The following is a 225,566-nucleotide window of genomic DNA, read 5'->3' on the forward strand; positions in this document are numbered from 1 at the left end:
ATGGATTGTCGGGTGGCATGACATGGGTGTTCACCGCCGATGATCTTGACGGAATTCAGGTCGGCTATCAGGCCGCCTCGCTTTGTTTTTGATCTTGATCTTGATCTTGATCTGCCCCGTCGGAAGGCCGAGCGCAGGTTCTGCGCAGTGGGCAACCCGGCAGGGATGCCGGGTTAGCCGCCCCCGGCCATGGATGGCCGATGGCGGCGGGCCCACGGAGCAGGACCGGAGCGAGGGCATGGCGAGCCTTGGCGAGCCACCGTACGTCAGGGGCGCTGGCGCTTGGTTACTTGGCGCTTTTCCAAGTAACCCGCTGTAAGAGCGGAACCCATAGCCGCCGTTACCGCAGAAACGGATATGTACCAGCACCGTCCGCCGGGGACATTCCCCATCGTCAAGAATGTCAGTCCCACTCAAGCATTTTCTCAAACGAACAGCCTCAGGATTAATCCGAAGTATTTTTTGGCGGCGCAGCTAAGATTCACAGACGGTGAACCTTATTCCTGGATTTCCGGTCGATACCTGCAACCCGACCCGGTTTGCCGCCGCCCTCGATCGACGAGGGTGATGACTGGCTTGCTTCACTTTCTGGAGAACGCCCCCGTGATTTCGACTCTACACATCGCCAGGCTCAAAGCATGGGGCGCCCATGGTTTTACCGCCACTGGCGTGGTCACTGCCTTCCTCGCAACCCTCGCCCTGCTGGAAAACCAGCCCACCAACTGCCTGCTGTGGCTGGGCGTCGCCCTGATCGTCGACGGGCTGGACGGTGCGTTGGCGCGCAAGGTCAATGTCCAGTCGGTACTGCCGAGTTTCGACGGTTCGATCCTCGATCTGGTGATCGATTACCTCACGTATGTGTTCATCCCGGCGCTGTTCATCTATCGCTACATTCCATTGCCGGACTACACGTTGCTGCTGACCGTGTCGCTGATTCTGGTCTCGTCGCTGTTTTGCTTCTGCAACGTCAATATGAAAAGCAAGGACAACTACTTCCAGGGCTTCCCCGCGGCCTGGAACGTGGTTGCGCTATGCCTGTACATCATCGCACCGTCGCCGTGGATCACCCTGCTCACCGTCATCGGCCTGGCACTGCTGACCGTGACCCGGATGAAATTCCTGCACCCGTTCCGCGTGCGCAAGTTCATGCCGATCAACATTGCCGTGACCGCCATCTGGTTGCTGTGCAGCTTGTCGCTGGTGATCAACCACCCGGTGATCAACCCGATGGTCATGGGGCTTTGGCTGCTGATGTCGGCCTACTTTCTGGGGATCTGCATCTGGCGTACGGCGCTGGAGTGGTTTGACGGGTCGCGGCTCCGGTAAGTCGCCATGCCCATTCATATCGTGCGACTCGGTTCACCTCGCCTGCCCGATGAAGGCCTGCGTTTAGGCACGGTGCGCCGCCCGCCTCGGGGTGTGCCGAAAGCCGAGTTTGCCAGCCGTGATTTTTATGATGTGTGGCAGCCGCTGTTGTCGCCCAGTGCTGAACTGGTTGCAGAAGCAAAAGCCGCAGAAGACGAAAAAGCCTGGGAGGCTTTTCGGCGCAAGTTCAAGGCTGAAATGAATCATCCTGCCGCCAGCCAGCTGCTCGATTTGTTGGCGGCCCTCTCCCATCAAACCTCGATGGCCATCGGGTGCTATTGCGAGGTTGAAGCGCACTGCCATCGCTCCGTATTGCGCGAACTGCTAAAGGCACGCGGCGCCAAAGTGGTATAGGCCGCGCGAACGCCAAATGCCCCCTGTGCCCACCTGACGGACAGGACGTCGAACATGGTCAATACTTGAAGGATTGAATGCCTGTCGAATGCCCGCGCACCGGGCGGCAATGTCCAGGCTGTTGCAACGGGACCATCACCTGCTCGTTCACCCACGGGAGGTTTGTCATGTCTGAGCAATCACGTTTCATGCTGGTCGCCTCGCCCCTGATGGAACACAGCCCCGCCTTCGACCGGGCCGCGGCGCTGGCCAAGGCCGAAGACGCGGCGCTGCACATTGTGGCGTTCGATTATCTGGAAGGCCTGGCGACCGCCAGCCTGGTCAACGAAAAAGCGCTGGAGCAAATGCGCCTGGGCTATGTCGATCGACACCGGCAATGGCTTGAGGAACAGGCCCGGCCGTTGCGCAAGATCGGCGTGAAGGTCACCACCGAAGTGACGTGGGTCGAACGTCCGCTGGAAGAAATACTGATTCACCTCAAAGAACAACCGATGGACGTGCTGATCAAGGCGCTGGAGCCGCATTCGATGCTCTCAAGGCTGATGTTCACGCCTCTTGATGTGCATCTGCTGCGTGAGTGCCCGGTGCCGCTGCATTTCGTCAGCCATGCCGTGCATGCCCTGCCCCGCAGGATTGTTGCGGCGGTCGATCCTTTTCATCGGGATGATCAGTACAAAAGCTTCAACGACCGGATCCTTCACGAAGCGTTGAAACTGGCGAGCGTCTGCGATGCCGAACTGGACGTGGTCTACGCCTACGACCTGTCATCCATCAGCGCCGACGAATTCGGCTTCGACAATGGCTCTGCGTTTTTCTCTTCGGCCAAGGCCAGAACCGTATTCGACTATCAGGAGGAAGCCTTCCACGAGCTGGTCGAACGTAACGGCATCGCGCCGGAGCAACGGCACATGATCATGGGCAACCCGGCCAAGGTGTTGACCCGCTATGCCGATGCCTTCGACGTCGACGTGCTTGTCATGGGCCGGATCGGCCATCGTGGCCTCGGGCGGCTGATCGGCAGCACGGTGGAGCACCTGCTGTACAAAATGCCGTGCAGTGTCTGGGTGGTGTACACCGAGCGGCTGGATGAGTAATCAATCGACCAGACACCCCACATCCCTGTGGGAGCGGGCGTGCTCGCGAAGGCGGTCTTTCAGTCGACAATGATGTTGCCTGACACTCCGCCTTCGCGAGCACGCCCGCTCCCACAAGGGGTTTTGCGTGGACCGGTCAACGCCTTGTGATCACCACCTCAAGGTATTCACTCGGCACCACCAGCGACTTGTCTCCCGCCCGGTTCATGTGGTTTATCAGCTCGGTCAGATCCCCTTCAAGGGCTGTGGCACCTTCCGGTGGCAGCGCCGCGAACGCCTTGTGGACCGGGCCGTACCAGGTGCGGAACGTGTCGATGAAATGCGCCGCCGAGCGGTAACGAAAGTTGAAGAACCGCCGGGTCACCTGGAGCAGGAAATCCCGCTCATCGAAGTGCGCATGCAACCAGGCCTCGGTGCCCCAGTTCGAGGGCGGTTGAGCCCCTGGCGGTGGCGGCAGATGGCGGCCGAGGGTTTTGAACATCTGGCCGACAAAGCCTTCGGGCGTCCAGTTGGCCAGGCCGATCCGGCCACCGGGGCGACAGACCCGTGCCAGTTCCGCAGCAGCCTTTGCCTGGTCCGGTGTAAACATCACACCGAAAGTCGAAAGCACGGCATCGAAACTGCCATCCTCGAAAGGCAATGCCTCGGCGTCGGCCACTTGAAAAGTGACCTCCAGGCGTTCGGCCCGGGCCCGGTCTTCGCCACGCTCAAGCAGGGCAGCGACATAGTCGGTTGAGGTGACGTGAGCGCCACGGCGCGCGGCTGCCAGCGTCGCATTGCCGTTACCGGCGGCGACGTCGAGCACGCGTTCATCGCAAAGCAGGTCGCAGGCTTCGGCCAACTGCTCGCCGACAATCTGCAAGGTGGTGCCGATCACGGCATAGTCGCCGCTGGCCCAGGAGGCCATCTGGCGGTTTTTCAGGGCAGTGAGATCAATGGGTGTACTCATTAAATCCGCTCCGATACAGGGTGGAACATCCCCGGCTCATTCTGCCGTGGTGGGATCGATGATGGATGTGACCCGGGAAATGCTGTTGGCCGGGAAACCGCTCTGCCTGGCGTGTTCCCTGATCAACTCTTCGCTGGGCGAAATGTACACGCAGTAGAGCTTGTCGCCGGTGACATAGCTCTGCTGCCACTGCACCTCCGGCAAATCGCGCAACGCCCTGCAGGACTTTTGCGAAGCCGCTTTCAAATCCCTTTCTGACAGTGTTCCAGCACCCGGAATCTCGCGTTCAATGACGAACTTCGGCATGGCAACCTCTCATTCTTGTTATTGATGACAGGGTCGGCAGACCCTGTGTGACCACTATCGCGCTGCTGGCCGGGGGCGTCCTGCCCGATCGTCGGCCAACACTGTCCGATCGTCCGGAGGTTTTGCGTTGCGCCGCGACAGGCTCACAATCAAAAGCTGCCCGCCCACAGGGGAAAACCACCATGGACGCCCTGTCCCAGACCCTGCGCGTCGTCCGCCTGGTCGGCGCAATTTTCATCAACGCCAGGTTCACCGCGCCCTGGTGCTACCAGTCGCCGAGCGCCGATACGGCAGCGCCGTTCCTGGAGCCCGGCGCCGAACGCGTGGTGATCTTTCACTTGATCACCGAAGGCGAGTGTTTTGTCGAACTCGGCGATGATCCGCCCCTTCTCTTAACGGCCGGTGATGTGGTGGTGTTCCCTCAGGGAGACGCGCACCGCATGAGCTCGGCACCCGGCCTCAAACCGGCAACAGGGGCGCGGCTGGACGTGGTGCTGTCACGGCGTCCGCGGCAGTTGAGCTACGGCGGTGGCGGCACAGTCACGCGGCTGGTGTGCGGCTATCTGGCGTGCGACACGCGGTTGGCGGGCATGTTGCTGACCGGGTTGCCGGCCGTGGTGCGGGTCAATGTGCGGGATTCAAATGCCGGCATGTGGCTGGAATCGTCGGTTCGTTACGCACTGACTGAAGCACGCTCGCCGAGGCCCGGCGGCGAAGGGGTTCTGGCCAAACTCGCCGAGGTGCTGTTCATCGAGGTGCTGCGCCTGTACATGCACGAACAGGGCGAAGGACGAACGGGATGGCTGGCGGGCGTGGGTGACCGGATCGTTGGCGCCGCCCTCAACGCGTTGCACAAAAAACCCTGTCATGCCTGGACACTGGATGAACTGGCGCGCACCGCCGGCACGTCAAGATCGGTGTTGGCCGAACGCTTTCAACAATTGGTGGGCATTTCACCGATGCAGTACCTGACGCAATGGCGGATGCTGCTGGCGGCGAACCTGTTACGCAGCAGTAACAGCTCATTGTTGCGCATCGCCGAAGAGGTCGGCTACCAGACCGACACAGCCTTCAGCCGAGCATTTCGTCGTGAGTTCGGCGCGCCGCCCGCGGCATGGCGACGAGGTCAGACGGCTTCGCGGAGCCACCTCGGGATTGCCGGGACGTCGTGAATCGGCTCTTATGGGCCACCGACTTTTGAAAGGATTCAACCATGACACCCCAACTGGACTGGCTCGCCGCCCATCCGCAGCACAGCGACACCTTCGCGGCCTGGATTCATCGGCAATTCCACTACGAATACGCCGACCAACCCCTGACCGACTGGCAACAGGAGTTTGCCGAAGGCCAACTGAACGGCCACTGGAAATGCCTGATTGCGCTGGAGGGGAATCAATTGAAGGGTGGCGCAGCTTTGGCCAGAGCGGATCTGGCCCATCGCCCGGATCTGGGGCCGTGGCTGGCCTGCGTCTTCATCACGCCTGAAGCGCGCGGGAAGGGTCTGGCGGAGCGATTGATCGAGGGGATCTGCGAGGAAGCGAGGGCCAGCGGTGTGACGAGGATTTATCTGCACACCCAGGATAAACGCGACTATTACGCCAAGCGTGGCTGGACGGCGCTGGAATCTTTTCGGGCGTGGGACAAAGAACAATGGCTCATGGTGCGAGACCTGTGAGCCATTGATGTTCAGGCTTACGCCGCGGGTGCAGTGGCGGCCTTGGCGTCTGCCTTGGCCTCTTCCAGCAACTGTTGGATCATCTTCTCCTGAGTCTCGTAGCGCCCTTCACCGAAGTGGGTGAAACGCACCTGACCCTTGGCATCGATCAGGTAGTGAGCGGGCCAGTACTGGTTGTCGAAGTTGCGCCAGATCGCGTAGTTGTTGTCGATGGCCACCGGGTAGGTGATACCGAGCTTCTTCACTTGATCCTTGACGTTGCCGATGATGCGTTCGAAGCCGTACTCCGGGGTATGGACGCCGATCACCACCAGGCCATCCTTCTCGTATTTCTTCGCCCAGTCTTTCACGTAAGGCAGGGTGTGCTGGCAGTTGATGCAGTCGTAGGTCCAGAAGTCCACCAGCACCACCTTGCCTTTGAGCGAGTCATTGGTCAGGGCTGGCGAGTTGATCCATTCGACGGCGCCGGACAGCGACGGCATGGCGCCTTGGGCGTTATCCATGGTCGTGTCGGCCTTGACCTTGCTGACCAGGTAATCCACCACTTTCGGTACGCTTTCCAACACACCTTTCTCCAGGGTACTGACGCCTTCGGACGAGGTGCCAGCGAGCAGAGTCTTGTCGGCGCCGGTGGAAATCACCACCGCGGCGGCCAGTACCGCAACCCCGGCCCCCTTACGCAACCAACCGGTGACCGGAATCGATGCTTTCAAGCGATTGACCAGGCCGCGACCGGCGAAAATCAGGGTGCCCAGGGACAACGCGCTGCCCAGGCCGTACGCCACCAGCAACAGACTGGTTTGCGCATTGGCGCCTTGCAGCATCGCACCAGTGAGGATCACCCCGAGGATCGGCCCGGCGCACGGTGCCCAGAGCAGACCTGTCGCGACACCGATCATCACCGACCCCAAAGGCCCGGACATTTTCCGGGTTTCCGGGTCGAGGCGGTTGCCCAGCAGGACCAACGGGCGAGCCAGCCAGCCACCGACCCGTGCAGATATCAGCGACAGGGCGAACAGACCCATCACGACCAGAGCCACATGACGACCGGTGTTGTTGGCTTGTACCACCCATTCGCTGCTGACCACGGCCAGGCTGGAGATCAGGGCGAAAGTCAGGACCATGCCGCCGAGGGTGAGCAGGATCGACGAGCGAGTGCGGTCAACGCCGGCGAACAGAAACGGTACGACCGGGAGGATGCAGGGGCTGAGGACGGTCAATATGCCGCCCAGGAAAGCGATGAGAAACATGAGAATCACCTTGAAATGATGGAGGGCGACGCACCACCCATGACCTGTGGGAGCAGGCTTGCCCGCTCGCACATGGGATCAGGGGTGACGACTGAAACACTGTCCGGCCTCAGGCCGTCTGCTCATCCAGCAACTGACCTTGTGGCGTGCGGCTGCTGCCGTTCTCGGCCAACAACTGCCCTTGCGGTGTACGGCTGGAGCCATCCTGTGCCAGGAAGGCGTTGGCGCCCTGCTCGTTCACCGGGGTCAGCTGGAAGCAGGTGCTGCTGCCGCAGGTGCTTTGTTCAACGGCGGTGTTGGCGTGGGCGGCGGCGCCGGCAAGGGCGAAGGCGGCGGCGGTCAAGTAGCGGGTTACGTTTTTCATGATGGTTTTCCTGTATCGAAGGGGATTGGCAATCGGTCAACAAAGGACTCAGTTGTCTGAGTCGCAGTCAGCAAATTTGCGGTAGTCCAGGACCTGGGTCTTGTTCTGGGAATCCAGGTAAGTCAGCTGGGCGTCCACAATCCCGCAGGAATTCGAGGCATCCTGTTTCAGCGACACCACTTTCTTGATGTCCAGGTGCGTGCCGTAGGAGTAGGTCTTGGCGGTAACGTCTGCTTCGGCACGGGCCGACAGGGTGCAGATGTTCAGGGCGGCAAACAGGCAAGCGGCGTAGATGGCTTTGGTATTCATGGTGGTTTCCTCAAGGCTTCAATAAGTGGGTCGTTCAATTGAGCCGAGGCGGTTGGGTTTGCCTCGATGGAACCTATTAGAAGCCTGCGAGGTATCTCGTCTGTGTCGAAAACCGGCGCCTGTAAATCGGTACGTATCAAAGGGGCCTGCGGATACACAGCGATACAAACCCACTGAAATCCAGCGTTTTTGCGTCTGCGTGTATCCGCCGATACACCAGATACACTGCAATACAAAAGGTGGCGGGCGAATGGGCAAAGGCTCGATAGACTGTGCGTCATCCCCCATTTTCAGAGGCTTGGTCCCATGGAACACGTCGATCACATTCTCATCGTGGACGATGACCGCGAGATTCGAGAGCTGGTAGGCAACTACCTGAAGAAGAACGGCCTGCGCACCACCGTTGTCGCTGACGGCCGGCAGATGCGCGCGTTCCTGGAGTCCACGCCGGTGGACCTGATCGTGCTCGACATCATGATGCCGGGCGACGATGGCCTGATGCTGTGCCGCGAGATCCGCGCCGGCAAGCACAAGGCCACCCCGGTATTGATGCTCACCGCCCGCAACGATGAAACCGACCGCATCATCGGCCTCGAAATGGGCGCCGACGACTATCTGGTCAAGCCGTTCGCCGCCCGTGAATTGCTGGCGCGGATCAACGCGGTGTTGCGCCGTACGCGGATGCTGCCGCCGAACCTGGTGGTCACCGAAAGCGGGCGCCTGCTGGCCTTCGGTCGCTGGCGCCTCGACACCTCCGCCCGCCACTTGCTCGATGACGACGGCACCATGGTCGCCCTCAGCGGCGCGGAGTATCGGTTGCTGCGGGTATTCCTCGACCATCCTCAGCGCGTGCTCAATCGTGACCAGTTGCTGAACCTGACCCAGGGCCGCGACGCTGACCTGTTCGACCGCTCCATCGACTTGCTGGTCAGCCGCTTGCGTCAGCGCTTGCTCGACGATGCACGGGAACCGGCCTACATCAAGACCGTGCGCAGTGAGGGCTATGTGTTTTCCCTGCCGGTCGAAGTCCTCGGTGCGCCATCATGAAATACTCTCTGCGCTGGCCTCGCACCCTCGCCTCGCGGCTGTCGCTGATCTTTCTGATCGGTCTGATTCTGGCGCAGGCACTGTCGTTCGGCGCGCAGTATTACGAGCGTTACGAAAGCTCGAAAAACACCATGCTCGGCAATCTGGAAACCGACGTTTCCACCTCCATTGCCATCCTCGACCGCTTGCCGGCCGAAGAACGCATGAGTTGGTTGAAACAGCTGAATCGCCGTAACTACCGCTACTTGCTGAATGAAGGCTCGCCGGGTACGGCCATGAGCGACACGCCGATTGCAATGACGTCGATCAAGGACGCCATCGGCAAGGACTACCCAATGACCATGACCGACATTCCCGGCCCGGTAAAACACTTCCAGGTCCATCTGAAACTGGCCGATGGCAGCCCGGTGACCATCGACGTGATCCCGACGATGGTGCCGCTGTCGCCCTGGTTGCCCATCGTTCTGCTGGGCCAACTGTTGCTGATGATCCTCTGCACCTGGCTGGCCGTGCGAATCGCCATCCGCCCCCTCACCCGCCTCGCGCAGGCGGTAGAAACGCTGGACCCCAATACCCACGCCGTGCACCTGGATGAAAAAGGCCCGACCGAAGTCGCCCATGCCGCCATGGCCTTCAACGCCATGCAGGCGCGCATCGCGGCCTATCTGAAAGAACGCATGCAACTGCTGGCAGCGATTTCCCACGACCTGCAAACGCCGATCACGCGCATGAAACTGCGCGCCGAACTCATGGACGACTGCAGCGAAAAAGACAAACTGTGGAACGATCTCGGCGAAATGGAGCACCTGGTGCGTGAAGGTGTGGCCTATGCCCGCAGCGTCCATGGCGCCACCGAAGAGAACCGCCGCACCGATCTGGATTCGTTCCTCGACAGCCTGGTGTTCGACTATCAGGACGTGGGCAAAGACGTACAGCTCAGTGGAAAAAGTGAAGCGGTCATTGATATCCGGCCGCATGCATTGCGACGTGTGCTGGTGAACCTCACGGACAACGCGCTCAAATTCGCTGGCGCGGCTGAATTGCGGGTGGAGTCGAAACCCGGCGGCAGTTTGTCGTTGAAGGTGATGGATCGCGGCCCCGGGATTGCCGAAGAAGAACTGGCCCACGTGATGGAGCCGTTCTACCGCGTGGAAAACTCGCGTAACCGCAGCACCGGCGGGACCGGCCTGGGCCTGGCGATTGCCCAGCAACTGGCACTGGCCATCGGCGGCTCCCTGACCTTGAGCAACCGCGAGGGCGGCGGTTTGTGTGCAGAGTTGAAGTTGCCGACTCGACCTGTCAGTCAGTAAACAGACACAAGGGCGAAGGAAAGCCTTTATATTGTCGGGCGCAGTCGGTGAATCGCCGCTGTGCTGTACTCGGCAGTACCTCATCATTGATATGGACATTGGCTAATGGATGAAAACAGAAGACCCATCAAGACGCGTTCTGCGGGATGGGCCAAACGCATCACCGACACGTTGGTGAAAAGAGACCTCTCCCCCAATCAGATCTCCGTGGCCAGCATCGCCTTCGCGCTCGTTGGCATCGTGGCGCTCAACATCGATAACGGCATTGCCGGCTCAATCCTCTGCGCAATCGGCATTCAGCTGCGCCTGCTGTGCAACCTCTTCGACGGAATGGTCGCGATTGAAGGCGGCAAGAAATCCGACATCGGCAGCCTCTACAACGAATTCCCCGACCGGATTGCCGACAGCCTGCTGATTGTCGGGCTGGGATATGCCATCGGCTATCCGGACCTTGGCTGGTTTGCCGCGCTGGCCGCGGCGCTGACGGCGTATGTCAGGGTGTTTGGCGGTTCGATCGGTCTCAAGCAGAGTTTCATCGGCCCGATGGCCAAGCAACACCGGATGGCGGTGATGACGGCGGGGCTTTTGCTGAACGCTGTCGAAGCGAGCGTTTATGGCAGTCATTACGTGCTGTTGATTGCGCTGGCCATCATCGCCATCGGCTCCGTTGCTACCTGCGTCACGCGCACGCTGGACATTTCCAAGCAGCTCAAAGGTGCCGCCCATGTGGATCAGTAATGCGTTGATTTCGGTGCTTCGTTTTCTCATCGGCGTCACGGCGAGGTGGGAAAGCCCGCCGGATCTTTCACGCCAGCGCATCTATTTCGCCAATCACACCAGCCACATGGACACCCTCGCCATCATCGCCGCCCTGCCCCCCGAAGCCCGGGTGAATGTGAAGCCGGTGGCCGCCGCCGATTACTGGGGAAAGAACCGGTTTCTGTCGTACATCTCGCAGAAAGGCTTGAATGCGGTCCTGATCGAACGTAACCCGGCGCCCGGTGTGAACGTGCTGGAGCCGATTTTCGATGTGGTGCGCGCCGGCCATTCGATCATCATCTTCCCGGAAGGCACGCGGTCCAGCCAGGCATTGCCCGGTGAGTTCAAATCGGGCCTGTACCGGTTGAGCGAGGCCTTCCCCGATGTCGACCTGGTGCCCATCTACCTGGAAAACCTGCATCGCTCCATGCCCAAAGGCAAACACGTTCCGCTGCCGATTATCTGCACGATCCGCATCGGCAATCCGCTGGAGAGGGTTGCCGGCGAGGAAAAACAGGTGTTCCTGGAGCGGGCGCGTGACGCCATTGTGAGGCTGTCGAAATGAGTCTTGAAGCAAAGTTCTTGTGGTTCTTTTTTGCGATCGCCTGCCTGCTGGCCGTGGCTTCGCTCATCGGCCGACTGCTGGCCCGACGGGCCAAAACGGAAAGCTCGATCTCGACCATCGAAAACCTCAACCAGCGCGTGAATGCCTGGTGGGGGATGGTGATCATCTTCTTCGTTTCCTACCAGTTGGGCGGTAACGCAACGGTCATCCTGTTTGGCTTCATTTCGCTGTTTGCGCTGCGGGAATTCATTACCCTGACACCCACCACCCGGGGCGATCACAACGCACTGTTCTCGGCATTTTTCATCCTGATTCCGCTGCAATACGTGCTGATCGGCACCCATTGGTATTCGATGTTCACGCTGCTGATTCCGGTGTACGCGTTCCTGCTGCTGCCAGCGATTGCGGTGCTGAGCCAGGACACCGAAGGCTTTCTGGAAAGAACCGCGAAGATCCAGTGGGGCGTGATGATTTGCATCTATTGCATCAGCCACGCGCCTGCGCTGTTGTTGCTCGACCTGGAAGGTTTCCAGGGCCAGAACGCGTTGCTGCTGTTCTATCTGGTGTTCGTCGTTCAGTTGAGTGACGTGTTGCAATACGTCTTCGGGAAGCTCTTCGGCAAGCACAAGGTTGCGCCGCTGGTGAGTCCGTCGAAAACCGTGGAAGGCCTGGTAGGTGGCGGTTTGTCTGCCACGCTGATTGGCGGCTGCATGTTCTGGATGACGCCGTTCAGTTTCTGGCAGTCGCTGATGATGTCATTCGTCATCGTGGTGATGGGTTTCCTCGGCGGGCTGGTGATGTCGGCGATCAAGCGCAGCCTCAGCGCCAAGGATTGGGGCACCATGATCAAGGGCCACGGCGGCATGCTCGACCGGATGGACTCGATCTGCTTCGCGGCGCCGATCTTCTTTCACCTGACGCGGTATTTCTTTTCGGCCCAGTAAATAACGGGCATTCCCCATTCCCTGTGGGAGCGGGCTTGCCCGCTCCCACAGGGTTATCGGGTGCTTGGAGGATTGTGTTTGGTCAGGCAATTACGCCAACCACCCCTTCTCCCTGCATCTGCCGCAACAACGCCGTCCCGCTGTCGATGAAGTCCTGCGATCCGGTGGTTCCTGCCTCGACGGCCAATCCCTCCAGCTGCGCGCGCCCGTTCAGTTCGGGAAACTCTCCAATGCGTTGCAACAACCGCCACGCCAAGGGGCTCAGCGCGGAAAACTTCACACTCCAGTCCTCAACCCGCCGCACCAGCAGCAACGTCGGCTCGGCCGGTACAGCGTCCGGTTGATAATCCGGTCCGACCAAGTGCACCGGCCAGGCATACGCCAACGGCCAGGCCAGCGGCGAAATCCGCAACGGTCGATCCAGCAGCGCCCCGGCGTCGCTCGCCGGTAACGGCTCGGCCTCCGACTGCTGCAACGCCATCTCGACCCACTCGTAATGCGCCAGCTCCACCATGAAAGGCGGCCACGGCCCGTCGTTCAACGCCGGCGGCTGTGCGGCGAGAAACTCGACAAATTCCTGGGCGATCTCACCGAATTTCGGCGTGTGCGCGCGGTAGTCCCGCAGGAAGATCCGCATCAGCGAACGCCAGTGCTCATCACCCAGAATCTTGATCAACACCGGAAAAGTGCCGCTGAGCAGCATCGACAGGTTGTTGAAAATCAAGTCGCGGTAAACCTGCGCCCGCGCCACATCCATCCCGGCCGGTGGCGCGCAGCGTTCCGGGTCGCGCAGGTAAAGACCCAGGGTGTTCTGCTGTTGAAACAGGGTGGGTTTATCCACGGTTCATCCCCTTGGCCTGCAAGCGGCGGATGGTTCGCAATTCGGCGACCAATTCAGAGAACGCAGGGAAATTGAAATCCCGCTCCAGCAACGTCGGTTGCGCGCCGAACCGGGCATAGGCCTCGGCCAGCAACGACCAGACCACTGGCTTCACCGAGGCGCCATGGGTGTCGATTTTCAAGGTATCGGACTCATCGAAATGCCCGGCTATGTGCATCGCCACCACCCGCCCCGAATCGATGCCGGCCAGAAAGGTCTGCGGATCGAAACCGTGGTTGATCGAGTTGACGTACACATTGTTGACGTCCAGCAACAGGTCGCAATCGGCTTCGCGCAGCACCGCATTGGTGAACGTCAGCTCGTCCATGTCTTGCTGTGGCGCGGCGTAGTAAGAGACATTTTCCACCGCCAGGCGCCGACCGAGGATGTCTTGGGACTGGCGAATGCGCGCGGCGACGTGATGCACCGCTTCTTCGGTAAAGGGCAGCGGCAACAGGTCGTAAAGGTGGCCGTCATCGCTGCAGTAGCTCAGGTGTTCGCTGTACAGCGGCACGTTGTATTGATCAAGAAAACCCCGGACTTCCTGCAAAAACCCGACGTCCAGCGGCGCCGGCCCGCCCAGTGACAGCGACAGACCGTGGCAGGACAGCGGATACCGCTCGGCCAGGGCGCGCAATGCCGCGCCATGGGCACCACCGATGCCGATCCAGTTCTCCGGCGCGACTTCCAGGAAGTCGAAATCGCCCACCGGGGCGGCCTGGAGGTCCTTCATTAAACCGCGCCGCAGGCCAAGTCCGACGGTGGCCTTCGTTGATGTGAGGGAAGTCTGCATGATGTCGATCTCAGGGGTTGCCAGAACAGAATCACAGTTAACCGAAGCGGTGTATCGGGCCTGTGTTCCGTTCCGGCAGAAAATCGCAGCGATTGTATCGCCGGCGGGTCTGTACACACTTCGGTACAGACCCGCCGGTGGCGTTACGCCAGGTCGTATTTCTCGCGAACCAGATGGCCAATGCCCATGCGATCCAGCACCGGCATCGGGCACAGGAACGTCACGCGCACAGTGCCCGGCAAGCGGCTGATGTCGATGGAACCGGTGATGGTCGCGCGGTTGAGTACTTCGTCATACGGCAGGCCGGTGACCGAGGCGGCGCGTTTCAGGCCGTTTTCCACCGCCACGTTAAGGTTTTCGCCACTGCCGATGAAGGTGATCGGGCCGCTCTCTTCGATGTCATGCTGACCCCAGCGCTCGCCCAGCTCACGGACTTTCTGCCGCTGCCGGGCATTCATCGGCCGGGCCATCGGCGGCAGATCGTCGAGGTTCTGCAGGAGGATCGGCCCTTCCAGGGTCAGGTTCTTGATCACTTCGACCTGCACTTCGGTTTCCCCGGAGCAGTCGGTGGCGTGCCCGGCGATTTCGCCGTTGCCCTGCTGGGCATGCATGTCGCCCATGTACACGCCGGCACCCGGGACTTTCACCGGGCAGATCAGCACGCAGCCTTCGCGGATCGAGTTGGTGTCCATGTGACCGTCGGTCTTGGCCGCGTGCAGTTCTTCGCGGGTCATGCCGAAACGGTGCGGCGCGCCGATCAGGTACTGGCCGAAATCGGCGCAGTTGTGCGAGTCCGGCAAGTCCCGCGACGGCGTGGTGCCGATGTTGCCGAGGAACGGCCGCATGTGCGCGGCGACGCCGGGAATGTCAGCGCGGGCCAGGGACAGGATCGAATGCTGGGCGGCGAATTCCGGCAGCGCCGACATTTCGGAGGCGTTGCCGGCCAGTTGATTGGCGATGTCCTGATTGACGGTCAGGCTGACCTGGTTCTGCGCATCGAACACGATCACGTAACCGTGGCTGAAACGGAACGCGCTGACCTCGGCGCCACAGTTGTTGCAGCGAATCGAATCCTCGCCGATGCCTTCGACGTGACTGGCCGGGTGTTCGGTGCCGCATTTGCTGCAGAATTTCGAAACGAACGGGTCGCCGTTGTATCGGCCTTCGACAAAACTCATCACCCCGGACGAGGTGGCCAGCGACGTGACGCGCATGCTTTTGATCTTGATCGCCACGGCATCGCCGATTTCGGCACCGGCGATGGCCACCGGTTGAGTGACTTCATGGCCGCCCTCGAAGGCTGGCGTAATCATCGGCCCCCAACAGCCCGGCGGCGTGCCGGTGATCAGGGTGCCACCGTCGGCCAATGGGCCGAGCATCGGCTGGCTCGGGCCGATGAGGCCGTTGGTGTATTGGTCGACGCGCAGGCGATCGACGGGGGTGGAATTCAGGTCGGTTTCAGGCAGGAGTATGGTCATTGTTGTCCCCTTCACGGTGTATAGGGCGCCAAGCGGCCTATGCAGTTCATCGCAGGTTTGTATCTGGGCTGTGTTCGGCAGTGGCGGGGAATGAACTGGAATGTGTCGGGGTGGTGTTTAGATACAGTGAGATACACACCCCCAATCCCCTGCGGGTTCCCACAGGGGATTGGGGGTGTCTGGAGGATGGGCTTTCGTCGCTGCGGCCGGCGGCCCACAACCACCGGACTAAACTTAGAGCACCCAGGACGCGGTTATTGTCCTGTTCATTCCCACGACCACCGCCCAGAGCTGAACGCCTCGAAAACAATGCCTCTGGACCGTGATCCTGCTGAAGGAGCACACATGATGGACGAGGCCAGACTCAACGATTTCATGGGCAAACTGGTGAACGACATGGGTGGCGCGGCCATGCTCGCCAACGTCATCCTCGGCGAAGAGCTCGGCCTGTACCGGGCCATGGCCGACAGCCAGCCAATCACCCCTGAAGCACTTGCCGACAAGACCGGCTGCAACCCCCGTCTGCTGCGCGAATGGCTCAGCGCCCACGCCGCTTCCGGCTATATGGAACACAGCGACGGCCAGTTCCGTCTGCCCGAAGAACAAGCCCTGGCCCTGGCCATCGAAGATTCGCCGGTCTACATCGCCGGTGGTGTCGGGGTGGTCGCGTCGTTTTTCCATGACAAGGACAAACTGGTCAACGCCATGCGCGGCAACGGGGCCCTGGCCTGGGGCGATCACCATCCGTGCATGTTCAGCGGCACAGAGCGATTCTTCCGCCCCGGCTACAAAGCGCACTTGATCACCGAATGGCTACCGGCCCTAGACGGCGTCGTCGCCAAACTCGAAGCGGGCGCCAAAGTCGCCGACATCGGCTGCGGCCATGGCGCCTCCACGGTGATCATGGCCCAGGCGTTCCCGGATTCGCGGTTCGTTGGCTTCGACTACCACGCCCCGTCCGTCACCGTCGCCACCCAGCGTGCTGAAGAAGGCGGCGTGGCCGGCCGGGCGCGGTTCTTCCAGGGCACGGCGAAAAGCTATCCGGGTGATGACTACGACCTGGTCTGCTATTTCGACTGCCTGCACGACATGGGCGATCCGGTGGGTGCAGCCAGGCACGCGTATGACTCGCTGAAACCCGACGGTACGGTGCTGCTGGTGGAACCGTTCGCCAATGACAAGCTCGACGACAACGTCACCCCGGTCGGCCGGTTGTTCTACGCGGCTTCGACTTTCATCTGTACGCCGAACTCCCTGTCCCAGGAAGTCGGGCTCGGGCTCGGCGCCCAGGCGGGTGAGGCGCGGCTGCGCAAAGTGTTTACCGAGGCCGGATTCAAGACATTCCGTCGAGCCACGGAAACGCCGTTCAACCTGATTCTGGAAGCGCGTAAATAAGCACCGGTGACCGCGGACTGCGAACCGATTACTGTAGGAGCTGCCGAAGGCTGCGATCTTTGGATTTTATTGGTCGATGCTGAAATCGCTGAAGATCAAAAGATCGCAGCCTTCGGCAGCGCCTGCAGGCCCCATCGGAGTGTTGAACATGCTCGACAGCCGTACCCGCGAACAACTCGACCGGCTCCAGCAGCTCATGGCCGACCAACCGTTTGTGGTCCTGACCGGTGCCGGCATCAGCACCCCGTCGGGCATTCCGGACTACCGCGACAATCAGGGCATACGGCGTGGCCGGCAGCCGATGATGTATCAGGAATTTCTCTCCGCCCCGGAATCCCGGCGCCGCTATTGGGCGCGGGCGATGCTCGGCTGGCCGCGGGTGCGCCTGGCACAACCAAATGTGGCGCACGAGGCGTTGGCCAGTCTGCAAAGCACTCGGCGGATCGGCGGATTGATTACCCAGAATGTCGACACCTTGCACGATCAGGCCGGCAGTCACGAGGTGATTGAACTGCATGGCAGCCTGCACCGGGTGTTGTGTCTGGATTGCGGGCAACGCAGCGAACGCGACTCGATCCAGCAGTTGATGGAAGCGCAGAACCCTTACCTGGCCGGTGTCGACGCGGTACAGGCGCCGGATGGCGATACCTTGCTCGACTCGGCGTTCGAGGCGCGCTTCCAGGTGCCGCAATGCCCGCATTGCGCCGGTGAACGGATGAAACCGGATGTGGTGTTTTTTGGCGAGAACGTGGCGCAACAGACGGCAGCCAACGCGATGGCGGCGGTCGAGAAAGCCGCGGGCCTGCTGGTGGTCGGGTCGTCGTTGATGGCGTATTCGGCGTTTCGTTTGTGCCGGGCAGTGGCGGATCAGGGCAAGCCGTTGCTGGCAATCAACCTGGGGAAGACACGGGCGGACGATCTCCTGGACCTGAAGATTGAAGCCTCCTGCGAACAGCTGTTGCCGCTGCTGGCTCAACGCCTCTCCACCTGACGCCACTACCCCCTGTGGGAGCCAGCCTGCTGGCGATTGGGTCAGCACATCCAGCATTCACGGTCACTGACACACCGCTATCGCCAGCAGGCTGGCTCCCACATCAGGTGGACGGTGATCAGTCCATGGAAACCCGTTGGCCCAGGTTTTCCTCCTTCAAAATATCGAACAACGCCTGCGCCGCCGCCGACAATTCAATCCCCGGCTTGGTCAACACACCAATCGCCCTTTCCACGACCGGGTCGCGTAACGTGATGCACCGCGCGCCCAACTCGCGCATCTGTCCGGCACACAACGCCGGCACCGCACTCACCCCAAGCCCGCTGGCAACCATTCTTCCGACCGTCGCCAACTGATGGCTTTCGAACTCCACCGGCAACTTCATCCCTCGCGCCTGCAAGTGCTCTTCCAGCATCACCCGTACCGTGGACGGTCGCTGCAAGGTAATGAACGGTTGTTCAAGCAACGTCTGCCAGTCGATATCGTCCCGTTCAGCAAACGCGGAATCAAACGGCACCACCGCAACGAAACGGTCGATGTACAGCGGCGTGAACGCCAGCGACGAACTCTGCGTCGGCTCAAATGCCACACCCAGCTCGACCTGCCGATCACGCACCATCTCCAGCACCTGTTCGTTGATCACATCATTCACCGTGACGTTGACCTTCGGATAGCGCGCACGAAACGTCTTGAGGATGGGCGGCAACAGGTTGCCGGCAAACGACGGCATCGCCGCCAGCGTCACCCGTCCGCGTTGCAGGGTAAAACGCTGGCGCAGCTCATCTTCGGCGTTGTCCCAGTCGGCGATCAATCGACGGGCCAACGGCACCAGCGACTCACCTTCAGCGGTCAGCGCCACATTGCGCGTGTTACGCGTAAACAGCCGTCCGCCCAGGCCCTCCTCCAGCGCCTTGATGGTCAGGCTCAGGGCCGATTGCGACAGGTGCAACCGCTCGCAGGCCACGGCAAAGCTCAGGCTCTGGGCCACGGCCAGAAAGGCGCGGATCTGCTTAACGGTCATCTGCGGTATCTCCGAGGTATTGTAGGAGCTGCCGAAGGCTGCGATCTTTTGATTTTTACTGGGCGATGCTGAAATCGCTGAAGATCAAAAGATCGAAGCCTCCGGCAGCTCCTACGGATTGGTGAGTTTTATCTATCAATCAACCTTAAAAATCAACTTAACAAATAAATCATCGAGCGAGACACTTCATCCCATACGGCTAGCCAGCCGCCCACAAAGAATAAAAGAGGTGCATATGGCAGGTTTCGACAAGCGCGTGAGTTCCTACGAGGAAGCTCTGGCAGGTCTTGAAGACGGCATGACCGTGATCGCGGGTGGCTTTGGCCTCTGCGGCATTCCGGAAAACCTGATCGCCGAGATCAAGCGCAAAGGCACCCGTGACCTCACCGTGGTCTCCAACAACTGCGGCGTCGACGGTTTCGGTCTCGGTGTCCTGCTGGAAGACCGGCAGATCCGCAAAGTAGTGGCCTCCTACGTCGGTGAGAACAAACTGTTCGAAGACCAACTGCTCAAAGGCGAAATCGAAGTCGTCCTGACCCCTCAAGGCACCCTCGCCGAAAAAATGCGCGCGGGCGGCGCCGGCATCCCGGCCTTCTTCACCGCCACCGGTGTCGGCACACCCGTTGCCGAAGGCAAGGAAGTGCGCGAGTTCCACGGTCGCAAGTACCTGATGGAAGAATCCATCACCGGTGACTTCGCCATCGTCAAAGGCTGGAAAGCCGACCATTTCGGCAACGTCATCTATCGCCACACCGCCCAGAACTTCAACCCGCTGGCGGCCACCGCCGGCAAGATCACCGTGGTCGAAGTCGAAGAAATCGTCGAACCCGGCGAGCTGGAACCGTCGCAGATCCACACCCCTGGCATCTACGTCGACCGGGTCATTTGCGGCACGTTCGAGAAGCGCATCGAACAGCGCACCGTGCGTAAGTGATCCCCTGCCCCCGGACCGAATGAAGGAATAACAACAATGGCACTTTCCCGCGAACAAATGGCTCAACGCGTCGCCCGCGAAATGCAGGACGGCTTCTACGTGAACCTGGGCATCGGCATTCCGACCCTGGTCGCCAACTACATTCCTGAAGGCATGGAAGTCATGCTGCAGTCGGAGAACGGCCTGCTCGGCATGGGTCCCTTCCCCACTGAAGAAACCATCGACGCCGACATGATCAACGCCGGCAAACAAACCGTGACCGCGCGGATCGGTGCGTCGATCTTTTCCTCGGCCGAGTCCTTCGCGATGATCCGCGGTGGTCATGTCGACCTGACCGTGCTGGGCGCCTTTGAAGTCGACGTGCAAGGCAACATCGCCTCGTGGATGATCCCTGGCAAGCTGGTCAAGGGCATGGGCGGCGCCATGGACCTGGTGGCCGGCGCAGACAACATCATCGTTATCATGACCCATGCGTCCAAGGACGGTGAGTCCAAGCTCTTGTCCCAATGCAGCCTGCCGCTGACCGGCGCCGGTTGCATCAAGCGCGTCCTGACCGACCTGGCGTATCTTGAAATCGAAAACGGCGCGTTCATTCTCAAGGAACGGGCGCCGGGTGTAAGCGTCGAGGAAATCGTCGCCAAGACCGCCGGTAAACTGATCGTGCCTGATCACGTTCCGGAAATGCAGTTCGCTGACCAGTGAGGAATCATTCCATGCAAGAAGTCGTCATTGTTGCCGCCACCCGTACCGCCATCGGCAGTTTCCAGGGTTCGCTGGCCAATGTGTCCGCCGTTGACCTCGGCGCCGCGGTGATCCGTCAGTTGCTGGCGCAAACCGGTCTGGACCCTGCTGAAGTCGATGAAGTGATCATGGGCCAGGTGCTGACCGCCGGCGCCGGGCAAAACCCTGCGCGCCAGGCGTCGATCAAGGCCGGCCTGCCGTTCGCTGTACCGGCGATGACCCTGAACAAGGTCTGCGGCTCGGGTCTCAAGGCACTGCACCTGGGCGCCCAGGCGATTCGCTGCGGCGACGCCGAGGTGATCATTGCCGGCGGTCAGGAAAACATGAGCCTGTCCAACTACGTCATGCCCGGGGCGCGCACCGGCCTGCGCATGGGCCACGCGCAAATCGTCGACACCATGATCAGCGACGGCCTGTGGGATGCGTTCAACGATTACCACATGGGCATCACCGCCGAGAACCTGGCAGACCAGTACAACCTGACCCGCGAACAACAGGACGCCTTCGCGGCGGCCTCGCAACAGAAAGCCGTGGCCGCTATCGAAGCCGGGCGTTTTGCCGATGAGATCACGCCGATCCTGATTCCGCAGCGCAAGGGCGACCCACTGTCCTTCGCCACCGACGAGCAGCCACGGGCCGGCACCACCGCCGAATCCCTGGGCAAACTGAAAGCTGCCTTCAAGAAGGACGGTTCGGTGACCGCCGGTAACGCTTCGTCCCTGAACGATGGCGCCGCCGCCGTGATCCTGATGAGCGCGGAAAAAGCCAAGGCCCTGGGTTTGCCGGTGCTGGCAAAAATCGCCGCTTACGCCAACGCGGGCGTGGACCCGGCGATCATGGGCATCGGTCCGGTGTCGGCCACTCGCCGTTGCCTGGACAAGGCCGGCTGGACCATCGACCAGCTTGAGCTGGTTGAAGCCAACGAAGCCTTCGCCGCGCAATCCCTGGCGGTGGCCAAGGACCTGGAATGGGACTTGAACAAGGTCAACGTCAACGGCGGTGCCATTGCGCTGGGCCACCCGATTGGTGCGTCAGGTTGCCGCGTGCTGGTGACCCTGCTGCACGAAATGATCAAGCGTGACGCCAAGAAAGGCCTTGCCACCCTGTGCATCGGTGGCGGTCAGGGCGTGGCGCTGGCACTCGAACGAGCGTAACGCGTTCAACGGACGGCGCGGGGACCCACGAAGATCCGCTGCCGTCCGGCAACACCCCCGGTGTTTCTGCAGGGCTAGCTTTTGTGGCGAGGGGGCTTGCTCCCGCTGGAGTGCGCAGCGCTCCCAAAATCTTCGACAGTTGCCGAGATTTCAGGGCTGCTTCGCAACCCGGCGCGAGCAAACTCCCTCGCCACAAAGGGCTGGCAGACATCAGATGCACCGGGTTCCTTTTGCCTGAGGAAGACTGCGATGAAGCCCTGACAGTCACGCCAAAAACTGCAGAATCAACCAGCTATTCGCCCCACTGATCACCACAAACAATCCCCACGCCAACACCCGCGTCGGCAGCCGGTTCACAAACGGCCCCATCAATTTCTGGTCGTTGGTCATCCGGATCAGCGGATAAAGCGCAAACGGCAGCTGCAAACTCAACACCACCTGACTCAGCACCAGCAGCTTGCCAATCGCATCGTCCCCCATCAGCCACACGCCGATAAACGCCGGGATCAGCGCCAGCCCTCGTGTAATCAACCGCCGTTGCCAGCAGGGAATCCGCAGGTTCAGGTAACCCTCCATGATCACCTGCCCCGCGATGGTGCCGGTGAACGTCGAACTCTGACCGGACGCCAGCAACGCAACGCCAAACAACACGCTGGCCAACGCCCCGCCCACCAGTGGATCAAGCAGGTGATAGGCGTCCTGGATGTCCACCACGTCGGTGTGCCCGGTCTTGTGGAATGCCGCCGCCGCGAGAATCAGGATCGCGGCATTGACCAGCAACGCCAGTGCCAGGGAGCCGATGGTGTCGATACGCGCCAGCTTCACGGCGTCCTGCTTGCTGGCCAGATCCTTGCCGATCATCCGGGTCTGTACGATCGAGGTGTGCAGGTACAGGTTATGCGGCATCACCGTGGCCCCGAGAATCCCGATGGCCAGGTACAGCGGCGCGGCATCGCCGATGGCGGACAACGACGGCGTGAATCCCCGTGCGACGTCCGGCCAGTAAGGCTTGATCAACAGTAACTCAACGAAGAAACACACACCGATGGTGCTCACCAGCACCAGCATGATCGCTTCCAGTCGGCGGAAGCCCCGATTCTGCAGGGCCAGCACCAACAGCGTGTCGAACGCCGTGAGAGCGATGCCGAAGGTCAGCGAGCAACCCAGCAACAGATGGAATGCCAACGCACAGCCGAGTACTTCGGCAAGGTCGGTGGCGATGATCGAGATTTCCGCCAGTACCCATTGGGTGCGCGCGGTGCGCGTGCTGTAGCGTTCGCGGGACAACTGCGCCAGGTCCCGCCCGGTGGCAATGCCCAGGCGCGAGCACAAACACTGCACCACCATGCCCGCCAGACTGGCCAGCAGCACCACGAACAACAGGCTGTAGCCAAACCGCGAACCGGCCTCGATGGCGGTGGCCCAGTTACCCGGGTCCATGTAGCCGATGGACACCAGCAAACCCGGACCGGCGAAACGCAGGACACGCTTGAAGAATGACGCGCGAGGGTCAACGGCAACGCTGCCCGCCACTTCCGGCGGGCAAAATGGCGCAGTGGCGACTTTGGGCAAACTGAATTTCACGCACTTATTCCAGAAAACAGACGGGAGGGGCAGCTTAGACGTTTCACTCGAACTGATGTACAGGCAAAACCCGTAGGGAAGGTGATCTTTTGAAACCTGACGCTTTGTATACAAAACATCGATATCCATAGAGCAATCCGCCACCCACAATGCTAACGTTGCCCCCTCACACAGGTCGGAGGCGCAAGCGTGCTGCTGCTCAAACTGCTGGTCATTCCCGGGTTTCTCTTGCTGATCTCCCTCGCGGGCAAACGCTGGGGCCCGAGCGTCGCCGGTTGGCTGTCGGGGTTGCCGGTGGTGGTCGGGCCGATTCTGTTTTTCCTCGCCATCGAGCAAGGCGAAGTGTTTGCCGCGCAATCGGCCAGCGCCGCGTTATCCGCGATGTTTGCGATGATCGCCTTCTGCGTCACCTACGCCCAGGTCGCACAACGGACTGGATGGCCATGGGCACTGACCGTTTCGCTGCTGGTCTGGGCGACGGCAGCCGTTGTGCTATCGGTGATCCCGCCGTCCCTGACGTTCTCCGTCATCGCCGCCGCGACTGCGCTGCTGGCGGCGCCGTATCTGTTCCCGACCGTACAGCCCATCGTTTCAGGCTCCGCACCCAAGTCCGATAAATTGTTGCTGCGCATGATCGCTGGCGCCCTGCTCACCCTCGCCGTGACCTTACTGGCGAGCACCGTCGGCGAACGCTGGAGCGGCCTGCTCGCGGTGTTCCCGGTATTGGGCAGCGTGATGGCAGTGTTTTCCCAGCAAACCCGCGGGCCAGCCTTTACTGCGGCCTTGTTGCGAGCCACAGCGACGGGCATGTATTCATTCGCAGCGTTCTGCCTCGTCCTAGCACTGACGTTGCCCGTCATGGGCCTGAGCGGGTTCGGCGTCGGTGTCGCGGTCTCCGTGGCCATGCTCGGCGTCACCAAACGCCTGTTGGCCAAACCCGTGAATACACCGACAACTCGTTCAACTATTTCGAACGAATAGAACAACAACCTCGTACGTCAATCGAACGGGTTTCGCCCACCATCAGCCTCAGTTACTTACCCATCACTGACTGAGGCCTACACCATGAAGTTCTTTTTCCACCCTTCGCCCAACCCGATGAAAGTTGCCCTGCTGCTCGAAGAGCTGCAAACGCCGTACGAATTGATCGGCGTCGACACCTTCAAGGGCGAGCAACATCAGCCGGCGTTCCTGGCGATCAACCCGAACGCCAAGGTGCCAGCCTTGGTCGATGGCGACGCCACGGTCTTCGACTCCCAGGCAATCCTGCTGCACCTCGCGCAAAAACATCAACGCTTCCTGCCGACCTCGATCACCGGGCAAGCCGAACTGCTGTCGTGGCTGATGTTCATCGCCACCGGCCTGTCGCCATTCTCCGGCCAGGCTGTGCATTTCCTGCATCACGCACCGGAAGACCTGGCTTACGCGAAAAACCGCTATCTCAAGGAAGTCGAACGCCATTACCGCGTACTCGACCAGCGCCTGGCCGATTATCCCTATCTGGCGGGCGACACCTACAGCATCGCCGACATGGCGCTCTGGGGCTGGGTCGGTTATGCGCCGTACATCCTCGGCGAGAATGGCCTTGCGGCGTACCCGAACGTCAAGCGTCTGTTCGATGAAATCAGCGCCCGTCCGGCAGCGCAGCGTGCCCAGGGTCTTAAAGAGAAACTGGTGTTGAAGGCCGAGTTCGACGAAGAAACCCGCCGCAATCTGTTTCCGCAGAATCAGGCGCAGTAAGCCGTTTGCGATACTCGTTCCCGTGGTGAGGGCTCGGCTCTCACTACGGGGACACTGGCTACATTCAAAAGCGGTTTACCCGACCGTCCGTTAGCCCACGCTGGAATGCTTCACGACCTCCATGGGATGATCGCCCCCCACCGCGAGACCACCCTGGAGATTTTGAATGTCACTGTTGAGTAAAAAAGCCGTTGTCCTGCTGCTGGCGGTTGCCAGCCTGGGGGCTTTGAACGCGCAGGCTGCCAAGGTCGTGGCCAAAGAGGCGGCGTCGACGCAGAAAGTCTCGATGCTGGGCAATAAATTCACCTTCACCCTGCCCAAGGGCTTCATCGCCAACCCTCTGCCACCGAGCTCGACCGGCGCGAGTGGCACCATGTACACCAACGAAACCACGAAAACCGTGGTGATCGCTGCTGAAAACACCATCCCCGGTGGCGTCAATGCCAAGGACAACGACGGTGAGTTCCTCGACGCCACGGCGTCCGACTTCGCCACCGAGCAAGCCAAGGCACTGCCGGATTTCACCAAGCTCAGCGAAAAAAGCATCACTCAGAAAGGCACCGGCCTGGGGCTGCGACAGATCGACAGCATCGCCACCCAGGGCGGCGGCAAAACCCTCGATACCACGCTGATGGCTGCCTCGGGCACGCGCATGGCGCTGGTTCAGGTGATTTCCCGCCTCAGCGACAATGCCGGCCACGAAGCGCTGGTCAAACAGATCGTCAGCGGCAAGTAAGGCTCAAGGGTTGAGCCGCTGCAACCAGGCGCTCAAGTCCTGCATCTCGGTGGCACTGATGCTGTGCCCGACACCCGGGTAGGCATGGAACTCGAGTTTGAGTGACAGGCTCTGCAACAGGCTGTCCGCTTCAGTGCCGTCGTTGAAGGGAAGGCGTTTGTCCGCCGTGCCATGTCCGATGAAAATCGCCAGTTTCTGGCGTTTTTCATCGGGTTTGAGCGCTGACTTGAGCACCGGCAGAATCCGCCCGCTCAACGCGGCAATCCCGCCCACCGCCTCGGGATGACGTAGCGCGACCTCGTAGGACATGATCGCGCCCTGACTGAAGCCCACCAGGAAAACCTTGTTCGGTTCTGTGTGATATTTCTTCGCAGCCTGTGAGATGAAATCCAGCAACACCTGGCCGCTGGCCTTCAGATCATCCGTCTCGCCGTTGTAGGCACCTTCGCCTTTCTTGCGAAACCATTGATAACTGCCCTCTTCCATCACCATCGGAGCCCGCACCGACAGGAAGTTGTATTGGGCAGGCAATTCATCCTTGATGCCGAACAGGTCCTGTTCGTTACTGCCGTAGCCGTGGAGAAAAATAACCAGAGGCTGATTGACCGATTCGGGGTTGGCTTGCGCCAGGTACTTGAGCGGCAGATCAGTGTGCAGCGGGGTTTGAGCGTGGACGGCGGCGGACGCAAGGAGTGTCAGCAGAGCGAGAACCTTCAACATAAACCTTCCTTCACAAAGCGCAGGATTCGGGGCAGAGCCTAACATTGTGAAGCCGGTCGAGGGATTTTCGCTGCCCCGCATGGCCTCTTCGCGAGCAAGCCCGCTCCCACAGGGGAAGGCGTTTCAAATGTGGGGGCTTGCTCGCGAAGAGGCTCGATAGAGCACTAAAAAACTTGCGCTCAGTCGTTGATCAACTTCCCGGCCCGAATCGGCTCACGCCCCGCCACCTTCGCCTGCCACGTCCCGGGTTGCGTATAGCGCCCACGATCAATCGCAAACAACACCCCGCTGGTCCCGGCGCGCACGGTAGTAACCCGGTCGTTCAACGGATCAACCACTTCAAACAACGCATCCCCCTGCTCCACCCATTCACCCGCATCGCGCAGGAAACTGACCACGCCATGATGGGGCGCAAACAGATACTCCGTGCCTTCGAACGGCATGCCTTCACAACATTCACTCGGTGCCGCTGGCCAGGTGCCTTTGATGAAACCCTGTTCGGCGAGGAACCCGAGAATAGCCTCGCAATTGGCTTGGGCCTGATCGACGCGGGTATCGCCCATGCTGCCCAGCTCCAGCGTTGTCGCCAGGTTGGCCGGCGGAATCGCCGCCTCGGGAAACGCCCTGGCCAGTCGCAACCACGGCGAGGAGCAGGATTCGTCGAATGAACTGCCACCAGAATCTTCACACAGCAGCGCCACGCCCGCCTTCAAGCGAGCCGCCAGTGGCTGCCACTGCGGCCAGTGTTGCGGCAGTGCATAAATATGAATGGCCGCTTCGAAATCGCAATGCAGGTCGAGGGTGATGTCGGCGTCGCAGGCGTGGCGCAACAGCAAACGGTGCATGGCTTCCAGTTGCGACTTGGGTGCAGGCAAATCGTCGAGCACCTGGCCCATGGTCTGACGAATCAACGCGATATTGGCGCTTGCATCGGCACCCAACCGGTCGCCGATCAATTCGCCCACTGGCGCGCTCAACTCGACGAACGAGCGGTTGAAGTTCTTGCCGCTGCCAAGTTCGAAACGGCCCATGTGGCTGCCTTGCAGGTGCTGGTCCAGACCGATGGGATTGGCCACCGGCACCAGTTCGATCACGCCTTGCAACTGGCCCTGGGTTTCCAGTTCTGCCAGGCGTTTCTTCAGTTCCCAGGCCGTGCGCATCCCTGGCAATTCATCCGCGTGCAAGCTGGCCTGGATGTAAACCTTGCGGGTGCCGGCGCCATAACGAAACACGCTGAGGGAGCGTTCGGTGCCCAGGTGGCTCCAGGGCAATGGATGGTCAATGCGTTGCATGGGAGAACTCCTGAATATCAAAACAGTGAGGTCCCCTGTGGGAGCGAGCCTGCTCGCGATAGCGGACTGACATTCAACATTAATGTCGACTGACAGGTCGCTATCGCGAGCAGGCTCGCTCCCAAAGGGTTCTCATTTCATAGAAATGACAGCATAAAAAAGTGGCCACCGCGTCAACGGAGGCCACTTTTTTACAGCGTATTAATGACCGTATACGTCAAAGTCAAAATACTTGTCCTGCACTTGCTTGTACTTGCCGTTAGCGCGGATTTCAGTGATGGCGGTGTTGAATTTGTCCGCCAGCTCTTTATCACCCTTGCGCACCGCAATGCCGGCACCGCCGCCGAAGTACTTGGCGTCTTCATAGGTCGGACCAACAAACGCGAAGCCTTTCCCGGCATCGGTTTTCAGGAAACCGTCGTCGAGGTTGACCGAGTCGGCCAGCATCGCGTCGAGGCGGCCGGAGACCATGTCCAGGTTGGCTTCCTGCTGGGAGCCGTAACGCACCAGGATAATGCCGGCCGGTTGCAGCACTTCAGTGGCGAAGCGGTCGTGGGTACTGGCGCGCAGCACACCGACTTTCTTGCCCTTGAGTTCGGTCAACGGGTCTTTGACGTCGGAGCCTTCCTTCATCACGAAGCGCGCCGGGGTGTGGTAGTACTTGATGGTGAAATCGACGTTTTTCTTACGGTCGTCGGTGATGGTCATGGACGACAGGATCGCGTCGATTTTCTTGACCTTCAGGGCCGGGATCAGGCCGTCGAACTCTTGCTCGACCCAGACACACTTCGCTTTCATCTGCTCGCACAGCGCGTCGCCGATATCGACGTCGAAACCGGTGAGTTTGCCATCAGGGGTCTTCATCGAGAATGGCGGGTAACCGGCTTCGATACCGATGCGGATCGGCTTGGCGTCTTCGGCCACGGCGGTCAGGGACAACATCGACAGTGCCAGGGCACCGAACATCACTAGCTTCTTCATTTATAACTCCTGTGTGCGGAGGCTTTTATTGGCAGCGTTCGATTGGTAGCTTTCGGTCAGAGCTTTTTTATTGGAGAAGACCGAAGTGGCGGGCAGTCTAGAGCGGCTGTCGGCGTGCAAATTGTGCATAGGCGACAAATATTTATAAAAAAGGCGAGCTGAATGAACAATGAAATGCGCGGGCTGAACCTGATCCAGCACCACCCGGCTGAAGGTCCGGGCGCGATTGCCGAGTGGGCCGAGTTGCGGGGACTGCCGTTGAATGTCTTTCGCGCAGACCTAGGCCAGTTACCACCCGTGAGTGCGCAACCGCTGATTGTGTTGGGCGGGCCTTATGAGTCCAACGCCGGACCGGTGTGGCTGGAGGCCGAACGGCAGTGGCTGGCGGGCTGCCTGGATCGAGGCGCTGCGGTGTTTGCAATATGCCTGGGAGCGCAGTTATTGGCGCTGGGTCTGGGCGGAAATGTGCGGCGGATGGATCGGACCGAAACGGGCTGGACCTCAGTGACGTTTGCCGATGGCCAGGAGCTGAAAGTGCTGGAGTGGCACGAAGACGCGATAGACCTGCCACCCGGCGCGCAGTTGCTGGCCAGCAGCGATCAGTGCGAGCAGCAGATGTATCGGGTAGGCCCTGCGCGGGTGGGGTTGCAGTTTCATCCGGAGTGGAATGCAGAATCGGTGGCGACGCTCAATGCGCACTTTGCCGATGAGTCGCCGTTGCCGCGGGGAGAACCGGACAGCGCCGCCCATGCAGCCGTTTTTGACTGGTTGCAGGCGACGCTGGACAAATGGTGGGCGGCTTCAGGCGCCCGCTGACTCTGTGGCCGATGCCTTTGTGGTAAATGTGGCAAGTGCTTTAGTGTCAGGTGCTTTTGTGGCAGAAGGTTTACGGCAGGTGCTTTTGTGGCGAGGGAGCTTGCTCCCGCTCGGCTGCGAAGCGGCCGCAGTCCTTGCGAATGCGCAGTGACTGAACGAATCGGGTCGCAGTTTCTGGGGCCGCTTCGCGACCCAGCGGGAGCAAGCTCCCTCGCCACATTTGATCAGCGTTGCCTGAAGTTCAGCATTCGCAACCGATGACGGTCACCGCAGGCTGTTGCACCTGTGCGCTCAACTCAAGTCCTTCATCCAGCCACCCGGTCACCCCGCCGATCATTTCCTTGACCGGGTAACCCAGCGCCGCCAGTTTCACCGCGGCCTTGTTGGCACCGTTGCAGTGTGGCCCGGCGCAATACACCACGAACAGCGTGGATTTCCCGTAACCCGCCAATCCTTCGGCGGTCAGCAGTCGCCCCGGCAAATTGATTGCGCCCGGCACATGTCCGCGCTCGAACGCCTGCGGACCGCGCACGTCCACCAGGACAAAATCCACGTCCCCCGCCTGTTGACTGTTGTAGACGTCGGAACAGTCGGTTTCAAAGGTCAGACGGTTGCTGAAATGCATCAGGGCAATGGCCGATGGTGCGGCGGGAACATTGCGGACCAGGCTGGTCATGGGTCGTACTCCAGTGTCTCGGTGGGTGTGAGAAGACTTTATTCCCCAGTCGCCAGCGGCTAAAGTGGCGCACAAGACACTCACCGGGAACTTTCCGCCAAATGCAGCCCACCCCTGGATTGGTCGCGATTCTGGCCTACGATGGCCTCTGCACATTCGAGTTCGGCATCGCCGTGGAGATCTTCGGCCTGGCACGGCCGGAGTTCGATTTCCCCTGGTACGAGCACCGGATCGCCGCCGTCGACCAGGGCCCGATGCGCGCCATGGGCGGGATTCAGGTGCTGGCCGATGGCGGCATGGAACTGCTCCGCGACGCCCGAACCATCATCATTCCCGGCTGGCGTGATCGCAGCGCCCCGGTGCCCGAAACGTTGCTCGCGGCCCTGCGCCAGGCCCATGCGCGCGGGGCGCGGTTGCTGTCGATCTGCTCCGGTGTGTTCGTGCTGGCGGCGACCGGTTTGCTCGACGGTCACGGCGCTACCACGCATTGGCGCTACACCGCGGAACTGGCCGAGCGATTCCCGAACATTCTGGTGGACCCCGACGTACTTTACGTCGACTCGGGGCAACTGATTACCTCAGCGGGCAGCGCTGCCGGTATCGATGCCTGCCTGCACCTGGTGGCGCGGGATTTTGGTACGCAAGTGGCCAATTCGGTGGCGCGGCGACTGGTGATGTCACCGCAACGCACCGGCGGCCAGGCGCAGTTCATTCCGACACCGGTCAGTCCTACGCCGCGCAGCGATCTTTCACGCGTGATGCAGTGGGCTCGTGAGCGCTTGCATGAACCCCTGGAGGTTCGCGACCTGGCCAGCGAAGCGGCCATGAGTGAGCGCACTTTTCTGCGTCGTTTCACAGAAGCGACCGGTATGCCGCCCAAAGCGTGGTTGCAACATGAACGCCTGGCGCGGGCTCGGGAGTTGCTGGAAAGCACGAGCCAGAACACCGACCGGATTGCCGAACATTGCGGCTATCGCTCGGTGGAAAGTTTCCGGGTGGCGTTTCGCAACGTGGTCGGCGTGCCGCCGTCGGTGTATCGGGAGCGGTTTGGACGGGAGGTCAAAACGGGAATGTGAGGCCCGTGAACACCCCTGACCTCAAGGCTTACGCAAAAGATACGTATCCATAATCCACCCGTTGGCCAACCGCGCGGCCTTGCGCACCCGCTCGATCTCATCCGCCACGTCCTTGAGCTTGCCGCTGATGAGGATTTCATCCGGCGTCCCCAGGTAAGCGCCCCAGTAAATCTCTGTCTCCTGATCCGCCACCTGATGGTAGGAGTCTTCCGCGTCCAGCATCACCACCAGGCTGTCGGCATCACTCACCTGCCCGGCCGCCAACCGCCTGCCGGTAGTGATTTCAATGGATCGACCGATCCGGTTCAGCGGCACCTTGTGCTGCGCCGCCAACGCCTGAACGCTGGTGATGCCGGGGATCACTTCAAACTCGAAGTCACATCGGCCCGACGCCAGAATCGCCTGCAGGATTCTGATGGTGCTGTCATACAACGCCGGATCGCCCCACACGAGGAAACCGCCGCACTGGCCGTCGGACATTTCCTCATTGATCAGCCGCTCGAAGGTCATCTGCTTGGCAAGGTTCAGATCTTCCACACTGGCCTTGTAGTCCACATCACCGCGCTCACGCTCCGGACTATGCGCTTCAACGAAGCGGTAAACGTGTTCGCTGATGTAGCGTTCGCAAATCTCGCGACGCAGGTCGATCAGCTTGTCCTTGCTCTGGCCTTTGTCCATCAGGAAAAACACATCAACCAGGTTCAGCGCCTTCACGGCCTGCATCGTGATGTAGTCGGGATTGCCGGCACCGATGCCGATGACCATCAGTTTTTTCATTAATACCCTCCCTCAACGTCAGCGCTCGACAAACGCAAACGCCAGCAACCATTGAACCGCAACTCGATAGCTGACAGCGGTTCGACGTCGACCCGATTAAACGACGGGCTTTGCAACACCTGGGTCAACGCCGCACGAATGACAAATGGATGGGTGATGGCAACGATGTGGCCCGGCGTAGCTTCCAGTGTCTTGAGCCATGCAGCCACCCGATCACCCAGTTTTGCTACCGACTCGCCACCGTGAGGCGCGGAATGCGGATCATCGAGCCAGGCCTGCAGTGCCTGCGGTTCGGATTTCTGCAGATCATCGATCTGCGCGCCGTTCCAGCGTCCAAAATCGCAATCCCTCAGCGCCTCGACAATCTCCACATCACTGCCGAACAACCCGGCGGTTTGCCGTGCTCGACGTTCCGGTCCGCTGAACAGCCGCGGCGTCCCCTTGAACCGGGAACGAAGGGAGCCTTGTGCCGATTGCCAATCCATCTCAACAGGCTCATCCGTAGGAAAACGCGCCAATTTCTGTGCGACGGTTCGAGCGTGGCACATCAGGGTCAAACGGGTTGCCTGCACGAAAGATCACTCGGTTTAAGGAAAAGAAAACGGCGTCAAGCCACCATTCAGGCGTAATTGTGCCGTAAGAAGTGCGATCGGGGGCGTTTCATTACACCGATCCTCCCTAAAAAACAGCGATCTCCGACATCACTGTCAGCGAGGGCCTACAACGCTGATCGACATCCGTGTAGCCCCCGACCTACGGGCATTTCGCCCCATATTGGGGCTGGACAGGACCGCGCAAAAATTCACTAGACATGGGGCGCGGGATAAATAAATACTGCTGTAACGGATTATAAAATGTAAACAACACCCCCCCATCCAGCAGGAGCCCGGATGCCCTCTCCCAGAGACATGAACCACCGCCTCCGTTGCCAGAACCCGACCGGCCTCTCAATTGCATGGGACGCCGAAACAGTGCTGTCCCGAATAACGACTGATTAGAAAAAGAGCGGCGCTGGCAAGCCATCAAGCGACCGCCGATTAAACGCGTGGAAACCGACAGTGATAGTCAGGTTCGTGCCAATCGCCGAACCCTTTGATACAGGAGTGCATCCATGCTGGTCTTACGCCCAGTGGAGTTAACCGACCTGCCCCAGCTGCAGCGACTGGCGCGCGAAAGCCTGGTCGGCGTCACGTCCTTGCCGGACGATACCGAACGCTTGCGTGAGCGGATTCTCGACTCCTGCGCCTCGTTCGCCAAAGACGTCCAGGGTCATGGCCCGGAAAACTACTTCTTCGTGCTGGAGGACCTGACGAACCGACGCCTGGCAGGCTGCTCGGAGATCCTCGCCACGGCCGGTTTCGACGAACCGTTCTACAGCCTGCGCAACCGCCATTTCACCAGCGCCTCGCGAGAACTGAACATCGAGCACGGCGTGCCGGCGCTGTCGTTGTGTCACGACCTCAGCGGCCATACCTTGCTGCGCGGTTTTCACATCGATGCGGCGCTGGTGCGTACGCCGTCCTCCGAACTGCTGTCACGGGGGCGACTGATGTTCATTGCCGCTCATGCGCAGCGCTTTGCCGAAGCGGTCATCACCGAGATCGTCGGCTACAGCGACGATGAAGGAGGGTCGCCATTCTGGGATGCGCTGGGCAAACATTTCTTCGACTTGCCCTACGCCGAGGCCGAGCGCCTTTGCGGGCTGGAAAGCCGGACGTTCCTGGCCGAACTGATGCCGCAATACCCGATCTACGTGCCGATGCTGCCTCAGGCGGCGCAGGACTGCATCGGCCGCATCCACCCCGATGGCCAGGAAGCCTTCGATATCCTTGAACGCGAGGGGTTCGAGACCAACAGCTACATCGACCTGTTCGACGGCGGCCCGACCTTGTACGCGCGTCTCGCCAGCATCCGTTCCATCGCGCAAAGCCAGACCGGCACGGCAACACCGGGCGACGTCATCGATGCTCGCGGCCGCTATCTCGTGAGTAACGATTCGTTGAAGGACTATCGTGCCATCGTCGCCGATCTGGAGTACACCGCCGGACATCCCGTGCCCCTGAGCACCGAGATGTGCACGGCCCTGAACGTGAGCGAAGGCAGCCCGATCCGGTTGATCGCCCTGTGAGCATCATCCGGCCCCATTCCCTGCATTTGCGTCGGCCCGTAGAAGGAGCTGCATCATGATTGTCCGTCCGGTTCACGTCACCGACCTGCCCGCCCTGCTGGCACTGGTACGGCAGGCTGGCCCGGGGTTAACCACCCTGCCCGCCAACGAGGATCGCCTGGCCCACCGGCTGCGCTGGGCACAACGGACCTTCGCCGAACAGGTCGAGCGGGCCGATGCCGACTACCTGTTCGTGCTCGAAGACGATGACCAGCAAGTGGTGGGGGTCAGTGCCCTGACGGGGGCCGTCGGGCTGCGTGAGCCGTGGTACAACTATCGGGTCGGGCTGACAGTCAGTTCATCACCGGACCTGGGCATCCAGCGACAGATTCCAACCCTGTTTCTGAACAATGAAATGACCGGGCAATCGGAAATCTGTTCATTGTTCCTGCGACCCGATCAACGCCAGGGCAGCAATGGCCGATTGCTGTCGTTGGGACGCTTGTTGTTTGCGGCCGAATTCGCCCACCTGTTCGGCGAGAAGCTCATCGCCGAACTGCGAGGCAGCGCCGATGAGCAAGGCTGTTCACCGTTCTGGGACAGCCTGGGCCGGCACTTTTTCAAGATGGACTTCAGCCACGCGGATCACTTGTCGGGACTGGGCAGCAAAGCGTTCATCGCCGAACTGATGCCGCGCCAACCGCTGTACACCTGCCTGCTCACCGAGCAGGCCCAGGCCGTGATCGGCAAGGCCCACCCCAACACCGAGCCGGCGATGAAAATCCTCACGGCCGAAGGTTTCACCCACAAAGGCTATATCGACATCTTCGACGCCGGCCCGGTCATCGAGGCACCGCTGTCGAAAATCCGTACCGTGCGCGACAGCCAGGCGCTGGTGCTGGCCATCGGCACCCCGGACGAACAGGCTCCGGTCTGGCTGATCCACAACCGCCGACTGGAAAACTGCCGCATCACCGCCGCCCCGGCCCGACGGGTGGGCAACAGCCTGATCGTCGACCGACTCACCGCCAAACGCCTGCAATTGCAACCCGGCAACTCCGTACGCGCAGTGCTACTGCTCAATCAACAGCAACAGGCTGTGGCAGCCTGAAAAGACGGCCTCCCGCCCAGCAGGATGGGGCCCGATCAGGGCCACCCTGCAAATTCGTCATCATTCTCACCCCTGTTGCGTGATAGCCTTTTGTATCTTCGGCGTTGACACTCTTGTTCAAGCCTTTCCATTCCTTTGTATTGGTGGAACTCATATGTCCAGGCTTTCCCATCAGGATTTGCGCCGTAACTTCCGTGAACTGTTCGCGTCCAACAAGTGCTATCACACGGCATCGGTCTTCGACCCGATGTCGGCACGCATCGCGGCGGACCTGGGTTTTGAAGTGGGAATTCTGGGTGGTTCGGTTGCCTCGCTGCAGGTACTGGGCGCCCCCGATTTCGCCCTGATCACGCTCAGCGAGTTCGCCGAGCAAGCCACCCGTATCGGTCGCGTTGCCCAATTGCCGGTCATCGCCGACGCCGATCACGGCTACGGCAATGCATTGAATGTCATGCGCACCATTGTCGAGCTCGAACGCGCCGGCGTGGCTGCCCTGACCATCGAAGACACGCTGTTGCCCGCGCAATTCGGCCGCAAGTCCACCGACCTGATCGGCGTCGCTGAAGGTGTCGGCAAGATCCGCGCCGCGCTGGAAGCACGGGTTGATACGGAAATGGCAATCGTGGCTCGCACCAATGCCGGGATTCTGCCGGTGCAGGAAGTCATCAGCCGCACCCAGCAGTACCAGAAAGCCGGTGCGGACGGGATTTGCATGGTGGGCGTGCGTGACTTCGATCACCTCGAACAGATTGCCGAACACCTGAGCGTGCCGCTGATGCTGGTCACCTACGGCAACCCGCTGCTGCGCGACGACAATCGCCTGGCCGAACTGGGCGTGCGCGTCACCATCGACGGGCATGGCGCGTACTTCGCGGCGATCAAGGCGACCTACGACAGCCTGCGCGAGCAGCGGCAGATCTTCACCCAGGCGTCGGATCTGAGCGCGACGGAACTGACGCATACCTACACGCAGCCTGAGGAATACATTCGTTGGGCGGAAGAGTTCATGAGCGTTAAAGAGTAAAAGCGTGCATCTGTTCTGACGCCAACGCCCGCCGGCGATGGCGTCAGCATTGACGACTTGTTTCTTGGCCAACTCCATATCATCCGCGATAACAGATAAATCCGCGGCGCCGCGCTCTCAACCTCCGCGTATTCCTCCGGCGTATGAATATTGCCGCCCACAATCCCGAACCCGTCCAGCGCTGGCGTACCCACGCCTCGCCTAGCCGGTGCCCTTCAGCGTCGCGATCACGGGGTTGCGTTTGTCGAGGGGGTGTTCGGCACGAACTCGATGGTGGCGCCGAGTTCTTTCAGTTCATCGATGGCGATGTCGCTGACCTGGGTCAGGCCCGGTTCATAACCGGAGCCGGAATCGGCAATCCCGATTCACCAAAGATTCCACAAGTGCACGGTGCAGCGTTCAGATCGAGTCGATCAGTTCGTGACGCGGCTTGCCATCCCCGCAACAGATCACGCGATTACGGCCGGTGGTCTTGGCTTCGTAGAGCGCCTGGTCAGCGTCGTTGAGCCACAGCATCGCGTCATTGTGAGCCGGGTTGAAGGCGGCGAGCCCAATGCTGAGGCTGACTTTCAGCGCCGGGTTCTGTTCATAACCGAGGGTGGCGAAGCGATCACGAAGTGCATCCATGGCGGCTGCGGCGTGATCGAGCGCAAGGCCCGGGAGGATGACGCAGAACTCGTCGCCACCGTAGCGACCCGCCACATCGGCCGCCCGCAGATTCTGTTTGAGCATCTTGCTCAGCTGACGCAACACGATGTCCCCGGCGACATGGCCGTAGGTGTCGTTGATGGTTTTGAAATGGTCGATGTCGATCAGTGCAATCGCCCCGCCCTGAGGCTGGCGTTTGCCGCGCTGGAATTCGATTTCCAGCTGATCTTTCCAGGCCCCGTGATTGAGCAGGCCGGTGAGGCTGTCGGTGCGGCTCAGGGTCAGTAATTCACGTTTGTGCCGTCCCAGCGTGGTGGCCTGTCGGAAGCAAATCCAACCCAGCGCCAGCGGATACAGGGTCAACAGCGGCAGGCAGGCATACATCTGCAAGGGGCTGGTTTGCGGCACGAAGGCCGGCACAAACACCAGAAATCCGACACCGATCCCCAACACCTGCGCAACGGCTCCCACCAGCAGGAAGCGAGGGCCGCCGATGGCCACGTTGTTCATCGCCATCATGGCGATGGTGGTTGCGCTAGGCAGCGGATTGAATTGCATGGCGGCAACCCAGAAGCCACCCAGAAAGGCATCGACCAGCAGATTACGATGTTCGGCGTGATAGGGAGCTTTTGCCCGACGCGCCCATTGGTAAGCCACGTGCGGCCAGAAAACACCGTTGAAGAGCATCAGCGCCCAGACCCACGGCGCCGGGTCGAGCGGGTACATCGCGGCGGCCACACACACCAGCCCCGCGGCGAGCCCCAGGGTTCGCGTTGCGTAGAGCCTCTTGGTTAGTGAAAGTCCTTTTCCGCCCGTTTTTTCCATTGGAGCCTCTGCGCCACTGCACGGAACCTGCTGACACCGAGGTTTCAGGTGTGCTGGAAGTCTAACAGGGCAACGTCAAATAGCCATCACCGGCTGGCAGTCTGAATACCGCGGTATTGCCGTGAAGCAGGCGTCGAATGTTTGGCTATACATGAAGAGAGGGTTCAATACACAACGATAAAAAAGGAGACCCATGCAAACTTTTCAAGTGTTGATCATCGGCAGCGGATTTGGCGGACAGTGTGCGGCGATCAATTTGCTCAAGGCCGGCATCGATGATTTTCGACTGCTGGAGCGGCGGGACTTTTTCGGCGGCACCTGGTGCCAGAACACCTACCCCGGTGCGGCCGTCGATGTGCCCTCACCGCTTTATTCGCTGTCCTTCGCCCCTTACCGCTGGACCCAAATGTTCGCTGAACAGGCCGAACTGCATCGCTACACGCAGTACGTGGTGGATGAATTCGGCCTGCGCGACCGTGTGGAACTGGAAGCCAACGTTGAACGCATCGAATGGGACGACGACGCCAGACACTGGGCGGTGCACACCGCGAACAAAGGCACGTTCTACGCCCGGTTCCTGATCAATGCCACGGGGCCGCTGAGTCAACCGGTCATTCCGCATTTCGAGGGCATGGAGCGCTTTCAAGGCAAGACTTTTCACACGAACAACTGGGATCACACCTACGACTATCGGCAAAAACGCGTCGCCATCGTAGGCAGTGGCGCCAGCGCGGCTCAGGTGATTCCGGCCATTGCCCCGGACGTCGAGCATTTGCATGTGTTCCAGCGCACGCCGCACTGGGTGCTGCCACGGGCCGATCGCGCCTTCGGCCCCTTCCAGCGCTGGTTGCTCGGCCTCAAACCGGCCTACAAGGTGCTGCGCTGGATGATTTATTGGCAATTCGAAACCCGGGTGATCGCCTTCAAATACTCGAAACCGGCGATCCGCCTGGTCCAGCAACACGCCCTACGCTTCATCAAACGCCAGGTCCCCGACCCCGAACTCAGACGCAAACTGACACCGGACTACACCATCGGCTGCAAGCGCGTCATTGTTTCGAGCACCTTGTACCCGGCACTCGGTCGGCCCAACGTAACGTTGCACAGCCGCGAACAGGGCATCGCGTCCATAGACGAAACCGGCATCTTTACCCAGGACGGGCAGCACATCGACCTGGACCTGATTGTCTGGTCCACCGGTTACGACGCCACCGACGGAGTGATTTCCTACCCGGTAACAGGTAAAAACGGCAAGCAACTCAGGGATTTCTGGGCCACCTACCCTCGTGCCTACCTCGGTACCAGTCTGCCGGACTTCCCCAACCTCTTTATCGTCACCGGGCCCAACACCGGTATCGGCCACACTTCGGCGCTTTTCATCATCGAATCCCAGATGAACTACATTCTCGATTGCATTCGCACACTGAAAGAACAGGGTTTGCGCAGCATCGAAGTTCGCCCCGAGGCAGAACGTACCTACACTGAAATGATCCACCGGGAAATGGAACGCACGGTGTGGAAGTCCGGAGGCTGCCACAGTTGGTATCAAAGCAAGAGTGGTCATGTGATTGCCATGTTTCCCGGGTTCAGTTTCAGTTACCACCGAATGACCCGGACGCTGAAACCCGCCGATCACATCTTGTCCTGATCAGAGAGAAGGGAGACGCCTGATGCTTTTGTTGGTTGTCGCAATCGCGGTTTTCGTGGCCTGGAGCTGGTTGAGCTACCCGGCCATCGGTCACTGGCTCTATGACTTGAACATGGCGGCCGAAGCCAGGCTGTATCGGCTGCACAAGATCGTCGTGCCGATTGCCGAAATGACCGTTTCGACCTGGCAGGGCGGACCGTACGAAGCCTCAAGCAGCGTGCTGATGCTGCACGGCTACAGCGCTGACAAGAACATCTGGCTGCGCTTCGCCCGGCATTTCGTCGGCACATACCGGGTCATCATCCCCGACATCGCCGGGCATGGCGAAACCGGCTTCAAGGCCGGCGGTGGTTATGACATTCCCTTGCAGGCAAAGCGGATGATCCAGTTGCTTGATGTCTGCGGCGTCGAGAAGGTGCATGTGATCGGCAACTCGATGGGCGGCTACATGGCGGCGTGGCTCGCGGCGACTTACCCGGACCGCATCGCCTCGGTTGCCCTGATCGACCCGGCCGGTGTCACCGCGCCCGAAATCAGTGACCTGGAACGCCATCTGGCCAAGGGCCACAACCCGTTCCTGATTAACTCCCGGGAAGAATTCCGGCGCTTCTACGCCATGACCATGGCCGAGCCGCCATGGGTGCCCGGCGTGGTGCTGGACGCCATCGCCCAGCGTTATGAACAGTCTCGGGATGAATTGGAAGAAATCTTCAGGGACTTCCGTGCCAGCCCGCCAATGGAGCCGAAGCTGCCCGACATCAAATGCCCGGCGCTGTTGCTGTGGGGGCGCAAGGACCGCTTGATCGACGTCAGCAGCGTGGCGATCTGGAGCAAAGGCATCGAAGACCTGCGGGTGGAAATCTGGGAAGGTGTCGGCCATATGCCGATGGTCGAGGCACCGGCGGGTACGGCGCGGCTGTATCGTGAGTTTTTGGCATCCCAGCGCACTCAACTCCACGTGTAACACCTGCCAGGCTGGCTATAGCAGTCCTTTGCAGAATGAAGTCCGTAAGATTCTTCGTTTGTCGGCGCCGCTGAAGGCTGCGATCTTTTCCCCCATCCTTCACGTCACCGCGCCTGGAATTTTTTCATGAGCCACCCAAGCTTTGTCAGCCCTGACCTGATCCGCCAACGCTTCTCCAAAGCGATGTCCGACATGTACCGCGAAGAAGTGCCGCTATACGGCGCGTTGATGGAACTGGTGGAACAGACCAACCACCATGTGCTGGACAGCGAACCGCAGATCGCCCGGCAGTTGAACAGCACGGGCGAAATCCAGCGCCTGGACCTGGAGCGCCATGGCGCCATTCGCGTCGGCACGGCCGCTGAACTGGCGACTCTCGCCCGACTGTTCGCGGTGATGGGCATGCAGCCCGTTGGCTACTACGACTTGACCCCGGCCGGCGTACCGGTGCACTCCACGGCGTTCCGCGCAGTGCATGAGGCCGCGTTGCAGGTCAGCCCGTTTCGGGTGTTTACCTCGCTGCTGCGTCTGGAGTTGATCGAAGACCCGGAACTGCGTGCCTTTGCCCAATCGGTGCTGGATAAGCGCTCGATCTTCACGCCCACTGCGCTGTCCCTCATCGAACGCGCCGAGTCCGAGGGAGGCCTCACCGAACAAGAGGCGCAGGAGTTCGTTCTGCAGGCGCTGGAAACCTTCCGTTGGCACCACAGCGCCACGGTCACCGCCGAGCAATACCGGAAACTCAGCGCCCAGCATCGCCTGATCGCCGATGTCGTGGCGTTCAAGGGCCCGCATATCAACCACCTGACGCCGCGCACCCTGGACATCGACATTGTGCAGGCGCAAATGCCCGCCCACGGCATCACCCCCAAAGCGGTGATCGAAGGCCCGCCCCGCCGTCAGTGTCCGATCCTGCTGCGCCAGACCAGTTTCAAGGCGCTGGACGAACCCGTTGCCTTCACCGATCAAGCCGAAAGTCACGGCAGCCACAGTGCCCGGTTCGGCGAGATCGAGCAGCGCGGTGCCGCGCTCACGCCCAAAGGTCGGGCGCTTTATGACCGTTTGCTCAACGCTGCCCGTGACGAACTCAAGGACTTCCCCAACGAAGCCAACGCCGCACGCTACAACGCGCTGATGACGCAGCACTTCAGCGAATTTCCTGACACCATTGAGGGAATGCGTCAGCAGGAACTGGCGTATTTTCGCTATTTCGTTACGGAAAAAGGCCAAGGGGCGGAAGCGCTTAAGTCTTCGTCGCTGGAAGATCTGCTCAGCGGCGGTTATTTGCGGGTTGAACCACTGGTTTACGAAGATTTCCTGCCCGTCAGCGCAGCGGGGATTTTTCAGTCAAACCTGGGGGATGCGGCGCAGGCCCACTATGGCGAGCACTCGAATCGGCAAGCGTTCGAGAAGGCCCTTGGGCGATCGACCATCGATGAGTTGGGGTTGTATGCCGAGACGCAGCGGCGTTCGATCGAGGCGTGTTTTGCAGCGTTGAACAATTGAGTCATTAACAATGCAAAAAAGATCGCAGCCCGCGGCAGCTCATACAGGGGAATGTGGATTCCTGTAGGAACTGCCGCAGGCTGCGATCTTTTGATCCTATTTCAACTTCGCCAACAACGCTTCCGCCGTGGCCTCGGACGACGCCGGATTCTGACCCGTCAGCAGCAGACCATCGGTCACCACATAACTCGCCCAGTCATCGCCCTTGGAATAAATCCCGCCCTTCTCCTTGAGCATGTCCTCCACCAGAAACGGCACAACGTTCGTCAGTTGCACCGCCTCCTCCTCGGAGTTGGTGAAACCCGTCACCCGCTTGCCCTTGACCAGCGGCTGACCATCCGCGCCCTTGACGTGACGCAACACGCCGGGTGCGTGACAGACCGCCGCCACCGGTTTGCCTGCCTTGTACAGCGCCTCGATCAACGCGATCGAGTTATTGTCTTCGGCCAGATCCCACAACGGGCCATGGCCGCCCGGATAGAAAACCGCATCGTAATCGTCAGCCCTCACACTGCTCAGCAGCGCGGTCGATGCCAATGCCGACTGGGCCGCGGAGTCTTTGCGGAAGCGATCGGTGGCCGCGGTTTGCGCGTCCGGCTCGTCGCTCTTCGGGTCCAACGGGGGCTGCCCGCCCTTGGGCGACACCAGCGTCAGTTGAGCGCCAGCATCCTTGAAAGCGAAATATGGTGCGGCGAACTCCTCCAGCCAGAAGCCGGTTTTCTTACCCGTGTCACCCAATTGATCGTGGGATGTCAGAACCATCAGGATTTTCATGTCGCGCTCCTTGAATTCGGAAAATGTTCAGTCACCTCGGCGCTGGGTTTGACCATCAGACTGCGTCGTTCGTTGCACTTTTCACAGAGGCTCTCTGCGTGATGGCCAACCGCCTTGATGCGCAAGAAGTTGCGCAATCGATACGGCGAGACACGTTACTTAAGGGCTGAGCGCCCGACTTTTCAGGCCTTCCGGCCCAGTGCGCAAGAAGTTGCGCAGTGCTGCGCAAGTTCTTGCGCACATTCAGGGGTGAACGTTGCCCGGCAAGCTTTTTCAGTGGCCAATAACATACATAACACACTGATTTATATAACTTTAGTCTTTTATGGCACGGACCTTGATAAGAGTCATGCACCCACCGGGCGATATCGCCTCCCGGGCACCTCACTTATTCAGCAAGGAGAGCATCCATGGCAACACCAGCGTACATGTCCGTCACTGGCGAAAAACAAGGCCTGATCACTGCCGGCGCATTCACCGCCGACTCGGTTGGCAACACCTACCAGGAAGGTCACGAAGACCAGGTCATGGTTCAGGCTTTCAGCCACGACGTGATCATCCCGCGTGACCCGCAATCCGGCCAGCCGACCGGTCAGCGCGTACACAAGCCAGTCGTGATCACCAAGGTCTACGACAAGGCCTCGCCACTGCTGCAGGCGGCTCTGACCTCCGGCGAGCGCATGAGCGAAATCGTTATCCAGTGGTTCCGTACTTCGGCTCAAGGGACCCAAGAGCACTACTACACCACCAAACTGGAAGACGCCATCATCGTCGCCATCAACAACAAAATGCACAACTGCCAGGATCCAGGCAACTCGCACTTCACCCACCTGGAAGAAGTGCAGTTCACCTACCGCAAAATCACCTGGACCCACGAAGTATCCGGTACTTCGGGTTCCGATGACTGGCGTGCTCCAGTCGTTTAATTACGGCTGATCGTTGCAAACATCGGCCAGCTCTGCTGGTCGATGTTGTTTACGCCCCTCCAGAATTTCGCGTGCGTTGATCCGCCTTGCGGTCGACGAACGCCGCAGTGCACACGAGGAACAAGGGATGTTCGCGCCGGCCAATCAGACTCACTTTGCCCTGACCATCGAAGGTCTTTCCAACGACTTCCAGGTCCTGTCCCTGCAAGGTCGGGAAGCCATCAGCCAGCCGTTTGTGTTTGAGGTGGAACTGGTCAGCGAAAAGCCGTCCCTGGACCTCGAGACCCTGCTGCACAAACCGGCCTTTTTGCAGCTCTCGCCCGACGGCAGCGGCATTCATGGCCAGATCTATCGCGCCGCCCAGGGGGATTCCGGCAAGCGCCTGACCCGCTACGCGGTGACCCTGCGCCCGCAACTGTCCTACCTGGCGCATCGCATCAACCAGCGCATCTTCCAGAACCTCACGGTGCCGAAAATCATCGGCCAGGTCCTCGAAGAACATGGCATCCAGAGCAATGCCTACGCATTCAAGGTCGGGGCGATTTATCCTGAACGCATCTACTGCGTTCAGTACGATGAATCGGACCTGCAGTTCATCCAGCGCCTGTGCGAGGAAGAAGGTATCCACTACCACTTCCAGCACAGCGCCACAGCCCACAAACTGGTGTTCGGCGATGACCAGACGGTGTTCCCGAAACTCGCGCCGGTGGCCTATCAGCAAGACTCCGGCATGGTCGCCAACGACCCGGTGATCAAACGCTTCGACCTGCGCCTGGAAACCCGCACCAGCCGCATCACCCGCCGCGACTACGACTTCGAAAAACCGCGCATCACCCTCGAAAGTGAAAACCGCGGCGACGCCCTGCCCGATCTCGAAGACTACGACTATCCCGGTCGTTTCATCGACCGCGAACGCGGCAAGCACCTGGCCAAACGCGCCCTCGAACGCCACCGCAGCGACTTCCAGCTGGCCGAAGGCAAAAGCGATCAGCCGTTGCTGGTCAGCGGCCACTTCCTGGCCCTGACCCAACACCCGAAAGCCAAATGGAACGACCTGTGGCTGCTGACCGAAGTCCTGCACGAAGGCAAACAGCCGCAAGTGCTGGAAGAGTCGGTCACCAGCAGCACCACCAACCTGAAAGACGATTTCCACCAGGGTTATCGCAACCGCTTCCAGGCCACGCCGTGGGACGTGCCGAATCGCCCACCGCTGACGCAGAAAAAACCGCGCATCCTCGGCAGCCAGAGTGCGGTGGTCACCGGCCCCAAAGGTGAAGAGATCCACTGCGACCAGTACGGCCGCGTCAAAGTGCAATTCCACTGGGACCGCGAAGGTCAGGCCGACGACAAGACCAGCTGCTGGCTGCGCGTCTCCTCTGCCTGGGCCGGCGCACACTACGGCGGCATCGCCATCCCACGGATCGGCATGGAAGTGCTCGTCACTTTCCTTGAAGGCGACCCCGACCAGCCGCTGATCAGCGGCTGCCTGTACCACAAGGAAAACGTCGTCCCGTACGCCCTGCCGGCGAACAAGACCCGCACCACCTTCAAAACCCTCAGCTCACCGGGCGGCGCAGGCTTCAACGAACTGCGCATCGAAGACAAGAAAGGCCAGGAACAGATCTTCCTCCACGCCCAGCGCGACTGGGACGAAAACGTCGAACACGACCAGAAAATCCGCGTCGGCAACGAACGCCACGACACCGTCGAGAAAAACAGCTACAGCGAATTCAAGGCTGAAGAACACCACACCGTTTATGAAGACCGCAAAGTCGAAGCCCGCGCCAACGACCACCTGACCGTGGGCGTGAATCAGCACATCAAGATCGGCACCGGGCAATTCATCGATGCGGGCCAGGAAATCCACCTGAGCAGCGGCATGAAAGTGGTGCTTGAGGCCGGGAGCGAATTGACACTCATTGGTGGCGGCAGCTTCATCAAGATCGATGCGGGCGGCGTGACCCTGAGCGGGCCGGTGATCAACATGAACTCCGGTGGAGGGCCGGGCAGCGGAACGGGAGCGGCGCCGTTGTTGCCGGGGGTGTTGAAGCAGGCGGATGCGGATAAGGCTGGGCAGGTCGTTGCGCCTTCCCTGGCTTCGTATAAAGCGCAAGCAAAAACGGGAGTGCTACTACCTACCCCTTCGTGCCACCTCGATGCTTCCGGCCATTGCCCCATTCACCAGCCGGGTAAATCAGCATGATCGATTCTATTCCTTCGCCGTTCGAACGACCTCCGTCCCCGGGCACCCTGTGTCTGATTCTGGATGGCAGCTTTGATGCGGATTTGCTGGCGCGTCTGTTTCAAGGTGACGAACAATCGCGCCCTCGGTGTACTCCACTGTTCCTCAATACGCCATATGCCGAACTTCAACCTGCTGGACCTTACGTTGTCGTGTGCCCTGCAAAAGGCGAATCAACGGCGTATGCCAGTGCCCTGCTGGAGCAGTCCGATGCCGGCTGTGTGGCCTGGCTGAGCAACGAGCAAGACTTGGACAACGGGGTTGAACATTGGCGAAGCCTGCTCACTGTGCGCACCGACGACACGCCGCAACAGATGATGCGGTTTTTCGATCCACGATGGTTAGAGCCCTTGCTGCGCAGCCTTAATGAAACTGAGCGCAACCAGTTTATTGGGCCATTCACCGGCATGGCCTGGCGTAACGAAATGGGCTGGCGGTACTACGCCAGGGCGCCCCAGAGCCCAGCGGCCGCACTGCAACCGCCCGCTTGGCTGTACCTGAGTCCGGAGCGCGAAGAGTCGATTGAGCGAGGTCGATTGAAGGTCATTGCAGCACGCTTTGCCGAAGACTATCGCGAAGTGTTACCTGCCCAAGACACTGTCGAGTTTGTATATCGTCAATTGCTGGCCGGACAACAAGCGGGCTACCAACAAATGGCAGATCAGGAACGCTGGCTACGCCTCGCCATAAGCCGTGGAGATTCCTTTTGGGCGACTGCCCCGGATGCAGAACTTCTGGCTCGTAACGACGTGGCGCTGGGTGAAAAATTGACTCAGCTGGAAAGCCTCTGAATCACAAGGACGATGAGCAATGAGCAACACCTATACCGTCAAAAGCGGCGATATCCTCGGCAATATTGCCAGCGCAAACAAATGCTCTGTGGCGGATCTACGGGCACTTAACCCCATTATTACCGACCCCAACCACATCAAAGCCGGTTGGGTGCTGCAGTTACCAGCCACTAAAATGTTGCCGCCGCCCAAGCATGCGGACAACCAGAGCACCACCAGTGTCAAGGGCGAAGCTCAATGCAAGGACGAACTGGTGGACGTGGTGCATATCACCGGTGAAGACACTTTTTATGTTCTGACGGAAAAAGAGTCAAACGCACTCAAAACGCAGACTGACCTCGTCAAGAAACTTATGGACGAGCTGCACCAGAACCTGGCCAAAGCCACCCAAGCGAGTAAATGCACCAAGGCATCAAATCCTCAGACCAGTTGCGCCTGCTCGCGATGTGTCAAAGACGCCTGGAACGCCAAGGCTGAAGATGCCGGGTTGGTGCAGCGATCAGAGCCACCGCCGGAAAAAGCGACCGCAAAGGCGGTTACGCGCAAAGAAGACTTGCAAGGTCAGTTGGCAACAGTGCAGCAGGCACGTGATTGGTATCAGCGTTATACGCCGAAGGTTTCGCTTGGGGGCAACTATTTAGAGAGCAACTGGAAACAGCTGCAAGCCAAAAAAGTACTCGAATTGAACGCCGAGATTGAATCCCTGCGAACCAAGATCGCAGCGCAAGGAAAGGCCGAAGCCGGCGACAGTTCCACCAGTGCCAATAGCGCTGCGCCGGACATCAAGCATGGCAAGGGAAAAACCACCGAAAGCCAAAAAGGTCGACAAGTAAAAACAGGCATTACCGTTATCGAAGTCATCTCGTTCAGCGACCCAAGTCGCCGGCACTACATACCGATGAGTTACCGGGAACAACTTGACTGGAAAGTGAAGGTCAGCACGAAGGTAATGCAGGGCAAGCCTCTCGATAAAAACCTGTCTAAAGAGCTGTTCAAGGACATCAAGTCCGCCGTCAATGAAAGCCGAAAAACCAGCCCCCTTGGTAGTCTTGAAGCCAAGTTTACGAGCTGGACGAGCAAAGACGACAACCTGCTTAATGCCCTGCATAAAGAATGCTCCTGGACTTCCAATCAGGCAGACTCCGCGAAATACGCCGTCTCCGCCGAAGCCCACGCCTTCCGTTTCGCCGCCACCGCCAGCGCCGGCATCAACAGCTGGGAGCCCGGCAAAGGTAACATCGAAGTGGGCGTGAAAGGCAGTGCAGCGATCTCGCTGGCGGAAGGCTCTGTTGCGCTCAAGAGTTTCTTCCCCGATCAGGGCGGTTACGTGGTGCGGATGCCTTACCGCAATGCCGAAGGCAAAGAAGTGGTGAGTGACATCGGCATTTTCCGCCTTGACGGAAAAGTGGAGCTGTCGTGTTTCGTCGGTGCGACGGCACAAGGTCAGGCAGGCGCAAAAGCACAATACAAACCTAAAGAGGTTGAAGCTTCTGGCGCGACGGCGTTGCTCAGTACGCCAAGCATGGCAGTGGATAAAAAACGCGGGGGTAGCCTTGGTGTGAAGGGCAACGCGTTTGCTGGCGTACAAAGTGGCGGCACAGTGACCGGAACGTTGAAGTGGCTTGATCCGGCCAAGCAAGGGGGCGGCAAAATTGTCGCGGGCCAGGCGAATGATAGTGGCAGCACAGACTGGGCGAGTCTGGTTGAGATTAAAGCTGAAGGGAATGTGGCGCTTGGTGTGGGGGCTGGGTTTGATTTTGGAATAGTAATTCGTAGTGATCGGTTGGAGATTAACTGCAAAGCCAGTCTGGTATTCGGTCCGGGTGCAGGCGGTGGTTTTGGTACAGCGGTCGATATAGAGCAGGTAGGAAATCTGGCGTATGTGTTTTGCAGTGCGTTGTCTAAGGCGGACTTTCACTATCAGCTAGCGGTGACCGAAGAAGCCTTCGATTATATGGCCAGGGGGCTGTTTAGAATTGCAACGCATCCTGGAGAAGTAGCGGGCAAAGCATTTTCGAATGGTCTTATCAAGATGAACTCTTGGTGGGAGATGCGGGAAGCAACCCTTCTAGAAGCTAAAAACCTAGCGACCTACTTGCTCAGTAACCATTCGATAGATTTGAATGGCAAAAAAATCCCGTTAAATATGCTGCCGCCAGAAACCATTGGGCCAATGCTGTACCTGTTAACGGAAAGCTTCGTAGAAAGCTGGGCTGAAGATCAGGAAAAAGCTGTTGTTCTATTGCTATCCCATTTACGCAGTTGGAGGCATTTCATTGAGGTACTGGAACACTGTTCGAAAAGCGGCAGCAAAACTAAGGCAATGGATAGTTTGAATCGTATCAATGCTCTGCTCGATGGTGGTGAACAACGTGAGTTCAACCGGTTTATCGGTTCGTTGGCAATCAATAGTGATTCTTCTATGCGGTCGGAAGGGATGCTTGCGTGGACTCCGGGCCTTCCATGGCGTAAAGAAAATGTCTTAATTGCAGCAAAACGGAGCAGTTTATTTGACGGTTTAGCTTAATGAGGGGCGCCAATAGGCGCCCCCACGGTTTCGCTGCTCTAAAGCGGCTGATCCGACTGAATGGCGCATCGAAAACTGTTACCTTGATAGTGACCATCTTGAATTGGTTCTTCAGCCCAACGGCGGACTATAGGGGCGGCAAACAAAGGCGCCTCAGAATAATTTGATCCCCTTTTTATTCTTTTAGTACCGGTGTCTGGTCCTTTTGGGTTTTCTAATGGAGAGTGCTGATAATAATCTTTGCCATACCAATCGTTGACCCAATCAGTAGCATTGCCTGACATATCGTAGAGGCCCAAAGGGTTGGGTGTGAAACGTTTTACAGAAAAAGTGGCTGTTTCAGACTCCATTGGAAAATTTTTCCCATAACTTAGACTCCCAGTATCGGTCGGAAACAGCACATGTTCGCCTCGACTGCGGGCTGCATACTCCCACTGGGCCTCAGTGGGAAGGTCCACGGGGTAACCACTTAGTTTTCCAATCCACTGGCAGTAATCTTTGGCCTCCTGCCAGCTTTGAGTGGGAGCAGGTAGCGTTGGATTATAAAGTGTGTCTTTTAGATCTTCTCTATTCCGATATTTAGTGTCAAACAAAGGCTTTCCGTTCGCGACAAAAAACAGATCAAACTGTTCAAGCGTAGTCTGAAGTTTCGACAAGTAGTAACCACTCAGCTTTACCGGGTGTACGAAATCATCATCACCATCAGGACTAATGTTACACATCTGCTCAGGATCTTGCCCACAAGGCCAGGTACACACATCCTTTTCGTCGTACTCACAAATCCAGCCAAAGTCCCCCATATCAAACTGTCCACCCTCGACAAAAACCATATTGTCGATGGACTGCACGACGGTGTTGAGCACCTTGCCGCGCAGTTCGCTGGAAAGATCAGGGTACTTCTTCGCAATGGTGGCCGCGATGGTGGAAACTTTCTCTGGTGCAAGACTCTTGCTGGTAGGCAAAGGGCCGGATTCCGCCTCGCAACCGACTAAAAACATCATGGCTGGCAGGGCAAGTACGAGCTGACGTAGCACTGGAAATATCCTTATAAAATGCGACAAAGGCCGAACATTAACATCCCCTGCCCGCACAACAAAGTCCCGCACAAAGCCTTTCAATATCTCGGTATTTGCCAGGCTGACGAGAATTTTGGCTGCGCTTGGGTGACGCAACGCAGATGCGTCAAGCGTGGCTTGCAGGCGCGGTCTGGCCAATCGGGTTTTGGCATGGAATCAGCGCAGGTTTGAGCGCAGCATGGGGGGCGAATCTGGCCATTTATGTTCAGACATTCAGAGCTGTTCGGGCAGCACGAGCTGCGGTCATTCTTGGTGACGCTGCAGCGATTGGCCGAGGAGTCAGTCAAGCCCCCCATCTAGCCTTTAAGGCGTTGGGAGTGACCATTTTGATAGTGGGGGGGGTATTTGCACGACTCTACACTCAGGACACCCCATTGGAAAAATGGGTGAAAGGCACAAAATTTGGGGTCGCTCCTGCTAATTGGTCCAACAACTACAAAACCTCTATGATCGAGTTCTACAAAGTCATTTTTCCTTTCAGTTTCGAAGCATCTCGCTTAAATGGGTGTCCGGTTTCATTAGACCACTACAAAAGCCGCCTTCCCTAAGGAAGTCCTGGAATGGTCAAAACCTATCCCCGCCGAGCAACACGCTAAGCCGAGCGAAGCGTTGCTCAAGGAGAGCGCTGAAATCCGGAAGGCCTTCTCCAAAGGGCAGAACCTGTTGGATTACTTCAAGGTAAAATTTGCCGAAACGGATAAAGAGGCTGCCGTGGGCGTGCCCTAGTCCAAACCCACCTTATGGTAATCCTGAATGACACCTACCTCTCCGCAGTACGACGAGTTCGATATTCGACAGCAGCGCCCTGTCGCTGGTGAAACCCGTCATTTTGCCACTGGAGAGGCTCTATTTTTGTCGCCACTGCCTGTGCCCACCGGGCAAATCCCCATGGATTTTGGCGGAAGCTTTGTTGAGGTGAATGACACATTCCTTGACGTAGGCAGTAGTAATTTCGGCAAGGCTTTCCAAGCTAGGGCAATGACTGGGCTCGGTATGATGTTCATTTTCTCATGCCTGATTGTTCTGCCTTTGCTTGCAGGATCTACTACTTGGGGAAATCCATTTTCCGAGTCCTTTTGGGACAGAACGGCAGGCATGTTCCATTTCGGTGTAACCTTTAGTATTTGGGGGGGAGGAATAGCGGCGCTCCTGGGTACTTACGTTATCTTGAGCACTACCAGAGCGAAGTCCCGCACCCGCCCTATTCGATTCAACCGCCAACGGCGTGAAATCTGTTTCTTCCCCGAAGGTTCCGACGTCCCCGTCATTCAACCATGGGAAGAGACAGTATCTTGGCTCTCAATCAGTACAGGAGTTACTGGAGTGGGAGTGACAAGCGCCTATACCTTTGGTATGGCGTTCGACGACTCCAAAACGGACGTAGTGCACTTTGTTAGACAAGGGGTAATGACTCCTGCTCATGGCTTGGGTAAGTGGGAAGCCATACGTGTCTACATGGAAAAAGGTCCGGAGTTTTGCCCTGGCAAAGCACCCTACGAGGGTCGCCACACCTTCGATAAAAAACGACAAGACATGCACGAGGAATACCAGCACAACGAACGCTCCGCTTTAGGAGTTGGTTGGTGGTACCTGACGCACCTGATCACCTGGTGGCGTTTTCCGTACTGGGTAGCGGAATGGGACCATCGTTTCAGCATGAAATCTCTACCGGAATCCATTGCAGAGTGGTCAAAATCTTTACCGACTGACCAGTGGGCCAAGCCAAGCCAAGCTTTGAAAGAGCAAAGCGCCAAGATCGAAAAGGCCTTTGCTCAGGGGCAAGATTTCATGACGTACTTCAAAGCCAACCTCAGCAAAACCGAGGCAAAAGAGTCAACAGATAGTTCGGTATTATGAACGTAGATATCAAACAGTCCGGTGGACTCGACCATGCAACTGTCCGGACAGTTCTTAGTGCAGATCAGCCAACAGGCAAGGCTCCTTTAGAGCTATTCATTACCGATGAGCACACCGAAAATTATCTCACATTGAAAATGAGCGGCGATGCTGAACGGGGTGCTATGACAGGCATGCTTGCAGGCATCGCATCTCCGCTTGGCCTGCTTCTGTCAATATGGATGACGATGGAAGGTGAATGGGCGCTGGTAGCTTTGTCTCTCGCCATTGCGACTCCTATGTTTGTAATTCCTTTCTTATTTGAAATTTGTCGACCTCTTCCTCTACCCGTTCTATTCAATCGTCGCACTCGTGAAGTCTACTTTGAAAAAGAAGGCGAACTGTTTCATTCTCCATGGGATGGAATTCAAGCGATGGCATGCGAGTTTCAAATTGTCGGACCCTATACTGGCGGCATTGGAAACACATCTTTAGAAATAATGCTTAATCGTTTTCGCGACCCTGGTAATTCATTAATGATTAGCCTCGGATCACCTATAGGTAAAACCCTGGATATGCAAAAAGGATTTTGGGAATACATACGCGCCTATATGAACAACGGGCCATGGTTTGACGAGCGAGGCAATTACAGCGAATCAGATAATTTTGTGAAAAGCCAACTAAACCTAAACACGAAACCATCAAGCTTTCTTGCTCATTGGCGAAAAACCATCGCGGACAAAAAAACTGCAACAAATGGGAAAAACTATCTCAGTGGTATGGACGCGCTCATGCTTCTAGGACACATAATGTTCTATCCTACCCATTGGATTCAGGAATTCACCCATAACATTGCAAAACGTAAGTCTCGTAATCGGTGGCCCACGGTCGTGCTGGAGCGTTTGCAGTCAGATGGCCCTACCACGAGATTGGTTGATATTGAGAAGTAGAGACAAATAGTTCCTTATGAGGTGCAGGTCCAGAGTTCTGCCCTGGCAAAGCCCCCTACGAAGGCCGCCCCAAAGCCGCCTTCCCTAAGGAAGTCCTGGAATGGTCAAAACCTATCCCCGCCGAGCAACACGCTAAGCCGAGCGAAGCGTTGCTCAAGGAGAGCGCTGAAATCCGGAAGGCCTTCTCCAAAGGGCAGAACCTGTTGGATTACTTCAAGGTAAAATTTGCCGAAACGGATAAAGAGGCTGCCGTGGGCGCGTCCTAGGCCGAACCCACCTTATGGTAATCCAGAATGACACCTACCTCTCCGCAGTACGACGAGTTCGATATTCGACAGCAGCGCCCTGTCACAGGGGAAACTCGTCGTTTTCCCACTGGCGAAGCATTGTTCCTCTCTCCTCTACCAGTTCCTACCGGGCAAATCCCAATGGATCTCGGCGGTAGTTTTGTTGAAGTCAACGACACCTATCTGGACTTGGGTAGCAGCAATCTCACCAAGTCTTTCCAAGCACGATTAGCTGTGTCACTCCCGACAGTCGTAGTTATCGTTTGTCTATTTGTTCTCCCAACATTGATGGGCTTCGCAGCATTCATAAACCCATTCGGCAGAAGCTTCTGGTTTTACTTCAACGATTTTTTTGAGTTCGGAATATCACTAGCGCTCTGGTGTGGAGGGGGAGCAGCGCTGATTGGCCTGTACGCGATTATCAGCACCACAAGGAACAAAGCCCGCGCCAGACCCATCCGATTTAACCGTCAACGCCGAGAGGTCTGTTTCTTCCCGAATGGCTCCGACGAAGCCGTGATCCAGCCTTGGGAAGACACGGTTGCGTGGATCTCAGTCAGCACCGGATTCACTGGAGTAGGAGTAATCAGTAGCTACACCTTTGGCATGGCCCTAGATAATCCCAAGGCCGATACGGTGCACTTTCTTACACAGGAGGTCATGACGCCTGTTCATGGACTAGGCAAATGGGAAGCCATACGTGTCTATATGGAAAAAGGACCGGAGTTTTGCCCTGGCAAAGCACCGTACGAGGGTCGCCACACCTTCGATAAAGAACGACAAGACATGCACGAGGAATACCAGCACAACGAACGTTCCGCTTTAGGAGTTGGTTGGTGGTACCTGACACACCTGATCACCTGGTGGCGTTTTCCGTACTGGGTAGCGGAATGGGACCACCGTTTCAGCATGAAATCTCTACCTGAATCCATCGCTGAGTGGTCTAAACCTCTTCCGCCTGAGCAGTGGGCGAAGCCAAGCCGAGCTTTAGAAGAACAAAGCGCGAAGATCGAAAAAGCCTTTGCTCAAGGACAGAATTTCATGACGTACTTCAACGCAAACTTAAGTAAAACCGATGCAAAAGAGTCCGCAGGTAGTTCGGCATTATGAGCGCAGAGATCAAACAGCCCGGTGATTGGCGGGACCAGAGCAATCAGCGTCCTGTCGCTGGTGAGTCCCGACGGTTTGCCACTGGCGAGGCAGTGTTCTTTTCACCCTTACCCATTCCTACCGGGCAGACGCCAATGGACTTGGATGGAAGCTTTCTTGAGGTCAACGATACTTATCTCGATGTGGGCAGTAGCAACTTCAATAAGGCTTTTCAAGCCAGGGTTATGATCGCGAGTGGAATGCTCTTGCTGATTGTTAGTTTGATAGTAGGACCTTCCATCGCCGGCTTGATGAGTATTGGAGATCCCTACGGCCGAACATTTATCTACATTTTCATAGAGTTTTTCCCCACTGGCGCTGTCATCGGTGCTTGGGGAGCAGCAGGAGCAGCAGTTTTAGGACTGTATGTTGTGATCAGCTCCACACTCACCAAATCCCGCACCCGCCCCATCCGCTTCAACCGCCAACGCCGCGAAGTCTGTTTCTTCCCCCACAACTCCGACGAACCCGTCATCCAGCCATGGGAAGAACTGGTCTCCTGGCTCTCCGTCAGCACGGGCTCAACCGGCGTAGGCACGATGAGCACTTACACCTTCGGCATGGCCTTCGACGACCCTAAGGCCGATAAAGTCCACTTTGTGAATCGAGGTGTGGCGACACCTATCCATGGGTTGGGTACGTGGGAAGCGATCCGCATCTATATGGAAAAGGGGCCGCAATACTGCCCCGGCAAGGCGCCTTACGAGGGTCGCCATACTTTCGATCAAGAACGGGCCGATATGCACGAGGAGTACCGGCACAACGAGCGCTCGGTGCCAGGTGTTGGCTGGTGGTATTTTTCGCATGCAATCACTTGGTGGCGATTCCCGTACTGGGTTGCCGAGTGGGATCATGGCTTCAGCATGAAAAGCCTGCCTGACTCGGTTTCAGACTGGTCCAGGCCCTTGCCACCCGAGCAATGGGTGAAGCCAAGTGCTGAGTTGAATATACAAAGCGCCAGGATTGAACAAGCCTTCACCCAAGGTAAGGGCTTTAGTGCGTATTTCGAAACCAGGATAAACCCCGAATAAAACCCCAAAAAAAAATCGGACGATCTCATTGATCGTGCGTTTTTTATACCCTCGCCTCCAACAACCAATGACGACGCGGCGCAAGGTCGGAGTTACCAAGTTTGCGGATCAGCTTGGAGGTGTGTTTGAGGTAGCGGAACGGCAAACGCTCAAACGAGTCTTTCGGGCCGGCGCAGTGCTTGCGGGAGAAGCGCCAGGCCAGTTGACGGAACAGTCTTTTCTGCCAACGGATCAGCACACCTGAAGAAGGTGTTCGCCCAGTGTAATGGCCTTGGCAATCCATGCACCGGTAAAGAGCCCTGCCACTGGGCGAACGGAAAGTATTTTAGTAGAACTCTTTGAATATGTCCGCGCATATAACATGAAATTTATCGAACAACGATTAAATGTCATTCCAAATATGACTTACATACACCCACAAAACTCACTGGTTAGGCCATAAAACCGATTATTCTTGTACAAAAAAGTTATACACGAACAATCGGCACTATAGAGTCAATACTCAACTTTCGTGTTGGGTGGTCACTTTCAATACATCGGTGTAAGTCACGACAACGCTTTGCCCTACTTTCAAGTCCTTCAGTTTTTTCTGCACTTCAGGATTCTCGACGTTGACGGTTTTCGACTGGCCCGCCGGGTTTTCGAAAGTCACCTGGTTTTTCTTCAGGTCGATGCCAGTGATTTTCAGCTGCACCTGGACCTGACGGAACGCTTCACCGCCCGGGTTGGGATTGTCTTTTGTCGCGCGGATTTCGCCGGTGTGCTCGATGGAGCCAGGCAGCCCTTTGTCGACATCGGTATCGAGGTAGGCCGCCACCGAGCGGGTGACTTCGATCTTGACCTGATCCCCGACCTTCAGGTTGCCCAAATTCTTGGCCTTGTCGGTGAGCTGGACATGAACCTGCCGACCTTCGGCACCTTCAAGGACAACCTGATGTTTGGCGGCGTCAACGGCCAGGACTTTGGTCGTAACCTGGTCGGCTTCCACGGCGACGGACAGCGGGATATCCGCAGCCACGGCGCTGAAACTGGCGGCGGACAGCACGGTGGCGAGAGTGATGGCCTTGGTCAGTGCATGAAGTTTCATATGCGGTACGTTCCCTGTAATGAATGGCAGCGGACGACTCTGAACCAAAGCTCAGCGCCGTCCGTGCCACTGAGCATAGACGCTGTTCAGCGATTGTCCGCCGTTTCTTGCGCGGTGGATTCGCCGCTTTCGGTGCCTTTGCCGCTGTCCTTGCGGCGAGTGGGATCGGTGGGTCGCAGGGCGTCGTTGTCGCGCTCGACTTCTCCGGGTGGACGCGGTTCGTCGGGGTGTTCCGAGGTGTCAGGCGATTGGCGGTTCACGTTGGTTCTCCTCAGGCGTCGGGGTCGTCGACCTCGTGGGCGACGTTCACGGCAGGCGAGTCTTTGTGGGATTGATCGGCCTTGGCCTTCAGGGCTTGCCACTGGTCGAGGTCGATGGCGCCCTGCCCCAGCAAATCGTCGGCCACACGCAGCAGCTCGGCGTAATGGGCGTCGGGGGATTGCTGCCAGTAGGCCTTGTCTTCAAACAGGCGCTGCCATGCTGCAAGGTCGGGTGGTTTGAGGTCGTCGCTCATGACGGGCTCCTGGGAACGCGGGCATTCTTGAATTAGGAGGCCGACGCGCTGCTGAGAGTTCCGACTTAATAGCCGGTCATTTCCAGATAGCCCTGCCCTCCGTGACTGCCGCTGAGGCGTACGGGGCCTTCCCAGTACGGAATGCGCAAATCCATCCAGGCATTGGGGTTGAGCGCGTCAATGGTGATGTCGAGGTGTCTGGCGGGGATGGTGATCGACCAGCGCACGGGCATTGAGCGCCCGGCGACGGTGGCGGTGTCTTGCGGGGTGAGGCGGATGTCGGTGGCGTGCAGCAACTGAGTCTGGCCCTGGGCGTCGATCCAGGTGCCGGTGAGATATGGCTCGCCGTTCTTCTGCCGCATGCGGTACAGCATGACTTGTTCGCCGCTGTCCAAATGCAGGGAGAACCAGTCCCAACCGCTCTGGTTCGCGGTCAGCGGCTGGCTGCTCCACTCGCGATCAAGCCACGCCGGGCCGCTGACCTGATAGGTCTTGCCGTCGATCTCCAGCGTACCGCTGGCCTGAAAAAAAGGCTGACTGTAATAGTAAGACGCCTGGCCCTGTTCGGACTTCTGGCTGAAGCCCTTGTCCCCTTGCAGCACCGGCGGACGCGTGGACGTGAGCCGCAGTTGGTAGCTGAATAGCTTGTCACGGGCGCTGAGTTGAAGATCCGCCAGCGTATCGGCGCCCTGACTGCTGAAACGCCAATCGTCGATCCACGCATTGAACGGCTGCACGCTCACCCCGGCCTGGCCGACGCCGCCACGGGCATAGCGTTCAGCCGCATGATGCACCGTCGCCGAGGTCACGGCCGCATGGCCCAGCCAGATCGTCTGGTTAGCCCAACCTGCCACTTCGGGTGTGGCTTTCAAGGCACTGCGAAACAGCGTCCATTGCACACCGAACTCGTGACCTTGATCGTCCTTGAGATTGGCGGTGATGTACCACCACTCGATGCGAAAACCATCGTGAGGTCCGTGATCCGCCGGAAAGCTGAACACCCGACCAGGCACGACCGGGGTAAACGCGGCCGCTTCACCACCGAGGCCGGCGAAGCCTTTTTCGACCGGCGTCGAGTCATCGCAACCACTCAAAAAAAGTGCCAGCAACAGCAAGCCGAGCTTAATCCTCATGAGCAAACGTCCTTAGCAGGTCCGCCGGTTGCGAGCGATACAGCGAGTACAGCGGCCACGCCGACGCCAGCAAGGTCGCCAGCACCGCCAGCCCCATCAACTGCGCCAGTTGCAGCGGAAACACCCGCAACGGCAGGCGCCAGCCGAACGCCTGAACGTTGATCACCGTGTCCAGGCACCACGCCAGCGCGATGCCCAGCGGCAACGCCAGCACCAGCGTCAGCACCGCCAGCAACCAGGTTTGTCCGAGGTTGAGCAGCATCAACTGTCGGCGGGTAACGCCCAACGCCCACAGTGGCGCAAGTTGCCCGAGTCGGCTCTGGCTCTGGGTCAGCAGGCTGATGAACAGCGCCACGCCCGCGACACCAAGGGTCAGGCTGTTCAGCGCGGCGGTAGCGGCGAAGGTGCGCTCGAACACTTGGGTGGACCAGCCTTTGAGCCGGGCCTGATCGACGATGCGGCTGTCGTCCAGGGCGAAACGTGTTTGCAATGTCTTCAGAAAGGCCGGGATCAGCGGCGGCTCGATGCGCAGGTTGAAGCGGTTCGGCGTCAGTTGCGGCCAGCCGCGCAGCAGGTGGTCGACGTTGACCAGGAGGTGGCCCTTGGGATTGCCGTAGTCGGCGTAGATCCCGACGATTCGCGGCGACCACGGGCCGTTCGGCGTGGGCAGCGTGAGGTGGTCGCCGAGATGCACCTTCAGGCGCCGGGCCAGTTGCTCGCTGAGCATCAATGCGTCGTCCTTGGCCAATCGGTCCCATGGATTGTCGCCCAAGGCTTCCAGCAACGGCCAGTGCTGGCGATACGTCGGGTGGTCGATCACGCCAAAAACGTCCGCCGGCCAGCCCTGCAACTGGATCGACACCTGCCAGTTGGGCAGCACCGCGCTGAGTGAGGGTTGCTGTTTGAGCCAGCTCTGCAGTTCTCTGGCCTGGGCCGGATTTTGCGGGTTCACGTACAGCTCGGCGGTCAGCCGTTGTTCGAGCCAGTCGCTGAAGGTCTGGCGAAAACCGGCGGTCATGCTGCCGGCGCCGATGTTCGCCGCCAGCGCCAACAACAGCGCCATCAACGCCAGGCTCAGGGCCGGCAATTGCTGACGGCAATCGGCGAGAAACCATTGACCGAGCACCGAGCGGCTGCGCTGCAGCACCAGGTTCAGCACCGTATCGAGTACCACCGGCAGCGCCAGCGCCGCGCCGATCAGCAGCGCGGCCATCAGCAGGAATCCACTGGCCAGGCTGTCGCCAACGATCAACGCCAGCAGTGCGATCACGCCCGCAATCGCTGCCACCCAGCCCTGACGCCGCAACCAGCGCGCATGGGCCTGATGCCAGGCCTGCGGATCGGCCAGGGCCAGCAACGGCAAACGTGCCGCCCGCAACAGGCTGTTGGCACCGGCCAGCATCGCACCCAGCAGGCTCAGGCCAACCCCGCTGAGCCACCACCCAGGGCTGAGGCTCAACTGCCCCGCCACTTCAGCGCCGTACAACCCGCGCAGACTGGCGGCGACGTCTGGCAGCAATACACTGGCCAGCAGGTAGCCGCTGGCGACGCCTGCGATGCCGCCGACCAGCGCCAGACCACCCAGCTCAACGGCAAGGCAAACGATCAGCATTCGAGCACTGACCCCACAGGCGCGCAGGGTTCGCAGCAGTCCCCGACGTTGCTCCAACGCCAGCCCGATCGCGGCGTGAACAATGAACAGGCCAACGACAAAGGAGAGAAAACCCAAGGCATCGAGGTTCAGGTGAAAGCTTTCGGTCAGGCGCGAGAGGTTGTTCTCTTCGCCGCTGGTTTTTAGTTGGAGCTGGCCTTTGAATTGATCAGGCGAAGTCGCGGTGAAATCCTTGGGCAACAGCAGCCGCGACAGTTGATCCGGCAGCCCCAGAATCTGCTGGGCGAAACCAATGTCCACCAGCAACAGACCGGGGGCCATGTCGGCTTGCATTTGCAGTGGCGGCAACGCCACACCGTTCAAACTGGAAGGACGCTCACCTTCGCGCAGCCCCAACGCCTGCAACGTCTGCGGCGATATCCAGGTACTGCCCGGCGGGCTGAAGAACCTGACAATTTGTTCAATCTCCATCGCCCGCCCGGCCACCGCCGAACCGGCCGGCAACGACACCGGCTCGATGCCCATCAACTGCAAGCGTTGATCTTCATGGCCCTTGAGCGTGACTCGTCCTTGCAACACCGGCGACACCGGCCAGCCCGCACGGCGCAGCTCGATAAACAATGCCTGTGGAAACGTCCCACCACTCGGGGCACTGAGGCTGGCCTGGGGTTCGCCGCCGATCAATTGACTGGCCCGCGCATAACTTTCCCGCGCCTGACTGTTCAGCGCCTGCACGCCGGTCAACAGGCTGGTGGCCAGCCAGAGCCCGATCAGCACACTGAAAAACTGCACCGGGTGCTGCCGCCAATGGCTGAGCAGCGCGCGCATCGTTTCGCGAAAAACCCGCACTTCAGCGCTCGTCCGCGCCAGCCAGGCGACCACGGTGCAACACCACTTTCTGCGCCAGTCGCGCCGCCACTCTCGGGCTGTGAGTGACCATCAACAACGTCGTGGGGCTGTCGTCGAGCAGCTCCAACAACAACTTCAACACTTCATCGCTGGTGGCTTCATCGAGGCTGCCGGTGGGCTCGTCGGCCAGCAGCAGTTTGGGTTGCGAGGCCAGCGCCCGCCCCAGTGCGACCCGCTGCTGTTGACCGCCGGACAACTGCTCCGGATAACGCCGCAGCAAATCCCCCAACCCCAGACGCTGCACCAGATGCGCCTGCCAACGCGGGTCGTGCCGCCCGGCCAGCCGCGCCTGAAACGCCAGATTGTCCTCCACGCGCAAACTGCCGATCAGGTTGAACTGCTGGAACACCAGACCGATTTCGGTCCGCCGCCAGTTCGCCAGCTGCCCTTCATTCATCTGATCCAGCTGATGCACGCCACTGCGGATGCTGCCGCGATCGACCTTGTCCAGCCCGGCGATCAGGTGCAGCAAGGTGCTCTTGCCGCTGCCCGACTCGCCCATCAACGCCAGGCTGCTGCCGGCTTTGAGCGTCAGGTCGACACCTTGCAACACCGGCAGCGGACCTTGCGGAGTGGCGTAGCTTTTGAAGACGCCTTGGACCTGAAGCATGGTTGAACCTGATTGAGGAGCGTGGGGCAAAGGATAGCGGGCCGGGGCGGGTTTTGTCCGTTGCGGTTTTCGGTCCTTTTCCGCCAACGACACGCTCTTGTGAGCGTGATCAGGTTGGATTGAGCACGGTGGAGGAGACCTTTACAGCTGCAGTGAATGGGCCGGCCTATTCGCGGGCAAGCCACGCTCCCACAGGTACTGCGGTGTTTTTGATTTGACCTCAGTACTTCACCCCCACCCACGAAAAACACAACGGCAATTGCGCCGTGCGCTTCTGATAGCGGTCATAAAGCTCCTCACGATTGGAATGCGGATACTCCTTGAAGTGGCTGATCTGCAACCCCGCCTCGATAGCGCCGGTGAAGATCGCGCCCAGCGTGTGGACGAACCAGTAGGACGTCGCCGCCTGCTGCTCGACCTTGCCTTCGTAAACGATCGGCTGGTCTTGCACAAACGGCTCGCTGCGAAAGTATGAACTGGCCAAGGCATACGGGTCGACGGCTTCAGGGTCGAACATCTCCAGGAACGGATGGGTTTCGTACACCACCAGCGCGCCACCGGGCTTGAGGGTGCGGGCGACGTGGCGGAAGAATTCGCCGATGTCCGGCATCCAGTTCAAGACGCCGATGGTAATCAGCGCCACATCGAACCGGTCATGCAGTTCGCTTGGCAGATGATGGATGTCAGCCTCGATGAATTCAGGTGCGTGCGGCGAGCGGGACGCCAGCTCCCGCGCCTGATCGAGAAAGGCCTCGGACTGGTCAACACCCACGACACTGCGGGCACCCAACGCAAACAGGGAAAGACTTTCGCGGCCGTTGTTGCAGCCCAGTTGCACCACGTCCTTGCCGTCGACGCCGACCTGTTCCAGCACACCGCGCAAGGTGTCGTCGATGCAGGAAAAATCCCGTTGAGTGACGGCCTTCAACAGGGACTGCCATTCAGGAGCGTTTTTGTGGTGTCGGGCGGAGTCATTCCAGGCATCGCGGTTGCTGGCGATGGCGTTTTCTTTTGTCGGCATTTCCATTGCACACTCCAGAACTCGGGGGTTATCAGACCGACCCGAGTCTAGATCAGTGTTTTTGAAAAACCCATGTGGCGTTTGTTGGAATGTTGTAAGCCAGGCATCGCCCACGTCTGGCAGCTATAGTTAATGACCTTGGGGAAATTGCGGGAAAACCGATTTCGCAGGTGCAGCCATGAAACACACCGATCTGCCGCTGATATTCGCCCTCTGCCTGACCGCCGCCACCGGTGCTCACGCGCAAGACAGCCTGACACCCACGTCCGCGTACAGCAGCGAGTTCAACTATTACGGGGAAAACCAGCCGTTCGCCCACCCCGTTCCGCCGACCCTGAGCACCGTGCCACCGCGCTCGTACATCCCGACACCCCCTCCGGATTTCATCCCGATCGCCAGCCAGGGCCAGGCGACGCCCGTTTACCACTGACGCGACCAGGCCTGCGAACGGGTGCGCGAAGGCCAGTCGCTGTCCGCCGCGCTGGAGCTCAATCACCTTGTCACTCCGGTATCCCTGCGCTTGCTGCGCGCCGGCGAGCAGTCCGGCAACCTCGGGCAGATGATGGAGCGCAGCGCCGATTTCTACGACGAAGAAATCAGCCGCTGGATCGAATGGTTCGTGCGGTTGTTTGAACCCTTGCTCATGACCTTCATCGGTCTGCTGATCGGGGTCATCGTGATCCTGATGTACATCCCGATTTTCGAGCTGGCCTCAAGCATTCACTAGCCCCGGGGGCAGGACCGGGTTGTACCGCTCATCGCTCGTCGACGGTGCAACTGAATAAATCTGGACGTTGCGGTGTTCACCCACTGAATCGAGCAGCACGTTGCATTGTTCATCAACGCTCCAATCTGAATAAGAAGACGGAGAACGACATGCACATCAACAAGCTTTTACTGGCGGTAGCGATTGGCGCAATTTTGTCGGCGTCGACCGTATTGATTCCGGACAGCCTGTCCGGAGTATCGAGCGCACAGGCCAAGGACGGCGGGAGTGGAGGTGGCGGCGGCAGTGGTGGTGGTGGCGGTGGTGGCGGCAGCGGTGGCGGTGGCCACGGCGGCTCTGGCGGTGGCCACGGCGGAAGCGGGGGCGGCGGCAACAGCGGCGGCCATGGTGGAAGCGGCAGCGGCGGCAACAGCGGCAACGGTCACAGCGGCAGTGATCATGGTTCGGGACACTCTGGCAATACGGCCTCATCCGGCCGCAATGGCACCCATGCCGAGCCGGGAGACGATCACGGCGTTCATCACGCGGGTGAAATTGGCCATAACCGTGGCGTTCATCATGCCGGCGAAATTGGCGATGACCACGGCGTTCACCGCTCCGGTGAAATTGGTGATGACCATGGAGTTCATCGTGCTGGCGAGATCGGCGATGACCATGGCGTGCATGTCGGTGGCGAGCCGGGGGATGACAAAAGGTCCTGACCGCCATTGAGAAAAGGTTCACCAAAAATCCCTGTGGGAGCCGGGCATGCCCGGCTCCCACAGGGAGTGTGCGAACCGTCCTTCTACAGACCACCCTCGGTCTGATCCAGCCGCTCACGCAAAAACTCGACCAACGCCTGCACCGGTCGCGAACTCTGGCGATGCTGCGGATACACCGCCGACAACGTCAGCGGCTCCGGGCGAAACTCATCCAGCACCGGCACCAGCCGTCCATCCTTCAATGCCGCCCCGACAATAAACGTCGGCAGGTAAGTCACCCCCATCCCGGCAATGGCCGCATCCTTGAGCAACTCCCCGTTATTGACGCGCATCCGCCCGGTGACATTGACCGCCAGCGGCTTGCCCTGCCCTTCAAAACGCCATTGCACCTGACGCCCGTGGCCGTACGGCAGGCAGTCATGCGCGTGCAAGTCTTCAGGTTTGAGCGGCGTACCACGCTCGGCCAGGTAAGCCGGGCTGGCGCAATACACCCGCTGGATGGACGCGATGCGTCGGGCGATCAGCGTCGAGTCTTCGAGGGTGCCGATGCGCAACGCCAGGTCGTAACCCTCGCCGAGCAAATCCACCGGGCGATCGCTCAAGTCCACTTCCACCGTGACATCGCGATAGCGCTGCAAGAACAACGGTAGCAGGCAGCCCAGATGCGCCAGCGCAAACGACAACGGCGCACTCACGCGAATGGTGCCGCGCGGTTCAGTGGTCTGGCCGGCGATGCCCTGCTCGACCTGTTCGACTTCGCCGAGCAGGCGCAACGCGGACTCGTAGTAACTCTGGCCCAGCGGCGTGACGTCCAGCCGTCGTGTGGAACGGTTAAGCAGCCTTACGCCGAGGCGCTCTTCCAGTTGCATCAAACGCCGGCTGACGAACTGCTTGGACAGTCCCAACTGATCGGCCGCAGCGGTGAAGCTGCCGGAGTCCATGACCTGGCAAAAAATACGCATATCTTCGAACGGGTTCATTGTCACACTCTGGTTGACAGTTAAACGCTTTATAGCTGCTTTTTCCCTTTTCGGCATCCCATTAATCTGTGTCCACGGTGTTGCTGAGGTCTGGATCCCGGCGCAGCAGCAACCCGAACCTTAGGTGACCAACCTCTAATCAATTAAAAAGGATTTCCTCATGAACCTCGTCAAAAAAGCCCTGACCGCGTCCCTCCTCGCCCTCTCCGTCGGCAACGCTTTTGCCGCTGGCAGCCCCGGCGTCGAACACAACACCCAAGCCTTCCTCGAAGCCCTCGCTGCCGGTGGTGGCAAGCCGCTCGAGCAACTGAGTCCGAAAGACGCCCGTGCGGTGCTCACCGGTGCGCAAAACTCGGTGAAGGTTGATCTGTCGGGTGTGGACGTCAGCGATCGTGCGATCAAGGTCGATGGTCAAACCATCAACCTGAAAATCGTACGGCCGGCCAAGGTCAAAGGTGAGTTGCCGGTGTTCATGTTCTTCCACGGTGGCGGTTGGGTGTTGGGCGATTACCCGACTCACCAGCGTCTGATCCACGACCTGGTGGTCGGCTCCGGCGCCGTTGCGGTGTATGTCGATTACACGCCGTCGCCGGAAGCGCACTACCCGACCGCGATCAACCAGGCCTATGCCGCGACCCGCTGGGTGGCTGAACATGGCAAGGACATCGGCGTCGATGGCAAGCGCCTCGCCGTAGCCGGCAACAGTGTCGGCGGCAACATGGCGGCAGTCGTGGCGTTGATGGCCAAGGAACAGAAAGCCCCGGCACTGCGCTTCCAGCTGTTGATGTGGCCGGTGACCAACGCACAGTTCGATACCGGCTCGTACCAGCAATTTGCCGAGGGCCACTTCCTGACCAAAGGCATGATGAACTGGTTCTGGGACAACTACACCACCGACCAGGCCGAGCGTGCACAGATCCATGCCTCACCGTTGCAGGCCAATGCCGAACAGCTCAAAGGCTTGCCGGCAGCGTTGGTGCAGACCGCCGAATTCGACGTGTTGCGTGACGAAGGCGAAGCCTATGCCCGCCACCTCGACGCAGCCGGGGTACCGGTCACGGCGGTGCGCTACAACGGGATGATTCACGACTTCGGTTTGCTCAATCCGCTGAGCCAGATTCCGGAAGTGAAAGCGGCTGTGCGTCAGGCAGCGCTGGAACTCAAGACGCATCTGAACTGAGTCCACAGCCTTCGCCACACAAAAATGTGTGGCGAAGCTGTTTTTGTGGCGAGGGAGCTTGCTCCCGCTTGAGTGCGCAGCACTCACAAAACTTGCATCGTTGCGAAGATTTTGGGGCCGCTTCGCCGCCCAGCGGGAGCAAGCTCCCTCGCCACAATTAGTTTGCCTGCGATCAACACCCTCATTCCCGCCGGAGTTGTCCCATGTCCCTTCTTCTCGGTCACCTGCTCTCCTGGAGCGTCCTGCTGCTGGTCATCGACGCCGTGCTCTGGCACCTCGCGCCGTTCAAGCATCGCGTCACACGGGTCGGTGTGCGCCTGGCCCTGTTCGTGATGTTCAGCGCGCTCATCATCAATGCCGGCGTCAGCCCCTTGCAGGCGCCGCTGTTTGCAGATGACCGCGTGGTGCAACTGGGTGCCACGGCACTGGGGATTCTCTGGTGGTTGTACGCCGCCCGGGTGCTCACCGAAGTCATCGGCCTGGTGCTGATGCGCCGCATCGGTCACAGCGGTCGCTTGCTGCAGGACGTCATCGGCGCACTGGTGTTTCTGATCGCCATCGTCGCCGCGGCCGGCTACGTGCTGGAACTGCCGGTGAAAGGTTTGCTGGCAACGTCCGGGGTGGTGGCAATCGTCGTCGGCCTGGCCTTGCAAAGCACCTTGAGCGACGTGTTTTCCGGGATCGTGCTCAACACCACCAAGCCGTATCAGGTGGATGACTGGATCATGATCGACGGCGTCGAGGGCAAAGTGCTCGACATCGACTGGCGCGCTACCCACATGCTGACCAGCGCCGGCAGTACGGCGGTGGTGCCGAACTCGGTGGCGGCCAAGGCGAAAATCGTCAACCTGAGCCGGCCGAACAACATGCATGGCGTGTCGATCAGCATTCAGGTGCCCAACCACATTCGCCCGCGTCGGGTCCTGGATGCACTGGATCGTACGCTTCAGGGCAGCAGCCAGTTGTTACTCAACCCGGCACCGAAAGCGGTGCTGAAAGAGGCCGGCGAAACCATGTCCGAATACGTGGCCAGCGGCTTCATCGCCGAGCTTGGCAAGAAAAGCGAAGTGCGTAATCAACTGTTCGACCTGGCCCATCGGCACCTCGAAGCAGCGGGCATTTCCCGTCAGCTCGACGGCGTGATCGAACCGACAACGCGCGCACGGGCGTTGCTGGATGAGGTGAAAGTTTTCCGTTCCTTGAGTGAAGAGGAACGCGATCAGATGGCGCAGTCGATGGTTGCGCAGCAGTACGCGGCCGGTCAGGTGGTGCTGGCGTTGGGTGAAGTGCCGGACAGTCTGATGGTCATTGCCACGGGTGTGGTCAGCGCCACCGTTCCCGACGGTACAGGGCAAACCGAAGCCGGTCGCATGGGGCCGAGCGAAGTGATGGGCGAACAGAGCATCCTTACCGATACGCCGTCACAGGCGACGTTCACCACGCTGACCTCGTGCATCATTTACCGGATCGACAAATCCCTGACCCGTAGCTGCATGGAACAACGGGTTGAAGTGGGTCGGGCGTTGAACAAGTTACAGGCGGTAAGGCAGCAGAACAGCCGGTTGGCGTTGCTGGCCAAACCGGTGCAAATCAAGAAAGGCGGATTCCTGAGCTGGCTGCAGAAACGCCAACAAGCCTGACTGTATCGAGGGGCCTTTTTGTGGCGAGGGAGCTTGCTCCCGCCGGGCTGCGAAGCGGCCCCTGTTTATGAGTGCTTCGCACTCAAGCGGGAGCAAGCTCCCTCGCCACAGAAGGGCTCATTGAGACAAAAAAAATACCCGCACATTGGCGGGTATTTTTCATGGCCGGTCGGCTTACTTCGAGGTGAGCACCGAATAGCTGTTCATCAGATTGCGGTAGTTTGGAATGCGCGGCGACAGCAGGTTCGCCAGGCCTTCCATGTCGTTGCGCCAGTCGCCCTGCAGCTCGCACGCCACCGAGAACCAGTTGACCAGTTGAGCACCGGCCGCCGCCATGCGCGCCCAGGCGGCCTGTTGCACGGTTTCGTTGAAGGTGCCCGAAGCGTCGGTCACCACGAACACTTCAAACCCTTCGGCCAGCGCCGACAGCGTCGGGAAGGTCACGCAAACGTCAGTCACCACACCGGCGATGATCAGTTGCTTGCGGCCAGTGGCTTTGACAGCCTTGACGAAATCTTCGTTGTCCCAGGCGTTGATCTGGCCTGGACGCGGGATGTACGGTGCGTCCGGGAACTGCTCTTTCAATTCCGGAACCATCGGGCCGTTCGGGCCGTTTTCGAAGCTGGTGGTGAGGATGGTCGGCAGTTTGAAGAACTTGGCCACGTCACCCAGGGCCAACACGTTGTTCTTGAATTCGTTCGGCGAGAAGTCCTGAACCAGCGAGATCAGACCGGTCTGATGGTCGACCAACAGGACAACCGCATCGTCTTTGTTCAGGCGTTTGTACGGAACGTTGCTCATGTGAAGCTCCTCGATGGATGGGTGTTACATCAGGCGCCGACACCGCTGCATCGGCGCTTTCTTGTGATCGTCAGAACGCAAAGCACGAGCAGCCAAAGGCGCCCCAGAAACCCGCGAAATCGCTGACCGGCGCATTCGACAAACGCGCCTTTTCATGGCTGTGGGCATGCACGCCGCACGGCCCGCTGCAATGGTGAACCTGCGCCTGCATCGGCGACGTCGGGCGCCAATGACCCGGCACCTTCACCACCGGTGACCAGTCCGGCAGCACCGGCACACTGGCCGGGCCGAGTTTTTCGAAATCACCGGCGGCGTACACCACCTTGCCGCCGACCACGGTCAACACCGATTCGATCCACTTGATCGCTTCTTCGTCGACACTGAAAAAATCTGCGCTCAGGGCCGCGACGTCAGCCAGTTGGCCGACCTTGATCATGCCTTTCTTGCCCTGCTCGGAAGAGAACCAGGCGCTGCCGTGGGTGAACAGTTCCAGCGCGGTTTGACGGGACAGTCCCTCGGCGTGCAGCTCCAGGCCACCGACGGTTCGACCGCTGACCATCCAGTACAACGAGGTCCAGGGGTTGTAACTGGACACTCGCGTCGCGTCGGTGCCGGCGCCGACCGGTACACCTTCGGCCAGCATGCGCTTGATCGGCGGCGTCGCTTCGGCCGCCTTGGCGCCGTAACGCTCGACAAAATATTCGCCCTGGAACGCCATGCGATCCTGAATCGCAATGCCGCCGCCCAACGCCCTCACCCGCTCGATATTCTGTGGAGTGATGGTTTCGGCGTGATCGAAAAACCATGGCAAGCCGTTGAACGGAATGTCGCGGTTGACCTTCTCGAACACGTCGAGCATGCGGCTGATGGATTCGTTGTACGTAGCGTGCAAACGGAACGGCCAACGCTGCTCGACCAAGTGGCGGACCACTGGCTCCAGTTCGTCTTCCATGGTTTGCGGCAGGTCCGGACGCGGCTCGAGGAAGTCCTCGAAATCCGCCGCCGAGAACACCAGCATTTCCCCGGCGCCGTTGTGCCGCAGGTAATCGTCGCCCTGGTGCAGGGTGACGCTGCTGGTCCAGTTCTTGAAGTCGGCCAGTTCTTCCTTGGGCTTCTGGGTGAACAGGTTGTAGGCAATGCGGATGGTCAGTTGCTGGTCCTTCGCCAACTGCTCGATCACCTGGTAATCGTCCGGATAATTCTGGAAACCACCGCCGGCGTCGATGGCGCTGGTCAGGCCGAGACGGTTGAGTTCGCGCATGAATTGCCGGGTCGAGTTGACCTGATATTCCAGCGGCAGCTTCGGCCCTTTGGCCAGGGTCGAGTACAAAATCATCGCGTTCGGTCGCGCGACCAGCATGCCGGTCGGCTCGCCGTTGCTGTCGCGCACGATCTCGCCACCCGGCGGGTTCGGCGTGTTGCGGGTATAGCCGGCCACGCGTAACGCGGCGCGGTTGAGCAAGGCGCGGTCATACAGATGCAGCACGAACACCGGCGTATCCGGCGCGGCCTGGTTGAGTTCTTCCAGGGTCGGCATGCGCTTTTCGGCGAACTGGAATTCGTTCCAGCCACCCACCACGCGTACCCATTGCGGCGTTGGCGTGCGGTCAGCCTGATCCTTGAGCATGCGCAAGGCGTCGGCCAGCGACGGCACGCCTTCCCAGCGCAGTTCGAGGTTGTAATTCAAACCACCACGGATCAGGTGCAGGTGCGAATCGTTGAGACCGGGAATGACGCAGCGGCCCTTGAGGTCGATGACCTGGGTGCCGGAACCGCGCAGGGCCATGGCTTCGGCGTCGGTACCGACCGCGACGAAGCGACCGTCGCTGATGGCCACGGCACTGGCGAGCGGGTTTTGACGGTCAACGGTATGAAATTGGCCATTGAATAGAATCAGATCGGCGTTCATCGCGTTTCCTTGGGCTGAGTGGAAGAGGACAGCCAAGGCGCGAACAACCGCGTCGCCATCGGCATGAACAGGTACACCACCGAGACGACGATGGTCAGCGTGATCAGGAACGTGGCGACCACGTAATTGGACAAAAATGCGTTGAGCCGCAGCAGCGGACCCCAGATCAGCGGCACCAGCAAGGTGTGCGGCAGAATCACCAACAACGTCACCACCGCCTGCTTCCAGCGCGGCGGCGGTGAACCGGCGTCAGCCTGCGGCGCGAACCAGAACTCGTTGACCGGATTGACCTCGGTCTGGTCGCCGTCCGCCAGCATCGGCGTGGCTTCGTTGACCAGTTGCAGCCGTTGCGGCGAATCGAGCCAGCGCTGCATCGCGTCGGTGGAGCAAAAGCGCAGCACGCAGGTGTACATGTCGAGACCGGCGTTCTTGCCGCGCATCACATCCACGCCCAAGTGCCCTTCCTGCTGCCCGGCAATGCTGACGATGTTGCGCAACCAGGCTTCGTACGGCACTTCAAAACCGGCCTTGACCCGGTGCTTGATGACCAGGGTCACGACTTCTTCGAAACGATTGGATTCAGGCATAACGCAAAGCTCCGGCAAATCGGACATTGAGCGCCAGCCGTCCCGGCCCGGCGATAAGAATGCTGGTGAACAGAATCAACAGCAGCCAGCCGAACTGCCCTTCATCGAGGCTCCATTGCGGGTGCACAACCAGCAACGCGACCCACAACACACACAGAATCGGCAGGCACGCCAGACGCACCAACACCCCGAAGATGATCAGCAGCGGACACAACACCTCGGCAAAAATCGCCATCATTAGCGTGACATTCGCGCCCAGGTGAAAAGGGTCTTCGATGACTTGCAGCTGAGCGCTGTAGTTAAGCAGCTTCGGCAGACCATGCACCCACAGCAAAAACAGACCACCGCTGACCCGCAAAAAAAACAGCCCGACGTCCTGGACCCGTTCATCCCATTGCGAAACGTTCATGGGTTACCTGCACAAATGAAAAACCAACGGCGTCAATGCGCCGGGAACTCGTTTGATAGTGCCGGTGTGGGGGCGGAGAAAATTGAATGTACGTGCTCTTTTTGAATGCCGTCGCTCATCCCCCCGCGAATGCGATGGGTCATTGAGCGTGATATTGACTGGCATACCGCCATCGCTGGCAGGCCAGCTCCCACAGGGATCGGGGGCATCAGCGGAAATCGGGTCGGCTGTCAGGCCGCCATCCCACGCAATGAATCAGCGCCCCCCACCCACCAAACCACGAGGCCGAGCGTTAGCTCGCCTTGCGCTCTTGATCTTGATCCACCCGCCCCTTCGGGAGGCTGAGTGGAGGTGTTCATCCGGGGAGTGGCGCGCAGCGCCGTTCGACGCAGTCGAACACGCTGCATGTAGGTCGTCGCGAAGCAGACCGGAGGGCAGTGTCCCCGGATGAATACCGGAGCGAAGGAACGCCGAGCCTCAGCGAGGGGCCGGACGCTCGGGGCGAGCCTTTTTTTGCTTACTTTTTTTTGGCGTTTGAAAAAAAAGTGAGTCGCCGTAAGGGCGAAACCGCCAGCCGCCGTTACCGCAGAAATGGATATGTACTCAATCAGCCAGAACCTGGTCGGCCCAAAGGCCGCCACGTTCAACCCGCAATCGGCAAAGGCCTGGACATGAACTCACTGATCCGAGACCGCAACCACCGCTCCGCCGGATCATTGTCATGCACCCCGCTCCAGGCCATCGACAACTGCGCCGCCTCAATCGGAAACGGCGGATCCTCGGCACGCAAGCCACACCCTTCAACCAACGCACACGCCGCATAATCCGGCACAGTGGCAACCATCTCGGTCCCGGCCAGCAACGCCCGCAACCCACTGAACTGCGGCACCCCCAACACCACCCGCCGACTCCGCCCGATCTTGGCCAGATCCAGATCGATATTGCCGCTCAAATCACCCGAGAACGACACCATCGCATGAGGCCGTTCGCAGTACTCGTCAAGCGTCAGCGTTCCCGGCCGTTTATCACCGCGCAGCACCTTGCACGGAATGTCCCGCAACTTCTTGCACTTGGCATTCGCCGGCAAATCCGTGGTGTAACTCACCCCCACAGAAATCTCCCCCGAGGCCAGCAACGCCGGCATCAGCAGATAGTTGGCGCGACGCACCACAACGACGATCCCCGGCGCCTCTTCCTGCAGTTGCCGCAACAACGGCGGAAACAAGCCAAACTCGGCATCGTCCGACAGACCAATGCGAAACACATCGCAACTTGTCGTCGGATCGAATTCCTTCGCCCGGCTGACCGCTCCGGAAATGACATCCATCGCCGGCTGCAACTCCTTGAGAATGGCCAGCGCCCGCCCGGTCGGCTCCATACCGCGACCGTTGCGCAGCAACAACGGATCGTCGAACAAATCCCGCAGCCGTCCCAACGCGGCACTCACCGCCGGTTGCCCCATGAACAGTTTTTCGGCGACGCGAGTCAGGTTCTTTTCGAACATCAACGCCTCGAAAATCACCAACAGGTTCATGTCGACGCGACGCAGATCGTTACGGTTCATAGGCACGGTTTCCTTGGGAGGGCATCGGACTTTACTCGATCAGCGGGACTTTCGCCGCTCGTTTGTAGGGGCCGTATTCGACCGGCACCCACTGGAAGTGCTTGCCCTCTGCCGCGATGTGACCGATACCCGGGAACGGCAAGTGCGCCGCCGTCACCCAGGTCTTGCTCGCAGCGGCATCGCTGAAAACTTTGGCGCGGCTTTTGATCGCCTGCTGACTGTTGACGTCAAATCCGATCGAGACTTCCGGGTGCGAGAACTGCACCGCAAGGTTATGCACCAGATCGCCCATGAACAGGATGCTCTGCCCCTGGGAAGTAAAACGGTACGTGGTACTGCCCGGTGTGTGTCCGGCTTCCAGCGTGGCTTCGACGCCCGGCACAGGCGACTGACCGGCATCGAACGTTTTAAAGCGACCTGCCGCGACGTACGGTGCCGTGGAATCCTGGGCGATTTTGAAATACGGTTTGGCACCCTCAGGGGCCTTGGCGAGGGCCTGGGGATCGAGCCAGTAATCGGCTTCTGCCTTCGCGGCGTAGACCGTGGCGTTGGCAAACACCGGCTTCTGCTGGCCGTCGACCAGTCCGCAGACATGGTCCAGGTGCAGGTGAGTCAACAGGATCGTGTCGACCTGCGAAGGCTCATAGCCGGCGGCTTTCATGTTGTCCGAGAGCATGCCCGCCGTCGCACCGATGCATTGGCCGGCGCCGGTATCCACCAGGATCAATTGCTTGCCGGTGTTGATCAGAAAGGCGTTGAACGCGGTCTGCACGCCCGGCGTTTCAATCGAGCGACGAGCCAGCAGCGCGCGAATCTGGCTTTGGGTCAAGCCCTTGAGCAGCTTGGGCGACAGGTCGTTGTAACCATCGAACAGTGCGGTCACCTCAAAATCGCCTACGGCCAATCGGAAGTAGCCGGGCACTTGCGAACCCACCTGTGCCGGTGCCTGAGCCGAGGAAACGCCGGACGCCAGCGCCATCGCGAGGCCCAACGCGCAAATCAGAGAATGTTTCATGCCTTCACCCTTGATCGAATCGCAAAAGCGGCCCTGCCCGGGTCCGCCACATGACATCAATCATGCACGGTCCCCGCGTCCTGAAAATTGCAGCAATGTGCTGAGTTGGCACGGTTGTCCTTAACGGCGCACAGACGAAATTAACAACGTTTAACTCGCCTGCCAGAGCGCTCGCGCCCAAGAATGACGCTCAACCGACACGGACATTTGTCATGGCTCATTCTCAGCAAAACGTCGCTCGCGCGACCGTCACTGAAACGCCAAGGAAGAACACGGGCGGCCTGACCCCGTGGCGCGAAAGCCTGGCCAAGCAACTGATCCTCGAACGTCTGGGGGAAACCATAGAAGTGACCGAGCTGGCCCGCGCCTGCGCGCTCTCGCGCAGCCATTTCTCCCGCGCCTTCAAGTGCAGCACCGGCCTCTCGCCCCAGGACTGGATTCGCCAGCAGCGCATCGCCCGCGCCAAGCAACTGATCCAGAGCACCGACCTCAGCCTGACCCAGATCAGCCTCGAATGCGGCTTCTGTGACCAGGCGCACTTCTGCCACATCTTCACCCGCAGCGAAGGTATCAATCCGTTTGCGTGGCGTTGCCGCGCTGTGCGCGGGCTCGACAGCAAAAGATCGCAGACTTCGCCAGCGGCTGCAGGTATGTGCATAACCCTGTAGCCGCCGCTCAAGCCTGCGATCCTGCTTTATTAAACCAACGGCACCAACCGTTCCAACGCCTCGGCCACGCCAAACCCGTACGCCGGATCAGCCTTGGTGCAATTGTCGATATGGCGCTGACGAATCGCCTGCGGCACGCCGTTCATGGCCCGCGCGGTGTTGTCGAACAGCAACTGTTTACGCACCGGGTCCAGCAAACGAAACAGATTGCCCGGCTGCTCGTAATGATCCTCCTCCAGCCGATGATCATAGTGTTGCGCAAAACCTTCCAGGGGCAGCGGTGGCTCGGCCAGTTCCGGCGAATCCTGCCACTCGCCGACGCTGTTCGGGAAATAGCTGGCGGTGCCACCCAGGTTGCCGTCCGTGCGCATGGCGCCGTCGCGATGGTAACTGTGGGCCGGGCAACGCGGGGCGTTAACCGGAATGTGGTTGAAGTTCACGCCCAGACGATAACGCTGGGCATCGCCGTAGGAAAACAGCCGCGCCTGGAGCATGCGGTCCGGCGAGAAGCTCACGCCCGGCACCACGTTGGCGGGCGAGAACGCCGCTTGCTCGATCTCGGCGAAGTGGTTTTCGGCGTTGCGATTGAGCTCCATGATGCCCACTTCAATCAGTGGAAACTCGCCGTGCGGCCAGACCTTGGTCAGGTCGAACGGGTTGTGCCGGTAGTTGATCGCCTGCTGTTCTTCCATCACCTGAATGCACAGTTTCCAGCGCGGAAAGTTGCCCTGCTCGATGACTTCGTACAAGTCACGCAGATTGCTTTCGCGATCCTTGCCGACCACGGCTTCTGCCTCGGCGTCCGAGAGGTTTTCGATACCCTGCTGGCAGACAAAATGAAACTTCACCCAAACGCGTTTGTTGTCGCGGTCGATCAGGCTGAAGGTATGACTGCCGAAGCCGTGCATGTGACGGAAGCTGGTAGGAATCCCGCGATCGCTCATCACGATGGTCACCTGGTGCAGCGCCTCGGGCAGCAGGGTCCAGAAATCCCAGTTGCTGGTGGCGTTACGCAGGCCGGTGCGCGGGTCGCGCTTGACCACGTGGTTGAGGTCGGAGAAACGCAGCGGGTCGCGGAAGAAAAATACCGGCGTGTTGTTGCCGACAATGTCCCAGTTGCCTTCGTCGGTATAGAACTTCACCGCGAAACCACGGATGTCGCGCTCGGCATCCGCCGCGCCACGCTCGCCGGCTACCGAGGAGAAGCGCACGAACAGCGGCGTTTCCTTGCCCACGGCGCTGAAAATACTGGCCTTGGTGTAGCGGCTGATGTCATGGGTGACGGTGAACGTGCCGTAGGCGCCCGCCCCCTTGGCGTGCATGCGTCGCTCGGGGATCAGTTCGCGGTCGAAGTGGGCGAGTTTTTCCAGCAACCAGATGTCTTGTAAAAGTGCCGGCCCTCGAGGGCCGGCGGTCTGGATATTGAGGTTGTCGACCACCGGCGCGCCGGTGGCGTTGGTCAGCTTTTTCATGGTCATGTACTCGAAGAATTCAGCTCATCAGGAGCAAAAACGGCGCGGATCTACGCCCGCGCCGGTATGCATCAACCCTTGAGGAACGCCAGCAGATCGGCGTTGAGCTGATCCTTGTGAGTGTCAGTCAAGCCATGGGGCGCGCCCGGGTAGACCTTGAGCGTAGAACCTTTCACCAGTTTCGCCGAAGCAATCCCCGCAGCTTCAATCGGCACCACCTGGTCCGCATCGCCATGCACCACCAGGGTCGGCACGTCGAACTTCTTCAGGTCTTCGGTGAAGTCGGTTTCGGAGAACGCCTTGATGCAGTCATAAGCGTTCTTGTGGCCGGAGGTCATGCCTTGCATCCAGAACCAGTCGATCATGCCTTGCGAGGGTTTGGCGTCCGGCTTGTTGAAGCCGAAGAACGGACCGCTGGCGAGGTCGATGTAGAGTTGCGAACGATCGGCCAGGGAGGCCTGACGAATGCCGTCAAACACTTCAATCGGCAAACCGCCGGTGTTGGCTTCGGTCTTGAGCATCAGTGGCGGCACCGAGGAAATCAGCCCGGCCTTGGCCACCCGGCCAGTACCATGGCGACCAATGTAACGCGCCACTTCGCCGCCGCCGGTGGAGAAGCCGAACAGCACGGCGTCTTTCAGGTCCAGCAACTCGATCAGTTGCGCCAGGTCATCGGCGTAGGTGTCCATGTCGTTGCCGGTCCACGGCTGACTGGAACGGCCGTGACCACGGCGGTCGTGGGCGATCACACGGTAGCCTTGGGAGGCGAGGAAGATCATCTGCGATTCCCAGCTGTCGGCGTTCAATGGCCAGCCGTGGCTGAAGACGATGGGTTGACCGGTGCCCCAGTCCTTGTAGTAGATCTCGGTTCCGTCTCGGGTCGTGAACGTACTCATGCGATGTCTCCTTAGTGAGTGTCGGGGTGAATCAAACCGGTGAGTGGCTCATGCGATCGGCCAGCCGCGCCACGCGCTCGCCCAGGTGCGCGGCAGTGCAACGGTCTTCGGCGGGCGGTGCGAATTCGGGGGACTGTTCGACATTCGATTGCGCCATGGCGCCCAGCGAGCTGCCGAGGCGGTTGAGTTGCCCGTCGAACACGCCGACGCCGGAGCGCGCGGGCAGCAGGTCGAGACCGACCCAGATCATCGAATGCTGGGCGGCGAAAACCGCCATCTGCAGCAAGGTATTGAGTTTGTCGCCGCACAGGCAGCCGGAATTGGTGAAACCGGCAGCCAGTTTGTCGCGCCAGGGTTGAGCCAGGTAGAACGCCGCCGTGGCTTCCATGAACCCCTTGAAGCGCGCCGAGGCGCTGCCCATGTAGGTCGGCGCGCCAAAGATGATCGCGTCGGCGTTGTGCAAACGGTCCCAATGCTGGTGCACGTCCTCGACCGGAATCAGCAGGCACGTGCTGCCCAGGTGCCGTTCCACACCTTGGGCCACGGCCTCGGCCATGACCCGGGTGTGCCCGTAGCCGCTGTGATAGACCACCACCACGTTGCTCATTCCGGCGTCCTCATGACGAATCATTCCCTTTGCAACAAGGCTCAGTACCAGCCAGCCAACGCCGCTCCCACAGGTTTTCACTGCAGCTGACCGGTGGATGTTGAAGAAGCAGAGTTTTGGGCGTAGACCAGACGCAGCACGAGTTAAACGTTGTTAATTTTCCCTGGCGCGCCAAAAGCCCCGACATCACCTTTGCGAGTACCGCGCCCAATAAATACGGAACTCACGAACAAAGACGGCAAACGGCCGGGCCAGATGCCCTCCGAAAACCATTGCACCGTGCATTGCACAGATCGACAAACCTGACGAATATGTTCGAGAACCGCATACCAGACGGTTGCAAGCAGGAGTGCCCCGTTGTCCCTTTCACCCGTACAGGCCATCCATTTCGGCCCCTACCGGATCTATCCCGGCCAACGCCTGGTGATGGAAGCCGAGCATCCCGTGCGTCTGGGCCGGCGTGCCATGGACATTCTGCTGATCCTTCTGGAGCACGCCGGGAATGTGGTCAGCAAACAGGAACTGATCGCCAGGGTCTGGCCCAAAAGCGTTGTCGAAGACATCAACCTTCGGGTGCACATGGCGGCATTGCGCAAGGCGCTGGGCGATGGTCAGGCCGGTCAGCGGTACATTGTCACCGTGGCCCAGCGTGGCTACAGCTTTGTCGCGCCGTATTCGCTGGGATACATCGAGCAACCCGCGGCGAGTCAGGCACCGGCGCCGAGCGTCCACAACCTGCCGGTGCGTCGAACCCGCATGATCGGGCGTCAGTCCCTCGTCGACAGTCTGGTGGGGCAGTTGTCACGCCAGCGATTCATCACCCTGGTCGGTCCCGGCGGGATCGGCAAGACCACCGTGGCCCTGCGCGTCGCCGAGCAACTGATCGGGCGTTATCAGGACGGCATTCGCTTGCTGGACCTGGCACCGATCAACGACCCGGCGATGATCACCGCGCATCTGGCGACCTTGCTCGAACTGCCCTTGCACGGCGCCGAACCGATGAGCGGCCTCGCGGCATTCCTGCGCGATCGGCAAATGTTGTTGGTGATCGATAACTGCGAACACCTGATCGACGCGGTCGCCTTGCTGAGTGAAAGCCTTCTGCGCGCCGCGCCCGAGGTGCATATTCTGGCCACGAGCCGCGAGAGCCTGCGGGCCGAAGGTGAATTCGTCCAGCGCCTTGGGTCACTTGACTGCCCCCCGCCCATCGCCGTGCTCGACCGCGCCCAGGCCCTGACGTTTTCCGCCTTGCAACTGTTTGTCGAGCGGGCGATGGCCAGCCACGACAGTTTCGAACTGACCGATGACGAATTGCCGCTGGCGATTGAAATCTGCCGGCGCCTGGACGGCATTCCACTGGCGATCGAACTGGCGGCCGCGCAAGTCAACAGCCTCGGATTGAGCGGATTGCTGACGCAACTGCAGGGCAGCTTTCGCCTGCTCACCCAAGGCTGTCAGACCACCTTGGGCCGGCATCAAACCCTGCGCGCCACGCTGGACTGGAGCTTCGAACTGCTCAGCCCCTGTGAGCAAGTCTGCCTGCGCCGACTGGGTGTGTTCAGGGGCGGTTTCACACTGGAGTCCGCTGCGGCAGTGATCGTCGGCGAACACATCGAACCCCGCGAGGTGTTTGGATCGATCACCCAACTGGTGGCCAAATCGCTGTTGAACGTTGAGGTCGGTGATGAAGAGGTGTTTTACCGTCTGCTCGACACGACCCGCAGTTATGCGCTGGAAAAACTCGACCAGGCCACCGACCTGCCCGACACCCGAAAACGTCACGCCGAACGCTGCCTGGCCTTGATGCATCAGGCCCAGCACGAATGGGAGGCGATCCAGACGTGCACGTGGATCGAGCGATATGCCCGCAGCCTGGAAGACATCCGTTCCGCCCTCGACTGGGGATTGAACGCGCAAGGGCCGCAAGCCCTGGCGATCCGCCTCGCTGCGACGTCAGCTCCGCTGTGGCAGGAATTGTCGCTGCTCAGGGAGCACGGCGTGTACGTGCGCAAGGCGCTGGCCTTGCTGGACGCCGCGCCCGAGCCTTGCCCTCGGCTGAAAATGGCCCTCAAGCTGGCCCTCGGCAGCTCGTGTTATCACACCCAGGGCGGCACGGCGGAGACCGTCGAGGCTTTCGTCAGCGCCAGGACTCTGGCGAGACAGTGCGACGACCTGGCCGGTCAACTGCGAGCCGTGTCCGGCCACATGGCGGTCAACCTCAGTTGCGCCCACTATCAAATGGCCCTCGAGCAGAGCCGGCAATTTGATCGGTTGGGCGTGCACGGCGATCCGGTGCTGTCCCTCAGCACCCACCGCTTGCGGGTATTGGCCCTGCATTTTGCCGGGGACCAGCCACAGGCGCGGCTGAATGCCGAACAGGTTCTCCAACGCATGACCCAGAGCGGGCATCTCAACCGCTTCACCCACGGTTTTGGTGTGCAATACGACCAGAGCGTCGCCTCACTGACGATTCTGGCGCGCATTCTCTGGTTGCAGGGTCAACCGGAACAAGCCTGGCGCACGGCCCGACAGGCACTGGACATTGCCCTGCAGATCAACCACGGCACCTCCATCTGCTACACCCTGGCGCTGGCCAGTTGCCTGATCGCTCACTACAACGGCGACACCCGCACCGCTCGCGAACTCTTGCGTCTGCTGCTGGAACAAGCGCAAAAACACTCGGTACTGCTGTTCTACACCTGGGCCCTGCACTACGCCCAGGTGATCGACCACGCCGAGGTGCGCTCGTCCCTCCTGCCGGGCGTGGGGCTGATCAAGGACATCATGGTCACGCTGGACACCGGCTTCGTCGATGACGCCTCCTTGCAACGGGCGGACACCGGCATGGCCGGCTGGAGCACGGCGGAAATCCTCCGCGCCAGGGCTGATGCACTGCTGGCGCAAGGTTGCCCGTTGAAAACCGAAGCAGCCGAAGCCGTGTTGATACGGGCCTTGAACGTGGCAAAACACCAGGGTGCCCTTGCCTGGGAATTGCGTAGCGCCACTTCACTGGCACAGCTTTGGCAGCAACAGGGCCGGCACCGGCAAGCCCATACGTTGCTGTTGCCGGTCTATAACCGGTTCACTGAGGGTTTTGCCACGCCAGACCTGACCAAGGTGCGCCGGTTACTCGATGAGTTGCAACGCCACCTGCCCGCTTGATGTCCAGCGCGTCCGGCTGATGTAGCGGGCGTAACGCATTTCCAAGGTCCGCAGCTCACCGCTGTGTTCAAGTTTTTCGAGGGCGTAGGCGCGCGTGGTGTTGAGAAAGCGGTATCGGCTCAATCCACCGCCCTGCTCCAGCGACAGCAGCGATTTGAGCGCCAGGCTTTCCACCACCTCAATCACACGTCCGGGCAACAGCGCCGTGCAACCGAGCACGCCAATCGCCGCGTCCAGTGTAAAGGCCATTTTGAACACCGCCAGACGCTTCAACACGGTTTGCTCCAGCGGACTCAGGTGTTCATAGCTCCAGTCCAGCGCGGCTTTAAGGGTTTGATGGCGGGGCACGGCGGTGCGCCGGCCGTGGCTCAGAAGCTGAAAACAATTGTCGAGTTGGGCTTGCACGCCCACCAGCGCCAACGCGTCGATTTGTGCGGCCGCCAACTCGATGGCCAACGGTATTCCATCGAGGCGGCGACAGATTTCGCGCACAGCCTTGAGGTCCTGTTCGCGCAGGGCAAACCCTTGCTGACGGGCACGGGCGCGACTGACGAACAGTTGCACCGCCGAATAGCCCATGGCCTCCGCCACACTGTGCAATGCCGACGCCGGCGGCACCGCCAGTGGCGGCAAACGCTGGACCGATTCTCCCTGCGCGTTGAGCGGCTCTCGACTGGTAACCAGGATCGACAGACGCGGTGCGGACTTCAGCAGGTCCTCGACCAGCGTGCGGCAGCGTTCGAGCAGATGCTCGCAATTGTCCAGCACCAGCAAAGCATGGCGCTGCTTTAACGTATCGAGTGTCGTCCCGACCTCCAGTTCAAGCGCCCGGGTCAGCTGATCGACCACCTGCGCCGGATCATCGATTGCCGCGAAATCGACCAGCCAGACGCCGTCCTGATAGTGCTGCAAAAGCAGTTCGGCCACACGCAACGCCACGGTGGTCTTGCCGATGCCAGCGGGCCCCACCAGGGTCATGAAGCGTCGAACCGGCAATTGCCGGACCAGGCTGCCGACGATCGAATCGCGACCGGTGACCGGTGTGAGCCGCGCGTGCAGGTTGTGTTGAAGTTTTTGAGCCGTCTCGATCGACACCAGAGAACACGCCGGCACACGTTGCACCGCCGCAATGAAGCTGTAGCCCCGTTGGGGAATGTTGACGATATAGCGCTGCCCGTTCTGCCCGTCGCCCAAGGCGCGACGCAGCGCTGCGATGTGCACACGCAGGTTGATGTCCTCGACCACCGAAGTCGGCCAGACGAGCGCGATCAATTCGTCCTTGCTGACGACAGTACCTGCACGCTGGACCAGCACCTGCAGGATATCCAGGGCCCGCCCGCCCATGCGCAGCGGACGGGCACCGTCCAGGATCAATCGTTGCCGCAGGTGGAGTGCGTAGGGGCCGAATTGCAGCACTGCATCGCTGTTCAAATTTGTCATGCTGTTCATGCACGTTCACGTGCGCAAACCCGGGGCGGCTAAAAGGACTGCACATTCATCGCGCGCCAGGCTCACGCACCTCCATTGCAAAGAGTTCAGCAGTATCTTGGCAGGCATCGGTGAAGGTACAACTGCGAAGATGGGAGCATCACGGCCATCACAGTGCGCAAGACGGACAAGAAGGCTCTAGCTCGACTGTTCCCGGTACAGGGTCGGCGTCAATCCAAGTTTTTCACTGAACAGGAACCGCATGTGCCGAACACTGCCGAAGCCACTTTTGAACGCCACGGTCTTGAGCGGCAAGTCAGTGGTTTCCAGGAGATTCCTGGCGCAGTCGATGCGCGCGCTTTGCAGGAATTCCATCGGGGTCATGTTCACTTCCCGGGCGAACACCCTGGCGAAATGACGGGGACTCATGGTGGCCAGGCCCGCCATGCGTTCAATGCTGAATGCCTCATCCAGATGCTCAAGCACATAATTCTGCACGCGGGTCACTGGCGTTTCATGGGGCGCGATGGTGGCCATCAACGGACTGAATTGCGCCTGGCCGCCCTGGCGCTTCATCACCACCAGCAACACCTTGGCCACGTCCTGGGCGACTTTCTTGCCGTGGTCTTCGGCGACGACTGACAACGCGAGGTCGATGCCGGCCGTAACGCCGCCGGAGGTGATGAGGTTGCGGTCCTGCACGTAAATCCGGTCGGTCTCCACTGTCGCCTTCGGGAAGCCCTTGATCAGCCGTTCTGTGTAATGCCAATGGGTGGTGACGCGGTAACCGTCGAGCAAGCCGGCGTGCCCGAGCACGAAGGCGCCGGTGCAAATCGAGCCATAGCAGCCTGCGCGGCTGACGGCGTTTTGCAACCAGTGGAGTAACGGCGGGTGCTTTTCGTTGTAGGCACCGGGACCGCCAGGCACCAGCAAGAGATCGTAGGCCTGATCCGCCTGATCAATGTGCATGTCGGGGTGAACGTTGACGCCGTTGGACGCACGCAATGCCCCGTGTTCGGTGCCAATGGTCATCAGCTCATAACGCTGTGCCGGCTCCAGGTAGCGATTGGCGATGGAAAACACCTCCATCGGCCCGGCCATGTCGAGCAGGAGAAAGTCGGGAAACAGCACCATTGCTACGGTTTTCATGGGTTACATCACTGAAGTCAAAAAAGGATTACCGGCTGAACACCCACCCCGCAGGAACCGGCTTGCTGGCTCCTGCACGTTATGCGCTCGGCATTAAGGCAGTGATATCCATTATGGCCAATGGAACAGGAACAGCCTACCCATTATTGTCAACCTGAACGAGACAGTATTTCAATTTTCATCTACTTATTGCACAAACCGATAAACATTAACCTTCTCCTCACTCGGACGAATCAACGTCCCAACAGGAGATTTCATCATGCTGACCCTTCGCAAAGCTTCCGATCGCGGCGCGGCCAATCACGGTTGGTTGAAGTCGTTCCACACCTTTTCCTTCGCCAACTACCGCAACCCGAAAGAGCAGGGTTTTTCCGACCTGCTGGTGATCAACGATGACCGCGTCGCCGCCGGCAAAGGCTTCGGCCAGCACCCGCATCGCGACATGGAGATCTTCTCCTATGTGCTCGAAGGTGCCCTTGAACACAAGGACACCCTGGGTACCGGTTCGGTGATCCGCCCCGGTGACGTGCAATTGATGAGCGCCGGCAGCGGCGTGGCGCATAGCGAGTACAACCACTCGGCCACCCGTGGCGTGCACTTCCTGCAAATCTGGATTGTGCCGGACGTCAGCGGCGCCAAACCGCGCTATCAGCAAGAGCATTTCAGCACGCAGAAAAAACGCGGCCGCCTGCAACTGATCATCTCCCCCGAGGGGAAAAACGGTTCGCTGCAGGTGCGCCAGGATGCACGGGTGTATGCCGGGCTGATCGACGGCAAGGAATCCGCCACCCTGGAACTGGCCGCCAATCGGTACGCCTATGTACATGTGGCTCGTGGCAGTGTCGAACTCAACGGCATGGTATTGCAGGAAGGCGATGGCGTACGGGTTCGGGATGAACAATTGCTGAGCTTGAGCAATGGCGTCGATGCCGAAGTGTTGGTGTTCGACCTGCGTCCTCAGGAATTGCCGGAAATGCCATAACCCTGGGATCACAGCCTCGCTCCGCTCGACAGCTCCTACATGTCAATCCCTGTAGGAGCTGTCGAGCGGAGCGAGGCTGCGATCTTTCAAGCTTTACTCACCCGTCCCCGAAAACACCGCCACAATCTCATCAATGACCACACGAACCCTGGCGGTATGCCGCAAATCCTCGTGGGTCACCAGCCACACGTCATACGGTACCGGTCGCGTGCGCTCTGGCCACAGCCGGACCAGCCCGTCCCTCTCCCCCATGTACACCGGAATTTCCCCCAGTCCGATTCCGGCGGCAATGGCTCGGCGCACCAGCAGGCCGGAACTCAAGCTCGACACGATGCGGCCGCGCCCCAGCGGTTCCGAAACCAGCGTCATGTCCTTGTGGCCCTGCAAATACGGCTGATACACCACCAGATCATGCCCCTCGAACGCGGAGCCCGGCGCCGGCACGCCGTGGGCGTCCACATAGTCTCTGGAAGCAAACAGTCCCACCGGCCAACGCGCAATGCGCCGGGCGATCAGGTCCGGGTTATCCGGTCGGGTGTTGCGCACGGCGATGTCGGCTTCGCGTTTCGACAGGCTGATAATTTGCGTCGAAGCGTCCAGTTGCACTCGCACGTCGGGGTGCTGCTCATGCAAGCGGGCAATGGCCGGGATCAGGAAGTCGATGGCCATGGAGTCCGTGGTGCTGACCCGAACGGTGCCCGTCAGTCGATCATCAAGCCCTTGAATCCGTCGTTCGAGCTCCAGTGCGGAATGCTCCATTTTTTCCACAGCTTTCAACGCCGCCTCGCCCACCGCCGTCAGCGCGTACCCCTCGGACGTGCGCAGAAACAGCGTCGCACTCAAGGACTTTTCCAGCGCCGTGATTCGCCGCCCGACGGTGGCCTGATCAACACCCAGCACCCGCGCTGCGCCGCGTAGCGTCGATTCCCGGCAAACCGCCAGAAAGACTCGCGCGTCATCCCAATTCATACGGACCTCCACTGATGCATATATGCATCACGATAGCGCAAACTCGCTGCGCTAATGAATCAGTAAACCTGGATAAGCTGGGCACCTGAAATAAACCTGCAGGACAGCCCCCATGCTCAGCACATCATCCACTCCGCGCAGCGCGATATGGCTGCCGATATTCGCCGGTCTTTGCGCCAGCCTGGTCAGCATCGGGCTGGCGCGGTTTGCCTACACGCCGTTGATTCCTTCGTTGATCCAGGCGCACTGGTTTTCCACCAGCGACGTGGTCTACCTCGGTGCCGCCAACCTGGTTGGCTACCTGATCGGCGCACTGATCGGCCATCCGCTGGCCCGCCGCACCTCCAACAAAACCGCGCTGCGCCTGATGATGCTGGCGGTGACGCTGTCGTTTTTCGCCTGTGGCTTTCCGCTGTCGGTGAGCTGGTTCTTCGGCTGGCGCCTGCTGTCGGGCATCGCCGGTGGCGCGATCATGGTACTGGTCGCCGCGACCGTGCTGCCGCATGTGCCGGTCACCCGCCGAGGATTGGCCAGCGGCGCGATTTTTCTGGGTATCGGTTTGGGCATTGCCGGATCGGGGACGATTGTTCCGCCGCTGCTGAGCCTGGGTTTGCAGAACACCTGGTTCGGTCTCGGTTTGATTGCGCTGGTGCTGACCGCCGCAAGCTGGTTCGGTTGGCCGTCAGCTGCGCATCCGGCAACTGTCATGCCGTCTGACGAAGAATTCAGTGCGCCGACCGATCCACGGGTTTATCTGTTGTTTGCCCAGTACGCATTCATGGCGGCCGGCCTCGTACCCGCCATGGTGTTTCTGGTGGATTATGTCGCTCGCGGGCTCGGTGCCGGGTCGCATGTGGGTGCGCTGATTTGGGTGATGTACGGTATCGGCGCGATTATCGGTCCGGTGAGCTACGGTTTCCTGGCCGACAAACTGGGCGCACGGTTGAGCATTCGCCTGGTGCTGGTGGTACAGGCGCTTGCCGTGGGTCTGCTGTCGATTTCCAGCTCATTCACCGCCCTGGCCTTGCTGGCAGTGATCCTCGGCTCGTTCCCGCCGGGCATCGTTCCGCTGGCACTGGCCCGCGTTCACGAACTGATCCCGCACCATCACCCGCAGCAAATTGCCTGGAGTCGCGCCACCGTGTCGTTTGCTACATTCCAGGCAATTGCCGGGTTTGCCTATTCAGCATTGTTCAACGCCAGCGGCGGGCATCACGGGTTGTTGTTCATCATCGCGGCGGGAGCCATTGTCGTGGCGCTGCTGCTGGAACCGGGCATGCGCCTGCTGAACCGCCACGATCGGCTGCAATCGGCATTGAACTGAGTCACTGCCACCTCGAAGTGGTCCCATTTACTGAACACCTCCAGACAGGACGCGCCCATGAATCTGCCCCAAACCATGACCCTGATTGAAATCACCGAACCCGGCGGGCCCGAGGTGTTGAGGCCGCGCCAGGAAGCGGTCCCCACCGCCGGTGTGGGCGAAGTGCTGATTCGCGTGCATGCCGCCGGGGTCAATCGCCCCGACGTGATCCAACGGGCCGGCAAGTACCCGATGAAACCCGGCATGAGCCCGATCCCTGGCCTGGAAGTGGCCGGCGAAGTGGTTGCAGTCGGTAAAGACGTGAGCGAATTCATCGTCGGCGACAACGTCTGCGCGCTGACCAATGGCGGCGGCTACGCACAATACTGCGTCGCACCGGCCAGCCAGACATTGCCGATCCCTCAAGGCATGGATTGGGTGCAAGCGGCGGCGGTCCCGGAAACGTTCTTCACGGTGTGGGCGAATCTGTTCGACATGGGTGGCGCCAGCAAAGGCCAGCGAGCATTGATTCACGGCGGCACCAGCGGCATCGGCACGACGGCCTTGATGTTGTGTCGCGAGTTCGGCGTCAAGGCATTCGCCACGGCAGGCAGTGAGGAAAAGTGCGCGGCGATCCGCAAGCTGGGCGCGGAGGCGATCAACTACCGCGACCAGGATTTCGTCCAGGTGATTCAGGAAAAAACCGCCGGCAAGGGCGTCAATGTGATTCTCGACATCATGGGCGGCTCGTACCTGAACTCGAACATCGCGGCGCTGGGCATGGAGGGTCGACTGGTGATGCTGGGCTTTCTCGGCGGTGCCCACGCCAAAGACGTCGACCTGATGGCGATCATGAGCAAACGCGCGACGATCACCGGCTCACTGATGCGCTCGCGGACCCGCGAAGAAAAAGCCTCGATCGCCGAGCAACTGCGCGAGTACGTCTGGCCGGTATTGGCTGCCGGGCGTTGTCTGCCGATGATCGACAAGGTCTATCCACTGGCTGATGCGGCACAGGCTCATGCGCGGATGGAAGGTGGCGATCACATTGGCAAGATTGTGTTGCGGGTGGATTGATCTGCCACAGGGGGCCGTGAACGACTGTCGAAATTATTCCCGCCCCCGCTGCGCTTCTGTTAAAAAACGAACTTCAGTTTTTTACCGATGGACCACCCAATGGCCTCCTCCCTGCTCACCCGTCTTCGCCGACGCTGGCTGCCCTTGCTGTGCATGGCCGGGCTGGTTGTCGGTCTGCCCGTGAGTTGCGGGGTGCTTGAGCACACCGAACGCGAGCTGCTGTTTCGTATCGAGCCGGGCACCGCTGGCTGGTATCGCGGCTTGCCAAAGGACGTTCAGGAGTTCGACATCAAGTCCGCAAGCTTCAAAGGCGGGCAAAACCTGCATGCCTGGTGGTGGCCCGCCGCGCGGCGGGATGCACCGTCGATCCTCTATCTGCATGGCGTGCGCTGGAATCTGACGGGGCAGGCGTTCCGTATCGAGCAATTGCGCGCCATGGGCTATTCAGTGCTGGCCATCGATTACCGTGGGTTTGGTCAGAGCAAGGGGGACCTGCCATCGGAGGCCAGCGTGTATGAAGACGCCCGAGCCGCCTGGGAGCGCTTCAAGACGATGCAACCCGACGCCGGCAAGCGCCTGATCTACGGCCACTCCCTCGGCGGTGCCGTGGCCATCGACCTGGCGGCTGACCTTGCCGCACAGGCGAAAAAAGACCACGCCGCCGTTCCGGTGCGCGGTCTGGTCATCGAGTCCACCTTCACGTCGCTGGGCGATGCCGTGGCGCAGGTGGCCGAAAGCAACCTGCCGGTGAAATGGCTGCCCGTGCGCTGGTTGCTATCGCAGAAATTCGATTCCATCGACAAGATCGTCGACATCGATATGCCGCTGCTGGTGGTCCATGGCCTGGCCGACGCGTTCATGCCCTCGCGATTCAGCCAGCAGTTGTTCAATGCTGCCAGCGAACCCAAACGCCTGCTGCTGGTGCCGGGCGGTACGCACAACAACAGCATGAGCCTGGGCGGCACCCAGTATCGCCAGGCACTTGAAGGCTTGATGAAGGCAAAGCCGCCGCAGATGGCCGGGCCGACGCTGACTCGCGGTACTCAGGATTCCTGAAGACTATCGATAACCTTGCGCCTGCAGCTTGAACAACTGCGCATAACGCCCGCCCGCCGCCACCAGACTGTCATGGTCGCCGCGCTCGAGGATCGCACCCTGATCCAGCACGATGATGTGGTCGGCGTTGCGCACGCTGGAAAACCGGTGAGAAATCAGCAGCGTCATGCGACCTTCGGTGTGCTCGCTGAAATGTTCGAACACCGCCGCCTCCGCCGCCGGATCGAGGGCTGAAGTCGGCTCATCCAGAATCAGTATGTCGGCATCACGGCGCATGTAAGCGCGGGACAAGGCGATCTTCTGCCATTGCCCGCCGGACAGTTCCTGCCCCCCCGCAAACCAGCGGCCCAATTGCGTGGCATAGCCGCGATCCAGACGCTCGATGAAAGGCGCAGCCATGCCCTCGGCGGCGGCCGCCTGCCAACGTTGTTCATCGTTGAACGCCAACGTATCACCCACGCCAATGTTCTCGCCCACGGAGAACTGGTAACGGATGTAATCCTGAAAAATCACACCAATACGCCGACGCAGTGCACCTTCTTCCCACGCCTGCAAATCGCTGCCGTCCAGTAGAATTCGGCCCTTATCGGGACGGTACAGACGGGTCAGCAACTTGATCAGCGTGGTCTTGCCTGAACCGTTCTCCCCCACCAGCGCCACACTGTGCCCCGGCACGAGGTGCAGATCGATGCCCTCCAGCGCAGGGCGGCTCGCGCCCGGATAACAGAACCCGACGTTCTCGAACCGCAAACCATCGCCGGGCAGTGCACCCTCGGTGAGATGCCCGGTATCCACGACGACGGGTTCAGCCAGGTATTCATAAAGACTCGACAGGTACAGGCCATCTTCGTAAAGACCGCTGATGGCGCTCAAGCTGCTGCTCACCGCGGTCTGCCCTTGCTTGAACAGCACCAGGTACATGGTCATCTGGCCGAGGCTGATACTGCCGTGAACGGTGTCGACCACCACCCACGCGTAAGCCAGGTAAAACGCCCCCGTGCCCAGCAACCCCAGCACAAAACCCCAGCCATCCCGGCGCAAGGTCAACCGGCGGTCCTCGGCGTAGAGTCGCGCGAACGTCTCGCGATACCGCTTCAACAGCAGCGGCGCGAAACCGAACAGCTTGACCTCCTTGATGTACGCCTCGTGGGAGAGCAGCGTCTCGATGTAGTTCTGCTGCCGACTCTCCGGCGCACGGCGGGTGAAGAGCCTGAAAGCGTCACCGGAGAAATGCGCTTCGGCAAAAAATACCGGCAGTGCGCCGACCACCAACAGCACCAGCGCCCACGGCGAAAAATGCACCAGCAACACACCGAAGCTGATCAGCACGATCAGGTTCTGGATCAGCCCCAGCGACTTCATCACCAGCGCCAGCGGCCGGGTCGACGCCTCGCGCCGCACCCGAACCAGCTTGTCGTAGAACTCCGAATTTTCGAACTGCACCAACGACAACGTCTGGGCTTTCTCCAGAATCATTGTGTTGACCTTTTGCCCCAACTGCACCCGCAACAACGACTGCTGCACTGACAGCGCCCGTTGCGTCCCGGACAGCAAAGCAAGCACACCGGCTTCAAACAGCACGTAACGCACGACCGGCCATAATGGCGCACTGCCCTGCTGCGCATGCAACTGCATGGCGAACACCACGGCATCGACGATGCGCTGGCCCAGCCAGGCGGCCAGCGCGGGGAGCATGCCAGCGATCAGGGTGGCCAGTACCAGGCCCAGAAACAACCCGCGAGAGGTTCCCCAGACAAGGAGCAAGGCGCGTCTGGCCTGGTCGAGCAAGGAGGTGATGCGGGAGAGGCTCGCAGGCATGTTTATCTGCTGCGCTTGCGTGGTTTCTCGAAGGGTCTTCTTGAAGGTGGAGGACCGAGGGGAATAACCAGCCCGGGGGGTGGAGGGCCACCATTGTGCCACTCCTCCATTAACCGCCGAAGTTCAGCCGGCATTTCTTGCGGTGCTTTGCTTGTCATTTAATCACCCTGTTGTTTTCGTGAACTCGACCCACTGAACCTTTGAAACATCAATAACAATGACTTCGATCCCGGTGTGAAACGGTTTGTTTGCACCATCAATCCAGCTAGGGTACTCGAGAACGAATTGTCCTCGTGCAGGTTCCGACGGCCATTCTGTTGGCCAGCCAAACAGGCGTTTGCCATCTACCAAATGCAGCATTACATATCTTTTCCGCGATAAAAAAGCGCTGTACCACTCGCAAGGATATGAAGATTGCGTGGTGATTTTCAGCTTCCGCAGTAAAGCGTGAAGCTTGTCGCTGCTAGCGATGTGACAGGATAGAAAGCCCAACAGCACCGCTATCACAGCAGACCACAGAGCCTCCGATTTCCTGTCCCACGCGCCGACTGAGAAAAAACGCTCCCCCGTTAAAAGCAGCAACGCTCCCAAACCGACAACCAGCGACTGAATCACAAACGTAAAAATCAACGCCTGGACGATCTGCCCAAAGGTATCCGGACGTTTGAACGCCGTCAGCGAGTAAAAAATCCAGGCTGCCAAAAAACCCGGGAGCAAATACTGAAGTAACGGAATCACTTCCTTGACCAAGCCATCCATGCCATTCCAATCCATTGAAAAGTTCGAACTGGCGCAAATAAATACAGCACTGCAACAGCCTGTGTCATCCATTGAAAATGGAGGCTCGTCACAAGAAATGTCGGGGCTACAAGCGGGACTACAAGCCGAAAATCCTCCTACATTCAACAAAGAAAAACTGGACAAAAACTCAATCCAGATCCGACGTCATGTGCTCCTGAAACCGCGCCCGATACCGCCCCGGACTCTCCCCCGTCCACTTCTTGAACGCCCGATGAAACGCACTCGGCTCCTGAAAACCCAGTTGTTCGGCAATGTCACCAATGCTGGCCTTGCTCTGACGCAACTGTTCAAACGCCACGCCGCGTCGCACTTCGTCCTTGATCTCCTGATACGAACACCCTTCACGCTCCAGCTTGCGACGAAAGGTGCTGGGGCTGAGGTGTTGTTCCAGGGCGAAGGCTTGCAGGGTCGGCCACTGGCTGTAATGACTGTGGCGCAAACGCTGATGAACCTGCGACGCCAGGCCATGCTGGTTGCGGAATCGGATCACCAGCCATTGCGGCGCGGTACGCAGAAACACTTTCAGGGAGGCGAGGTCCTGAACCACCGGCAGGCGCAGGTAGTGGCTGGCGAATTCGATTTCGGTGCGCTCGGCGCCGAAAGTCAGGTTGGGGCCCCAGAGCAAACGATCATCGCTGAGGGCCACGCGTTCATGACGAAAATCCGCACGATCGATGGGGATGCGCCGACCGCCCAGCCAGCACAGCAGGCTGATCATCAGCACCAGAAACGTCTCTTCGCCCAAACGCGCCACATCATCGTTTTGCGCGCAGGTATCCAGGCTGATGACCGCACGTTTGCCGCGCACCGTCAGCGTGCCGCGAAAGTCGCGAAGGAACAGCGCAAAGTTGCTCAGGCACTGGCGCAGGGCTTTGTGCAGATCGGGCTCCTGAATCAAGGCGCGGCATATCAGGGCGAAGCTGCCCGGCGGCATCCCGTGGGAGTCGAGCCGGAAGAACTCGTCGTCGAGCTCGCGGATCTGGATCAGCCAGAGTGCGGCGAACGCACTGGCCGGCACCCGCGCCACGGGCTGTTCGATCAACGCCGGATCGATGCCTGCCTGCTCCAGCGCAGCCCGCCGTCGCTGCGGGTCGTCCCCCAGCCCATGGATCATCGCCTGCACAAAGTAGGCGGCCACCGAGTCCTTTTCCCGCATCTGAACGCTTCGCTCCCCAATTACCCGAATGGCAAAAAACACCAGCACCGTTGAACAGTTTCGGCATAGGACAACCGCCCCGCCGGTTCTAGACTCGCGGCCAATAGTACGCCTTCGGCCGTTGCCTCGGCCAAGGTATCGCAGGGTTTGACCGGAAGGACGTGTGACATGAATCTGCAAAACATCGGCGTGATCGGCGCTGGCACCATGGGCAACGGCATCGCGCAAGTCTGTGCCCTGGCGGGTTTCAATGTGACCTTGATCGACATCTCCGAGAGCGCTTTGCAAAAGGCACTCGCGACCGTCGGTAAAAATCTCGACAGGCAGGTCAGCAAAGACACGCTGACCCAGGAGCAAAAGCTCGCCGCCCTCGACAAGATCCGCACCAGCACCGATTACGCTAGTTTGCAGAACGTGCAACTGGTGATCGAAGCCGCCACCGAAAACCTGGATCTGAAACTGCGTGTGCTGCAACAGATCGCCGCGCAGGTCAGCACCGAGTGTGTCATCGCCTCCAACACGTCGTCGCTGTCCATCACCCAGCTCGCCGCCAGTGTCAGCCAGCCTGAGCGTTTCATTGGCCTGCATTTCTTCAACCCGGTGCCGGTCATGGGCCTGATCGAAGTGATTCGTGGCCTGCAAACCAGCGACGCGACCCACGCGATGGCGCTGGACATGGCCACGACCCTGGGCAAAACCGCGATCACCGCAGGCAATCGTCCGGGTTTTGTGGTCAACCGGATTCTGGTGCCGATGATCAACGAAGCGATCCTGGTGTTTCAGGAAGGCCTGGCCAGTGCCGAGGACATCGACGCCGGCATGCGCCTGGGTTGCAACCAGCCGATCGGCCCGCTGGCACTGGCGGACCTGATCGGCCTGGACACCGTACTGGCGATTCTCGAAGCCTTCTACGACGGTTTCAACGACAGCAAATACCGTCCCGCGCCACTGCTCAAGGAAATGGTCGCCGCCGGCTACCTGGGACGTAAAACGGGGCGCGGCTTCCATGCCTATGCCTGAGCGTTGCTCACGTTTCGCCGAGTACCGGGACAAGGTGCTGGAGCTGTTTGCCAGCAAGGGGTTCGGGCAGGTCGGCATGCGTGAGCTCGCGACCTGCCTGGGGCTCGCCCCGGGCTCGTTGTATCACCATTACCCCAGCAAGCAGCACTTGCTGCTCGACCTGATCGAGGAGTTCTATGAAGAACTGCTGTCGACGCTGGGGCGTATCGATCAAAAAGCTTCAGCGAAACGCGACAAACTGCAAAACCTGATCCGCGCACACCTGAATCTGCATCAGGAAATGCCCTGGCATTTCCGCCTGGCAGAACGCGACAGCGGTTGCCTGAATGAAGAGCAACAGGCGCGCGTTCAGCAGTTGCGCGAACAGTACGAACGCAAATTACTGCTGATGCTCGGCACCCGCGCCCGCCTCAGCGAACAGGCGCAACGTGCCGCCGCACATGCTATCGCCAATCTTCTCAACAGCGCGCCGAGCTGGCTGGCGCACCAGGCGCTGGAGGAACATGAGCGGGTCGAGATGCTGGAAAATCTCGTGGGCGGGGCCATTGAACGTTTGCTGCGTCCCTCGGCGCCACGCGCAGTGGCCTGAAAGCGCAGTTGCGCAAAGCCATAAGCCGCGTCGGCCCAATAGGAAAAACATCTAAACGAATGTTGCGAATTACCACCTCTAACGCTTTGCTGATGGAGCCCAACCATTGCAGAGCCGCAGGTGTATAGCGCCTCCCTCTGTCTCCTTTATCACCGGGAGTAAAACATGAAAATCAATCCCTACCTCATCTTCAACGGCGACTGTAAAGCCGCGTTCACCTTCTATGCCCAGGCCCTGCAAGGCCAGCTCGAAATGATGATGACCTTCGGCGAAAGCCCGGCGCGCGAGCACTTCCCGGCAGACCTGCACAACCTGATCATTCATACCCGTCTGTCGGTGGGCGACCAGGCGATCATGGGGTCGGATACCACCCCTGATCGCCCCACGGATGACATGGCCGGCTGTTCGGTCTCGCTGAATGTCGACAGCATTGCCGAGGCGGAGCGCGTCTTCAATGCGCTGGCGGAAGACGGCAGCGTGCAAATGCCTCTGGAAGCGACCTTCTGGGCCGCACGTTTCGGGATGCTGGTCGATCGGTTTGGTGTGTCATGGATGGTCAATTGCGAGAAGGATCAGTGACTTTTCAGGCAAGCAAACGCCCAACCTGAAAAAGTCGGGCGTTCTTGAAACTCCCGGGCCGCCTGCTACCGTCAACAGACCACCCCGCCTCGCCGCGGCCCCTTCGGAGGAAATCCGCCATGCCCGCTCATGACGCACCCCCTTCGTCCGCCATGGGCGCCTATGTCAATGGGCCGCTCTGGGCTCGCGATGTAAGAACCATTGAGGGGCGCAAACTCAAAGGGATCGTGATCAAGTACCGCTAGCGGTCGGCTACCCCTTCACGCATACCACCTGACGCAAGGTATGCAGCACTTCCACCAGTTCGCGCTGGGCGTGCATCACGTGGTCGATGTTTTTGTAGGCCATCGGTATTTCATCGATCACCGCCGCATCCTTTCGGCACTCGACGTGGGCGGTGGCGCGGATCTGATCTTCGACGGTGAACAGGCTTTTCGCTTTGGTACGGCTCATGGTGCGGCCAGCGCCGTGGCTACAGGAGCAGAACGATTGCTCGTTGCCGAGCCCGCGAACGATGAAACTTTTCGCCCCCATCGATCCTGGAATGATGCCCAGCTCACCCTTCTGCGCCGACACCGCACCTTTGCGGGTCACCAGAACATCCTGACCAAAATGCCGCTCTTTCTGCACGTAGTTGTGGTGGCAGTTCACCGCCTCCAGGGCGACGTCGAACGGCTTGCTGATCACCTTCCGAGTCGCCTGAATCACCGATTGCATCATCAGCGCGCGGTTCTGCCGGGCGAAATCCTGAGCCCAACCGACGGTTTCAACGTAATCATCAAAATGCCGACTGCCTTCTTTGAAGTAGGCCAGGTCACGGTCCGGCAGATTGGCGATGTGCTGGCGCATGTCGCTCTGAGCCAGTTGAATGAACAGGTTGCCAATGGCGTTGCCAACCCCGCGTGAACCGCTGTGCAGCATGAACCAGACCCGGTTGGCTTCATCCAGGCATACCTCAATGAAATGATTACCGCTGCCCAACGTGCCCAGGTGCCCGCGATTGTTGGTGCTGGCGAGTTTCGGGTACTTGTCGGTGATCGCCTTGAACCGTGGGTTCAAGGCAGCCCAGGCTTGATCGGCCTCTCTGGGAACGCTGCCCCAGGCACCGGTGTCCCGAACGCCACGACCGACGGTGCGCCCATGGGGAACCGCCTTCTCGATCGCGCACCGCAAACCATGCAGGTTATCCGGCAGATCAGCGGCGGTCAGCGACGTGCGCGCGGCGATCATGCCGCAGCCAATATCTACCCCGACAGCGGCCGGGATGATTGCGCCCACGGTAGGAATCACACTGCCGATGGTCGAGCCCTTGCCCAGGTGCACATCGGGCATCACCGCCAGGTGTTTGAAGATAAACGGCATCTTCGCGGTGTTGATCAACTGTTGCCGGGCTTCGTTTTCTACCGGAACGCCTTCGGTCCAGAGCTTGATCGGTTTGCCGTTGGCGACTTCCAGCAATTGATAGGTAGGGTCTTGCATGATTCGGTGCTTTCCAGTGGCCGATGTTTCGGCCCTGTTCTGATGACTGAGCCGTACATTGAGTCCTCATAGTATCCCAGCGAACGCGAACATTCCCTGGCGTCGAACATGTCTGTCAGACATGTAACGCCAGTTTAGGAACCGTCTGACATCAATTCCCAAGCCCCCTTGATAGCCTCGCACAGAACCCGGCTACGGGACGTTCTATTGTGATCTGACCAGGGAAGGTCATTTACGCACGTTGCATCAACGTCCCGGAGCCTGTGCCACGTCACAGGAAAAGGAAACCTGGATGGTTAATGCAAACCCTCGTGCCCGTTTCAGCCTTGCGATCAACGACATTCAACATGACCTTCAGGTGCTCAAGTTCACCGGCAAAGAGCTCATCAGCCAGCCTTTCGCCTTTGAGATCGAGCTGGTCAGCGACAGGCGAGACCTGGACCAGAATGAGCTGCTGCACAAACAAGCCTTTCTCGCTTTCAACGGTTCCGGCGACGGCATTCACGGGCAAATTCATGGCGTGGTCAAAGGCAGTCTCGGTCATGGCCTGACCCGCTACAGCGTGACGCTGGCGCCCAGGCTGGCGTACCTGGACCACCGCACCAATTGCCGTATTTTCCAGCAAATGACCGTTCCGCAAATCATCGCGCAGGTGCTCGACGGCCACGGCATCCATCGTGACTTCCACCAGTTTCAACTGGGCAGCGCTTACCCGGATCGTGAGTACTGCGTTCAGTACAAAGAGTCCGACAGAGCGTTCATAGAGCGACTCTGCCAGGAAGAAGGCCTGCACTACCACTTCCAGCACAGCCGCGAAAAACATGTGATGGTGTTCGGCGACGACCAGACAGTGTTTCCCCGGCTCGACCGTCCGACACGCTTTAGACACGACAACGGCCTGGTCGCCGACACACCGGTGATCAAGCACTTTGACGTGCAAGTGCGAGTTGGCACCCACCGCACCACTCGCCGCGATTACGACTTCAAAAAAGCGCGCATCTTGCTGGAGGCCGAGAGCAGGTCCGATAGGTCCGGGACTGAAGCGGATCTGGAGGATTACCAGTACCCCGGTCGTTTTACCCAGGGAGATCGCGGCAAACTGTTGAGTCGACGCGAACAGGAACGTCACGGCACTGCGTGCCGGGTGGCACGGGGTAAGAGCGATCAACCGATGCTGCTCTGCGGGCATTTCCTGCCGCTGGCCGAACACCCGGACGAAGAATGGAACGACCTGTGGTTGCTGACCGAAATCGAGCATGAAGGTGCACAACCGCAAGTCTTGCAACAGCACGCGGCCTACACCGGCACCGGCGATGACAACGGCTTTCAGGGTTATCGCAACCAGTTCCTCGCCACGCCTTGGGACGTGATCTACCGCTCGCCGCTGACCCACGACAAACCACGAATCGCCGGCGTTCAAAGCGCCGTGGTCACAGGCCCCAAAGGCGAGGAAATCCACTGCGACGACTTCGGTCGGGTCAAGGTGCAATTCTTCTGGGATCGCGAAGGTCGCTACGACGATAAAAGCAGTTGCTGGCTGCGTGTCTCCTCCCTCCTGGCCGGCAACGCCTTTGGCGGCGTCGCCTTGCCGAGAGTCGGCATGGAGGTCCAGGTCAGTTTTCAGGACGGCGACCCCGACCATCCCGAGATCAGCGGCTGCCTGCACAACAGTGCCAACCCGGTGCCCTACGAATTACCCGCCAACAAAACCCGCAGCGTATTCCGCTCCCGCAGCTCGCCAGACAGCACGGGGTTCAGCGAACTGCATATTGAAGACCGCGCCGGTCAGGAATTGATTTACCTGCGCGCCCAGCGGGACATGGAACAACGGATAGAAAACGACAGCCGCCTGGAGGTCGGCAACGAGCTGCGCACCACCGTCAAGGGCGACAGCGTTACCGTGCTGCATGCCACGGAACACCGCACCACCAGCGGTGATCGGCACACACAGCTCAAGGCCAACGACTACCTGCAAGTTGCCGGCAACAGCCACACTCACGTAGATCAAACCCAGGCACTCAGCGCTGGCCGGGCGGTTGTTATTGAAGCCGATCTGATCATTCTGAAGGCCAGGACCCAGTTCTCGATCGAAGCCGGTGGAGAACATTTACAGGTAGGCGGCGGCGGAATTTTCGGCAGCAGCGAACTCCAGATCGGTGGCGCTCCGATGCGCGCGCCAGCCGACTCGATAGCAATGCCGCGCTCAGTCGATGGCTTGTCCGTGCCACCCGAACTGCCGCCCATGCTCGCGTCGTCCCAGCCCGCACTGATGGCGGCAAGCAACGCGTTGGCGGCGGATCTCTGCCCCCTTTGCGAAGCGTGTCGTGATGGCTTCTGCCCAACGGAAGGAGCTGCCGCATGACCCACACACTCCCCCGCCAATGGATGAACGAACAGCGCCGCCTGGGCCGCGAACTGTGCCTGGTGCTGGACTCGCAGAACGAGCGTGAAACCCGTCAGCTGTTGTTGAAGTCCAGCGGACACGACCACTACCTGAGCGTCTACAACGCAACGACCCTCGCGAACCTGGCCGATGCCGGTCCGTTCATCTTCACCCTGGAACAGTCCGGCGACCGGCGCCTCGACGAACTGCTGGATCATCCCGAACGCAACTGGGGCTGGCTCGCGAGCGTCGAAAAAGGTGCGTTACGCGGGTTGGTCAATCACTGGCAACAGCGATTGATTGTCGGGACGCGTCCCTATCAGGCGCTGTATCGCTTTCACGACAACCGAGTGTTGAGTCGCGCGCTGAAACACCTGCGGCCTGAAGAATATCCAGCCTTTCTTGGGCCGGCGATCAGCGTCTGCTACTGGGACGGCGCTGCCTGGAACACAGCTCACAATCCTATCCCCGGAACGTACCCCGTGCCGGACCAGCCGCTCTGGTTGCGCACACCCCTGCCCCAGCCACAGGCCTCGGAAATTCGCCGGCTCAACGCCCATCGTTATTTGCTGGCCGAGCATGTTGAGGCCTACGTCAATCTCGCCGAAGAACATGAACCTGATGCGTGGTTGCGTGAGCGTTTAGCGCTGGCAGACAGGTGGGGCTGGTTGGAGCCAGAGCAACTGGAATTTCTGTTGATTCAGAGTTTGCAAGCGCCGGGTTTTACTTTGCCCCCGGAGTGGGAGGTGCGGGGTGATGAGAGTCCGGTGGAGCACTTTGAGCGGGTGCGGCAGTTGGTGGGGTTTTGGCGGGGGGATGTGCCGATATGAAATGGAAATCAGAAATCGCAGTTGTGGCTTGTTGTCTTGGGTTGGTCACGGGTTGCTCTACCGGGCAGCCGGACACATTCACCTTCACTGCCGATTTACCGCCCGATTTTGCCTACAAGGCCATCGCCGAGTATGTGCCGGCCAAAGGAGAAACCTGCACCGTGCCGGGGGGAAGGAATACGGCCGTCGGGTACAACATGAAGTGGCGTGAAAGTTACACGCCAAATTCTGAAATTTCCATGTATCGAACAGTCAGTGGCTGTCCGCTGGTGATCAGGCGCATCAAGCTGGATATCAACGCTTCCTATTGGACACATAGGGGGGACTTCGGTGGGGACAGCGCAATGGTCATCGTCCGCGATGATCTGGAGGAACAATACAAAGGCACGTTCAGTGAATCGGGTGAAAGCACTTTCTACGGTCATTGTCAGTGGCTGTTTCGCACTTCGGGTGCGCAGCGACGCATTGTCAAAATTCTCGATTGCAAAGCAGCGAACGCCCGAGGAGAGCCGGAACGTGGCCACCCGGTTTCGGGGTACAGCCTTGATCAGCTACCGGGTAAGACCGTGAAGATGAAGATTACGTTGGCTGATAAGGAGCGCCCCGCCATTGGCGACACCTGGGTCAATGTGACTGGCGGCTGGAAACGCTGCATGGGAGACAACTTTGAAGACCAATACGCCTTTTGCTTTGGAAACGACAAGGACTTCAGCAGTTTTCGTATGCCGGATGGACGGAAATGCACCATTTACCCAGGTTGCACGGAATAAGGACATTAATCACATGCAAATTTTTTCTTCACAGCAGAATTCGATGCTGAAATTTTCTGCGTTGGCTTGCTGCATCACATTAATCACCGGCTGTGCCAAGAGTCAGCCGAACACATTCACCTTCACCGCCGATTTGCCGCCCAACTTTGCCTACAAGGCCATCGCCGAGTATGTGCCGGCTAAAGGTGAAACTTGCACCGTGCCGGGGGGAAGGAACACGGCCGTCGGGTACAACATGAAATGGCGTGAAAGTTACACGTCGAATTCCGAGATAGCCATGTATCGGACGGTAAGCGGCTGTCCGCTGGTCATTTCGCGCATCAAGCTGGAAATCAATTCCTCGTACGGCAAAGAACGAGGCGATTTCGGTGGAGATTTCGCCACAGTCGTAATCCCCAATGAGGTAGAGGAAAAGTACAAAAGCGGCTTCAACGAAGCCGGCGAAAGTACTTTTTATGGTCAATGTCAGTGGCTGTTTCGCACCTCAGGCGAGCCTCGCATCCTCCGCAAAATCCTTGACTGCAAGTCAGCTGAGGCAAATGGCGAGCTGGACCGAGGCCATCCGTTTTCGGCGTACACCCTCGACCAATTGCCGGGAAAGACCGTGAAGATGAAAATCAAGCTGGCGGATGAGGAAAAACCAGGCTGGGGAGACACCTGGGTCAAGGTGGTGGGTGGCTGGAAGCGTTGCATGGGCAAAGGTTTCGAGGATCAAGACGCCTATTGCTTCGGAAACCACACCGATTTCAGCACCTTCAAAATGGTGGATGGACGCATCTGCACCATTTACCCCGGCTGCACGGAATAAGGACATTAATCACATGCAAATTTTTTCTTCACAGCAGAATTCGATGCTGAAATTTTCTGCGTTGGCTTGCTGCATCACATTAATCACCGGCTGTGCCAAGAGTCAGCCGAACACATTCACCTTCACCGCCGATTTACCGCCTGATTTTGCATACGTCGCAGCGGTTTACTACGTACCCGCCGAAGGTGAGGCCTGCACTGTTGCAACAAAGGACAACTTGGCGCCGGTTTTCAATGACCAATGGCGAAAAGAATACAAACCCGATTCCGAAATAGAGATTCATATAACGCGCAAGGGCTGCCCGTTGGTCGTTAGGCGCATCAAACTGGAGATCAACTCGGCGTATGGAAAAGATCGAGGCGACTTCGGAAGGGAAAGCGCCATGGTTGTTATTCGCCATGAACTGAAGGAGCAATCCAAAGGCATTTTTAGTGAAGCGGGTGAAAGTGTCTTTTACGGTCAGTGCCAGTGGCTGTTTCGCACTGCGGGTGCTCAGCGACGCATCGTTAAAATCCTCGACTGCAAAACGACCGACGCACAGGGCCAACTAGGGCGTGGGCGCCCATTTGCGGCGTACACCCTTGATCAGCTACCTGGGAAGACCGTGAAGATGAAGATCACGTTGGCCACGAAGGAAAGACCTGGCTGGGGTGACACCTGGGTCGAAGTGCCCGGTGGCTGGAAGCGTTGCATGGGGAAAAATTTTGAAGATCAGGATGCTTTCTGTTTTGGAAATTACTCTGATTTCAGCACTTTCAAAATGCCAGATGGCCGTATCTGCACTATTTACCCCGGCTGCACGGAATAAGGAGATTCGGAAATGACATCTATGGAAAAAGAACTTGCATCGCCATTGAGCAGCAGCGTACTGACATGCCCCTTACAAGGTAGATGGAGCAGCTTCCAACTGGTCGACGAGTTCGGCTCTGGCGAGCCGTATTCGGGACTGGCTTATTCAGCAACTGACTCTGAAGGCCAGAAGTACACTGGGCATCTAGACATCACAGGTACGGGCAAAATAAACAACCACTTTGCGGGCCCCATTGCGTTGTTTCTTGACCAAAAATATGAAGGTGGGGAAACCGTTTATGTGCGAGCCCAAACAAGACCACACTACGCGCTCAAAATCACCGAACTCCAAGTACGCGCCGAACAAACACGTTATCTGAATCAAAACTCAACCCGTACCCAGACAAACCCCGCACAAGCCTGTGCAGACGAATTCCTCCAAGTAGAAGTACGTCACTTGGTCAAGCATGTTTCACACTTGCCGCCCGAGGTCTATCGTCTTTATCCGCATAGCCCGAACCGAGCGAAGACCATGGGTGAACATGGGAGGCTCGGCGTTGCTCTGCTTCCACTGAAACACACAGTTCTGGAAGTTCGCCCTCTACGAGCGTTGCGACCAATGCTGTCGACTGCTCCCGAATTTTGTGCGTTGAATCTCTATCAGTTCGCATTAATGGCTACCCTGAGCTACTGCCCTTTTGGCATGAAACCTGAAAAACGCCCCATTGAAAAAGGGCCTGTGTATTTTCCCGTGCAACCCAGCGTTGGAAACTGGTTCGGCGATTCATTGGCAAAGTCTGATGAGCTGTGGCGTGTCGATGCGGGGCAAACCAAAGCTTTCTACCCACTATATGAGGATGTGCCGTACTCCAAACGCCTAGAAATTGTGCCGTTTGATCCGGACCTCTATGTAGTAAACGACCCTGAGCTAAAAGACGATCAGGAACACCCAGCCAAAATTCACTTTCTCGACGATACCGACAAAAAAGGAGCCACCGATACCCAAGCTTTCATTACCCACAATGACGAACTGATCCTGATCGCGGTACGTGGCACCTACGAACTCATCGCGGATGGACTGCGCGATGCCGATGCATTCCAAGTGCCGTTTCAAGAAACTGAGAGCAAAGTACACCGTGGTTTCTACGAGGCCGCGCAGAAAGCATATGAATTCGTTGTTAACTATCTCGACAAATTCTATGCAGGGCAAAAACTGCTCATCTGCGGCCACAGCCTCGGTGGCGCCGTTGCACTGCTTCTCTCCGAAATGCTGCGTCGTCGCCCGGATTTCGACTACACCCTCCAGCTCTACACCTACGGCGCCCCCCGCGCTGGCGATGCCAAATTCGTCGAAGGCGCGAAAGACCTGGTGCATCACCGCATCGTCAACCACAACGACCCGGTGCCAAGCGTGCCGGGTACGTGGATGGACACTAAGGCCGATGTTTTTGGAACGGGGTTGGCGTTGACGTTTGTCAACGTGCCGCTCGGGTTGTCGGTGTTTTTTGCGGGCATCACGAACTGGACGGGCGAGCCGTACGATCACCATGGTTCGTTACGGCATTTCATGCCTGTGGAATTTGAGCGTGGGATAAAGTCCGCGATCCTGTGGGAACCCGGCTGCGACACCATCACCCAACATGCGGCTTGCAGCTTGGCGATTCAGCAGAAAAACGGGTTGCCCCATCGGCCACCATTGCTGGCGCAGATCTTCCAGGCCGGAAATCATTTGATGGCCGGTGGATATGTCCCGGCGTGTTGGGCGGTTCTGCTGCGGTGGCGGCAAGCGCACGAGGACAAGCGTTCGCGGGTTACGGACCTTGAGTTCAATTGGGTCGCGAATTCGCTGGCACGAATCACCACACAGTTACGGGAGATAGAACGTGGAATACCGGCGCGTTCGGAGGCCTACGTGCGCACCCAGGAGAACAACATCCGAGCACTCGGCCTGGAAAAAAGCAGGATTGCAATCACAGTCGATCGCTTGAAACGCGTGCGTGAAGAGAGGGTGACGGCACACGCGCTTTACGGGTCGCTGCTGGAACAGCCTGAGCAACTGAAGGCTAACGTGGCGCGCTGGTTGGCACATCCCGAGAACAAGTTTAAAGACCCGTTCGCCATGGCGCCGGAAGACCCGGAGGGGGACGCGCTGACGGCTTCGATCTATGGGCACACCATCGGTGCACCACACACGCTGGATATCGATTCGTTCTGTTAAACACGCCTGTGTTTAAAAGCCTCACCGGTTACTTCGCGAAAGCTACAGCGCCTTGCGTCATTGCCTACGGGTACGCCAGAATCCGCTGGCTTGTGCGCCTTGGGCCCGGGTTCTATCGTTGGTCGGTCGCTGAAAATCAGTGATCGGGTTTGGTAGCCCGGATTGTCCAGGCGCATCGCGCCACCTTTTGCAGACCTGCTTCATCTCTGCTCCTTTATGGTGGCCATGCGCGGGGCGTCTTCGGACGCGCCGGGTTCCTGGACCGGTCTACCAACCTGCGTATGGCTGCCACCCATCGTTTGGTAGCGAGGGGTGATGGCTCCTCATTTACATCCCGGGAGTTTCATCAATGATCAAACCAACACCCAACCCACCGAAAGCTTCCCCCTCCGCCGCCGACATCCACGCCACCCCACGCACACCGAGCACGATGTACACCCTCGATCCACACATCAACACCGAAGACCTTTTGGGACACGCTTGCGAATCACTGGCCTCGGCCCATGTCATGACCATGGATCTGGCGGACCGTACGCTCGGGCCGAGTCGCAATACCCTGCTGGGCATTGCCCAAGTGATCATGCTGGGCGAACTCAACGTGAACCGGGCGCTGGATCAACTCGATCCAATCGAGTAGTCCTGTCCTGTGGCGAGGGCCTGCGCCCTCGTCACCACCACTGACCGAGTCACTTGATCCGATAATGAAAGGTATTGCGCACCGCCGGCACCGAAACCACCTGGCCGTCGACGACTTTCGGCTGATAACGAAAGGTGTTGGCCGCCGCCAACGACGGACGCATGAACAGCGGATGACAGCCGTCGAGCACCTTGGGATTTTCAACCTTGCCTTGGGGGTTGACCGTATATTCCACGGTGCAATCGCCTTCGATGTTCTTGTCTAGCGCCCGTTGCGGGTAGTCCGGCGCTTCCTTGCTCAAGGGCAGGTACTGACGACTGTTGGCGGCGACCTGGGCCGCTTGCTGGCGAGCGCGTTCAGCGTTCAACCGGGCCTGTTCGGCTTGATGCGCCTGTTGCACTTGCTGCTCGGCGAGGCGTTGTTGTTCAGCCTCGCGAGTGCGTTTTTCCGACTCAAGGCGCTGGCGTTGGTGCTCGGCCTGAAGATCGCGCTTTTTGTCTTCGACCCGTTTGCGCGCCAACGCAGCTTGTTCGAGTTTCTGCGCCTGGATCTGTGGGTCGATGGCGGGTTTGACGGGAGCCGGAGCAATCGGTTCGGGCGGTGATGGCTCGACCAACGCCGGTGCCGGTTCGGGTGCCACAGGTTGCGGCGCCGGCGGCAACATCACCAGTTGGGTTCTCAGCACAGAAGGCGGTTCGACGGGCGGCTTCTGCGGCGACCAACCGTGCACCAGCAACGCGAGGACGGCCGCGTGCAACGCCACCGCCAGGCTCGCCGCCAGACTGTTCTGCCAGAAGCCGCTGCGAGCACCGGGCAGCAACGTCATCGAAGGACTGTGCATGATCATCGCCGTCATTGCGGGGCCTCGGTCACCAGCCCGAGGTTGCTGACTCCGCCCTGCTGCAACGCCGCCATGGCCGCGACCACGCTGCCATAACCGGCGTCCTTGTCGGCGCGAATGTAGACCTGAGTGTCGTGGCGCTCGGCGACGATTTGCGCCACTTTCGCCCGCATGTCGTCAAGGCTCACCGCACTGTCGGTCTGGTGTTGAGTGTCGAGTTCACCGCCGACATTCCAGTAGTAACCACCCTCGGCCTTCACCGACAACGTGAGGATTTGCTGACGCGTGTCAGTGGCCAGGGCTTCACTGGCGACCTTGGGCAGTTCGATCTTTACACCTTGGGTCAGCATCGGCGCCGTGACCATGAAAATCACCAGCAGCACCAACATCACGTCGATGTACGGCACCACGTTCATTTCGGCCTTGGGTCCGTGTTTGCGTTGCGGTTTGATCAGCATCTTCACGCTCCTCTCAGGCTGCGGCGGCCAGGTTCATCGGCGCACCGTGCAATGTGCGATGCAGACGCACCTGAAGTTCATTGCCGAAGGCGTAGTAACGGGTGAGCAAGGTCTGGCTGCGGGAGGAAAACCGGTTGTAGGCAATCACCGCCGGAATCGCCGCAAACAAACCGATGGCCGTGGCGATCAGCGCTTCGGCGATGCCGGGCGCCACGGTCGACAGCGTCGCTTGCTGGACCTGAGACAAGCCGAGGAAGGAATTCATGATCCCCCACACTGTGCCGAACAGACCGATGTAAGGGCTGACCGAGCCGACGGTGGCGAGAAACTGCAAGCCTTTCTCCAGCTGCACTTCCTGTTCGCTGATCGCCACATACAACGCGCGCTCCACACCTTCGAGCACCACGTCGGCGGGGTTGCCCGAACGCTGATTGAGATGACTGAATTCGCGAAGCCCTGCATGAAAAATCGGCTCCACACCGCTCTCGCTACCTGCCGTTTCCCGGTACAGCGGCTGCAGATCCGAAGCGCCGCGAAACTGCTGCACGAAAGCATTCATCTGCCGCTCGCGCTGCTGCAACACGCGACCGCGCTGGATGATCAGGTACCAACTGAGCAACGACGCCAGCAACAGGGTGAGCATGACCGCCTTGACCAACAGACTGGCGTCGCTGATCAGCCCCCAGATCGTCATGTGTTCGAGCGTGGCCTGCATGGTGAAACTCCTTGTCTGAAGCGCTCGGGCCGTCGATGCGCGACGGCCGTTGAGCTATTGGATGAAAGTGGGATGACAGGTTGATGACCGGCCCGGATCAAGGCAGCTTCAGGGCTTGAGTGACCTCGGTCCAAGGCACGAATTTGAAGTTTTGCGTCTGCTCGGGCATGCGCTTGCGGCCGTCCTGCACCACCAGCAGGCCTTGGCTCCAAGGTCCGCCGAGGTTCACCGAAGTGACTTCAAGGCCATCGGTTTCCGAGGCGCCATCGATGCCGAGCGCTGCGTTCAGGCCGACGCGAAAAGCGCCCCGCGAGGCGAACGGCGGCTCGGCGTCCAGCACCAGGTAGCTGTCGTTACCCTGGCTGGAGATCACCAGATAATCGCGAGCCTCGCTTTGATACAGCGCCAGACCTTCAACGTCGGCCTGCAGTTGTGGGCCGACCTTGATCACGCTGGTCAGTGTCGCCGGCTGATCGGCGCGTGCATCCACCGCCCAGACGCCGACATCTTCTTCACCGAGAAACAGCCGTTGACGTTGGTCGTCGGCCACGCAGCCTTCGGGTTGGCTGTCGACCTTGAACTGGCGCACCAACTCACCTTTTACCGTGCCGTTCGGCGCACTCAGGCGGTATTGCAGGAACGTGCCGTCCTTGCCGTTGGCGATGGCGTAAAGCTCGCCACTGGCAGGCTGGAACAGGCAGATGCCGTAGATTTCCTTGAGCGGCGTGGGGATCTCGCCGGCTTCACGCAGCTCGCCGCTAAGACGGTCGATGCTGAACAGACTGAGGCTGTTGTGATCGCGATTGCTGGCGACGGCGAGGTCGACAGTCTGTGGGCCGAGTTTGAAATTCGGCCGCAGGTCGACGTTGTTCAGGCGCCCGACCGGTAACTCCTGCAGCAACTTGCCTTGCAGGTCATACGCCAGCAACCCCTGCTTTTTATTGGTGCCCAGCACCCGGCTCAGCGACGGTTGCTGCGGGTGAATCCAGATCGCCGGATCGTCCGCCGCATCGCCCTGACGGCCGACCGGATCACTCTGGCTGAGCGCTTTAACGTTCGGCAGCACCCGCGCCAAGGGCACCGGTGTCGGCTGCCAGTTCAGTTCGCCTTCATACAGACGGCCGTCGTCATCGTCGCGCAGAAGAACCTGCAGGCCTTTGTCGGTCGGGCGCAGGGCGAGGTTTTCCGGTTCTATCAAACCTGGCAGCGCCAAGGTCGCCTGGGCCAACCAGTGTTCGCCCTGCTGCTGGTAGACATGCAATTGCGCGGCTTTCGGGTCCAGCGCGACGAGGCCACCGGGCACCAAAGCCATGGCGCCTGCGGTTTTTTTGATCGTGCCGAACGGTTCGCGCATGGCCACCGGCGTGCGGCTGACCTCGGCTTCGGGATGCGCCGGATACACCCACCACCCCACATTCTCTTCGTTGACCACCAACTGATTGGCGCCGTCGTCGACCTGACAATCCGTGGCCGACGGTGGCAGCGGCAAACCGCGCACCCGTTGTGGTCGCGGGTTGAGCGCCGCATCGTTACCCACCAGCCATTGCTCGCCCTTGCCCTCCTCGCCCACCAGAAACAGGAACAGGTTGCTGGCCTCGTCGCGATACAGGCACAGGCCGTTCACCGGGTAATCCCGCGTCGGCAGATACACCGGCTGGCCCCAACTGCGTTTGTCCGGATCGAGACTGACCAAAAATGCCTGCTGACGGCTGTTGTCCAGGCTTGCGACCAACACTTGCCGGCCGGCTGCGCGGCTGTCCACGCCACTGAACGATCCTGGTAAACGCGCCAGTTCCCGGCCCTGTGCATCGAGCAGCAGCAAACCGTCTTGATCGCTGGCCGCCAGGCGTTCGGCGCCAACATTGGCGGGCAGGAACGCCACCGCATCAACCGACAGATTGGCGCCCCATGGCTTGAGTGTCAGGCTGGGTACCGCCGCCAGCACCTGGCCGGCGGTCAGGCTGATCAATGCGGCCAGAAGATGGCGCTTGGATAGAAACGAAATACTCATGAACAGGCAAAGTCCTTGTCGTGGAATCGTGTAACGGCCATCGCGGGCGAGCCTCGCTCCTACGGCAATGCTGTTCACTTAAGTGCGGGCACCGACAATTGTGGCGAGGGGATTTATCCCCGTTGGGTCGCGAAGTGGCCCCCAGCGTCCGGCCAAACAGACTGAATTGTCCGGATCGACGACCGCTTCGCAGTCGAACGGGGATAAATCCCCTCGCCACAGTTGTCAGTGTTCGCCAAGCAAACAGCATTACGCTCCTACGGAGGCCGCATCGGGGCTCAAAAGTGGGTGAAGGTCAGGCCGAGCTTGTAGGTCGGGCCGTATTCTTCGTACTGGCCGTTGTAGGCGCGGTGGCCGGTGTAGACGAAATACGGCTCGTCGGTGAGGTTCTGCGCCTCGAAGCTGACTTGCAGGTTTTTGGTCAGCGAGTAACGGGCGCTGAAGTCGATAAAGGTCTGGGCATCGACGTGCAGGTCGTGGGCCTTGTCGTTGATGGACGCCAGTTCAAAGAGGTAATCCGACTTGTAGTTGGCCGACAGGCGCAGGCTCAGCTTGTCGTCTTCCCAACCGAGCATCAGGTTGCCGACCGTGTCGGACTGGTTGGGTAAATCGATGCTGCGCTTGCGGTTGATGCCACTGGTGGCGTCGAAGCCCTTGATCTCGGCATCCGAACGGCTGAAGGTGCTGTTGGCGCCAATCAGCAGGCCGTTCCAGGGCGCCGGCAACCAGTCGAATTTCTGCGAATAAGCCAGTTCCAGGCCATAGAGCTTGGCGCTGTCGCCGTTGGCAAAGGTGTGGGCTTCGGAGAAATCGACCCAGGCACCCGTGCCGGCCAGGTCGGTGTTGTAGACGAAATTCTTGATGTCCTTGTAGAACACGAACGCCGAGACGGTGCCGGCGCGGCCCATGTAATGCTCGATGCCCAAGTCAAGATTGCTCGACTCCAGCGGTTTGAGTTCCGGGTTGCCGAACGTGGCTTCGTCATCGTCGATGACAAACCCTGGCGCCAGTTGACCGAAAGTCGGGCGCACCACGGATTTGGTCCACGCGGCGCGAACCTGGGTGTTTTTGTCCAGTTGATAGCGCGCATGCAGGCCCGGCAGCCAGTGGTGATATTTGCGCTGGGTGTCGGTGGAAGTGAACGCGCCATCGGTCACGCCGGTGCCCTTGGCTTCGAACTCGGTGCCTTCGTAGCGCAGGCCGGCGATGAACCGCCAGTCGTCGATATCGATCGTGTTCATCAGGTAGCCGGCGTTGATGTCTTCGCTGATCTTGAAGTCGTTGACCTGCGATTCGACTTCGTCATAGAAGTCCGCCTGGTTGAGGCCGCCGATCAACTGCTTGATCGCACTGCCGCTGATCCCCGGGCCGAACTGGCCGAGGCGATAGTCGACGTTGCCTTTGGTGAAATGCGACAGGTTGAGCTGATCGTCGCTGAAACCCAGGCCGTCGAAATCCTCATAGACCCAGGCGTCGAGGTCGTTGTCCTTGTTGCGCCGACTGACCTTGCCGCCGAATTTGACCTGGGACGCGTAGCCTTTGAAGTCGTAATCCCGGGCCAGGTCCAGGCGCAGGTTTTTCTCGGTGTCGGTGGTTTTCTGCTTTTCCCACTCGACCTTGTCGAGGCTGAAATTGGCCGGATCGTAGAAGGCCTGGCCAATGATCGGCCGTGGTTTGTCCTTGTCGTAGTAACCGCTGTCGGCAAAGTCATCAATGCCGGTGAACGCAGCATTGGCAATGTGACCCGGGCTGTCTTCGCCGGAGCGGCTGTAGCCAGCCTGGCCGCTGAGGGTCCAGAGGCCGAACATGCGTTCGCCGCCCAGGACGTAGGATTGAATTTCCTGGGTCTCTTCGCGTTGTTTGAGTTTGCGCGAGCCTTCGGCGTCGCCCAACTCGCCCGCAGCTTGCGGGTCGGCAAATTCGAAGGCCGCGGCGTTGCGTGTTTCGCTATCCTTGTAACGGCTGTAGAGGGTGCGCAGGTAATAGCTGCTGAGGTCATCGGGCTTGTAGTCGAAGTTCAGACCACCGCCGGCGCGTTCGCGGCTGATGTCGTAGTCGCGTTGCTCGAACTCTTCGAGACGGGCGCCTTGCTCGAAATCCCAGGCACCGCCGGTTTCGACGTTGTCCGAACCGAAATCGCGCTTCTGCCAGCTCAGCGCGGCGGCCACACCGAAATTGTCGATGCCGTCACCGAGGCTGAAGCGGTCACTGATGGCGCCGGAAAATTTCGGGCTGGTCTGGTGGGTGTTTTTGTCATAACTGGCTTCGCTGCTGCCGGTGTAGAACAGGCCTTTGTGATCGAACGCCGAAAGGCTTTTGACGTCGACGGTGCCGCCCAGGGAGTTAGCGTCCATGTCCGGGGTCAGGGTCTTGATCACCGATAACGACTGCACCAGTTCCGAGGGCAACACATCGAGGGCTACAGCGCGGCGCTCGCTTTCCGGCGACGGTACGAGCGTGCCGTTGATGGTCACGCTGTTGAGGTCCGGACCGAGGCCGCGCACGCTGACAAACCGCCCTTCGCCCTGATCGCGCTCGACGCTGACTCCCGGCAACCGCTGCACGGCTTCGGCGACGTTTTCGTCCGGCAGCTGCGCCACGCCGTCCGCATGCACCACGCTCTTGATGCTGTCGGCGTTGCGTTGTTCCTTGAGCGCCTGGTCGATGCTTGCCGCTTGCCCCACCACTTCGACGTGTTCCGTGTTCGCGGTGGTTTCGGCAGCGCTCAAGCGTTCGCTGGCCATTGCCATGGCCAATGCGGTGAGCGTGAAGCTGACGAGCCCGGCAGTGCTGCTGCGCTGGTACATGGTGTCCTCCCCCAAGAGTCCGATAACGCCAGGCAAGTGGCCCGGCAACTGGGAGGGCAAGCTAGGGTCGGGGGATGACGGTTCTGTGACAGGGGTTGGCGGGAGACGCTGTAAACCGGGGTTTTGCCAGGCTTCAGGCTGGTTAATGAGCTCAAATGACCTGAGTCTGGCGCTAATCCTGTGGCGAGGGGGGTTACCCCCGTTGGAGTGCGAAGCGCTCCCCTATCAAACACGCAGTGAATCTAACGGCGGCCGCTGCGCGACCGAACGGGAGCAAGCGCCTTCGCCACAGGTCATCGCCAGGCAGAAAAAAACCGCTGCACCATGAGCTGATTCGACCTTTCACCCCAGTCACCCCACTGTCACAAACATCTGCTGTGCTGACGCGCATCGCCTCTTTGCCAAAGGATCACGGCCATGTTCTCAGTGCTCAAACCCCATCGTTGGAAACTTGCACTGCTGCTGTTGGCGGCGAACGCGGGATTGCTGTTGCACCTGGCGTGCGGCGAGTTGAAAAGCATCAGCGAATGGGTCTGGCTGGACATCGTCGGCGAAGGTGGCTCGGCGCTGCTGGCGCTGGTCTGGTTGGGGCTGGTACTCAAGAGTCGCCCGGCCGGTCGCGTCACCAATTATCTGGCGCTCGGCTTGAGCGGCATCTTTTTCTCCTGGTGGATCGACAGCCTCGACGAGTTCATCCGCCTGCCCGACAGCATCACCTGGGACCACTGGCTGGAATCCGGACCGATGCCGGTGGGCATGATTCTGCTGACCCTCGGCATCTATCACTGGCACCGCGAGCAACTGGCGATCAGCGCGCAAATGGAGAAGCGTGAAAAGCTGTTCCGCGAGCACCGGTTGTTCGACAAACTCACGCCACTGGGCGGCGCCGACTACCTCAAGCGACAACTGACCGAAAGCCTTGAAGAGAGTCAGCGGCAACAGCAGCCGCTGTCACTGCTGGCGCTGGATGTCGATAACTTCACGGCCATCAACCAGACGTTCGGCCATGCCGAAGGCGACGCCGTATTGCAGGCGCTCAGCCATTTGTTGCTGCTCAATCTGCGGCGGCAGGACTTGCTCTGCCGACTGGCCGGCGACCGCTTCGTGGTGCTGCTCCCCAACACCGGCGAGAGCCAGGCACGGCTGCTGGCGCTGGAGCTGGAACAGGCGGTTCAGGGCTTGGCACACAAAACCCGGCAACACGGCGAGCGCGTGCAGTTGTCGGCCAGTACCGCCGTGGTCATGGCGGTCAACGAGGCTCCGGATCCCCTGCTCAAACGCCTTAACCTGGCGCTGGCACGGGCCAGGCAGCCGTTGGCAAAAACGGCCTGAGGCGCGGTCATGACCCTGAAAACCAAATGGTATGAAACCGACAGCCGCTTCATTCCCGGGCATTACCAACCGGCGACCTTGATTGATCTGGCCTTGTCCCGGGATATCGATAGCCATCGCCTGCTGCGTGGCACCGGCCTGTTTCATGAAGACATCCTCGCCGGCCAGACCCGCCTCAGTCCCCAGCAATTTTTCGGGCTGATCAACAACAGCCGCCGGTTGCTGGACGCCGACGACAGCAGTTTCCTGTTCGGCCAACGCTTGCTGCCGGGGCATTACGGACCGGCCAGCCATGCCTTGCGCCACGCACAAAACCTGCATCAGGCACTCGACACACTGGTGCAGCAACAGGCGCTGCTCAGCCCGCTCGCAACGCCGCGGTTGGTGCTGGATGAAAAGCATGCCTGGTTATATTGGCTGGACAGTTGCGGCGCGGGCGAACAATGGCGTTTTCTGCTGGAAGCGAGCATGACCTCCATCGTCGCCATGAGCCGCTCACAGAGCGGCCAACGCCTGCCGTGGGAATGCAGCTTCAGCCATGCCGAGCCACGTTACGTCGAGCAATACTGGGTGCATCTGGGCGAGCACACCCAGTTCAACCGCCCACTGGACCTGATGCGCATCCCACGGGAATACCTCACGCTTGCCTGGCCCGCCGCGTCGGCCACCGCCAGCCAGGTCGCCCGTCAGGAAGCCCAAGGGCAAATCGAACAACTGGGCTTTGCCTCAAGCTTCGTCGACTGCCTCTATCGCTACCTGCAAACCCATATACGACAAGCCCCGAGCCTGGAACAAGCCGCTCAGGCCTTCGCCATGAGCCCCGCCACGCTCAAACGCAAACTGCAAAAGCACGACACCGGTTTTCAGCAACAGGTGGATCGAGTGCGCAAGCATGTGGCGCTGTACCTGTATCAGATCAAGGGGTTCAGCAACGAGGAAGTCGCGGAGTATTTGAGCTTTAACGATGCGGCGAATTTCCGGCGTTCGTTCAAGCGCTGGACCGGTAGTACACCGAACCTGATCCGTCAGCTGTTCACTTCAGGTTAAGACAAACACGAAAAAGCCCAACCTCAATAAGGTCGGGCTTTCTCATTTATGGGCGGGTATCCATCATTTTGTCAGCGAGGGCCTTGGCTCTTTCAATCAACAGATTCTGCCTGTCCTCATGAGTGGCCCCTCCCACAACTGGCGCCGTCAGATGGCTTTCCGCAATCAGCGCAGCGCAGAAATATTGATCCCACACGGCTTTGTCCGCGGACGTCTGTGCGGTGGTTGGGTCGGCAGTCATAGTGCGGCTCCTTTTGATGAAGTAGCCCTGCCAGTTTACGCCTGATTCATAACCCGCAACCGACCACCATTCGTCGCCTGAAAACACCCGTCAAGAAACTGTAACCACCTTTGGCTCAGGCTTTGCAAACGCTGGCCGTAACCGCCCCGGACGACGGAATTCTGACGTGGCGGCCAATCAATCAATATTTATGGGCACCAGCGCTACGCTGGGTCCGGCACCCGGAGATGTAACGTGTCAACTCTCAATGAAATCGCAGCGAACCACGCGAAAATGGCGAAAAAACTGGCGGGAGAGTCGACCGAAATGTGTGAACGACAGCCGCTGGTGGTGGGTGGGTTCGAGGTCACGTCAGTGGATGAGCAACCCCATGTACCCATGCATCTTATCGTTGCGGCGCAGGACAACCATCTCGTGCAGGTTGCTGGCTACTTGCCCTGAGCCGCCTCAGTTCAAATACCACCCCCAGGGTCCACCGCCGTATCGGGTGATTTGCTTGGTCTCGAGGTAATTGTTGTAGCCCCACTCACCCAGCTCGCGTCCGATACCGCTCTGCTTGTAACCGCCCCAAGGGGCCTCGACAAAAGTCGGTTGCGAGCAGTTGACCCACACGATACCGGCGCGAAAGCGTCGGGCCACTCGTTCGCAACGCGGGATATCGCGGGACATGACCGCGGCCGCCAGACCGAATGGCGAGTCGTTGGCCAGGCGAATTGCTTCGGCTTCGCTGTCGAAGGCCCGCAGGCAGACCACCGGGCCGAAGATCTCATCGCGCCATACCGAACTGTGCTCCGGCACATCGGAGAATATTGCCGGGGTCACGTAATAACCTTTCTGCAGATGGGCCGGGCGTGTGCCGCCTGACACCAGTCGCGCCCCCTCTTGCTGACCGGCCGCAATGGCGTCGAGCACCTTGTCCAGTTGCCCCTGACTGACCAACGGCCCGAGTTTCACACCCTCGGTAAAACCTTGGCCAATGCGGATTTGCTCTGTGGCTTTGATCAAACGCTCCAGCAGCGCCGGATACAGGGCGCGCTCCACCAACACTCGCGACGTGGCCGAACAGACCTGGCCCTGGTTCCAGAAAATCCCGAACAGGATCCACTCCACCGCAGCGTCGAGGTCACTGTCGGCGAAGATCACGAACGGCGATTTGCCGCCCAGCTCCAGGCTGATGCTTTTGATCTCGGCCGCCGCCGCTTGCATGATCTTGCGCCCGGTCGGCACGCTGCCGGTGAAGGCGATCTTGTCGACGTCCGGGTGTTCGGCCAGCGGCGCGCCTGCCTCACGCCCCAGCCCGCTGACGACGTTCAACACCCCCGCTGGCAAGCCGGCCTGGTCGGCAATAGTTGCCAATTCAAGGGCGGTCAGCGGCGTCAGTTCCGACGGTTTGAGCACCACCGTGCAGCCCGCCGCCAGCGCCGGAGCGACTTTCCACGACGCCATCAGCATCGGGAAATTCCAGGGAATGATCGCGGCGACCACGCCCACCGGTTCCTTGATCACCGAGGAACTGAAGCGCTCATCGGACACGCTGATCGACTGCTCGCTGTGTTGGTCCGCGCCTTCGGCGAGCCCGGCATAGAAATCGAAACAACCCGCGGTGTCGGCGATGTCCCACAGCGCTTCCGGCAGCGGCTTGCCGTTGTCGCGCACTTCGATCGCGGCCAGTTCGTCCTGACGCGCACGAATGCCGTCAGCGATTCGCCGCAGAACCTGCGCTCGCTGCACACCCGTCCAGCGCGGCCAGTCACCTTCGTCGAACGCCTTGCGCGCGGCGGCGACGGCCAGGTCGATGTCTTCCGCCGTGGCGGCAGCAACCTGTGCCAGCACCGATTCATCACTCGGGTCTAAGGTCTCGAAAACGCCACGCTGCACCGGCGCAATCCACTCGCCGCCGATGTACAGCCGTTGATAGTCACGCATGACAAATTCCCTCGCTGACCGGTTGCTCCAGCCGAATATTCTCAAGGCGACTGAACGCATCCACCCGCACCCCGCTGCCCACGCTCACCCCCGGCCCGAACACCACGCAAGGCTCGATGCGCACGTCCGTGGCCAGTTGCGTATCAGCGCTGAAAAACACCGTGTCCGCCGCCACCAGGCTGACACCAGACTGCATGACCGAACGGCGTCGGCGCTGCTGGAAAAGTTGTTCGGCCGCATGCAATTGCTCGCGATCATTGACCCCGAGCACGTCGTCCTCATCCACCTCCACCGCTGTGACCGGCAGGCCGGCGCTGTTGGCCACTGCCACTGCATCAGTGAGGTAATACTCGCCCTGCGCATTCTGGTTGCCGATCCGGTCCAGCAGCCACAGACAGGTATCGGCACGTAAACCCATGACACCACCATTGCAGAAGTTGACTTCAAGCTCTTTCGGGCTGGCGTCCCTGGCTTCGCGAATGGCCAGCAAGCGGCCCTCCTCCACCAGCAATCGTCCGTAAGGCCCCGGCTGTGCGGTGTGAAATCCCGCGACCGCCACGGCGGCACCGTCGATCAGTGCCTGACGCAATTGCGCCAAGGTCTGCGCGCTGATCAATGGCGAGTCGCCAAACAGCACCAGCACGCAACCCTGTTCATGAGCCTGCAATGCGGGCCGGGCGGCAAGCAACGCATGGGCCGTGCCCAACTGCTCTTGCTGGGTAAACGTTCGCGCAGTCGGCGCTGCCTGTTTCAAGTAATCGGCAACCGCCCGACTGCCTGCGCCCAACACCACCGCGCATTGATCGATATTCGCCGCCTCGACCGCCGCCAGTACATGGCCGAGCAACGGCCGGTTACCCACCGGGTGCATGACTTTCGGCAGCTGCGAACGCATGCGGGTGCCCTGCCCGGCGGCAAGAATCACCGCCAGGGTCCGCCAGGAAATATTGTCGCTCATTGCGACCCTCCCAATGAGTCAAGCCTGATCGCGATAGAACACGTCGTCGGCATACGGATACCACCAGTCCTGAATCTTCGGCTGGTGATCGATGATGACCATTTTCGAGCGTCGGAACGCTTCGAGGCCCTGACGCCCAAGTTCGCGCCCCAGGCCGGACATCTTCCAGCCGCCAAACGGCAGCGCGTCGTTGTCGATCAGCGGGTTGTTGACCCAGACCATTCCGGCTTCGAGGCGCTCGGCAGCCTCCATGGCTTCAGCAAGGTCGGTTGAAAACAGTGATGCGCCCAGACCGAACGGCGAATCATTGGCCAGCCGCACCGCTTCATCGAAATCGCTGACACGACAGATCGCCGCGACGGGGCCGAAACACTCTTCCTGAAGAATCGCCATGTCAGCGGTCACGCCGGTTAGGATGGTCGGCTCATAGAACCAGCCCACGCTGTGCTGCGGCGGAATCCGCCCACCGCAAACCAGCGTCGCGCCCTTGGCCAGGGCGTCGTCGACCAGGCGCATGACTTTGTTGCGCGCAGCCTCGCTGACCATCGGCCCGATCTCCGTATGTTCCAGGCCATGGCCGATGCGCAAGGCGCGGGTGCGTTCAGCGAACTTCGCGACGAACTCATCGTGGACTTCATCAACCACGTAGAAGCGCTCTGCCGAGGTGCAAATCTGCCCGCTCAGGTGGAACGCGGCGGTCACCGCACCTGCCGCGGCGACGTCCAGCGGCGCGTGTTTTGAGATGATCAGCGGGTCGCTGCCACCTGCCTCGATCACGCACGGTTTCATCTGTTCGGCACACGCCACTGCCACCGCTTTGCCCGCCGCCACGCTGCCGGTAAAGGCAACTGCGTGAGTGCCGGTCGACTTCACCAGAAACTGCGCCGTCACCGCATCGCCCGGCACACAAGACACCAGCCCCGGCAGCAACGAGGTGAAATGTTCCATGAACTTGAGCGTGCACAGGGTCGTGGCTTCCGCCGGTTTAATGATGCAGGCATTGCCCGCGGCCAACGAGGCAGCGACCGTCCAGCACATCAACAGGATCGGAAAGTTGAACGGCATGATGTGCACGCTGACGCCATACGGTTCATAGCGCACATGCTGGAACGAGCCAATCTGCGTGGTGCCGGCAACCTTGCCGGCATCATCCCGGGCCATTTCCGCATAGTAGCGAAAGATCGGCGCGCAGTTGGCCAGTTCGCCCATGGCTTCGGGAAACGGCTTGCCCATTTCCAGGGTCATCAACCGTGCGACTTCACGGTTGCAGGCGACGTCTTGTTCGATGGCATTGGCCAGCGTGTGCAAAAGCGCGGCGCGGCTTTTCGCGTCGATCAGCCGCCACTGTTTTTGCGCGGCGGTGGCGGCATCGACGGCGGCTTGCACGTCAGCTTCGCCACACAGCCCGACCTGCCCGACAGGTTGCAGCGTTGCCGGGTCGAGCACTTCGCGCGCGCGGGCATTCGTCAGCGGCAGGTATTCAGAGTTGATGAAACGCAGTGCGATGTCAGTGTTGAACGTGGCCATGGGGTAATCCTTGAACCAATCGATAAGGGGTTTCGCGCAAAACCGCGAGGGTTGCGGGCGACAGATCGTCGCGCCAGCCCGGCACATGCCCGTTGAGCCAGGCGCGCAGCGGCGCGAACGCCTCGGCCTCCAGCGCGCGAACAAACAAACCCAGGGTGCGCGGCAGGTGAGCCAGGTAACCGTGCTTGCCGTCGCGGCCCGCCAGTCGCACAAAAATCCCCAGCACCTTGGCGTGACGCTGGGCGGCCAGCCGCCGGTAATCCTCGAGAAATCGCGGCGCATCGAGCTCCGGGCGTTGCATCAGGTAGTGCGTCAGCAGCGCCACGCGCAACGCTTCGGACACGTCGCGGCGCGCGTCTTCGAGCAATGACATCAAGTCGTACGCCGCCGCACCGATCAGTGCGTCCTGAAAATCCAGCAGACCGCAGGCCGCAACGCCATCGCGGCCTTCGAGCAGCATCAGGTTATCGACGTGGAAGTCGCGCAACACCAGCGCTTCGCGACGTAGCGCGACATCGCTGCAGGCCTCGGCGAACAGCGCCAGATACGACTCACGAAGGCCCAGCGCCGCTTCCTTGCCAATCAGCAACGGCACGTACCAATCGATAAACAGCGCACACTCGTCACTCAGTTGTCGAGCATCGTAGGGCGCCACTTCCGCCGTCGGTGGCGCGCGGTGCAACGCCACCAGCGCGTCGACCGCCAAGCGATACAGCGCCGCTTCCGGATGCCCGGCTGCCAACAATCGGGTGTAGGTGTCGTGACCGAAATCCTCGATCAACGCCAGCCCCGCCGCTTCGTCGACCTGCAGCAAGGCCGGCGCGGAAAGCCCCAGTCGGTGCAGGTGCCGGGCAACCTGGACAAACGGACCGATCGGCTCGCTGTGCGGTGGCGAATCCATCAACAGCAGGCCTGCACCGCTCAAGCGGAAATAACGCCGGCTCGAGGCATCCGCCGGCAGCGCAATCAACTGCGCCTCGGCGAAGCCGGCACGCGCCAGGAAGGCTGCGCGCTGGTCCTCGCGGGTTGGCGATGATGCACGTGTCTCAGTCATGGCAATCACCGGATCATGTAGACCTTTTTCACCGTCTCATGGACGGTGCACACGCCTTTCCAGTCCTTGCGGAAAAAGGCTGCAGTGTCGGGCTTGATCTCGATCACTTCGCCGGATTCGTGGACGTAGGTGCAGCGGCCTTCGAGGAAATGGCAGAACTCATCACTGGTGACGTGGCAAAACCATTTGCCCGGCGTGCAGATCCACACGCCACACTCGGACTGACCTTCGGGGCCTTTGTGCAGCACCACGCCGGAAACACGGGATTCACCTTCAAGCATGGTCGGGATCACGCCCCAATCCTTGACGTCAGTGATGCTCAGCGGGTCGTACAGAAACGGGGTAGTCATGTGTTGCTCTCCAGAAAAGTCAGGTTCAGACAGATAGAACAAACGTCGAGTAACGTGTGGCGAGGGAGCTTGCTCCCGCTGGGCAGCGAGGCGGCCCCACCCTCTCTATCTGAAAAGAAGGGGCCTGCTGTGCAGGCCAGCGGGAGCAAGCTCCCTCGCCACAGGGGCTGGCATTCAGGCCAGCATGTAAACGTTGCGCAGGGTTTCCCGGACGTGGCATTCACCGGTCCAGCCGGCCGGGAACAGCACCAGGGTGTTCGGGCGAATCTCGATCACTTCGCCGTTGTCATTGCGATAAGTGGCGACGCCGGCGATGAAGTGGCAAAGCTCGTCACGGGGAATCGACAGCCGCCAACGACCCGGCGTGCAGACCCAGAGCCCGGTTTCTGGGCTGTTATTCGGGCCTTTGAACAGCAGCCGGCCGCTGGAATGCGAGACGCCTTCGACGGCGTCGCTCTGCACGCCCCAGTCCACCAGATCGGTGCGACTGCTGACGGCTTCGAGGTACGGCGTGATACCCGCCGTGGTGTTTTGCTCAGGCATTGTTCAGCACCTTGTCGAGAATGGCGGCCGCGTCCGCCGGCCCTTTACGTGATTGCATCTGCGCGCTGGTGCGCTGAAGACGTTGGCGCATTGCCTCGTCGTTGAGGCACGCCGCGAGCTTCTCCGCGAGCTGTGCTTCGCTCCACTCGTAGCGGTCGAGCTTGAACCCGTGACCGCTTTCTTCGGCGCGCATGGCGTTGTCATGACCGTCCCAGACGTAGGACATGACGATTGCCGGCTTACCGAAAAACAGGCACTCGGTGAAGCTGTTGTTGCCGCCGTGATGGATCACCGCATCGACTTGGGCAATCACCGATGGCTGCGGGAACCAGTTGGAGATCAGCACGTTGTCGGGCAGGTCCGGGTATTCATCAAGGTGCTCACCGACATTGAACAACGCGCGGTAAGGCAACTTGCCAACGGCGGTGATCAGTCGCTGGAGCAGATCGACGTCGCCCGAACCGAGGCTACCGAAACTGACGTAGAGCAACGGCTTATCGTTGTTGGCGCGAAACTCGGGAATGTCGTAGGCCGTATCATGACGAACGCAACCTTGCAGGTAGTGGAAACGCTCGGCCGGCAATGGGTGACGACGCTCGAACTTGACCGCGTCCGGGTACAGCAGCAGGTTCATGTACGGCGAGGCTTCGAAGAAGGTGCCAAGCGGATACGGTTGCTCGCCATGGGCTTGCAGGAACTGGTTGAAGTCTTCATGAATCGGCCCGACCACGTCTTCGAAGCGCTGGCGAAACTGCGCGTGGCCCGCCTTGTCGTGAATGCTCATGCCCGACAGGTGCGGCGGGATATCCGGGTCTTCGATCTCGTTTTCCGAGCAGGAAATGATGCGCACCCAAGGCTTGCCGTATTGCTTGATCGCAGGAAACAGGATCACGTTGTCGACGCAGATCAGGTCGGGTTTGACCTTGTCCAGCACCGCCGGCAAATCCTTCTGCGCCCACTTCGCGGTGTCGACGATGGCGGCCCAGCATTCCTTCACGTAGTTGTCGATTTGATCGATTGGGGATTTGCGGAAATTGGGAATGTGGCCGTTGATGAAATCGACCCAGTAGCGGGCCATCTCCTCGGCGGGCATCGGCGCCGACATGTTGACCATGTGTTCTTCAAAACCGTAGCCGGCATACACGCCGCTCATGCCGGGGTCGGTGAGGAAAACCGCCTTGTGGCCGAGGGCTTCGCACGCCTGGGCGATACCAACCGAGTTCAGTGCCGGGCCATAAGCGGCTTCCGGAAAGAAGGCGATCACTTTCTGTTTCATCGAGCGGTACTCCTGCCTGGTCTTTTTTATTGTTCAGCGCGTCAATACACGGGCGTGGCGAGCCTGCCAGCCGAGATGGACGCTCATACCGATAGCAAAATGCGCAAATTCGAATTGCGAGGACGGCACCCGGACGATCAACGCCTTGTCGCTAAGCGCCGTCTGCACATGCAGGTTGGTGTCGAGACCGTGATAGGCGATTTCGACGATGTTTCCGGTGACCTGATTGGCACACGTCTCGCCCTCCTGCGCGAGCACCTGTAGACGCTCCGGGCGCACGACGACGGCGACCTTTTGCCCAGGGACCAGCGGCACGTCGGTTTCGACAGCCAGTTCCTGGCCGTTGACGCGCACCGTGTGCTGGCCCGAACGCACGCCTTCAAACAGATTGCTGACACCAATGAAGTTGGCGACAAAACGGCTGTTGGGGTTTTCGTAGAGTTCGGTGGGGCTGCCGCACTGGCAAACCTTGCCGCCATCGAGCACCGCCATGCGGTCCGACATCACCAGCGCTTCTTCCTGGTCGTGGGTGACGATGATGAAGGTGATGCCGCTCTCCAGTTGCAGGCGCTTGAGTTCGAGCTGCATTTTTTCCCGGAGCTTTTTGTCGAGTGCACCCAACGGCTCATCGAGCAACAACACCCGCGGACGCTTGACCAGCGCCCGTGCCAGTGCAACGCGTTGGCGCTGACCACCCGAGAGCTGATCCGGCTTGCGCTCGGCCAGTTCACCCAGCTGCGCGGTACTCAGCACTTCATCCACCCGGCGACGGATTTCCGCCTCGGGCAAGCGCTCCATTTCCAGCCCGTAGGCGATGTTCTTGCGCACGGTCATGTTGGGAAACAGCGCATAGGACTGGAACATCAGGTTCAACGGACGCTTGTTGGCCGGCAGCGGCGAGATGTCTTTGCCATCCAGGTAAATGCAGCCGGCGCTGGGTGTTTCGAAGCCGGCGAGCATGCGCAACAGCGTGGTCTTGCCGCAGCCGGACGGCCCCAGCAGCGCAAAGAACTCGTTTTCGCGGATGTTCAGCGACACCTCGTCAACCGCCAGACCGTTGCCATAAGACTTGCTGACCTTGTCCAGGATCAGTACCGCCGAGGAGTTATTCATGGGTGCGAGGAGCCTTGTTGAGACGCTGCGAAGCCAGCAGCGCGGTGATGCTGACCAGCATCACCAGCGTCGCCAGGGCATTGATTTCCGGGGTGACGCCAAAACGGATCATGGCGTAGATCTGCATCGGCAACGTGGTGGAAGCCTGGCCGGAACCGGAGTTGAAAAACGCGATGATGAATTCGTCCACCGACAGCGTGAAGGAGAGCAAACCACCCGCCAGCACACCGGGAAAAATCGCCGGCAACAGTACCCGGCGAAAGGTGGTGAACCAGCTCGCGCCCAGGTCGATCGAGGCTTCGAGGATCGAATAGTCAAAGTGTTTGAGCCGCGTGCGCACCACCGCGCAGACGAACGCGATGTTGAACACGGCGTGGCTGATGATGATCGAGTGCAGGCCCAGCCCGACCTTGAGCAAGTTGAAAAAGCTCAGCAGCGCAATCGCCAGGACGATGTCGGGAATGATCATCGGCGCCATCAGCAACGTGTCCACCACTTGCCCCTTGTCGTTACCCTTGCGGCGCAGTTCGATGCCCAGCGCAAGGAACGTCCCCAGCACGCAGGCAATGAAGGTTGCCGACAGTGCAACGATCAAGGTATTGAGTGCCGCCGACAAAATCGCCGAGTTATGCGCCAGCGACACGTACCATTTCAGCGATACGCCGCCCCAGGCCGTCGGCAACCCTGACTTGTTGAACGACAGCAGGATCAACACCAGGATCGGCACATACAGGAAGGCATACACCAGCCACAGGTGCGTATTGAGTGCGGTGCCGCCCAGCGAACGAGACTGACTCATGCGCGTCCCCCTTCTGCACGACGGGCCACCAGGGCCTGTACGAACAACAGGATCAGCATGATCGCGATCAGGAAAAAGCTGAGTGCCGCACCGAACGGCCAGTCCCGCGCCGTGAGGAATTGCGAGTAGATCAGGTTGCCGACCATCTGCACCTGCTTGCCGCCCAACAGGTCGGCGGTGATGAAGTTGCCGATGCTCAGGACGAAGACAAACACAGCACCGGCGGCGACACCGGGCACGCTCAGCGGCAGGATGATCCGGCGAAAGGTCATCCAGCCCGAGGCGCCAAGGTCTTTCGAGGCGTCCCAGAGTTCGTTGTTGATGCGTGACAGCGAAGAGAAAATCGCCAGGATCACAAACGGGATGTAGTTGTAGACCAGCCCCAGCACCACCGACGCCTCGGTGTACAGCAGGCTGATCGGTTCGCCGCTGTAGCCGAACATCTGCAGCATCCGGTTGATCAGGCCTTCGCGATTGAGCAGGACGATCCAGGCATAGGTGCGGATCAGGTAGTTGCTCCAGAACGGCAGCATCACCAGAAACAGGAACACCGCTTGATGGCGCCGTGGTGCACGGGCAATCGCATACGCCGCCGGGTAGCCGATCAGCACCGCAAACAGCGTCGCCAGCCCGGCGATTTTCGCCGACTTGAGCAGGATGCCGAGGTACAGCGGATCGAACGCGCGCTGATAGTTTTCCCAGGTGAACAGCCAGTCGATGCCGCCGTATGCACCGCGTTCGACGAAGCTGTAGACCAGCACCAGCACGCACGGCACCACTAGAAATATCAGCAGCCAGCCAAAGCCGGGTGCAAGAAGCCAGGCCGACAGACGCCTGTCAGCATGCAAAGCACTCATTACCCATATCCTCCCGCCCCGGAACGAAGGCGGCTTGCGAGCGTGGCGAGGCATGACGGGCATGCCTCGGTTCGGTGCGGCTTACGTTTTCAAGGCTTAGTTCTGTGCCGCCATGATTTCGGTGACAGCCCGGGTGTAGGCCTTTTGCGTGGTGCCGCCCAGATCACGCAATTGCTCCATCTTTAACAGCTCGCTCGGGGCGATCGTCAGGTTGGGATATTGTTTGAGCAGGTCAGCCGACAAACCGGCCATTGCGGCCTGGTTCGGGACTTTGTAGAGGATGTTTTCCGCCACCCAGGCGTGGTTTTCTTTGGCGAGCATGAAGTTGACGAACTTGAACGCCTCCTCCTGATGCTTCGAGCTTTTCAGCACGACCATGGTGTCCACCCAGAGGTCGGAACCTTCCTTGGGTACGACAAACTTGATAGCCGCATTGGCTTGCGTGCCGTAGTTGCACCAGCCATCCCACGCGTGCGCCATCAGCGACTCGCCGGACGCGAGCTTGGAGTAGAAGGTGGTGTCGTCGAAGGCGAGGATGCGTTTCTTGGTGGCGATCAACTGATCGCGGACGGCGGCGATCTGCTTGGGATCGTTGTCGTTGACCGACCAGCCCTTGGCCAGGAACCCGGCGCCGAGCATCCAGCGGTCGGTGGCGAGCATCGTCACTTTGCCTTTGAGCGCATCGCTCGGGTTGAGCAGATCGTTCCAGCTCACCGGCGCCGGCGTGACCTTGTCGGAGCGGTAGCAAATCCCGGTCGTGCCCCAGGTGTATGGCACCGAGAAATGGTTGCCCGGGTCGTATTCCAGCTGGTTGGCTTCGGGATAAAGGTTTTTCAGGTTGGGGACTTTGACGGGGTCGATATCGGCCAGCAGACCTTGCTTGTGCAGGACCTCGGCGAAGGGAGAGGAGACAAACACAACGTCATAGCCTTCACCGCCAGACGCCATGAGCTTGCCCATGATTTCCTCATTGGTCGCGTGCAAAGCCTTGTCGACGTCAACGCCGCTGGCTGCTTTGAACTTGTCCAGCGCATCCGGGGCCATGTAGCCGTCCCAGATCGAAATCACCATGTCTTTTGCACTTGCGGCCTGTGAAGCGATCGCCAGGGAAACGCTCAATCCCAGACACATAAGGCCTTTCAGCTTTCTCATAATACTCACCCGACGATTGATTATTGTTGTGTTCGAAGGCAGTACGGCGAAAAGATAAACGGTTTGACGTGTTTTTTTTTAGAAATTAGGACCAGCGAGAAAAGATGTCAACGCTTTTTTCGTGCCTGACGGCTCAACGGTGCATGGCATAAGATGAGCACCTGAGTCCAAAGCGACCAAAAGAGATAAGACGCTTGAGCACAACACCCGAGAAAAAACCCCGCACCAATCACCTGGAACTCGCCCGACGGATTCTGGAACACACCCAGGAAACCGGGCTGGTGGCCGGCGACCCGGTTGCCGAGCAAGCGCTGTCGCGTACCTTCCAGGTGTCTCGCACCCTGATTCGGGGCGCACTGAAAGTACTGCTGGAAGAAAACCTGGTGAGCCATGAAGCCGGCAAAGGCTATCGACTGCTCGCCGCACCAGGCGGCCAAGCCTTCAACGCGGCCTTGCCACAAGCCGAGGAAGAAGAACTGGCGACCTCGGTGTTGCGCGACCGCATGGCCGGGCGCCTCGGGGACAGCATCAGCATCAGCGAGCTGATGCGTCGTTACGACATCGGCCGGCCGGCAGCGCAGAAGGCCCTGCAGCAACTCAGCGAAAGCCAGGCGATAGAACGCGGCCCCGGCCAGTCCTGGCTGTTTCGCCCGTCGCTGAACAGCCTCGCGGCCCTCGAAGAAAGCCTCAAATTCCGCCTGATCCTGGAGCCGGAAGCGCTGCTCAGCCCCCACTTCAACGCCGATCCGCAACGCCTGGCACTGCTGCGCAGCGCAATGCAAACCCTGCTTTCAAGCCCGGTTGAACACTTCGACATCCAGCAATTTCGCGAGCTGGACATCAGCTTCCATGAACTGATCGGCCAGAGCTGCGGCAACCGCTTTATCGGCGACGCCCTGCTCCAGCATCAGAGCCTGCGACGCCTGCCGAATCTGTTGCCGACCGTCAGCGTGCACCGCCTGCAGGAAGCCCTGCGCGAGCACCTGCAAATCATTGCGCACATCGAGCGCGGACAACTGGAGATCGCTGCCGACCTGCTGCGCCTGCACCTGCGCCTGAGCGCTGCCCAGCGTCCGCAAACTGCCAATCGCGGGATTCCGCAGGGCCATTTGTTCGGGCGTCGCTGAACACTTTAAAAAACAGGATGATTTTTTTTATAAAATAAGACAGCATCCAATCATCTCAGGCACGGTGGGCTTTACCCGCCACGGACTTTCTTCGCCATGCACCCACACAAACTGATCGCCTTGTTTCCGGAAGCCAGTTTCGGCGCGGCCTTGAACTGCATTGGTATCGCCCAGTCACTGCGTGAGCTGGGAGCAAAACCGGTCTTTATCTGCCACGAACATTTCCAGGGACTCTTCGCCGAATACGGCTTTGACGAGTATCCGATTCCGCAAGCCAGTCCTTTGTCGGCAGCGGAGCACCAGCATTACTGGGAGCGCTTTATCGAGCGCAACATCCCCTACTTCGACCAGACCCCGCTGGCACAGATCGACAGCTATGTGGCGCCGGCCTGGGAAGCGATCATCGACACCGCGATCGAAGCGGAAAAGCCACTGCAACAGTTGCTCGGCCGCCTTAAACCGGACGTCATCGTCCTCGACAACGTGGTGATGTTCCCCGCCATCGCCAACGCCGGATGCCCGTGGGTGCGGATGGTTTCATGTGCCGAAACCGAATTGCCGGATGCCGCCGTACCGCCGTACTTGTCAGGCTGCCTGGCTGGCGACAAAGAGGCCCGCGAACGTTTTGCCGAGCATTACCGCAAAGCCGTCGCACCGGCCCATGAACGCTTTTCGCAGTTTCTCGCGAACAACGGCACCGCGCCTTGCCCGCCCGTCCAGTTTCTTGTCGATTCACCGTGGCTCAACCTGTTGCTGTCACCCACGCCGGTGCGTTATGAACGCCAACCGCCGCTGGACCCGAAACGCTATGTGTACCTCGACGGCTGCGTACGTCGCGAAGCGCCCTACATCGTTCCCGACTTCCCAAGGCACAACGACGCGCCGCTGATTTACATCAGCTTCGGCAGTCTCGGGGCTGCCGACACCGACATGATGAAGCGCCTGATCGGCACCATCGAACATCTGCCCTATCGCTTCCTCATCAACGTTGGCGCCTATCGGGACATGTACACCACCGTCCCGGACAACGTGTACCTGGACAGCTGGTTTCCACAGCCGGCCGTACTCAAGGAATGCCAGCTGTTCATCCACCACGGCGGCAACAACAGCTTCTGCGAAGCGCTGTACTTCGGCTTGCCGTCATTGATCATTCCTTACTGCTGGGACGGTCACGACAACGCCGCACGCGCCGAGGAAGTCGGCGTTGGCCGCTACTTGCCAAGGTTTGCCGATCCGCTGTCCGCGTTACCTGCGGCTCTCGAACAACTGCTGGCGGACCAGGCGATGAAGCAACGTCTCGAATCGTTAAGCAAAAACATGCAGGCGACTCGCGGCACTGACATTGCCGCAAAGGCGATCATGGCGCTGCCCAACACTTAAGCTTCGCGCCTACAGGCATCACCCCCTGAGAATCATGAACACCTTGCGCACCGGCGTCAGGTTCTCCCAGGTCCCTTTGAATCCGGCGGCGACCACGAACGTGGCGCCCGTCTTGAACTCCTGGCTGACGCCCTTGCTGTCGGTCAACCGGACATGCCCTTCGAGCAAATGACAAAGCTCGTCGTAATCACATTCACAGCGCTCAAGGTGCTCGGGGGCCTCCCAGATGCCTGCGACAGCATTTTTCTCCGGCGCCATAAAGTGCCGCCAACTGCGACTGCAATACGGGGCGTCGACCAGCGCAGGATCGCTGGTTTCCAGCTCGACGACGGGCAACTCGGGGTTGGCGAAATCGATGATGTGATCGGGGTTGTTCATGGTCATGCTCACTTCAGTTCAAGAATCAAAGCCAATCCCTAACGCATCAAACCCCTTGAGCAACCAGTCGCGGCGCCCGGTCAGGTCTTCGCGGGCCAGCGAGCGCTGCGCCAGGGAGACGCCCGCGTATCGCAAGGGCTCGGGTGGAAACGGGAAAGGCGCCGTCGAGGTCATCGCCAACTGCGTGCGCTCGGTCGATTGACCTTCGAGCAAATCGAGCATGGTCAACGCCGCGAAACGACTGGCAGACACGCCCTGCCCCGTGAACCCCTGGGCATAGGCAACGCGACCATCAGACGAAGTGCCACAGAACATGGTGGTGCGCGCAGAGGTATCGATGATGCCGCCCCAGGCATGGCTGAACGTGACGTCCGCCAATGCCGGGAAGGTTGATTGAAATTGCCGGGCCAGCGTCACGAAGCTGTCGGGACGCTGGGTCAACGCCTCATCGCGTCGGCTGCCAAAATGATAGATAGCGTCATAACCACCCCAGAGAATGCGGTTGTCCTCGGTCTTGCGCAGGTAATGAAACTGGTTGCCACTGTCGGCGATACCGTAGCGACCGACCCACCCGATGGCGCGCAGCTGCGAATCGTCGAGGGGCCGGGTCGCCAGGGCATAGTCATATATGGGAATGACCTTGGACTTCAGCGCCCCCAGCAACGGCGGCGCGATGTTGGTGCCGAGGGCGACTTTCGCCGCTTTGACGGAGCCCAACCCGGTCTCCAGCACTTGATGGATTCCGTCCTGGCGCAGGCTGGTTACCGGAGAATGCTCAAACAGCTGCACACCTTGCGCAAGACACACACGGCGCAATTCAGCGACCATCTTGACCGGGTTCAGCAACGCATAATTGAGCTCGAAAACACCCGCGACATAGGCCGGTGAATCCAGGTGGGACTTCAGCGCGTCGCCTTCCAGATAATCGCAGGCGATACCAAAGCGCTGGTAGTTGCGCTGCATCGACTTCAGCCCTTCAACCTGCCACGGCTGGCTCGCGACGTTCAACTTTCCGGAGCGCTCGAACGCTACATCCATACCATAGCGCTGAAGATCCTCTTCAAACGCCAGAAGGTTTTCCCTGCCCAGTCGAACCAGTTGCTCCGCTTCCCCGGGCCAACGTTTCAGCGCATTGGAAACGCCGTGAGAGATGCTCGGCGCGCAGAACCCGCCATTGCGCCCACTGGCTTCACCGCCGCATTGCCCGGCCTCAAGCACAACGATCGTTGCATCTGGCCAACGCTGACGCGCCATCAGCGCCGTCCACAACCCGACGAATCCGCCGCCCACTATCGCAATGTCACACAGCACTTCGCCGGTGAGCCTCGGTGCAGCAGGCGCAGAAACTCGCGTCTCCTGCCAGACAGGATAAGGCCTGGCATCTGCCAGGGATCGGTTCGCGGTGTGAAGCGTCATGCACTCATGCTCCGAAAAAATCATGGGCTGACGCTAAAGCAATCGCCGGCGCTTTCACAGGCACAACGATGCGGTAAACCTCGCAGCGGACACGGGCGGAAAACCACAGCATCTGGAATACTCGTGGCTTCGCCCTGATCTGTGCCATGGAGCTCGTTGTGGAAGCACTCGATTTACACACCACCCCCACCTTCCTGGCGGACCCTTCGAGCGCGCAGACTCATGAAGTTGCCGTGCGTTACCACCAGGCCTGGAAAAGACGCGACCTGGACAGCGTGATGGCGCTCTATCACCCGGCTATCGAGTACAACGATTTTTTCCAGAACCGGACCATCGAGCACTCGCAGCTGCGCGACTATCTCGCGGCGAGCATGCCGGTAGGATCAGAAGAGTTGCAGACTTACACCGATCGCTTGCGCATCGACGGCGACACCGCGTTCCTGCAGTACCGGGTGACACTCAATGGCAGCGACGGCCTGGTTTCATTTCGCACTGTCGAGGCGCTCTCGGTGAAGGATGGATTGATTGTCAAAGTCAACGAACATGCGGTATTGGTCAGCCAGGCGACCACTGTGATTCGTCCGGCATACAGTGCCGATGCCGTGAGTCGGCTGGGATTGTCTGCCCGTCAGGTCGGGGCGCTGTCCAATGATTTGCAGCAGTACTTTGAGCAGTCGAAGCCCTATCTGGATCCTCGGCTGGACCTGTCTCATGTAGCGGCATCGACGGGTTACACGCGTAACCAGATTTCGTTTTTTCTCAATCAGGTTCGGGGGCAAACGTTTTATGCGTTGCTCAATCAGTTGCGGCTTGATGAGGCGCTTGAACGCTTGAATGCGCAACGGCATGCGTCACGGGTTGACGATATTGCCGGTGCTGCGGGGTTTAACTCGCTGTCGACTTTTTATCGGTGCTTCAAGCAGAGGACCGGGTGTTCACCGAAGGTTTATGTGCAACGACTTGGCAAGGCCGGGCAGGTTTCCGACATGCCGTACCCGCTGTGCACCTGAATCCCTTTGGCCCGGTCGCCGACCTCGACCTCTTCATAACGAAGGACTTCGGGACCACCGGTTTCGTAGAAGCGTACGGCGTTGGCCATTTTTTCTTATTCTCCAGTCTCAAGTTGGGACGTGCTGCGTCGAATTGCGCTGATTGGACTGTAGGACGCCGTCTGGCGAGTCGCTTCTCATCAGACGACAATGGCTTTTCATTTCATGACAGAGGGCTGCGACGACGCCCTGTCTCGCACTGTCCGGTTATCGACGTCCAGGCCTTCCCGAGGGCGGCCCTGGCCACAGGTGAATTCGAGGCGTAAAAAAGCCCGCGCTGTGCGGGCTATTGAAATGATCCAAACATGGTCAGGCGCCAGATTCCGGATCGCTCGCCGGCATGCCGCGAGCCTCCTTATGATCTTCATCCTGATCCGGATTATCGACGCGACCGCTCGTTCCAGCGTCGGGATGCTCACTCGATACCGAGTTGTTGGCCTCCACGTCGGTCATATCTTCATCAACAGGGGCTCCGTCGTCCGGCTGCAACGGAATCCCTGGCTCATCCCTTTCAGGGTCATGGCCGGTTTCGTTGTCCGCCGTGCGCGTCACGCTCTGTTGGGATCTGTTGCCAGGTGCATTCTCGTCAATTTCCATGGTGACTCTCCGCTCTCACGCCCGGGTGAATCCGTGCTTAAACGTGAGAGAGCCACACCGCGCTCAAGTGCCCGGCATTGGACGAATGGCGAAAACCAACAACCCGGCACAGTGGCCGGGCAGTCAAGAAAGTAAGCCCACCCTGACCAGTTGCGGCCACTCAGCATTTCTCTGAAACAGCTGGCAGGGCGAACTGCTGCACCTTATTCGAGTGCGGCTTTCCCGTATATCAGCTTTTCCCTGATACCCGCCGTCAGCCTTCTCCGCACATGTCACGTACATGGAAAAGACCAATGCTGTGAACATTGGCCTTAGTCATTGAAAAATATGCTCGGGACGGCGTGATTCGAACAAACAGGCGTTGGTGCGAAGGATCAGGTCAATACGACGTCAGCGCCAACACCCAAGCCTCGCCCAGAGCCCGTGACTTGCCCTCCCCGATCTCGCCTGCCAGTGACCAGCGCAAATCAATACCACCAAACACTTTATTTTTTTATATACTATAATTTAGCAAACTGATTAATTAGTGACCAATCGTATGCCCGAATCAGATATCCAGCAGCTACACGCCAATGCCGATGCTGCCAGCCAATTTCTTAAAGCCCTGGCCAATCCGGATCGCTTGATCCTCCTGTGCCAGCTATCCCAAGGCGAGCGCAATGTCAGCGATCTCGAGTCACTGCTGGGGATACAGCAACCGACTCTCTCTCAACAGCTGGCAGTGCTCCGTCGCGAAGGGCTGGTGGAGACCCGCCGCGACGGAAAGCAGGTGTTCTATCGCATCAGCAGTCCCGCAGCATTGGCAGTCATCCAAACCTTGTATCAACATTTTTGCGCCGGAGAAATGTCATGAATGTCGACTGGCTCAACTTCACTCCCTGGTCATCCCTTGCCGGTGGCGCACTGATTGGCCTGGCGGCCAGTCTATTCGTCGTCGCCAACGGGCGTATCGCAGGCATCAGCGGCCTGATCGGCAGTCTTTTACAGCGCGGGAGCGAGGGGGTAAGTGAGAAAGCACTTTTTCTCCTGGGTCTGCTCATCGCGCCACTTCTATGGGGCTTGTTCGCTGCGCTGCCGCAGATTGAGTTCCAAAGTGGCTGGTTCGGACTGATCGCCGCCGGTGTATTGGTGGGCATCGGCACACGATACGGATCAGGCTGCACCAGTGGTCATGGGGTATGCGGTCTGTCGCGCCTTTCGCCGCGATCGATGGTCGCCACTGGGTGTTTCATGTTCAGTGGTTTCGTCACAGTGTTTGTCTTGCGTCATCTGCTGGAGGGCTGGACATGATCAAACTGACCGCATTCATTGCTGGCCTGCTGTTCGGCCTGGGCCTGCTTCTGGCAGGCATGGCCAACCCCAGCAAAGTACTCGCTTTCCTGGATTTAACCGGTGCCTGGGACCCTTCCTTGGGGTTGGTCATGGTGGGAGCCATTGGCGTGGCTTTTGGCCCGCTGACCTGGGCCCGCCGACAATCCAGCTCGCTGCTGGGGAGGCCAATGCAGCTACCGGTCAAACGTGAGTTGGACCCGCGCTTGATTGGCGGGAGCCTGTTGTTCGGCATCGGCTGGGGAATAGCGGGCATCTGTCCTGGCCCCGCAGTGGCCATTCTGCTGACAGGACACTGGCAAGTGATCGTGTTCATGTTGGCCATGCTGGCCGGCATGTTGTTGTTTACTGCGCTGGAGAGCCGGCGCAGCCATTGATCGGGAGATCGCCATGAAAGCGAACATTGGAACCATAGACCGTAGCCTGCGCATTGTCGCCGGCCTGCTTCTCATTGGGCTCAGTTTGTCCGGTGTGATCGGCGCATGGGGTTGGATCGGTTTGGTGCCGCTGGCCACTGGCATTTTCCGTTTCTGCCCTGTCTACACCTTGCTGGGCATCAAGACCTGTAACCGTCGCTGAACGACGGCCGTTGCACACTGGCGGGCGCCTGAAGGCGCCCGTGGTGGTTCAGGTCTGCAGCGCTGATCACGGCTCCTGACCAAAAGCCCATTGGTAGATCAGCACTCCACTTCGTATATCGAAAAGAGAATTCCATCATGAAACCCCATGTAGAAGCTTTTTTTGACTCCGCTACGTATACCTACAGCTATGTTGTCAGCGACCCGAATACAGGGCACTGCGCCGTTATCGACTCAGTGCTCGATTACGATCCCGCATCGGGTCGCACGTCTTGCAACAGCGCGGAACGTCTAATTGCCTACGTGCGGGAGCAAGCCCTTACGGTGGAGTGGTTACTGGAAACCCATGTACATGCCGATCATCTTTCCGCAGCGCAGTATCTAAAGCGCGAGTTGGGCGGCCAACTGGCCATCGGCGAGCAGATCACCGTGGTTCAGAATACTTTTGGTAAGTTGTTCAACGTTGGCAGCGAGTTTGCCACTGATGGTCGTCAATTCGACCGGCTGCTGAAAGACGGTGAGCGCTTTTTGGTCGGAGGGATCGAAGCGCACGCCATCCACACACCAGGACATACACCGGCCTGCATGACCTATCTAATCGGTGATGCCGGTTTTGTCGGCGATACGCTGTTCATGCCTGATTACGGCACTGCCCGATGCGATTTTCCCGGTGGCGATGCGCGAAAACTCTTCCAGTCCATTCAAAAGTTGTTCGAGTTGCCCGACGATACCCGTTTGTTTATGTGCCACGACTACAAGGCCCCGGGTCGAGATGACTACCGCAATGAAACCACCATTGCCGAGCAAAGAACCCATAACGTTCATGTGCATGAGGGCACTGGCGAAGCAGATTTCGTTGCTATGCGCCAAGCGCGGGACGCTACGTTGGGCATGCCGACACTTATCCTGCCATCCGTGCAAGTGAACATGCGAGCAGGTAATTTGCCTCCAGCTGAAGGCAATGGCACTTGCTACCTGAAAATCCCTCTTAATGTGCTCTGAGTGGCTGACGTTAATTGACTCACTTAAACCTTCAGCGTCTACCAATGTCATCGCAGCCTCCCGAGGGTAGCTGAACGCTTCAGTTCGTGATTCAACTGCCTGCCAAGGCCATGCGCTGCAAACCCCGGCAGCTGAATCTATAAACGTACAAGTGGATTGCTATTGTTTAAAACTATTCTGAGCGGAGCAGTTTCAAAACTTGTTTGAACAAGGAGATTTGAATGTCCGACCTGAACGATCCACGCCCGCTCATGCCCCCTCAGCCCGTTCCCGTTGAGCGCGCACAGGAGAAACTCATTGAAGAAGCCGGTCGGTGAAGCTGTAAAAGAGCCCATACCCATTCCGTCACATTCCATGGCCTGGCATACCCTGCCTGCAGAGCAGGTGACGAACCTGCTTGAAGTCAATGAGCATGTCGGGCTGGCGGCCGATGAAGTTCAAGCCCGGCTTGACCGAACGGGTTTCAATCGCTTGCCAGAAGCAGTACGGCGACCTGCCTGGCTGCGATTCCTCCTGCAATTTCACAACATTCTGATTTATGTACTTCTAGGATCCGCCGCGATTACCGCGATGTTGCAACACCTGTGGGATACGGTGGTGATTCTGGCGGTGGTCATTACCAATGCAATCATTGGATACGTTCAGGAAGGCAAAGCGGAAAAAGCCATGGACGCTATCCGGCAGATGCTGGCACCGCACGCCGCCGTGATTCGCGCAGGCGAACGCTTGAGCGTTGCAGGCGAGAAGCTGGTCCCGGGCGATATCGTATTGTTGGAGGCCGGCGACAAAGTCCCTGCTGATTTACGCCTGCTGCACGCGAACAGACTACAGATTCAAGAAGCCATTCTTACCGGTGAATCCCTACCCGTAGAAAAACATACCAGACCAGTAGAGCTTGACGCTGCCCTGGGTGATCGTACCTGCATGGCGTTCAGCGGCACGCTTGTGACGTGCGGGCAAGCGACAGGGGTTGTCGTTGCTACCGCAGCAGCGGCTGAAATCGGACGCATCAGTACGCTGCTTGCGGAAGTAGAAACGCTGACGACTCCGCTGGTGCAACAAACGAACGTATTTGCACGCAGGCTGACGATCCTGATCTTGTTGGTTGGCGGGTTGTTACTCGTATATGGCCATTATGTCGGGCACTACGAGTTCACCGAGATCTTCATGGTCGTGGTCGGGATATCGGTGGCTGCAATACCTGAAGGGCTGCCCGCCGTCCTGACCATCACGCTGGCTGTCGGAGTCAGGGCGATGGCTCGTCGCAACGCCATTGTTCGTCGTCTGCCTGCCATCGAAACACTCGGCTCGGTATCCGTCATCTGCACTGACAAAACCGGCACACTTACCCGCAACGAAATGATGGTGGCATCGGTCGTGACGAACGATCTCGTCTTCACGGTCGATGGTGCAGGTTATCAGCCAATGGGCAGCATCAGCCTTGCAGATCAGCCAGTCGACAAGTCGTCTCACCCTGCGCTGGAAGAGCTGGGGCGCGCAGCCGGTTTGTGCAACGATGCCGTGCTGCGCCTGCATGAAGATTCATGGAAGGTTGAGGGTGATCCGATGGAAGGTGCCTTGCTGGCATTTTCCGGAAAAACCGGAATCGATCGTGATGAAGATCATCAGGCCTGGCCCCGCACCGACGCCATACCGTTTGACGCCAAACACCGCTTCATGGCGACACTGCACCACAACCATGATCGACATGCCTCTATCTACGTAAAAGGCGCGCCAGAACAAATACTGGCCATGAGCACGCAGCAGCTTGTAAACGCTTGCGAGACTGAACCGCTCAATGCGGACTACTGGCACGCACAGGCAAACGCCATTGCCGCCAAGGGGCAGCGTGTATTGGCGTTAGCAGTTAGACAAGTTCCACCCGAGCATACCGTGCTGGAATTCGAGGACGTGCAAGGAAGTTTAACTTTGCTTGGCATGGTCGGATTGATTGACCCGCCCAGGCCCGAGACAAAAAAGGCCATTCAGCAATGCCAGGCAGCAGGCATTGTCGTCAAGATGATCACTGGCGATCACGGAGGCACCGCCGCCGCTATCGGTCGCCACATTGGCCTGCAAAATGCCGACAAGGTGCTGTCTGGCGCTGACCTGGACGCCATGAGCGATACCGCCCTCAAGGAGGCAGTCAAGGTCGTCAATATCTTTGCTCGCACCAGCCCTGAGCATAAGCTCAGGCTTGTGATGCTGCTGCAATCGAACGGTATGACAGTGGCCATGACCGGTGATGGGGTGAACGACGCACCAGCGCTAAAGCGTGCCGATGCCGGTATCGCCATGGGTGGAAAAGGCAGTGAAGCCGCCAAGGAAGCCGCCGATCTGGTGCTGGCCGATGACAACTTCGCATCCATCGTGGCCGCTGTGCGCGAAGGCCGGACGGTCTACGACAACATCAAGAAAGTGCTGAGCTGGACGCTACCTACCAACGCGGGCGAGACAATGACCATCATCGTCGCCCTGCTGCTCGGTATTACGCTGCCGGTGACGCCGATACAGATTCTGTGGATCAATCTGATAACCGCAGTGACGCTCGGCATCGCACTGGCGTTCGAGCCCACCGAAGAAAACACTATGCTCAGACCGCCCCGTTCACGCAAAGCGCCACTCATAGGCGGTGCTTTAGTCTGGCATATGGTGCTTGTTTCTATTCTGTTCCTCTGCGGCGTTTACGGTATTTTTTCGTATGCGCTCGACCGGGGCTACTCAGTGGAGTTGGCCCGAACCATCGCGGTTAACACGTTAGTCGTGATGGAAATTTTCCACCTGTTCTTCATTCGCAACCTCTACAGCACATCGCTTACCTGGAAGGGCATTCGTGGCACCAAAGTCGTGTGGATGACAGTCGCCGTGGTCACCTTCGCGCAGTTCGCCATCACGTATGCGCCACCGCTGCAAAAGGTTTTTGCAACCGAAGCGATCCCCTTCGTTGACGGCCTGCTGATCATCGGGGTGGGCGTTGCGCTCTTTGCAATCATCGAGATTGAAAAACAGATTCGAATCCGCCTGTCCGAGTAACGCGGGTTGCGAGCTGAATTGAATCGCTATACTCGATCATCTTGCACCGATCCAAGGTTCGTCCGTGGTGGTAGGAGGCGGTAAGTCAGGGGCACAGATTCTGTGCCAAAGTCTCAAAGGGTTCAGTCCGTCCTGTCTGACGGTTTCATATCGCCTCTGCATGCCGAGGCAAGGCGATAGAAACCAGAGCGGCCAGCGACACGAATGCGCTCGATATCCACAAGCACGCGCCCAACCCGTACATCTGATAAACCCAGCCCGAGAGCACCGTGCCCATCAGTCGCCCCATGGCGTTCGACATGTAATAAAACCCCACGTCCAGCGACACACCGTCTTCCTTGGCGTAGGCCACGATCAGGTAGCTGTGCAACGACGAATTCACCGCGAACAGCGCCCCAAAGAGCATTAATCCGCCGAGCAGCACCGCCTGCTGCGACAAACCAGTGTTCAGCCCGAGAGCGATTGCCGCCGGGAGGCCTGCCAGTGCGAGTGCCCACAGAAATGCCGTACGACCATCCGGTACGTGCCCACGTTTCTTTCCAGTGATGTTGGGCGCGAAGGACTGCACGATGCCGTAGCCAATCACCCAGGCTGCCAGGAACCCGCCAACCTTCCAGAAACTCCAGCCGAAGACACTACTCAGGTACACCGGCAAGGCCACCACAAACCAGACATCACGGGCGCCGAACAGAAACATCCGCGCCGCCGAGAGGATATTGATCGCCCGGCTCTTGGAGAGGATGTCGCGAAATTTGGGCTTGGCTTTGGCCTTACCCAGGTCCTTTTTTAACAGGATCAAGCTGCTGATCCAGATCAGCGCCAGGACACTCGCCATGGCCAGCAAGGCACCTTTGAAACCGATCAATGCCAGCAAGGCTCCGCCAAGAAAGAAGCCGACACCCTTGAGCGCGTTCTTCGAGCCGGTGAGGATGGCTATCCATTGATAAAGCTTGCCCTGCTGCCCATCGGGCACTAAAAGTTTGATCGAGCTTTTGGCGCTCATCTTGTTCAGGTCTTTGGCAATCCCCGACAACGCCTGCGCGCCCATCACCCAAGGGATGGTCAACAAGGCCGAGGGTACTGTCAGCATCAACAACGCTGCGACCTGCATCCCCAGCCCGATGTTCATGGTTCGGTTCAAGCCTAATCGCGCGCCGAGATAGCCCCCCACCAGGTTGGTGATCACGCCAAAGAGTTCGTAGAACAGAAACAACGCCGCGATTTGCAGTGGGCTGTAGCCCAACGCGTGAAAGTGCAGCACCACCAACATGCGCAGGGCGCCATCGGTGAGAGTGAAGGCCCAGTAGTTGCCCGTCACGAGCAGGTACTGCCGCACTTCCGGCGCCAGGGCTGACAACGATTTCATGACCGCTCCTCAGACTGCCAGACCGACCATTCTGGCCAGTTCAACGGTACGGTTGGCATAGCCCCATTCGTTGTCGTACCAGGCATAGAGTTTGACCTGGGTGCCGTTGATAACCATGGTCGACAGCGCATCGATGATCGATGAACGCGGATCGGTACGGTAGTCGATAGACACCAATGGACGCTCCTCGAAACCGAGGATGTCTTTCAGTTCATTCTCGGAAGCGTCCTTGAGAAGTTTATTCACCTCTTCGACAGTGGTGGCTCGCTCGACCTCGAAGACACAGTCCGTCAGCGAAGCGTTGGCCAGCGGCACGCGTACGGCGTGACCATTCAGGCGCCCACGCAGCTCCGGGAAGATTTCGGCAATGGCGGTGGCCGATCCGGTACTGGTTGGGATCAGGCTCATTCCGCAAGCACGCGCACGGCGCAGATCCTTGTGCGGTTGATCGAGAATGCTTTGGGTGTTGGTCAGGTCGTGGATGGTGGTGATCGAACCGTGGCGAATGCCCAGCTTCTCGTGGATGACTTTCACCACCGGCGCCAGACAGTTGGTGGTGCATGACGCCGCCGTGACGATGCGATGTTCAGCGGGTTTGAACAGCTGATGATTGACACCCATGACGATATTCAGCGCGCCCTTCTCTTTCACGGGCGCACTCACCACTACGCGCTTCACGCCTTGGTCGAGATACGCCTGAAGCACCGCGACGGTCTTCATCTTGCCGCTGGCTTCAATCACCAGATCGCAACCCGACCAATCGGTGTCGGCAATTGCCTTGTTGGCCGTTACCTTGATTCGTTTGCCGTCAATGACGATGCTGTTGCCCTCGGAGTCGGCCTGGTAATTCCAACGACCATGTACCGAGTCGAAGTTCAGTAGGTGCGCATGGGTCGCCGCGTCACCCGCTGGGTCGTTGATCTGCACGAATTCGAATTCTGGCCAGCTCCAGGCTGCTCGTAGCGCGAGGCGACCGATCCGACCGAAACCATTGATACCAACTTTGATAGCCATGTTGTTGTGCTCTGTATTGAGTGTCAGTGGGCGTTCGACCGGGTGTCGAACTGGCCGATGTATTCACTGTGGGCAGGATGCTGGATAGCGCGCGGGCGCAGCGACTGAACATCGCGGATGGCATCGCACAATGGCACACCGCTTTCGATCAACAGCCGAGTGGCAACCAAACCGGTTAGCGTCAGCAGTGCCGATGCCCCCGCGTCCTTGACGGTTTGCAGCGCCTCGAAAGGCTTGGTGCCCTTCGTGCCGGGACACGGGGTGAAGATCAATTGGCCATTGAACTGTGCCAGCGGCAGTACGGAATATGGGTGTTGTTGCACGGTGAAAAACCCTCAGATGGAGCGCTGATTGACACGTTTCATGAGTTCTTCCGCCGACTCCTTGCGCTCGGAATAACGATCGACCAGATAGTCCTGACGGTCGCGAAGCAGTAGCGTGAACTTCACCAACTCTTCCATCACATCAACGACACGGTCGTAGAACGGAGACGGCTTCATCCGGCCGTTGTCGTCGAATTCCATATAGGCCTTTGGCACTGAAGATTGATTGGGGATGGTGAACATGCGCATCCAACGTCCCAGCACCCGCAGCTGATTGACCACGTTGAACGACTGCGAGCCGCCGCACACCTGCATGACGGCGAGGGTTTTGCCCTGGGTCGGGCGTACCGCGCCCATCGCCAGTGGCACCCAGTCGATCTGCGCCTTGAAGACCGCGCTCATGGAACCGTGACGCTCTGGAGAGCACCAGACCTGCCCCTCGGACCACAACATCAGTTCGCGCAGTTCCTTCACACGGGGATGATCGTCGGGTGCGTCATCGGGCAGCGGCAAACCTGACGGATTGAAAATCCGCGCCTCGGCGCCGAAGTGCTCCAGCAATCGAGCGGCCTCCTCGACCAACAGGCGACTGAAGGAGCGCTCACGGGTCGATCCGTACAGCAGCAAAATGCGCGGCTTGTGGATGGAGGTCTTTTCGATACCCAGTTTGTCAGTCGATGGGAGATCAACCAGTTCGGTATCGAGTTGAGGGATAGAGTCATCAAACATAGTGTTTGTCCTGCGCAACGGCGCTCTTGGATTCATCGAACCAACGGCGTTTCAACCAGAGGGCCACGCCGACCAGGGAAATCAGCACTGGCACTTCCACCCAAGGGTCAATCACCGTGGCGAAGGCCACTGGTGACGGGCCAGGTAACGGTCCAGGAAGGAAAGGCGGCCTTTACTCATGTTAATTGCTCCTAGGGTTACAGCGTGCCAATCAGGGCCAGCTGAGCCTTGAGCTGTTCGGCACTCAGTTGCGAAAGCGGTAATGCCAGGAAGGCCTGGATACGGGTTCTGATCTGCTCCAGCGTGGCTTCAAAAGCCGCCTCGATCTCTTCTTGAGTCCCGTGATATTCCGAAGGATCAGCCAGCCCCCAGTGGGCCTTGGTGGCCGGTCCGAAAAATACCGGGCAAGCTTCACCGGCAGCCTTGTCGCACACCGTGATGACGAAGTCGGGTGCCAAATTCACATGGGCATCGCTGGACTTACTGAACAGCCCAAGCGTCGAAATACCAGCGTTTTCCAGAGTCTTGAGACTCAGCGGATGCACTTCACCTTTGGGCTGACTGCCCGCACTGCAGGCTTTCATGCCTTCCGGTGCCAAGTGATTGAAGACTGCTTCACAGAGGATGCTGCGACAGCTATTGGCAGTGCAGAGGAACAGGATTTTCATCGAGCGATCTCGTAGTCGAAGGCGGAGTCAGGCTATTTAGCTTTCACAGCAGGCCAGTGCCCGTTCAGGACGGTCGCCCATTTCATCAAGGCGTTTGGCATCAGGGCTCAACCAGTGCTTGTTGCTTTCGAGCACAGTGGTCAGTACTTGATGAACCCAATCCGGGAGATTCGGGTGCAGTCGGTAATACACCCATTGGCCTTGTCGACGGTCCGACAACAGGCCGCAACTCCGCAGCTGCGCGAGGTGCCTGGAGACTTTTGGCTGACTCTCGTTCAACGCGCAGGTCAGCTCGCAAACACAAAGCTCTCCTTCACGGGTGATGAGCATCATCGTGCGGACCCGAGTGTCGTCAGCCAGGCATTTGAAAACAGTGGTCGGTGTCAGATGGTCAGCCATATCGTTTCTCAGTGTTTGTTTTTGACCAAGACGAACATCTTGATGCGCTCATGAATTTCGTGAAGGGTGAGACGAAAGGCATCATGTTTGGTGCTGGTGACCGGGTCTTCAAAACTCCAGACGAACAGGACACGGGCTTTGCTGGTCATTGTGCAGCCTCAGCTCATATACGGCTTAACGAATATATGTTTTCCCATATGCAAGGTAAAGAGTCAACGACACATTAATCCATCAAAATGACTGGATCCCGACGACCGTTGTCAATGAAAGCCCTGTAATACAGGGTTAGCCACGTCGAATCGCTTTCCGGCGCTCTTCAAATACCTGCTGCGAAATATATATGGTATCTGTAATAAATCTGTCGCTCACGCGGCCTCAAGGGTTGTCTCTCCAGTGCCACAACAAGATGTCTGGCTTGCCGAAGCCTTCAAGCGATCATCGACTTCATCGAATTCCGAGTTGTAAATGCCAGTTTCCGGGAGGACCAGCTCAACCCTTTTGACCGCGTCCCAATCACCCGCCAGCGCCGCGACGACAGAGCGAACTTGCTCATACTCCCGGCGCCACAATGAGTTCGTCCACTGGTGGGAGTATCTGCTCTCCCGCCTTCACGACCTGTTCCGGCACCTTGTGTCGGATTGGACGATGTACGGCTCCTCGCGTCAGTATTAATTTTTCGCTGCAATCTCAGTGAATTCGATGACCTGGATTTCAATCCATCCTGGTTGCCATCCTCCCAATGGAATTTTTCCGCCTAGACTTGCCTCTTGTCCGCCGCACGAATGAGCTCCAATGCCTGGAATGTACAAAAAACTAAAACAAGAGGAATACCTCCGATGTTCAAGTCAATATGCAAAGCACTCGCCTGTACCCTTGTCTTCGGTACGCTGAGCACAGCGATGGCCGCCGATCCAATAATTATCAAGTTCTCACATGTAGTCGCCGAGCAAACGCCCAAGGGTCAAGGCGCCTTGCTGTTCAAGAAATTGGTCGAGGAGCGCCTGCCCGGCAAGGTCAAGGTCGAGGTCTATCCCAACTCGTCCCTGTTTGGTGACGGTAAGGAGATGGAAGCCTTGCTGTTGGGAGATGTGCAGTTGATTGCCCCCTCGCTCGCAAAGTTTGAGCAGTACACGAAGTCTGTCCAGTTGTTCGATCTGCCCTTCCTGTTTGACGACATCGCCGCGGTCAACCGCTTCCAGTTGAGTCCGCAGGGGCAAGGGCTGCTCAAGTCCATGGAGAGCAAGAACATCACCGGCCTGGCCTATTGGCACAACGGCATGAAGCAACTTTCGGCCAACAAGCCACTGCGCGTCCCTACCGATGCCCGTGGCCTGAAGTTCCGGGTGCAGGCGTCTGCCGTGCTTGAGGAGCAGTTCAAGGCTGTTCGCGCCAATCCGCGCAAGATGAGTTTTGCAGAGGTTTATCAGGGGCTGCAGACCGGTGTGGTCAACGGTGCGGAGAATCCTTACTCGAACATTTACAGCCAGAAGATGTATGAAGTGCAGAAGTACATCACGGAATCCAATCATGGTGTACTGGACTATATGCTGATCACTAACACCAAGTTCTGGAATGGATTGCCGCCGGATGTTCGAAGTGAACTGGACAAGATTGTCGTTGAAGTCACAGCTCAGGTGAACAAGGACGCGGAACAACTCAATGAGGGCGACAAGCAGCGCATCCTGGCGGCCAAGACCACTGAAATCATCACCCTGACGCCAGAGGAACGCGAACAATGGCGAGAAGCGATGAAACCGGTATGGAAGAAGTTTGAGGGCGATATCGGTCCTGAATTGATCTCTGCCGCTGAAGCCGCCAACAAGGCCCAATGATCGCAATGCAGGTGCTGCCCAGGGCGGCACCTGCCGATCATTACTCGATAGGAGATGCCATCCATGAAAGCGCTTCAGCGTATCTGGGAACACTTCGAGGAGGGTTTTATCGTCTTCCTTCTTGCCGCCATGACGCTGGTCACGTTCGTTTACGTGATCCTCAACAACCTCTACAGTTTTTTCTACTGGCTAGGCGATCATTGGGGTGCTGCGAGCGCCCCGTTATTCGCAATGGGCGACGGGATCATGGGCATGGCCCAGGCGATGACCTGGAGCAGCGCACTGACCAAAGCCCTGTTTGGCTGGTTGATCTTTTTCGGACTGGCCTACGGCGTGCGCACGGCGGGGCATATAGGTGTAGACGCACTCGTCCGACTGACCAGCAGATCGGTACAGAAGTACATAGGTATTGTGGCCTGTCTGTGCTGCCTGACCTATGCAGGGCTACTCAGCGTTGCCAGCTTCGAATGGATTCAGACCCTGATGAATGCAGGCATCGGTGCCGAGGACCTTGGCCACTTTGGCATCATGCAATGGCATATCGGTTTGATCGTCCCTTTGGGTTTTGCCCTGGTCTTCATTCGCTTCGCTGAGATTCTCGTGCGCATCCTGCTGAACCGCCAAACCGGTCTGGGGCTGGCTGATGAAGCCGCCGATGCCTTGAGACTGGCCGAACACGAGGACGACAAGCCATGACCATTACTTTCCTTTTCGCGGCCCTGTTCGTCCTGATGTTCATCGGCGTTCCCATCGCCATTTCCCTGGGACTGGCCGGCTCCTTGACCATCATTTTTTTCAGTCCCGATTCCGTGCGCTCCCTGGCGATTAAGCTATTCGAGACTTCGGAACATTACACGCTGCTGGCCATTCCGTTTTTCCTGCTCGCTGGTGCATTCATGACCACCGGTGGCGTTGCCCGTCGACTGATCGATTTTGCCAATGCCTGTGTCGGCCATATTCGCGGCGGCCTCGCTATTGCGGCGGTGTTGGCCTGCATGCTATTCGCTGCTCTTTCCGGCTCCAGTCCGGCGACTGTGGCCGCCGTAGGTTCGATTGCCATTGCCGGTATGGTGCGCTCCGGTTATCCGCAGGCCTTTGGCGCAGGGATCATCTGCAATGCCGGGACCCTGGGCATTCTGATTCCTCCCTCGATCGTGATGGTAGTCTATGCCGCCGCGACCGAAACCTCCGTCGGCAAGCTGTTCATGGCGGGTGTGGTGCCAGGTTTGTTGTTGGGTACAGCGCTGATGGTGGCGATCTATATTGTCGCCGTTAAGAAAAACCTGCCCGCGCTGCCCCGCGCGACATTGCGTGAACTACTCGGTACCGCACGCCAGGCAATTTGGGGCCTGTTGCTGATGCTGATCATCCTGGGTGGCATCTACTCCGGAATGTTTACCCCGACCGAGGCGGCAGCTGTGGCGGCGGTTTACTCGGCCTTCATCGCCTTGTTCGTCTACAAGGACCTGACGTTTCGTGAAACCCCGAAAGTCCTGCTGGACTCTGCGAAGTTGAGCATCATGCTGATGTTCATCATCGCCAACGCCATGCTCTTCGCCCATGTGCTGACCACCGAGCAGCTTCCGCAACAGATTACCGCCTGGGTGATCGAGGCCGGCCTGACGCCCGTCATGTTTCTGCTGGTGGTAAACATCGTGCTACTGATTGCGGGCGCCTTTATGGAACCGTCGGCCATCATTCTGATTCTGGCGCCGATCCTCTTTCCCATTGCCATCAAACTGGGTATCGACCCGATTCACCTCGGCATCATCATGGTGGTCAATCTTGAGATCGGCCTGATCACGCCACCGGTGGGCCTGAATCTGTTCGTCACCTCGGCTGTGACAGGTATGACATTGCCAGCCACCGTAAGGGCCGCCATGCCCTGGCTGATGATCCTGCTGCTGTTCCTGATCCTGGTTACCTACGTTCCCTGGATTTCCCTTGTGCTGCCAAACTGGCTGGGCATGAGTTGACTTTCCACCTTGGCCGCCCGTGTCATGAAGGAAATTGCCACGGTTTAAACGGATAGCCAGACGACAAAAAGCCCACACTTGGCGGGCTTTTTGTCGAAGGGGGACCAAATCCTTTGGTCGCCACATTGACTGTCACGATACGAAAGGCGTCCCACCAGCCGTAACCACTGTGAAAACACAACCAGGTACCCACCAATATCCCTTGGACGGAGCACCACGGTATCTGCCGTCCTCGCACGACCAACCAGTGTTTCCGAGCATGATGTTCGAACGCTGATCCGGCTGTACCCTGGCGGGAGATGTTCGTTATTCTCGACGCTGAGAAAGAGCCCAGCGGAGCGGGCGATCTGTTTAAAACTAGGCAAGCGGTAACCAGACGCACACTTCGAAACCCTCCTGTCGACCTGTAGCAGGGGAAAACAGTTTCATTCTCGCGTTAACCCCCTGAACGATGGTTTTAGTAATCGCCAACCCCAGCCCTGAACCACTGATTTCACTGTGACCGCGCACAAAGCGCTCTGTCAGATGCTGCAATACCGACTGCGGCACCGCCGGGCCGCTATTGACCACCCGCAGTTGTGCCTGTTCGGTGAGGCTGACTTCGATCGGTTGATCCGCTGCGCCGTACTTCAGCGCGTTCTCGATCAGGTTGCGCAACAGGATACCAAAGGCGTCCGGATCGATGCTCGAGTACACGCTGGCTTGACCGGGCAACTTCAACTCAATGCGCTGACCGCTGCGATGGTTCCACTCGTCGACCCCATGGGCCAGCAATGGAATCAGGTCCTGAGGTGTTTCGGACAACAGCCCACCGCCCTCGGCCTTGGCCAGTTGCATGAGTTTTTCCGAAAGCCGCGCCAACTCGCGCAACGCGTTTTCGATCTTCGCCGCTCGTACCCGCAACGGGCCTTCGGGCGCCTCGTGGTGTAACCGCTGGATCTGCGCCAGGGTCGCGGCCAGTGGCGTGCGCAGTTCATGGGCGCTGTTGGCGGTAAAGCTGCGCTCGGCTTCCAGGGCCTTGCGCAAGCGCTCCAGCAGGTGGTTGACCGCCTCGGCCAATGGATCGATTTCTGCCGGCAGGCGGGCCACCTTGATCGGCGACAAGTCACCCACGCCACGCGCCTCGACCGCCCGACGATACGCCAACACACTGCGCAGGCTGATCCGCACGAACAACCAGGTGCCCAACAGGCTGACGGGAATCAGCGCCAACAGCGGCAACAACAAGGCAAACAAGGCTTCCCGCGCGGCTTCACGGCGATGCCCCAGCGGCTCGGCGATCTCAATGAACAGCGTTTCGCGCAATGCACTGGCGCCATACAAGCGGTATTTTTCAGAGGTGGAAAAACCCTCAGTCGGCTGTTGACTGAAGATCTTCGGGTTGGCGTCGTGGGACTGCATCAGGATCTTGCCGCTGGCATCGCGCACCAGGTACGTCAGGTATTCCTTGTGCATTTTCAACGTCGCAACGTGCTGAGCCTCACGGGGTTCCTCCCGGTTGCTGATTTCCAGCACGGCCAGTGGCAAGATGCGTTGCGCGGTCTCTTCCAGCGCGCTGTCGAACGCCTCGTTCAACTCATGTTGCACCACCAGCCAGGCGCCGACGGTCGCGCCCAGCCACAGCAAAGTCATGCCCAGGGTCAACCCGAGGCCGAGGCGTTTTTGCAGGCTCAAAGAAGACTTCATACGGCCATCAACCGGTAGCCCATGCCGCGCACGGTTTCAATCAGCTCGCGTCCCAGTTTTTTGCGCAGCCGGCTGATGTAGACCTCGATGGTATTGCTCTCGATTTCGGCGCCGAAGGCATACAGACGTTCTTCCAGCTGCGATTTGGACAACAACGCGCTGGGCCGCTGCACGAACGCTTCGAACAGCGCCCATTCGCGAGCCGTCAGGTCCACGGTGGTGCCGGCCCGCTGCACGGTGCGGGCACTCATGTCGACCTGCAAATCACCGAGCTTGATCTGCGGGTTGGGATTGCCGCTATAACGCCGGGCCACCGCCGCCACACGGGCCGAAAGCTCGAAAAGATCGAACGGTTTGACCAGGTAATCGTCGGCCCCGGCATTGAGGCCGGCAATGCGATCGGATATCTGATCCTGGGCCGTCAGGATTATCACCGGGGTCACGTCACCTGCCGAACGCTGCTGACGCAAAAAGTCCAGCCCGCGACCGTCCGGGAGCATCAGGTCCAGCAGGATCAGGTCGTAAGGCGTGGTGCGGACGCTGTTGCGTGCGTGGTCCAGACGCTGCACCCAATCGACGGCGTGACCGTCATCGGCAATCTGCTCGCGCACCGCATCCCCCAACCCTGGTGCGTCCTCGACCAATAGAACCCGCATCTGGAACCTCCTGTGATGGTTGTCGTGCAGCACCTTAATCGCCTTACCTGACGTGAATCTGAAGATTCAGCTGGTTGTCAGGAATGCACCTTAGGGTATGCCACAGACGCCGACCTCGGCAGGAGACAGATCATGAAATCAGGTTTTATTGCCAATGCCGCGCTGTTGAGCCTGCTGCTCAGCGGTTACGCCCTGGCTGACGACGACTGCAGCGACCCGGTGAGCGACTGGCAACCGCGCGACACCTTGCGTCAGCAGGTCGAGCGGCAATACGGCTGGAGCGTGCAGCGCATCAAAGTCGACGACGGCTGTTACGAGCTCAAGGGCCTGGATCGCAAAGGCAACGCCATCGAAGCCTGCTACTCACCGGCCTCGCTGCGCCTGCGCACCCTCGAGATCCACTTCCGCGACGATGGCAATGCCAGGGATTACCTCGGTAGCCCGATCACCGAATGACACCTCACCTGTCGATGAGTTTTTCCTGCGTTTCAGGTTGCTGTCAGCAAGCAGGTCCAGGCTCTCGACCTAACGATCAAAAGGACACCCTCATGAAGAAGATCATCGCAGCCACCTGCCTCGTCGGCGCCATTGCCCTGCCAGGGCTGGCCCAGGCCCGTGAAGTGACCCTGACCACCCAGCTCAAGGACTACAGCGGCAATGATGCCTACCTGGCGATCTACGTCACCGACGCCAATGGCCAATACCAGAAAACCCTGTGGGTGGCCGGCAAGAAGGCCAAGTACTACAAGCACCTGGGCGACTGGGCCCGTGGCAGCGGGATGAACCCCAGCGAATTTGACGGGGTCAGCGGCGCCAGTGTCGGCAGCGGGCGCACGCTCAAAGTCAGCGTCGAACTGGCAGACACCCTGATCGATGCCGGGTATCAGATCCGCATCGACAGCGCCGTCGAGGACAAACGTGACGCTCGCGCCGATGTCAGCGTGCCGTTGACATCCAAGGGCGCCGGCAAGCCAGCGCCCGGCAGTACCTACGTCGAGTCCTTTACTTACGATCTATAGCACCCGCCATCTCTGGAGGCTGAACATGCTTCGTCAGTTCCATTCCCTTCCTGGCCTGATCGCCGCCCTGCTGGTCATGTTATTGGCCATCAGCGGCGCGATCCTGTCGGTCGACCCGGCGCTGGAACGCCTGCACAGCACGTCCACCCCTGCCGGACAACTCAACGTCGGCCAACTGGCCGGGCGCGTTGCCAACCACTTTCCAGGCGTGGAGCAGATCCAGCGCTCAGCGTCCGGCACGGTGATCGTCTACTACAACCAGAACGGCCAGGCCGGGGCGGAAAAGGTCGACCCACTGACCGGCAAAGGCCTCGCCCCTTACGAACCATCCGCGTTCACACGCTGGGTGAAAGACCTGCACCGCTCGATATTTCTTGGTACGCCGGGCCATGGGGTGTCGGGGGTCGGCGCCCTGTTCATGCTGATGCTGTCAGTGTCCGGCGCGCTATTGCTGGCCCGGCGCCTGGGTGGCTGGCGCAACCTGCTGCGGCCACTGCGGGGCACTTTCAGCCAGCGCTGGCATGCTGAAGTCGGGCGATTGGCCTTGCTGGGGCTGCTGCTGTCGGCTTTGAGCGGGCTCTACATGTCCGCCACCACTTTTGGTTTTATCGCCGACGGCAGTCAAAGTGAACCCGCCTTCCCCGCCCACGTCAGCGCCGGCCCGGCCTTGCCGGTAGCGAAGCTGCAAGCCTTGCAGGCCACCGACCTGAACGACCTGCGCGAGCTGGTCTACCCGAACCCCGGCAACCCGCGCGATGTGTTTTCCCTGCGCACGGCCCAGGGCGACGGCTATGTGGATCAGGCCAGCGGCGCTTTGTTGTCCTATCAGGCCCACGACTCGATGCACAACCTCTACGAATTGATCTATCAGTTGCACACTGGCGAAGGCCTCTGGTGGCTGGGCCTGCCGCTGGGGCTCTGCGCCCTCTGCGTGCCGTTGATGAGCGTGACCGGCATCCTGTTGTGGTGGCACCGCCGCAAGGCTGGCCCGAACATCCGCCACAACAGCCCTGCCCACTCCGCCGACAGCGTGATTCTGGTGGGCAGCGAAAACAACAGCACCTGGGGCTTTGCCAAAACCTTGCACGACGCCTTGCACCAGAGTGGCCATCAGGTACACAGCGCGGCGATGAATGAATGGGCGGGCGATTACCGCAATGCCCAACGGGTCTTCATCCTCACCGCGACCCACGGTGACGGCGATGCGCCGGCCTCGGCTTCGCAGTTTCTGGCGCGGCTGGCCAAAACCGGCCTCAAGCCCGGCCTGCCCTTTGCGGTGCTGGGCCTGGGCGACCGCCAGTTTGCGCAGTTCTGTCAGTACGCCCATCAAGTGCAGGACGTCATGTTGCAGGCCGGTGGCTCGCCATTGCTGGCGCTGGAAACCGTCAACCGCCAGTCCCCTCAGGAGTTTGCGCGCTGGGGCCACGCGTTGGGTGACGTGTTGGGGCAGGAGCTGGCGCTGGTTCACACCCCGCAGCAGCCGCGTACCCATCAATTGAAGCTGACAGAGCGGATTGCCTATGGCGAACAGGTGAACGCGCCGACCCACATCCTGCGCTTCAAAGCCTGCGGCGAACTGCCGGACTTTCTGGCCGGCGACTTGGTCGGGATTCTGCCGCCGGGCAGCCCGATCCCGCGTTTCTACTCGCTGGCCAGCGGTTCCCAGGACGGCGTGCTGGAGATCTGTGTGCGTAAACACAACGGTGGCGTGTGCTCGGAATTCCTTCATGGCCTGGACATCGGCGCGCAGATCGAAGCCTTCATCCAGCCCAACCCGCAATTTCGTCCGGCATCGGGCGCGCACCCGGTGATCCTGATCGGCGCCGGGACCGGCATCGGTCCCCTGGCCGGTTTTATCCGCAACAACAAGGCCCGACACCCGATGCACTTGTATTGGGGCGGGCGCAACCCGGCCTCGGACTTTCTCTACGAACCGGAGCTCAACCAATACTTGTCAGACCGCCGCCTCACGGCACTGCGCGCCGCCTTCTCTCAGGTTCAGGACCGCAGCTACGTGCAGGACCGGCTGATCAGCGATGCCCTGGCCTTGCGCCGGCTGATTGAAAAAGGCGCCCAGGTGCTGGTGTGTGGCAGTCGCGAAATGGCCAAAGGCGTGATGCAGGCCCTCGATGAAGTGTTGGCGCCTCTCAACCTGAGTGTGCTGACTCTCAAGGCACAAGGACGCTACCGTGAAGACGTCTACTGAGTTGCAGCGCTATAGCCTGAACGGCGAAACCATGGGCACCCGATACACCGCCCTGTTTTATGCCGGGGCCGGGATCGATACCGACGAAATTGGCCAGCGCCTGGCGCACGCCGTGGCCCGGGTGGACCAGCAAATGTCCAGCTGGAAACCCGACTCGGACCTCAACCGCCTCAACGCCGCCCCCGAGCAGGAATGGGTGTCCGTGCCCAAGGAACTGGCCACGGTGCTGTCTGCGGCACTGCGCGTCAGTCAGCAATCGGGCGGCGCCTTCGACATCGCTGTCGGTGACCTGGTGAACGCCTGGGGCTTCGGCCCAGGGGAGCAGACGGTCACAGAGCAGGCGATCGGCACGATTGCGCCGCGCGCCCGGCTGTTAGCCAGCGCCGCATTGGTGGTTGAGCCGCAACACAATCAGGCGCGCAAGCGCGTCCCGCTGAACCTTGACTTGAGTGGCATCGCCAAAGGTTTTGGCGTTGATGAACTGGCCCGTTGCCTGGAGGGTTTTGGCATCACCCGCTACCTGGTCGGCATCGATGGCGAGATGCGCGCCCGGGGCGTCAAACCTGACGGCCAGTGCTGGGCCGTGGCCCTGGAAAAGCCCAACCGGGGCGTGCGTGAAGTCATGGGGGTGATGGAACTCAGCGATGCCGCAATCGCGACCTCCGGGGACTATCGACATTGGGTCGATGTGGCCGGTCAATCCTATGCTCACACCATGAACCCGGCCACCGGTGCGCCGCTGTGCAACCCGCTCGCCGCCGTCACCGTGGTGGCGGCCTCGTGCATGCTCGCCGATGCCTGGGCCACGGCGCTAATGGTCCTGGGCGAAACCGAGGGCCCACGTCTGGCTCAGGAACGCGGGATGGACGCGCTGTTCGTGCTGCGCGAGGGTGAACAATTCAAAGAAATATCCATTGTCGGCGGCCAGTTGCAGGCGCAAATTGAAACCCGCTGACGCCGATTGCCGGCCCGCTCGGAACCCGTCCGACGTGGACCGCCTAATGACAGGGAATCCCTTTAAACAATGAAATTCATGCACAGGCACACCGAGGCACACAGAAGCGATCGTATCGGCTGGCTGCGCGCCGCTGTCCTGGGTGCCAACGATGGGATTGTCTCTACCGCCAGCCTGCTGATCGGCGTCGCTGCCGCCAACGCCAGCCATGCCACGTTGCTGGTCACCGGAATGGCGGGGCTGATGGCCGGGGCCATGTCCATGGCCGCTGGCGAGTACATTTCCGTGCACTCCCAGGCCGATACCGAGCGGGCCGATCTGTCCCGCGAACGGGCAGAATTGGCAAGCGACCCGAAAGCCGAACACCTTGAACTTGCGAACATCTATATGCATCGCGGCGTATCACCTGAACTGGCGCATCAGGTGGCCGATCAATTGATGGCCCACGACGCGCTGGGCTCTCACGCCCGGGACGAACTGGGCATCAGCGCCACCCTCACCGCCAAACCCTTGCAGGCCGCCCTCGCCTCGGCCTCCAGCTTTGTGGTGGGCGCCGCATTGCCACTGGCGGTGACGCTTGTTGCTCCGGAGCACAGCGTGGTGCCCTGGATATCGGGCATGTCATTGGTGTTTCTCGGGATATTGGGGGCCATTGCTGCCAGGGCCGGCGGGGCCAAGGTCATGACCGGAGCCTGGCGGGTGACCCTCTGGGGTGCGCTGGCCATGGGCATGACGGCGCTGGTGGGATCGCTGTTCGGAGCAGTGGTTTAGTAAGGCGCACGCTCTCGAAACGCAAACGGAGGGCTTGGAGGTTGTTGGTTCTTGCCGATCTGCGCCCCCCCCCCCTTGCTCAGCCTTTCCAGAAACTACGTGCGACCGAACAGCCGGCGAGGACGGCCTGTATCCAAGAAAGCTGAGTGTAGTTTTGCCGAGATAAATCGACTCGGAGGGAATGCACTCACGGAATCATGACCACAGCAACACCTGCTTGCCGAGCAACAGCCTTGCTGCCCAAGCCTACCGAAAAACCACTTACCTGATTGAAGTCAACTCTGCGACTGCCTGGATGTCTACACTGGAGCTATGAGGGACTAACAAGCCCGTGGAGCACGTCATGTATTGGTTCCGTCATCACTACCGCAATCTTTTGCGACTCACCCTAGGGGTGTGGGTGTTGGCTGTGATCGTGACGGTATTTCACGGCTGTCTGGTGCAGCCGCAGCACAGCCTGAGTTCAACGCACGAGACGCCTTCCACGCTGCAACAGGTGGATGAACATGCGCTGCATGCCAGCGGCTGTCTTAAGCATTGTGCCGATGCAGCAAAGGCGATCAGTCCCACATCGCAGATGCCGACACTGGATCTCGCCAGTTTAGCGCTTGCGTTGCTGCTACCTGCGATGATGCTGCTTAACTCCGCTCAAACAATAACCTTCGCTGCACTCGCACTGAAGCGCCCCGCCCCATCGGGGCCACCCGCCCGCCTTATATTCGTCCGCTTCAACGATTAATTCGCCTTTCAGGGCGGCCACACCGTGGCCGCTCTGCTTCATTGCGCCGATTCGGCGCGGCTTAGTAGTTCCTACCTATCTCTAAATACCCGGAGTTCACCATGCAAACACAATTGAAACTGGTTCTTGCCGCCATTTTGGCCAGCAGCGTCTTCATGGCTTCTGCCGAAGATGAGCATCACCCAGCCGACGCACCTGCCAGCACAACGGCTGCCAGCGCACCGTCCGAGTCGGCGATGAATAAAGCGATGAGTGAGCAAATGCAGAAAATGCAGGCCGCTCATAACAAAGCCGCCGCTGCGAAGACGCCAGCCGAACGGCAAGCCGCTATGCAAGAGGGCATGAAAACGATGAAGGACAGCTTGACCATGATGAGTAAGCAGCAAGGGGCTGCTGGTTGTACGGGCATGGGGATGGGCTCAGGCATGGGGATGTCTGGCTCCAAGGACGGTATGGGCATGGGTAAAGGAATGATGGAGATGATGATGAAAATGATGGATCAACAGTCGTCGATGATGGACATGCCGATGGAGAAGTGATGATCGATATCCACCAAGGATTGCGACGCTGGCAATGCAAAGGCGTTGTCGCCGTGGCCAGCATGGCTTGGGCGACAACGCCGTACTGCTAGATAGCACTCCCTTCAGGAGTACAAAGCAATGATGAACTCACCACATTCAGCTAACACCTCTCCAGCATTCTGGAGGAGCAAACCCGGCGTAGCGCTGGGCATGCTGTTGGTGATCGCGCTGTTTTATCTGGCCAGAGAACACTACGGCCATATGTTGGGCCTACTGCCTTACATGATTTTGCTGTTGTGCCCGCTGATGCATTTTTTTGGGCACCACCACGGCGGACACCGTCATCACGGCGAAGGCTCAGACTCAACCAAGGATGCGAACAGGAGTTAGCCCATGCACGCTCCTGAGCTTCGTCAAGACGACCCAATGCACAAGCCTGCACCTCAAGCCACCGACTCCCATGACCCGGTATGTGGCATGGCCGTCAGTAACGAAAGCCAATTCAGTACGCAATATAAGGGGCAAACCTACCGGTTCTGCAGCCAGAAATGCCAAACGACCTTCAGTGCAGAGCCCGAGCGCTACCGAATATCTCCGACTGAAATTGAACACGTCCATCAGGCACCAGCAGAACCGCTGTCCGTTGACACTGAATACACCTGCCCCATGCATCCGGAGATTCGCCAGATGGGCCCCGGCGTCTGTCCTAAGTGCGGCATGACCTTGGAGCCGGTGATTCCCGAGTTGGAGGAAGAAGAGAACCCTGAACTCAAGAACTTCACCCAACGCTTCTGGTGGACATTGCCACTGACAATAATCGTCACCGTTCTAACCATGGGCGGCCATGCCTTGGTGCTGTTTCATGGCCCCACGCAAAACTGGATCGAGCTGGGACTGGCCGCACCCGTGGTGCTTTGGGCTGGCTGGCCATTTTATATTCGCGGCGTGCGCTCAGTGATTCAGCGCAGTCCGAACATGTGGACACTGATCAGCCTCGGCACGGCAGCGGCCTTCATTTACAGCGTCGTCGCCACCCTCACCCCCAGCGCCTTCCCTGGCAACTTCATGATGGAAGGCCGTATCGGCGTGTACTTCGAGGCAGCGGCTGTGATCATCTCACTGACCCTGCTCGGCCAGATGCTCGAACTCAAAGCTCGCTCGCAAACCTCGTCGGCCATCAAGTCGCTGCTTGGACTGGCCCCCAAAACTGCACGACGGATCAATGCCGACGGCACGGAAGAAGACATCCTCCTGACGCACGTACACAGCGGCGACACGTTACGTGTGCGACCAGGCGAAAAAGTGCCTGTCGACGGTCAGGTGCTGCAAGGCGAAAGCGCTGTGGACGAGTCGATGCTCACTGGCGAACCGATACCGGTCATGAAAAGGGCCGGCGACGCGCTGATCGGCGCCACTCTCAACATCCACGGCAGCCTGGTAATGCAGGCGCAGAAGATAGGATCGGCCACCCTGCTCGCACAGATAGTGCAGATGGTTGTTCAGGCCCAACGCTCAAAGGCTCCGATGCAACGCCTGGCTGATGTTATCGCCGGTTACTTCGTGATCGGGGTGATAACCATCGCGGCACTGACTTTCCTGGGGTGGGGACTATGGGGGCCTGAGCCAAGCTGGGTTTTTGGCCTGATCAACGCTGTCGCAGTGATGATCATCGCCTGTCCCTGCGCCCTTGGCCTGGCGACACCCATGTCGATCATGGTCGCCACCGGCAAGGCCGCTGGCAGCGGCGTCTTGTTCCGTGATGCCGCTGCCATCGAAAATCTTCGCAATATAGACACCTTGATTGTCGACAAGACGGGCACCCTCACTGAAGGGCGGCCAGCATTCCACAGCGTCGAGGCTGTACCCGGATTTACTCCGGATGAAGTGCTGCGCCTGGCCGCCAGTCTCGATCAGGGAAGCGAGCACCCGTTGGCCCGCGCCATCGTTGATCAGGCACGCGCCGCAGGTCTGACACTGAGCCCACCCGAAACCTTCGAGTCGGCTTCCGGTATTGGAGTAAGCGGTCAAGTCGAGGGCCGTCGCCTGAAGCTGGGCAATACGGCGTTGATGCAAGAGGCTGGCGTCACCACCGAGCGCTTGCAAACGGAGGCAGAGAAGCTACGCAGCGATGGCACGAGCATCATGTACTTAGCGGTCAATGGCGCCTTGGCAGGCCTGCTGGCTGTAGCCGACCCCATCAAACCCACCTCGAAACTGGCAGTCGAGCGCCTGCAGGCGGATGGCGTCAAGGTCATCATGGCCACTGGCGACGGCCTCACCACTGCGCGGTCGGTCGCTCTGCGGCTGGGTATCGAGGAGGTACATGGAGAGGTCAAACCGCAAGACAAAGAACGCCTGGTCGCGTCTCTGCAACAAGCCGGATACCGCGTGGCGATGGCCGGCGACGGCATTAATGATGCCCCCGCGCTGGCTCGCGCTGATGTCGGAATCGCCATGGGCACTGGCACTGACGTGGCGATGAACAGCGCTCAGGTTACCCTGGTCAAAGGCGATCTCCTCGGTATCCTGCGTGCACGCAGCCTGTCAGTAGCAACGGTGAGAAACATGCACCAGAACCTGACATTCGCCTTCCTTTACAACGCCATGGGCATCCCGTTGGCAGCCGGCTTGCTCTACCCGCTTACCGGTCACCTTCTGTCACCGCTAATTGCCGCGCTGGCCATGAGCGTGAGCTCGGCGTCGGTGGTATTCAACGCGTTACGCCTGCGCCAGGCTTCCATTGATTGAGTGATAACGGCCGCTTGACCTTGCCATGGCAGCAAGGTTGAAGATAAGGCTACATCGCAGAAAAGCCGAATGCCTCAGCCTTTGCATGATGCATTTTGTTATGAGGAGTCACCGATGAAAACCGTTGAACTGCAAGTCCAAGGCATGAGCTGTGGCTCATGTGTCAAACACGTCACCGAAGCGCTGCGCCCACTTGAAGGCGTCAGTGACATAGCAGTGGATCTACAAGCCGGACGGGTGAAGGTCAGCGGCGATTCGGACAGCCTTGCACTGCTTGCAGCCCTGCAGGACGCTGGCTATCCAGCACAGCTGGCGACAATGGAAAGCGTAGCGAGCAAGAAAGCCTCAGGTTGTGGCGGGAACGGCGGCGGTTGCTGCTGTCGGTAAGCGCTATTTTTAAACGGCAATTGACGATTACGTTAGGGCTGGCCAGACACGGCCTATCACAACAAGACAAACCTATCGGTGCTGCTCAATCGCAGCGTTGCCAGATTGCCGTTGCCTACCTGACGGAAATGTAATCACGTGCCGCCTGAGGATGTGACATCTTGCTCGCAAATTGGCGGCTGGCACCGACTCTCTGAAGCGAGCCATGGCCGTACTGTGGCAGCGGTTCCGTATCTGCCTGGACTCCGACTGACTGGATACCCCTCCATGCATTCCAGAACATCAAGACGCACTTTCGTGAAAGCCTTGGCGGCAGGCGGGGTACTCGCAGGCTTTGGGCTGTGGCGCAGCCCGGTGTGGGCAATTACCAGTCAGGGGCAGCCGAATGTGCTCGCTGGCACTGATTTCGATCTAACTATCGGTGAGATGGAGGTGAATTTCACGGGCACGCCCCGCACCGCCATGACCATCAACGGCAGCCTCCCTGGCCCGATACTGCGCTGGCGCGAGGGCGATACGGTGACGTTGCGGGTCAGGAATCGGCTCAAGGAAGACACCTCGATCCATTGGCACGGCATCATTCTGCCGGTGAACATGGACGGTGTACCGGGTCTGAGTTTTCACGGCATCGAACCGGGCGGCCTGTACGTTTATTCGTTCAAGGTCAAACAGAACGGCACCTACTGGTATCACAGTCATTCCGGGTTCCAGGAGCAGATCGGCGTCTACGGCCCCCTGGTCATCGATGCAAAGGATCCCGAACCCTTCAGCTATGACCGCGACTATGTGGTGATGCTGTCCGACTGGACGGATGAAGACCCAGCGCGGGTCATGAAGAAACTCAAGAAACAATCCAGTTACTACAACCTGCACAAGCGCACCGTCGGCGACTTCATTGATGACGTCAGCAAGAACGGTTGGTCTGCCACCGTCGCGGATCGGAAAATGTGGGCTGAAATGAAAATGAACCCCACCGATCTTGCCGACGTTAGCGGCGCCACCTACACCTACTTGCTCAACGGACAGGCTCCCGACAGCAACTGGACAGGCATTTTCAAGCCCGGCGAACGGCTGCGCCTGAGGTTCATCAACGGCTCGGCGATGAGCTACTTTGACGTGCGTATTCCTGGGCTGAAAATGACTGTCGTCGCCGCAGACGGGCAGTACGTGAAACCGGTGAGCGTCGATGAGTTCCGCATCGCCGTGGCCGAAACCTTTGATGTGATTGTCGAACCCACCGAAAATGCATACACCTTGTTCGCCCAGTCGATGGATCGAACCGGTTTCGCAAGAGGTACGCTGGCTGTACATGAAGGGCTCTCGGCCCCTGTGCCCCCCCTGGATCCACGTCCGTTGATCACGATGAGCGACATGGGCATGGGGGATATGGCCGGCATGGATCATGGCGATATGACCCAGGACTCGATGCAAGGCATGGAGGGTATGGATCACAGCCAACTGGCGGCCGGCGACGACAACGGCATGCAGGCTATGACGGGCATGGACGGTGGATCGATGCAGAGCATGGATCACAGTCAGACGCCAGGCTCGGCAGACACGTCGGGGCACTCGATGCCGGGCATGAGCGGCATGGGCCCGATGGAGCCCCACCCGGCCTCGGAAACGAACAACCCTCTGGTCGACATGCAGGCGATGAGCCCCACGCCGAAACTCAACGATCCTGGCATGGGACTGAGAAACAACGGTCGCCGGGTACTGACCTACTCAGACCTGAAGAGCACCTTCCAGGATCCCGATGGCCGGGAACCCAGCCGCACCATCACCCTGCACCTGACCGGACACATGGAAAAGTTCTCGTGGTCTTTTGACGGCGTCAAATTCGCGGATGCCGAGCCACTACATCTCAAATATGGAGAGCGCATCCGAGTGGTTCTAGTCAATGACACCATGATGATGCATCCCATTCATCTGCATGGCATGTGGAGTGACCTGGAGGATGAAAACGGTGATTTCATGGTTCGCAAGCACACCATCGACATGCCGCCCGGTACCAAACGCAGCTACCGTGTGACCGCCGATGCCCTGGGGCGATGGGCATACCACTGCCACCTGATGTACCACATGGAAATGGGCATGTTCCGCGAAGTCCGTGTACAAGAGTAGGAGCCAGACATGAACTTCGATAGAACCGCTAAACCGCTACTCGCCGGCCTGGCCATCCTCGGGATGGGTGTCATGCCGCTTGCTTATGGGCAGACCGAGCCAATGCAAGGTATGGACGGCAAGCAGATGCAGGATATGGATCATTCCCAAATGCAGGGTATGGATCACTCCCAGATTCAGGGCATGGATGACAGTCAGATGCAGGGTATGAAACCCGCAGCGCCCCAGCAAAGCCGCACACCCATTCCGGCGCTGACCGATGCCGATCGCGCGGCGGTGTTTGAAAGCCATGCCGGCCACCAGATGCACGACAGCTCCATCAACTCATTTTTCCTGATCGATCAACTCGAATGGCAAGACGCTGACGCGGGCAGTGCATTACGTTGGGAAGCCAACGGCTGGATTGGCGGCGACACGGATCGCCTCTGGTTGCGTACCGAAGGCGAGCGAACCAATGGCGTGACCGAAAGCGCTGAGCTTCAGGCACTCTGGGGACACGCAGTGAGTCCCTGGTGGGACGTGGTCAGCGGAGTGCGACAAGACTTCAAACCTGGTGCACCCCAGACATGGGCGGCGCTGGGGCTGCAAGGCATGGCGCTCTACGACTTCGAAACTCAAGCCACCGCTTACCTGGGCGAGGCCGGCCAGACCGCGCTGCGGCTCAAGGGCGACTACGACATCCTGCTGACCAACCGTTTGATTCTGCAACCCACGGCTGAAATCAACCTCTATGGCAAAAACGATCCACAACGGGCCACAGGTTCCGGGCTGTCGGACACCGAGGTCGGCCTGAGACTGCGGTATGAAATACGCCGCGAGTTCGCACCTTACATCGGCGTGACCTGGAACCGCTCCTACGGCAAAACGGCGGATTACCGCCTTGAAGAAGGCGAAGACCAGAGCGATACGCGCTTTGTCGTCGGTGTGCGAATGTGGTTCTAAACCTGACCGATAGATAAGCCCCACATCCATTCGAACAATAAACCCCCACCCACGGCCCAGGCCGTCAGGAGCCTTGCATGTCATCTTTTAAAGCCCTCGGTGTTGCAGCGGCACTCAGCATCGGTTTGTTGTTGAGCGCTGCCGCTCAGGCGCATCCAAAACTACTGTCCTCTACCCCGGCCGATGGCGCCACGGTAGCTGCACCGGCAAAAATCGAACTGAATTTCTCGGAAAAGCTCACCACCCAGTTTTCCGGCGCGAAATTGATCATGACCGAAATGCCGGGCATGGCCGCCCACTCCCCCATGGGTGTCAAAGCGAGTGTCGCGGGTAGCGCCGATCCGAAAATGATGGTTATCACCCCGGCAGCGCCGCTCGTACCTGGCACATATCAGGTTGAGTGGAGGGCGGTTTCTTCCGATACCCACCCGATCACAGGCACCGTGACCTTTAAAGTCAAGTGATCCATGGACGACTCAATCTACATTAGCCTTCGCTTCGCGCTCTATATCGACCTGATGCTGCTCTTCGGGCTGGCACTGTTTGGCCTGTACAGTCTCAAAGGAAAAGAACGCGCAGACGGTGCCGTGTTGAATTTTGGGTCGTTACTGGGGGGAACTGCCCTTACCGGCATATTGCTATCGATGGCGGCCATGCTCCACATGGCCAAGACGATGAGCGGTATGTCCAGCGTCATGGAACTGCATCACCACATCCTGCAGATGATGCTGATGGACACTGACGTCGGATTGACCTGGATGGCCCGAATAGCCTCGTTGACGGTGGCGGTCATCGCCGCGACTCTCACTCGACGAGCCCCAGCATTGAGCCTCTGGCTGGTCACATTGTGTGGGGCCATCGCCCTCGCGACGCTGGCCTGGACAGGACATGGCGCTATGGATGAAGGTAGTCGACGCTACCTGCATTTCACCAGCGATATTGTCCATCTTCTGGGTGCAGGCAGCTGGTTGGGCGCTCTCGCTGCATTCGCGCTGTTATTGCGCTCAACCCACCTCACAGGCGATCTGCAGATACGGTTGCTGGCTCGAACGCTGACGGGTTTCGAATCAGCGGGGACGCTTATCGTCGCAACTCTGGCTATCACCGGGATCGTCAACTATCTGATGGTTGTCGGGCCAGCATTCGAGACGCTGACATCCAGCACGTACGGAGCCCTGCTGTCTTTGAAGGTCTTCTTGTTTGCGGGGATGCTGGTATTTGCGGCGGTGAACCGCTTTCACCTGACCCCGCTGCTTGAGCGATCCATTCAGACAAATACTCACATCGTCGCCATCAACGCTTTACGGCGCAGCATGATTCTAGAGCTCTCGGTCGCAGTGATCATTATGGGCCTGGTTGCCTGGCTCGGCACACTCAGCCCAGAGATGGAGATGTCCGCTGAGTAACCCTTGAAGTGAATGCAGGCAGTGCTTTGCAATGTTCTAAGTTGAGCCGGTGCGCCCGCGCGGAGTCGGCCGTAGAAATTACATCAGCTTGTATTGGGGCATCGGTGTTCTTCCGAAATCACTCATTGCATCACAGGTTTGGCATATCCACCTTGAGAGTGGCACCAATGGCATCGAAGTTGCCGTGCGTAGCGAGCGAAAATTGATGACAGTTTTGAATACAAATTGATTCACACGTCACGCGGCATGGGTTAGCAGACCACAAATTTTTCGTAGAAACGCGTTTTTTAGATAAATCCTGGCAGTCAAACCTGCTCTAAAATGCTTTTTTCAGCACCTCGGCCTATTTCCGTCGGCCACACAGAATCCTCAACCTATGAGCTAGATCAGTTGGGTTCAAACCTGGGTCGCTATACTGGCTACCGCACCAGCATCGACTCAAGGTTTTCCCCATGACTCTTTCGCCCAGTGACCAACGAGATGTAGTGATTATCGGTGGGGGGCAGTCAGCCTTGGCGGTAGCGTATTTCCTGCGCCGAACTCAACTTTCGTTCGTTATCCTCGACGCAGAGGAAGAGCCCGGTGGTGCCTGGCGGCATGGCTGGAATTCGCTGCGCTTGTTCTCTCCGGCCACCTGGAGTTCGATACCAGGCTGGATGATGCCGCCCGCCCAAGAAGGCTATCCAACGCGAAATCATGTAGTCGACTATCTCAACCAATATGAGCAGCGCTACCAGTTTCCGGTGGAGCGCCCGGTTCGGGTCGTTTCTGTGGAACGCTTAGAGTCTGGCTTGCGAGTACGTTCTGACGGCAAGTATTGGGATGCCAAGGTTGTAATCAGCGCCACCGGCACCTGGAGCAATCCGTATATCCCTCACTACTCTGATGCCGAGTTGTTCGCCGGTCGGCAATTACATTCCGCGAACTATGTCGATGCACAAGCCTTTGCTGGCAAGAAGGTTTTGGTGGTGGGTGGCGGCAATTCAGGAGCGCAGATTTTGGCAGAAGTATCCAAGGTCGCCGAGACCACTTGGGTAACCCCTGCCGAACCGGTGTTTTTGCCTGACGAAGTGGATGGACGAGTACTGTTCGAGCGCGCCACCCAGCGCTTGAAGGCCCAGCAGGAGGGGCGTGTCATTGACCAGCCCGTCGGCGGGTTGGGGGACATTGTCATGGTGCCACCAGTTGCAGAAGCCCGTGAGCGTGATGCTCTCAAGTCTGTACGCCCCTTTGCACGCTTCACTCGCGATGGTGTGATGTGGCCCGATGGATCTGAATCCGCAGTGGATGTGGTGATCTGGTGTACCGGGTTCAGGCCCGCACTTCAGCATCTTGATTCGTTGGGGGTGATCGACACTGAAGGTCGTGTTGAGGTGGACGGCACTCACTCGATCCAGGAACCAAGACTATGGCTGGTGGGCTATGGCGAGTGGACAGGTTCGGCTTCCGCCACACTGATCGGTGTAACGCGCACAGCACGCAGCACAGTCAATGAGATCGCGACCTATCTTGGCGATCCGTCCGTGGCCTAGTGCCCTACATCCCAGGAGTAGAGGACATGAATGAAACGATCATACGCTGGCCGGAGCGCAATCCCCGCCTGTTTTTAGCGGTAGCAGCGCTTGTCTGGTTCGGATTGTATGAAGCCCTGATACCTGTTTCAGAGGCTTTGGTCGCAGCGCTTCCTGTTGATCGCAACAGCCACTTGGGAGGTGCCTTACAGTTTTTTTTCTACGACACGCCCAAGGTGCTGATGCTGCTGACCGGCATCGTGTTCTTGATGGGCATGATCAATTCCCACTTCACGCCTGAACGCACCCGCGCAATGTTGGCAGGGCGAAGCGAGGGCATGGCCAATGTCATGGCGGCCACTCTCGGTGTGTTTACCCCATTTTGCTCGTGCTCAGCCGTTCCTCTGTTTATAGGTTTTGTTCAAGCTGGAGTACCCCTGGGGGTGACTTTCTCATTCCTCATTTCTGCACCCATGGTGAACGAGGTAGCGCTGACACTGTTGCTTGGCCTGTTCGGCTGGAAAGTTGCATTGCTGTACCTCAGCCTGGGGTTGTTTATTGCGATTGTTGCCGGCTGGGTCATTGGGCGTCTGAAAATGGAGGCCTATCTGGAAGACTGGGTCCGTGATATGCCCAAGATCCAGGCAACCGCCGGGGACACGAGTATGCCGCTGTATGAGCGGATAAATGCCGGGTTCAGCAGCGTGCGTGAAATCGTCGGAAAAGTGTGGCCTTACATCCTTGCCGGTATTGCCATTGGCGCAGGCATTCACGGGTATGTGCCTGAGGATTTCATGGCCAGCTTCATGGGCAAGGAAGCCTGGTGGTCAGTTCCGCTCGCGGTTCTTATCGGCATCCCCATGTATACCAATGCGGCAGGCATCATCCCCATTGTGCAGGCACTGCTCGCAAAGGGCGCAGCGCTGGGCACTGTGCTGGCCTTTATGATGAGTGTCATCGCTCTATCCCTTCCGGAAATGGTGATCTTGCGCAAGGTGTTGAAAGTGCGCCTGATAGCCACCTTCATTGGGGTCGTCGCCGTCGGCATTCTCATCGTTGGTTACGTCTTCAACTTCGCTTTGTAATCCACCTACCGAGGTTTTTATGAAAGACATCAAGGTTCTGGGCACCGGTTGTGCAAAATGTAAATCGACAGTAGCCATCATCGAACAGGTGGCGAGTGCGAAAGGCGTCCCCGTTAAGCTGGAAAAAATCGAAGACATGCAACAGATCGTCGGCTACGGAGTGATGTCCACGCCCAGCGTCGTGATTGATGGAAAAGTCGTTCACTCAGGGGGTATCCCGAGCCGTGAGAAGGTTGAAGAATGGCTCAGCGCTTGAGACAAAGGCCTCTGCACACCCAACCAGACTCGGTGGTGAGAGGCCTGACTGCCCTTCTCCGACAATGACGCGGCGTTTCTTTCGACGGCAGCCGCTGCGGCAGCTCTGGCGGGGGTGCCTATAGAAACCCTCAACAGCCAGTGCTTTTGCATCAGCCTTGATAAAGACGTCCTCTACGAAACTCTGGAGTCGACGCTCTCGGACAGCTAGGTTTGTTTGAGCTTGCGCAGCAACGCTGCCCTCATCTATTCGCAGCCCATCCAGTCTTCATCGCACCGGCCCACCTGCATCGTATGGCGCAGGTAGTGCGCGCGGTCGAAGCAGTCGTTTCACTCCCAGCTTACCGTGAGGAAGTGCTGGCTCACTCTCCTGCTATCGCACGACATGATCCGGGTGGGGTCAAGGGAGTGTTCTTTGGGGATGACTTTCATGTCACTGAGAACAATTTCGGCCTGATCGAGATCAACACCAATGCTGGTGGGGCAATGCTCAATGCCGTGTTGTCACGAGCGCAGCAATCGCCCAATGGAGCGCCAGGAACAGACCCAAGTAGCTGGATCGTCCAAACACCCACGCGTCACCTTATGCGTTCAGGCCAATCCAGCCATGAACGCCCACGTAAAGGCCAACACCGATGATCAGCACGCTGGACAGGTAAGGTGCACGACGAGCCACGGTGCCCAACCACGGCCAACGGTTGGAAGCCTGTTTAGCACCAATAGCTGCCGCAGCACCGACAGTGACCAAGGTGATCGCCAAACCGATGCTGAAGCACAAGACGAGCATACCCCCCAATGTCACCTCCTTAACCTGAAGGCATAGCAACAGCACGGTGATGGCCGCCGGACACGGAATCAGGCCACCCGTCAGACCGAACATGACGATTTGGCCGGTGGTGACTTCGCGGTTGGTGAAGCGTTTACGGATATCGTTGGCATGAGCACGTTCATGCGCATCCTGATAGCCATCAATCGACAGCTCCAGACCTTCCAGTTCGGAATGCGCGTGCCCGTGATCATGCTCCTGGTACTCCAGGTCGTAATCATGGGAGTGACCTGCATGCCCAAGACTCAACCGCGCACTGAACTCATGAGGCTCTGGAATATCGACCGCCGACTCCAGGAAACCTTCACGCTCGACGAATGAAAACGTTTGAGTGCTGCCGTCTGGACGGGTAGTGGTCAGACGAACGTCTGAAGCAAGCCACGCATGCCCGGTCAATGCCTTCAAGCGCCAGTGCGGTGGCATGCCCTCTTCAAAGATCGACAGTTCGATGCGGCCATGGCCGGTATCGATGCGATGGGTTTCATCGTGATGACCATGGTCATGCTCGCCGTGATGGTGATCATCCTCTTGCTCGAACTTGAACATCTGCTCGCCACGCCAGGTACGCCACAGCATCCAAAATGCAATCACAATGATCAGCGCGGAAGACGCAAGCTGGAAGTAAGGCTCAGTGGTTTGAGCATCCAGGCCTTTGCCCAGGTACATGCCACCGATGGCGACCAACCACACCACTGCGGTGTGCGACAGCGTCGCGGCCAAACCCAATAAGACGGCCTGTTTGACCGAGCCCCGGATGGCGACGATGAAGGCCGCCATCATGGTTTTTGAATGGCCCGGTTCCAGGCCATGCAAAGCACCGAGCAGGATGGCGCTCGGGAAATACAGCCAGGCGTGTGAACCGCCCTGTTGCAAGAGTTCAGCAAAGTTGGGCATGTCAGACCTAGAGGTACTTGGTGATTTGCTTGAAGGCTTCCAGTGGCGCGCGCTCGCCATTGTTCAATGCCGAGACGGTGTCCTCCAGGCAGTGATCGATGTGATCCTGAATGAGTGTGCGCTTGGCTTGGCATACCGCTTTTTCAACTGCATGCAGCTGCTGGGCGATGTCCACGCACTGACGACCCTCTTCGATCATGGTGATGATGCCGCGTAAATGGCCGTCCGCCCGTTTGAGGCGTTTGATGATCGCCTCATGACTTTGGTGAGTGTGGGGATGGTTGTGTTCGTGATCGTGCTCACTCATGACTTGAGCCTCAGGCCTCAATAAATTACGCCGGCATCCTATCCCCCCTAGGGGGATCTGGTCAAACGCGGGAAAGCCCTATAAAACGAATTGAAACCGGAATGCCATGTTCAGCAGAACACTGACAACGACGGTGGTAATCGCGCTTGTTCTCGCCATGTTTGTGGCCTGGGCCGGGTATACCTATACCTTGTCAGTGACGTCGAAACAGCCAGCCTGGGAGATTGCGCAAGACGCCCATCACGCCCATGAACAGCAAGCCGAAATGTCGGGTGCGGGCTGCGCTTTAACAAGGTCCTTTTGCCAGCACTCGGCAAGACAGCGGTGAACAATGTTTCCGAACACGATGTTCGGGCACTGATCCGCACCGTCGTCAGCCGTGGCGCTCACCGGCAAGCGATCAGCTTCTTTGCCGACCTCCCCCAGATGTTCAGTTGGACCAGAAAGCGCCAACCTTGGCGGGCCTTATTGGTCGAGGGTGCCCCGACGGAACTGGTCGACATCTCCCCCCTGATCCCGGCCCGCAAAGCCCTGTCACGACGGCGTCACGACGATACGCTGGTGCCGCCGACGGCCAAAACGGCGACTGGACACCGCATGACCTGCGCCATACGGGCGCGATCCATGATGCAGGCCTTGGGGGTCAGCCTAGACGTCATTGATCGCTGCCAAAATCATGTACTGGCCGGCTCGTGGGTGAGACGCCACAGCCCACTGCCGCGGCGGTCGCCGACATCATTAGCTGCGCGACGTTGGCCACCGAAGCCGATGTCATCGCCGAGTTCAGCGAACTGTGCGCTGAAAAACATGCCGGCCGCTCCGCCCTCAAGGAACCGGCCCAGGCCATGACGATGTTCAAGTCGGTTGGCGCGTCAGTAGAGGATCTCGCGGCGGCGATCTTGGCTTATCAGCGGAGCACGACTGCCAACTGACCCATGACGCGGTCAAGCATGAATAATCTGTGGTACCTGGAAGTACATCGAATCAATTGACGATTCATGTTCACAACACCTTTGCTTAAATCAACGTTCTCCCCATGGATGGCTGAGGGGATACTTACGACCGTAAGTCGTGCCAACCGAAGCCTGTTGCCGGATTGAAATAGTTTCAATCCGGCCATTCATGAGGACTCCCGATGCAAGCTGATTTCGCCGCCTGGTCCTGGACCGCTGGTCAAGGTATCGACGGATTACAACAGATCCGCAAACCCCTTGTGCAACCTGGCCCAGGTGAGGTTCTGATTGCCAACCGAGCGCTGGCGCTCAACCCGGTGGACTGGAAAATCATCGAATGGGGTCACCCTGCCTGGAACACCGGCCACGTGCCCGGCGTGGATGGCATGGGCGTAGTGGTTGCCTGCGGTGCCGGAGTGCCAATCAAACCGGGGACTCGCGTGGCGTATCACCAGTCACTGGAGCGCGATGGCAGTTTTGCCGAGTTCTGTTTGCTCGATTGGTCGACCGTAATGACGGTGCCGGCCGCGCTAGATGACGCCATCGCCGCGTCATTCCCCTGCCCCGGCCTGACAGCCTGGCAAGCATTGGACAAGATTCCGGTTAGCGAGCCGAGTGACATGTTGGTGGTCGGTGCAGGGGGCGCGGTGGGCCTGCTATTGGTACAACTGGCAGTGCAACGTGGTTGCCGAGTGTGGGCCACTGCGGGCACAAAGCATCATGCGAACTTGAAAGCGCTGGGTGCCGTTGGCGTATTCGACTACCAGGACCGCAACTGGCAGAAAAACCTTCAAGCCAGCCTGGGTGAGCGCCGCCTCAAGGTGGTTTTCGATACTGTCAGTGGCACGCATGCAGCGGCCTTGGCACCTCTGCTGGGTTACAACGGTCATCTGGTGTGTATTCAGGATCGGCAGGAAACCGCACCGTTGCCGGCCTTCAGCACCGCGATTTCCCTGCATGAGGTTGCGCTCAACAGCTTCCATTCCTACGCAAGCCTGAGCGATCGACAACGGCTTCGAGACGCTGGCGAACACCTTCTCGAAAGCATGCTGGGCGGTCGCCTGACACTACCTGAACGTCGAATCTTTGATTTTCGTAACCTTCCTGAAGCCCTGCTGGCTCTCAAGCAAGGTGGCGAAGGTGGAAAATGGATTGCCCTGTTGAATGACTCAGGCGTCACGCCTTCCAGACAGCCGTAAAAGAAATCGCCCGAGGCTCTTTTAGGGAGCACTCGGGCGACAGATCAGCATGACCGAACGGAGGCGCTCTGGTTATACCTCCGCGAGATTTTCCTTTTTCTCCAACCAATCGATCATCAGCTCACCCCAAGCGATGTCCGCTTGCAGCGCGTCTTTGGCCTTGGTCGAATCCCGGGTGCGCAAACCTTCCAGTACTTCGAAATGCTTGTGTTTGGCACTGGCCAGCTCCCGCTTGGGGACCTCGGCGTGAAACCGGCTCAGCAGCGGGCCCATGATAACCCACATATTTTCGAGTGTTTTCGACACCACGGGCATGCGTGCCGCAGAGATCAACCCGAAGTGAAACTCCCGGTTGAGCAACGCGGCTTGTTTGTAATCGACCGTTACAGCTTTCTGGAACGCATCCTGAATGGCTTCGAGTTTCTCCAGTTCAGGTCGGGTGATTCGCTGCGCCGCCACGCCGGCCGCCTCGCCTTCCAGCAAATGGCGGATCAGCTGGATCTCACGCAACTGGCTGACCGTCAGCTCCGGCACATAAATCGAAGTCGCGGCTTTCATGTCTAGCGCATGGTCACTGACCAGGCGGAAAATAGCTTCCCGCACGGGAGTGATCGAAACACCGAACTCTTCGGCCAGTGTGCTGATACGCAATCGGTCGCCGGGTTGATATTGCCCGTCCATCAACGCGGTGCGGATGATGGAATACACCCGTTCGCTCAAGTTGCCTTTATCAATGGGCTTATGCACGGTCACTGTTACTCGGTCTCCATGGTCGATTACTGTGCGTCGGGCGACAGACTTGTGAATCTGCCGACCTGAATCGTCGAAAACGCATCATACATCATCAAATTACGCCTGCCACTCCGGCTGATGACTCGCTTATATACGCGCATCGCGCCGCCCGACGCCTTGCAACAACACTGCGATGACGATAATCGCGCCTTTGATGATCTGTTGTGGATAGGCCGGCACACTCAGCAAGTTCATGATGTTGCCGATCAAACCCAACACCAGCACACCCACGACAGTGTAGAAAACGGTGCCTTTGCCACCGGAAAGCAGTGCTCCTCCGATCACGCAAGCGGCAATGGCATCCAGTTCCAGGGCGATGCCGGCGCTGGGCGTGGCTACACCTGAGCGCGAAGCAATCACCACCCCGGCCAATGCTGCCAGGCCGCCGCAAATACCATAGGCGGCCAGTTTGTAGCGCTCCACCGGAATACCCGCCAGGCGCACGGCGGTTTCATTGCTACCGCTGGCAATGGTCAAGCGGCCATAAGCGTTGTAGCGAAGGATCAAGGCAAAGACCACGGTCACCAACCCCGCCAGCCACACAGGCCACGGGATACCCAGCACGCCATCGGCCAAGCGACCGAAATCACGCAACAGTTGAGCGCTGACCAGCCTGTCGTCCAGCCGTTGTGGCTGGCCGTTGGACAGGATGAATGCCAGGCCGCGGGCGACCGTCATCATGGCCAGGGTCGCGATAAAAGGTGCCATGCGGAAGTACGCGATAAAGGTGCCTGTCACCAGTCCCATCAGGACACCGGCCGCCACCGCAATCGCCACAGCCAGCAGCAACCCGAAACCACCTTCAACCGGAAGCACATTGAGGGTCATCGCAACCACGATTCCACCCACGGCAGCGACCGAGGCAACGGACAAATCGATGCCCGCTGTCAGGATCACAATCAACATGCCGATGCTGACCAGCAACAACGGCGTCAATTGGCGCAACAGGTTGCCGAGGTTCTGATACGTGAAGAAGTCCGCCGAGAGCACGCTGGCGACGACGGCAAGTACCACCAGCATCACCAGCGCGTTGTGCTCCAGGAACAGACGCTGTAACGAACGACGGCCTGCCCGGCTTTCTCGAGCATGATTGTTTTCCTGCAAAAGCTCGGCCGTGGCCAGCTTGGAATTAGGGTTACTCATGGTGCTCGACTCCCATCGCCAGGCAAATCATTTCTTGTTCTTTAATGCGCTCGCCCACCAGTTCACCAGCGATCGCGCCTTCTCGCATCACCAGCACGCGATCACACATGCCGATGATTTCAATCATTTCCGAAGAGACCAGGATGATCGCCACGCCCTGTTCAGCGAGGGCATTGATGACCCGGTAGATTTCCGTTTTCGCGCCCACATCCACGCCACGGGTAGGCTCGTCGAGAATCAGCACGCGACAGCCCGCATCGACCCACTTCATCAGGGCGACTTTTTGTTGATTACCCCCTGACAGGTCACCGACCAACTGCTCGATCGAATGCGTCTTGACCGCCAGTTGCTGGCGCAAGGCTTCGATACCCTGGGTCTCCCGGCCACTGGCAATCCAGCCCATGCGCCCGGTATAGGGGCTGTCAGGTCGCAGCGCACCGTTGACCCTTATCGACATCTCCAGCAGCACGCCTTGTTGCTTGCGATCTTCGGGCAACAGGCCGATGCCATTGGTAATGGCTTCCCGTGGTGTCCGGTTGTGGATCTCCCGGCCATCGAGGTGCAGCGCGCCGGAGGTTTTCCGATCAGCCCCGAAAATCGCGCGCATGGTTTCGGTCCGTCCGGCACCGACCAGCCCACAAAAGCCGAGGACTTCACCCGCCCGTACCTCAAAGCTCACATCGCGTACCAGACGTCCCGCGCACAGGTGCTCGACCTTTAGTAACACCTCGCCGATCTGTGATTTGCGCGGCGGGAACAGGTCACTCAGCTCGCGACCGATCATCATCTCGATCAAGCCACGCTCGGTAATGTCAGCCAGTTCCAGTGTGCCGACCGTCTTGCCGTCCTTGAGCACCGTGGCGCGATCGCAGATCCGGAAGATTTCATCCATGCGGTGCGAGACGTAAACGATGCACGCGCCTTTGCGGCGCAATTCATCGAGGATTTTGAACAGCTTCTCGGCCTCATGGGAGGTGAGCACTGCCGTCGGCTCATCGAATACCAGTACCGACGAGTTACGCGACAGTGCCTTGCAGATCTCCACCGCTTGCTGGTACGCCACCGGCAAACTGCCAACCGGTTGGCGCACATCGATATCGCTGAAACCCAGTTCATCGAGAATCGCCCGGGCTTTTTTGCGCATTGCGGCCCACTGGACAAATCCCTTGCTCTTGCCCAGATCGTCGATGCAGATGTTCTCGGCCACCGATAAATGCGGGGCCAGGGCAAACTCCTGGTAGATAATCGAAATACCCAGCTTGAGCGCATCACCGGGTTTGCGAATATCGACTTTCTCGCCGTTCAGGCTGACCCCACCGGCATCGCGCACGTAGGCCCCGGAAAGGATCTTCATCAAGGTTGATTTGCCGGCGCCGTTCTCGCCCATCAGTGCGTGGATTTCCCCCGCACGGGCCGAAAAATTCGCGCTGTTCAGGGCACTGATACCTCCGAATTTTTTCGAGATGTCGAGCATCTCTACGGCAGGTTTGTGCATCGCGTTCATTGTGTTCACCGTCTATAAACTGTCGCCATTCGAACTGTGGCCGCCGTCAAACACAGCAGCCACAGGCCGGTTCAATCGTGCGAAATTACTTCATCGCGGTTTTGATCTGCTCGATGGAGCGGAACGGCGGGACGGTTTCGGTGGATGGCGGCAAGCTGTCGGCCTTGATGTAGGTGTCGACGTTGTCCGGTGTGATCAGCGTGACCGGGAAGTACGACGCTAACGGCAGGTTGTTGGCATCCAGTCCCTTGTCGAGAATCTGGTGGATCAACTCGATGGCGGCCACACCGGTTTCCGAACCGCTGTTGGTGGCACTTACCAGCAACTTGCCTTGCTTGATCAAGTCCAGCGCCACGCGAAAGCTGCCAGCGGCGGAAGCGACCATGACGCTGTTTTTCTTACCGGCATTTTCCAGGGCATTGATCGCGCCAATGGCAATGAAGTCGTTCTCTGCCAAGACCAGATTGAGTTTGTCACCCTGGGACGAAAGGATGTCTTCCGTGGCCGCCAGACCACCCTCTTCGGTCCAGTCACCACGACCCCAGGCGAGTACGTTGAAGCCACCTTCCGGCCAGCTGAAGCTGCCCTTGGCCTTGACCTGCTGGAACAGCTTGAAGCCCTTGAGCATTGCGTCCTCTTTGGAAAGGCCCAGCTTCCGCTCTTGCGAGCGCGCATAAACGATCCCGGAGATCATGCCGTTGAGTCGGCTTTCGGAGGTCGAGTTACCCATCACCCCAATGACCATGGCGGCGTTGATCACCTTGGCCGGATCGGTCTTGGCCGCAACGTAACGCCCTGCCTCGAATCCACTGCCGTACGGATTGCCGGTGCTGGTGGTGATCACCGGCGCGCGGGCGTCCGGCGCGGTGCCGACGGTGATCACCGGAATGCCGGCGGCCACTGCCCGCTCGACATCCGACACAGAACCGAGGACATCGGTAGGATCGATCACGATCAGATCGACGCCCAGGGTAATGAAGTTATCGACCTGGGCACTCTGCTTGGCGACATCGCTGTCAGCCACTTGCAGCTCAATATCGTAGTTGTACTTCTTCGCGATGGTTTTCGAGTCGTCGATCATCGAGACAAACCAGGGGTTGCCGAGGGTGATTTCAGTCCAGCCGATACGCAAGCGCTCGCCCTTCTTTTTCAGTGGCAAGGCTTTGTTGATCGAGGTGCGATCCGGCATGTCAGGATCAATCACGCCCGACAATGCGGTATTGGGCATCAAACTGTAGATTTCATGCTTGGGAGCCGCCCAGGCGTGGGTGCCGATGAGGCTCGCTAGGGCCAATGTGGTGATCGAGCGAACAGCTGACAGCTTCATAATTATTATTCTCCAGTGCGCTGATTTTGATCGGTGATGCAGGTGCTGTTTGTTTCGAACAGCACCGGTTTCTCGTTGAAGGCTCAGGCCTGCAAATCGATCCAGGCCGATTTGAGTTCCGAGTACTTGTCCAGTGCGTGCAGCGAGCGGTCGCGCCCGTTGCCCGATTGCTTGTACCCGCCAAACGGCATGGTGATATCGCCACCGTCGAAGCAGTTGACCCAGACGCTGCCGGCGCGCAGCGAGCGGATGATCGAGTGGGCACGGGACAGGTCGCTGGTCCAGAGACTGGCGGCTAGGCCATAGGGTGAATCATTGGCGATGCGCACGGCGTCCAGGTGATCCTTGGCGTTGATCACCGACAGCACTGGCCCGAATATTTCTTCCCGGGCGATGGTCATGTCGTTAGTGACATTGTCGAAGATCGTCGGCGGGATGAAGAAGCCATCGGCCAAGGCGCCGCTGGCACGTTCACCTCCGAGGATGATGCGGGCGCCCTCTTCCGAGCCCTTCTTGATGTAACCGAGCACGCGATCCATCTGCACCTTATCGACCATGGCACCCAACTGCGTGGCCGGGTCAAGTGGGTCGCCGACGGCGATGGTCCGCGCCACCTTCAAGACTTCGGCAACAAACTCGTTGCGAATGCCTTGCTCGACAATCAGACGCGAAGGCGCCACACACACTTCTCCCTGGTTGAAAAACATGGATCTGGCAGCGGTGGTGGCGGCTTTTTCCAGGTCACGACAGTCATTGAGAATGATGTTCGGGGTCTTGCCCCCACACTCCAGCCAAACCCGTTTCATGTTCGACTGACCGGAGTACTGCAGGAACAATTTGCCGACTTCACCGGAGCCGGTGAACACAAGCGTATCGACATCCATGTGCAGGCCCAGGGCACGGCCAGCGGTAGGACCGAACCCCGGCAGCACGTTGAACACCCCCGGTGGAATGCCCGCCTGCGCGGCCAGTTCGGCGATACGCAGTGCAGTCAACGGCGATTGTTCGGCCGGTTTGAGGATTACCGAGTTACCCATTGCCAGGGCCGGGGCAACTTTCCACATCGCCATCAGCATCGGGAAATTCCACGGGGTCACGGCAGCGACCACGCCAATAGCTTCTCGGGTAATCATGCCCAGCGCGCCCGGTCCCGATGGGGCGATTTCGTCGTAGACCTTGTCGCAGCATTCGGCGTACCACTGCAGGCATTCGAGCACCGCATGTACATCGAAACCGGCGCTTTCGGACACGGGTTTGCCCATGTCCAACGTCTCGAGCAATGCCAGTTCGGTCATGTGCTGCTCGAACAACGCCGCAAAACGCAGCATGATTTTTTTGCGCTCCTTGGGTGCCAGTTGCGACCACACGCCGCTATCGAACGCCTGGCGGGCGATCTTCACGGCGACGTCGACGTCTTCGGCCTGGCAGGACGCGACGTAATTCAGCACCTGACCGTTGCGCGGGGAAATATTGGCAAAAGTTTCTCCACTCAGGGCGTCTACAAAATGGCCATTGATGAAGGCTTGCCCTGGCAGGTTCAGGGCGGCGACACGCTGCTGGACCGCCGCGATATCAACGAGAGTGTTCATGCTGTTGCGTCTCCTGTTTTTGGTTTTAGGCGTAGGCGCCCAACGACGATATATCATGCATTATAAAAATCGCAAGCGAAGGAATGCCCTGAATCGAGGTGTTTTCTTCACAAGTTCTGTTCGATAAATCGCGTAATCCTTTAGAAACTGACCTCGGTTTTCAGCCCGAACACCACCACGCTTTTGTCCCCACTCAGCCCGCCAGGATTGACGACGTATTGCACGTTAGGTCGCAGGGTCAGGGCCGGAGTCACGCTGACGCCGTAGTACAACTCCATTGGGTATTCAGTGTCCGGTGCCGCTGAGGTGTAGCCATTTGCCTGGCGGATACGCTTCGCGGATTTTTCATTCACTTCAAGCCTCCCGATCGCCACACCGATTTCATCCTGTGGCCGCCCGGCAAAAGGACCGCTGATAAACGCACCGGCATGCCAGACCTTTTCCACGTAGGAAACATCGCGGTCCGATTGAATGAAGTTGGCGAACAGGGTCAGGCCACGGGCGCTGTTGCTCGGGTCCTGATAAACCCGCTGTTCGGCCATGGCGTAGTAGCCGCTGGCTTGATCGTGCTGATCGGGCGCATTGCCGGTCAGACCGATGGGCTGATCATTGACGTCACGATAGACATCGTTGAAATCACCGGTATTTCGCCATATGCCTGCCCGGTAGCTGCCAGGCAGACCGTTGAGCGTCGGCGTCCAGGCCAATTCGCCGACGGCCAGATACCCGGTGGTGCCCGAGAGACTGCCGAAGTTCAGGCCCTGGGCGTTTTCGGTAAAGCGTGGATTGACCTGATACAGCGACGCGTTGAGGGACAACTCATCAGTCAGTTTCCCCGCCACAACCGCGCCCCATTGGCTGACGGGCCAAGTGAACCAGTTCGGCGTGATGTAACCGGGCACCGTGCCGCAGAAGGTCAGGTTTTGAAACTTGCAGGAAAACGGAAAGACATCGCCACTCATCGGCAAGCGACCGAGTTTCACCACCAGTCGATCATCCAATAACGCCTGCTGGTAATAGAACTGCACCAGACGGGTGACGCTGCCGTAGCCGTAGATTTCCTGGGCGGCCAGCAAGGTGTTGGTCCCGGCCTCGGCCGTCAGACTTTCACCGTTACGATTGCTGAAGGTCATACGAAAACTCGCGCCCTGCCAGCCAAAGAGCTTCTGCAAATCGAAACGGGTGTCAACCATCAACTGATCGCTGTAAGACCCTTTATGATCCTCACCCCCCTGAGTGTTGTAGGCCAGTTCGTTAACATAAGTCAGCTGGAAATCCACACCCTGCTCATGCAGGCGCGTGCGCTCACCGTTCCAGTCACCCAGCAGAAAATTATTCGGCGAGTCACTGGCTGCTTGGGCACCAGGCAATACCCAGGCGCTGAAAAGCCCGACGGCAATCATCGTTTTGTTGGTCATTATTATTGTTCCCGAAACTATTTTTATTGTTGGTCTTAGTGTTTTTCGAGCATGCAAAATCCCGCCGACCCAACTAACGGATCGGTCGAACAACGTTCTTCAAAACGGCGTGACAGACACTTCGGTTAGAAACACATTTTCACGATGTCGGCGACCTCCTCTTTGCTGTTGATCTTCTTCGGATGACAGGCCAGGTCCTGGTTGAAACTGGTCCATACGGTTTGTGCAAACTCATCGATCTGCTCCGGGCGCAAACCGTAGCTGCTGAAGGTGTCAGTGACGCCCAAGGTGGCGAACAGTTTTTTCAGGACGTCGGGAAGGCACTCGGCGCGTTCAATCTCGGAAAGGCCCAGCGTCGACGGATCAAGAATCCCGGCCACGCGCGCGAACTTGTCGGCACATACCGGCAGCGTCCAGCCAATCACGTACGGCGTACTGGCCGCGACCGTGCCACCGTGAGGCGCGTCGGTCATCGCTCCCAACGGTTGGCCAAGAGCGTGGGATACCGTAACGCCGGCACTGGCAATGGCCATGCCGCCCAAGGTCGAGGCAAAGGCCATTTGCGCACGCGCTTCAAGGTCATCGCCATGCTCGACGCAACGTCGGGCATTGGCCGCGAACAACCGAATCGACTCCAGGGCGACCATTTCCACCCACGGCGTGCAGTGAATGCTGATGTAAGCCTCCAACGCGTGGCAGAAGGTGTCGACAGCGGTCAATGCGGTCAGTTTCGGCGGCTTAGAAACCAGAATCTGCGGATCGATCAAGGCCACGTCGGGGTAAATGAACGGGTTGACGATGGCGCACTTCAGGCCCAGTTCAGGATTGTTGATCACCGCAAAAGGCGTGGCTTCAGTCCCGGTCCCGGAGGTTGTGGGCACGACCAGTAATGGCAACCCACGGCTTTGTGGTCGAGTGACCGTCTCACCCAGCCGCTCGGTGTAGTCCCAGCAGGAACCACCGTGCACGGCAACGAAAGCCACGGCTTTGGCCGAGTCGATGGCACTGCCGCCCCCGACCGCGACGACCACATCGCAACCGGCGTTGCGAACAAGCTCGACCGCACGATCGATCGTGGTATGCCGAGGGTTGGGCACGATGTCGTAGAACTCGACAAACTCAATGCCGCGCTCAGCAAAGCTACCGGTAATCTGCGCTACCAGATCACTGCCCTGAAGAAACGGATCAACCATCAAAAAGACCTTCTTGCCGAATGGCACGACCTTTTCACCCATGCGCTTGACCGCCCCGACTTCGAAATCCAGGGTTAGCGGCAGACTTGCCTGAAATGCTTTCATCAGATCACCTTTTGATTGTGGAAAGTGCGCTGCCAACGGTTTCAACCGACCAGCAGTGACCCGCCTTTTTTATAGAGTTCGCCCAAATCACTTGCAGCGATCAGTGCCGCTTTCATTTCATCGAAAGTGACTTCGAACGGTTCAACTTTGCTGGTCTGGTCAGGGTCGGCGGCGGTGCGCGCCACACAGTCGAGCTCTTGCGCGGTGATGTCGGCCAGCCCGAGGTCTTCGAAGGTGACCGGCAAGCCGATGCTCAGGCAGAACCGCAACACGGTATCCAGTTCGCGGCTGGATTTGCCTTCAAGCACCAACATCACCAGAACACCAAAGGCTACGTATTCACCGTGGTACATCGTCGCCCGAACCCCCAGTTCGCTGAATCCGCAATACACCGCATGGGCTGTCGCCACGCCGTTGCTCTCAAAGCCGATGCCACTCATCAGCGCATTGGCTTCGACCACGCGGTTGAAGGCTTTGGTCACGCATTGGTTTTCCGCGGCGCGCCTGGCTTGCAGGCCATCCTCCAGCAGTACCCGATAACACAGCTCAGCGATGGCCATTGAGGTCAGCGTCGACTTGGCACCGCCGCCGCCCGCCTTCATCCCGACACCGGCGTTACCGAGAAAATTATCCCGGTCTGACTCGACACAGGTGCGTGCTTCGAAATACGTCGACAGTGCATCGCCCATTCCAGCCACCAGCAGACGCACCGGGGCCTGGGCGATGATCCAGGTATCGACCACCACCACATCCGGGCTGCGCTCATAGAAAAGGACGTCGTCAAACGCGCCAGCTTCGGTGTACAGCACCGAGAGGGAACTGGTGGGGGCGTCGTTGGAGACAATGGTGGGCACGATGCATAGCGGCACCCTGGCCTGGTTGGCCACGGCCTTCGCGGCGTCCAGCACCTTGCCGCCACCCACCCCGATCACCCCGTCGCATTCAAGGGCGTTGATGCTCGCGGTAAGCCGCTGGATTTCTTCGCGGGTCACCTCACCGGCAAAAATCCCATAGTGCAGTTGAGTGTGCTCGGCGTCGAAACTGGCACCGAGTATCTGTTTCAGACTGTCGAGGCGCCCCTGAGTGGTGATCACCAGAAACCGTCGACCGAACCAGGCCACATGCCTGTGCAGTCGATCGAGTTCTTTGTAGCCCTGGATGTAGCGGCCGGGTGCAGCAAACATTTGGGTCATGGTCATCATCCTGGCCCCGTCGTGGAGGCGTTTTTTTATTGCTTTGAGGACGTTTGCGAGAGACTCATCCCTCGGCGGATGGATGATATATCATATTTAATTTTCGACTACCAACAGCTTTTTTTGCGAAAACCACGGCACGCAAAACCGGGATTGACGCTTGGGGGGCACGAAGATATATGATGCATGAAAACAAGAACAGCACCATTTGGAGGAAGGCATGCACGACTATGTTGTGGTTGGAGGTGGCTCGGCAGGCTGCGCGTTAACAGGTCGCCTGATCGAAGCCGGGGCCTCCGTTCTGCTGATTGAGGCCGGTCCGCGCGATACCCATCCACTGATCCACATTCCCGCCGGCTTCACCCGGTTGCTGTCGAGTCCACTGCTCTCTCGCCATGAAACCCAACCACAAACGGCCATGGACGGACGCAAGCGCATTCTTCCTCAGGGCCGAGTGCTGGGCGGTGGAAGTTCGGTGAATGCACTGATCTATATCCGTGGCCAGCACGAGGATTACGACGATTGGGCCCGTGCAGGCTGTAATGGCTGGGCGTTTCGCGAAGTGCTGCCGTACTTCAAACGTGCCGAGGACAATGAACGATTCGACAATGGCTACCACGCCACTGGTGGGCCGCTGGGTGTCTCTGACCTTCAGCAGGTGTGCGAACTGTCCCGTGGGTTCGTGCGGGCCGCGCAGCAATCCGGCATTCCCTTTACTGCGGACTTCAATGGCGAACGTCAGAACGGCGTCGGCTTCAATCAGATCACCGCGCGCAACAATCGTCGTTGCAGCGCGGCCGTGGCCTACCTGCGGACAGCGGAAAAATCCGATCGCCTGACGGTCGTTACAGACGCCACGGTGCAAAGAGTCCTGATCGAAGGTGATCAGGCCGTTGGAGTCGAGTACACCCACAAAGGTCAACGGGTACAGGTGCGCGCCAGTAAAGAAGTGATCCTCAGCGCTGGCGCTATTCAGTCACCAAAGCTGTTGATGCTGTCCGGTATCGGACGCGGTGAAGAACTTCAGCGTCATGGCATTCCGTTGCTGCATGAATTGCCCGGTGTGGGGCAAAACCTGCAAGACCACGCGGAAGTCGGCACCATCGCCTACTGCCACGGCAAGTACGGTTACTACGGCCAGGACAATGCCTTCAATACGGTCAAGAACGGCCTGCAGTACTTGATATTTGGCAGCGGTCCTGTCAGCTCGAACGTTACCGAGGCCTGCGCATTCGTCAACACCGATAACGCACAGGAGCGGCCCAATGCACAGATGCACTTCGTGCCTATCGTGTTTTTCGACCTTGACCAGGACACCATCAAACAGCCTGGCGCAACCATCAACACCTGCGTGTTACGCCCCAAGAGCCGCGGCGAAATCCGCCTGAGCGACAGCAAGGCCGAGACCCCGCCCCGCATTGATCCACGCTATTTCGCCCACCCGGAAGATCGTCGAGTCGCGATCAAAGGGTTGAACCTGTCCCGGGAAATTCTCGCGCAACCGGCTATGCGCAAATACACCGGCGAAGAGGTGTTTCCAGGACTAAGCGTGCGCAGCGATGAGGCGCTGTTGAGTTACATCGGCCAGCGTGCCAAGACGGTTTACCACCCGGTAGGCACCTGCAAGATGGGTGACGACGAAATGGCGGTGGTCGACCCCGAACTGCGCGTTCGAGGCCTGCGCAATCTGCGCGTCGTCGACGCCTCGATCATGCCCAACCTGATCTCCGGCAATACCAATGCGCCCTCGATCATGATCGGTGAAAAAGCTGCAGACATGATCCTTGGACGTTCGGCATTGCCAGCCTCCGCCGCCCATTCGTAAAAGAGGAATTTCGTTATGCCTATCAGCGGCAAAACCCAAGTAGTGGTGCACCTCACCTACCCCGCCAAACACCTGCGAACCCCCGAGTTTTTCAACCCGCTGCTGGAGCGGCTTGGCTATGACGGGGTGCTGGTGCCTTGGGAAGTGTCACCGGCCAATTTGGCCACGGCGTGGGAAGGATTGCGCGGCATAGAAAACCTGGCGGGGGTGATTGTCACCGTTCCGCACAAGCTGGAGGTGGCGAAGTTGTGCGATGAACTTAGAGGTACCGCCAGTCTGTTGAAGGTCTGCAATGTCGCCAAGCGACTGCCCGACGGTCGCTTCAGCGGGCGCATGTTCGATGGCGACGGCTTCGTTGGCGGTCTGAAAAAGCAAGGCCATGACCTGAGCAAAAAACGTGTTCTGTTGCTGGGCGCAGGTGGCGCCGCTACCGGGATCGCCCATGCGTTGCTCGCCGAAGACATTCAGGAATTGGTGATCAGCAACCGCACACCGGCCAAGGCTGAAGAACTGGCCCGCGAACTGCGGCGGATTTTCCCTGATCGGAGAGTCAATGCCGGTCCGGCCGACGCGACCGGTTTCGATGTAGTGATCAATGGCACTGCATTGGGCCTTAAAGCTCAGGACCCGTTGCCGCTACCCGTCGAGACACTCGCGCCCGGCACGGTGGTCGGTGAAGTGGTGATGAACCCGGACATCACGCCGCTACTCAGGACCGCTGCCGAGCGTGGCTGCATCATCCATAAAGGCGCGCACATGATCACCGGCCAGATCGATCTGCTGGCCGAGTTTCTATTTTCCAAATCGGGCGTCTGACACGCCCTCCTCCTCTGCATAAGGAAAGACCATGAAACAGACTGCAATCGTCACCGGCGGCGGCTCCGGCATCGGCCTCGCCACTGCGCAACGCCTGCACGCTGACGGCTATGAAGTGTTCACCGTAGGGCTCGGCGAACCCGAGCAACGCATTGAGGGCATTCATTATCAGGAACTGGACGTGACCAACGATGCGGCAGTGAACGGCTTCTTCGCGCCGTTCGAGCGAGTCGATGCGATCGTCAACGCCGCCGGCATCATTGATCACACTCGCGAGTGGGAGCTGGAGGGCTTCAGTCGCGTCATGGACGTCAATCTCACGGCCGTGTTGCGCATCACCAACGCGGCCCTGCCCGGCCTGAAAGCCGCTCGCGGTGCGGTGGTGAATTTCGCCTCGATGTGGGGGATTTTCGGCTCGGCAAAAACTCCGGCCTATGCGTCGAGCAAAGCGGCCATTTCCGAACTGACCCGCTGCATGGCGGTGGCTTGGGCAACCGATGGCGTGCGGGCCAACGCCGTGGCGCCGGGCTGGATTCTGACCAACCTGTCGCGTAAAGCGTTCGAAGACCCGGTCCGCTCGGAAGGGATCATGGCGCGCATCCCGATGAAGAGTTGGGGCGCCCCCGAAGACGTGGCCAACGTGATCGCCTTCCTGGTCTCTGATAACGCACGCTACGTAACGGGCACGACGTTGCCGGTAGACGGCGGGTATTCGATCGCCTGATGTCATCTGGTCGAATGAGCCCTTGACCGACTAAAAACATGATATATCATGCATCACAACAAGATCGTGAACTCGGCAACCTGTCGCCGGGCCTCGAATAACAATAAGCCGTGAAGTGAGAGGTACTGTATGAATCTGGTTTTCGGTTCCCCCGGTCGCTACGTCCAGGGCACTGAAGTACTCGCTCAGGCGGGTACCTACCTGGCGCACTGCGGGCGCAAGGCCGTAGTGGTTATCGACAGTTACGTACTGGGCCTGATCCGGCAACGACTCGATGACACCTGCGCGCAATCCGACGTAGGTTTGCACTACATCACCTTCGACGGCGAGATCACTGCCGACGGGATTGCCGATCTCAGAATGGCAGCTGCGGAGGTTGAATTCGACATGATCCTGGCTGTCGGCGGAGGCAAGTGCATCGACGCCGGCAAAGCCCTCGCCCACACCTGCGGCCGCGCACTGATCACCATGCCAACCGTGGCCTCCAACGATGCCCCCACCTCAAAAAACTACGTGGTCTACGACGCTCATCATCAACTGAGCGAAGTCGGTCACCTGCTTGTCAGCCCTCGCTATGTGCTGGTGGACACCTCGCTGATTGCCCAGGCACCGCGTCAGTTCCTGCTTGCGGGAATTGCCGATGCGCTGACCAAAAAGTTCGAAGCCGAGCAGTGCTACAAGTCCGGTGGCGTAAACATGTTTGGCGCACGTCCCGCGCTCTCGGGACTGATGTTGGCGCGCGAGTGCTATCACATCATCCGCCAATACGCGGAACCGGCACTGGATCAGGCCGGTAGCGGCGAAGTGACGGTTGCTTTCGATCACTTGATCGAAGCCGTGCTGTTGATGAGCGGCCTGGGGTTCGAAAGCGGTGGCTTGTCCATCGCCCATGCAATGACGCGTGGCTTGTCGAAAATCCCGGGTGCACAACAGCAGGTCCACGGCTTTCAAGTGGCCTATGGCTTGCTGGTACAACTTGTTCTGGAAGACCGCGACGCCGAACTGATGGGCGATATGTTGAGCTTCTATCAACGTATCGGCCTGCCACGCAGCTTGTCCGAACTGGGTGTTCCGGTTATCGACAACTCGGTGCTGATACAGGTGGCCGAGCCTACGTTGAAAGCTCCTCACGCCCGCAACTTTGTCTCGGTATCGGGCGGCGCATTGACGTGCGACGAACTGATCGGGGCAATGCGCGCTCTGGAAGGGCTGACCCACTGAGCCCTCACTGAAACATCGACAATTGAACCCACAACCACCCCGTTGAAGTTCAAACCCCGCCACTGAGATTCAACTTCAACAAATTCATGCCTGTGATTTGGAGGTAGAGATGTCTACGCCCCGCAAAACGCTAGAGCAGTGGAAAGCCAGCAATTTTGTGCCTTCCGCCGAGACCGTTATCAAGCTCAAAGACCGGGCGAAATTCGTCCGTCTTGAAACGATCCGCCTGATTGAAATCGCCAAGACCGGCCACTACACCTCGGTGTTTTCCGCCGCCGAATTGTTCTCCGCGCTGTACTACGACGTGATGACCATTCGCCCGGAAGAACCAAAATGGCCGGGCCGTGACCGGTTCCTGATGGGAAAAGGGCACGCCGCCGTGGGCCAGTTTCCCATTCTTGCGGACCTTGGCGTGTTCCCCAAGGAGTGGCTCGATGAATACACCCGCCTGGGCAGCCCTTTGGGCGATCACCCTGACATGCGCAAAGTGCCCGGCATCGACTTCTCTTCCGGCTCCATCGGTCACGCCCTTTCCGGAGGCCTGGGCATGTGCCTGGCCCAACGCTTCACCGGCGAAGTCTACGACGTGTTCGTCATGCTGGGAGACGGCGAAATGCAGGAAGGCCAGGTTTGGGAAGCCGCGATGAGCGCCGCCCACCACAAAGCCAAGCATCTGATCGCGATTGTCGACCGTAACGGCTTCCAGCTCGACGGCTCTGTCGACGACGTGATCGGTATCGAGCCGCTGGACGAAAAATGGCGGGCGTTCGGCTGGGAAGTGCATGTCATCGACGGCCACAACATCGCAGAAGTGACCGAAACCCTGCGCCGTGTCAAAGCCGACGAAACCCGCGACAAGCCGGTCTGCATCATCGCCAAAACCGTCAAAGGCAAAGGCGTTTCCTACATGGAGACCGAACCCGGCTGGCACCTCGGTTACCTCGATCCGGAAGATGCCAAACGCGCTATTGCTGAAATTGAAGCCATGGAGATCTGAACATGAATGCCCCTCTTTCCCCCAATTCCTGGCAGTACCGTGGCCTGAACGCGCTCAACCCGGGTTTGTCTTATCTGTCCGACGCGCTGATCGAACTGACCAAGGCCGGCTACCCGGTGATGGCAGGCTCGGCTGACTTGCAGTACTCCAACGGCCTCAACAAGTTCGCCAGTCAGTACCCTGAGCGTTACCTGCAATTCGGTATCTCGGAACAGAACATGGTCACCGCGGCCGCGGGGCTGGCCACCTGTGGCGTCATGCCGTTCGTGGCGACCTTTGCCTCGTTCCTGGGGCTGTTGTGCTGCGAGCAGATCCGCATGGACGTCGCGTACTCCGCGCAACCGGTGCGCTTGATCGGTCACCACACCGGGATTTCCCTGGGTTTCTATGGCACCTCGCACCACGCCACCGAAGACATCGCCACCATGCGCTCAATCGCCGACCTGGCGGTGGTGTCGCCGGCCGACGGTCCACAACTGGTCGCCGCGATCAAAGCCTCCGCCACTTACGACAAGCCGGTGTATTTCCGCATTGGCCGTGGGCGTGATCCGATTGTTTACGAGGACGGCGTTGTCTTCGAATTTGGCAAGGCCCACGAGCACATCGTAGGTGAAGAGCTGACCATCATCGCCTGCGGCATCACCGTGCATGCGGCACTGACGGCCGCCCGCAAGATGAACGCTGAAGGCCGTTCGGTGGGTGTGATCGACATGGCATCGATCAAACCGATCGACCGTGACGCCATCCTGCGTGCCGCTGCTCGCAGTAAACGCATGATGACCGTCGAAGAGCACAACGTGCTCGGCGGTCTGGGTGCCGCGGTGGCCGAAGTCCTGGCGGACGAAGGCGTGGGCGTGAAGCTCAAGCGTCACGGCATCTACGACGAATACAGCCTGATCGCCCCGCCGACTCACTTGTACGAGCACTACAAACTCGACGCTGCCGGGATCGAGGAAGTGGCGCTGGCGCACATCAACACCTGACGCTGAAACCCTTGTGGGTGCGAGCAGGCTCGCTCCCACATTGAAAATTCGTTTGCCTGGAGACCGCTTTTTTCAAGGAGCTTTTTCGCACCCCATCGTCACCCACCACATCCCGTGGTTCATGAAACATCTCGGAGCCAACAATGAATAACATCACCGAGACCATGCCCGACTACTCGATCGGGCAGGCCAACACACGTACCACCTTGCGCAGAAAGTCATTGATGGCCACCGGCGTCGGCAACCTGCTGGAGTGGTTCGACTGGACGATCTATACCGTCGCTTCGGTGTACATCGCCGCTGCACTCTTCGACAAAAGCAACGCCACCTCCGCCCTGCTCAACACGCTGGCCGTATTTGCCGCAGGGTTTCTATTAAGGCCCATTGGCGGCATTTTCTTTGGCATCATTGCCGACAAACTGGGACGACGCCTGGTGTTGCTCAGCACCATGCTGCTGATGGCTGGCGCCAGTCTGCTGATTGCGTTCATTCCCTCGTATGACGCCATTGGCAGCTGGGCATCAGCACTTCTGCTGCTGGCCAGATTGGTGCAAGGTTTTGCCCACGGCGGCGAGACCACCACTTCGTATGCCTATATCGCTGAAATCGCCCCCCCAGAACGTCGGGGTCTTTGGTCAAGTACCGTGTTTCTCGCCGTCGGTTGCGGATCGTTGCTGGCGACGTTCTACATGGCGCTACTGACGTCCCTGCTGTCCGTCAGCGAAATGCAGGAATGGGGCTGGCGCATCCCGTTCGCCACCGGTGGTCTGTTGGCCGTCTTCGCCTTGTGGCTGCGGCGCAACATGATGGAAAGCGAGCACAGCCCAAGCACCGCGGGGATCTCTCCCGAGTCGGCCTGGAGTCGCGGCAAAATCATTCAACATGGCATTCGCCTGTTTCTCTATGAAGCCGGCGCCACGTTGACCTACTACACCTGGGTCACGTCAGCGTCGATCTACGCCATCAGCGTCAAAGGCATGGACCCGCGCAGTGCGTTCACCATGAGCTGCATTGCACAGGTCATCTACCTGGTGTTCTTGCCGATCTCCGGCTGGATCTCCGATCAGTGGGGACGCAAGATTTCGGCGCTGATCTCTTTGCTCGGCATTGCCGCCACGCTGTTCCCGCTGTGGGGTCTGATTTCCAGTGAGCCATGGACCTTGATGGTGGCGCAGACGGCCGGTTTACTGTTGGTAGCCTTCATCACCGGCTGCAAACCGGCGTCGATCTCCGAACAGATTCCAACCCGTTATCGCACCCGCATGTTCGGGGTGTGTATTTCTCTCGGGGTCGCGGTGTTCGGTGGTACAGCCTCGTACCTGACGACCTGGCTGTACTCGGAAAACATGGGTTGGATGTTCAACATTTACCTGATCGTGGTCGCCATTATCGCCAGTGCTGTCGTGCTGATGTGGAAGAACAACCACGGCGTGCCAATCGACAAGATCTGAGCCGTATAACCTGTTGGAGCGGGTTTGCTCTCGAAGGCAACAAGTCAGTCAACATCGATGTTGAATGCCCGGACGCCTTCGCGAGCAAGCCCGCTCTTACAACGGCTTTTTTACAAGGTTCAACAGCCAGGTCAACCGCCCAGTGCGTTCACCAGCGTTGCCTGATTTTGCCACTGCGCAGTCTTGATCTGGGACAGCGCATTCTGCGCCGCCAGTTGCACCCGCTGCGCTTGCAGCACATCAAGAAACGGCGTCTCCCCCGCCTGCCAGGCCCGTTGAATTTGCGCGGCAGCCGAACTGGCCTGACTGGCCGCGCTCGCTAAAAAGGTCTGACGTTCGGCATTGCGTTGCCCGGCAGCCAGAGCCGACTCCACTTCCGAGACCGCCGTCAGTACAGTGCGTCGATAAGCCAGCAAGGCTTGCCGCGCCTCGGCGTCACGCAGGTCGACCACATTGCGTCGACGACCACCATCCAGCACCGGCACGCTGGCATTCAACCCCGCCAACCAGAACGTGGAACTGGCCAGATTGGCGGCACTCACTCCATCAATCAGCGAGCCCAAGGCCGCGGACAGACTCAAGCGCGGCAACAGATCGGCCTTGGCGACGCCGACCCGTGCATAGGCGGCTATCAAGCGTGCTTCGGCAGCGCGAATATCGGGCCGACGGCGCAGCAGGTCAGCCGGGGTTCCAGCGTCCAACAATGACACGGTGGAAACCTGCGCCGGACTGTCCTTGAACTGCTGATACAGCGTCTCGGTCGGCTGGGCCAGCAGCACCGACAACCGATGCAGCGAACGTTGCCAGCTCAGTTGCAACGCCGGAACCTGGGCGGCGGTGGAATCCGATTGCGAACGTGCACGCAGTACATCCGCTTCAGGCGTGTCTCCGGCTGCGTACAACTGCTCTGTCAGTTGCAAGGTCTCTGCCTGGCTGGCCGCACTTTGCTTGACGATCGCCAGTCGCTCCTCCAGACCGCGCGCCTCGGCATAGGCTTGAACCACCTCGGCGATCAACGCCACCCGCACACCTCGAGCCTCTTCTTCGGTCGCGTCAAGGTCTGCGTCCGCAGCCCGCACACCCTCGCGGATACGGCCGAAGAGATCGACTTCCCAGGCTGCGCTCATACCGAGTGAGGTCGGCTCGGTGATCAGCGAGTCGGTGAACCCCGCCTGATCGGCCGAGATCCGCTGGCGTGCCACACTGGTCCCGAGGTCGACCTGTGGGCTACCAGAGGCCGCCGTGATATTGCGCAGTGCGCGCCCGGCATCGATCCGCGCCAAGGCAATTTGCAGGTCAAGGTTTTGTCCTTGGGCGCGCTCCACCAGACGGTCCAGTAACGGGTCCTGATAGAGCTTCCACCAATTGTCCGTAACACCGACCGGCCGTGCCGTTTGCGCGTTGACGAAAGAGTCGACCGGCACCTCGGACGTGGGAGGCATGACCGGCGAAGCACAGGCGCTCAGTAACGCGGCGCCCAGCGCCAGGCCTGATAGACGAAGAGAGTTATTCATGGGCCACGCCCTGTTCAGAATGGATGGGTTGAATCGTTGCCTGACGCTCGCCACCGGCCAGGCGCCGGATCAGCACATAGAACACAGGCGTGAAGAGCAGGCCGAACAGGGTCACACCGATCATCCCGAAGAACACCGCAGCGCCCACTGCCTGACGCATCTCCGAACCTGCGCCTTCAGACATCACCAGTGGCAATACACCAAGAACGAACGCCAGGGATGTCATCAGGATCGGCCGCAAGCGCAGACGACAGGCTTCGACCACAGCCTCGACGATGCCCTGCCCTTCCTGCTCTTGCTGGCGCGCGACCTCGACGATCAAAATCGCATTCTTCGCCGCCAACCCCACCAGCACGATGAAGCCAATCTGCGTCAGGATATTGATATCCAGCCCCATCAGGCGTACACCTCCTGCCGCGGCCAACAGACACATCGGCACGATCAACAGAATCGCCAATGGCAGACTCCAGCTGCCGTACTGCGCCGCCAGCACCAGGTAGACAAAGATCACGCACAGCGGGAACACCAACAGGCCCATGTTGCCGGCAGTCGTTTGCTGATAGCTCAAATCGGTCCACTGATAAGTGATACCGGCCGGCAGGGTCTCTTTAGCCAGTCGTTCCATCGTCTTGATCCCGAACTCGGAACCCAGGCCCGGCAACGTATCACCGTTGATTTCCGCCGTAGGGAACAGGTTGTAGCGCGGGAATCGATCCACACCCAATGACTCATGCAATCGGGTGACGCTGGCAATCGGCACCATTTGACCGGCGTCGTTGCGCACCTTCACCCGTGCGAGGTCCTCCGGTGTGACCCGGTAGGGCAGATCTGCTTGCGCCGTCACTCGATAAGTACGCCCCACGAGATTGAAGTCGTTGATATAGGACGAGCCGAAGTACGTTTCGATGGCCTGGTTGATCTGGCTGCTTGGCACCCCCAGCATCTCGGCGCGCTCGCGGTCCAGCTCGACAAACACTTGGGGTGTCCTGGCCGAGAACGGCGAGTACACACCGGTCATGCCTTCGGTCGCGTTGGCGGCAGCAATCAGGCTATCAGTGGCCTTGGCCAAGGCTTCGGTCCCCAGCCCGGCAGTATCCTGCAAACGCATGGAGAAACCGCCCGTGCTCCCCAACCCCTGAACGGGCGGTGGCGTGGCAACAATGACCGTCGCACCGCTGACCGCTTTCAAGCGTTCGCGTAAGTCCTCGGCGATTTTGTCCGACGTCAACCCGTGCACCTTACGCATCGACCACGGCTGGAACACAGGTGCCAAGCCGGCCGAGTTTGAGGAGCTGGTGCCGGTCACCATCGAGAAACCAGAGAATGTCGGTACCCGGTCCACACCCGGCACCTCCAGCGCAATGGCCTCGATCTGCTGGGAAATCTCGTTGGTCCGTTCCAGCGAGGCTCCGTCGGGCAACTGCACGATCACCACCAGATAGCCGCGATCCTGAACCGGAATGAAACCTTTGGGCGTGGATACCAGCAGATAAGCCGTCGCCGCAATCAACACCGCGTAGATCACCAGCATCAACGGGGTCCGCGCTACCAACCCTCGGACACTGCCGGCATAGCGTGAAGACAGCTTCAGGAACCCGCGATTAAAACCATCGGCCCCACGTTTTAACCAACCCCTGACACCGGTTTTGGCGGCGTGGTGCGCCTCGGGCTCATGGCGACGCAGAATCATCGCCGCCAACGCGGGAGACAGGGTCACCGAGTTGAACAGCGAGATCGCCGTCGCCACCGCAATGGTGATACCGAACTGGCGGAAGAACTCACCGGAGATGCCCGGAATGAACGCCGTCGGAATGAACACCGCGCACAACACCAAGGTAATGGCGATCAACGCGCCACCGATCTCCTGCATGGTCACGATGGTCGCTTCCAGTGGGGACTTGCCATCGGCCAGATGACGCTCGACGTTTTCCACCACCACGATGGCATTGTCGACCACGATTCCCACCGCCAGCACCAGCCCGAACAGAGTCAGGTTGTTGATCGAATAACCGAGCATCGCCATGACCGCGAAGGTGCCGACCAGCGACACGGGGATGGCCAGGATCGGAATGATCGACGGCCGCCAGCCTTGCAAAAAGATCATGATCACCAGCACCACGAGGATAACCGCCTCGTAGATGGTCTTGCCCAGCTCGCCAATGCTGTCGGCAATAAACGCTGTCGGGTTGTAACCGATGCTGTACTCGATGCCCTCCGGAAACTCCTTGCCGATTTTCTCCATGGTCTCTTCAACCACCTTCATGGTGGCCAGGGCATTGGCGCCCGGACGTTGCAGCACTTGCAGGCCGATGGCCGGGTTGCGCAAGTAGTAGGTGTTGTTGACGTACGCCAGCCCGGCAATTTCCGTGCGCGCCACATCCTTGAGCCGTACCAGACGCCCCGCAGTTCCCGACTTGAGGACGATGTTGTCGAAGTCTGCAGGCTCTTTCAGGCGTCCCTCGAAAATCAGGTTTGGCTGGAAGGCCTGAGACCCCACCGGTGGCTGCGCGATGACCCCGCCGGCCACCTGAGTATTCTGCGCGCGCACGGCCGCAATGATGTCGGCAGGCGTCAGGTTGAAGGCCGCGACGCGCTCCGGGTCGAGCCAGATACGCATCGAATATTCGCGTGCGCCCAGCGGATTGATGTCGCCGACGCCGTCGATGCGCTTGAGTACATCAGCAACGCTGCGGATCGCGAAGTTCGAGACATAAAGCTGATCGTAAGTGCCCTTGGGCGACGAGATGAAAATCGTCGACAATTGCGTCGGCGACGACTTGCGCACCGTCACGCCACTGCGCTGCACGGGTTCCGGCAGACGCGGTGTGGCCAGGGCCACGCGGTTCTGCACCAGCACCTGCGCCTTGTCGACATCGGTGCCGCTCTTGAAGGTCACGGTCAGGTTCAGGCTGCCATCGGAGGTTGCCTGGCTGTACATGTAGAGCATGTCTTCAACGCCGTTCACCTCCTGCTCGATCGGGATCGCAAGTGTCTCGGCGACCGTCTGCGCCGAGGCACCCGGATAGGTCGCGGTAACCACCACCGTAGGGGGGGCGATGTCTGGATACTCGGAGGTCGGCAAAACCAGATACGCCAGGCCTCCGATGATCATCAAGACGATGGACAGCACAATCGCCAATACCGGCTTCTCGATGAATGTACGTCCCAGGCTCATAGTGACGCCTCCTGGTGGCCGGCAGTTTTCGCCGCGTGCGCCAGCGAACGATCCTCGGCCGTCGCCGTATCACCTGCACGCACGCGTTGCAGGCCATCGACAATCACCCGGTCCTGCGCCTGCAATCCACTGGCGATCTCGCGCAAACCGTCATGCAATTTGCCGAGCGTCACCGGGCGAACTTCAACCTTGTTCTGCGCAGTGAGTACGTAGACGACTTTGCGGGTCGCGTCGACGCTGATGGCAGTGTCCGGTAACAACAAGGCCGGGTAAGGCGCTTTGCTCGAGAACTGCACCCGGCCAAATTGCCCGGGACTCAGACGCAGATCCTGATTGCTGACCCGGGCACGCTGGCGCAAAGTCCCCGTGGAGGGATCAAGCCGGTTGTCGATAAAGTCCATGCGACCGGTCATGCTCGGCTCGACTTCACCCGGCAAGGCAATACGCACCTGACTCTGGCTGGCGGCGCTATTCGCCTGACGGCGGTACTTGAGGTAGCTCTGCTCATCGATATCGAAATAGATATCGATCGGATCAATCGAGACGATAGTGGTCAGCAAGGTGGCGCTGCTGTTACCGCCGTTGACCAGGTTACCTTCACTGATCAGCTTGCGGCTGATCCGTCCACTCATGGGCGCGGTGATGCGGGTGAACTCAAGGTCCAGCTTCGCTGCGCTCAACGCGCCCTCGGCACTGAGGACTTCCGCTTGCGCGGCCTGACGCGCCTGCAAGCGTTGGTCGTAGAGGCTACGAGCGATGGTTTTGGATTCGATCAAAACATTGGCCCGGGCAAACTCCTGCTCGGCGAGAGCCAGTTGCGAACGCACTTGGGACAACTTGCCCTGCGCCTGGACTACGGCCGCCTGGAAGGAGCGCGAATCGATCACGAACAGCAAATCGCCCTTCTTGACGAGTGCGCCGTCCTGAAACGCGACTTTCTCAAGGTAGCCACTGACCCGCGAACGCACTTCCACCGAGTCGGTGGCCTCGAAACGACCGGTAAAGCTGTCCCAGTCAGTGATGACCGACTTGACCGGCTGGCTGACCGTGACGCTCGGGACCGCCGGTGTACTGCTGGTGTTATCCGGACCACAACCGGTCAAGGCAACCATCAATGCAAGGCTGAGTGCCGACAACGCAGCGCCCTTGAACACCTTTGATTTGGCTGGGGAAGCTGCCGGTTTCCCGGTTAATTGAACATTCACTTTTGTGCTCTCCAAAGTTGACCTAACTGAAACATCCGTTCATTTATCCAGAACGGGTCCAATCAACTTCCAACACCACGTTCACTCAGTGATTTATTGCGTTCAACAAAAGCACCAGACTCTTCTGCGCTAACTATTAAGGACGCCGAAAGAGCGCTCAAAGCGGCAAGTACGACAACTATTTTCTTGAAGGAATTCATGCGGAGAAATCTCGGTAGTGATGAAGTTGGACAGGATTTTCCAGCACCACCAGCCGAAGATAAACCGCAGGAATACGAAAACAATATTGACTAAAAGACAAGAGAAACCGCACTAGCACGAGTGCTTTACAAACTCCATCGTGCTGACCCGGTGTCGTACGACAATGACTTATGAAACAGCTTCACTGATGGTTAAACGAATGTTTTCTACGGAAGGCGATATATCAAAAGAATGATACTAAGGCGGGATTATTCTACTTGAACAAAAAAGGAGATGGCCTGGCAGCCATCTCCCTGCACTATCAGCGGTCAATGCCTCCCAGACAGAGGTACTTGATCTCAAGATAGTCCTCGATTCCGTACTTGGAACCTTCCCGGCCAAGGCCGGACGATTTGACGCCACCGAATGGCGCCACTTCCGTTGAGATCAGCCCTTCGTTGATCCCGACAATACCGCACTCCAACGCCTCAGCCACGCGCATGATCCGGCCGATATCGCGACTGTAGAAATACGCGGCCAAACCAAACTCGGTGTCGTTGGCCATCTCGATGGCTTGCGCCTCGGTGCTGAAACGGAACAACGGTGCCACGGGGCCGAACGTCTCCTCACGGAACACCTTCGATTCGCGTGGTACATTGACCAGAATGGTCGGGCGATAGAAGCTGCCGCCTAATGGATGACGTTCGCCCCCTGCTAAAACCGAAGCTCCTCGCTCGAGCGCATCGGCCACGTGTTCCTCAGCCTTGCGCACCGCAGCATCGTCAATCAGCGGACCGATCGTCACACCGTCCTCAAAACCGTCGCCCACCTTCATGGCCTCAACGGCGACTTTCAGTTTGGCAGCAAACACATCGTAAATGCTGTCCTGCACCAACAGACGGTTAGCGCACACGCAGGTCTGCCCGGCATTGCGGTATTTGGACGCCAGGGCACCCTGTACAGCGGCGTCCAGATCGGCATCATCGAACACGATAAACGGCGCGTTGCCGCCCAGTTCCATGCTGGTCTTTTTGATGGTGGGGGCACATTGGGCCAGTAACGTGGCACCGACTTCGGTGCTGCCGGTGAACGACAATTTGCGCACGTCCGGGTTGGAGGTCAGTTCGCCACCAATCTCACTGCCTGGGCCGGTGATCACGTTGCACACGCCGGCAGGCAGGCCCGCACGCTCGGCCAGCACGGCGATCGCGATCGCCGAAAACGGTGTCTGGCTGGCCGGGCGCAGCACGCCGGTGCATCCGGCCGCCCAACCGGGGCCGGCCTTGCGGGTGATCATCGCTGCCGGGAAATTCCACGGGGTAATCGCGGCAAATACACCGATAGGTTCTTTCTGCACGATGATGCGGCTGGTCGTGGAATGGGAGGCAATGGTATCGCCGTAAACACGCTTGCCCTCCTCCGCGAACCATTCAATGAACGACGCAGCGTAGGTGATCTCGCCACGACTTTCGGCCAGCGGCTTGCCTTGTTCGGCGGTCATGATCCGCGCGAGGTCTTCGCGGTGGATGATCATCAGTTCGAACAAGTGCCGCAGTTTTACGGCGCGCTCTTTGGCCGTGAGCGCACGCCACGCCGGTTGCGCGCGTTTGGCGGCGGCGATTGCCCGCGCGGTCTCGGTGACCCCAAGCGAAGGCACGCGCCCCAGCACCTTGCCAGTGGCCGGATTGGTGACGGTCAGGCTGCGCCCGGCCCCAACCTCCAACCAGTGACCATCGATATAGTTTGCCTCGCGAAACAGCGAGGGGTCGTCGAGCGTCGACAGGAAGTTTGAATCGACCATGCTGTCACTCCTCAAAATTCAATCACCTGACGGACCGCGCTGCCATCGTGCAAGCGGTCGAAACCTTCGTTGATGTCCTCGAGTTTGAGCCGACCGCTGAGCAGCCGGTCCACCGGCAGCCGACCGTCACGATAGAGTTCAATGAAGCGCGGAATATCGCGCAGCGGCACACAGGTGCCGATGTAGCTGCCCTTGAGCGTGCGCTCCTCGCCCACCAGTTGAACGACATTGACCGGCAGCGTCGAGCCGGGTGGTGGCAAGCCAGCGGTCACGGTCATGCCTCCACGCTTGGTCATCTTCATGGCATTCTCCAGGGCGCGGATCGAACCGGCCATTTCGAACACATAGTCGGCGCCGCCCCCGGTCAATTTCAGAACCTGCTCTACAGCGTCCGCGTCGCCGCCATTGACCACCGCCGTTGCACCGACGTCTTTGGCCAGTGCGAGCTTCTCCGGCGACAAGTCGACGGCAATGATTTTGCTCGCCCCGGCCGCTCTGGCCCCTAACACCGACGCCAGTCCGACCCCGCCCAGACCGATGACTACGGCAGTCGAGCCCACACGCAGTTGCGCGGTATTGACCACCGCGCCGACGCCGGTCAACACCGCACAACCAAACAACGCGGCTTCCACAAAGGGCAATTCGCGGTCGATCTTGACCACAGAGTTGCGCGACACCACCGCGTACTCGGCAAACGCCGAGACGCCCAGATGGTGATGGACATGACCGCCAGGACTGCTCAAACGCACTGAGCCGTTGATCAGCGTACCGGCCGCGTTCGCTTTCGCCCCCGGCTCGCAGAGGGCCGGACGACCTTCTGCGCAGGGCAGGCAATGCCCGCAACTGGGCATGAACACCATGACCACATGATCGCCCGGCGCAAGGTCACTAACCCCCTCCCCCAAGGCTTCGACCACACCTGCCGCTTCGTGGCCGAGCGCCATCGGCATCGGCCGGGGGCGGTCGCCGTTGATCACCGACAAGTCGGAATGGCAAAGGCCGGCCGCGCGAATACGCACCAGCACTTCGCCAGGCCCCGGGGGTGCCAGTTCAATTGTCTCGATCGCAATCGGTTTGCTCTGGGCATAAGGCGGCGCAACATTCATATGTCTTAGAACAGCAGCTCTGACTTGCATCTTTAGTCTCCGACGCAGCTGGACTCGATAGTGAGTACTCAGCACTATGCCGGAGGCTTCCCGCGTCAGAAACGCACCTTCGGGCGTAGCTGTTTGGAATTGAATTCGCAAAAGCAATGCGCTCCGACGGGCACGACAGCGAATCGAATTGTTATTTGAATTCTCAAATCTTGTGCCCGGCCACTGCGTTCTCTGCCAGGCATGCTGTGCTTATCCTGAACCCACAAACAACATCGCAGCGTCCTTCGAAAGAAGGCGCCTGAATGAGGGTTTCAAGATGACCGAAGCAAGCACCCGAAAAAAACTGGTCGAGGCCGCACCCCACGCCTCTTTTAATCTCGACGAGATCGTCAAGACGTTCCCCGAAACGGCCGAAACGCTCCTGGTCGACACCCGCCTGACCGATGAAGACGAAGCCAGTGCCCGCGTCTTCCGGGTTTATCACCCGACCCCTGCGCACTACCACGCCACCTGCGACGAATACCTGATTGTGCTGTCAGGGCGTGCGACCTTTTTCATGGGGGACCGCGAAGAGTTCGAGGTGGGCCCGGGCGAGATGTTGTTCTTCAAGAAGTTCACCATTCACGGCATGCCGAAGATTCTCGAACATCCGCTGTTCATGGTGTCGGTCGACACCCCGCGGCGCGATCCAAGCGACATCATTTTTGTCGATCCTTCCAGCGGCACTGCTGAATCGTTCGTGCAGGCCAAGCCATGAACAGCCACGCTCTGGAGATTTTCGCGACCTTCCCGGTCGAGCGTCCAGGCAATCCTACGGTGATGCCTGACGGGCGAGTGCTGGTGTCGGTCTCCGCCATCATCGCGCCGGATATCTCGGTGCGCGCAGTGTCGGAAGACGGCGCGCATCTGGCCTATCCCAATGAGACCTGGGCCGGAAAACCTGGCGCCGACGGACGCGGCATATCCGCGGTGATCGGCATCCGCACCGACCCTGAGGGTATCGTCTGGATACTCGATATGGGCACTGCGCAACAACAGCCTCGGCTCATCGCCTGGAATGACCAAACGCAAAGTCTGCACCGCCTGATCGTGTTGCCGCAGAACGTCCTGCGCCCCAGCTCCTTCACCCAGGACTTTGTCATCGACTGGCGACGCCAGCGCATTTACATCGCCGACATGACGATGAACCCTCAAGGTGTCAGCGACTATCCCGCCATCGTCGTGGTCGACCTGCAAACCGGGCTTTCGTGGCGATCGCTGGAGTGCTATCCGGGACTGATGCCTGGCGATGTGCCGCTGATGGTTGCGGGTAAACCACTGTCGTTGCGCACCCCCGAAGGTGAGGTCATTCCTTACCAATATGGTCTCAACCCCATCGCAATCGACCCACTGGGCCACTGGGTGTATTTCGGTTCGATGTCTGCGCGCAAGGTCTACCGCATCGCCACTGAAATCCTCGCGCAAGCCGCAGACACAGCGCTGCTGAGCGAGGCGGTGGAGTACTGGTGCGAGAAGCCGCATTGCGACGGTTTTGATGTCGATGCAGAGGGCAACATCTATGTGACCGACATCGCCAACAACGCGATCGGGCTGGCGTCGCCTGCCGGTTACCGCATTCTCGCCAAGGATGACCGTCTGCTCGACTGGCCGGATGGTGTTGAACTCGATGCCCAGGGTAAATGGCTCTACATCACGGCCAACCAATTGCACCGCCATCCACTGCTCAATGCTGGTGAAGACGACAGCCAGCCCCCCTTCCACGTGTTGCGTTTGCGGGTGGACGCACCGATGGGGGTGAGCGAAACACCATGAGCAATAGCCGTGTTCCGCCAGTGGCGATTGTACTGTTGCTGATGACAGTCAGCGCCATCGCTTTGGCGCTGGCCGAAAGCGGCGCCGGGTTCGGTGTCTGGATCTACGTCGTGATGGCCATCGCCGCCATTAAGTTCTCGCGTGCCAGGCCAGACGGGTGGCCCGGCCGCCTGTTCGACGGGTCGAGAGATTCACGGACCTTGCTGGCCCATCGTCTGTTGACCCAACTGGCGGCGCTGGTGTGCTTGCTGTCAGCCCATCATGTGAGCGAGAACGTATCGGCAGTTCTCTCGGTCGCCGGTCTTCTGCTGTTCATTCATACCTTGATACTCGCGCGTCTGCCCCGGCTTTCCCGACCGCAAAGGATGCACTAATCGATGGCGACCCGGACCTCGTTATCGGAACGCCCCGGCATGCCCGCCACCCGACCGTCGCCCGCGCCGCGGCGCCTGTCGTTGTTGATGGGCCCCGGCCTGTTGATTGCGGTGGGTTACATGGACCCCGGCAACTGGGCGACCGGCATCGCGGCGGGTGCGCAGTTCGGTTACAGCTTGCTGTTCATGGTCGTGTTGTCGAGTCTGGCGGCCATGTTGTTACAGACGCTGGCCTTACGGTTGGGCGTTGTCACGGGACAGGACTTGGCCCAGACCTGTCGACTTCACTACGGCAAGTCAGCCACGTTCGCACATTGGGCAATGGCGGAGATTGCCATTATTGCCACCGATATTGCCGAGGTTTTGGGTGCCGCGCTGGCGTTCAAATTACTGTTCAACCTGCCACTGGCCGTCGGCATTCTACTGACCGCGGTCAGCACCCTGGCCATCCTGGGCCTGAAGGGGGCTGCAAATGGCCGGGTGCAGAAGATCGTCCTGGTTCTGGTGGCGACCATTGTCCTGTGCTTTGCCGTTGAGCTGGCTTTGATCACGCTCGATACAACGGCCATGGTCCAGGGGTTCGTGCCTTCTCTGGAAACGCTGGCTCAGCCAGGAGCTCTGTTCGTCGCAGTGGGCATCATCGGCGCCACCGTTATGCCGCACAACCTCTACCTGCATTCATCGCTGGCTCGGTCCCCCGGCCGCCTCCATGACGGTCAGCAGGTCAGTCAATCGCTGCGCCGGGGTTCCAACGATACGATCCGCGCGCTTTCAATTGCCGCCGCCGTACAAGTTGCCATTCTGTTGGTGGCCGCCGCCGTGTTCCATGACAGTGGGCACACCGAGATTGGCGGCATCGAGCAAGCCCATCAATTACTTGCGCCCCTGACGGGGGGAGCCCTCGCCGCCATACTGTTTGCCCTGGCACTGCTCGCCTCCGGCCAAAGCGCGACGCTTACAGGCACCCTCGCCGGTCAAGTGGTGCTCGAAGGTTTCCTGAAGCTGAAGGTTTCATTGTGGAAGCAGCGCGTCGTCACTCGCCTGTTGGCCATTGTGCCGGCGCTGAGCGCAATCCTCTGGCTGGGGGATCGCGCAGTGGGCGATCTGTTGGTGTTTTCTCAGGTGGTGCTATCGATACAACTGCCGTTTGCGGTCTATCCGTTGATTCGTTTTACCCGCGATAAAACACTGATGGGCGACTTCGCTATTTCACGCCCGGTCGCTGTCATGGCCTGGTTGATTTTCCTGCTGATCAGTGCCGCCAATTTATGGCTGGTCGCATCAGTCATCCCTTGAACGCCCTCCTCCCCTACAGGTGAAAACATGAGTGAAGTCCACGTCTGGATTGCGATTGAACGTCCTATCGAACAGGTCTGGTCGCTTCTCGGCGGCTTTGACTGGCTGCCCCGGTGGCTCGATGTTATCGCCAGCAGCACCCTCAGTGACGGAGGACGTCTGCGCCATCTGAAAACCGCTGACGGGGCGATCATTGTCGAGCGTTTGCTTACGTTTGACGAAGATGACAAACACTACAGCTACGCCCTGCTTGAAGGGCCCTCACCGGTCATTGACTACGTCGGCACGATGTCAGCGCAGGCCGATGGCAAAGGCGGAACGCTGGCGTCCTGGTCGAGTACCTTCGTGGTCCAGGGTGGCGATGAAGCTCAGGTCACTTCGCATTTCGAGGCCCTCTATCGCGCAGGCCTGCAGCGCCTCAAGGCCGTCATTGAATCCAGCAACTGACGAATGCAGGGATTTCACCCGCGGTCCATAAAGGCTTGAAGACGCGGCACCATAAAGTCTAGGAACGTCCTGATACGCTGGGGCACATGTTGCCCGCCCTGATACAGCGCATGGACTTCCTCGCAATCATGACCGCTTTGCGCGAGCACCTCGACCAGGCGCCCCGTGGCCAGGTCTTCATCAATGTGAAAATCCGCCAATCGGGCGATCCCGACACCGGCGATGGCCATGCGCCGGACCGTCTCGCCATTGTTGGCCTGCAGGTTACCCTGGACGATCCGATCAACGATGCGGCCGCTCTGATTCATGGGCCAGACCGGACTGGAGCGGCGGAAATTGAAACTCAAACAATTGTGTTCGGCGAGATCTTCCAGGTTTTCGGGCACTCCGTGCTTTTCCAGATAATCCGGCGAAGCAACAATCTTGCGCCGAGCAATACCGATACTCCTCGCACGCAGGGTCGAGTCAGTCAACACACCAACACGGAAAGCAACGTCTGTTCGATCCAGGTACATGTCCACGATGTCATCACTCAAGGACAGATTGATCTGGATATTCGGGTGGGCCTCCCAGAAGGCCGGCAAATTGGGTTCGATCGCCATTGTGCCAAACGCAACCGACGCATTGATGCGCACAGTTCCGCGTGCTTTTTGTGCGCCTTGGGCCAACACTCTTTCAACGTCGTCGAGCTCTGCCAGCAAAGCATTACTGCGTTCATAATAGATGCGCCCTTCATCGGTCAGCGACAGCTTACGTGTCGAACGTTCGAGCAGACGGACACCCAGACGCAGCTCCAGTCGAACAATCAATTTACTGACCGTCGAAGGTGTCATCAGCATCTGTCGCGCTGCTTGCGAAAAGCTGCCGGCGTCGACGACCCGTACAAATACCTGCATCTCGCCTGCCCTGTTATCCACGTCCGCCTCTCCACTGATTGATTAGTGAAAAAATATCACAAGCGCTTCGGGTTGATGCTTAGCAATAAGGGGCCAGACGTTCACTTATCCTGTGAAACCAATTCAATAAGCAGTGGAATCGACTGCACAATGCAGCCAGGATTTGTAAGGTTGAGTAAGCTGTGAAACAGATTCACAAATCATGTTCGGCCGGATCGGGTTATCAGTTTGCGGTGCCAGGCCTACCTTCTTGAGCAACATAAAAGAAAGGACAGGTCCCCATGAGCTCATTATTTGATCCCATCCAAGTCGGCACTCTTACGTTGCGCAACCGTATTGCCATGGCGCCAATGACACGGGCGCGGAACCCGGATGGCGTCGCCAGCGATCTCACTGCGCTTTACTACAGCCAGCGGGCCGGCGCCGGACTGATCATCACCGAAGGCACCCCCATTTCGCGCTCGGCCGAAGGCTTTTTGGCCATCCCAGGCATCTACACCACGCCACAGATCAATGGCTGGCGCAAAGTAACCCAGGCAGTGCACGCCGCCGGAGGCGTTATCTTCACGCAGTTATGGCATGTCGGACGCGTTTCTCATGTCAGTATTCAACCAGGCGGTATTGCCCCGGTCAGCTCGACCTCGCGGATTGCCCGTAACTCCCAGGCCTGGGGTTTGACTGAGCGTGGCGAGCCCGGTCCGGTCGACGTCTCCCAGCCCCGCGCCCTCACCACGCCAGAAGTCAAAGCGGTGATTCGTGACTTTGCCCAGGCCGCCGCGAATGCGATTGAAGCCGGTTTCGATGGCATTGAACTGCACGGCGCCAACGGCTACCTGATCGAACAATTCCTTAATCCGCTCGTCAATGACCGTACAGACGAGTACCGCAGCGATACCCTCGAAAACCGTTCACGTTTCTTGCTGGAAGTGGTCGACAGCGTCATCGAAGCTATCGGCGCCCAACGGACCGCCATTCGCCTGTCGCCCTTTGGCGGCCTGTTTGACATGGGGCTTTACGAGGATGTCGAAGACACCTACCTGTATATCGCCGACCAGCTCTCCCGGCGCGGTCTGGCCTATGTTCATTTCATGGATCAGCTGTCGCGGGGCAGTTCGCCCATCCCTCAGGATTTCCTGCAAAAATTTCGCGGCCACTACCAGGGCACGCTAGTGCTCGCAGGGGGCATGACCAAGGTACGAGCGGAACAATTTATTCGCGATGGAATGATCGACATCGCCGCGTTCGGTGAACCCTTCATTGCCAACCCAGATCTGGTTGAACGACTGCGCAACGACTGGCCATTGTTGAAACCGGACCGGGCGTTGAGCTATGGCGGAGACGCCCAGGGCTATACCGACTACCCGACCTATCCGATCGCTTGACGTTTGTTGCGTGGCGTTTGGGTTTGATCTGCCACCCCGCGGATCAGGAAGTCGATCAGCGCCCGGGACGCAGTCGATAGCTGGCGATGAGGCGGGAAAATCACCGAGAACGGTCGGGTTCGTCCATGCCCCCATCGCCAAACCTCCGGCGAGGGAGACATTAGCACCCAGAATCTTGCGCCCTTCTCCTCAAACAGGGGTGAGGATGCCACCAAAAGCCAGGAGTTTTTTAGGGGTAAAAACGACAAAAAATAAAAAAGGGTCGCGAGATAAAATCTCGCAACCCTTTGAAATATATGGTCGGGACGGAGTGATTCGAACACTCGACCCCTAGCACCCCATGCTAGTGCGCTACCGGACTGCGCTACGCCCCGACTAGGCGTGAAACTCGTTCTTCATCTCGAAGAACGGTCAAGAATATATCGCAAGCTTTTGAAAACTGGAAGTATTCAAACGCATGAATTTATTTCTTGAGCACCACCAGCACATCTTCCAGTTCGGCAATCATCTGCCGAATCATCTGCTTGTATTGAGTGGTGTCGTCTTTGGCTTCATCGCCGGACAAACGCAAGCGCGCGCCGCCGATGGTGAACCCTTGGTCGTAAAGAAGCGCGCGGATCTGCCGGATCATCAGCACGTCCTGTCGCTGATAATACCGGCGGTTTCCGCGTCGTTTGACGGGGTTGAGTTGAGGAAACTCCTGCTCCCAATAGCGCAGCACATGCGGTTTTACGGCACACAGCTCGCTGACTTCACCAATGGTGAAGTAGCGTTTGCCTGGGATGACGGGTAGCTCGTCGTTATGACTTGGTTCCAGCATAAGCCTCAACTCGGGCCTTCAACTTCTGCCCTGGACGAAAGGTGACCACACGGCGAGCCGTGATCGGGATTTCTTCACCCGTTTTCGGATTGCGGCCGGGCCGCTGGCGTTTGTCCCGAAGGTCGAAATTGCCGAAACCGGACAATTTGACTTGTTCGTTGTCTTCAAGAGCGTGCCTGATTTCTTCAAAAAACAGTTCGACCAATTCCTTGGCCTCCCGTTTGTTCAGGCCCAGCTCTTCATACAGACGTTCCGCCATTTCAGCTTTCGTCAGAGCCCCCATACGTCACTTCCTTAACGTGGCGTTCAACCTTTGTTCGAGCGAGGTGAGGATGTTTTGCGTCGCGGTATTCACCTCATCGTCATTAAGAGTGCGCGATGGATGCTGCCAGGTCAAGCCGACTGCAAGGCTTTTTCTATCAGGATCAATGCCTTTACCCTGATATACGTCAAATAGCCTGAGGTCCGTCAGCCATTCCCCTGCATTTTCACGGATTACGTCCAGTACAGCGCTAGCCGCGACGCCTTTTTCGGCAATCAACGCGAGATCACGACGCACTTCAGGAAAGCGCGATAACTCCTGGAATTTAGGCATTTTGCCCAACGCCACTTCAGCCAGAACCAGCTCGAAAACGAAGACCGGACGATCGAGACCGAGGGCTTTCGACAATTCAGGGTGAATCGCACCCACGAAACCTACCAGCCGACCTTCGCGTTCGATGCGCGCGGTTTGACCCGGGTGCAGCGCTGGGTGCTTGCCCGGCACAAACGTGAACGAGTCCAGCGCACCGGCGAAGCCCAGTACCGCTTCCACGTCAGCCTTGACGTCGAAGAAATCCACGACATCGCGACCTTGCGCCCAGCCTTCCGGCAGACGGCTGCCGCACACCACGCCAGCCAGCATCGGCTCTTGCTTCAAACCTTCCAGCTGACCGACGAAACGCAGGCCGCTTTCGAACAGACGGACGCGATCCTGTTGACGATTCAGGTTGTGCTGAAGCGCCTTGACCAGACCTGGCCACAGGGACGAGCGCATGGCCGCCATGTCGTTGGAAATCGGGTTGGCCAGCAGCAGCGGCTCGACACCCGGATTAAACAACTCGAATTGTTTCGGATCGATGAAGCTGTAGGTGATCGCTTCCTGATAACCACGGGCTACCAGCAGACGACGCAGCTCAGGCAGGTCGCTACGCGCTTCAGCCTTGGCTTGCGGCGCCAAACGGGCTTGCGGGTAACGAACCGGCAGACGGTTGTAGCCGTACAGACGGGCCAGCTCTTCGATCAGGTCAACTTCGAGGCTGATATCGAAGCGATGGCTTGGCACTTCAACGCGCCACTGCCCTGCCCCGTCCGCCGAAACGGTGAGGCCCAAGCCGTTGAGCAAACGCTCGACTTCGGCCGGTTCCATTTCCATACCCAGCATCTGGGTGATGCGCTGGGCACGAAGGGTGACCGGTGCGATCTTCGGCAGATGCTGTTCGCTGACGGTTTCGATGATCGGACCGGCTTCGCCCCCGGTGATTTCCAGCAGCAGGCCAGTGGCGCGCTCCATGGCTTCACGGGCCAGTTGCCAGTCCACGCCACGCTCGTAGCGGTGCGAAGCGTCGGTGTGCAGGCCATAGGAACGGGCCTTGCCAGCGACAGCGATCTGATCGAAGAACGCGCTTTCGAGGAAGATGTCGCGAGTGGTCGCGGTGTTGACGCCGCTGTGCTCGCCACCCATGACGCCGGCGATAGCCAATGCACGGGTGTGGTCGGCGATCACCAGCGTATCGCTACGCAGGCTGACTTCCTGACCGTCGAGCAATACTAGCTTCTCGCCTTCTTCGGCCATGCGCACACGGATGCCGCCATTGATTTCGGCGAGGTCGAACGCGTGCAGCGGTTGACCCAGCTCCAGCATCACGTAATTGGTGATGTCGACGGCAGCGTCGATGCTGCGCACATCGCCACGACGCAGACGCTCGACCATCCACAGAGGCGTAGGTTTGGACAGGTCTACGTTACGGATCACACGCCCCAGGTAACGCGGGCAAGCGGCTGGCGCGAGCACTTCAACCGAACGCACTTCGTCGTGCACGGCTGGAACGGTGGCGATGACCGGGCGGGTGACTTCAGCGGCGTACAGCGCGCCAACTTCACGGGCCAGACCCGCCAGGGACAGGCAATCGCCGCGGTTCGGGGTCAGGTCGACCTCGATGCTGGCGTCGTCCAGGCTCAGGTATTCACGGATGTCCTGGCCCACCGGCGCATCGGCCGGCAATTCCATCAGGCCATCATTGCCTTCGCCGATTTGCAGCTCGGCTTGCGAGCACAGCATGCCGTTGGACTCAACGCCACGCAGCTTGGCTTTCTTGATTTTGAAGTCGCCCGGCAGTTCGGCACCGATCATGGCGAACGGGATCTTCAGGCCCGGGCGCACGTTTGGCGCACCGCACACCACCTGGAAAGTCTCCGAGCCATTGCTGACCTGGCAAACACGCAACTTGTCAGCGTCCGGGTGCTGCTCGGTGCTCAACACCTCACCCACCACTACGCCAACGAATTCACCGGCGGCCGGCGTAACGCTATCGACCTCAAGACCGGCCATCGACAGACGAGCAACCAGCTCGTCGCGACTTACCTGCGGGCTTACCCAGCCACGCAGCCATTGTTCACTGAATTTCATCCTGCTCTCCTAAGAATTCGTTACGACTAGCGAAATTGCGCGAGGAACCGCAAGTCGTTGTCGAAGAACAGACGCAAGTCGTTCACGCCGTAACGCAGCATGGCCAGACGTTCAACGCCCATGCCGAAGGCAAAGCCCGAAAACTCTTCCGGGTCGATCCCGGACATGCGCAGCACGTTCGGGTGAACCATGCCGCAGCCCATGACTTCCAGCCAGCCAGTCTGCTTGCAGACACGGCAGCCTTTGCCGCTGCACATCACGCATTCCATGTCGACTTCAGCGGATGGCTCGGTGAACGGGAAGTACGAAGGACGGAAGCGCACGGCCAGTTCTTTTTCGAAGAACACACGCAGGAACTCTTCGATGGTGCCTTTCAGGTCAGCGAAGTTGATATCGCGATCGACCAGCAGGCCTTCGACCTGGTGAAACATCGGCGAGTGAGTGATATCGGAGTCGCTGCGATACACACGGCCTGGACAGACGATGCGGATCGGCGGCCGTTTCGATTCCATGGTGCGGACCTGTACCGGCGAGGTATGGGTGCGCAGCAACATGTTGGCATTGAAATAGAAGGTGTCATGCATCGACCGGGCCGGGTGATGGCCTGGGATGTTGAGCGCTTCGAAGTTGTGGTAATCGTCTTCGACCTCAGGGCCTTCGGCGATGCCGTAGCCAATATGGGTGAAGAACTGTTCGATACGTTCCAGAGTACGAGTAACCGGATGCAGGCCACCCGAGGTCTGGCCACGGCCAGGCAGGGTCACGTCAATGGACTCGGCAGACAGTTTGGCGGCCAGGTCGGCCTCTTCAAACAGTGCCTTGCGGGCATTGAGAACCTCTGTGACACGCTCCTTGGCAACGTTGATCAGCGCGCCGACTTGCGGACGCTCTTCTGCCGGCAAATTCCCCAGGGTCTTCATCACCTGAGTCAATTCACCTTTTTTGCCAAGGTAGTGAACCCGGATTTGCTCCAGGGCATTGATATCTTCAGCGCTTTGCACAGCCTCTAGTGCTTGAGAGACGAGCGCATCCAGGTTTTCCATGTACAGACTCCAGATACAAAATAGGGGAAGAGCTTGAAGGCTCTTCCCCTATTTATGACGTTTAACACCTGGCCCCACAGAGGTGAGGCCGGGTGACTGTCGGGGGTACTTAAGCCAAGGTGGCTTTAGCTTTCTCGACAATCGCAGCAAACGCCGCTTTTTCGTTCACTGCCAGATCAGCCAGAACCTTACGGTCGATCTCGATGGACGCTTTTTTCAGGCCGGCGATGAAACGGCTGTAGGACAGACCGTTGATACGTGCACCAGCGTTGATACGAGCGATCCACAGAGCGCGGAACTGACGTTTTTTCTGACGACGGTCACGGTAGGCGTATTGGCCTGCCTTGATTACCGCTTGCTTGGCAACACGGAATACGCGCGAGCGAGCGCCGTAGTAGCCTTTAGCAAGTTTCAGAATTTTTTTGTGACGTTTACGGGCAATGACGCCACGCTTTACACGAGCCATGAGTTACTTCCTCTATTCTTGACTAAAATTAACGAAGGCGCAGCATGCGCTCGACTTTTGCCACGTCAGACGGATGCAGCAAGCTGCTACCGCGCAGTTGACGCTTACGCTTGGTCGACATTTTAGTCAGGATGTGGCTCTTGAAAGCGTGCTTGTGCTTGATACCGTTAGCAGTTTTCAGAAACCGCTTAGCAGCACCACTTTTCGTTTTCATTTTTGGCATGTTCGGATACTCCGCATTCAGTTGATAAACATAATCAGAAGGCCTGCCGTGCCCTGATGATTACTTCTTCTTTTTCGGGGCGATGACCATGATCAGCTGGCGTCCTTCCATCTTAGGATGCTGTTCGACCGAACCGTACTCGAGCAAGTCACCTTCAACTCGCTTGAGGAGTTCCATCCCCAGCTCCTGGTGGGCCATCTCACGGCCGCGGAATCGCAAGGATACCTTGGCCCTGTCCCCATCACTCAGGAAACGTACCAGGTTGCGCAGTTTTACCTGGTAATCCCCTTCCTCCGTCCCTGGACGAAACTTGATTTCTTTAACCTGAATCTGCTTCTGGTTTTTCTTGGCCGCGGCAATCTGCTTCTTCTTCTCGAAGATCGATTTGCCGTAGTCCATCAGTTTGCAAACAGGGGGTACTGCATCGGCGGAAATTTCCACCAAATCCAGTTTGGCCTCTTCAGCCTTAAGAAGCGCGTCTTCAATTGACACAATCCCAAGCTGTTCACCTTCAGCCCCAATTAACCGAACCTCGCGTGCCGAGATATTCTCGTTGATCGGGGCTTTCGGTGCAGCTCGTTTATCTTGTCTCATTTCACGCTTAATAATAATTACTCCGAATCTGGGCGACCACGCCGGGAAACCGCTTGCGCGAGAAACTCAGCGAACTGGGCGACGGGCATCGAGCCCAGGTCAGCACCTTCACGAGTACGCACAGCGACAGTCTGCATCTCGACCTCCCGATCTCCGATAACCAAGAGATAGGGAACCTTGAGCAAAGTATGCTCGCGGATTTTAAAGCCGATCTTTTCATTTCTCAAGTCAGACTTGGCACGAAATCCGCTTTCGTTGAGAGTTTTTTCAACCTCGGCGGCAAAATCGGCCTGTTTGTCAGTGATGTTCATGATCACTGCCTGGGTCGGAGCCAGCCACGCAGGGAATGCACCCTCGTAGTGCTCGATCAGGATGCCGACGAAACGTTCGAAGGATCCGAGGATCGCCCGGTGCAACATCACCGGGTGCTTGCGACTGTTGTCTTCGGAGACGTATTCGGCTCCCAGACGGACAGGCAGGTTAAAATCGAGCTGCAGGGTACCACACTGCCAGACACGACCGAGGCAATCTTTCAGCGAGAACTCGATCTTCGGACCGTAGAACGCACCTTCGCCCGGCTGCAAATCGTACGGCAAGCCAGCGCTGTCAAGGGCTGCAGCCAGTGCAGCTTCGGCGCGATCCCACAGCTCGTCGGAACCGACACGTTTTTCCGGACGAGTGGACAGCTTCATCTCGACATCTTTGAAGCCGAAGTCGGCGTAGACATCCATGGTCAGCTTGATGAACGCGGCGGATTCGGCCTGCATCTGCTCTTCGGTGCAGAAGATGTGCGCGTCATCCTGAGTGAACGCCCGCACACGCATGATGCCGTGCAGCGCACCCGATGGCTCGTTACGGTGGCAGGCACCGAATTCGGCCAGGCGCATCGGCAACTCGCGGTAGCTTTTCAGGCCCTGATTGAACACTTGCACGTGGCAAGGGCAGTTCATCGGCTTGATGGCGTAGTCGCGGTTTTCCGACTGGGTGGTAAACATGTTGTCGGCGTAGTTGGCCCAGTGCCCGGATTTCTCCCACAGGCTGCGGTCAACGACTTGCGGAGTCTTGATCTCCAGGTAGCCGTTGTCGCGCTGAACCTTGCGCATGTACTGCTCGAGCACCTGGTACAACGTCCAGCCGTTCGGGTGCCAGAACACCATGCCCGGCGACTCTTCCTGGGTGTGGAACAGGCCCAGGCGCTTGCCGATCTTGCGGTGATCGCGTTTTTCAGCTTCTTCGATGCGCTGGATGTAAGCCGCCAGCTGCTTCTTGTCAGCCCACGCAGTGCCGTAAACGCGCTGCAATTGCTCGTTCTTGGCATCGCCGCGCCAGTAGGCGCCGGACAACTTGGTCAGTTTGAAGGATTTCAGGAAACGCGTGTTCGGCACGTGCGGACCGCGGCACATGTCGACGTATTCTTCGTGATAGTACAGGCCCATGGCCTGTTCGTTCGGCATGTCCTCGACCAGGCGCAGCTTGTAGTCTTCGCCGCGGGCCTTGAACACTTCGATCACTTCGGCGCGCGGAGTGACTTTCTTGATCACGTCGTAATCTTTTTCGATCAGCTGCTGCATGCGCTGTTCGATGGCAGCCAGGTCGTCCGGAGTGAAGGGACGTTCGAAGGCGATGTCGTAATAGAAGCCTTCGTCGATGACCGGGCCGATGACCATTTTGGCCGTCGGGTACAGCTGCTTGACCGCGTGGCCAACCAGGTGGGCGCAAGAGTGGCGAATGATCTCCAGCCCCTCTTCATCCTTTGGCGTAATGATTTGCAGCGTCGCGTCGGCGCTAATGATGTCACTGGCGTCGACCAGCTTGCCATCGACCTTGCCGGCCACGGTGGCCTTGGCCAGACCTGCACCAATGGATGCGGCGACCTCGGCTACGGAAACCGGGTGATCGAATGAACGTTGACTGCCGTCGGGAAGAGTAATAGTTGGCATGGCGCCTCCTCTCCTAGTGGTGACCCCTACCAAAGGTCACGTGGGTTGGGATGAGCCAGTACAAGATCCGGTCCAGGCCATTCAATGACGAACGCCTGCCTTACAGCGGCAGGAGCCTTGCGGCCAACCGGAAAACCGAACCAGAGTGACTGGGATTCAAATCAGGGTTATTCGAACATCTGCCGCCACCGGGACTGAAGTCATCCGGAGCCTGCAAACGCCCGAGCGAGGCATGCTAGCACAGATGAACGGTCGTCGCGGTGCCGGCTTTTCTGCAAGGGCAAATCAGCTGTTTTTATGCCAGAGTGCTGAACTGAACCCGGTTTTACCCCTCAGATAACAAGACATTGACCCACAAGGAGCATCCCAGCATGCGTCTGAATCGTTTGTTCGCAGTAGTCGCCCCTATCGTCCTGCTGCTGCCACTGGCCGCCCATGCCGATTGGCCGAAGGGCGAGCGCGAGAAATACATGGCTCAATGCACCCAGGCAGCGACTCCGCAGATCGGTGCAGCCGCGGCAAAATCCCACTGCGCTTGTGGCGCCGATGCGATCAAGTCGTACCCGGCCAGCGATCTTCAATCGTTGATGGACAACAAAGCCAGCCCGGAACTGCAACAGAAAGCGCTGGGCCAGATCGCTAAATGCAAAGCCAGTAATGCGACCAAAAAATAAGTCGGAACGAACCCCGCATTCGGTTTTCCGACGGTGAAAAGGTCGTAAAAACCGCTTTTTTCGACAATTTATGCAGGTTTTACAGCTTTTTTTATCGTCTTTACTTTCGGCTGAAAGCCTTTTAAATCGGGGCTTTCAGCCACATCAAGCAACAAAGCAAGCGTGACTGTAGGGCAAACAGCACGTCCGGGGGGCTCCCAAAGCGAACATTTCGACTATGATACCCCGGTGTGCCCAGTTGGCCTGAGCAGCACAGTACTACTGAAAATATATGTTTCTTGGAGATACACCATGTCTAATCGCCAAACCGGCACCGTTAAATGGTTCAACGATGAAAAAGGCTTCGGCTTCATCACTCCTCAAGGTGGCGGTGACGACCTGTTCGTACACTTCAAAGCTATCGAAAGCGACGGTTTCAAAAGCCTGAAAGAAGGCCAGACCGTTTCCTTCGTGGCTGAGAAAGGCCAAAAGGGTATGCAAGCTGCTCAAGTTCGCCCAGAGTAATTTCCAGGCGCACTAAAAAAACCCCGTCCATGTGACGGGGTTTTTTATGGGTGAAGCAAAAGCCTGACGCTGTCAGCCGCAGTTGATGCGCGTGATCACCAGCTTGTCATCGGTGTTCAGGTTCAGGCGATCGGAACGGTACTCCAGGGTCACCATATCGTTAGGCTTGAGGATACGGGCATTCTGTGCACCGGCGCGGATGCGCGCCTGCTCGAGCAGTTCGGGCGAAGCCTTTTTGCCAATGGTGAATTCGGCAGCCTTTGCTTCGCAACGGCTGTGACCGGTATCAGTCGTCGTGACAGGGTCTGTTGCCGATTCGGTGGACGTACTACTGCAACCGGCCAGCAGGCTAGCGGCCAACAAAGTACCCAATGACGCGAGCTTCCAAGGCATGAAGCCTCCTTTTTTCAATAGTTAAGCTGAGATCGTGCGACCGCCAATCTGGCGTTTGGTTTCACAGGCAGCGCTTTCACCCTGCCCTCGATCCGGACAATCGGCGAGTTTGCCTGAGCATTCCCGGTCGTTCACCCCGCAATCGTGACTTTATATGACCTGCGCTCAATAAATGTCGATGTAATCGAACGGTGGCGTTGGCCAGTTGCCTTTCAACGCATTGAAAATCTGCATGACCCAGACTTCGTCACTGGCCGCGACCAATCCCACATACCCGGAGCCTTTGGCCCACGTCTCCAGACGAAACAGGAGACCGTCGATGTCGGTGCCGCCCACGACGCCCGATGAAATGTAAGCGATGCCGCCCTTGGTCACTCGCAATTGGGCGTGCTCATCATCACTGGCAGAGGCTAGCAGCTGGCGCACGGCCTCAAGCGTCAAGCCGTCAGGAGAGTTCAAATCGATCTGCACAGCACGGTCCTTGATAAATCTTCAAAGACCAAGTGTCGCATAGCCCTCCCCTCATGCCTAAGTCGGAGTGCCAAACGTCCGGCAAAATGGTTAACTCACACTCAGACTTTCCCGAATTCACGAGCCCCATCATGACCACCGTAAGCATCGACGCCGACATCAAAGCCAAATGGCCGCAAGGTCATAGTTCATACAGCCCGGGCAGCCCGGAAGAGTTGGCAATCATTGGTATCGATCTATTGGTCAAGGAGCTGGGGACTGAAGCGGCGCAATCCTTCATCGCGCAGGTGTTCGAGAAGTACCCGACCGACTACAAAGGCGCCGAATACAACGAAAGGGAGTGAAACCCGCAGGCGGGCACCTGCGGGTGTGAAACTTACTTCAGACGCGCCAGACGCTGGGTCAGCAGGTCGAAGAAACCCTGAGCGTCGCCGCTTTCAACCCAGAAAGCGTTCTTCGGCGCTTTCAGGCCGTCATACCAGTCGACGATGGTTTGACCGAATGTCGGGCCCTCGTCGCTATCAACCACCACATTGACCGAACGGCCAGTGAACAACTCGGGCTTGAGCAGGTAGGCAATGACCGTAGCGTCATGTACCGGGCCTCCCGGAAGACCGTAGTGCTCCATGTCGCCTTTCACGTATTCGTTGAGAATATCGCCCACCAGCTTGCTGGCGTTGTTGTTCAGCGCGGCGATCTGCTTCAGGCGCGCCTCGCTGGTGAGGATCTTGTGGGTCACGTCCAGGGGCAGATACGTCAGCTTGACGCCACTTTTCAGCACCACTTCCGCCGCTTGCGGGTCAGCGAACAGGTTGAATTCCGCCACCGGGGTGATGTTGCCGCCATTGAAGTGCGCACCACCCATGATCACCACTTCCTTGATGCCCTGAACGATTTCAGGTTCCTGGATCAGCGCCAGGGCCAGGTTGGTCTGTGGACCGAGCATGGCGATGGTGATGCTGTGGGGCTTGGCGGTTTTCAAGGTGTCGATCAGGTAATTGACCGCATTGCCCTTGGCCAGGCCTTTCTTCGGTTCATGCACGGTCACACCTGACAGGCCTTCCTTGCCATGAATGTTCTCGGCATAGATGGGCGTGCGCATCAGCGGCTTCGGCGCACCGGCATACACCGGAACGTCTTCGCGCCCTGCCCACTCGCGGGCCAGCCGCGCATTACGCGAGGTCTTGTCCAGGCGAACGTTACCGGCGACGGTGGTCAGCGCGCGGATGTTCAACTCTTCCGGTGATGCCAGGGCAAACAGCAAGGCCACCACGTCATCGGCACCCGGGTCGGTGTCGATGATCAAGTCGATCTTTTCCGCCGCCTGGGCGCTTGTTGCGGTTATCAAGGACAAAAGCAGCAAACTCCGGAGCAGGTGGTGCAGTTTCTGAGCATAGCGGTGCATGGGCACTCCTTGTGCGTGGGAAAACAGAGAGACAATGGCGAATCAGAACGTGACCCCGGCCACCAGCACGATGTTGCAGTACGGCTGACATTCGCCTGTACGAACAATCGCCCGCGCCTGTCGGCTCAAGACCTTGAATTGGTCATGACTGAGCAACTCACGCTGACCCAGCGCACCTTCGGCATTCAGTTCGTCCAGTGTGGACAGCGCCGACGGTTGCTTGTCCAGGATCTCCTGGGCCAACACGTGGCTTTCGACCTGCATTTCGCTGAGTACGACTTTCAACGTGCTGATGAAATCAGGAATGCCGTGGGTCAGGGCCAGATCGATCAGCTCGACGCCCGGCGGCACCGGCAGACCGGCATCGCCAATCACGACCTTGTCGCCGTGGCCCAGGGAAGCGATCAGTCGCGACAACGCGACGTTGAGCAATGGTGTTTTCTTCATGGTGTTTTAAAGCCCTGTACATCGGACAAATCGGGAATCGAGGGCTGCGCGCCGGCACGGGTCACCGACAGCGCGGCGGCCACCTGGCCGAAACGAATCGCGTCGCCCTCGTTTTTGCCGGCCGCCAACGCGGCGGCGAAACCACCGACAAAGGTGTCGCCTGCCGCCGTGGTATCCACAGCTTTTACCTTTGGCGCCGGAAAGTGTTCGAAGCTTTTGCCATTGGCAAACAGCGAGCCTTGGGCCCCCAGGGTAATGATGACCTTGCCCGCCCCCATGGCAATCAACCGGGTCGCAGCGGTTTCGGCGGTTGCCAGGGAGTCCACCGGCAAACCGCTCAGTGCCGAGGCTTCGCTCTCGTTCGGAATCAGGTAATCGATGGCGGCATACCAGTCTGCCGGCAGTGGACGACTGGCTGGCGCCGGGTTGAGAATCACGGTTTTTCCTAGCTCACGACCGCGCTTGAGCGCATGTCCGACCGTGGCATCCGGCACTTCCAGCTGACAAATGATCACATCTGCCGCCTGCAATACCGCGTCAAAGCGATCGATCACTTCTGGCGTCAGCGCGCCATTGGCACCGGCGACGATAACGATCGCGTTCTGGCTGTTGTCATCCACCACGATCAACGCCACGCCGCTGGCACCGTCGACGGTGCTGACCGCCTGGCAATCGATACGGTCGGCCAACAACGCCCCGCGCAGTTCCTCGCCGTAGGCATCGCTGCCCACGCAACCGACCATCGACACCTGCGCCCCCAGTCGCGCTGCCGCAACCGCCTGATTGGCACCCTTGCCGCCGGAGACTGTGGCAAACGACTCGCCGATCAGCGTTTCACCGCCGCGGGGCAACCGCGACGCGCGGGTCACCAAGTCCATGTTCAGACTGCCTATCACCACTACTTTTGCTGGCATACATCACTACTCATAAATGCTGTTTCAACGGCGCTTTTGATTTAACGGCTTTCCATATTCAACGGAAGTGGTCAAACACACCGGCCAGCGGCGCGGTCGATTCCCGCAGGACGATACTGGGCGTCACGATCCGTTGATCGGTGGCCATGTCCGGTGTGGCGATCCTGCGCAAAAGCACGCCGGCCGCCATCTCGCCGAGTTGCAGGATCGACTGGCCTACGGTGGTCAACGCCGGATAGACATAACGGCTCATCTGGATATCGTCGAAACCGATTACCGACAGCTCGCTCGGCACACGAATATTGCGCTCGGCGGCGGCTCGCAGCACGCCGATGCCGATCATGTCGTTGCCGGCAAAAATCGCGCTGGGCGGGTTCTTCTCCAACAGGATGGCGGCGGCGCTGTAACCGCCGGTGCTGGTGAAATCGCTTTCCAGCATGCGTTCGTCAGGCACTTCGACGCCCGCCTCTTTCAAGGCGCGGCAAAAACCTGCAAGACGCATCTGCGCCACGCTGGTACTGGCAGGCCCGCCAATGGTGGCGATGTCCCGATGCCCCAGTTCCAGAAGGTGTCGGGTCGCCAGATAAGCGCCGTACTCATGATCGATGCGCACCAGATCGGCATTCACCCCTTCCAGCCCGCGGTCGACGATGACCATCGGCGTGCGCACGCCTGCCAGACCTTCTGCCAGCCCCGCGTCGCCACCGGCCGATGCCACGATCAGCCCGTCGATGCGCTTTTCCAGTAGCACGCGCAGGTAGCTGCGCTGCTTTTCCGGGTTGTCGTCGGAGTTGCAGAGGATCACGCAATAGCCATTACGCTCGCAGTAATCCTCGATGCCGCGAGCCAGTTCGGCAAAGTACGGGTTGAGACTGTTGGGCACCAGCAGACCGATGGTCGCCGTGGTCTTGGCCTTCAATGAGCGGGCCACGGCGCTGGGCACGTAGTCGAGAGTTTTGATCGCGGCCTCGACCTTGATCCGCACCTCCTCACTGACCGGCCGGGTCTTGTTCACCACGTGGGACACCGTGGTGTAGGAAATCCCCGCGAGCGCTGCCACATCCTTGATTGTTGCCATGACTCAGGTCCGCCGGCTTGCGCGCTGACTGCGATAGGTATCAAGCACCACCGCCACCACGATGACCGCGCCGGTGATGATGCGTTTGGTCGGTTCGGTTGCGCCGATCTGCGCCAGGCCGGCCGCCAGTACGGAAATGATCAGGACCCCGAAAAAGGTGCTGATGACCGAACCGCGGCCGCCCATCAGGCTGGTTCCGCCGATCACCACGGCGGCAATCACTTGCAGCTCCAGGCCCGACCCGGCATTCGGGTCCGCCGCTTCCAGGCGCGAAATCTGGAACAGCGCGGCGATACCCGCCAGCAGTCCCATCAGGCTGAACACCAGGATCTTGTAGGGCTTTGGATTGATCCCTGCCAGACGTACCGCTTCTTCATTGGTGCCGATGCCGATCAGGTAACGACCGAACACCGTGCGGGTCAACACCGCCTGCGCAATGAAGATGATCAGCAAGGCAATGATGAACGATGGCGAGATACCGAAGGCGATCGGGTTGGACAGCCAGGCAAAGGCATCACCGATGTAGGCCGTGCGCGAACCGGTCATCTGATACGCCACGCCGCGCGCCATTTCCAGCACGCCGAGGGACACGATGAACGACGGAATACGCCAGGCTACGGTGATCGAACCGGTGATGGTCCCGGCCAACGCAGCCGCCGCCATGCCGAGTAGCGCCGCCGGCAGTACGCTCCAGCCCCAGCCGAGAATCGCCACGCTGACCGTCGACGCTGCAAGCGCCAGCACCGAGCCCACCGACAGGTCGATGCCGCCGATGATCAACACGAATGTCATGCCGACCGCGAGCACCATCAAGTCCGGAATCTGGTTGGCGAGTGTGCTGAAGGTGTCGTAAGACAGGAAATGGCTGCTCAGGACAGAGAACAGCGCGACCATCGCCAGCAAGGCACCGGCCAGGCCCAGATAGGTGCCGAGGCCGTAAAAATTGCCACTACGTTTACCGGCGGACGTTGCAGTTTTCATTGAGGGTCCCTAGGCGCTGCTTCATTGAGCAACACATCATGTTTTTGGTAACCGGCGAAAGCGGCGGCAAGCAAGTCATCCTGGGTCCAGCTATCGCGTTCGAACGTCTCGATCAGGCGCCCCGCCGACAGCACGCCGATGCGGTCGCAGATCAGCATCAGTTCGCGCAGGTCGCTGGACACCACCACCAGCGCCTTGCCCTGACGGGTCAGTTCGCCGAGCAGTGCATAGATGTCGAATTTGGCGCCGACGTCGATGCCACGAGTCGGCTCGTCGAACAGCAACACCGAACAATCGCGCTCCAGCCAACGGCCGATCACGACTTTCTGCTGGTTGCCGCCGGACAGCTCCGAGACCAATTGCGTCGGGCTGGAACTGCGGATGCGCATGGCGTCGATCTGACGCTGGGCCAGGGACATCTCGTCACCGGTGTTGACGAAACCACCACTGGAAATCTCTGGCATGTTGCCCAGGGCAATATTCGCGCTGATCGATTGCGTCAGCAGCAAGCCCTCGCCCTTGCGGTCTTCAGTGATCAGGGCAATGCCATGATCAACTGCATCAACCGGTGAACGAATACTCACGACCCGTGCGGGCGATCCCAGTGCGACCGTGCCGCTGTCCGCCGGGTCAGCGCCGAAGATCAGGCGCAGCAACTCGGTACGCCCTGCCCCGATCAAACCGGAAATCCCGAAAATCTCGCCAGCGCGCACTTCGAACGACACGTCGCGCACCTTGTCCGAGCGAGTCAGCCCCTTGACCGTCAACGCCGGAGCGCCAATCTTGCGTGGGCCCATGTCGATGTGTTCACCGAGCTCACGGCCGACCATCAGGGTTACCAGTTGCTCGCTGTTGTAATTGGCCATCGGTTCGACGCAGACCAGATTGCCGTCGCGCAACACCGCAATGCGCTGTGCGACACGGGCCAGCTCTTCGAGGCGGTGCGAGATATAGATGATCGACACGCCGCGCGCCTGCAGACGGGTGATCTGCTCGAACAGCATCTCGACTTCACGGGCCGTCAGCATTGCAGTCGGTTCATCGAGGATCAGCACATGACAATCGCCGATCAGGTTCCGGGCGATTTCGACCATTTGCTGGTGACCGATGCCCAGTTCGCCGACCAAGGTGTCCGGGTCGATCGCGTCGAGCCCAACCTGGGCCATGGCCTCGATCGCGGCCTTGCGCAGTTGCTTGCGACTGATCCAGCCCGCATTGCTGGGCAGGTTGTCGAGAAACAGGTTTTCCGCCACCGACAGGGTCGGCAGCAGATTGAGTTCTTGCATGACCATGCGAATGCCCAGGTCTTCAGCCTGGGTGCGGCTGCCGGGGCGGTAATCCTGACCCTGGAATTGCATCTGGCCGGTGGTCGGCGTGACCAGCCCGCCGATGATCTTCGACAGCGTGCTTTTGCCGGCGCCGTTCTCGCCGGTCAGCGCCAGCACCTCACCACGCATCAACGTCAGGTCGATGCCGGCAAGGACTGGCTGCGCATAGGTCTTACCGATACCGCTGACCGAGAGGACAGCGTTCGGAGCGGAAACTGACATAAGAATCTCCATGTGCTCGCCCGGACGGGCGAGCACCGTTGTATCGCCGGAAGGACTACTTGGTAACCAGCTCTACCGGCGTTTCGATCACACCGTTAGTGCCGCTGTCGACCTTCTCGCCCTTGATGATTTTCAGCGCCGTCTCGATACCGAACACGGCTTGGCGGGCGGCAAACTGGTCAGCGGTAGCCAGGACACGGCCATCCTTGAGCATCGGCTTGATGGCATTGATGTTGTCGTAACCGACCACTTGCACCTTGCCGGCCTTGCCCGCGGCACGGACTGCAGACACGGCGCCTACGGCCATGCTGTCGTTGCCGGCCAGCAGAGCCTTGATGTTCGGGTATTCGCTGAGCATGGACGAGGCAACCTGGTTGCCCTTGTTGATTTCCCAGTCGCCGGATTGCAGGGATACGACCTTGATCTGCGCCGCTTCCATCGCATCCTTGAAGCCGGCAGTACGGGCCTGGGCATTGGTGGTGGTGGACACGCCTTCGATGATGCCGACTTCGTCACCGGCCTTCAGCTGCTTGGCCAGGTATTCACCCACCAACCGCGCGCCTTTGCGGTTGTCCGGACCTACAAACGGGACGGTGATGTTCTTGCTTTTGACGACGGCTGGATCCAGCTGGTTATCGATGTTGATCACGGTGATGCCGGCATCCACCGCTTTCTTGATCACTGGCACCATGGCTTTGGAATCAGCCGGCGCGATGACCAGCGCATTGACCTTGGAGACGATCATCTGCTCGACGATGCGGATCTGGTTGGCCGTGTCCGTTTCGTCCTTGATGCCGTTGGAGATCAGTTCGAAATCGCCGGAGTGGTCTTTCTGGTAGGCCTTGGCGCCGTCTTCCATGGTCAGGAAGAATTCGTTGGCCAGGGATTTCATGACCAGCGCGACTTTGGGTTTTTCAGGGGATTCGGCGAAAGCCGAGGAGACAGGCAACGCGGCGGATGCGGCAGCCAGCATAGCGACAGCGAGAAGACGTCCAGCGAATGGCAGCTTCATGGGTTCACTCCGATCTTATGATTATTCTGAGCAACGCTTGCGCTGGCATAAGCTTCACTGCATTCGCCGAGGAACAAGCCATCGGCGGAGCCGCGCAAACGTTTGCGTAGACCGAACTATGCGAACCCTGTGGTCATTTGTCAACGACCGAAAAGTACAGTTTGTGCTTCAGGTAACAAAACCGGTTATGCCGTAGTGCTGATCACTCCGCCCGCGCTGGAGCCCTTGACCAGTTCCTTGACCAGATTACCCGTGACTTCCGACAGTGCCCCGCTGGTGTTGGCAATTTGCCCCTGAATCGACATGACAACCGCCGCTTTAGCTTCCGGCGTCGGATAAGGCGCCACTTGAGCCGCCGCCAATTGTTGCTGCTGTTCGCGCAGTTGCTGCTGCAGCTCTTGCATACGCTTGAGCAACATCTTCACCACGACGCTTTGGTCGCTGCCGCTTTCACTGTCGGTTTTCGTTTCGTTCTCCGCGCCACCACCGATCCATACCTTGGTAGCGCCGTCCTCTTCCTCGGTACCCAACACCAATGTCGAAGCCTCGGAAGTTGATTCGCTCAGGGTGTTGATCACAGCGGTGGACTTGCCACCAATAATGATTGCGCCTGCATTGGGAAAGCCGATCGAAAACGACATGTGAACTCCTGAAAAATAATCCTTCAGAGAAACATCGACCTGTGCGCAGGTTTCTTTAGCAATGATTTGCCATCTTGCAAGGCGACTTGATCAACAGCAGACGTAGCCCTTTTCGGAGAGCCGAACGCAAATAACAAACATATTCGGAAAACCGGACAACAGGACGCTTAAACAATGATCAACTAAATGTGAATAATTCATATGAATCATTAGGTTAAAGCTATTTTTCATTTCCAGGTATGACTGGTACAGATCCTGCTCCCTCTCATTCACCCCAGACGTTCAGATCTGTCCGGGGCGCATCTAGATGAACCTGCATCCGCACTGTCTCACAACTAGAGAGAAAAATAATGACATCTGCTTTCAAGACTTTCGTTCCGGGCGCTTTGGCCCTCCTGCTGCTCCTTCCGACCGCCCTTCAGGCAAAAGAAGCCGAAACCCAACAAAAACTGGCGAACGTGGTGATCCTCGCCACCGGCGGCACCATTGCCGGCGCAGGCGCCAGCGCCGCCAACAGCGCGACGTATCAAGCGGCGAAAGTCGGCATCGAACAATTGATCGCCGGCGTTCCGGAACTGAGCCAGCTGGCTAACGTTCGCGGTGAACAGGTCATGCAGATTGCGTCAGAAAGCATCACCAACGACAACCTGCTGCAACTGGGCCGCCGTGTGGCCGAACTGGCCGACAGCAAAGACGTCGATGGCATCGTCATTACCCACGGCACCGACACCCTGGAAGAGACCGCCTACTTCCTGAACCTGGTCGAAAAAACCGACAAGCCGATCATCGTCGTGGGCTCCATGCGCCCGGGCACCGCGATGTCCGCCGACGGCATGCTGAACCTGTATAACGCCGTCGCTGTAGCCAGCAGTAAAGACGCTCGTGGCAAAGGCGTGCTGGTGACCATGAACGATGAAATCCAGTCAGGTCGTGACGTCAGCAAGATGATCAACATCAAGACCGAGGCGTTTAAAAGTGCCTGGGGTCCACTCGGCATGGTGGTCGAAGGCAAATCCTACTGGTTCCGCCTGCCAGCCAAGCGCCACACCATGGATTCGGAATTCGACATCAAGAACATCAAAAGTCTGCCTGACGTCGAAATCGCCTATTCCTACGGCAACGTGAGTGACACTGCCTACAAAGCGCTGGCTCAGTCCGGCGCCAAAGCCATCATCCACGCCGGCACCGGTAATGGATCGGTGTCTTCGCGGGTCGTTCCAACCTTGCAGGCCCTGCGCAAGGACGGCGTGCAGATCATTCGGTCCTCCCACGTCAACGCTGGCGGTTTCGTACTGCGTAACGCTGAACAACCTGACGACAAGTACGACTGGGTCGTTGCGCATGACTTGAATCCACAGAAAGCACGCATCCTGGCCATGGTCGCACTGACCAAGACCAATGACAGCAAAGAGCTGCAGCGGATGTTCTGGGAATACTGATTCACCCTCGCCCGACCGGTCCCGGTCGGGCGCCTGTTGCCACTCGCCATCCCCGGCGAGTGGTTTCTTATCCGATAAAAAAATTCGCCTCTTCCTACACCAAACGGAAAAAACCGCTGTCAGAGGATTTTCTTGAATTTTAAGCAGTTGCGAAATTGCCTACAGTTAAATACTGTATGCACGTACAGCTTAATAAGGATAATTCCGTGGCCACCACCCCTGCCTCTCCTGACGCCTATGAACGCATGGGCATGCGCGTCCAGAAAATCATCAATTCCCCCACCGCTCAAAAAGCCAAAGCTGCGCTGATCTTTCGTCTTCCGGACGAGCCCGTGGATCAGTGGGAACAGTTGCTCGAAGAAATCGACGAGAACGACAACGTCACCCTCGCCTACCGCGACGATGGCGGTGTGCAGATTTTCTGGGTTGTGCCGAAGGAAGATTGAGTCAATGAGTGTCCGTTGTTTTGCTTTGCTGTTTCTGCTCTTCGCGATAGGTGCCCAGGCTGACGCTCCGCGCACCTTCAGCGAAGCCAAGAAAGTCGCCTGGAAGTTGTATGCGCCGCAATCCACCGAGTTCTACTGCGGGTGCAAGTACACCGGCAACAAGGTGAACCTCTCCGCCTGTGGTTATGTGCCGCGCAAAAATGCCAAGCGTGCTGCTCGCATCGAATGGGAGCACATCGTCCCTGCCTGGCAGATCGGTCACCAGCGTCAGTGCTGGCAGGAAGGCGGACGCAAGAACTGCACGCGCTACGACCCGACCTATCAGAAAGCCGAGGCCGACTTGCACAATCTGGTGCCGAGCATCGGCGAAGTAAACGGCGATCGCAGCAACTTCAGTTTTGGCTGGCTGCCTGAGCAATCCGGGCAATATGGCTCGTGCCTGACCCAGGTTGATTTCAAGGCAAAGAAGGTCATGCCTCGCCCTTCCATTCGCGGCATGATCGCCCGGACTTACTTCTACATGAGCAAGCAGTACGGCTTGCGCCTGTCAAAACAGGATCGGCAACTGTACGAGGCCTGGAACAAAACCTATCCGGTGCAAGCCTGGGAACGGCAACGCAATCAAAGTGTGGCGTGCGTGATGGGACGTGGTAACGAGTTTGTCGGGCCGGTTGACTTGAAAGCGTGCGGTTGAACGCTGACTGAACGCAAAAAAGGCCTTGGGTTGAATGCCCAAGGCCTTTTTTGTTTTTAACCGCCCTCGCTTTACCAGGGTGGTCAATCGCCGTTACTGAGTCACCGGACGCTCGATGACCAGCAATTCGATGTTCTGTTTTTTCGCCCGGGTCAGCGCCGCGCGAACCTCCGCCTGCTTGGCTTCAGCTTCGGCTTTCGAATTGTATGGGCCCATCAGGATGCGGGTCTTGCCATTTTCCTTGACCACGCTGGCAACAAAACTGTGCTCGATCAGCCAGCCGCTAAGATCGCTGACCGCCTGGGTTATTTCACCTCGTACTTCCAGATCCCACTGGGGTGCGGCGGCCACCACTGGGGCGGCAGTCGCCGCTGGCTGCGGTTTTTGCGCCTCTACGCTCTTGCCTTCACCACATCCCGCCAACGCCAGTACTGCGATTACCAAGGCCATTTTGCGCACAACGCTTCCCTCTGAATGCTGAAAGCAGGGATTTTAACATTCATGAATACTTCCCGAGTGCCGCAAAATGGGCTCAAAACAACGAGAATGATGGATGCGGCCTCTGTATAGTTACGCCTTGGGAATTAATGCAGCATCTGCGCGTCAGAAAGAGGCACCCAAACCGTGAGACTTCGCACTAATCTATACATACCACCGACCTCTGCACTGTCCGAATCAGGTGCCCTATAAAGCAATCAAGGAGAAGACCATGCTGATACTCACCCGCAAAGTCGGTGAAAGCATAAACATTGGCGATGACATTACGATCACCATTCTGGGCGTAAGCGGCCAGCAAGTCAGAATCGGCATCAACGCCCCGAAAGACGTTGCGGTGCACCGCGAAGAAATTTATCAGCGCATTCAGGCCGGCCTGACCGCCCCGGACAAGCCACAACCCTGAATCCTGCTGCAGTCAGTAGCCAGCCCGTTCGCCCCAGAACCACGGCTGGCTAAGATTCAAGCGTCGCTATCACCACCGCAGCCACCCGGAACGTGAAGCCGATACTAGCGGCATGTCTCACGTCATGGCTGTCGGACGTTTCGGATAAATCCTGGGGAAGTGCGCAACCGCACTCGACTAACCAAACGTCACACCCCGCGCCATGCCGGTAGCCGCCACGACCATCAACAGAACCAGCAGCGCTTCGATGTGACTGATCCGTGCAAACAGCGCTGCACGGCCGGTATTGATGGCCGCCCCCCTCGCCTGTGCCATCCGCCATTTGATCAGCGTCACCATCGGCGCAACTTCAAGCAGCAGAATGAGGACGAAAAGCGTCATTTTGAGGTGGAACAGCGGCTGGTGAAGATAGTAGTCCGCGCCCTTTTCGTACCCGGCAAAGGCGCGCATCCCACCGGTGACCAACAGGAGGACTGCAGAAATCCCCCACAGGTTATCCGCGATCAATACGCTGCGCGCTTCCCCCACGCCTGTAGCCAGGCGCCGAAAGGCCGTACCGCGAGACAGGACTGCCCAGAAACCCAGGGCAAACGCCAAGAGATGGATCGCAGCAAGAAACCAGTGCACAAGCATCGATATACTCCCTCAGGCCAACGTTCGGATTGGCCTGAAGTAGTAGCCCAAAAAACATCGCATTGCCCGCTTCAAGCATCTGCGACAGAGGCTGCCTGCGCTATCCGGCACGTCATGGAGTGCCGGCCCGGCAGTGAATGATGATGGATGAGTTCACCCGCTTCGCGACCTGAATTCTTAATAACGGAAAAGCAATCGCGGTAGCTTAAAGAGCTCGCTGGTGCGAACTATCCGCTTGAAAGCAGCTGACTTGCGACGCTGGGTGACAATCACTCGGCCAATTTCGAAGCCAAACTCGGCTGCATCTTCACGGGATACAAAAAGCATCGAAGGCGCTTCACTGGCCCCTCTGACTTCTTTTCCGTCGAACCAAATCGAAATTTTTGTCGTGTGATGCGTTTGCAGATTTTCTGGTTCGTCTGGATTTGTTTTGATGGGGCCGACTGTAGCAACAAGGATCTCGTAACCTGAGTAAGTCTCTTGCTTCGTAACGATTGAAGTCCCTGTTGTCATTACTGCCGTCCATTGCCTGTAAAAGATTGGGCGCTACGATACCCGTAAATCTCAGCAATGCCAAATTGCCATCACCTCAGAATCGCATCCGGTTGCGCAGGATGATATCTCGGCGATTGCCTTGAGGTGATGAACTGCAGATGGGCGCTGATCGGCGTTTTGAGCGGGGGGTGTTGCAAACGTTCTGCATGAAATTCGAAGCAACAAAAAAGGGCCCACCTTTCGGTGAGCCCTTCTAGACCGCCCAGCAGAGCGGATTTTGTTTGGTAGGCGCGATTGGACTCGAACCAACGACCCCCACCATGTCAAGGTGACCCCGAAACAGATGCAAGCAATTGATATATAAGGAAAAACAGGTGTTCTATCGAAGGTGCAAATCCGGCACATCCACCTATAAGAATCAATAACTTAGCGTTGTATATTCCTACAGTAGTACCCCTTTCCCCGGCGTTCTTCCGACCGCACACCACCCAAAACTCTACAGTTCGTCGCCTCACCGTCGCCCGATTCTTGCGCCTCGATTACTGTATATCCGAACAGTATCGAAAAGGCATGACCGTGGACCACCTCGACATAGAAGACACCAGCGACTGGCTTGGCTGCCCGACCGAGCTTGAGACCTGTCGTTACTTCCTGCGCATCACCGAGAACGAGGTGCAGGAACTGACCCTGCAACTGCGCAAAGCCCGCGAAGACATCTTCGGCCTGGTGCAAATGCAT

218 protein-coding genes, 1 tRNA gene and 7 pseudogenes (1 of these 226 running past the window's edge) are annotated in these 225,566 nt (G+C 59.0%); 113 read left to right on the plus strand and 113 right to left on the minus strand.

Going from position 1 to position 225,566, the window contains the following annotated elements:
* The first annotated feature begins 603 nt into the window (after positions 1-603).
* From pcsA to ACM6I5_RS19885, 3 genes are all read left to right on the plus strand, one after another.
* Positions 604-1,326 carry a phosphatidylcholine synthase gene (pcsA, locus tag ACM6I5_RS19875; protein WP_031318729.1) on the plus strand — a complete coding sequence of 241 codons (723 nt, stop codon included), beginning with the start codon at positions 604-606 and terminating at the stop codon, positions 1,324-1,326.
* 6 nt (positions 1,327-1,332) lie between these two features.
* A complete protein-coding gene (locus ACM6I5_RS19880; protein WP_017338037.1) occupies positions 1,333-1,719 on the plus strand; it encodes a DUF488 domain-containing protein in 387 nt (128 codons plus the stop codon).
* Between the two features lie 167 nt (positions 1,720-1,886).
* Positions 1,887-2,813, plus strand: a complete 927-nt coding sequence (locus ACM6I5_RS19885) for a universal stress protein (RefSeq protein WP_414878908.1) — start codon at positions 1,887-1,889, stop codon at positions 2,811-2,813.
* A 136-nt stretch (positions 2,814-2,949) separates the two neighbouring features.
* On the opposite strand, the gene ACM6I5_RS19890 is transcribed toward ACM6I5_RS19885, so the two are convergent.
* Together ACM6I5_RS19890 and ACM6I5_RS19895 are read right to left on the minus strand one after the other, a co-directional pair.
* On the minus strand, positions 2,950-3,762 hold the full coding sequence (locus ACM6I5_RS19890; RefSeq protein WP_017338035.1) for a class I SAM-dependent methyltransferase: 813 nt from the start codon (positions 3,760-3,762) through the stop codon (positions 2,950-2,952).
* Positions 3,763-3,798: 36 nt separating this feature from the next.
* Positions 3,799-4,068 carry a DUF4242 domain-containing protein gene (locus ACM6I5_RS19895; protein ID WP_017338034.1) on the minus strand — a complete coding sequence of 90 codons (270 nt, stop codon included), beginning with the start codon at positions 4,066-4,068 and terminating at the stop codon, positions 3,799-3,801.
* Between the two features lie 182 nt (positions 4,069-4,250).
* Between ACM6I5_RS19895 and ACM6I5_RS19900 the strand changes: the two genes are divergently transcribed.
* Both ACM6I5_RS19900 and ACM6I5_RS19905 read left to right on the plus strand, forming a co-directional pair.
* Positions 4,251-5,240: an AraC family transcriptional regulator gene (locus ACM6I5_RS19900; RefSeq protein WP_017338033.1), complete on the plus strand. Its 990-nt coding sequence runs from the start codon at positions 4,251-4,253 to the stop codon at positions 5,238-5,240.
* 41 nt (positions 5,241-5,281) lie between these two features.
* Positions 5,282-5,743: a GNAT family N-acetyltransferase gene (locus ACM6I5_RS19905; protein WP_414884493.1), complete on the plus strand. Its 462-nt coding sequence runs from the start codon at positions 5,282-5,284 to the stop codon at positions 5,741-5,743.
* A 17-nt stretch (positions 5,744-5,760) separates the two neighbouring features.
* Here ACM6I5_RS19905 and ACM6I5_RS19910 read toward each other — a convergent pair whose 3' ends face one another.
* The 3 genes from ACM6I5_RS19910 to ACM6I5_RS19920 all read right to left on the minus strand — a co-directional run bounded on the left by ACM6I5_RS19910 (position 5,761) and on the right by ACM6I5_RS19920 (position 7,666).
* Positions 5,761-6,993 carry a cytochrome c biogenesis protein DipZ gene (locus ACM6I5_RS19910; RefSeq protein WP_017338031.1) on the minus strand — a complete coding sequence of 411 codons (1,233 nt, stop codon included), beginning with the start codon at positions 6,991-6,993 and terminating at the stop codon, positions 5,761-5,763.
* A gap of 109 nt (positions 6,994-7,102) precedes the next feature.
* Positions 7,103-7,357, minus strand: a complete 255-nt coding sequence (locus ACM6I5_RS19915; RefSeq protein WP_017338030.1) for a hypothetical protein — start codon at positions 7,355-7,357, stop codon at positions 7,103-7,105.
* A gap of 48 nt (positions 7,358-7,405) precedes the next feature.
* Positions 7,406-7,666 (minus strand): DUF2790 domain-containing protein, encoded by a 261-nt coding sequence (locus ACM6I5_RS19920; protein WP_017338029.1) that lies wholly within the window; start codon positions 7,664-7,666, stop codon positions 7,406-7,408.
* A gap of 306 nt (positions 7,667-7,972) precedes the next feature.
* Here ACM6I5_RS19920 and ACM6I5_RS19925 point away from each other — a divergent pair, with 306 nt between their 5' ends.
* The 5 genes from ACM6I5_RS19925 to ACM6I5_RS19945 all read left to right on the plus strand — a co-directional run bounded on the left by ACM6I5_RS19925 (position 7,973) and on the right by ACM6I5_RS19945 (position 12,291).
* The gene (locus ACM6I5_RS19925; RefSeq protein ID WP_017338028.1) at positions 7,973-8,713 is read left to right on the plus strand and encodes a response regulator; all 741 of its coding nucleotides are present in this window, start codon (positions 7,973-7,975) and stop codon (positions 8,711-8,713) included.
* Entirely contained in the window at positions 8,710-10,023 is a 1,314-nt protein-coding gene (locus ACM6I5_RS19930; RefSeq protein ID WP_017338027.1) for an ATP-binding protein, read from the plus strand. Before ACM6I5_RS19925 ends, ACM6I5_RS19930 begins: the two co-directional genes overlap by 4 nt.
* A gap of 105 nt (positions 10,024-10,128) precedes the next feature.
* Positions 10,129-10,761, plus strand: coding sequence for a CDP-alcohol phosphatidyltransferase family protein (locus ACM6I5_RS19935; RefSeq protein ID WP_017338026.1), 633 nt, complete (start codon positions 10,129-10,131; stop codon positions 10,759-10,761).
* Positions 10,748-11,347: a lysophospholipid acyltransferase family protein gene (locus ACM6I5_RS19940; protein WP_017338025.1), complete on the plus strand. Its 600-nt coding sequence runs from the start codon at positions 10,748-10,750 to the stop codon at positions 11,345-11,347. Before ACM6I5_RS19935 ends, ACM6I5_RS19940 begins: the two co-directional genes overlap by 14 nt.
* Positions 11,344-12,291, plus strand: a complete 948-nt coding sequence (locus tag ACM6I5_RS19945; protein ID WP_017338024.1) for a phosphatidate cytidylyltransferase — start codon at positions 11,344-11,346, stop codon at positions 12,289-12,291. The genes ACM6I5_RS19940 and ACM6I5_RS19945 overlap by 4 nt, the downstream gene beginning before the upstream one ends.
* A gap of 82 nt (positions 12,292-12,373) precedes the next feature.
* Here ACM6I5_RS19945 and ACM6I5_RS19950 read toward each other — a convergent pair whose 3' ends face one another.
* From ACM6I5_RS19950 to ACM6I5_RS19960, 3 genes are all read right to left on the minus strand, one after another.
* Complete coding sequence (locus tag ACM6I5_RS19950; RefSeq protein WP_414884494.1) at positions 12,374-13,132, minus strand: DUF2063 domain-containing protein; 759 nt, start codon at positions 13,130-13,132, stop codon at positions 12,374-12,376.
* On the minus strand, positions 13,125-13,964 hold the full coding sequence (locus tag ACM6I5_RS19955; RefSeq protein WP_031318727.1) for a DUF692 domain-containing protein: 840 nt from the start codon (positions 13,962-13,964) through the stop codon (positions 13,125-13,127). Before ACM6I5_RS19955 ends, ACM6I5_RS19950 begins: the two co-directional genes overlap by 8 nt.
* A gap of 143 nt (positions 13,965-14,107) precedes the next feature.
* Positions 14,108-15,442, minus strand: a complete 1,335-nt coding sequence (locus ACM6I5_RS19960) for an acetamidase/formamidase family protein (protein WP_414884495.1) — start codon at positions 15,440-15,442, stop codon at positions 14,108-14,110.
* A 348-nt stretch (positions 15,443-15,790) separates the two neighbouring features.
* On the opposite strand from ACM6I5_RS19960, the gene ACM6I5_RS19965 reads away from it, so the two are divergent.
* Together ACM6I5_RS19965 and ACM6I5_RS19970 are read left to right on the plus strand one after the other, a co-directional pair.
* Positions 15,791-16,837 carry a class I SAM-dependent methyltransferase gene (locus tag ACM6I5_RS19965; protein WP_031318726.1) on the plus strand — a complete coding sequence of 349 codons (1,047 nt, stop codon included), beginning with the start codon at positions 15,791-15,793 and terminating at the stop codon, positions 16,835-16,837.
* Between the two features lie 148 nt (positions 16,838-16,985).
* The gene (locus ACM6I5_RS19970) at positions 16,986-17,828 is read left to right on the plus strand and encodes an NAD-dependent protein deacetylase (protein ID WP_414884496.1); all 843 of its coding nucleotides are present in this window, start codon (positions 16,986-16,988) and stop codon (positions 17,826-17,828) included.
* A gap of 118 nt (positions 17,829-17,946) precedes the next feature.
* Here the strand turns inward: ACM6I5_RS19970 and ACM6I5_RS19975 are convergent, their stop codons facing one another.
* Complete coding sequence (locus ACM6I5_RS19975) at positions 17,947-18,849, minus strand: LysR substrate-binding domain-containing protein (RefSeq protein ID WP_414878903.1); 903 nt, start codon at positions 18,847-18,849, stop codon at positions 17,947-17,949.
* A 235-nt stretch (positions 18,850-19,084) separates the two neighbouring features.
* On the opposite strand from ACM6I5_RS19975, the gene ACM6I5_RS19980 reads away from it, so the two are divergent.
* The 3 genes from ACM6I5_RS19980 to ACM6I5_RS19990 are packed head-to-tail and all read left to right on the plus strand — an operon-like array spanning position 19,085 to position 21,678.
* On the plus strand, positions 19,085-19,783 hold the full coding sequence (locus tag ACM6I5_RS19980; RefSeq protein WP_017338017.1) for a CoA transferase subunit A: 699 nt from the start codon (positions 19,085-19,087) through the stop codon (positions 19,781-19,783).
* Between the two features lie 36 nt (positions 19,784-19,819).
* Positions 19,820-20,485, plus strand: a complete 666-nt coding sequence (locus tag ACM6I5_RS19985) for a CoA transferase subunit B (RefSeq protein WP_017338016.1) — start codon at positions 19,820-19,822, stop codon at positions 20,483-20,485.
* Between the two features lie 11 nt (positions 20,486-20,496).
* Positions 20,497-21,678: an acetyl-CoA C-acetyltransferase gene (locus tag ACM6I5_RS19990; RefSeq protein ID WP_414884498.1), complete on the plus strand. Its 1,182-nt coding sequence runs from the start codon at positions 20,497-20,499 to the stop codon at positions 21,676-21,678.
* A gap of 264 nt (positions 21,679-21,942) precedes the next feature.
* Here ACM6I5_RS19990 and ACM6I5_RS19995 read toward each other — a convergent pair whose 3' ends face one another.
* Positions 21,943-23,262 (minus strand): Nramp family divalent metal transporter, encoded by a 1,320-nt coding sequence (locus ACM6I5_RS19995; protein WP_414884499.1) that lies wholly within the window; start codon positions 23,260-23,262, stop codon positions 21,943-21,945.
* A 189-nt stretch (positions 23,263-23,451) separates the two neighbouring features.
* Between ACM6I5_RS19995 and ACM6I5_RS20000 the strand changes: the two genes are divergently transcribed.
* The 3 genes from ACM6I5_RS20000 to ACM6I5_RS20010 all read left to right on the plus strand — a co-directional run bounded on the left by ACM6I5_RS20000 (position 23,452) and on the right by ACM6I5_RS20010 (position 25,738).
* The gene (locus ACM6I5_RS20000) at positions 23,452-24,243 is read left to right on the plus strand and encodes a hypothetical protein (protein WP_414878901.1); all 792 of its coding nucleotides are present in this window, start codon (positions 23,452-23,454) and stop codon (positions 24,241-24,243) included.
* An 84-nt stretch (positions 24,244-24,327) separates the two neighbouring features.
* The gene (locus ACM6I5_RS20005) at positions 24,328-25,002 is read left to right on the plus strand and encodes a glutathione S-transferase family protein (protein ID WP_414884500.1); all 675 of its coding nucleotides are present in this window, start codon (positions 24,328-24,330) and stop codon (positions 25,000-25,002) included.
* A 166-nt stretch (positions 25,003-25,168) separates the two neighbouring features.
* On the plus strand, positions 25,169-25,738 hold the full coding sequence (locus tag ACM6I5_RS20010; protein WP_414878899.1) for a hypothetical protein: 570 nt from the start codon (positions 25,169-25,171) through the stop codon (positions 25,736-25,738).
* A gap of 3 nt (positions 25,739-25,741) precedes the next feature.
* On the opposite strand, the gene ACM6I5_RS20015 is transcribed toward ACM6I5_RS20010, so the two are convergent.
* The 3 genes from ACM6I5_RS20015 to ACM6I5_RS20025 form a co-directional block, all read right to left on the minus strand.
* Positions 25,742-26,458 carry an alpha/beta hydrolase gene (locus ACM6I5_RS20015; RefSeq protein WP_414884501.1) on the minus strand — a complete coding sequence of 239 codons (717 nt, stop codon included), beginning with the start codon at positions 26,456-26,458 and terminating at the stop codon, positions 25,742-25,744.
* Positions 26,459-26,637: 179 nt separating this feature from the next.
* Positions 26,638-27,750 (minus strand): succinylglutamate desuccinylase/aspartoacylase family protein, encoded by a 1,113-nt coding sequence (locus ACM6I5_RS20020; RefSeq protein WP_017338009.1) that lies wholly within the window; start codon positions 27,748-27,750, stop codon positions 26,638-26,640.
* A gap of 201 nt (positions 27,751-27,951) precedes the next feature.
* On the minus strand, positions 27,952-28,731 hold the full coding sequence (locus ACM6I5_RS20025; protein ID WP_414878896.1) for an ABC transporter substrate-binding protein: 780 nt from the start codon (positions 28,729-28,731) through the stop codon (positions 27,952-27,954).
* A gap of 174 nt (positions 28,732-28,905) precedes the next feature.
* Here ACM6I5_RS20025 and ACM6I5_RS20030 point away from each other — a divergent pair, with 174 nt between their 5' ends.
* Positions 28,906-29,547 (plus strand): type 1 glutamine amidotransferase, encoded by a 642-nt coding sequence (locus ACM6I5_RS20030; RefSeq protein ID WP_414884715.1) that lies wholly within the window; start codon positions 28,906-28,908, stop codon positions 29,545-29,547.
* 241 nt (positions 29,548-29,788) lie between these two features.
* Here ACM6I5_RS20030 and ACM6I5_RS20035 read toward each other — a convergent pair whose 3' ends face one another.
* The gene (locus tag ACM6I5_RS20035) at positions 29,789-30,223 is read right to left on the minus strand and encodes a rhodanese-like domain-containing protein (protein WP_414884502.1); all 435 of its coding nucleotides are present in this window, start codon (positions 30,221-30,223) and stop codon (positions 29,789-29,791) included.
* Between the two features lie 101 nt (positions 30,224-30,324).
* Between ACM6I5_RS20035 and ftrA the strand changes: the two genes are divergently transcribed.
* Positions 30,325-31,299, plus strand: a complete 975-nt coding sequence (ftrA, locus tag ACM6I5_RS20040) for a transcriptional regulator FtrA (protein ID WP_414884503.1) — start codon at positions 30,325-30,327, stop codon at positions 31,297-31,299.
* 21 nt (positions 31,300-31,320) lie between these two features.
* Here the strand turns inward: ftrA and cobF are convergent, their stop codons facing one another.
* Both cobF and ACM6I5_RS20050 read right to left on the minus strand, forming a co-directional pair.
* The gene (gene cobF, locus ACM6I5_RS20045; RefSeq protein WP_017338004.1) at positions 31,321-32,076 is read right to left on the minus strand and encodes a precorrin-6A synthase (deacetylating); all 756 of its coding nucleotides are present in this window, start codon (positions 32,074-32,076) and stop codon (positions 31,321-31,323) included.
* Positions 32,076-32,648 (minus strand): histidine phosphatase family protein, encoded by a 573-nt coding sequence (locus ACM6I5_RS20050; protein ID WP_017338003.1) that lies wholly within the window; start codon positions 32,646-32,648, stop codon positions 32,076-32,078. The genes cobF and ACM6I5_RS20050 overlap by 1 nt, the downstream gene beginning before the upstream one ends.
* Before the next feature lie 539 nt (positions 32,649-33,187).
* On the opposite strand from ACM6I5_RS20050, the gene ACM6I5_RS20055 reads away from it, so the two are divergent.
* The 3 genes from ACM6I5_RS20055 to ACM6I5_RS20065 all read left to right on the plus strand — a co-directional run bounded on the left by ACM6I5_RS20055 (position 33,188) and on the right by ACM6I5_RS20065 (position 36,318).
* Positions 33,188-34,204 (plus strand): arginine N-succinyltransferase, encoded by a 1,017-nt coding sequence (locus ACM6I5_RS20055; RefSeq protein WP_414878890.1) that lies wholly within the window; start codon positions 33,188-33,190, stop codon positions 34,202-34,204.
* A gap of 55 nt (positions 34,205-34,259) precedes the next feature.
* Positions 34,260-35,294 carry an arginine N-succinyltransferase gene (astA, locus tag ACM6I5_RS20060; protein WP_017338001.1) on the plus strand — a complete coding sequence of 345 codons (1,035 nt, stop codon included), beginning with the start codon at positions 34,260-34,262 and terminating at the stop codon, positions 35,292-35,294.
* A 154-nt stretch (positions 35,295-35,448) separates the two neighbouring features.
* Entirely contained in the window at positions 35,449-36,318 is an 870-nt protein-coding gene (locus ACM6I5_RS20065; protein WP_017338000.1) for an isocitrate lyase/PEP mutase family protein, read from the plus strand.
* Positions 36,319-36,522: 204 nt separating this feature from the next.
* On the opposite strand, the pseudogene ACM6I5_RS20070 reads toward ACM6I5_RS20065, so the two are convergent.
* Together ACM6I5_RS20070 and ACM6I5_RS20075 are read right to left on the minus strand one after the other, a co-directional pair.
* Positions 36,523-36,671: pseudogene (locus tag ACM6I5_RS20070) on the minus strand (glutamate carboxypeptidase); the annotation flags it as partial.
* Between the two features lie 46 nt (positions 36,672-36,717).
* The gene (locus tag ACM6I5_RS20075; protein ID WP_414884504.1) at positions 36,718-37,791 is read right to left on the minus strand and encodes a diguanylate cyclase; all 1,074 of its coding nucleotides are present in this window, start codon (positions 37,789-37,791) and stop codon (positions 36,718-36,720) included.
* A gap of 193 nt (positions 37,792-37,984) precedes the next feature.
* Here ACM6I5_RS20075 and ACM6I5_RS20080 point away from each other — a divergent pair, with 193 nt between their 5' ends.
* From ACM6I5_RS20080 to ACM6I5_RS20090, 3 genes are all read left to right on the plus strand, one after another.
* Positions 37,985-39,439 carry a flavin-containing monooxygenase gene (locus ACM6I5_RS20080; RefSeq protein WP_414884505.1) on the plus strand — a complete coding sequence of 485 codons (1,455 nt, stop codon included), beginning with the start codon at positions 37,985-37,987 and terminating at the stop codon, positions 39,437-39,439.
* Between the two features lie 22 nt (positions 39,440-39,461).
* Positions 39,462-40,403 (plus strand): alpha/beta fold hydrolase, encoded by a 942-nt coding sequence (locus ACM6I5_RS20085; RefSeq protein WP_017337997.1) that lies wholly within the window; start codon positions 39,462-39,464, stop codon positions 40,401-40,403.
* Positions 40,404-40,529: 126 nt separating this feature from the next.
* The gene (locus ACM6I5_RS20090; RefSeq protein ID WP_414884506.1) at positions 40,530-41,909 is read left to right on the plus strand and encodes a VOC family protein; all 1,380 of its coding nucleotides are present in this window, start codon (positions 40,530-40,532) and stop codon (positions 41,907-41,909) included.
* Positions 41,910-42,005: 96 nt separating this feature from the next.
* Here ACM6I5_RS20090 and ACM6I5_RS20095 read toward each other — a convergent pair whose 3' ends face one another.
* A complete protein-coding gene (locus ACM6I5_RS20095) occupies positions 42,006-42,683 on the minus strand; it encodes a type 1 glutamine amidotransferase domain-containing protein (protein WP_414878885.1) in 678 nt (225 codons plus the stop codon).
* Between the two features lie 410 nt (positions 42,684-43,093).
* Here ACM6I5_RS20095 and ACM6I5_RS20100 point away from each other — a divergent pair, with 410 nt between their 5' ends.
* From ACM6I5_RS20100 to ACM6I5_RS20115, 4 genes are all read left to right on the plus strand, one after another.
* Complete coding sequence (locus ACM6I5_RS20100) at positions 43,094-43,609, plus strand: Hcp family type VI secretion system effector (protein ID WP_007919523.1); 516 nt, start codon at positions 43,094-43,096, stop codon at positions 43,607-43,609.
* A 127-nt stretch (positions 43,610-43,736) separates the two neighbouring features.
* Positions 43,737-45,812, plus strand: a complete 2,076-nt coding sequence (tssI, locus tag ACM6I5_RS20105; protein WP_414884507.1) for a type VI secretion system tip protein TssI/VgrG — start codon at positions 43,737-43,739, stop codon at positions 45,810-45,812.
* Positions 45,809-46,642, plus strand: coding sequence for a DUF4123 domain-containing protein (locus tag ACM6I5_RS20110; RefSeq protein WP_414884508.1), 834 nt, complete (start codon positions 45,809-45,811; stop codon positions 46,640-46,642). The genes tssI and ACM6I5_RS20110 overlap by 4 nt, the downstream gene beginning before the upstream one ends.
* A 19-nt stretch (positions 46,643-46,661) precedes the next feature.
* Positions 46,662-49,169: a LysM peptidoglycan-binding domain-containing protein gene (locus ACM6I5_RS20115; RefSeq protein ID WP_414884509.1), complete on the plus strand. Its 2,508-nt coding sequence runs from the start codon at positions 46,662-46,664 to the stop codon at positions 49,167-49,169.
* A 38-nt stretch (positions 49,170-49,207) separates the two neighbouring features.
* On the opposite strand, the gene ACM6I5_RS20120 is transcribed toward ACM6I5_RS20115, so the two are convergent.
* Positions 49,208-50,383 (minus strand): formylglycine-generating enzyme family protein, encoded by a 1,176-nt coding sequence (locus ACM6I5_RS20120; protein WP_414884510.1) that lies wholly within the window; start codon positions 50,381-50,383, stop codon positions 49,208-49,210.
* Positions 50,384-50,998: 615 nt separating this feature from the next.
* On the opposite strand from ACM6I5_RS20120, the gene ACM6I5_RS20125 reads away from it, so the two are divergent.
* From ACM6I5_RS20125 to ACM6I5_RS20140, 4 genes are all read left to right on the plus strand, one after another.
* Entirely contained in the window at positions 50,999-52,102 is a 1,104-nt protein-coding gene (locus ACM6I5_RS20125) for a DUF6708 domain-containing protein (RefSeq protein WP_414884511.1), read from the plus strand.
* The gene (locus ACM6I5_RS20130; RefSeq protein ID WP_414884512.1) at positions 52,099-53,031 is read left to right on the plus strand and encodes a hypothetical protein; all 933 of its coding nucleotides are present in this window, start codon (positions 52,099-52,101) and stop codon (positions 53,029-53,031) included. The genes ACM6I5_RS20125 and ACM6I5_RS20130 overlap by 4 nt, the downstream gene beginning before the upstream one ends.
* Before the next feature lie 293 nt (positions 53,032-53,324).
* The gene (locus ACM6I5_RS20135; protein ID WP_414884513.1) at positions 53,325-54,428 is read left to right on the plus strand and encodes a hypothetical protein; all 1,104 of its coding nucleotides are present in this window, start codon (positions 53,325-53,327) and stop codon (positions 54,426-54,428) included.
* Entirely contained in the window at positions 54,425-55,498 is a 1,074-nt protein-coding gene (locus tag ACM6I5_RS20140; protein WP_414884514.1) for a DUF6708 domain-containing protein, read from the plus strand. Before ACM6I5_RS20135 ends, ACM6I5_RS20140 begins: the two co-directional genes overlap by 4 nt.
* Positions 55,499-55,541: 43 nt before the next feature.
* Here the strand turns inward: ACM6I5_RS20140 and ACM6I5_RS20145 are convergent, their stop codons facing one another.
* From ACM6I5_RS20145 to ACM6I5_RS20180, 8 genes are all read right to left on the minus strand, one after another.
* On the minus strand, positions 55,542-55,781 hold the full coding sequence (locus tag ACM6I5_RS20145) for a hypothetical protein (protein WP_414884515.1): 240 nt from the start codon (positions 55,779-55,781) through the stop codon (positions 55,542-55,544).
* Positions 55,782-56,000: 219 nt separating this feature from the next.
* Entirely contained in the window at positions 56,001-56,585 is a 585-nt protein-coding gene (locus ACM6I5_RS20150; protein ID WP_414884516.1) for a hypothetical protein, read from the minus strand.
* Between the two features lie 86 nt (positions 56,586-56,671).
* The gene (locus tag ACM6I5_RS20155; RefSeq protein WP_017337976.1) at positions 56,672-56,845 is read right to left on the minus strand and encodes a hypothetical protein; all 174 of its coding nucleotides are present in this window, start codon (positions 56,843-56,845) and stop codon (positions 56,672-56,674) included.
* An 11-nt stretch (positions 56,846-56,856) separates the two neighbouring features.
* The gene (locus ACM6I5_RS20160) at positions 56,857-57,099 is read right to left on the minus strand and encodes a hypothetical protein (RefSeq protein WP_017337975.1); all 243 of its coding nucleotides are present in this window, start codon (positions 57,097-57,099) and stop codon (positions 56,857-56,859) included.
* A gap of 65 nt (positions 57,100-57,164) precedes the next feature.
* Positions 57,165-58,232 (minus strand): lipocalin-like domain-containing protein, encoded by a 1,068-nt coding sequence (locus ACM6I5_RS20165; protein WP_414884517.1) that lies wholly within the window; start codon positions 58,230-58,232, stop codon positions 57,165-57,167.
* The gene (locus ACM6I5_RS20170) at positions 58,222-60,693 is read right to left on the minus strand and encodes an ABC transporter permease (RefSeq protein WP_414884716.1); all 2,472 of its coding nucleotides are present in this window, start codon (positions 60,691-60,693) and stop codon (positions 58,222-58,224) included. The genes ACM6I5_RS20165 and ACM6I5_RS20170 overlap by 11 nt, the downstream gene beginning before the upstream one ends.
* Before the next feature lies 1 nt (position 60,694).
* Positions 60,695-61,363 (minus strand): ABC transporter ATP-binding protein, encoded by a 669-nt coding sequence (locus ACM6I5_RS20175; protein WP_017337972.1) that lies wholly within the window; start codon positions 61,361-61,363, stop codon positions 60,695-60,697.
* Positions 61,364-61,583: 220 nt separating this feature from the next.
* Entirely contained in the window at positions 61,584-62,390 is an 807-nt protein-coding gene (locus tag ACM6I5_RS20180) for a class I SAM-dependent methyltransferase (RefSeq protein WP_414884518.1), read from the minus strand.
* Positions 62,391-62,562: 172 nt separating this feature from the next.
* On the opposite strand from ACM6I5_RS20180, the pseudogene ACM6I5_RS20185 reads away from it, so the two are divergent.
* The 3 genes and pseudogenes from ACM6I5_RS20185 to ACM6I5_RS20195 all read left to right on the plus strand — a co-directional run.
* Positions 62,563-62,787, plus strand: a pseudogene (locus tag ACM6I5_RS20185) (hypothetical protein); the annotation flags it as partial.
* Positions 62,788-62,817: 30 nt separating this feature from the next.
* A pseudogene (locus ACM6I5_RS20190) lies at positions 62,818-63,111 on the plus strand (type II secretion system F family protein); the annotation flags it as partial.
* Positions 63,112-63,260: 149 nt separating this feature from the next.
* On the plus strand, positions 63,261-63,812 hold the full coding sequence (locus ACM6I5_RS20195; RefSeq protein WP_414884519.1) for a hypothetical protein: 552 nt from the start codon (positions 63,261-63,263) through the stop codon (positions 63,810-63,812).
* Positions 63,813-63,895: 83 nt separating this feature from the next.
* On the opposite strand, the gene ACM6I5_RS20200 is transcribed toward ACM6I5_RS20195, so the two are convergent.
* Positions 63,896-64,792: a LysR family transcriptional regulator gene (locus tag ACM6I5_RS20200; protein ID WP_017337937.1), complete on the minus strand. Its 897-nt coding sequence runs from the start codon at positions 64,790-64,792 to the stop codon at positions 63,896-63,898.
* A 160-nt stretch (positions 64,793-64,952) separates the two neighbouring features.
* Between ACM6I5_RS20200 and ACM6I5_RS20205 the strand changes: the two genes are divergently transcribed.
* Complete coding sequence (locus ACM6I5_RS20205; protein WP_414884520.1) at positions 64,953-65,972, plus strand: alpha/beta hydrolase; 1,020 nt, start codon at positions 64,953-64,955, stop codon at positions 65,970-65,972.
* Positions 65,973-66,175: 203 nt separating this feature from the next.
* Entirely contained in the window at positions 66,176-67,612 is a 1,437-nt protein-coding gene (locus ACM6I5_RS20210; RefSeq protein WP_017337935.1) for a mechanosensitive ion channel family protein, read from the plus strand.
* Between the two features lie 174 nt (positions 67,613-67,786).
* Here ACM6I5_RS20210 and ycaC read toward each other — a convergent pair whose 3' ends face one another.
* The 6 genes from ycaC to ACM6I5_RS20240 all read right to left on the minus strand — a co-directional run bounded on the left by ycaC (position 67,787) and on the right by ACM6I5_RS20240 (position 73,897).
* On the minus strand, positions 67,787-68,413 hold the full coding sequence (gene ycaC / locus ACM6I5_RS20215) for an isochorismate family cysteine hydrolase YcaC (protein ID WP_008032694.1): 627 nt from the start codon (positions 68,411-68,413) through the stop codon (positions 67,787-67,789).
* Positions 68,414-68,483: 70 nt separating this feature from the next.
* Positions 68,484-70,322: an amidohydrolase gene (locus ACM6I5_RS20220; protein WP_017337934.1), complete on the minus strand. Its 1,839-nt coding sequence runs from the start codon at positions 70,320-70,322 to the stop codon at positions 68,484-68,486.
* Positions 70,319-70,909 carry an antibiotic biosynthesis monooxygenase gene (locus ACM6I5_RS20225; RefSeq protein ID WP_414884521.1) on the minus strand — a complete coding sequence of 197 codons (591 nt, stop codon included), beginning with the start codon at positions 70,907-70,909 and terminating at the stop codon, positions 70,319-70,321. Before ACM6I5_RS20225 ends, ACM6I5_RS20220 begins: the two co-directional genes overlap by 4 nt.
* Positions 70,902-71,318 (minus strand): DoxX family protein, encoded by a 417-nt coding sequence (locus ACM6I5_RS20230; RefSeq protein WP_017337932.1) that lies wholly within the window; start codon positions 71,316-71,318, stop codon positions 70,902-70,904. The genes ACM6I5_RS20225 and ACM6I5_RS20230 overlap by 8 nt, the downstream gene beginning before the upstream one ends.
* Before the next feature lie 643 nt (positions 71,319-71,961).
* Positions 71,962-72,882, minus strand: coding sequence for a LysR family transcriptional regulator (locus tag ACM6I5_RS20235; RefSeq protein ID WP_017337931.1), 921 nt, complete (start codon positions 72,880-72,882; stop codon positions 71,962-71,964).
* A 31-nt stretch (positions 72,883-72,913) separates the two neighbouring features.
* Complete coding sequence (locus ACM6I5_RS20240; RefSeq protein ID WP_017337930.1) at positions 72,914-73,897, minus strand: MBL fold metallo-hydrolase; 984 nt, start codon at positions 73,895-73,897, stop codon at positions 72,914-72,916.
* Between the two features lie 212 nt (positions 73,898-74,109).
* Between ACM6I5_RS20240 and ACM6I5_RS20245 the strand changes: the two genes are divergently transcribed.
* On the plus strand, positions 74,110-74,565 hold the full coding sequence (locus ACM6I5_RS20245) for a helix-turn-helix domain-containing protein (protein ID WP_017337929.1): 456 nt from the start codon (positions 74,110-74,112) through the stop codon (positions 74,563-74,565).
* A 29-nt stretch (positions 74,566-74,594) separates the two neighbouring features.
* Here the strand turns inward: ACM6I5_RS20245 and ACM6I5_RS20250 are convergent, their stop codons facing one another.
* From ACM6I5_RS20250 to ACM6I5_RS20260, 3 genes are all read right to left on the minus strand, one after another.
* On the minus strand, positions 74,595-76,037 hold the full coding sequence (locus tag ACM6I5_RS20250; RefSeq protein ID WP_144425245.1) for a catalase: 1,443 nt from the start codon (positions 76,035-76,037) through the stop codon (positions 74,595-74,597).
* A 71-nt stretch (positions 76,038-76,108) separates the two neighbouring features.
* Positions 76,109-76,933, minus strand: coding sequence for an alpha/beta fold hydrolase (locus tag ACM6I5_RS20255; RefSeq protein ID WP_414884522.1), 825 nt, complete (start codon positions 76,931-76,933; stop codon positions 76,109-76,111).
* Between the two features lie 31 nt (positions 76,934-76,964).
* Entirely contained in the window at positions 76,965-77,540 is a 576-nt protein-coding gene (locus ACM6I5_RS20260) for a flavodoxin family protein (RefSeq protein ID WP_017337926.1), read from the minus strand.
* Between the two features lie 357 nt (positions 77,541-77,897).
* On the opposite strand from ACM6I5_RS20260, the gene ACM6I5_RS20265 reads away from it, so the two are divergent.
* Positions 77,898-80,702: an ATP-binding protein gene (locus ACM6I5_RS20265; protein WP_414884523.1), complete on the plus strand. Its 2,805-nt coding sequence runs from the start codon at positions 77,898-77,900 to the stop codon at positions 80,700-80,702.
* On the opposite strand, the gene ACM6I5_RS20270 is transcribed toward ACM6I5_RS20265, so the two are convergent.
* The gene (locus tag ACM6I5_RS20270) at positions 80,667-82,151 is read right to left on the minus strand and encodes an ATP-binding protein (RefSeq protein ID WP_017337924.1); all 1,485 of its coding nucleotides are present in this window, start codon (positions 82,149-82,151) and stop codon (positions 80,667-80,669) included. The genes ACM6I5_RS20265 and ACM6I5_RS20270 overlap by 36 nt on opposite strands.
* Before the next feature lie 177 nt (positions 82,152-82,328).
* Positions 82,329-83,279 carry a GlxA family transcriptional regulator gene (locus ACM6I5_RS20275; RefSeq protein WP_414884524.1) on the minus strand — a complete coding sequence of 317 codons (951 nt, stop codon included), beginning with the start codon at positions 83,277-83,279 and terminating at the stop codon, positions 82,329-82,331.
* A 259-nt stretch (positions 83,280-83,538) separates the two neighbouring features.
* Between ACM6I5_RS20275 and ACM6I5_RS20280 the strand changes: the two genes are divergently transcribed.
* Positions 83,539-84,261, plus strand: a complete 723-nt coding sequence (locus tag ACM6I5_RS20280) for a pirin family protein (protein WP_017337922.1) — start codon at positions 83,539-83,541, stop codon at positions 84,259-84,261.
* Between the two features lie 93 nt (positions 84,262-84,354).
* Here the strand turns inward: ACM6I5_RS20280 and ACM6I5_RS20285 are convergent, their stop codons facing one another.
* A complete protein-coding gene (locus tag ACM6I5_RS20285; RefSeq protein ID WP_414884525.1) occupies positions 84,355-85,230 on the minus strand; it encodes a LysR family transcriptional regulator in 876 nt (291 codons plus the stop codon).
* 112 nt (positions 85,231-85,342) lie between these two features.
* Here ACM6I5_RS20285 and ACM6I5_RS20290 point away from each other — a divergent pair, with 112 nt between their 5' ends.
* The 3 genes from ACM6I5_RS20290 (at position 85,343) to ACM6I5_RS20300 (ending at position 88,666) form a co-directional block, all read left to right on the plus strand.
* Complete coding sequence (locus tag ACM6I5_RS20290) at positions 85,343-86,554, plus strand: YbfB/YjiJ family MFS transporter (RefSeq protein ID WP_414884526.1); 1,212 nt, start codon at positions 85,343-85,345, stop codon at positions 86,552-86,554.
* 57 nt (positions 86,555-86,611) lie between these two features.
* The gene (locus ACM6I5_RS20295; protein WP_414884527.1) at positions 86,612-87,610 is read left to right on the plus strand and encodes an NAD(P)H-quinone oxidoreductase; all 999 of its coding nucleotides are present in this window, start codon (positions 86,612-86,614) and stop codon (positions 87,608-87,610) included.
* A 99-nt stretch (positions 87,611-87,709) separates the two neighbouring features.
* Positions 87,710-88,666 (plus strand): alpha/beta hydrolase, encoded by a 957-nt coding sequence (locus ACM6I5_RS20300; protein WP_414884528.1) that lies wholly within the window; start codon positions 87,710-87,712, stop codon positions 88,664-88,666.
* Positions 88,667-88,669: 3 nt separating this feature from the next.
* Here the strand turns inward: ACM6I5_RS20300 and ACM6I5_RS20305 are convergent, their stop codons facing one another.
* The 3 genes from ACM6I5_RS20305 to ACM6I5_RS20315 form a co-directional block, all read right to left on the minus strand.
* Positions 88,670-90,484 (minus strand): ABC transporter ATP-binding protein, encoded by a 1,815-nt coding sequence (locus ACM6I5_RS20305; protein ID WP_414884529.1) that lies wholly within the window; start codon positions 90,482-90,484, stop codon positions 88,670-88,672.
* A gap of 162 nt (positions 90,485-90,646) precedes the next feature.
* Positions 90,647-91,243, minus strand: coding sequence for a DUF6338 family protein (locus ACM6I5_RS20310; protein ID WP_414884530.1), 597 nt, complete (start codon positions 91,241-91,243; stop codon positions 90,647-90,649).
* A gap of 169 nt (positions 91,244-91,412) precedes the next feature.
* A complete protein-coding gene (locus ACM6I5_RS20315; RefSeq protein WP_017337915.1) occupies positions 91,413-92,441 on the minus strand; it encodes an AraC family transcriptional regulator in 1,029 nt (342 codons plus the stop codon).
* 168 nt (positions 92,442-92,609) lie between these two features.
* Here ACM6I5_RS20315 and ACM6I5_RS20320 point away from each other — a divergent pair, with 168 nt between their 5' ends.
* From ACM6I5_RS20320 to ACM6I5_RS20335, 4 genes are all read left to right on the plus strand, one after another.
* Positions 92,610-93,461 carry a 3-hydroxybutyryl-CoA dehydrogenase gene (locus ACM6I5_RS20320; protein WP_414884531.1) on the plus strand — a complete coding sequence of 284 codons (852 nt, stop codon included), beginning with the start codon at positions 92,610-92,612 and terminating at the stop codon, positions 93,459-93,461.
* A complete protein-coding gene (locus ACM6I5_RS20325; RefSeq protein ID WP_033037264.1) occupies positions 93,448-94,050 on the plus strand; it encodes a TetR/AcrR family transcriptional regulator in 603 nt (200 codons plus the stop codon). The genes ACM6I5_RS20320 and ACM6I5_RS20325 overlap by 14 nt, the downstream gene beginning before the upstream one ends.
* A gap of 165 nt (positions 94,051-94,215) precedes the next feature.
* Positions 94,216-94,629 carry a VOC family protein gene (locus ACM6I5_RS20330; RefSeq protein WP_017337912.1) on the plus strand — a complete coding sequence of 138 codons (414 nt, stop codon included), beginning with the start codon at positions 94,216-94,218 and terminating at the stop codon, positions 94,627-94,629.
* Positions 94,630-94,748: 119 nt separating this feature from the next.
* Complete coding sequence (locus ACM6I5_RS20335; RefSeq protein WP_414884725.1) at positions 94,749-94,874, plus strand: hypothetical protein; 126 nt, start codon at positions 94,749-94,751, stop codon at positions 94,872-94,874.
* Between the two features lie 7 nt (positions 94,875-94,881).
* Here the strand turns inward: ACM6I5_RS20335 and ACM6I5_RS20340 are convergent, their stop codons facing one another.
* Complete coding sequence (locus ACM6I5_RS20340; RefSeq protein WP_414884532.1) at positions 94,882-96,108, minus strand: RtcB family protein; 1,227 nt, start codon at positions 96,106-96,108, stop codon at positions 94,882-94,884.
* Between the two features lie 292 nt (positions 96,109-96,400).
* On the opposite strand from ACM6I5_RS20340, the gene ACM6I5_RS20345 reads away from it, so the two are divergent.
* The 7 genes from ACM6I5_RS20345 (at position 96,401) to ACM6I5_RS20375 (ending at position 104,543) form a co-directional block, all read left to right on the plus strand.
* Positions 96,401-98,470, plus strand: a complete 2,070-nt coding sequence (locus ACM6I5_RS20345) for a type VI secretion system tip protein VgrG (protein WP_414884533.1) — start codon at positions 96,401-96,403, stop codon at positions 98,468-98,470.
* Entirely contained in the window at positions 98,467-99,321 is an 855-nt protein-coding gene (locus ACM6I5_RS20350; protein WP_031318703.1) for a DUF4123 domain-containing protein, read from the plus strand. The genes ACM6I5_RS20345 and ACM6I5_RS20350 overlap by 4 nt, the downstream gene beginning before the upstream one ends.
* Positions 99,318-100,091, plus strand: coding sequence for a hypothetical protein (locus ACM6I5_RS20355; protein ID WP_414884534.1), 774 nt, complete (start codon positions 99,318-99,320; stop codon positions 100,089-100,091). Before ACM6I5_RS20350 ends, ACM6I5_RS20355 begins: the two co-directional genes overlap by 4 nt.
* A 13-nt stretch (positions 100,092-100,104) precedes the next feature.
* On the plus strand, positions 100,105-100,899 hold the full coding sequence (locus tag ACM6I5_RS20360; RefSeq protein WP_414884535.1) for a hypothetical protein: 795 nt from the start codon (positions 100,105-100,107) through the stop codon (positions 100,897-100,899).
* A gap of 13 nt (positions 100,900-100,912) precedes the next feature.
* On the plus strand, positions 100,913-101,707 hold the full coding sequence (locus ACM6I5_RS20365) for a hypothetical protein (protein ID WP_414884536.1): 795 nt from the start codon (positions 100,913-100,915) through the stop codon (positions 101,705-101,707).
* Between the two features lie 12 nt (positions 101,708-101,719).
* Complete coding sequence (locus ACM6I5_RS20370) at positions 101,720-103,906, plus strand: lipase family protein (RefSeq protein ID WP_414884537.1); 2,187 nt, start codon at positions 101,720-101,722, stop codon at positions 103,904-103,906.
* A gap of 349 nt (positions 103,907-104,255) precedes the next feature.
* On the plus strand, positions 104,256-104,543 hold the full coding sequence (locus ACM6I5_RS20375) for a DUF6124 family protein (protein WP_414884538.1): 288 nt from the start codon (positions 104,256-104,258) through the stop codon (positions 104,541-104,543).
* 49 nt (positions 104,544-104,592) lie between these two features.
* Here the strand turns inward: ACM6I5_RS20375 and ACM6I5_RS20380 are convergent, their stop codons facing one another.
* The 5 genes from ACM6I5_RS20380 to ACM6I5_RS20400 form a co-directional block, all read right to left on the minus strand.
* A complete protein-coding gene (locus ACM6I5_RS20380) occupies positions 104,593-105,399 on the minus strand; it encodes an energy transducer TonB (RefSeq protein WP_017337901.1) in 807 nt (268 codons plus the stop codon).
* Positions 105,396-105,842, minus strand: a complete 447-nt coding sequence (tolR, locus tag ACM6I5_RS20385; protein WP_017337900.1) for a protein TolR — start codon at positions 105,840-105,842, stop codon at positions 105,396-105,398. Before tolR ends, ACM6I5_RS20380 begins: the two co-directional genes overlap by 4 nt.
* Positions 105,843-105,855: 13 nt before the next feature.
* Positions 105,856-106,557, minus strand: coding sequence for a protein TolQ (tolQ, locus tag ACM6I5_RS20390; RefSeq protein ID WP_414884539.1), 702 nt, complete (start codon positions 106,555-106,557; stop codon positions 105,856-105,858).
* 97 nt (positions 106,558-106,654) lie between these two features.
* A complete protein-coding gene (locus ACM6I5_RS20395) occupies positions 106,655-108,568 on the minus strand; it encodes a phytase (protein ID WP_414884540.1) in 1,914 nt (637 codons plus the stop codon).
* Positions 108,569-108,846: 278 nt separating this feature from the next.
* Positions 108,847-111,375 carry a TonB-dependent receptor gene (locus ACM6I5_RS20400; RefSeq protein ID WP_414884541.1) on the minus strand — a complete coding sequence of 843 codons (2,529 nt, stop codon included), beginning with the start codon at positions 111,373-111,375 and terminating at the stop codon, positions 108,847-108,849.
* Positions 111,376-111,792: 417 nt separating this feature from the next.
* On the opposite strand from ACM6I5_RS20400, the gene ACM6I5_RS20405 reads away from it, so the two are divergent.
* Positions 111,793-112,707 (plus strand): GGDEF domain-containing protein, encoded by a 915-nt coding sequence (locus ACM6I5_RS20405; protein WP_414884542.1) that lies wholly within the window; start codon positions 111,793-111,795, stop codon positions 112,705-112,707.
* Between the two features lie 9 nt (positions 112,708-112,716).
* Positions 112,717-113,754 (plus strand): AraC family transcriptional regulator ligand-binding domain-containing protein, encoded by a 1,038-nt coding sequence (locus tag ACM6I5_RS20410; RefSeq protein WP_414884543.1) that lies wholly within the window; start codon positions 112,717-112,719, stop codon positions 113,752-113,754.
* A gap of 46 nt (positions 113,755-113,800) precedes the next feature.
* Here ACM6I5_RS20410 and ACM6I5_RS20415 read toward each other — a convergent pair whose 3' ends face one another.
* On the minus strand, positions 113,801-113,995 hold the full coding sequence (locus tag ACM6I5_RS20415) for a hypothetical protein (RefSeq protein WP_017337894.1): 195 nt from the start codon (positions 113,993-113,995) through the stop codon (positions 113,801-113,803).
* Positions 113,996-114,229: 234 nt separating this feature from the next.
* On the opposite strand from ACM6I5_RS20415, the gene ACM6I5_RS20420 reads away from it, so the two are divergent.
* Positions 114,230-114,436: a hypothetical protein gene (locus ACM6I5_RS20420; RefSeq protein ID WP_017337893.1), complete on the plus strand. Its 207-nt coding sequence runs from the start codon at positions 114,230-114,232 to the stop codon at positions 114,434-114,436.
* Positions 114,437-114,442: 6 nt separating this feature from the next.
* Here ACM6I5_RS20420 and ACM6I5_RS20425 read toward each other — a convergent pair whose 3' ends face one another.
* From ACM6I5_RS20425 to ACM6I5_RS20475, 11 genes are all read right to left on the minus strand, one after another.
* Positions 114,443-115,921 (minus strand): aldehyde dehydrogenase family protein, encoded by a 1,479-nt coding sequence (locus ACM6I5_RS20425; RefSeq protein WP_414884544.1) that lies wholly within the window; start codon positions 115,919-115,921, stop codon positions 114,443-114,445.
* Positions 115,914-116,879 carry an NTP transferase domain-containing protein gene (locus tag ACM6I5_RS20430; protein WP_414884545.1) on the minus strand — a complete coding sequence of 322 codons (966 nt, stop codon included), beginning with the start codon at positions 116,877-116,879 and terminating at the stop codon, positions 115,914-115,916. Before ACM6I5_RS20430 ends, ACM6I5_RS20425 begins: the two co-directional genes overlap by 8 nt.
* 18 nt (positions 116,880-116,897) lie before the next feature.
* Positions 116,898-118,406: an aldehyde dehydrogenase family protein gene (locus tag ACM6I5_RS20435; protein WP_414878832.1), complete on the minus strand. Its 1,509-nt coding sequence runs from the start codon at positions 118,404-118,406 to the stop codon at positions 116,898-116,900.
* Positions 118,387-119,460 (minus strand): aminoglycoside phosphotransferase family protein, encoded by a 1,074-nt coding sequence (locus tag ACM6I5_RS20440; protein WP_414878831.1) that lies wholly within the window; start codon positions 119,458-119,460, stop codon positions 118,387-118,389. The genes ACM6I5_RS20435 and ACM6I5_RS20440 overlap by 20 nt, the downstream gene beginning before the upstream one ends.
* Before the next feature lie 5 nt (positions 119,461-119,465).
* A complete protein-coding gene (locus ACM6I5_RS20445; protein ID WP_084317822.1) occupies positions 119,466-119,810 on the minus strand; it encodes a cupin domain-containing protein in 345 nt (114 codons plus the stop codon).
* 174 nt (positions 119,811-119,984) lie between these two features.
* A complete protein-coding gene (locus ACM6I5_RS20450; RefSeq protein WP_414878830.1) occupies positions 119,985-120,353 on the minus strand; it encodes a cupin domain-containing protein in 369 nt (122 codons plus the stop codon).
* A complete protein-coding gene (locus ACM6I5_RS20455) occupies positions 120,346-121,629 on the minus strand; it encodes a nucleotide disphospho-sugar-binding domain-containing protein (protein WP_414878829.1) in 1,284 nt (427 codons plus the stop codon). The genes ACM6I5_RS20450 and ACM6I5_RS20455 overlap by 8 nt, the downstream gene beginning before the upstream one ends.
* Before the next feature lie 33 nt (positions 121,630-121,662).
* The gene (locus tag ACM6I5_RS20460) at positions 121,663-122,742 is read right to left on the minus strand and encodes an ABC transporter ATP-binding protein (RefSeq protein ID WP_414884546.1); all 1,080 of its coding nucleotides are present in this window, start codon (positions 122,740-122,742) and stop codon (positions 121,663-121,665) included.
* Positions 122,735-123,541: an ABC transporter permease gene (locus ACM6I5_RS20465; RefSeq protein WP_414878827.1), complete on the minus strand. Its 807-nt coding sequence runs from the start codon at positions 123,539-123,541 to the stop codon at positions 122,735-122,737. The genes ACM6I5_RS20460 and ACM6I5_RS20465 overlap by 8 nt, the downstream gene beginning before the upstream one ends.
* The gene (locus ACM6I5_RS20470) at positions 123,538-124,398 is read right to left on the minus strand and encodes an ABC transporter permease (protein ID WP_084317827.1); all 861 of its coding nucleotides are present in this window, start codon (positions 124,396-124,398) and stop codon (positions 123,538-123,540) included. Before ACM6I5_RS20470 ends, ACM6I5_RS20465 begins: the two co-directional genes overlap by 4 nt.
* A gap of 96 nt (positions 124,399-124,494) precedes the next feature.
* On the minus strand, positions 124,495-125,469 hold the full coding sequence (locus tag ACM6I5_RS20475; RefSeq protein ID WP_414878826.1) for a spermidine/putrescine ABC transporter substrate-binding protein: 975 nt from the start codon (positions 125,467-125,469) through the stop codon (positions 124,495-124,497).
* 275 nt (positions 125,470-125,744) lie between these two features.
* Between ACM6I5_RS20475 and ACM6I5_RS20480 the strand changes: the two genes are divergently transcribed.
* Both ACM6I5_RS20480 and ACM6I5_RS20485 read left to right on the plus strand, forming a co-directional pair.
* Positions 125,745-126,677, plus strand: coding sequence for an FCD domain-containing protein (locus tag ACM6I5_RS20480; RefSeq protein WP_414878825.1), 933 nt, complete (start codon positions 125,745-125,747; stop codon positions 126,675-126,677).
* Positions 126,678-126,773: 96 nt separating this feature from the next.
* Positions 126,774-128,057, plus strand: coding sequence for a nucleotide disphospho-sugar-binding domain-containing protein (locus tag ACM6I5_RS20485; protein ID WP_414884547.1), 1,284 nt, complete (start codon positions 126,774-126,776; stop codon positions 128,055-128,057).
* A gap of 18 nt (positions 128,058-128,075) precedes the next feature.
* Here ACM6I5_RS20485 and ACM6I5_RS20490 read toward each other — a convergent pair whose 3' ends face one another.
* Together ACM6I5_RS20490 and ACM6I5_RS20495 are read right to left on the minus strand one after the other, a co-directional pair.
* On the minus strand, positions 128,076-128,441 hold the full coding sequence (locus ACM6I5_RS20490) for a cupin domain-containing protein (protein ID WP_414884548.1): 366 nt from the start codon (positions 128,439-128,441) through the stop codon (positions 128,076-128,078).
* 12 nt (positions 128,442-128,453) lie between these two features.
* Positions 128,454-129,851, minus strand: coding sequence for an NAD(P)/FAD-dependent oxidoreductase (locus ACM6I5_RS20495; protein WP_414884549.1), 1,398 nt, complete (start codon positions 129,849-129,851; stop codon positions 128,454-128,456).
* 158 nt (positions 129,852-130,009) lie between these two features.
* On the opposite strand from ACM6I5_RS20495, the gene ACM6I5_RS20500 reads away from it, so the two are divergent.
* Positions 130,010-130,861: a helix-turn-helix domain-containing protein gene (locus tag ACM6I5_RS20500; protein WP_414878821.1), complete on the plus strand. Its 852-nt coding sequence runs from the start codon at positions 130,010-130,012 to the stop codon at positions 130,859-130,861.
* A gap of 348 nt (positions 130,862-131,209) precedes the next feature.
* Here ACM6I5_RS20500 and ACM6I5_RS20505 read toward each other — a convergent pair whose 3' ends face one another.
* The gene (locus ACM6I5_RS20505) at positions 131,210-131,497 is read right to left on the minus strand and encodes a hypothetical protein (RefSeq protein ID WP_017337877.1); all 288 of its coding nucleotides are present in this window, start codon (positions 131,495-131,497) and stop codon (positions 131,210-131,212) included.
* A gap of 538 nt (positions 131,498-132,035) precedes the next feature.
* On the opposite strand from ACM6I5_RS20505, the gene ACM6I5_RS20510 reads away from it, so the two are divergent.
* The 6 genes from ACM6I5_RS20510 to ACM6I5_RS20535 all read left to right on the plus strand — a co-directional run bounded on the left by ACM6I5_RS20510 (position 132,036) and on the right by ACM6I5_RS20535 (position 137,439).
* Entirely contained in the window at positions 132,036-132,350 is a 315-nt protein-coding gene (locus ACM6I5_RS20510; RefSeq protein WP_017337876.1) for an ArsR/SmtB family transcription factor, read from the plus strand.
* On the plus strand, positions 132,347-132,787 hold the full coding sequence (locus tag ACM6I5_RS20515) for a YeeE/YedE family protein (RefSeq protein ID WP_414884550.1): 441 nt from the start codon (positions 132,347-132,349) through the stop codon (positions 132,785-132,787). Before ACM6I5_RS20510 ends, ACM6I5_RS20515 begins: the two co-directional genes overlap by 4 nt.
* On the plus strand, positions 132,784-133,203 hold the full coding sequence (locus tag ACM6I5_RS20520; RefSeq protein ID WP_017337874.1) for a DUF6691 family protein: 420 nt from the start codon (positions 132,784-132,786) through the stop codon (positions 133,201-133,203). The genes ACM6I5_RS20515 and ACM6I5_RS20520 overlap by 4 nt, the downstream gene beginning before the upstream one ends.
* Positions 133,204-133,216: 13 nt before the next feature.
* Positions 133,217-133,405 carry a DUF2892 domain-containing protein gene (locus ACM6I5_RS20525; protein WP_017337873.1) on the plus strand — a complete coding sequence of 63 codons (189 nt, stop codon included), beginning with the start codon at positions 133,217-133,219 and terminating at the stop codon, positions 133,403-133,405.
* A gap of 137 nt (positions 133,406-133,542) precedes the next feature.
* Positions 133,543-134,406 carry an MBL fold metallo-hydrolase gene (locus ACM6I5_RS20530; protein ID WP_414884551.1) on the plus strand — a complete coding sequence of 288 codons (864 nt, stop codon included), beginning with the start codon at positions 133,543-133,545 and terminating at the stop codon, positions 134,404-134,406.
* A gap of 354 nt (positions 134,407-134,760) precedes the next feature.
* Positions 134,761-137,439 carry a cation-transporting P-type ATPase gene (locus ACM6I5_RS20535; protein ID WP_414884717.1) on the plus strand — a complete coding sequence of 893 codons (2,679 nt, stop codon included), beginning with the start codon at positions 134,761-134,763 and terminating at the stop codon, positions 137,437-137,439.
* Between the two features lie 145 nt (positions 137,440-137,584).
* Here ACM6I5_RS20535 and arsJ read toward each other — a convergent pair whose 3' ends face one another.
* The 8 genes and pseudogenes from arsJ to ACM6I5_RS20575 all read right to left on the minus strand — a co-directional run.
* A complete protein-coding gene (gene arsJ, locus ACM6I5_RS20540; RefSeq protein WP_017337869.1) occupies positions 137,585-138,805 on the minus strand; it encodes an organoarsenical effux MFS transporter ArsJ in 1,221 nt (406 codons plus the stop codon).
* Between the two features lie 9 nt (positions 138,806-138,814).
* Complete coding sequence (locus tag ACM6I5_RS20545; RefSeq protein ID WP_414878817.1) at positions 138,815-139,819, minus strand: ArsJ-associated glyceraldehyde-3-phosphate dehydrogenase; 1,005 nt, start codon at positions 139,817-139,819, stop codon at positions 138,815-138,817.
* A gap of 23 nt (positions 139,820-139,842) precedes the next feature.
* Positions 139,843-140,142: a protein phosphatase gene (locus ACM6I5_RS20550; protein WP_414884552.1), complete on the minus strand. Its 300-nt coding sequence runs from the start codon at positions 140,140-140,142 to the stop codon at positions 139,843-139,845.
* A 12-nt stretch (positions 140,143-140,154) separates the two neighbouring features.
* A complete protein-coding gene (gene arsH / locus ACM6I5_RS20555) occupies positions 140,155-140,871 on the minus strand; it encodes an arsenical resistance protein ArsH (protein ID WP_414878816.1) in 717 nt (238 codons plus the stop codon).
* Positions 140,864-141,007 (minus strand): annotated as a pseudogene (locus tag ACM6I5_RS20560) (arsenical-resistance protein); the annotation flags it as partial. The gene arsH and the pseudogene ACM6I5_RS20560, both read right to left, overlap by 8 nt.
* A 61-nt stretch (positions 141,008-141,068) precedes the next feature.
* The gene (locus tag ACM6I5_RS20565) at positions 141,069-141,539 is read right to left on the minus strand and encodes an arsenate reductase ArsC (protein ID WP_017337865.1); all 471 of its coding nucleotides are present in this window, start codon (positions 141,537-141,539) and stop codon (positions 141,069-141,071) included.
* A 36-nt stretch (positions 141,540-141,575) separates the two neighbouring features.
* Entirely contained in the window at positions 141,576-141,938 is a 363-nt protein-coding gene (locus ACM6I5_RS20570) for a metalloregulator ArsR/SmtB family transcription factor (RefSeq protein WP_030131004.1), read from the minus strand.
* An 8-nt stretch (positions 141,939-141,946) separates the two neighbouring features.
* Positions 141,947-142,057: pseudogene (locus ACM6I5_RS20575) on the minus strand (ArsR family transcriptional regulator); the annotation flags it as partial.
* A gap of 717 nt (positions 142,058-142,774) precedes the next feature.
* Here ACM6I5_RS20575 and dctP point away from each other — a divergent pair.
* From dctP to dctM, 3 genes are all read left to right on the plus strand, one after another.
* Positions 142,775-143,770, plus strand: a complete 996-nt coding sequence (gene dctP / locus ACM6I5_RS20580; protein ID WP_031318693.1) for a C4-dicarboxylate TRAP substrate-binding protein DctP — start codon at positions 142,775-142,777, stop codon at positions 143,768-143,770.
* A 63-nt stretch (positions 143,771-143,833) separates the two neighbouring features.
* Positions 143,834-144,466, plus strand: a complete 633-nt coding sequence (locus ACM6I5_RS20585) for a TRAP transporter small permease (RefSeq protein WP_414878813.1) — start codon at positions 143,834-143,836, stop codon at positions 144,464-144,466.
* On the plus strand, positions 144,463-145,746 hold the full coding sequence (gene dctM / locus ACM6I5_RS20590) for a C4-dicarboxylate TRAP transporter large permease protein DctM (RefSeq protein WP_414878812.1): 1,284 nt from the start codon (positions 144,463-144,465) through the stop codon (positions 145,744-145,746). The genes ACM6I5_RS20585 and dctM overlap by 4 nt, the downstream gene beginning before the upstream one ends.
* 357 nt (positions 145,747-146,103) lie before the next feature.
* Here the strand turns inward: dctM and ACM6I5_RS20595 are convergent, their stop codons facing one another.
* Both ACM6I5_RS20595 and ACM6I5_RS20600 read right to left on the minus strand, forming a co-directional pair.
* Positions 146,104-147,432 (minus strand): sensor histidine kinase, encoded by a 1,329-nt coding sequence (locus tag ACM6I5_RS20595; RefSeq protein WP_414884553.1) that lies wholly within the window; start codon positions 147,430-147,432, stop codon positions 146,104-146,106.
* The gene (locus ACM6I5_RS20600) at positions 147,429-148,088 is read right to left on the minus strand and encodes a response regulator transcription factor (protein WP_414878810.1); all 660 of its coding nucleotides are present in this window, start codon (positions 148,086-148,088) and stop codon (positions 147,429-147,431) included. Before ACM6I5_RS20600 ends, ACM6I5_RS20595 begins: the two co-directional genes overlap by 4 nt.
* Positions 148,089-148,220: 132 nt before the next feature.
* Here ACM6I5_RS20600 and ACM6I5_RS20605 point away from each other — a divergent pair, with 132 nt between their 5' ends.
* The 18 genes and pseudogenes from ACM6I5_RS20605 to ACM6I5_RS20690 all read left to right on the plus strand — a co-directional run bounded on the left by ACM6I5_RS20605 (position 148,221) and on the right by ACM6I5_RS20690 (position 164,758).
* Positions 148,221-148,544 (plus strand): PepSY domain-containing protein, encoded by a 324-nt coding sequence (locus ACM6I5_RS20605; RefSeq protein ID WP_414884554.1) that lies wholly within the window; start codon positions 148,221-148,223, stop codon positions 148,542-148,544.
* A 92-nt stretch (positions 148,545-148,636) separates the two neighbouring features.
* Positions 148,637-149,107, plus strand: coding sequence for a DUF2271 domain-containing protein (locus ACM6I5_RS20610; protein ID WP_414878809.1), 471 nt, complete (start codon positions 148,637-148,639; stop codon positions 149,105-149,107).
* Between the two features lie 25 nt (positions 149,108-149,132).
* Entirely contained in the window at positions 149,133-151,313 is a 2,181-nt protein-coding gene (locus tag ACM6I5_RS20615; protein ID WP_414884555.1) for a PepSY domain-containing protein, read from the plus strand.
* Positions 151,297-152,268 carry an FAD:protein FMN transferase gene (locus tag ACM6I5_RS20620; RefSeq protein ID WP_414884556.1) on the plus strand — a complete coding sequence of 324 codons (972 nt, stop codon included), beginning with the start codon at positions 151,297-151,299 and terminating at the stop codon, positions 152,266-152,268. Before ACM6I5_RS20615 ends, ACM6I5_RS20620 begins: the two co-directional genes overlap by 17 nt.
* Before the next feature lie 69 nt (positions 152,269-152,337).
* The gene (locus tag ACM6I5_RS20625) at positions 152,338-153,039 is read left to right on the plus strand and encodes a VIT family protein (protein WP_414884557.1); all 702 of its coding nucleotides are present in this window, start codon (positions 152,338-152,340) and stop codon (positions 153,037-153,039) included.
* Between the two features lie 343 nt (positions 153,040-153,382).
* Positions 153,383-153,778: a hypothetical protein gene (locus ACM6I5_RS20630; RefSeq protein ID WP_414884558.1), complete on the plus strand. Its 396-nt coding sequence runs from the start codon at positions 153,383-153,385 to the stop codon at positions 153,776-153,778.
* A 101-nt stretch (positions 153,779-153,879) separates the two neighbouring features.
* A complete protein-coding gene (locus ACM6I5_RS20635) occupies positions 153,880-154,317 on the plus strand; it encodes a hypothetical protein (protein ID WP_414884559.1) in 438 nt (145 codons plus the stop codon).
* Positions 154,318-154,437: 120 nt separating this feature from the next.
* Positions 154,438-154,689 carry a DUF2933 domain-containing protein gene (locus ACM6I5_RS20640; protein ID WP_414884560.1) on the plus strand — a complete coding sequence of 84 codons (252 nt, stop codon included), beginning with the start codon at positions 154,438-154,440 and terminating at the stop codon, positions 154,687-154,689.
* A 36-nt stretch (positions 154,690-154,725) separates the two neighbouring features.
* Complete coding sequence (locus ACM6I5_RS20645; protein ID WP_414884718.1) at positions 154,726-157,047, plus strand: heavy metal translocating P-type ATPase; 2,322 nt, start codon at positions 154,726-154,728, stop codon at positions 157,045-157,047.
* Between the two features lie 114 nt (positions 157,048-157,161).
* On the plus strand, positions 157,162-157,434 hold the full coding sequence (locus tag ACM6I5_RS20650; RefSeq protein WP_414884561.1) for a heavy-metal-associated domain-containing protein: 273 nt from the start codon (positions 157,162-157,164) through the stop codon (positions 157,432-157,434).
* Between the two features lie 267 nt (positions 157,435-157,701).
* A complete protein-coding gene (locus ACM6I5_RS20655) occupies positions 157,702-159,558 on the plus strand; it encodes a copper resistance system multicopper oxidase (RefSeq protein ID WP_414884562.1) in 1,857 nt (618 codons plus the stop codon).
* 72 nt (positions 159,559-159,630) lie between these two features.
* Positions 159,631-160,500: a copper resistance protein B gene (locus tag ACM6I5_RS20660; protein WP_414884719.1), complete on the plus strand. Its 870-nt coding sequence runs from the start codon at positions 159,631-159,633 to the stop codon at positions 160,498-160,500.
* Positions 160,501-160,577: 77 nt separating this feature from the next.
* Entirely contained in the window at positions 160,578-160,964 is a 387-nt protein-coding gene (gene copC / locus ACM6I5_RS20665) for a copper homeostasis periplasmic binding protein CopC (RefSeq protein ID WP_414884563.1), read from the plus strand.
* A 3-nt stretch (positions 160,965-160,967) separates the two neighbouring features.
* On the plus strand, positions 160,968-161,906 hold the full coding sequence (gene copD, locus ACM6I5_RS20670; protein ID WP_414884564.1) for a copper homeostasis membrane protein CopD: 939 nt from the start codon (positions 160,968-160,970) through the stop codon (positions 161,904-161,906).
* A gap of 106 nt (positions 161,907-162,012) precedes the next feature.
* Positions 162,013-162,161, plus strand: a pseudogene (locus tag ACM6I5_RS20675) (DNA-binding response regulator); the annotation flags it as partial.
* A 197-nt stretch (positions 162,162-162,358) separates the two neighbouring features.
* Positions 162,359-163,438 (plus strand): ArsO family NAD(P)H-dependent flavin-containing monooxygenase, encoded by a 1,080-nt coding sequence (locus ACM6I5_RS20680; RefSeq protein ID WP_414884565.1) that lies wholly within the window; start codon positions 162,359-162,361, stop codon positions 163,436-163,438.
* Between the two features lie 26 nt (positions 163,439-163,464).
* Positions 163,465-164,502 carry a permease gene (locus ACM6I5_RS20685; RefSeq protein ID WP_414884566.1) on the plus strand — a complete coding sequence of 346 codons (1,038 nt, stop codon included), beginning with the start codon at positions 163,465-163,467 and terminating at the stop codon, positions 164,500-164,502.
* A 19-nt stretch (positions 164,503-164,521) separates the two neighbouring features.
* The gene (locus tag ACM6I5_RS20690) at positions 164,522-164,758 is read left to right on the plus strand and encodes a thioredoxin family protein (RefSeq protein ID WP_017337836.1); all 237 of its coding nucleotides are present in this window, start codon (positions 164,522-164,524) and stop codon (positions 164,756-164,758) included.
* A 582-nt stretch (positions 164,759-165,340) separates the two neighbouring features.
* Here the strand turns inward: ACM6I5_RS20690 and ACM6I5_RS20695 are convergent.
* Both ACM6I5_RS20695 and ACM6I5_RS20700 read right to left on the minus strand, forming a co-directional pair.
* Positions 165,341-166,477 (minus strand): nickel/cobalt efflux protein RcnA, encoded by a 1,137-nt coding sequence (locus ACM6I5_RS20695; RefSeq protein ID WP_414878801.1) that lies wholly within the window; start codon positions 166,475-166,477, stop codon positions 165,341-165,343.
* A 7-nt stretch (positions 166,478-166,484) separates the two neighbouring features.
* Entirely contained in the window at positions 166,485-166,784 is a 300-nt protein-coding gene (locus ACM6I5_RS20700) for a metal-sensing transcriptional repressor (protein WP_017337834.1), read from the minus strand.
* 282 nt (positions 166,785-167,066) lie between these two features.
* On the opposite strand from ACM6I5_RS20700, the pseudogene ACM6I5_RS20705 reads away from it, so the two are divergent.
* From ACM6I5_RS20705 to ACM6I5_RS20715, 3 genes and pseudogenes are all read left to right on the plus strand, one after another.
* Positions 167,067-167,492 (plus strand): annotated as a pseudogene (locus ACM6I5_RS20705) (site-specific integrase); the annotation flags it as partial.
* Positions 167,477-167,716 carry a hypothetical protein gene (locus tag ACM6I5_RS20710; RefSeq protein ID WP_414884567.1) on the plus strand — a complete coding sequence of 80 codons (240 nt, stop codon included), beginning with the start codon at positions 167,477-167,479 and terminating at the stop codon, positions 167,714-167,716. The pseudogene ACM6I5_RS20705 and the gene ACM6I5_RS20710, both read left to right, overlap by 16 nt.
* A 203-nt stretch (positions 167,717-167,919) precedes the next feature.
* Positions 167,920-168,936, plus strand: coding sequence for a zinc-binding dehydrogenase (locus ACM6I5_RS20715; protein WP_414884568.1), 1,017 nt, complete (start codon positions 167,920-167,922; stop codon positions 168,934-168,936).
* A 72-nt stretch (positions 168,937-169,008) separates the two neighbouring features.
* Here ACM6I5_RS20715 and ACM6I5_RS20720 read toward each other — a convergent pair whose 3' ends face one another.
* From ACM6I5_RS20720 to ACM6I5_RS20755, 8 genes are all read right to left on the minus strand, one after another.
* Positions 169,009-169,689, minus strand: coding sequence for a GntR family transcriptional regulator (locus tag ACM6I5_RS20720; protein WP_169369564.1), 681 nt, complete (start codon positions 169,687-169,689; stop codon positions 169,009-169,011).
* 126 nt (positions 169,690-169,815) lie between these two features.
* Positions 169,816-170,871 carry an ABC transporter permease gene (locus ACM6I5_RS20725; RefSeq protein ID WP_414884569.1) on the minus strand — a complete coding sequence of 352 codons (1,056 nt, stop codon included), beginning with the start codon at positions 170,869-170,871 and terminating at the stop codon, positions 169,816-169,818.
* Positions 170,864-172,375 carry a sugar ABC transporter ATP-binding protein gene (locus tag ACM6I5_RS20730; RefSeq protein ID WP_414884570.1) on the minus strand — a complete coding sequence of 504 codons (1,512 nt, stop codon included), beginning with the start codon at positions 172,373-172,375 and terminating at the stop codon, positions 170,864-170,866. The genes ACM6I5_RS20725 and ACM6I5_RS20730 overlap by 8 nt, the downstream gene beginning before the upstream one ends.
* Before the next feature lie 85 nt (positions 172,376-172,460).
* Positions 172,461-173,702, minus strand: a complete 1,242-nt coding sequence (locus tag ACM6I5_RS20735; RefSeq protein WP_414884571.1) for a sugar ABC transporter substrate-binding protein — start codon at positions 173,700-173,702, stop codon at positions 172,461-172,463.
* Between the two features lie 83 nt (positions 173,703-173,785).
* A complete protein-coding gene (locus ACM6I5_RS20740) occupies positions 173,786-175,291 on the minus strand; it encodes an aldehyde dehydrogenase (RefSeq protein WP_414884572.1) in 1,506 nt (501 codons plus the stop codon).
* A 140-nt stretch (positions 175,292-175,431) separates the two neighbouring features.
* Positions 175,432-176,709 (minus strand): carbohydrate porin, encoded by a 1,278-nt coding sequence (locus tag ACM6I5_RS20745; protein WP_414884573.1) that lies wholly within the window; start codon positions 176,707-176,709, stop codon positions 175,432-175,434.
* A 125-nt stretch (positions 176,710-176,834) separates the two neighbouring features.
* Positions 176,835-178,007, minus strand: a complete 1,173-nt coding sequence (locus ACM6I5_RS20750) for an iron-containing alcohol dehydrogenase (protein ID WP_414884574.1) — start codon at positions 178,005-178,007, stop codon at positions 176,835-176,837.
* Between the two features lie 41 nt (positions 178,008-178,048).
* Positions 178,049-179,200 carry a glycerol dehydrogenase gene (locus tag ACM6I5_RS20755; RefSeq protein WP_414884575.1) on the minus strand — a complete coding sequence of 384 codons (1,152 nt, stop codon included), beginning with the start codon at positions 179,198-179,200 and terminating at the stop codon, positions 178,049-178,051.
* Between the two features lie 220 nt (positions 179,201-179,420).
* On the opposite strand from ACM6I5_RS20755, the gene ACM6I5_RS20760 reads away from it, so the two are divergent.
* The 7 genes from ACM6I5_RS20760 (at position 179,421) to ACM6I5_RS20790 (ending at position 187,217) form a co-directional block, all read left to right on the plus strand.
* Entirely contained in the window at positions 179,421-181,025 is a 1,605-nt protein-coding gene (locus ACM6I5_RS20760) for a GMC family oxidoreductase (RefSeq protein WP_414884576.1), read from the plus strand.
* A 15-nt stretch (positions 181,026-181,040) separates the two neighbouring features.
* Positions 181,041-181,841, plus strand: a complete 801-nt coding sequence (locus tag ACM6I5_RS20765) for a shikimate dehydrogenase family protein (RefSeq protein WP_414884577.1) — start codon at positions 181,041-181,043, stop codon at positions 181,839-181,841.
* Positions 181,842-181,872: 31 nt separating this feature from the next.
* The gene (locus ACM6I5_RS20770) at positions 181,873-182,565 is read left to right on the plus strand and encodes an SDR family NAD(P)-dependent oxidoreductase (protein WP_414884578.1); all 693 of its coding nucleotides are present in this window, start codon (positions 181,873-181,875) and stop codon (positions 182,563-182,565) included.
* Positions 182,566-182,694: 129 nt separating this feature from the next.
* Entirely contained in the window at positions 182,695-183,786 is a 1,092-nt protein-coding gene (locus ACM6I5_RS20775; protein ID WP_414884579.1) for a glycerol dehydrogenase, read from the plus strand.
* A gap of 109 nt (positions 183,787-183,895) precedes the next feature.
* Positions 183,896-184,783 carry a transketolase gene (locus ACM6I5_RS20780; RefSeq protein ID WP_128874104.1) on the plus strand — a complete coding sequence of 296 codons (888 nt, stop codon included), beginning with the start codon at positions 183,896-183,898 and terminating at the stop codon, positions 184,781-184,783.
* A 2-nt stretch (positions 184,784-184,785) separates the two neighbouring features.
* Positions 184,786-185,766, plus strand: coding sequence for a transketolase family protein (locus ACM6I5_RS20785; RefSeq protein ID WP_414884580.1), 981 nt, complete (start codon positions 184,786-184,788; stop codon positions 185,764-185,766).
* A 143-nt stretch (positions 185,767-185,909) separates the two neighbouring features.
* A complete protein-coding gene (locus tag ACM6I5_RS20790) occupies positions 185,910-187,217 on the plus strand; it encodes an MFS transporter (RefSeq protein WP_414884581.1) in 1,308 nt (435 codons plus the stop codon).
* A gap of 131 nt (positions 187,218-187,348) precedes the next feature.
* Here ACM6I5_RS20790 and ACM6I5_RS20795 read toward each other — a convergent pair whose 3' ends face one another.
* From ACM6I5_RS20795 to ACM6I5_RS20815, 5 genes are all read right to left on the minus strand, one after another.
* Positions 187,349-188,731: an efflux transporter outer membrane subunit gene (locus ACM6I5_RS20795; RefSeq protein ID WP_414884582.1), complete on the minus strand. Its 1,383-nt coding sequence runs from the start codon at positions 188,729-188,731 to the stop codon at positions 187,349-187,351.
* Positions 188,724-191,906, minus strand: coding sequence for an efflux RND transporter permease subunit (locus ACM6I5_RS20800; protein WP_414884583.1), 3,183 nt, complete (start codon positions 191,904-191,906; stop codon positions 188,724-188,726). Before ACM6I5_RS20800 ends, ACM6I5_RS20795 begins: the two co-directional genes overlap by 8 nt.
* The gene (locus ACM6I5_RS20805) at positions 191,903-193,111 is read right to left on the minus strand and encodes an efflux RND transporter periplasmic adaptor subunit (RefSeq protein ID WP_414884584.1); all 1,209 of its coding nucleotides are present in this window, start codon (positions 193,109-193,111) and stop codon (positions 191,903-191,905) included. The genes ACM6I5_RS20800 and ACM6I5_RS20805 overlap by 4 nt, the downstream gene beginning before the upstream one ends.
* 502 nt (positions 193,112-193,613) lie before the next feature.
* Complete coding sequence (gene gabD, locus ACM6I5_RS20810) at positions 193,614-195,092, minus strand: NADP-dependent succinate-semialdehyde dehydrogenase (protein ID WP_414884585.1); 1,479 nt, start codon at positions 195,090-195,092, stop codon at positions 193,614-193,616.
* A gap of 11 nt (positions 195,093-195,103) precedes the next feature.
* On the minus strand, positions 195,104-196,228 hold the full coding sequence (locus ACM6I5_RS20815; RefSeq protein WP_414884586.1) for a zinc-dependent alcohol dehydrogenase family protein: 1,125 nt from the start codon (positions 196,226-196,228) through the stop codon (positions 195,104-195,106).
* A 277-nt stretch (positions 196,229-196,505) separates the two neighbouring features.
* Here ACM6I5_RS20815 and ACM6I5_RS20820 point away from each other — a divergent pair, with 277 nt between their 5' ends.
* Genes ACM6I5_RS20820 through ACM6I5_RS20840 form a run of 5 tightly spaced genes read left to right on the plus strand, consistent with a single transcriptional unit; the run spans position 196,506 to position 200,118 of the window.
* Positions 196,506-196,946: a cupin domain-containing protein gene (locus tag ACM6I5_RS20820; protein ID WP_008024140.1), complete on the plus strand. Its 441-nt coding sequence runs from the start codon at positions 196,506-196,508 to the stop codon at positions 196,944-196,946.
* On the plus strand, positions 196,943-198,001 hold the full coding sequence (locus tag ACM6I5_RS20825; RefSeq protein ID WP_414884587.1) for an L-dopachrome tautomerase-related protein: 1,059 nt from the start codon (positions 196,943-196,945) through the stop codon (positions 197,999-198,001). The genes ACM6I5_RS20820 and ACM6I5_RS20825 overlap by 4 nt, the downstream gene beginning before the upstream one ends.
* The gene (locus ACM6I5_RS20830) at positions 197,998-198,375 is read left to right on the plus strand and encodes a hypothetical protein (RefSeq protein WP_414884588.1); all 378 of its coding nucleotides are present in this window, start codon (positions 197,998-198,000) and stop codon (positions 198,373-198,375) included. Before ACM6I5_RS20825 ends, ACM6I5_RS20830 begins: the two co-directional genes overlap by 4 nt.
* A gap of 39 nt (positions 198,376-198,414) precedes the next feature.
* Positions 198,415-199,671, plus strand: coding sequence for an Nramp family divalent metal transporter (locus ACM6I5_RS20835; protein WP_414884720.1), 1,257 nt, complete (start codon positions 198,415-198,417; stop codon positions 199,669-199,671).
* 27 nt (positions 199,672-199,698) lie between these two features.
* A complete protein-coding gene (locus ACM6I5_RS20840) occupies positions 199,699-200,118 on the plus strand; it encodes an SRPBCC family protein (RefSeq protein WP_414884589.1) in 420 nt (139 codons plus the stop codon).
* Between the two features lie 14 nt (positions 200,119-200,132).
* On the opposite strand, the gene ACM6I5_RS20845 is transcribed toward ACM6I5_RS20840, so the two are convergent.
* Positions 200,133-201,035, minus strand: a complete 903-nt coding sequence (locus tag ACM6I5_RS20845; RefSeq protein ID WP_414884590.1) for a LysR family transcriptional regulator — start codon at positions 201,033-201,035, stop codon at positions 200,133-200,135.
* Between the two features lie 260 nt (positions 201,036-201,295).
* On the opposite strand from ACM6I5_RS20845, the gene ACM6I5_RS20850 reads away from it, so the two are divergent.
* Positions 201,296-202,396 carry an alkene reductase gene (locus ACM6I5_RS20850; RefSeq protein WP_414884591.1) on the plus strand — a complete coding sequence of 367 codons (1,101 nt, stop codon included), beginning with the start codon at positions 201,296-201,298 and terminating at the stop codon, positions 202,394-202,396.
* Between the two features lie 297 nt (positions 202,397-202,693).
* Here ACM6I5_RS20850 and ACM6I5_RS20855 read toward each other — a convergent pair.
* The 9 genes from ACM6I5_RS20855 to thrS all read right to left on the minus strand — a co-directional run bounded on the left by ACM6I5_RS20855 (position 202,694) and on the right by thrS (position 210,150).
* A tRNA-Pro gene (locus ACM6I5_RS20855) sits at positions 202,694-202,770 on the minus strand.
* Between the two features lie 89 nt (positions 202,771-202,859).
* A complete protein-coding gene (locus ACM6I5_RS20860) occupies positions 202,860-203,216 on the minus strand; it encodes a MerR family transcriptional regulator (protein WP_003179985.1) in 357 nt (118 codons plus the stop codon).
* Positions 203,197-203,499 carry an integration host factor subunit alpha gene (gene ihfA, locus ACM6I5_RS20865; protein WP_002553164.1) on the minus strand — a complete coding sequence of 101 codons (303 nt, stop codon included), beginning with the start codon at positions 203,497-203,499 and terminating at the stop codon, positions 203,197-203,199. Before ihfA ends, ACM6I5_RS20860 begins: the two co-directional genes overlap by 20 nt.
* A gap of 3 nt (positions 203,500-203,502) precedes the next feature.
* A complete protein-coding gene (gene pheT / locus ACM6I5_RS20870) occupies positions 203,503-205,884 on the minus strand; it encodes a phenylalanine--tRNA ligase subunit beta (RefSeq protein ID WP_414884592.1) in 2,382 nt (793 codons plus the stop codon).
* A gap of 26 nt (positions 205,885-205,910) precedes the next feature.
* On the minus strand, positions 205,911-206,927 hold the full coding sequence (gene pheS, locus ACM6I5_RS20875) for a phenylalanine--tRNA ligase subunit alpha (RefSeq protein ID WP_017337673.1): 1,017 nt from the start codon (positions 206,925-206,927) through the stop codon (positions 205,911-205,913).
* A 109-nt stretch (positions 206,928-207,036) separates the two neighbouring features.
* Entirely contained in the window at positions 207,037-207,393 is a 357-nt protein-coding gene (gene rplT / locus ACM6I5_RS20880; protein ID WP_007905879.1) for a 50S ribosomal protein L20, read from the minus strand.
* Between the two features lie 28 nt (positions 207,394-207,421).
* On the minus strand, positions 207,422-207,616 hold the full coding sequence (rpmI, locus tag ACM6I5_RS20885; RefSeq protein WP_002553160.1) for a 50S ribosomal protein L35: 195 nt from the start codon (positions 207,614-207,616) through the stop codon (positions 207,422-207,424).
* 60 nt (positions 207,617-207,676) lie between these two features.
* Positions 207,677-208,228 carry a translation initiation factor IF-3 gene (infC, locus tag ACM6I5_RS20890; RefSeq protein ID WP_172435341.1) on the minus strand — a complete coding sequence of 184 codons (552 nt, stop codon included), beginning with the start codon at positions 208,226-208,228 and terminating at the stop codon, positions 207,677-207,679.
* On the minus strand, positions 208,228-210,150 hold the full coding sequence (gene thrS, locus ACM6I5_RS20895; RefSeq protein ID WP_008023971.1) for a threonine--tRNA ligase: 1,923 nt from the start codon (positions 210,148-210,150) through the stop codon (positions 208,228-208,230). Before thrS ends, infC begins: the two co-directional genes overlap by 1 nt.
* A 371-nt stretch (positions 210,151-210,521) precedes the next feature.
* On the opposite strand from thrS, the gene ACM6I5_RS20900 reads away from it, so the two are divergent.
* On the plus strand, positions 210,522-210,824 hold the full coding sequence (locus tag ACM6I5_RS20900) for a hypothetical protein (RefSeq protein ID WP_414884593.1): 303 nt from the start codon (positions 210,522-210,524) through the stop codon (positions 210,822-210,824).
* Between the two features lie 291 nt (positions 210,825-211,115).
* Positions 211,116-211,328, plus strand: coding sequence for a cold-shock protein (locus ACM6I5_RS20905; protein ID WP_003179963.1), 213 nt, complete (start codon positions 211,116-211,118; stop codon positions 211,326-211,328).
* 72 nt (positions 211,329-211,400) lie between these two features.
* Here the strand turns inward: ACM6I5_RS20905 and ACM6I5_RS20910 are convergent, their stop codons facing one another.
* Both ACM6I5_RS20910 and ACM6I5_RS20915 read right to left on the minus strand, forming a co-directional pair.
* On the minus strand, positions 211,401-211,721 hold the full coding sequence (locus ACM6I5_RS20910) for an I78 family peptidase inhibitor (protein WP_414878725.1): 321 nt from the start codon (positions 211,719-211,721) through the stop codon (positions 211,401-211,403).
* Positions 211,722-211,886: 165 nt separating this feature from the next.
* The gene (locus ACM6I5_RS20915) at positions 211,887-212,192 is read right to left on the minus strand and encodes a hypothetical protein (protein WP_017337670.1); all 306 of its coding nucleotides are present in this window, start codon (positions 212,190-212,192) and stop codon (positions 211,887-211,889) included.
* 131 nt (positions 212,193-212,323) lie between these two features.
* On the opposite strand from ACM6I5_RS20915, the gene ACM6I5_RS20920 reads away from it, so the two are divergent.
* On the plus strand, positions 212,324-212,536 hold the full coding sequence (locus tag ACM6I5_RS20920) for a hypothetical protein (RefSeq protein WP_017337669.1): 213 nt from the start codon (positions 212,324-212,326) through the stop codon (positions 212,534-212,536).
* A 32-nt stretch (positions 212,537-212,568) separates the two neighbouring features.
* Here the strand turns inward: ACM6I5_RS20920 and ACM6I5_RS20925 are convergent, their stop codons facing one another.
* The 8 genes from ACM6I5_RS20925 to ACM6I5_RS20960 all read right to left on the minus strand — a co-directional run bounded on the left by ACM6I5_RS20925 (position 212,569) and on the right by ACM6I5_RS20960 (position 220,220).
* Entirely contained in the window at positions 212,569-213,597 is a 1,029-nt protein-coding gene (locus ACM6I5_RS20925) for a nucleoside hydrolase (RefSeq protein WP_414884594.1), read from the minus strand.
* A gap of 42 nt (positions 213,598-213,639) precedes the next feature.
* Positions 213,640-214,044: a D-ribose pyranase gene (gene rbsD, locus ACM6I5_RS20930; protein WP_017337667.1), complete on the minus strand. Its 405-nt coding sequence runs from the start codon at positions 214,042-214,044 to the stop codon at positions 213,640-213,642.
* Positions 214,041-214,958, minus strand: a complete 918-nt coding sequence (rbsK, locus tag ACM6I5_RS20935) for a ribokinase (protein WP_017337666.1) — start codon at positions 214,956-214,958, stop codon at positions 214,041-214,043. Before rbsK ends, rbsD begins: the two co-directional genes overlap by 4 nt.
* A 58-nt stretch (positions 214,959-215,016) precedes the next feature.
* A complete protein-coding gene (locus tag ACM6I5_RS20940) occupies positions 215,017-216,036 on the minus strand; it encodes a LacI family DNA-binding transcriptional regulator (RefSeq protein ID WP_017337665.1) in 1,020 nt (339 codons plus the stop codon).
* Positions 216,037-216,039: 3 nt separating this feature from the next.
* The gene (locus ACM6I5_RS20945) at positions 216,040-217,017 is read right to left on the minus strand and encodes an ABC transporter permease (protein WP_008028232.1); all 978 of its coding nucleotides are present in this window, start codon (positions 217,015-217,017) and stop codon (positions 216,040-216,042) included.
* Positions 217,014-218,567 (minus strand): sugar ABC transporter ATP-binding protein, encoded by a 1,554-nt coding sequence (locus ACM6I5_RS20950; RefSeq protein WP_414884595.1) that lies wholly within the window; start codon positions 218,565-218,567, stop codon positions 217,014-217,016. The genes ACM6I5_RS20945 and ACM6I5_RS20950 overlap by 4 nt, the downstream gene beginning before the upstream one ends.
* Positions 218,568-218,622: 55 nt before the next feature.
* On the minus strand, positions 218,623-219,579 hold the full coding sequence (locus tag ACM6I5_RS20955) for a sugar ABC transporter substrate-binding protein (RefSeq protein WP_084317971.1): 957 nt from the start codon (positions 219,577-219,579) through the stop codon (positions 218,623-218,625).
* A 185-nt stretch (positions 219,580-219,764) separates the two neighbouring features.
* On the minus strand, positions 219,765-220,220 hold the full coding sequence (locus tag ACM6I5_RS20960) for a hypothetical protein (protein ID WP_414884596.1): 456 nt from the start codon (positions 220,218-220,220) through the stop codon (positions 219,765-219,767).
* A 350-nt stretch (positions 220,221-220,570) separates the two neighbouring features.
* Here ACM6I5_RS20960 and ACM6I5_RS20965 point away from each other — a divergent pair, with 350 nt between their 5' ends.
* From ACM6I5_RS20965 to ACM6I5_RS20975, 3 genes are all read left to right on the plus strand, one after another.
* Positions 220,571-221,659, plus strand: a complete 1,089-nt coding sequence (locus tag ACM6I5_RS20965) for an asparaginase (RefSeq protein WP_414884597.1) — start codon at positions 220,571-220,573, stop codon at positions 221,657-221,659.
* 176 nt (positions 221,660-221,835) lie between these two features.
* The gene (locus ACM6I5_RS20970) at positions 221,836-222,105 is read left to right on the plus strand and encodes a DUF1654 domain-containing protein (RefSeq protein WP_414884598.1); all 270 of its coding nucleotides are present in this window, start codon (positions 221,836-221,838) and stop codon (positions 222,103-222,105) included.
* 4 nt (positions 222,106-222,109) lie between these two features.
* A complete protein-coding gene (locus ACM6I5_RS20975) occupies positions 222,110-222,799 on the plus strand; it encodes an endonuclease (RefSeq protein WP_414884599.1) in 690 nt (229 codons plus the stop codon).
* 93 nt (positions 222,800-222,892) lie between these two features.
* On the opposite strand, the gene ACM6I5_RS20980 is transcribed toward ACM6I5_RS20975, so the two are convergent.
* Positions 222,893-223,258 (minus strand): SPOR domain-containing protein, encoded by a 366-nt coding sequence (locus ACM6I5_RS20980; protein WP_414878722.1) that lies wholly within the window; start codon positions 223,256-223,258, stop codon positions 222,893-222,895.
* A 250-nt stretch (positions 223,259-223,508) separates the two neighbouring features.
* Here ACM6I5_RS20980 and csrA point away from each other — a divergent pair, with 250 nt between their 5' ends.
* Complete coding sequence (gene csrA / locus ACM6I5_RS20985; protein WP_017337657.1) at positions 223,509-223,700, plus strand: carbon storage regulator CsrA; 192 nt, start codon at positions 223,509-223,511, stop codon at positions 223,698-223,700.
* A gap of 177 nt (positions 223,701-223,877) precedes the next feature.
* Here csrA and ACM6I5_RS20990 read toward each other — a convergent pair whose 3' ends face one another.
* Positions 223,878-224,333, minus strand: coding sequence for a DUF2214 family protein (locus ACM6I5_RS20990; protein WP_414884600.1), 456 nt, complete (start codon positions 224,331-224,333; stop codon positions 223,878-223,880).
* 177 nt (positions 224,334-224,510) lie between these two features.
* Entirely contained in the window at positions 224,511-224,846 is a 336-nt protein-coding gene (locus ACM6I5_RS20995) for a hypothetical protein (RefSeq protein ID WP_414884601.1), read from the minus strand.
* A gap of 552 nt (positions 224,847-225,398) precedes the next feature.
* On the opposite strand from ACM6I5_RS20995, the gene ACM6I5_RS21000 reads away from it, so the two are divergent.
* On the plus strand, positions 225,399-225,566 hold the 5' portion of the coding sequence (locus ACM6I5_RS21000) for a hypothetical protein (protein WP_414884602.1). It continues 228 nt past the right edge of the window; the window shows 168 of its 396 coding nt (coding positions 1-168); its start codon is at positions 225,399-225,401; its stop codon lies beyond the right edge, outside the window.

The organism is Pseudomonas sp. IT-P171, from assembly GCF_949767765.1.
Classification (GTDB): domain Bacteria; phylum Pseudomonadota; class Gammaproteobacteria; order Pseudomonadales; family Pseudomonadaceae; genus Aquipseudomonas; species Aquipseudomonas fluorescens_B.

Coding starts and splice junctions, on each gene's coding strand:
- ACM6I5_RS20360 (WP_414884535.1), top strand. CDS start 100,105: ATGCAAATTTTTTCTTCACAGCAGAATTCGATGCTGAAATTTTCTGCG.
- ACM6I5_RS19945 (WP_017338024.1), top strand. CDS start 11,344: ATGAGTCTTGAAGCAAAGTTCTTGTGGTTCTTTTTTGCGATCGCCTGC.
- ACM6I5_RS19880 (WP_017338037.1), top strand. CDS start 1,333: ATGCCCATTCATATCGTGCGACTCGGTTCACCTCGCCTGCCCGATGAA.
- ACM6I5_RS20680 (WP_414884565.1), top strand. CDS start 162,359: ATGACTCTTTCGCCCAGTGACCAACGAGATGTAGTGATTATCGGTGGG.
- ACM6I5_RS20225 (WP_414884521.1), bottom strand. CDS start 70,909: ATGCCTGAATCCAATCGTTTCGAAGAAGTCGTGACCCTGGTCATCAAG.
- ACM6I5_RS20520 (WP_017337874.1), top strand. CDS start 132,784: ATGATCAAACTGACCGCATTCATTGCTGGCCTGCTGTTCGGCCTGGGC.
- ACM6I5_RS20685 (WP_414884566.1), top strand. CDS start 163,465: ATGAATGAAACGATCATACGCTGGCCGGAGCGCAATCCCCGCCTGTTT.
- ACM6I5_RS20830 (WP_414884588.1), top strand. CDS start 197,998: ATGAGCAATAGCCGTGTTCCGCCAGTGGCGATTGTACTGTTGCTGATG.
- ACM6I5_RS19940 (WP_017338025.1), top strand. CDS start 10,748: ATGTGGATCAGTAATGCGTTGATTTCGGTGCTTCGTTTTCTCATCGGC.
- ACM6I5_RS20730 (WP_414884570.1), bottom strand. CDS start 172,375: ATGAACGCGATGCACAAACCTGCCGTAGAGATGCTCGACATCTCGAAA.
- ACM6I5_RS20790 (WP_414884581.1), top strand. CDS start 185,910: ATGAATAACATCACCGAGACCATGCCCGACTACTCGATCGGGCAGGCC.
- ACM6I5_RS20030 (WP_414884715.1), top strand. CDS start 28,906: ATGCGCGGGCTGAACCTGATCCAGCACCACCCGGCTGAAGGTCCGGGC.
- ACM6I5_RS20600 (WP_414878810.1), bottom strand. CDS start 148,088: ATGCGGGTTCTATTGGTCGAGGACGCACCAGGGTTGGGGGATGCGGTG.
- ACM6I5_RS20440 (WP_414878831.1), bottom strand. CDS start 119,460: ATGACTGAGACACGTGCATCATCGCCAACCCGCGAGGACCAGCGCGCA.
- ACM6I5_RS19895 (WP_017338034.1), bottom strand. CDS start 4,068: ATGCCGAAGTTCGTCATTGAACGCGAGATTCCGGGTGCTGGAACACTG.
- ACM6I5_RS20235 (WP_017337931.1), bottom strand. CDS start 72,882: ATGAACCGTAACGATCTGCGTCGCGTCGACATGAACCTGTTGGTGATT.
- thrS (WP_008023971.1), bottom strand. CDS start 210,150: ATGCCAACTATTACTCTTCCCGACGGCAGTCAACGTTCATTCGATCAC.
- ACM6I5_RS20295 (WP_414884527.1), top strand. CDS start 86,612: ATGAATCTGCCCCAAACCATGACCCTGATTGAAATCACCGAACCCGGC.
- ACM6I5_RS20435 (WP_414878832.1), bottom strand. CDS start 118,406: ATGGCCACGTTCAACACTGACATCGCACTGCGTTTCATCAACTCTGAA.
- ACM6I5_RS19925 (WP_017338028.1), top strand. CDS start 7,973: ATGGAACACGTCGATCACATTCTCATCGTGGACGATGACCGCGAGATT.
- ACM6I5_RS20515 (WP_414884550.1), top strand. CDS start 132,347: ATGAATGTCGACTGGCTCAACTTCACTCCCTGGTCATCCCTTGCCGGT.
- ACM6I5_RS20175 (WP_017337972.1), bottom strand. CDS start 61,363: ATGCTTCAGGTCCAAGGCGTCTTCAAAAGCTACGCCACTCCGCAAGGT.
- ACM6I5_RS20975 (WP_414884599.1), top strand. CDS start 222,110: ATGAGTGTCCGTTGTTTTGCTTTGCTGTTTCTGCTCTTCGCGATAGGT.
- ACM6I5_RS20835 (WP_414884720.1), top strand. CDS start 198,415: ATGCCCGCCACCCGACCGTCGCCCGCGCCGCGGCGCCTGTCGTTGTTG.
- ACM6I5_RS20425 (WP_414884544.1), bottom strand. CDS start 115,921: ATGCGTGACTATCAACGGCTGTACATCGGCGGCGAGTGGATTGCGCCG.
- ACM6I5_RS20380 (WP_017337901.1), bottom strand. CDS start 105,399: ATGACGGCGATGATCATGCACAGTCCTTCGATGACGTTGCTGCCCGGT.
- ACM6I5_RS20460 (WP_414884546.1), bottom strand. CDS start 122,742: ATGAATAACTCCTCGGCGGTACTGATCCTGGACAAGGTCAGCAAGTCT.
- ACM6I5_RS20010 (WP_414878899.1), top strand. CDS start 25,169: ATGTCACTGTTGAGTAAAAAAGCCGTTGTCCTGCTGCTGGCGGTTGCC.
- ACM6I5_RS20745 (WP_414884573.1), bottom strand. CDS start 176,709: ATGACCAACAAAACGATGATTGCCGTCGGGCTTTTCAGCGCCTGGGTA.
- ACM6I5_RS20950 (WP_414884595.1), bottom strand. CDS start 218,567: ATGTCAGTTTCCGCTCCGAACGCTGTCCTCTCGGTCAGCGGTATCGGT.
- ACM6I5_RS20055 (WP_414878890.1), top strand. CDS start 33,188: ATGCTGGTCTTACGCCCAGTGGAGTTAACCGACCTGCCCCAGCTGCAG.
- ACM6I5_RS20180 (WP_414884518.1), bottom strand. CDS start 62,390: ATGGAAATGCCGACAAAAGAAAACGCCATCGCCAGCAACCGCGATGCC.
- ACM6I5_RS20760 (WP_414884576.1), top strand. CDS start 179,421: ATGCACGACTATGTTGTGGTTGGAGGTGGCTCGGCAGGCTGCGCGTTA.
- ACM6I5_RS20365 (WP_414884536.1), top strand. CDS start 100,913: ATGCAAATTTTTTCTTCACAGCAGAATTCGATGCTGAAATTTTCTGCG.
- ACM6I5_RS20025 (WP_414878896.1), bottom strand. CDS start 28,731: ATGAAGAAGCTAGTGATGTTCGGTGCCCTGGCACTGTCGATGTTGTCC.
- ACM6I5_RS20570 (WP_030131004.1), bottom strand. CDS start 141,938: ATGGCTGACCATCTGACACCGACCACTGTTTTCAAATGCCTGGCTGAC.
- ACM6I5_RS20900 (WP_414884593.1), top strand. CDS start 210,522: ATGCGTCTGAATCGTTTGTTCGCAGTAGTCGCCCCTATCGTCCTGCTG.
- ACM6I5_RS20820 (WP_008024140.1), top strand. CDS start 196,506: ATGACCGAAGCAAGCACCCGAAAAAAACTGGTCGAGGCCGCACCCCAC.
- ACM6I5_RS20065 (WP_017338000.1), top strand. CDS start 35,449: ATGTCCAGGCTTTCCCATCAGGATTTGCGCCGTAACTTCCGTGAACTG.
- gabD (WP_414884585.1), bottom strand. CDS start 195,092: ATGGTCGATTCAAACTTCCTGTCGACGCTCGACGACCCCTCGCTGTTT.
- ACM6I5_RS20395 (WP_414884540.1), bottom strand. CDS start 108,568: ATGAGTATTTCGTTTCTATCCAAGCGCCATCTTCTGGCCGCATTGATC.
- ACM6I5_RS19905 (WP_414884493.1), top strand. CDS start 5,282: ATGACACCCCAACTGGACTGGCTCGCCGCCCATCCGCAGCACAGCGAC.
- ACM6I5_RS20625 (WP_414884557.1), top strand. CDS start 152,338: ATGAAATTCATGCACAGGCACACCGAGGCACACAGAAGCGATCGTATC.
- ACM6I5_RS20160 (WP_017337975.1), bottom strand. CDS start 57,099: ATGAGCGACGACCTCAAACCACCCGACCTTGCAGCATGGCAGCGCCTG.
- ACM6I5_RS20125 (WP_414884511.1), top strand. CDS start 50,999: ATGACACCTACCTCTCCGCAGTACGACGAGTTCGATATTCGACAGCAG.
- ACM6I5_RS20735 (WP_414884571.1), bottom strand. CDS start 173,702: ATGAAGCTGTCAGCTGTTCGCTCGATCACCACATTGGCCCTAGCGAGC.
- ACM6I5_RS20100 (WP_007919523.1), top strand. CDS start 43,094: ATGGCAACACCAGCGTACATGTCCGTCACTGGCGAAAAACAAGGCCTG.
- ACM6I5_RS20075 (WP_414884504.1), bottom strand. CDS start 37,791: ATGGAAAAAACGGGCGGAAAAGGACTTTCACTAACCAAGAGGCTCTAC.
- ACM6I5_RS20335 (WP_414884725.1), top strand. CDS start 94,749: ATGCCCGCTCATGACGCACCCCCTTCGTCCGCCATGGGCGCCTATGTC.
- ACM6I5_RS20115 (WP_414884509.1), top strand. CDS start 46,662: ATGAGCAACACCTATACCGTCAAAAGCGGCGATATCCTCGGCAATATT.
- ACM6I5_RS20035 (WP_414884502.1), bottom strand. CDS start 30,223: ATGACCAGCCTGGTCCGCAATGTTCCCGCCGCACCATCGGCCATTGCC.
- ACM6I5_RS20375 (WP_414884538.1), top strand. CDS start 104,256: ATGATCAAACCAACACCCAACCCACCGAAAGCTTCCCCCTCCGCCGCC.
- ACM6I5_RS20765 (WP_414884577.1), top strand. CDS start 181,041: ATGCCTATCAGCGGCAAAACCCAAGTAGTGGTGCACCTCACCTACCCC.
- arsH (WP_414878816.1), bottom strand. CDS start 140,871: ATGTTTGATGACTCTATCCCTCAACTCGATACCGAACTGGTTGATCTC.
- ACM6I5_RS19965 (WP_031318726.1), top strand. CDS start 15,791: ATGGACGAGGCCAGACTCAACGATTTCATGGGCAAACTGGTGAACGAC.
- ACM6I5_RS19930 (WP_017338027.1), top strand. CDS start 8,710: ATGAAATACTCTCTGCGCTGGCCTCGCACCCTCGCCTCGCGGCTGTCG.
- ACM6I5_RS19920 (WP_017338029.1), bottom strand. CDS start 7,666: ATGAATACCAAAGCCATCTACGCCGCTTGCCTGTTTGCCGCCCTGAAC.
- ACM6I5_RS20850 (WP_414884591.1), top strand. CDS start 201,296: ATGAGCTCATTATTTGATCCCATCCAAGTCGGCACTCTTACGTTGCGC.
- ACM6I5_RS20750 (WP_414884574.1), bottom strand. CDS start 178,007: ATGAAAGCATTTCAGGCAAGTCTGCCGCTAACCCTGGATTTCGAAGTC.
- ACM6I5_RS20275 (WP_414884524.1), bottom strand. CDS start 83,279: ATGAAAACCGTAGCAATGGTGCTGTTTCCCGACTTTCTCCTGCTCGAC.
- ACM6I5_RS20370 (WP_414884537.1), top strand. CDS start 101,720: ATGACATCTATGGAAAAAGAACTTGCATCGCCATTGAGCAGCAGCGTA.
- arsJ (WP_017337869.1), bottom strand. CDS start 138,805: ATGAAATCGTTGTCAGCCCTGGCGCCGGAAGTGCGGCAGTACCTGCTC.
- astA (WP_017338001.1), top strand. CDS start 34,260: ATGATTGTCCGTCCGGTTCACGTCACCGACCTGCCCGCCCTGCTGGCA.
- ACM6I5_RS20740 (WP_414884572.1), bottom strand. CDS start 175,291: ATGAACACTCTCGTTGATATCGCGGCGGTCCAGCAGCGTGTCGCCGCC.
- ACM6I5_RS20990 (WP_414884600.1), bottom strand. CDS start 224,333: ATGCTTGTGCACTGGTTTCTTGCTGCGATCCATCTCTTGGCGTTTGCC.
- rpmI (WP_002553160.1), bottom strand. CDS start 207,616: ATGCCAAAAATGAAAACGAAAAGTGGTGCTGCTAAGCGGTTTCTGAAA.
- ACM6I5_RS19915 (WP_017338030.1), bottom strand. CDS start 7,357: ATGAAAAACGTAACCCGCTACTTGACCGCCGCCGCCTTCGCCCTTGCC.
- pheT (WP_414884592.1), bottom strand. CDS start 205,884: ATGAAATTCAGTGAACAATGGCTGCGTGGCTGGGTAAGCCCGCAGGTA.
- ACM6I5_RS19900 (WP_017338033.1), top strand. CDS start 4,251: ATGGACGCCCTGTCCCAGACCCTGCGCGTCGTCCGCCTGGTCGGCGCA.
- ACM6I5_RS20260 (WP_017337926.1), bottom strand. CDS start 77,540: ATGAGCAACGTGGTGGTGGTCTATCACAGCGGCTACGGGCACACCCGG.
- ACM6I5_RS20270 (WP_017337924.1), bottom strand. CDS start 82,151: ATGAACAGCATGACAAATTTGAACAGCGATGCAGTGCTGCAATTCGGC.
- ACM6I5_RS20640 (WP_414884560.1), top strand. CDS start 154,438: ATGATGAACTCACCACATTCAGCTAACACCTCTCCAGCATTCTGGAGG.
- ACM6I5_RS20415 (WP_017337894.1), bottom strand. CDS start 113,995: ATGACTGCCGACCCAACCACCGCACAGACGTCCGCGGACAAAGCCGTG.
- ACM6I5_RS20535 (WP_414884717.1), top strand. CDS start 134,761: ATGGCCTGGCATACCCTGCCTGCAGAGCAGGTGACGAACCTGCTTGAA.
- ACM6I5_RS20110 (WP_414884508.1), top strand. CDS start 45,809: ATGATCGATTCTATTCCTTCGCCGTTCGAACGACCTCCGTCCCCGGGC.
- ACM6I5_RS20545 (WP_414878817.1), bottom strand. CDS start 139,819: ATGGCTATCAAAGTTGGTATCAATGGTTTCGGTCGGATCGGTCGCCTC.
- pheS (WP_017337673.1), bottom strand. CDS start 206,927: ATGGAAAACCTGGATGCGCTCGTCTCTCAAGCACTAGAGGCTGTGCAA.
- ACM6I5_RS20340 (WP_414884532.1), bottom strand. CDS start 96,108: ATGCAAGACCCTACCTATCAATTGCTGGAAGTCGCCAACGGCAAACCG.
- tolR (WP_017337900.1), bottom strand. CDS start 105,842: ATGCTGATCAAACCGCAACGCAAACACGGACCCAAGGCCGAAATGAAC.
- dctM (WP_414878812.1), top strand. CDS start 144,463: ATGACCATTACTTTCCTTTTCGCGGCCCTGTTCGTCCTGATGTTCATC.
- ftrA (WP_414884503.1), top strand. CDS start 30,325: ATGCAGCCCACCCCTGGATTGGTCGCGATTCTGGCCTACGATGGCCTC.
- ACM6I5_RS20695 (WP_414878801.1), bottom strand. CDS start 166,477: ATGCCCAACTTTGCTGAACTCTTGCAACAGGGCGGTTCACACGCCTGG.
- ihfA (WP_002553164.1), bottom strand. CDS start 203,499: ATGGGGGCTCTGACGAAAGCTGAAATGGCGGAACGTCTGTATGAAGAG.
- ACM6I5_RS19980 (WP_017338017.1), top strand. CDS start 19,085: ATGGCAGGTTTCGACAAGCGCGTGAGTTCCTACGAGGAAGCTCTGGCA.
- ACM6I5_RS20330 (WP_017337912.1), top strand. CDS start 94,216: ATGAAAATCAATCCCTACCTCATCTTCAACGGCGACTGTAAAGCCGCG.
- csrA (WP_017337657.1), top strand. CDS start 223,509: ATGCTGATACTCACCCGCAAAGTCGGTGAAAGCATAAACATTGGCGAT.
- ACM6I5_RS20315 (WP_017337915.1), bottom strand. CDS start 92,441: ATGCGGGAAAAGGACTCGGTGGCCGCCTACTTTGTGCAGGCGATGATC.
- ACM6I5_RS19960 (WP_414884495.1), bottom strand. CDS start 15,442: ATGACCATACTCCTGCCTGAAACCGACCTGAATTCCACCCCCGTCGAT.
- ACM6I5_RS20005 (WP_414884500.1), top strand. CDS start 24,328: ATGAAGTTCTTTTTCCACCCTTCGCCCAACCCGATGAAAGTTGCCCTG.
- ACM6I5_RS20230 (WP_017337932.1), bottom strand. CDS start 71,318: ATGAACGTTTCGCAATGGGATGAACGGGTCCAGGACGTCGGGCTGTTT.
- ACM6I5_RS20615 (WP_414884555.1), top strand. CDS start 149,133: ATGCTTCGTCAGTTCCATTCCCTTCCTGGCCTGATCGCCGCCCTGCTG.
- ACM6I5_RS20135 (WP_414884513.1), top strand. CDS start 53,325: ATGACACCTACCTCTCCGCAGTACGACGAGTTCGATATTCGACAGCAG.
- ACM6I5_RS20955 (WP_084317971.1), bottom strand. CDS start 219,579: ATGAAGCTGCCATTCGCTGGACGTCTTCTCGCTGTCGCTATGCTGGCT.
- ACM6I5_RS19910 (WP_017338031.1), bottom strand. CDS start 6,993: ATGTTTCTCATCGCTTTCCTGGGCGGCATATTGACCGTCCTCAGCCCC.
- ACM6I5_RS20150 (WP_414884516.1), bottom strand. CDS start 56,585: ATGAAACTTCATGCACTGACCAAGGCCATCACTCTCGCCACCGTGCTG.
- ACM6I5_RS20475 (WP_414878826.1), bottom strand. CDS start 125,469: ATGGTGATTTCGATCTGGGACGGCTACATGGCCCCGGATGCGCTGGAC.
- ACM6I5_RS19975 (WP_414878903.1), bottom strand. CDS start 18,849: ATGACCGTTAAGCAGATCCGCGCCTTTCTGGCCGTGGCCCAGAGCCTG.
- ACM6I5_RS20800 (WP_414884583.1), bottom strand. CDS start 191,906: ATGAGCCTGGGACGTACATTCATCGAGAAGCCGGTATTGGCGATTGTG.
- ACM6I5_RS20585 (WP_414878813.1), top strand. CDS start 143,834: ATGAAAGCGCTTCAGCGTATCTGGGAACACTTCGAGGAGGGTTTTATC.
- ACM6I5_RS20645 (WP_414884718.1), top strand. CDS start 154,726: ATGCACAAGCCTGCACCTCAAGCCACCGACTCCCATGACCCGGTATGT.
- ACM6I5_RS20910 (WP_414878725.1), bottom strand. CDS start 211,721: ATGCCTTGGAAGCTCGCGTCATTGGGTACTTTGTTGGCCGCTAGCCTG.
- ACM6I5_RS20015 (WP_414884501.1), bottom strand. CDS start 26,458: ATGTTGAAGGTTCTCGCTCTGCTGACACTCCTTGCGTCCGCCGCCGTC.
- ACM6I5_RS20860 (WP_003179985.1), bottom strand. CDS start 203,216: ATGCTGGAACCAAGTCATAACGACGAGCTACCCGTCATCCCAGGCAAA.
- ACM6I5_RS20525 (WP_017337873.1), top strand. CDS start 133,217: ATGAAAGCGAACATTGGAACCATAGACCGTAGCCTGCGCATTGTCGCC.
- ACM6I5_RS20285 (WP_414884525.1), bottom strand. CDS start 85,230: ATGAATTGGGATGACGCGCGAGTCTTTCTGGCGGTTTGCCGGGAATCG.
- ACM6I5_RS20140 (WP_414884514.1), top strand. CDS start 54,425: ATGAGCGCAGAGATCAAACAGCCCGGTGATTGGCGGGACCAGAGCAAT.
- ACM6I5_RS20345 (WP_414884533.1), top strand. CDS start 96,401: ATGGTTAATGCAAACCCTCGTGCCCGTTTCAGCCTTGCGATCAACGAC.
- ACM6I5_RS20350 (WP_031318703.1), top strand. CDS start 98,467: ATGACCCACACACTCCCCCGCCAATGGATGAACGAACAGCGCCGCCTG.
- ACM6I5_RS19935 (WP_017338026.1), top strand. CDS start 10,129: ATGGATGAAAACAGAAGACCCATCAAGACGCGTTCTGCGGGATGGGCC.
- ACM6I5_RS20355 (WP_414884534.1), top strand. CDS start 99,318: ATGAAATGGAAATCAGAAATCGCAGTTGTGGCTTGTTGTCTTGGGTTG.
- ACM6I5_RS20690 (WP_017337836.1), top strand. CDS start 164,522: ATGAAAGACATCAAGGTTCTGGGCACCGGTTGTGCAAAATGTAAATCG.
- ACM6I5_RS20650 (WP_414884561.1), top strand. CDS start 157,162: ATGAAAACCGTTGAACTGCAAGTCCAAGGCATGAGCTGTGGCTCATGT.
- ACM6I5_RS20410 (WP_414884543.1), top strand. CDS start 112,717: ATGACCCTGAAAACCAAATGGTATGAAACCGACAGCCGCTTCATTCCC.
- ACM6I5_RS20485 (WP_414884547.1), top strand. CDS start 126,774: ATGCACCCACACAAACTGATCGCCTTGTTTCCGGAAGCCAGTTTCGGC.
- ACM6I5_RS20325 (WP_033037264.1), top strand. CDS start 93,448: ATGCCTATGCCTGAGCGTTGCTCACGTTTCGCCGAGTACCGGGACAAG.
- ACM6I5_RS19955 (WP_031318727.1), bottom strand. CDS start 13,964: ATGCAGACTTCCCTCACATCAACGAAGGCCACCGTCGGACTTGGCCTG.
- ACM6I5_RS20725 (WP_414884569.1), bottom strand. CDS start 170,871: ATGAGTAACCCTAATTCCAAGCTGGCCACGGCCGAGCTTTTGCAGGAA.
- rbsD (WP_017337667.1), bottom strand. CDS start 214,044: ATGAAGAAAACACCATTGCTCAACGTCGCGTTGTCGCGACTGATCGCT.
- ACM6I5_RS20840 (WP_414884589.1), top strand. CDS start 199,699: ATGAGTGAAGTCCACGTCTGGATTGCGATTGAACGTCCTATCGAACAG.
- cobF (WP_017338004.1), bottom strand. CDS start 32,076: ATGAAAAAACTGATGGTCATCGGCATCGGTGCCGGCAATCCCGACTAC.
- ACM6I5_RS20700 (WP_017337834.1), bottom strand. CDS start 166,784: ATGAGTGAGCACGATCACGAACACAACCATCCCCACACTCACCAAAGT.
- ACM6I5_RS20940 (WP_017337665.1), bottom strand. CDS start 216,036: ATGGCAACAATCAAGGATGTGGCAGCGCTCGCGGGGATTTCCTACACC.
- rbsK (WP_017337666.1), bottom strand. CDS start 214,958: ATGCCAGCAAAAGTAGTGGTGATAGGCAGTCTGAACATGGACTTGGTG.
- ACM6I5_RS20240 (WP_017337930.1), bottom strand. CDS start 73,897: ATGAAACATTCTCTGATTTGCGCGTTGGGCCTCGCGATGGCGCTGGCG.
- ACM6I5_RS20450 (WP_414878830.1), bottom strand. CDS start 120,353: ATGCCTGAGCAAAACACCACGGCGGGTATCACGCCGTACCTCGAAGCC.
- ACM6I5_RS20305 (WP_414884529.1), bottom strand. CDS start 90,484: ATGCCTGCGAGCCTCTCCCGCATCACCTCCTTGCTCGACCAGGCCAGA.
- ACM6I5_RS20905 (WP_003179963.1), top strand. CDS start 211,116: ATGTCTAATCGCCAAACCGGCACCGTTAAATGGTTCAACGATGAAAAA.
- rplT (WP_007905879.1), bottom strand. CDS start 207,393: ATGGCTCGTGTAAAGCGTGGCGTCATTGCCCGTAAACGTCACAAAAAA.
- ACM6I5_RS20320 (WP_414884531.1), top strand. CDS start 92,610: ATGAATCTGCAAAACATCGGCGTGATCGGCGCTGGCACCATGGGCAAC.
- ACM6I5_RS20795 (WP_414884582.1), bottom strand. CDS start 188,731: ATGAATAACTCTCTTCGTCTATCAGGCCTGGCGCTGGGCGCCGCGTTA.
- ACM6I5_RS20080 (WP_414884505.1), top strand. CDS start 37,985: ATGCAAACTTTTCAAGTGTTGATCATCGGCAGCGGATTTGGCGGACAG.
- ACM6I5_RS20970 (WP_414884598.1), top strand. CDS start 221,836: ATGCACGTACAGCTTAATAAGGATAATTCCGTGGCCACCACCCCTGCC.
- ACM6I5_RS20255 (WP_414884522.1), bottom strand. CDS start 76,933: ATGAGTACGTTCACGACCCGAGACGGAACCGAGATCTACTACAAGGAC.
- ACM6I5_RS20195 (WP_414884519.1), top strand. CDS start 63,261: ATGCACATCAACAAGCTTTTACTGGCGGTAGCGATTGGCGCAATTTTG.
- ACM6I5_RS20965 (WP_414884597.1), top strand. CDS start 220,571: ATGACATCTGCTTTCAAGACTTTCGTTCCGGGCGCTTTGGCCCTCCTG.
- ACM6I5_RS20605 (WP_414884554.1), top strand. CDS start 148,221: ATGAAATCAGGTTTTATTGCCAATGCCGCGCTGTTGAGCCTGCTGCTC.
- ACM6I5_RS20630 (WP_414884558.1), top strand. CDS start 153,383: ATGTATTGGTTCCGTCATCACTACCGCAATCTTTTGCGACTCACCCTA.
- ACM6I5_RS20400 (WP_414884541.1), bottom strand. CDS start 111,375: ATGTACCAGCGCAGCAGCACTGCCGGGCTCGTCAGCTTCACGCTCACC.
- ACM6I5_RS20310 (WP_414884530.1), bottom strand. CDS start 91,243: ATGGATGGCTTGGTCAAGGAAGTGATTCCGTTACTTCAGTATTTGCTC.
- ACM6I5_RS20445 (WP_084317822.1), bottom strand. CDS start 119,810: ATGACTACCCCGTTTCTGTACGACCCGCTGAGCATCACTGACGTCAAG.
- ACM6I5_RS20815 (WP_414884586.1), bottom strand. CDS start 196,228: ATGCAAGTCAGAGCTGCTGTTCTAAGACATATGAATGTTGCGCCGCCT.
- ACM6I5_RS20780 (WP_128874104.1), top strand. CDS start 183,896: ATGTCTACGCCCCGCAAAACGCTAGAGCAGTGGAAAGCCAGCAATTTT.
- ACM6I5_RS20145 (WP_414884515.1), bottom strand. CDS start 55,781: ATGGATTGCCAAGGCCATTACACTGGGCGAACACCTTCTTCAGGTGTG.
- ACM6I5_RS20770 (WP_414884578.1), top strand. CDS start 181,873: ATGAAACAGACTGCAATCGTCACCGGCGGCGGCTCCGGCATCGGCCTC.
- ACM6I5_RS19885 (WP_414878908.1), top strand. CDS start 1,887: ATGTCTGAGCAATCACGTTTCATGCTGGTCGCCTCGCCCCTGATGGAA.
- ACM6I5_RS20205 (WP_414884520.1), top strand. CDS start 64,953: ATGAACCTCGTCAAAAAAGCCCTGACCGCGTCCCTCCTCGCCCTCTCC.
- ACM6I5_RS20610 (WP_414878809.1), top strand. CDS start 148,637: ATGAAGAAGATCATCGCAGCCACCTGCCTCGTCGGCGCCATTGCCCTG.
- ACM6I5_RS20085 (WP_017337997.1), top strand. CDS start 39,462: ATGCTTTTGTTGGTTGTCGCAATCGCGGTTTTCGTGGCCTGGAGCTGG.
- dctP (WP_031318693.1), top strand. CDS start 142,775: ATGTTCAAGTCAATATGCAAAGCACTCGCCTGTACCCTTGTCTTCGGT.
- ACM6I5_RS20280 (WP_017337922.1), top strand. CDS start 83,539: ATGCTGACCCTTCGCAAAGCTTCCGATCGCGGCGCGGCCAATCACGGT.
- ACM6I5_RS20660 (WP_414884719.1), top strand. CDS start 159,631: ATGCCGCTTGCTTATGGGCAGACCGAGCCAATGCAAGGTATGGACGGC.
- ACM6I5_RS20995 (WP_414884601.1), bottom strand. CDS start 224,846: ATGACAACAGGGACTTCAATCGTTACGAAGCAAGAGACTTACTCAGGT.
- ACM6I5_RS20635 (WP_414884559.1), top strand. CDS start 153,880: ATGCAAACACAATTGAAACTGGTTCTTGCCGCCATTTTGGCCAGCAGC.
- ACM6I5_RS20130 (WP_414884512.1), top strand. CDS start 52,099: ATGAACGTAGATATCAAACAGTCCGGTGGACTCGACCATGCAACTGTC.
- ACM6I5_RS20245 (WP_017337929.1), top strand. CDS start 74,110: ATGGCTCATTCTCAGCAAAACGTCGCTCGCGCGACCGTCACTGAAACG.
- ACM6I5_RS20755 (WP_414884575.1), bottom strand. CDS start 179,200: ATGACCCAAATGTTTGCTGCACCCGGCCGCTACATCCAGGGCTACAAA.
- ACM6I5_RS19970 (WP_414884496.1), top strand. CDS start 16,986: ATGCTCGACAGCCGTACCCGCGAACAACTCGACCGGCTCCAGCAGCTC.
- ACM6I5_RS20495 (WP_414884549.1), bottom strand. CDS start 129,851: ATGACGCTTCACACCGCGAACCGATCCCTGGCAGATGCCAGGCCTTAT.
- ACM6I5_RS20505 (WP_017337877.1), bottom strand. CDS start 131,497: ATGGAAATTGACGAGAATGCACCTGGCAACAGATCCCAACAGAGCGTG.
- tssI (WP_414884507.1), top strand. CDS start 43,737: ATGTTCGCGCCGGCCAATCAGACTCACTTTGCCCTGACCATCGAAGGT.
- ACM6I5_RS20465 (WP_414878827.1), bottom strand. CDS start 123,541: ATGAGTCAGTCTCGTTCGCTGGGCGGCACCGCACTCAATACGCACCTG.
- ACM6I5_RS20775 (WP_414884579.1), top strand. CDS start 182,695: ATGAATCTGGTTTTCGGTTCCCCCGGTCGCTACGTCCAGGGCACTGAA.
- ACM6I5_RS20210 (WP_017337935.1), top strand. CDS start 66,176: ATGTCCCTTCTTCTCGGTCACCTGCTCTCCTGGAGCGTCCTGCTGCTG.
- ACM6I5_RS20945 (WP_008028232.1), bottom strand. CDS start 217,017: ATGAAAACTGCAACGTCCGCCGGTAAACGTAGTGGCAATTTTTACGGC.
- ACM6I5_RS20290 (WP_414884526.1), top strand. CDS start 85,343: ATGCTCAGCACATCATCCACTCCGCGCAGCGCGATATGGCTGCCGATA.
- ACM6I5_RS20405 (WP_414884542.1), top strand. CDS start 111,793: ATGTTCTCAGTGCTCAAACCCCATCGTTGGAAACTTGCACTGCTGCTG.
- ACM6I5_RS20430 (WP_414884545.1), bottom strand. CDS start 116,879: ATGAGCGACAATATTTCCTGGCGGACCCTGGCGGTGATTCTTGCCGCC.
- ACM6I5_RS20200 (WP_017337937.1), bottom strand. CDS start 64,792: ATGAACCCGTTCGAAGATATGCGTATTTTTTGCCAGGTCATGGACTCC.
- ACM6I5_RS20470 (WP_084317827.1), bottom strand. CDS start 124,398: ATGAGTGCTTTGCATGCTGACAGGCGTCTGTCGGCCTGGCTTCTTGCA.
- ACM6I5_RS20655 (WP_414884562.1), top strand. CDS start 157,702: ATGCATTCCAGAACATCAAGACGCACTTTCGTGAAAGCCTTGGCGGCA.
- ACM6I5_RS19890 (WP_017338035.1), bottom strand. CDS start 3,762: ATGAGTACACCCATTGATCTCACTGCCCTGAAAAACCGCCAGATGGCC.
- ACM6I5_RS20925 (WP_414884594.1), bottom strand. CDS start 213,597: ATGCACCGCTATGCTCAGAAACTGCACCACCTGCTCCGGAGTTTGCTG.
- ACM6I5_RS20565 (WP_017337865.1), bottom strand. CDS start 141,539: ATGAAAATCCTGTTCCTCTGCACTGCCAATAGCTGTCGCAGCATCCTC.
- ACM6I5_RS19990 (WP_414884498.1), top strand. CDS start 20,497: ATGCAAGAAGTCGTCATTGTTGCCGCCACCCGTACCGCCATCGGCAGT.
- ACM6I5_RS20090 (WP_414884506.1), top strand. CDS start 40,530: ATGAGCCACCCAAGCTTTGTCAGCCCTGACCTGATCCGCCAACGCTTC.
- ACM6I5_RS20250 (WP_144425245.1), bottom strand. CDS start 76,037: ATGAAAAAGCTGACCAACGCCACCGGCGCGCCGGTGGTCGACAACCTC.
- ACM6I5_RS20020 (WP_017338009.1), bottom strand. CDS start 27,750: ATGCAACGCATTGACCATCCATTGCCCTGGAGCCACCTGGGCACCGAA.
- copD (WP_414884564.1), top strand. CDS start 160,968: ATGGACGACTCAATCTACATTAGCCTTCGCTTCGCGCTCTATATCGAC.
- ACM6I5_RS20960 (WP_414884596.1), bottom strand. CDS start 220,220: ATGTCGTTTTCGATCGGCTTTCCCAATGCAGGCGCAATCATTATTGGT.
- ACM6I5_RS20455 (WP_414878829.1), bottom strand. CDS start 121,629: ATGAAACAGAAAGTGATCGCCTTCTTTCCGGAAGCCGCTTATGGCCCG.
- ACM6I5_RS20785 (WP_414884580.1), top strand. CDS start 184,786: ATGAATGCCCCTCTTTCCCCCAATTCCTGGCAGTACCGTGGCCTGAAC.
- ACM6I5_RS20095 (WP_414878885.1), bottom strand. CDS start 42,683: ATGAAAATCCTGATGGTTCTGACATCCCACGATCAATTGGGTGACACG.
- ACM6I5_RS20165 (WP_414884517.1), bottom strand. CDS start 58,232: ATGAGGATTAAGCTCGGCTTGCTGTTGCTGGCACTTTTTTTGAGTGGT.
- ACM6I5_RS20825 (WP_414884587.1), top strand. CDS start 196,943: ATGAACAGCCACGCTCTGGAGATTTTCGCGACCTTCCCGGTCGAGCGT.
- ACM6I5_RS20490 (WP_414884548.1), bottom strand. CDS start 128,441: ATGACCATGAACAACCCCGATCACATCATCGATTTCGCCAACCCCGAG.
- ACM6I5_RS20715 (WP_414884568.1), top strand. CDS start 167,920: ATGCAAGCTGATTTCGCCGCCTGGTCCTGGACCGCTGGTCAAGGTATC.
- ACM6I5_RS20920 (WP_017337669.1), top strand. CDS start 212,324: ATGACCACCGTAAGCATCGACGCCGACATCAAAGCCAAATGGCCGCAA.
- ycaC (WP_008032694.1), bottom strand. CDS start 68,413: ATGAGCAACGTTCCGTACAAACGCCTGAACAAAGACGATGCGGTTGTC.
- ACM6I5_RS20300 (WP_414884528.1), top strand. CDS start 87,710: ATGGCCTCCTCCCTGCTCACCCGTCTTCGCCGACGCTGGCTGCCCTTG.
- tolQ (WP_414884539.1), bottom strand. CDS start 106,557: ATGCAGGCCACGCTCGAACACATGACGATCTGGGGGCTGATCAGCGAC.
- ACM6I5_RS20530 (WP_414884551.1), top strand. CDS start 133,543: ATGAAACCCCATGTAGAAGCTTTTTTTGACTCCGCTACGTATACCTAC.
- copC (WP_414884563.1), top strand. CDS start 160,578: ATGTCATCTTTTAAAGCCCTCGGTGTTGCAGCGGCACTCAGCATCGGT.
- ACM6I5_RS20510 (WP_017337876.1), top strand. CDS start 132,036: ATGCCCGAATCAGATATCCAGCAGCTACACGCCAATGCCGATGCTGCC.
- ACM6I5_RS20595 (WP_414884553.1), bottom strand. CDS start 147,432: ATGAAGTCTTCTTTGAGCCTGCAAAAACGCCTCGGCCTCGGGTTGACC.
- ACM6I5_RS20220 (WP_017337934.1), bottom strand. CDS start 70,322: ATGAACGCCGATCTGATTCTATTCAATGGCCAATTTCATACCGTTGAC.
- ACM6I5_RS19985 (WP_017338016.1), top strand. CDS start 19,820: ATGGCACTTTCCCGCGAACAAATGGCTCAACGCGTCGCCCGCGAAATG.